The organism is Streptomyces sp. BA2, assembly GCF_009769735.1.
GTDB lineage: Bacteria > Actinomycetota > Actinomycetes > Streptomycetales > Streptomycetaceae > Streptomyces.
In genome coordinates this window covers 335,535-562,979 of the sequence record NZ_WSRO01000002.1, presented here as the reverse complement: position 1 = coordinate 562,979, position 227,445 = coordinate 335,535, and the positions used below count along the sequence as shown (strand labels likewise).

Annotated in this window: 210 protein-coding genes, 10 pseudogenes and 1 riboswitch (1 of these 221 cut by a window edge); of the genes and pseudogenes, 126 read left to right on the top strand and 94 right to left on the bottom strand. The window is 69.1% G+C overall.

Annotation, left to right across the window (positions count from 1 at the left end):
• A protein-coding gene (locus tag E5671_RS05320; RefSeq protein ID WP_160502678.1) for a LysR family transcriptional regulator crosses the window boundary here: on the top strand, positions 1-609 show its 3' portion. The gene continues 300 nt to the left of window position 1, outside the view; only the last 609 of its 909 coding nucleotides appear in the window; its start codon lies beyond the left edge, outside the window; it ends in the stop codon at positions 607-609.
• Here the strand turns inward: E5671_RS05320 and E5671_RS05315 are convergent.
• On the bottom strand, positions 600-1,790 hold the full coding sequence (locus E5671_RS05315; RefSeq protein ID WP_443032571.1) for an alanine--tRNA ligase-related protein: 1,191 nt from the start codon (positions 1,788-1,790) through the stop codon (positions 600-602). The two genes, E5671_RS05320 and E5671_RS05315, sit on opposite strands and share 10 nt — an antisense overlap.
• A 257-nt stretch (positions 1,791-2,047) precedes the next feature.
• Positions 2,048-2,524 (bottom strand): DUF3592 domain-containing protein, encoded by a 477-nt coding sequence (locus tag E5671_RS05310; protein ID WP_160502677.1) that lies wholly within the window; start codon positions 2,522-2,524, stop codon positions 2,048-2,050.
• Between the two features lie 120 nt (positions 2,525-2,644).
• Between E5671_RS05310 and E5671_RS47360 the strand changes: the two are divergent.
• The 3 genes and pseudogenes from E5671_RS47360 to E5671_RS05300 all read left to right on the top strand — a co-directional run.
• Positions 2,645-2,731, top strand: a pseudogene (locus tag E5671_RS47360) (metalloregulator ArsR/SmtB family transcription factor); the annotation flags it as partial.
• Positions 2,732-2,811: 80 nt separating this feature from the next.
• Positions 2,812-2,982 (top strand): hypothetical protein, encoded by a 171-nt coding sequence (locus E5671_RS47355; RefSeq protein WP_336606093.1) that lies wholly within the window; start codon positions 2,812-2,814, stop codon positions 2,980-2,982.
• Positions 2,979-3,416 (top strand): annotated as a pseudogene (locus E5671_RS05300) (dihydrofolate reductase family protein). Before E5671_RS47355 ends, E5671_RS05300 begins: the two are co-directional and overlap by 4 nt.
• A 121-nt stretch (positions 3,417-3,537) precedes the next feature.
• On the opposite strand, the gene E5671_RS05295 reads toward E5671_RS05300, so the two are convergent.
• Positions 3,538-4,545, bottom strand: a complete 1,008-nt coding sequence (locus E5671_RS05295) for a lytic polysaccharide monooxygenase auxiliary activity family 9 protein (protein ID WP_160502676.1) — start codon at positions 4,543-4,545, stop codon at positions 3,538-3,540.
• A 335-nt stretch (positions 4,546-4,880) separates the two neighbouring features.
• Between E5671_RS05295 and E5671_RS05290 the strand changes: the two genes are divergently transcribed.
• Positions 4,881-5,054 (top strand): hypothetical protein, encoded by a 174-nt coding sequence (locus E5671_RS05290; RefSeq protein ID WP_160502675.1) that lies wholly within the window; start codon positions 4,881-4,883, stop codon positions 5,052-5,054.
• Between the two features lie 29 nt (positions 5,055-5,083).
• Positions 5,084-6,808, top strand: a complete 1,725-nt coding sequence (locus E5671_RS05285; RefSeq protein ID WP_160502674.1) for an HEXXH motif domain-containing protein — start codon at positions 5,084-5,086, stop codon at positions 6,806-6,808.
• A 36-nt stretch (positions 6,809-6,844) separates the two neighbouring features.
• Here E5671_RS05285 and fxsT read toward each other — a convergent pair whose 3' ends face one another.
• From fxsT to E5671_RS05265, 4 genes are read right to left on the bottom strand one after another with little or no spacing between them, the layout of a single operon-like run.
• Complete coding sequence (gene fxsT, locus E5671_RS05280) at positions 6,845-10,753, bottom strand: FxSxx-COOH system tetratricopeptide repeat protein (protein WP_160502673.1); 3,909 nt, start codon at positions 10,751-10,753, stop codon at positions 6,845-6,847.
• Entirely contained in the window at positions 10,750-11,766 is a 1,017-nt protein-coding gene (locus tag E5671_RS05275; RefSeq protein ID WP_160502672.1) for a MoxR family ATPase, read from the bottom strand. The genes fxsT and E5671_RS05275 overlap by 4 nt, the downstream gene beginning before the upstream one ends.
• Positions 11,763-14,057 carry a VMAP-C domain-containing protein gene (locus E5671_RS05270; protein ID WP_160502671.1) on the bottom strand — a complete coding sequence of 765 codons (2,295 nt, stop codon included), beginning with the start codon at positions 14,055-14,057 and terminating at the stop codon, positions 11,763-11,765. The genes E5671_RS05275 and E5671_RS05270 overlap by 4 nt, the downstream gene beginning before the upstream one ends.
• A 3-nt stretch (positions 14,058-14,060) precedes the next feature.
• Complete coding sequence (locus E5671_RS05265; RefSeq protein ID WP_160502670.1) at positions 14,061-14,408, bottom strand: trypco2 family protein; 348 nt, start codon at positions 14,406-14,408, stop codon at positions 14,061-14,063.
• 120 nt (positions 14,409-14,528) lie between these two features.
• Here E5671_RS05265 and E5671_RS05260 point away from each other — a divergent pair.
• The 4 genes and pseudogenes from E5671_RS05260 to E5671_RS05245 all read left to right on the top strand — a co-directional run bounded on the left by E5671_RS05260 (position 14,529) and on the right by E5671_RS05245 (position 18,178).
• Positions 14,529-15,454, top strand: a pseudogene (locus E5671_RS05260) (FAD-binding protein).
• 154 nt (positions 15,455-15,608) lie between these two features.
• Entirely contained in the window at positions 15,609-16,010 is a 402-nt protein-coding gene (locus tag E5671_RS05255) for a DUF6010 family protein (protein ID WP_160509996.1), read from the top strand.
• Positions 16,011-16,132: 122 nt separating this feature from the next.
• Positions 16,133-17,509 (top strand): magnesium transporter, encoded by a 1,377-nt coding sequence (gene mgtE / locus E5671_RS05250; protein ID WP_160502669.1) that lies wholly within the window; start codon positions 16,133-16,135, stop codon positions 17,507-17,509.
• Positions 17,510-17,752: 243 nt separating this feature from the next.
• A complete protein-coding gene (locus E5671_RS05245) occupies positions 17,753-18,178 on the top strand; it encodes a hypothetical protein (RefSeq protein WP_160502668.1) in 426 nt (141 codons plus the stop codon).
• A 64-nt stretch (positions 18,179-18,242) separates the two neighbouring features.
• Here E5671_RS05245 and E5671_RS05240 read toward each other — a convergent pair whose 3' ends face one another.
• The 3 genes from E5671_RS05240 to E5671_RS05230 all read right to left on the bottom strand — a co-directional run bounded on the left by E5671_RS05240 (position 18,243) and on the right by E5671_RS05230 (position 20,143).
• The gene (locus tag E5671_RS05240) at positions 18,243-19,133 is read right to left on the bottom strand and encodes an SAM-dependent methyltransferase (protein ID WP_160502667.1); all 891 of its coding nucleotides are present in this window, start codon (positions 19,131-19,133) and stop codon (positions 18,243-18,245) included.
• Positions 19,134-19,370: 237 nt separating this feature from the next.
• On the bottom strand, positions 19,371-19,661 hold the full coding sequence (locus E5671_RS05235; RefSeq protein WP_160502666.1) for a hypothetical protein: 291 nt from the start codon (positions 19,659-19,661) through the stop codon (positions 19,371-19,373).
• A gap of 71 nt (positions 19,662-19,732) precedes the next feature.
• On the bottom strand, positions 19,733-20,143 hold the full coding sequence (locus tag E5671_RS05230; protein ID WP_160502665.1) for a hypothetical protein: 411 nt from the start codon (positions 20,141-20,143) through the stop codon (positions 19,733-19,735).
• Between the two features lie 335 nt (positions 20,144-20,478).
• Between E5671_RS05230 and E5671_RS05225 the strand changes: the two genes are divergently transcribed.
• Positions 20,479-21,885: a PepSY-associated TM helix domain-containing protein gene (locus tag E5671_RS05225; protein ID WP_160502664.1), complete on the top strand. Its 1,407-nt coding sequence runs from the start codon at positions 20,479-20,481 to the stop codon at positions 21,883-21,885.
• 7 nt (positions 21,886-21,892) lie between these two features.
• Here the strand turns inward: E5671_RS05225 and E5671_RS05220 are convergent, their stop codons facing one another.
• Positions 21,893-22,252 (bottom strand): ArsR/SmtB family transcription factor, encoded by a 360-nt coding sequence (locus E5671_RS05220; protein WP_160502663.1) that lies wholly within the window; start codon positions 22,250-22,252, stop codon positions 21,893-21,895.
• 9 nt (positions 22,253-22,261) lie between these two features.
• Here E5671_RS05220 and E5671_RS05215 point away from each other — a divergent pair, with 9 nt between their 5' ends.
• The 10 genes from E5671_RS05215 to E5671_RS05170 all read left to right on the top strand — a co-directional run bounded on the left by E5671_RS05215 (position 22,262) and on the right by E5671_RS05170 (position 31,856).
• A complete protein-coding gene (locus tag E5671_RS05215; RefSeq protein WP_160502662.1) occupies positions 22,262-23,410 on the top strand; it encodes a cation diffusion facilitator family transporter in 1,149 nt (382 codons plus the stop codon).
• A gap of 702 nt (positions 23,411-24,112) precedes the next feature.
• Complete coding sequence (locus E5671_RS05210; RefSeq protein ID WP_160502661.1) at positions 24,113-24,535, top strand: hypothetical protein; 423 nt, start codon at positions 24,113-24,115, stop codon at positions 24,533-24,535.
• A gap of 88 nt (positions 24,536-24,623) precedes the next feature.
• Positions 24,624-25,289, top strand: coding sequence for a DUF3105 domain-containing protein (locus E5671_RS05205; protein WP_160502660.1), 666 nt, complete (start codon positions 24,624-24,626; stop codon positions 25,287-25,289).
• 106 nt (positions 25,290-25,395) lie between these two features.
• Entirely contained in the window at positions 25,396-26,139 is a 744-nt protein-coding gene (locus E5671_RS05200) for a hypothetical protein (RefSeq protein ID WP_160502659.1), read from the top strand.
• Between the two features lie 302 nt (positions 26,140-26,441).
• Positions 26,442-27,416: a PstS family phosphate ABC transporter substrate-binding protein gene (locus E5671_RS05195; protein WP_160502658.1), complete on the top strand. Its 975-nt coding sequence runs from the start codon at positions 26,442-26,444 to the stop codon at positions 27,414-27,416.
• The gene (gene pstC / locus E5671_RS05190; RefSeq protein ID WP_160502657.1) at positions 27,413-28,363 is read left to right on the top strand and encodes a phosphate ABC transporter permease subunit PstC; all 951 of its coding nucleotides are present in this window, start codon (positions 27,413-27,415) and stop codon (positions 28,361-28,363) included. The genes E5671_RS05195 and pstC overlap by 4 nt, the downstream gene beginning before the upstream one ends.
• Positions 28,360-29,265, top strand: coding sequence for a phosphate ABC transporter permease PstA (gene pstA, locus E5671_RS05185; protein WP_160502656.1), 906 nt, complete (start codon positions 28,360-28,362; stop codon positions 29,263-29,265). The genes pstC and pstA overlap by 4 nt, the downstream gene beginning before the upstream one ends.
• A 4-nt stretch (positions 29,266-29,269) precedes the next feature.
• On the top strand, positions 29,270-30,187 hold the full coding sequence (pstB, locus tag E5671_RS05180) for a phosphate ABC transporter ATP-binding protein PstB (RefSeq protein ID WP_237330107.1): 918 nt from the start codon (positions 29,270-29,272) through the stop codon (positions 30,185-30,187).
• A gap of 12 nt (positions 30,188-30,199) precedes the next feature.
• Positions 30,200-30,931 (top strand): response regulator transcription factor, encoded by a 732-nt coding sequence (locus E5671_RS05175; protein WP_160502655.1) that lies wholly within the window; start codon positions 30,200-30,202, stop codon positions 30,929-30,931.
• Positions 30,932-30,980: 49 nt separating this feature from the next.
• Positions 30,981-31,856, top strand: coding sequence for a DNA-binding protein (locus E5671_RS05170; protein WP_336605669.1), 876 nt, complete (start codon positions 30,981-30,983; stop codon positions 31,854-31,856).
• A 310-nt stretch (positions 31,857-32,166) separates the two neighbouring features.
• Here E5671_RS05170 and E5671_RS05165 read toward each other — a convergent pair whose 3' ends face one another.
• Complete coding sequence (locus E5671_RS05165) at positions 32,167-33,246, bottom strand: phosphotransferase (RefSeq protein WP_160502654.1); 1,080 nt, start codon at positions 33,244-33,246, stop codon at positions 32,167-32,169.
• Positions 33,247-33,250: 4 nt separating this feature from the next.
• Positions 33,251-35,479: an FUSC family protein gene (locus E5671_RS05160; RefSeq protein WP_160509993.1), complete on the bottom strand. Its 2,229-nt coding sequence runs from the start codon at positions 35,477-35,479 to the stop codon at positions 33,251-33,253.
• Between the two features lie 220 nt (positions 35,480-35,699).
• Between E5671_RS05160 and E5671_RS05155 the strand changes: the two genes are divergently transcribed.
• Entirely contained in the window at positions 35,700-37,193 is a 1,494-nt protein-coding gene (locus tag E5671_RS05155; RefSeq protein ID WP_160502653.1) for an MFS transporter, read from the top strand.
• Here the strand turns inward: E5671_RS05155 and E5671_RS05150 are convergent.
• Complete coding sequence (locus E5671_RS05150; protein ID WP_160502652.1) at positions 37,159-37,734, bottom strand: SbtR family transcriptional regulator; 576 nt, start codon at positions 37,732-37,734, stop codon at positions 37,159-37,161. The two genes, E5671_RS05155 and E5671_RS05150, sit on opposite strands and share 35 nt — an antisense overlap.
• Before the next feature lie 242 nt (positions 37,735-37,976).
• On the opposite strand from E5671_RS05150, the gene E5671_RS05145 reads away from it, so the two are divergent.
• The 4 genes from E5671_RS05145 to E5671_RS05130 are packed head-to-tail and all read left to right on the top strand — an operon-like array spanning position 37,977 to position 42,796.
• On the top strand, positions 37,977-38,531 hold the full coding sequence (locus E5671_RS05145; protein WP_160502651.1) for a 2Fe-2S iron-sulfur cluster-binding protein: 555 nt from the start codon (positions 37,977-37,979) through the stop codon (positions 38,529-38,531).
• Positions 38,528-39,520, top strand: coding sequence for an FAD binding domain-containing protein (locus tag E5671_RS05140; protein WP_160502650.1), 993 nt, complete (start codon positions 38,528-38,530; stop codon positions 39,518-39,520). Before E5671_RS05145 ends, E5671_RS05140 begins: the two co-directional genes overlap by 4 nt.
• Entirely contained in the window at positions 39,517-41,652 is a 2,136-nt protein-coding gene (locus E5671_RS05135; RefSeq protein ID WP_160502649.1) for a xanthine dehydrogenase family protein molybdopterin-binding subunit, read from the top strand. The genes E5671_RS05140 and E5671_RS05135 overlap by 4 nt, the downstream gene beginning before the upstream one ends.
• Positions 41,645-42,796 (top strand): XdhC family protein, encoded by a 1,152-nt coding sequence (locus tag E5671_RS05130; RefSeq protein WP_160502648.1) that lies wholly within the window; start codon positions 41,645-41,647, stop codon positions 42,794-42,796. Before E5671_RS05135 ends, E5671_RS05130 begins: the two co-directional genes overlap by 8 nt.
• A 49-nt stretch (positions 42,797-42,845) precedes the next feature.
• On the opposite strand, the gene E5671_RS05125 is transcribed toward E5671_RS05130, so the two are convergent.
• Complete coding sequence (locus E5671_RS05125; protein WP_160502647.1) at positions 42,846-45,827, bottom strand: FAD-binding and (Fe-S)-binding domain-containing protein; 2,982 nt, start codon at positions 45,825-45,827, stop codon at positions 42,846-42,848.
• 52 nt (positions 45,828-45,879) lie between these two features.
• Positions 45,880-47,046, bottom strand: a complete 1,167-nt coding sequence (locus E5671_RS05120; protein WP_160502646.1) for an aminotransferase class V-fold PLP-dependent enzyme — start codon at positions 47,044-47,046, stop codon at positions 45,880-45,882.
• A gap of 96 nt (positions 47,047-47,142) precedes the next feature.
• On the opposite strand from E5671_RS05120, the gene E5671_RS05115 reads away from it, so the two are divergent.
• Positions 47,143-47,922 (top strand): IclR family transcriptional regulator, encoded by a 780-nt coding sequence (locus tag E5671_RS05115; protein WP_160502645.1) that lies wholly within the window; start codon positions 47,143-47,145, stop codon positions 47,920-47,922.
• A 249-nt stretch (positions 47,923-48,171) separates the two neighbouring features.
• Positions 48,172-49,560, top strand: coding sequence for an SLC13 family permease (locus E5671_RS05110; RefSeq protein ID WP_160502644.1), 1,389 nt, complete (start codon positions 48,172-48,174; stop codon positions 49,558-49,560).
• A gap of 40 nt (positions 49,561-49,600) precedes the next feature.
• On the opposite strand, the gene E5671_RS05105 is transcribed toward E5671_RS05110, so the two are convergent.
• Positions 49,601-50,365, bottom strand: coding sequence for a DUF2071 domain-containing protein (locus E5671_RS05105; RefSeq protein WP_160502643.1), 765 nt, complete (start codon positions 50,363-50,365; stop codon positions 49,601-49,603).
• 136 nt (positions 50,366-50,501) lie between these two features.
• A complete protein-coding gene (locus E5671_RS05100) occupies positions 50,502-50,900 on the bottom strand; it encodes a DUF5997 family protein (protein WP_202121019.1) in 399 nt (132 codons plus the stop codon).
• Positions 50,901-50,958: 58 nt separating this feature from the next.
• On the opposite strand from E5671_RS05100, the gene E5671_RS05095 reads away from it, so the two are divergent.
• On the top strand, positions 50,959-51,810 hold the full coding sequence (locus E5671_RS05095; RefSeq protein ID WP_160502641.1) for a LysR substrate-binding domain-containing protein: 852 nt from the start codon (positions 50,959-50,961) through the stop codon (positions 51,808-51,810).
• A 45-nt stretch (positions 51,811-51,855) separates the two neighbouring features.
• Here E5671_RS05095 and E5671_RS05090 read toward each other — a convergent pair whose 3' ends face one another.
• Positions 51,856-52,872 (bottom strand): YdcF family protein, encoded by a 1,017-nt coding sequence (locus E5671_RS05090; RefSeq protein WP_160502640.1) that lies wholly within the window; start codon positions 52,870-52,872, stop codon positions 51,856-51,858.
• A 114-nt stretch (positions 52,873-52,986) separates the two neighbouring features.
• Between E5671_RS05090 and E5671_RS05085 the strand changes: the two genes are divergently transcribed.
• The 3 genes from E5671_RS05085 (at position 52,987) to E5671_RS05075 (ending at position 54,237) form a co-directional block, all read left to right on the top strand.
• A complete protein-coding gene (locus E5671_RS05085) occupies positions 52,987-53,235 on the top strand; it encodes a hypothetical protein (protein ID WP_237330106.1) in 249 nt (82 codons plus the stop codon).
• Between the two features lie 285 nt (positions 53,236-53,520).
• Positions 53,521-53,874: a hypothetical protein gene (locus E5671_RS05080; protein ID WP_160502639.1), complete on the top strand. Its 354-nt coding sequence runs from the start codon at positions 53,521-53,523 to the stop codon at positions 53,872-53,874.
• A 174-nt stretch (positions 53,875-54,048) separates the two neighbouring features.
• Entirely contained in the window at positions 54,049-54,237 is a 189-nt protein-coding gene (locus E5671_RS05075) for an antitoxin (protein ID WP_160502638.1), read from the top strand.
• Between the two features lie 164 nt (positions 54,238-54,401).
• Here E5671_RS05075 and E5671_RS05070 read toward each other — a convergent pair.
• The 7 genes and pseudogenes from E5671_RS05070 to E5671_RS05035 form a co-directional block, all read right to left on the bottom strand.
• A pseudogene (locus E5671_RS05070) lies at positions 54,402-54,794 on the bottom strand (metallophosphoesterase); the annotation flags it as partial.
• Positions 54,795-55,107: 313 nt separating this feature from the next.
• A complete protein-coding gene (thpR, locus tag E5671_RS05060; protein ID WP_160502637.1) occupies positions 55,108-55,719 on the bottom strand; it encodes an RNA 2',3'-cyclic phosphodiesterase in 612 nt (203 codons plus the stop codon).
• Positions 55,720-55,815: 96 nt separating this feature from the next.
• Positions 55,816-57,957, bottom strand: coding sequence for a hypothetical protein (locus E5671_RS05055; RefSeq protein WP_160502636.1), 2,142 nt, complete (start codon positions 57,955-57,957; stop codon positions 55,816-55,818).
• A gap of 47 nt (positions 57,958-58,004) precedes the next feature.
• Positions 58,005-59,027: a hypothetical protein gene (locus tag E5671_RS05050; RefSeq protein WP_160502635.1), complete on the bottom strand. Its 1,023-nt coding sequence runs from the start codon at positions 59,025-59,027 to the stop codon at positions 58,005-58,007.
• Between the two features lie 72 nt (positions 59,028-59,099).
• Positions 59,100-59,564, bottom strand: coding sequence for an SRPBCC family protein (locus E5671_RS05045; protein ID WP_160502634.1), 465 nt, complete (start codon positions 59,562-59,564; stop codon positions 59,100-59,102).
• Positions 59,552-60,451 (bottom strand): RNA polymerase sigma-70 factor, encoded by a 900-nt coding sequence (locus E5671_RS05040; RefSeq protein ID WP_160502633.1) that lies wholly within the window; start codon positions 60,449-60,451, stop codon positions 59,552-59,554. Before E5671_RS05040 ends, E5671_RS05045 begins: the two co-directional genes overlap by 13 nt.
• A gap of 215 nt (positions 60,452-60,666) precedes the next feature.
• Entirely contained in the window at positions 60,667-61,836 is a 1,170-nt protein-coding gene (locus E5671_RS05035; RefSeq protein WP_160502632.1) for an acyltransferase family protein, read from the bottom strand.
• Positions 61,837-62,073: 237 nt separating this feature from the next.
• Here E5671_RS05035 and E5671_RS05030 point away from each other — a divergent pair, with 237 nt between their 5' ends.
• Entirely contained in the window at positions 62,074-63,330 is a 1,257-nt protein-coding gene (locus tag E5671_RS05030; RefSeq protein ID WP_160502631.1) for a glycosyltransferase, read from the top strand.
• Here E5671_RS05030 and E5671_RS05025 read toward each other — a convergent pair.
• Positions 63,323-64,612 carry an MFS transporter gene (locus tag E5671_RS05025; RefSeq protein WP_202121018.1) on the bottom strand — a complete coding sequence of 430 codons (1,290 nt, stop codon included), beginning with the start codon at positions 64,610-64,612 and terminating at the stop codon, positions 63,323-63,325. The genes E5671_RS05030 and E5671_RS05025 overlap by 8 nt on opposite strands.
• A gap of 112 nt (positions 64,613-64,724) precedes the next feature.
• Here E5671_RS05025 and E5671_RS05020 point away from each other — a divergent pair, with 112 nt between their 5' ends.
• From E5671_RS05020 to E5671_RS05010, 3 genes are all read left to right on the top strand, one after another.
• Complete coding sequence (locus E5671_RS05020) at positions 64,725-65,177, top strand: winged helix-turn-helix transcriptional regulator (RefSeq protein WP_160502630.1); 453 nt, start codon at positions 64,725-64,727, stop codon at positions 65,175-65,177.
• Between the two features lie 154 nt (positions 65,178-65,331).
• The gene (locus E5671_RS05015) at positions 65,332-65,883 is read left to right on the top strand and encodes a SigE family RNA polymerase sigma factor (RefSeq protein WP_160502629.1); all 552 of its coding nucleotides are present in this window, start codon (positions 65,332-65,334) and stop codon (positions 65,881-65,883) included.
• On the top strand, positions 65,880-67,247 hold the full coding sequence (locus E5671_RS05010) for an outer membrane protein assembly factor BamB family protein (RefSeq protein ID WP_160502628.1): 1,368 nt from the start codon (positions 65,880-65,882) through the stop codon (positions 67,245-67,247). Before E5671_RS05015 ends, E5671_RS05010 begins: the two co-directional genes overlap by 4 nt.
• Before the next feature lie 116 nt (positions 67,248-67,363).
• Here the strand turns inward: E5671_RS05010 and E5671_RS05005 are convergent, their stop codons facing one another.
• Positions 67,364-68,422, bottom strand: a complete 1,059-nt coding sequence (locus E5671_RS05005; RefSeq protein ID WP_160502627.1) for a vWA domain-containing protein — start codon at positions 68,420-68,422, stop codon at positions 67,364-67,366.
• A 164-nt stretch (positions 68,423-68,586) separates the two neighbouring features.
• On the opposite strand from E5671_RS05005, the gene E5671_RS05000 reads away from it, so the two are divergent.
• Positions 68,587-69,093, top strand: coding sequence for a carboxymuconolactone decarboxylase family protein (locus tag E5671_RS05000; RefSeq protein WP_160502626.1), 507 nt, complete (start codon positions 68,587-68,589; stop codon positions 69,091-69,093).
• 14 nt (positions 69,094-69,107) lie between these two features.
• On the opposite strand, the gene proP is transcribed toward E5671_RS05000, so the two are convergent.
• Together proP and E5671_RS04990 are read right to left on the bottom strand one after the other, a co-directional pair.
• Positions 69,108-70,655 carry a glycine betaine/L-proline transporter ProP gene (gene proP, locus E5671_RS04995; RefSeq protein WP_202121017.1) on the bottom strand — a complete coding sequence of 516 codons (1,548 nt, stop codon included), beginning with the start codon at positions 70,653-70,655 and terminating at the stop codon, positions 69,108-69,110.
• A gap of 172 nt (positions 70,656-70,827) precedes the next feature.
• Complete coding sequence (locus E5671_RS04990; protein WP_160502625.1) at positions 70,828-72,654, bottom strand: flavin-containing monooxygenase; 1,827 nt, start codon at positions 72,652-72,654, stop codon at positions 70,828-70,830.
• Positions 72,655-72,894: 240 nt separating this feature from the next.
• On the opposite strand from E5671_RS04990, the gene E5671_RS04985 reads away from it, so the two are divergent.
• Positions 72,895-73,968, top strand: a complete 1,074-nt coding sequence (locus E5671_RS04985; RefSeq protein ID WP_160502624.1) for an SDR family NAD(P)-dependent oxidoreductase — start codon at positions 72,895-72,897, stop codon at positions 73,966-73,968.
• Between the two features lie 524 nt (positions 73,969-74,492).
• Positions 74,493-75,536, top strand: a complete 1,044-nt coding sequence (locus E5671_RS04980) for an SMP-30/gluconolactonase/LRE family protein (protein WP_160502623.1) — start codon at positions 74,493-74,495, stop codon at positions 75,534-75,536.
• A 3-nt stretch (positions 75,537-75,539) separates the two neighbouring features.
• On the opposite strand, the gene E5671_RS04975 is transcribed toward E5671_RS04980, so the two are convergent.
• Positions 75,540-76,133, bottom strand: a complete 594-nt coding sequence (locus tag E5671_RS04975; RefSeq protein WP_160502622.1) for a TetR family transcriptional regulator — start codon at positions 76,131-76,133, stop codon at positions 75,540-75,542.
• 30 nt (positions 76,134-76,163) lie between these two features.
• On the bottom strand, positions 76,164-76,703 hold the full coding sequence (locus E5671_RS04970; protein WP_160502621.1) for an ABATE domain-containing protein: 540 nt from the start codon (positions 76,701-76,703) through the stop codon (positions 76,164-76,166).
• A 79-nt stretch (positions 76,704-76,782) separates the two neighbouring features.
• Between E5671_RS04970 and E5671_RS04965 the strand changes: the two genes are divergently transcribed.
• The 4 genes from E5671_RS04965 to E5671_RS46050 all read left to right on the top strand — a co-directional run bounded on the left by E5671_RS04965 (position 76,783) and on the right by E5671_RS46050 (position 80,405).
• Entirely contained in the window at positions 76,783-77,550 is a 768-nt protein-coding gene (locus E5671_RS04965; protein WP_160502620.1) for a haloacid dehalogenase type II, read from the top strand.
• 372 nt (positions 77,551-77,922) lie between these two features.
• Positions 77,923-79,056: an ABC transporter substrate-binding protein gene (locus E5671_RS04960; RefSeq protein WP_160502619.1), complete on the top strand. Its 1,134-nt coding sequence runs from the start codon at positions 77,923-77,925 to the stop codon at positions 79,054-79,056.
• Between the two features lie 143 nt (positions 79,057-79,199).
• Positions 79,200-80,066: a GNAT family N-acetyltransferase gene (locus tag E5671_RS04955; protein ID WP_160502618.1), complete on the top strand. Its 867-nt coding sequence runs from the start codon at positions 79,200-79,202 to the stop codon at positions 80,064-80,066.
• Between the two features lie 102 nt (positions 80,067-80,168).
• A complete protein-coding gene (locus E5671_RS46050) occupies positions 80,169-80,405 on the top strand; it encodes a hypothetical protein (RefSeq protein WP_237330105.1) in 237 nt (78 codons plus the stop codon).
• Here E5671_RS46050 and E5671_RS47715 read toward each other — a convergent pair.
• The 3 genes from E5671_RS47715 to E5671_RS04930 form a co-directional block, all read right to left on the bottom strand.
• Positions 80,392-80,628 (bottom strand): hypothetical protein, encoded by a 237-nt coding sequence (locus tag E5671_RS47715; RefSeq protein ID WP_202121016.1) that lies wholly within the window; start codon positions 80,626-80,628, stop codon positions 80,392-80,394. The two genes, E5671_RS46050 and E5671_RS47715, sit on opposite strands and share 14 nt — an antisense overlap.
• A gap of 59 nt (positions 80,629-80,687) precedes the next feature.
• Positions 80,688-82,343, bottom strand: a complete 1,656-nt coding sequence (locus E5671_RS04935; protein WP_237330104.1) for an ABC-F family ATP-binding cassette domain-containing protein — start codon at positions 82,341-82,343, stop codon at positions 80,688-80,690.
• Between the two features lie 243 nt (positions 82,344-82,586).
• Positions 82,587-83,495, bottom strand: coding sequence for a YncE family protein (locus E5671_RS04930; protein WP_336605668.1), 909 nt, complete (start codon positions 83,493-83,495; stop codon positions 82,587-82,589).
• A gap of 217 nt (positions 83,496-83,712) precedes the next feature.
• Here E5671_RS04930 and E5671_RS04925 point away from each other — a divergent pair, with 217 nt between their 5' ends.
• The 3 genes from E5671_RS04925 to E5671_RS04915 all read left to right on the top strand — a co-directional run bounded on the left by E5671_RS04925 (position 83,713) and on the right by E5671_RS04915 (position 85,981).
• A complete protein-coding gene (locus tag E5671_RS04925; RefSeq protein WP_202121015.1) occupies positions 83,713-84,348 on the top strand; it encodes an AAA family ATPase in 636 nt (211 codons plus the stop codon).
• 165 nt (positions 84,349-84,513) lie between these two features.
• Complete coding sequence (locus E5671_RS04920; protein ID WP_336605667.1) at positions 84,514-85,755, top strand: glycosyltransferase; 1,242 nt, start codon at positions 84,514-84,516, stop codon at positions 85,753-85,755.
• Between the two features lie 88 nt (positions 85,756-85,843).
• On the top strand, positions 85,844-85,981 hold the full coding sequence (locus E5671_RS04915) for a hypothetical protein (RefSeq protein ID WP_160502615.1): 138 nt from the start codon (positions 85,844-85,846) through the stop codon (positions 85,979-85,981).
• 29 nt (positions 85,982-86,010) lie between these two features.
• Here the strand turns inward: E5671_RS04915 and E5671_RS04910 are convergent.
• Positions 86,011-86,712, bottom strand: a pseudogene (locus E5671_RS04910) (DUF899 domain-containing protein).
• Positions 86,713-87,157: 445 nt separating this feature from the next.
• Between E5671_RS04910 and E5671_RS04905 the strand changes: the two are divergent.
• The 4 genes from E5671_RS04905 to E5671_RS04890 are packed head-to-tail and all read left to right on the top strand — an operon-like array spanning position 87,158 to position 90,891.
• On the top strand, positions 87,158-88,411 hold the full coding sequence (locus tag E5671_RS04905) for an ABC transporter substrate-binding protein (protein WP_202121014.1): 1,254 nt from the start codon (positions 87,158-87,160) through the stop codon (positions 88,409-88,411).
• Positions 88,408-89,361, top strand: a complete 954-nt coding sequence (locus tag E5671_RS04900; protein WP_160502614.1) for an ABC transporter permease subunit — start codon at positions 88,408-88,410, stop codon at positions 89,359-89,361. The genes E5671_RS04905 and E5671_RS04900 overlap by 4 nt, the downstream gene beginning before the upstream one ends.
• Positions 89,358-90,209 (top strand): carbohydrate ABC transporter permease, encoded by an 852-nt coding sequence (locus E5671_RS04895; RefSeq protein WP_160502613.1) that lies wholly within the window; start codon positions 89,358-89,360, stop codon positions 90,207-90,209. Before E5671_RS04900 ends, E5671_RS04895 begins: the two co-directional genes overlap by 4 nt.
• Before the next feature lie 43 nt (positions 90,210-90,252).
• Positions 90,253-90,891 (top strand): maleylpyruvate isomerase N-terminal domain-containing protein, encoded by a 639-nt coding sequence (locus E5671_RS04890; RefSeq protein ID WP_160502612.1) that lies wholly within the window; start codon positions 90,253-90,255, stop codon positions 90,889-90,891.
• Between the two features lie 152 nt (positions 90,892-91,043).
• Here the strand turns inward: E5671_RS04890 and E5671_RS04885 are convergent, their stop codons facing one another.
• The 3 genes from E5671_RS04885 to E5671_RS04875 form a co-directional block, all read right to left on the bottom strand.
• A complete protein-coding gene (locus E5671_RS04885; protein ID WP_160502611.1) occupies positions 91,044-91,769 on the bottom strand; it encodes a LysM peptidoglycan-binding domain-containing protein in 726 nt (241 codons plus the stop codon).
• 2 nt (positions 91,770-91,771) lie between these two features.
• Positions 91,772-91,928, bottom strand: a riboswitch (cyclic di-AMP (ydaO/yuaA leader).
• Positions 91,929-92,716: 788 nt separating this feature from the next.
• Positions 92,717-92,908, bottom strand: a complete 192-nt coding sequence (locus tag E5671_RS04880; protein WP_160502610.1) for a hypothetical protein — start codon at positions 92,906-92,908, stop codon at positions 92,717-92,719.
• Positions 92,909-92,993: 85 nt separating this feature from the next.
• Entirely contained in the window at positions 92,994-93,833 is an 840-nt protein-coding gene (locus tag E5671_RS04875) for an alpha/beta fold hydrolase (RefSeq protein WP_160502609.1), read from the bottom strand.
• A gap of 71 nt (positions 93,834-93,904) precedes the next feature.
• Between E5671_RS04875 and E5671_RS04870 the strand changes: the two genes are divergently transcribed.
• Complete coding sequence (locus tag E5671_RS04870) at positions 93,905-94,855, top strand: GlxA family transcriptional regulator (protein ID WP_160502608.1); 951 nt, start codon at positions 93,905-93,907, stop codon at positions 94,853-94,855.
• A 95-nt stretch (positions 94,856-94,950) separates the two neighbouring features.
• The gene (locus tag E5671_RS04865) at positions 94,951-95,442 is read left to right on the top strand and encodes an EF-hand domain-containing protein (RefSeq protein ID WP_160502607.1); all 492 of its coding nucleotides are present in this window, start codon (positions 94,951-94,953) and stop codon (positions 95,440-95,442) included.
• A 70-nt stretch (positions 95,443-95,512) separates the two neighbouring features.
• Here the strand turns inward: E5671_RS04865 and E5671_RS04860 are convergent, their stop codons facing one another.
• Positions 95,513-96,106, bottom strand: a complete 594-nt coding sequence (locus tag E5671_RS04860; RefSeq protein ID WP_160502606.1) for a TetR/AcrR family transcriptional regulator — start codon at positions 96,104-96,106, stop codon at positions 95,513-95,515.
• A gap of 102 nt (positions 96,107-96,208) precedes the next feature.
• Here E5671_RS04860 and E5671_RS04855 point away from each other — a divergent pair, with 102 nt between their 5' ends.
• Together E5671_RS04855 and E5671_RS04850 are read left to right on the top strand one after the other, a co-directional pair.
• Positions 96,209-96,898, top strand: a complete 690-nt coding sequence (locus tag E5671_RS04855; protein ID WP_160502605.1) for a nitroreductase — start codon at positions 96,209-96,211, stop codon at positions 96,896-96,898.
• A gap of 152 nt (positions 96,899-97,050) precedes the next feature.
• A complete protein-coding gene (locus E5671_RS04850; RefSeq protein WP_160502604.1) occupies positions 97,051-97,728 on the top strand; it encodes a hypothetical protein in 678 nt (225 codons plus the stop codon).
• A gap of 36 nt (positions 97,729-97,764) precedes the next feature.
• Here the strand turns inward: E5671_RS04850 and E5671_RS04845 are convergent, their stop codons facing one another.
• The gene (locus tag E5671_RS04845) at positions 97,765-98,493 is read right to left on the bottom strand and encodes a methyltransferase domain-containing protein (RefSeq protein WP_160502603.1); all 729 of its coding nucleotides are present in this window, start codon (positions 98,491-98,493) and stop codon (positions 97,765-97,767) included.
• 113 nt (positions 98,494-98,606) lie between these two features.
• Positions 98,607-99,290 (bottom strand): TetR/AcrR family transcriptional regulator, encoded by a 684-nt coding sequence (locus E5671_RS04840; RefSeq protein WP_202121013.1) that lies wholly within the window; start codon positions 99,288-99,290, stop codon positions 98,607-98,609.
• A 111-nt stretch (positions 99,291-99,401) separates the two neighbouring features.
• On the opposite strand from E5671_RS04840, the gene E5671_RS04835 reads away from it, so the two are divergent.
• On the top strand, positions 99,402-100,109 hold the full coding sequence (locus tag E5671_RS04835; protein WP_160502602.1) for an NAD(P)-dependent oxidoreductase: 708 nt from the start codon (positions 99,402-99,404) through the stop codon (positions 100,107-100,109).
• Between the two features lie 651 nt (positions 100,110-100,760).
• Here E5671_RS04835 and E5671_RS04830 read toward each other — a convergent pair.
• Positions 100,761-101,018 carry a hypothetical protein gene (locus E5671_RS04830; protein WP_237330103.1) on the bottom strand — a complete coding sequence of 86 codons (258 nt, stop codon included), beginning with the start codon at positions 101,016-101,018 and terminating at the stop codon, positions 100,761-100,763.
• Between the two features lie 162 nt (positions 101,019-101,180).
• Positions 101,181-101,597: a winged helix-turn-helix transcriptional regulator gene (locus E5671_RS04825; RefSeq protein ID WP_160502600.1), complete on the bottom strand. Its 417-nt coding sequence runs from the start codon at positions 101,595-101,597 to the stop codon at positions 101,181-101,183.
• 131 nt (positions 101,598-101,728) lie between these two features.
• Here E5671_RS04825 and E5671_RS04820 point away from each other — a divergent pair, with 131 nt between their 5' ends.
• A complete protein-coding gene (locus E5671_RS04820) occupies positions 101,729-102,580 on the top strand; it encodes an alpha/beta fold hydrolase (RefSeq protein ID WP_160502599.1) in 852 nt (283 codons plus the stop codon).
• A gap of 90 nt (positions 102,581-102,670) precedes the next feature.
• Here E5671_RS04820 and E5671_RS04815 read toward each other — a convergent pair whose 3' ends face one another.
• Entirely contained in the window at positions 102,671-103,636 is a 966-nt protein-coding gene (locus E5671_RS04815) for a helix-turn-helix transcriptional regulator (protein WP_160502598.1), read from the bottom strand.
• 136 nt (positions 103,637-103,772) lie between these two features.
• Here E5671_RS04815 and E5671_RS04810 point away from each other — a divergent pair, with 136 nt between their 5' ends.
• On the top strand, positions 103,773-104,168 hold the full coding sequence (locus tag E5671_RS04810; RefSeq protein WP_160509985.1) for a RidA family protein: 396 nt from the start codon (positions 103,773-103,775) through the stop codon (positions 104,166-104,168).
• Between the two features lie 60 nt (positions 104,169-104,228).
• Here E5671_RS04810 and E5671_RS04805 read toward each other — a convergent pair whose 3' ends face one another.
• Entirely contained in the window at positions 104,229-105,032 is an 804-nt protein-coding gene (locus tag E5671_RS04805) for an MBL fold metallo-hydrolase (protein WP_160502597.1), read from the bottom strand.
• Positions 105,033-105,164: 132 nt separating this feature from the next.
• Positions 105,165-105,965, bottom strand: a complete 801-nt coding sequence (locus tag E5671_RS04800; protein WP_160502596.1) for an SAM-dependent methyltransferase — start codon at positions 105,963-105,965, stop codon at positions 105,165-105,167.
• Positions 105,966-106,325: 360 nt separating this feature from the next.
• On the opposite strand from E5671_RS04800, the gene E5671_RS04795 reads away from it, so the two are divergent.
• On the top strand, positions 106,326-106,583 hold the full coding sequence (locus E5671_RS04795; RefSeq protein WP_336606036.1) for a DUF5958 family protein: 258 nt from the start codon (positions 106,326-106,328) through the stop codon (positions 106,581-106,583).
• Between the two features lie 190 nt (positions 106,584-106,773).
• Here E5671_RS04795 and E5671_RS04790 read toward each other — a convergent pair whose 3' ends face one another.
• The 4 genes from E5671_RS04790 to E5671_RS04775 form a co-directional block, all read right to left on the bottom strand.
• On the bottom strand, positions 106,774-107,814 hold the full coding sequence (locus E5671_RS04790; RefSeq protein WP_160502595.1) for an NAD(P)/FAD-dependent oxidoreductase: 1,041 nt from the start codon (positions 107,812-107,814) through the stop codon (positions 106,774-106,776).
• A 152-nt stretch (positions 107,815-107,966) separates the two neighbouring features.
• A complete protein-coding gene (locus E5671_RS04785; RefSeq protein ID WP_160502594.1) occupies positions 107,967-108,527 on the bottom strand; it encodes a dihydrofolate reductase family protein in 561 nt (186 codons plus the stop codon).
• Between the two features lie 260 nt (positions 108,528-108,787).
• Positions 108,788-110,260: an FAD-dependent oxidoreductase gene (locus E5671_RS04780; protein WP_160502593.1), complete on the bottom strand. Its 1,473-nt coding sequence runs from the start codon at positions 110,258-110,260 to the stop codon at positions 108,788-108,790.
• A gap of 503 nt (positions 110,261-110,763) precedes the next feature.
• Positions 110,764-111,570 (bottom strand): GAF and ANTAR domain-containing protein, encoded by an 807-nt coding sequence (locus E5671_RS04775; RefSeq protein WP_160502592.1) that lies wholly within the window; start codon positions 111,568-111,570, stop codon positions 110,764-110,766.
• Positions 111,571-112,109: 539 nt separating this feature from the next.
• On the opposite strand from E5671_RS04775, the gene E5671_RS04770 reads away from it, so the two are divergent.
• Complete coding sequence (locus tag E5671_RS04770) at positions 112,110-112,853, top strand: GAF and ANTAR domain-containing protein (protein ID WP_160502591.1); 744 nt, start codon at positions 112,110-112,112, stop codon at positions 112,851-112,853.
• Between the two features lie 130 nt (positions 112,854-112,983).
• Positions 112,984-113,625 carry a maleate cis-trans isomerase family protein gene (locus E5671_RS04765; protein ID WP_202121012.1) on the top strand — a complete coding sequence of 214 codons (642 nt, stop codon included), beginning with the start codon at positions 112,984-112,986 and terminating at the stop codon, positions 113,623-113,625.
• Positions 113,626-113,771: 146 nt separating this feature from the next.
• Here the strand turns inward: E5671_RS04765 and E5671_RS04760 are convergent, their stop codons facing one another.
• Positions 113,772-114,797, bottom strand: coding sequence for an MFS transporter (locus tag E5671_RS04760; protein WP_336605665.1), 1,026 nt, complete (start codon positions 114,795-114,797; stop codon positions 113,772-113,774).
• A gap of 525 nt (positions 114,798-115,322) precedes the next feature.
• Here E5671_RS04760 and E5671_RS04755 point away from each other — a divergent pair.
• The 3 genes from E5671_RS04755 to E5671_RS04745 all read left to right on the top strand — a co-directional run bounded on the left by E5671_RS04755 (position 115,323) and on the right by E5671_RS04745 (position 119,944).
• On the top strand, positions 115,323-116,615 hold the full coding sequence (locus E5671_RS04755; protein ID WP_160502589.1) for a GNAT family N-acetyltransferase: 1,293 nt from the start codon (positions 115,323-115,325) through the stop codon (positions 116,613-116,615).
• Positions 116,616-116,809: 194 nt separating this feature from the next.
• Positions 116,810-118,549, top strand: a complete 1,740-nt coding sequence (locus E5671_RS04750) for a chitinase (RefSeq protein WP_336605664.1) — start codon at positions 116,810-116,812, stop codon at positions 118,547-118,549.
• A gap of 291 nt (positions 118,550-118,840) precedes the next feature.
• Positions 118,841-119,944: a hypothetical protein gene (locus E5671_RS04745; RefSeq protein WP_160502588.1), complete on the top strand. Its 1,104-nt coding sequence runs from the start codon at positions 118,841-118,843 to the stop codon at positions 119,942-119,944.
• Positions 119,945-120,005: 61 nt separating this feature from the next.
• On the opposite strand, the gene E5671_RS04740 is transcribed toward E5671_RS04745, so the two are convergent.
• A complete protein-coding gene (locus tag E5671_RS04740; RefSeq protein ID WP_160502587.1) occupies positions 120,006-120,395 on the bottom strand; it encodes a hypothetical protein in 390 nt (129 codons plus the stop codon).
• A 141-nt stretch (positions 120,396-120,536) separates the two neighbouring features.
• Between E5671_RS04740 and E5671_RS04735 the strand changes: the two genes are divergently transcribed.
• Positions 120,537-121,190 (top strand): GNAT family N-acetyltransferase, encoded by a 654-nt coding sequence (locus E5671_RS04735; RefSeq protein WP_237330101.1) that lies wholly within the window; start codon positions 120,537-120,539, stop codon positions 121,188-121,190.
• Positions 121,191-121,346: 156 nt separating this feature from the next.
• The gene (locus E5671_RS04730) at positions 121,347-122,267 is read left to right on the top strand and encodes a bile acid:sodium symporter (protein ID WP_160502586.1); all 921 of its coding nucleotides are present in this window, start codon (positions 121,347-121,349) and stop codon (positions 122,265-122,267) included.
• Between the two features lie 135 nt (positions 122,268-122,402).
• Here E5671_RS04730 and E5671_RS04725 read toward each other — a convergent pair whose 3' ends face one another.
• Positions 122,403-122,819 (bottom strand): DUF4190 domain-containing protein, encoded by a 417-nt coding sequence (locus tag E5671_RS04725; protein ID WP_160502585.1) that lies wholly within the window; start codon positions 122,817-122,819, stop codon positions 122,403-122,405.
• Between the two features lie 206 nt (positions 122,820-123,025).
• Positions 123,026-123,397: a VOC family protein gene (locus tag E5671_RS04720; RefSeq protein WP_160502584.1), complete on the bottom strand. Its 372-nt coding sequence runs from the start codon at positions 123,395-123,397 to the stop codon at positions 123,026-123,028.
• Between the two features lie 80 nt (positions 123,398-123,477).
• Here E5671_RS04720 and E5671_RS04715 point away from each other — a divergent pair, with 80 nt between their 5' ends.
• The 9 genes and pseudogenes from E5671_RS04715 to E5671_RS04680 all read left to right on the top strand — a co-directional run bounded on the left by E5671_RS04715 (position 123,478) and on the right by E5671_RS04680 (position 133,491).
• The gene (locus tag E5671_RS04715) at positions 123,478-123,969 is read left to right on the top strand and encodes a MarR family winged helix-turn-helix transcriptional regulator (RefSeq protein WP_237330100.1); all 492 of its coding nucleotides are present in this window, start codon (positions 123,478-123,480) and stop codon (positions 123,967-123,969) included.
• Positions 123,970-124,252: 283 nt separating this feature from the next.
• Positions 124,253-124,813 (top strand): hypothetical protein, encoded by a 561-nt coding sequence (locus tag E5671_RS04710; protein WP_160502583.1) that lies wholly within the window; start codon positions 124,253-124,255, stop codon positions 124,811-124,813.
• Positions 124,814-125,151: 338 nt separating this feature from the next.
• Positions 125,152-127,965: a glycosyl hydrolase gene (locus E5671_RS04705; RefSeq protein WP_160502582.1), complete on the top strand. Its 2,814-nt coding sequence runs from the start codon at positions 125,152-125,154 to the stop codon at positions 127,963-127,965.
• A gap of 372 nt (positions 127,966-128,337) precedes the next feature.
• Entirely contained in the window at positions 128,338-129,033 is a 696-nt protein-coding gene (snpA, locus tag E5671_RS04700; protein ID WP_160502581.1) for a snapalysin, read from the top strand.
• Between the two features lie 298 nt (positions 129,034-129,331).
• Positions 129,332-129,838 carry a DinB family protein gene (locus E5671_RS04695; protein ID WP_160502580.1) on the top strand — a complete coding sequence of 169 codons (507 nt, stop codon included), beginning with the start codon at positions 129,332-129,334 and terminating at the stop codon, positions 129,836-129,838.
• Between the two features lie 1,294 nt (positions 129,839-131,132).
• Complete coding sequence (locus tag E5671_RS47345) at positions 131,133-131,810, top strand: calcium-binding protein (RefSeq protein ID WP_336605663.1); 678 nt, start codon at positions 131,133-131,135, stop codon at positions 131,808-131,810.
• A 292-nt stretch (positions 131,811-132,102) separates the two neighbouring features.
• Entirely contained in the window at positions 132,103-132,837 is a 735-nt protein-coding gene (locus tag E5671_RS04685) for a maleylpyruvate isomerase family mycothiol-dependent enzyme (protein ID WP_160502579.1), read from the top strand.
• 68 nt (positions 132,838-132,905) lie between these two features.
• Positions 132,906-133,082: pseudogene (locus E5671_RS46040) on the top strand (VOC family protein); the annotation flags it as partial.
• Between the two features lie 166 nt (positions 133,083-133,248).
• On the top strand, positions 133,249-133,491 hold the full coding sequence (locus E5671_RS04680; protein ID WP_160502578.1) for a DUF5133 domain-containing protein: 243 nt from the start codon (positions 133,249-133,251) through the stop codon (positions 133,489-133,491).
• A gap of 160 nt (positions 133,492-133,651) precedes the next feature.
• Here E5671_RS04680 and E5671_RS04675 read toward each other — a convergent pair whose 3' ends face one another.
• From E5671_RS04675 to E5671_RS04660, 4 genes are all read right to left on the bottom strand, one after another.
• On the bottom strand, positions 133,652-134,575 hold the full coding sequence (locus E5671_RS04675; protein ID WP_160502577.1) for an SDR family oxidoreductase: 924 nt from the start codon (positions 134,573-134,575) through the stop codon (positions 133,652-133,654).
• A gap of 44 nt (positions 134,576-134,619) precedes the next feature.
• Positions 134,620-135,042 carry a CBS domain-containing protein gene (locus E5671_RS04670; protein WP_237330099.1) on the bottom strand — a complete coding sequence of 141 codons (423 nt, stop codon included), beginning with the start codon at positions 135,040-135,042 and terminating at the stop codon, positions 134,620-134,622.
• Positions 135,043-135,229: 187 nt separating this feature from the next.
• Positions 135,230-135,697: a hypothetical protein gene (locus tag E5671_RS04665; RefSeq protein ID WP_160502576.1), complete on the bottom strand. Its 468-nt coding sequence runs from the start codon at positions 135,695-135,697 to the stop codon at positions 135,230-135,232.
• Positions 135,698-135,804: 107 nt separating this feature from the next.
• Complete coding sequence (locus E5671_RS04660) at positions 135,805-140,592, bottom strand: cation-translocating P-type ATPase (RefSeq protein WP_237330434.1); 4,788 nt, start codon at positions 140,590-140,592, stop codon at positions 135,805-135,807.
• A 530-nt stretch (positions 140,593-141,122) separates the two neighbouring features.
• On the opposite strand from E5671_RS04660, the gene E5671_RS46930 reads away from it, so the two are divergent.
• Positions 141,123-141,248 carry a hypothetical protein gene (locus tag E5671_RS46930; RefSeq protein ID WP_272902817.1) on the top strand — a complete coding sequence of 42 codons (126 nt, stop codon included), beginning with the start codon at positions 141,123-141,125 and terminating at the stop codon, positions 141,246-141,248.
• A gap of 79 nt (positions 141,249-141,327) precedes the next feature.
• Here the strand turns inward: E5671_RS46930 and E5671_RS04650 are convergent, their stop codons facing one another.
• On the bottom strand, positions 141,328-141,669 hold the full coding sequence (locus E5671_RS04650) for an STAS domain-containing protein (RefSeq protein WP_160502574.1): 342 nt from the start codon (positions 141,667-141,669) through the stop codon (positions 141,328-141,330).
• A gap of 522 nt (positions 141,670-142,191) precedes the next feature.
• Positions 142,192-143,169, bottom strand: a complete 978-nt coding sequence (locus tag E5671_RS04645) for an SDR family NAD(P)-dependent oxidoreductase (protein WP_160502573.1) — start codon at positions 143,167-143,169, stop codon at positions 142,192-142,194.
• Positions 143,170-143,397: 228 nt separating this feature from the next.
• On the opposite strand from E5671_RS04645, the gene E5671_RS46035 reads away from it, so the two are divergent.
• Positions 143,398-143,775 (top strand): DUF6479 family protein, encoded by a 378-nt coding sequence (locus tag E5671_RS46035; protein WP_160502572.1) that lies wholly within the window; start codon positions 143,398-143,400, stop codon positions 143,773-143,775.
• 435 nt (positions 143,776-144,210) lie between these two features.
• Positions 144,211-145,053 carry an alpha/beta fold hydrolase gene (locus tag E5671_RS04635; protein WP_160502571.1) on the top strand — a complete coding sequence of 281 codons (843 nt, stop codon included), beginning with the start codon at positions 144,211-144,213 and terminating at the stop codon, positions 145,051-145,053.
• A gap of 78 nt (positions 145,054-145,131) precedes the next feature.
• On the opposite strand, the pseudogene E5671_RS46030 reads toward E5671_RS04635, so the two are convergent.
• Positions 145,132-145,334: pseudogene (locus tag E5671_RS46030) on the bottom strand (IS110 family transposase); the annotation flags it as partial.
• 92 nt (positions 145,335-145,426) lie between these two features.
• Here E5671_RS46030 and E5671_RS04625 point away from each other — a divergent pair.
• Entirely contained in the window at positions 145,427-146,044 is a 618-nt protein-coding gene (locus E5671_RS04625) for a DUF4352 domain-containing protein (RefSeq protein ID WP_160502570.1), read from the top strand.
• 535 nt (positions 146,045-146,579) lie between these two features.
• Here E5671_RS04625 and E5671_RS04620 read toward each other — a convergent pair.
• Entirely contained in the window at positions 146,580-147,476 is an 897-nt protein-coding gene (locus E5671_RS04620) for an aminoglycoside phosphotransferase family protein (protein WP_160502569.1), read from the bottom strand.
• Between the two features lie 585 nt (positions 147,477-148,061).
• Between E5671_RS04620 and gvpO the strand changes: the two genes are divergently transcribed.
• From gvpO to E5671_RS04600, 4 genes are read left to right on the top strand one after another with little or no spacing between them, the layout of a single operon-like run.
• On the top strand, positions 148,062-148,391 hold the full coding sequence (gvpO, locus tag E5671_RS04615; RefSeq protein ID WP_160502568.1) for a gas vesicle protein GvpO: 330 nt from the start codon (positions 148,062-148,064) through the stop codon (positions 148,389-148,391).
• A gap of 39 nt (positions 148,392-148,430) precedes the next feature.
• On the top strand, positions 148,431-148,934 hold the full coding sequence (gvpJ, locus tag E5671_RS04610) for a gas vesicle protein GvpJ (protein WP_160502567.1): 504 nt from the start codon (positions 148,431-148,433) through the stop codon (positions 148,932-148,934).
• Positions 148,935-148,936: 2 nt separating this feature from the next.
• A complete protein-coding gene (locus E5671_RS04605) occupies positions 148,937-149,692 on the top strand; it encodes a GvpL/GvpF family gas vesicle protein (protein WP_160502566.1) in 756 nt (251 codons plus the stop codon).
• Between the two features lies 1 nt (position 149,693).
• Positions 149,694-149,936: a gas vesicle protein GvpG gene (locus E5671_RS04600; RefSeq protein WP_160502565.1), complete on the top strand. Its 243-nt coding sequence runs from the start codon at positions 149,694-149,696 to the stop codon at positions 149,934-149,936.
• A gap of 643 nt (positions 149,937-150,579) precedes the next feature.
• Here the strand turns inward: E5671_RS04600 and E5671_RS04595 are convergent.
• Positions 150,580-151,017 (bottom strand): hypothetical protein, encoded by a 438-nt coding sequence (locus tag E5671_RS04595; protein WP_160502564.1) that lies wholly within the window; start codon positions 151,015-151,017, stop codon positions 150,580-150,582.
• Here E5671_RS04595 and E5671_RS04590 point away from each other — a divergent pair.
• The 6 genes from E5671_RS04590 to E5671_RS04565 all read left to right on the top strand — a co-directional run bounded on the left by E5671_RS04590 (position 151,016) and on the right by E5671_RS04565 (position 154,684).
• A complete protein-coding gene (locus tag E5671_RS04590) occupies positions 151,016-152,023 on the top strand; it encodes an SRPBCC family protein (RefSeq protein ID WP_160502563.1) in 1,008 nt (335 codons plus the stop codon). The two genes, E5671_RS04595 and E5671_RS04590, sit on opposite strands and share 2 nt — an antisense overlap.
• 8 nt (positions 152,024-152,031) lie before the next feature.
• The gene (locus tag E5671_RS04585) at positions 152,032-152,379 is read left to right on the top strand and encodes a gas vesicle protein (RefSeq protein WP_160502562.1); all 348 of its coding nucleotides are present in this window, start codon (positions 152,032-152,034) and stop codon (positions 152,377-152,379) included.
• A 16-nt stretch (positions 152,380-152,395) separates the two neighbouring features.
• Positions 152,396-153,316 (top strand): GvpL/GvpF family gas vesicle protein, encoded by a 921-nt coding sequence (locus E5671_RS04580; protein ID WP_160502561.1) that lies wholly within the window; start codon positions 152,396-152,398, stop codon positions 153,314-153,316.
• On the top strand, positions 153,313-153,549 hold the full coding sequence (locus tag E5671_RS04575; protein WP_160502560.1) for a gas vesicle protein: 237 nt from the start codon (positions 153,313-153,315) through the stop codon (positions 153,547-153,549). Before E5671_RS04580 ends, E5671_RS04575 begins: the two co-directional genes overlap by 4 nt.
• Entirely contained in the window at positions 153,546-153,827 is a 282-nt protein-coding gene (locus E5671_RS04570; RefSeq protein ID WP_160502559.1) for a gas vesicle protein GvpK, read from the top strand. Before E5671_RS04575 ends, E5671_RS04570 begins: the two co-directional genes overlap by 4 nt.
• 314 nt (positions 153,828-154,141) lie before the next feature.
• Positions 154,142-154,684, top strand: coding sequence for a GNAT family N-acetyltransferase (locus E5671_RS04565; protein ID WP_160509980.1), 543 nt, complete (start codon positions 154,142-154,144; stop codon positions 154,682-154,684).
• Positions 154,685-154,757: 73 nt separating this feature from the next.
• Here the strand turns inward: E5671_RS04565 and E5671_RS04560 are convergent, their stop codons facing one another.
• The 4 genes from E5671_RS04560 to E5671_RS04545 form a co-directional block, all read right to left on the bottom strand.
• A complete protein-coding gene (locus E5671_RS04560; RefSeq protein WP_160502558.1) occupies positions 154,758-155,078 on the bottom strand; it encodes a transcriptional regulator in 321 nt (106 codons plus the stop codon).
• Positions 155,075-155,566 (bottom strand): hypothetical protein, encoded by a 492-nt coding sequence (locus E5671_RS04555; protein WP_160502557.1) that lies wholly within the window; start codon positions 155,564-155,566, stop codon positions 155,075-155,077. The genes E5671_RS04560 and E5671_RS04555 overlap by 4 nt, the downstream gene beginning before the upstream one ends.
• A gap of 103 nt (positions 155,567-155,669) precedes the next feature.
• The gene (locus E5671_RS04550) at positions 155,670-156,062 is read right to left on the bottom strand and encodes a VOC family protein (protein ID WP_160502556.1); all 393 of its coding nucleotides are present in this window, start codon (positions 156,060-156,062) and stop codon (positions 155,670-155,672) included.
• Positions 156,063-156,102: 40 nt separating this feature from the next.
• Entirely contained in the window at positions 156,103-156,483 is a 381-nt protein-coding gene (locus E5671_RS04545) for a hypothetical protein (RefSeq protein ID WP_160502555.1), read from the bottom strand.
• Positions 156,484-156,521: 38 nt separating this feature from the next.
• Here E5671_RS04545 and E5671_RS04540 point away from each other — a divergent pair.
• A pseudogene (locus tag E5671_RS04540) lies at positions 156,522-156,638 on the top strand (IS5/IS1182 family transposase); the annotation flags it as partial.
• A gap of 209 nt (positions 156,639-156,847) precedes the next feature.
• Here E5671_RS04540 and E5671_RS04535 read toward each other — a convergent pair.
• The 3 genes from E5671_RS04535 to E5671_RS04525 all read right to left on the bottom strand — a co-directional run bounded on the left by E5671_RS04535 (position 156,848) and on the right by E5671_RS04525 (position 159,424).
• Positions 156,848-157,411 (bottom strand): DinB family protein, encoded by a 564-nt coding sequence (locus tag E5671_RS04535; RefSeq protein WP_160502554.1) that lies wholly within the window; start codon positions 157,409-157,411, stop codon positions 156,848-156,850.
• Positions 157,412-157,580: 169 nt separating this feature from the next.
• The gene (locus E5671_RS04530; protein ID WP_160502553.1) at positions 157,581-158,231 is read right to left on the bottom strand and encodes a DUF7691 family protein; all 651 of its coding nucleotides are present in this window, start codon (positions 158,229-158,231) and stop codon (positions 157,581-157,583) included.
• 326 nt (positions 158,232-158,557) lie between these two features.
• Positions 158,558-159,424 (bottom strand): helix-turn-helix transcriptional regulator, encoded by an 867-nt coding sequence (locus E5671_RS04525; protein ID WP_160502552.1) that lies wholly within the window; start codon positions 159,422-159,424, stop codon positions 158,558-158,560.
• Between the two features lie 148 nt (positions 159,425-159,572).
• On the opposite strand from E5671_RS04525, the gene E5671_RS04520 reads away from it, so the two are divergent.
• The 3 genes from E5671_RS04520 (at position 159,573) to E5671_RS04510 (ending at position 164,265) form a co-directional block, all read left to right on the top strand.
• Positions 159,573-160,511, top strand: coding sequence for an SDR family NAD(P)-dependent oxidoreductase (locus tag E5671_RS04520; protein ID WP_160502551.1), 939 nt, complete (start codon positions 159,573-159,575; stop codon positions 160,509-160,511).
• A gap of 917 nt (positions 160,512-161,428) precedes the next feature.
• Positions 161,429-162,319 (top strand): phosphotransferase enzyme family protein, encoded by an 891-nt coding sequence (locus E5671_RS04515; RefSeq protein WP_160502550.1) that lies wholly within the window; start codon positions 161,429-161,431, stop codon positions 162,317-162,319.
• Positions 162,316-164,265, top strand: a complete 1,950-nt coding sequence (locus E5671_RS04510; RefSeq protein ID WP_160502549.1) for an ABC transporter ATP-binding protein — start codon at positions 162,316-162,318, stop codon at positions 164,263-164,265. Before E5671_RS04515 ends, E5671_RS04510 begins: the two co-directional genes overlap by 4 nt.
• 259 nt (positions 164,266-164,524) lie before the next feature.
• Here the strand turns inward: E5671_RS04510 and E5671_RS04505 are convergent, their stop codons facing one another.
• The 3 genes from E5671_RS04505 to ku form a co-directional block, all read right to left on the bottom strand.
• Positions 164,525-167,059, bottom strand: coding sequence for an ATP-dependent Clp protease ATP-binding subunit (locus E5671_RS04505; RefSeq protein ID WP_160502548.1), 2,535 nt, complete (start codon positions 167,057-167,059; stop codon positions 164,525-164,527).
• Positions 167,060-167,136: 77 nt separating this feature from the next.
• Positions 167,137-167,625, bottom strand: a complete 489-nt coding sequence (locus E5671_RS04500; RefSeq protein WP_160502547.1) for a DUF5709 domain-containing protein — start codon at positions 167,623-167,625, stop codon at positions 167,137-167,139.
• A gap of 124 nt (positions 167,626-167,749) precedes the next feature.
• Complete coding sequence (gene ku / locus E5671_RS04495; RefSeq protein WP_160502546.1) at positions 167,750-168,805, bottom strand: non-homologous end joining protein Ku; 1,056 nt, start codon at positions 168,803-168,805, stop codon at positions 167,750-167,752.
• Positions 168,806-169,111: 306 nt separating this feature from the next.
• Between ku and E5671_RS04490 the strand changes: the two are divergent.
• The 11 genes and pseudogenes from E5671_RS04490 to E5671_RS04440 form a co-directional block, all read left to right on the top strand.
• A pseudogene (locus tag E5671_RS04490) lies at positions 169,112-169,693 on the top strand (FAD-binding oxidoreductase); the annotation flags it as partial.
• Between the two features lie 41 nt (positions 169,694-169,734).
• Complete coding sequence (locus E5671_RS04485) at positions 169,735-171,537, top strand: thiamine pyrophosphate-requiring protein (protein ID WP_160502545.1); 1,803 nt, start codon at positions 169,735-169,737, stop codon at positions 171,535-171,537.
• A 113-nt stretch (positions 171,538-171,650) separates the two neighbouring features.
• A complete protein-coding gene (locus E5671_RS04480; RefSeq protein ID WP_160509979.1) occupies positions 171,651-173,459 on the top strand; it encodes a glycoside hydrolase family 15 protein in 1,809 nt (602 codons plus the stop codon).
• A gap of 140 nt (positions 173,460-173,599) precedes the next feature.
• Positions 173,600-174,580, top strand: coding sequence for a TIGR03557 family F420-dependent LLM class oxidoreductase (locus E5671_RS04475; protein ID WP_160509978.1), 981 nt, complete (start codon positions 173,600-173,602; stop codon positions 174,578-174,580).
• Between the two features lie 240 nt (positions 174,581-174,820).
• Entirely contained in the window at positions 174,821-175,936 is a 1,116-nt protein-coding gene (locus E5671_RS04470; RefSeq protein ID WP_336605662.1) for an acetate/propionate family kinase, read from the top strand.
• 96 nt (positions 175,937-176,032) lie between these two features.
• Positions 176,033-176,716 (top strand): dienelactone hydrolase family protein, encoded by a 684-nt coding sequence (locus tag E5671_RS04465; protein WP_160502543.1) that lies wholly within the window; start codon positions 176,033-176,035, stop codon positions 176,714-176,716.
• Complete coding sequence (locus tag E5671_RS04460; RefSeq protein ID WP_336605661.1) at positions 176,661-178,067, top strand: erythromycin esterase family protein; 1,407 nt, start codon at positions 176,661-176,663, stop codon at positions 178,065-178,067. The genes E5671_RS04465 and E5671_RS04460 overlap by 56 nt, the downstream gene beginning before the upstream one ends.
• Before the next feature lie 222 nt (positions 178,068-178,289).
• Positions 178,290-178,952, top strand: coding sequence for a phosphoribosyltransferase (locus tag E5671_RS04455; protein ID WP_160502542.1), 663 nt, complete (start codon positions 178,290-178,292; stop codon positions 178,950-178,952).
• A 495-nt stretch (positions 178,953-179,447) separates the two neighbouring features.
• Positions 179,448-179,666, top strand: a pseudogene (locus tag E5671_RS04450) (transposase); the annotation flags it as partial.
• Positions 179,663-180,091 (top strand): hypothetical protein, encoded by a 429-nt coding sequence (locus E5671_RS04445; protein ID WP_160502541.1) that lies wholly within the window; start codon positions 179,663-179,665, stop codon positions 180,089-180,091. The pseudogene E5671_RS04450 and the gene E5671_RS04445, both read left to right, overlap by 4 nt.
• A gap of 103 nt (positions 180,092-180,194) precedes the next feature.
• The gene (locus E5671_RS04440) at positions 180,195-180,410 is read left to right on the top strand and encodes a hypothetical protein (protein ID WP_160502540.1); all 216 of its coding nucleotides are present in this window, start codon (positions 180,195-180,197) and stop codon (positions 180,408-180,410) included.
• A gap of 45 nt (positions 180,411-180,455) precedes the next feature.
• Here E5671_RS04440 and E5671_RS04435 read toward each other — a convergent pair whose 3' ends face one another.
• Entirely contained in the window at positions 180,456-182,327 is a 1,872-nt protein-coding gene (locus tag E5671_RS04435; protein WP_160502539.1) for a transketolase, read from the bottom strand.
• Positions 182,328-182,727: 400 nt separating this feature from the next.
• On the opposite strand from E5671_RS04435, the gene E5671_RS04430 reads away from it, so the two are divergent.
• Positions 182,728-183,354 (top strand): SH3 domain-containing protein, encoded by a 627-nt coding sequence (locus E5671_RS04430; protein WP_160502538.1) that lies wholly within the window; start codon positions 182,728-182,730, stop codon positions 183,352-183,354.
• A gap of 381 nt (positions 183,355-183,735) precedes the next feature.
• Here E5671_RS04430 and E5671_RS04425 read toward each other — a convergent pair whose 3' ends face one another.
• A complete protein-coding gene (locus tag E5671_RS04425) occupies positions 183,736-184,950 on the bottom strand; it encodes an amidohydrolase family protein (RefSeq protein ID WP_160509976.1) in 1,215 nt (404 codons plus the stop codon).
• A gap of 103 nt (positions 184,951-185,053) precedes the next feature.
• Between E5671_RS04425 and E5671_RS04420 the strand changes: the two genes are divergently transcribed.
• The 3 genes from E5671_RS04420 to nhaA all read left to right on the top strand — a co-directional run bounded on the left by E5671_RS04420 (position 185,054) and on the right by nhaA (position 188,755).
• Positions 185,054-185,521: a MarR family winged helix-turn-helix transcriptional regulator gene (locus E5671_RS04420; RefSeq protein WP_160502537.1), complete on the top strand. Its 468-nt coding sequence runs from the start codon at positions 185,054-185,056 to the stop codon at positions 185,519-185,521.
• A 263-nt stretch (positions 185,522-185,784) separates the two neighbouring features.
• Positions 185,785-187,197: an alanine:cation symporter family protein gene (locus E5671_RS04415; RefSeq protein ID WP_160502536.1), complete on the top strand. Its 1,413-nt coding sequence runs from the start codon at positions 185,785-185,787 to the stop codon at positions 187,195-187,197.
• Positions 187,198-187,456: 259 nt separating this feature from the next.
• On the top strand, positions 187,457-188,755 hold the full coding sequence (gene nhaA / locus E5671_RS04410) for a Na+/H+ antiporter NhaA (RefSeq protein ID WP_160502535.1): 1,299 nt from the start codon (positions 187,457-187,459) through the stop codon (positions 188,753-188,755).
• A gap of 87 nt (positions 188,756-188,842) precedes the next feature.
• On the opposite strand, the gene E5671_RS04405 is transcribed toward nhaA, so the two are convergent.
• Positions 188,843-189,958 (bottom strand): SPFH domain-containing protein, encoded by a 1,116-nt coding sequence (locus tag E5671_RS04405; protein ID WP_160502534.1) that lies wholly within the window; start codon positions 189,956-189,958, stop codon positions 188,843-188,845.
• 29 nt (positions 189,959-189,987) lie between these two features.
• Positions 189,988-190,425 carry an NfeD family protein gene (locus E5671_RS04400; RefSeq protein ID WP_160502533.1) on the bottom strand — a complete coding sequence of 146 codons (438 nt, stop codon included), beginning with the start codon at positions 190,423-190,425 and terminating at the stop codon, positions 189,988-189,990.
• A 304-nt stretch (positions 190,426-190,729) separates the two neighbouring features.
• Here E5671_RS04400 and E5671_RS04395 point away from each other — a divergent pair, with 304 nt between their 5' ends.
• The 4 genes from E5671_RS04395 to E5671_RS04380 all read left to right on the top strand — a co-directional run bounded on the left by E5671_RS04395 (position 190,730) and on the right by E5671_RS04380 (position 199,455).
• On the top strand, positions 190,730-191,362 hold the full coding sequence (locus E5671_RS04395) for a hypothetical protein (RefSeq protein WP_160502532.1): 633 nt from the start codon (positions 190,730-190,732) through the stop codon (positions 191,360-191,362).
• A gap of 84 nt (positions 191,363-191,446) precedes the next feature.
• A complete protein-coding gene (locus tag E5671_RS04390; protein WP_160502531.1) occupies positions 191,447-193,456 on the top strand; it encodes an SPFH domain-containing protein in 2,010 nt (669 codons plus the stop codon).
• 112 nt (positions 193,457-193,568) lie between these two features.
• On the top strand, positions 193,569-198,293 hold the full coding sequence (locus E5671_RS04385; RefSeq protein ID WP_160502530.1) for a DNA repair ATPase: 4,725 nt from the start codon (positions 193,569-193,571) through the stop codon (positions 198,291-198,293).
• Between the two features lie 103 nt (positions 198,294-198,396).
• Positions 198,397-199,455: a PucR family transcriptional regulator gene (locus E5671_RS04380; RefSeq protein WP_160502529.1), complete on the top strand. Its 1,059-nt coding sequence runs from the start codon at positions 198,397-198,399 to the stop codon at positions 199,453-199,455.
• Here the strand turns inward: E5671_RS04380 and E5671_RS04375 are convergent.
• The gene (locus E5671_RS04375; RefSeq protein WP_160502528.1) at positions 199,412-200,629 is read right to left on the bottom strand and encodes a PP2C family protein-serine/threonine phosphatase; all 1,218 of its coding nucleotides are present in this window, start codon (positions 200,627-200,629) and stop codon (positions 199,412-199,414) included. The two genes, E5671_RS04380 and E5671_RS04375, sit on opposite strands and share 44 nt — an antisense overlap.
• Before the next feature lie 125 nt (positions 200,630-200,754).
• The gene (locus E5671_RS04370) at positions 200,755-201,480 is read right to left on the bottom strand and encodes an alpha/beta hydrolase (protein ID WP_160502527.1); all 726 of its coding nucleotides are present in this window, start codon (positions 201,478-201,480) and stop codon (positions 200,755-200,757) included.
• 91 nt (positions 201,481-201,571) lie between these two features.
• Here E5671_RS04370 and E5671_RS04365 point away from each other — a divergent pair, with 91 nt between their 5' ends.
• Positions 201,572-202,165, top strand: coding sequence for a TetR family transcriptional regulator (locus E5671_RS04365; RefSeq protein ID WP_160502526.1), 594 nt, complete (start codon positions 201,572-201,574; stop codon positions 202,163-202,165).
• A 92-nt stretch (positions 202,166-202,257) separates the two neighbouring features.
• Here the strand turns inward: E5671_RS04365 and E5671_RS04360 are convergent, their stop codons facing one another.
• The 7 genes from E5671_RS04360 to E5671_RS04330 all read right to left on the bottom strand — a co-directional run bounded on the left by E5671_RS04360 (position 202,258) and on the right by E5671_RS04330 (position 209,964).
• A complete protein-coding gene (locus E5671_RS04360) occupies positions 202,258-202,743 on the bottom strand; it encodes a DUF3237 domain-containing protein (protein ID WP_160502525.1) in 486 nt (161 codons plus the stop codon).
• A 29-nt stretch (positions 202,744-202,772) separates the two neighbouring features.
• The gene (locus E5671_RS04355) at positions 202,773-203,642 is read right to left on the bottom strand and encodes an ABC transporter ATP-binding protein (protein ID WP_160502524.1); all 870 of its coding nucleotides are present in this window, start codon (positions 203,640-203,642) and stop codon (positions 202,773-202,775) included.
• Positions 203,635-204,672, bottom strand: a complete 1,038-nt coding sequence (locus E5671_RS04350) for an ABC transporter ATP-binding protein (RefSeq protein ID WP_160502523.1) — start codon at positions 204,670-204,672, stop codon at positions 203,635-203,637. Before E5671_RS04350 ends, E5671_RS04355 begins: the two co-directional genes overlap by 8 nt.
• Positions 204,669-205,544, bottom strand: coding sequence for an ABC transporter permease (locus tag E5671_RS04345; RefSeq protein ID WP_160502522.1), 876 nt, complete (start codon positions 205,542-205,544; stop codon positions 204,669-204,671). Before E5671_RS04345 ends, E5671_RS04350 begins: the two co-directional genes overlap by 4 nt.
• Positions 205,541-206,491 (bottom strand): ABC transporter permease subunit, encoded by a 951-nt coding sequence (locus tag E5671_RS04340; RefSeq protein WP_160502521.1) that lies wholly within the window; start codon positions 206,489-206,491, stop codon positions 205,541-205,543. Before E5671_RS04340 ends, E5671_RS04345 begins: the two co-directional genes overlap by 4 nt.
• On the bottom strand, positions 206,488-208,149 hold the full coding sequence (locus E5671_RS04335; protein WP_160502520.1) for an ABC transporter substrate-binding protein: 1,662 nt from the start codon (positions 208,147-208,149) through the stop codon (positions 206,488-206,490). The genes E5671_RS04340 and E5671_RS04335 overlap by 4 nt, the downstream gene beginning before the upstream one ends.
• Positions 208,150-208,269: 120 nt before the next feature.
• Positions 208,270-209,964: a CocE/NonD family hydrolase gene (locus E5671_RS04330; RefSeq protein WP_160502519.1), complete on the bottom strand. Its 1,695-nt coding sequence runs from the start codon at positions 209,962-209,964 to the stop codon at positions 208,270-208,272.
• Between the two features lie 105 nt (positions 209,965-210,069).
• Here E5671_RS04330 and E5671_RS04325 point away from each other — a divergent pair, with 105 nt between their 5' ends.
• Positions 210,070-210,681: a TetR/AcrR family transcriptional regulator gene (locus E5671_RS04325; protein WP_160502518.1), complete on the top strand. Its 612-nt coding sequence runs from the start codon at positions 210,070-210,072 to the stop codon at positions 210,679-210,681.
• A gap of 161 nt (positions 210,682-210,842) precedes the next feature.
• Positions 210,843-212,309, top strand: coding sequence for an amidase (locus tag E5671_RS04320; protein WP_160502517.1), 1,467 nt, complete (start codon positions 210,843-210,845; stop codon positions 212,307-212,309).
• Positions 212,310-212,511: 202 nt separating this feature from the next.
• Here E5671_RS04320 and E5671_RS04315 read toward each other — a convergent pair whose 3' ends face one another.
• The gene (locus tag E5671_RS04315) at positions 212,512-213,372 is read right to left on the bottom strand and encodes a lamin tail domain-containing protein (protein WP_160502516.1); all 861 of its coding nucleotides are present in this window, start codon (positions 213,370-213,372) and stop codon (positions 212,512-212,514) included.
• 311 nt (positions 213,373-213,683) lie between these two features.
• On the opposite strand from E5671_RS04315, the gene E5671_RS04310 reads away from it, so the two are divergent.
• Entirely contained in the window at positions 213,684-214,682 is a 999-nt protein-coding gene (locus tag E5671_RS04310) for a hypothetical protein (RefSeq protein WP_160502515.1), read from the top strand.
• Between the two features lie 68 nt (positions 214,683-214,750).
• Here E5671_RS04310 and E5671_RS04305 read toward each other — a convergent pair whose 3' ends face one another.
• Positions 214,751-216,208 (bottom strand): MFS transporter, encoded by a 1,458-nt coding sequence (locus E5671_RS04305; RefSeq protein WP_160502514.1) that lies wholly within the window; start codon positions 216,206-216,208, stop codon positions 214,751-214,753.
• 159 nt (positions 216,209-216,367) lie between these two features.
• On the opposite strand from E5671_RS04305, the gene E5671_RS04300 reads away from it, so the two are divergent.
• The 8 genes from E5671_RS04300 to E5671_RS04265 all read left to right on the top strand — a co-directional run bounded on the left by E5671_RS04300 (position 216,368) and on the right by E5671_RS04265 (position 223,033).
• The gene (locus E5671_RS04300) at positions 216,368-217,162 is read left to right on the top strand and encodes an AraC family transcriptional regulator (RefSeq protein WP_160502513.1); all 795 of its coding nucleotides are present in this window, start codon (positions 216,368-216,370) and stop codon (positions 217,160-217,162) included.
• Between the two features lie 98 nt (positions 217,163-217,260).
• Positions 217,261-217,707 (top strand): DUF6153 family protein, encoded by a 447-nt coding sequence (locus tag E5671_RS04295; RefSeq protein ID WP_160502512.1) that lies wholly within the window; start codon positions 217,261-217,263, stop codon positions 217,705-217,707.
• A 92-nt stretch (positions 217,708-217,799) separates the two neighbouring features.
• Complete coding sequence (locus E5671_RS04290; protein WP_160502511.1) at positions 217,800-218,444, top strand: DUF305 domain-containing protein; 645 nt, start codon at positions 217,800-217,802, stop codon at positions 218,442-218,444.
• Positions 218,445-218,681: 237 nt separating this feature from the next.
• A complete protein-coding gene (locus E5671_RS04285; protein ID WP_160502510.1) occupies positions 218,682-219,146 on the top strand; it encodes a hypothetical protein in 465 nt (154 codons plus the stop codon).
• 248 nt (positions 219,147-219,394) lie between these two features.
• Positions 219,395-219,838: a hypothetical protein gene (locus tag E5671_RS04280; RefSeq protein WP_160502509.1), complete on the top strand. Its 444-nt coding sequence runs from the start codon at positions 219,395-219,397 to the stop codon at positions 219,836-219,838.
• A gap of 109 nt (positions 219,839-219,947) precedes the next feature.
• Entirely contained in the window at positions 219,948-221,057 is a 1,110-nt protein-coding gene (locus tag E5671_RS04275; RefSeq protein WP_160502508.1) for a PLP-dependent cysteine synthase family protein, read from the top strand.
• Positions 221,054-222,355: an MFS transporter gene (locus tag E5671_RS04270; protein WP_160502507.1), complete on the top strand. Its 1,302-nt coding sequence runs from the start codon at positions 221,054-221,056 to the stop codon at positions 222,353-222,355. Before E5671_RS04275 ends, E5671_RS04270 begins: the two co-directional genes overlap by 4 nt.
• Positions 222,356-222,622: 267 nt before the next feature.
• Complete coding sequence (locus tag E5671_RS04265) at positions 222,623-223,033, top strand: hypothetical protein (RefSeq protein ID WP_160502506.1); 411 nt, start codon at positions 222,623-222,625, stop codon at positions 223,031-223,033.
• Between the two features lie 99 nt (positions 223,034-223,132).
• Here the strand turns inward: E5671_RS04265 and E5671_RS04260 are convergent, their stop codons facing one another.
• Both E5671_RS04260 and E5671_RS04255 read right to left on the bottom strand, forming a co-directional pair.
• Positions 223,133-223,318 carry a hypothetical protein gene (locus E5671_RS04260; protein WP_160502505.1) on the bottom strand — a complete coding sequence of 62 codons (186 nt, stop codon included), beginning with the start codon at positions 223,316-223,318 and terminating at the stop codon, positions 223,133-223,135.
• A complete protein-coding gene (locus E5671_RS04255) occupies positions 223,315-223,608 on the bottom strand; it encodes a DUF1090 domain-containing protein (RefSeq protein ID WP_160502504.1) in 294 nt (97 codons plus the stop codon). Before E5671_RS04255 ends, E5671_RS04260 begins: the two co-directional genes overlap by 4 nt.
• Before the next feature lie 96 nt (positions 223,609-223,704).
• Between E5671_RS04255 and E5671_RS04250 the strand changes: the two genes are divergently transcribed.
• The 3 genes from E5671_RS04250 to E5671_RS04240 are packed head-to-tail and all read left to right on the top strand — an operon-like array spanning position 223,705 to position 225,176.
• Positions 223,705-224,046, top strand: a complete 342-nt coding sequence (locus E5671_RS04250) for an ArsR/SmtB family transcription factor (RefSeq protein ID WP_160502503.1) — start codon at positions 223,705-223,707, stop codon at positions 224,044-224,046.
• A 3-nt stretch (positions 224,047-224,049) separates the two neighbouring features.
• A complete protein-coding gene (locus E5671_RS04245; RefSeq protein WP_160502502.1) occupies positions 224,050-224,556 on the top strand; it encodes an SRPBCC family protein in 507 nt (168 codons plus the stop codon).
• Entirely contained in the window at positions 224,556-225,176 is a 621-nt protein-coding gene (locus tag E5671_RS04240; RefSeq protein ID WP_160502501.1) for a dihydrofolate reductase family protein, read from the top strand. Before E5671_RS04245 ends, E5671_RS04240 begins: the two co-directional genes overlap by 1 nt.
• A 480-nt stretch (positions 225,177-225,656) precedes the next feature.
• Here E5671_RS04240 and E5671_RS04235 read toward each other — a convergent pair whose 3' ends face one another.
• The 3 genes from E5671_RS04235 to E5671_RS04225 form a co-directional block, all read right to left on the bottom strand.
• Entirely contained in the window at positions 225,657-226,229 is a 573-nt protein-coding gene (locus tag E5671_RS04235) for a dihydrofolate reductase family protein (RefSeq protein ID WP_160502500.1), read from the bottom strand.
• 174 nt (positions 226,230-226,403) lie between these two features.
• Positions 226,404-226,784: a hypothetical protein gene (locus E5671_RS04230; RefSeq protein WP_160502499.1), complete on the bottom strand. Its 381-nt coding sequence runs from the start codon at positions 226,782-226,784 to the stop codon at positions 226,404-226,406.
• Positions 226,781-227,368: a TetR/AcrR family transcriptional regulator gene (locus E5671_RS04225; RefSeq protein ID WP_160502498.1), complete on the bottom strand. Its 588-nt coding sequence runs from the start codon at positions 227,366-227,368 to the stop codon at positions 226,781-226,783. The genes E5671_RS04230 and E5671_RS04225 overlap by 4 nt, the downstream gene beginning before the upstream one ends.
• Positions 227,369-227,445 lie beyond the last annotated feature (77 nt).

Sequence of the window (227,445 nt, the reverse complement as noted above, 5' to 3'; positions counted from 1 at the left end):
GCCACGGCCGCCGCCGAGATCCTCCCGCCGGCCCTGCGCCAGGTGCACGCGGCCCACCCCGAACTCTCCGTGCACAGCCGTGACATGGACGTGGACGAGGTGTACGACGCCGTCGCCTCGGGAGGTGTCGACCTGGCGCTCGGCCTGGACTACCCGGACGTGCCCATCCCGCGCGACGCCGCTCTGCGCGTGACCCGGCTCCACCGCGAGCGCTTCGCCCTGGCGGTGCCCACCGGCTGGATGGACGGCCGCGACCGCGCCGCCCTGGCCGACACCCGGGATCTGGCGTGGATCCTGCCGTCCGCCGACAGCTACTACGGGCGCGCCGTACGCACCGTGTGCCGCCGCGCGGGCATCGAACCGGACGTGCGGCACGAAGTCACCGACACCGCGGCGACTTTGGCCCTGGTCGAGGCGGGCATCGGCGTGAGCACGGTGACCGAGCTGATGCTCGGCCTCCGCGCCTCACGCTTCGACGTGCTGCGGTTGCGTGAGCGGATCGAGCGGCACGTCGTCGTGGTGTGCCGCGCCTCCGCTGAACGGCGCCCGGCGGTGGCCGCCCTGGTCGACGTGCTGCGGACCGTGGCCGGGCAGCTTCCTCACCCCTGACGCAGGGTCAGAACCAGATCGCGCGGCAGACCGTGGGTGTCATGGAGGTAGTGGAAGTCCCCCTCGTCGAGCGGGCCTTGGAACCGGGGCCGGGCAAGAACCTGCCGCCCCCGATCCAGGAGCAGCCTGAACCGCCGCTCCTCCTCGATAAGCACGCGCCGCACGTCGTGCGGATCCACGTCCTGACGGAAGTGGCCCGAGGTGTGCCGCACCAACTCGACCGGCAGATCGGTCAGTTGTCGCGAGGGGGCGTCACGCCACAGCACGGTGAGGACGCGTCGTACGAGTCGGCGCAGGACGTAGCCGCGGCCGGTGTTGGCGGGGCGTACTCCGTCGCCGATCACCACCATGGCCGAGCGGAGGTGGTCGCAGACCAGTCGCAGGCTCGGCTGGTCCAGCTGCCACAGGCCCGGCACGAGGCTTCGCCAGGGGGCGAAGAGGTCGCACTCGAACACCGACGTCCGCCCCTGAAGCAGCGAGGAGAGCCGTTCCAGACCGAGACCGGTGTCGATGTTGCGCTGGGGGAGCGGCACGAGTGTCCCGTCGACGAGCCGACGGTGGCGCATCATCACGTGGTTCCAGATCTCCACCCAGCGGTCGTCCCCTGTCGGCGTGGACTCGGGCGGGGTGTCGCCGGTCCACAGAAAGATCTCCGAGTCGGGTCCGCACGGCCCGGTGGACCCGTTGGGCCACCAGTTGTCCTCGACGGTGAGCTCCACCGGAACCCCGCGGTCCTGCCACAGTTCGAGGGAGGCGGTGTCGGGCCCGACCTGGTCGTCGCCGCCGAAGACGGTGACGTGCAGCAGACGCGGGTCGATGCCGAACCCGTCGGTGAGCAGGTCGTACCCCCAGTGGAGGCTCTGCTGCCCCTCGTAGTCGCCGAGTGACCAGGTGCCGAGCATCTCGAAGACGGTCAGGTGGGTGGAGTCGCCGACCTCCTCCAGGTCCGTGGTCCGCAGACAGCGCTGCACGTTGACCAGACGCCTGCCGAGCGGATGAGGCCGCCCCTCCAGGTACGGGGTGAGCGGATGCATGCCCGAGGTGGTGAACAGCACCGGGTCGCCGGGCGGGGGCAGCAGCGTCGAACCGGTGATCCGGCGGTGTCCACGCTCCTCGAAGTACTCGACGAACGTGCGGACGACGTCTTCGGTGCTCAGTTGGGAGTTCAATCCGGTGTTCATGGGGTGGCTCCTTCGCAATCACAGCGGGGAGGCACCGGACAACAGGTCCGCGCATGAGAACCGGGGCGGGAACACCACGGAGACCACGAAAACACCGGCGGACCGTGTCCGGTCGCCGGTGGAGAGGGGAAGTACGTCAGGCGGCGGCAACCGGCGAGCTGGGCGCTCGCGCGGTCGCGGTGGTGTGTGGACCGGTGACGTTCATAAGGCCGACGATAACGCGCGCGGATCTCGGCCGCACACGATTTTCGTCCGGCCTAGGCACGCCTTCGCCTTCGCCCTACCACCGCAATGGTCGTTCCGACCCCCAGGATCACAAGGCCGATCCCTCCGAAGATCAGCGGCAGCAACCACAGCGAGACGAACCCATTGATACGCGCGTCCTCGGGGGAATCGGCGCGGTACAGCACCTCGACCCGCTCACCCCGCTCGTACGACGGCGGATTGGAACCCATCGAGCTCCGGAACGTCCGCGGTGCGCCGTCCGCCGACGTGAACTCGACCACCGGGTACGCCACGGGTCCGTCACTACCCCGCGTCTTGCGCGATGAGCCGCCGTGATCGCTGCGCCACTCCAGCGTCACCACCGTGCCCGGGGCACGCTTTGCATCCGCGAGGAACGAGATCGACACCCCCGCCAGGATCAACCCGATGGCCGTGAACAGCGCCCCGAACGCGATCGCCCCGAAAGTAACCCACTGGCGGGCTCCCCAGCCTCGCACCTGCAAAAGCACGACGTCCCTCTCACTTGTCCAAAGGAGAGGGACGCTATCCGATACTCGTGCGCTCCAGCTCTGCTGGTCGCCCGCTCCTGGGGCTCCGCCGACCTGACGCCGCGCGCGGTTCCGGCCTGAGTGGCCGCCCCGGCCCGCTGGCGGCTCCTGAGCCTGCTGGCCGAGCGGCCCCGTCCCGTGGGTGTCCTCGCCCAGCTGGCCGAGGCGCGCCAGCCGCAGACGACCAAGCACCTCCAAGTCCTCGACCGCGCCGGCGTCGTCACCTACCAGCGCCGCCTGCTCGCACGGTGGTGGACGCCGGACGGCCTCCGCGTATCCGAGCTCGTCTTCGAGGCGCCGACTTCATCGCAGGCATCGAGATCGGCTTCGGCCAGAGCCTCGACAAGCTCGCGGCGACCCTCGCCATGGACCCGCACGACTCCCGCGTCACAGACGGCACAGACAGCAGCACGAAGTGACTGAGCAGACCGCCGGCCGCCGCGTCGTCACCAACATGAGCCTCTCCCTCGACGGCCACTACGCCGCGCCGGACAACCCCCTGGATATGAGCTGGGTGATGCCGTACGCCCACACCGACGTCGCCCGTGACCTCCTGACCAGCCTCTGGGAACCGGCGACGACAGCCCTGCTCGGGCGGATCAACGCAGAGGGATTCCTCGCTTTCTGGCCCACTGTCATCGGCATGGAGGGTGCCGACCCGCGTGTCCACTCTCGGCGAGGCGCCGTGGGAGCGGACGACGATCGTCGACAAGCCGACCGCCGAGGCGGTCACGGACCTCAAGTCGACCTGCGTCTCTTCGACGGCGGCCTGCCCACCGGGCAGTGGACGCTGGTCAGCCAGGCAGCGGGAGAGCACGGCACGTTGGCGCTCGTCTGCGACCGGGTCCGCTGACGCACGCCGAAGACCACGGGACTGCCGTACGCGCCCGGGGCATCGCGCGGCTGACCGTGCAATGCCCCGGGTGGTGCGAAACATCAGTCCTGGCTGCCGACGCGTGTGGAGCTCATGGCCCTTACCGGTCAGTGGCGTTGTCCGGCCTGCGGTGGCGCAGGTGCAGGACGGTACCGCCGGCCAGGACCACCGCCCCGGCACCTGCCAGGGCGCTGACCAGGCCGACGCCAGGAGAGCCCGTGGGCGATTCGGAGGCGGCGTTCTCGATGTCCGGGGTGGCGTCGCCGTCTCCGTGGTCTTCGTGCACCGCATCGGCCTTGGTGTTCTCCTTGCCGGCGCCGAGCGCGGTCACCGCGGCGCCGGACCGTTCGCCACCGGTCAGTCCGGTGACCTCGCCGTTGCCTCCGTCGAAGACCACGTCCGAGCAGGAGAAGAAGTTCTCCTGGCTGTCGGAGCGGATCCACTGGACGAACAGGATGTGCCGGCCGGTGCGTTCAGGCAGCCGCAGGTCCCAGTAGTAGTGGCCCGCCTCGCTGCCAGGGCCTCCCTCCTGCGGCGGGTCCTGGACGGTCTGTACGTTCTCCAGATCCGACCAGCCCAGGGGCTGTTCCGGGTCGAAGCCCTCCTTGGTGACGTACACCTTGAACTTGCCCGGATGGTGCGCCCAGTTGCTGTAGTTCATCTCGATGGTGGCGCCGCCGGTGAGATGGGTGACGGGCCAGTCGGTGCGGGCGGCGTTGTACGGGGCGAAGTCGTAGGGGCTGCGGTCGCCGGCGCTGCACAGCGTGCCGTCCTCGACATAGCCGTCGCCGCGGCCGCCCGCGTTGGAGTCGAGTACCGCGAACCAGTTGTAGAGCGGCGTGGTGCCCGCCTCCTGAACTGCCGCCCTGCAGGCGGGGTTGGTCGGCATCTGGGTGGAGGAGTTGGCGAGCAGGTCCTTGTAGCACAGGTAGGTCCGCGACCCGGGCACCATGGCCACGCCGTGCGCGGCGGCCGTGCCGGGGACCGCAAGGACGGCAGCGGCGGCGATGCCCGTGGCGCCGGCGAGAGAGGCGAGGCGCCTGGCCCGCACCGAATGCCGTACGCGGGACCGGGCTCGGACGAGCACGGGGGAGCGGGGAATGTTCATGGGAACGTCTCCTTCGGGGAGTTTCCGATGAGCGGCTCGCGTCGTAGTCGCCGCCGGGCGCGGATTGGTTGCCGCGACCTCGACGGCCTCCTGTGCCGCCGGCTCACCCACCGGCATCACGTCCGAATCAGTCGTCGCCCAGCAGCGCAGCTCAGGGGAGCTTGTGAGGAGGTGGGCGAAAACGATCGGGTCTACGTCAAATCCATTCGAATCTGCCATCGTGGCGCGCTATCGTGACCCGTCAGTCCACCTGGACTGTCGAGCCCCGCTAGGCAGGGGCCCACTCCTGTCCGGCCGCTGCAGCGTCGCTGCCCATTCAGAGATGTGAGTCCGGTGTGACCGAGCCGTACGGTGTCGAATCAGAACTGGTTGACCTCAGCGCGGTCAGCCCGGCCGACGCCCGCACCCTGGATGCCGCACTCGTCGAGGCATCGATGCAACGGCTGCTGAGTCGCATCGACGACCCGGCGAGCAGCATGGGTGGCTACAACCCGCAGCGCGACGAGTAGCGCGATCGCGGCATGACCCCGGAGCTGCCATGCATGTCGACGCACAACCGCTGGGACAACATCGCGTAGGGCTCGCGCCCTACCGCGACCTGCTGTCCGGGGAGTGCGGTCCGGACGCCGTGGATTCGCTGCGTGCCGCCGAGCGGAGCTGGCGGCTGCTTCTTCTGCGCGCGCTCATCGATGCCGCCGATGGCATCCCTACCGCCTCGCTCCCTCCCCTGGATGACGGCTGGCAGTTGTTGACCCGTGCCTGGGAGGCGAACCCCGAGCCGGTGGAGCGCCTGTTGCTGTATCCCACCGTCGGCACATGGGCGGCGTACGCACTGCGGCGCGTGCGCGGCACCGTGACGGGTGATGCCCCGCTGTGGGTGGAACTCGGCCAGTTGCACGCGGTGGGAGCATCCGCCGCGGTGCTTGCCGGCCTGGACTTCCGGACCACGGTGCCGGTACGTGACGGGTGGGTGGTGCTGCCCATGCTGGGCGGCGCCAGGGTGCCGGTGGCCGATGGCCGGTGGGCCGGCGCCCAAGTGTCCGCGGAAGCAGGCACGGTGCGGGTCGGCAAGGTGCGGCGGGGCACGCCCGGCTGGTCCCCCTTGCGGGAGTTGAGCGGGGACGGCTGCACTGTCGTCCTCGACGACCTCGACCCCTACCGGGGGCTGCGCGCCCCCCAGCCCCCGCAGCCCCTGGACTCGGACAGCCGCTTCCCCGCGCTGTTCAAGGAGGCCTGGGCCTTGCTCGTCCAGGACGACCCGGACATGGCCCGGGCCGCGGCCAAGGGCCTGAGCTCGGTGGTGCCCCGGCCACGTGCGGAGCCCTACCGCCCGCACAGCGCCTCGTCGGGCGATGCGTTCGGCGCCGTGGTCGCGTCGGAGCCCGATGACGCGGAACAGTTCGCGGCAACGTTGGTGCACGAGTTCCAGCACAACAAACTCGGTGCCTTCATGCATCTGTTCACCCTCTACCGCGACGGCGGCACCGAGCGCTTCTACGCGCCCTGGCGTGATGATCCGCGCCCGCTGGGAGGGCTCTTGCAAGGGGTGTACGCCTTCTTCGGCGTCACTCGGTTCTATCGGCGGCGGCACACTCAGCTGGGCGCCTTCGAGTACGCCCTGTGGCGCTCACAGACTCTGCGGGCACTGCACGGCATCCGTGAGGCGGACCGACTCACGGACCTGGGCCGGGAGTTGGTCGACGGGCTGACCGCACGCCTCGACGCCTGGCAGGACGAGCCGGTCGGCCCGCGGGCGCTGGACGCGGCCCGGCATGCTGCCGCCGACCATTACGCGTCCTGGCGTGCCCACCATGTCGAGGCCGACGCGGACGAGGTCATTCGTGCCGTCAAGGCGTACGAAGCGGACCGTGCGGTCACGCTGCCGCAGGGAGCCGATGTCGTCGTGCCGGGAAGCCCGCGGCGTGGATTCGACACCGGTGCCGTCCTGCTGCGCAGGCTGCTCGCCGACCCCGAGGCTCTGCGCGCCCTGCGTGCAGCGCCGGGTGAGGTGGTCGAAGGTGCTCGCCCGGAAGACGTTGCTCTCGTCACCGGCGACACCGGCTGGGCCCGGCAGCGGTTCGAGGCCCGCATCATCGAGGAGGGGGCACCCGAGGCGTGGGTCGGCCTCGGCCTCGCCCTGCGGGCCGAGCACCACCCGGCAGCGGACGTCCTGCTGACCCGCCCTGAGTTCGTGATGGCGGTGCACGCCGAACTGAGGGGCGGCGTCGATCCGGTGCGGCTGGCCTCGTGCTTCCGCTCCTGACGCAAGACCGCTCCTGACGCAAGGCCGCTCCGGGCCTCAGAGCGGTAGCGGGTCGATGAAGCAGTTGGCCCGGGTGCGGTCGGACAGGTTGGTGGCCGCCGGATGTGTGGCACCCAGCTGCGTCCGCAGCTCGTCCAGAATCGTGCCGAGCAGCTCCTCGCCTTCCTCGTGCCGCCCCACGGCTTGCAGGTCCAACGCGCGATTCGCGGCCGTGCTCAGCGTGGAAGGATGCACGGGACCCAGCACCTCGGTACAGCGCGCGAGCGTCGTCGTACCCAGCGCCAGAGCCTCCTCGTAGCGTTGGAGCGCCGCCAGATCACTGGCCAGATTGGTCGCCACGAACAGAGGCAGCGGGTGCTGCTCTCCCAGCTTCTCGGCCAGCGCGTCGTGGGCCCGCAGGTCCACCTCGTACGCCTCTTGTGGGTGCCCGTCCAGACGCAGGGTGATGGCGAGGTTGGCCTCCGCCGAGAGCGTGTGCGGGTGCTGCGACCCGAAGATGCGCCGGTAGCGGCGGCAGCAGGCCTCGGCCAGTTCCCTGGCACGTTCCAGCTGTCCGTCGTGCCGCAGGTCCACCGACAGGCTGAGCGTCGCGGCGATCGTGTCCGGATGCTCCTGCCCGAACCCGAATCGGCCGACGATGATCCCCAGTACTTCCTCCGAGATCTCGAGCGCCCCGGCGTGGTCACCGGCCTTGCGCCGGGCCACCGCCAGGACGCGCTTGGCGTGCAGGGCGGCCGGGCTGTCCGTCTGCGTCTGCCGCTGGTACAGGGCTACGGCCTCCTCCTGCCGGTCCCGGGCATAGGGGTAGCGGCCCAGTTCGCGCTCGTCGATGGTCAGACCGACCCGGGTGAGCAGGGTCAGTTCGTGGTCGGTGCCCAAGAGCACCTGTTTCATCTCCCAGGTGGAGCGGTCCAGTTCGTACGCGTCCTGGAAGCGGCCGACGAGCCGCAGACAGACCCCCAGGTTGTGCGCGGCGTTCATGGTCACCGGGTCGTCCGGACCGAAGGCCGCCGTCGCCTGGTCGTACACCCGCTGGGTCAGGGCGAGTGCTTCGTCGAAGTCACCCGTGACCCGAAGGTCGGCGGCGACGGCGCCCATGGCGTTCAGATGGCTCTCCCGGGTCTCGGACACAGGGACGGGAGAGGGCGGCTGCCCGGATTCGCACGCGGCGAGCGTCACCCTGTTGATCTCGGCCGCCTTCTTGTAATGGCCGATGCTGAAGAGGGTCCAGCCGAGCCATATCGCCAGGGTGAGGGTCTTCTCGTCCTGCGGGCCGAAGAGCTCGCGGGCCGCTTCGTACGCCTCCTCGGTGAAGCGCTGCGCGCTCTCGTGATCGCCCCAGCGCTGGAGATACTTGGCGATGTCGACCACCAGGGTGTGCACCCACGGGTCCGTCGAGTGGACGGCGTCGGCGGCCACGGCGTGCGGATACAGCATGGAGTAGCGGGCCCAGGCCGCGGGGGACTCCGGGGTGCGCGGATCGGCCGAGGCGAGGAGCAGTTGGGCGCCGCGCCTCATCTGCTCCTGCTGATGCGGCGTCATGCGGTTGACCAGCACGGCCTGTACGAGCCGGTGTATCTGGAGGGAATTGGTCCGCAGGTCCACCCGTGCCAGTGAGTACCGCTTGATCTCGCGTACGGCCCGGCTGAGGCGCAGCGGATCGGCGAGAGCCGCGTCCAGCTGAGGGGCGATGGAGCCCCGGTGCACGTGGGAGAACAGATCCCGGGGGATCGGCTCGGGCGCCAAGTAGGCGCAGACCTGGAGGAGTTGAATGGCCTCGGGATTGGTCTGCTCGACGTGGTCGAGGGAGACGTTCCACGCGGTCGCGATCGACTGCTGGTAGGCGTACGGCGCGGACTCGAAGAGCAGCTCGCTGCGCTTCTCCTTGAACAGCCGCAGGTATTCCTGGACAGGCATGCCTGTCTCGGCCCGCCACGCCGCGGCCTGCTCTATCGCCAGCGGCAGGTCCCCCAGGGCGTCGGCGAGCTGATCGGCGTCGGCCTCGGTGAGCTCCGGGCCGCGCTTGTTGAGCAGCTTGATGCTCTCGGCGCGCTCGAAGACGTCCACTTCAAGGCAGCGCGCCACGTTGTCCCAGTGAGGGTTGCGCGAGGTGATGAGGACGGTGCCGAGACGGGAATTGGGCAGATAGGGCGCCAACGACTCGGCGTTCTCGGCGTTGTCGAAGACCAGCAGCCAGCGGCTGTACGGGTCCCCGCGGCGCAGGGCGTCGAGGACGGCAGGCACCGTGGCGCCCGCCTCGGATCCGTGGCTGATGCCGAGGTGCGGGGCGAGCTGGGCCAGGCCGTTGATGACGCCGGAGGTGCGTTCGCTCGATATCCAGCAGATCAAGTCGTACGCGCTCTGGTGTACGTAGACGTACTCGACGGCCAGTTGTGACTTGCCGATGCCGCCGAGACCGTACATGGCCTCCGGCAGCACTGCCGCCGTCCCACCGGAGTCCAGGCGTTCCGCGAGCTCCCGGAGCAGGCGCTCGCGGCCCGTGAAGTTGGGATTGCGTGGGGGCACGTTCTCCCATACGGCCGGTGATGAGGCGGCGTGTGGTGGTGGGGCGTGCGGATCCTGTGGCGGGTTTCCGGTCGGGACGGGTTCGCTGGGCATGGGTTCTTCCCCTCGGGCTCGGGAGCCGGCGTCGGCAGACGCGATGGTGGCCGCCCGTTCACTCTGCCGGTGGGCCAGCGCCTGTCCCAGGAGTCGGGCGCGCTCCTGGAACGGGCCGGCGAGTGCGCGCAGAGCGATGTGTTCGATCCGCAGGAGGCGGGCGTTGTCCGCACTCACGGCGGGGATGGGCGCGGTCGTCGGCGAGGTGACCACCGCGGTGAAGTATCCGCCCCTCGGGCCCGGCCCTGTGTGGGCTGCGGCCTCCGGGACGAGTTCGTCGAGTGACATCAGGACGCGCTGGGTGTCGGTGCGGCGGGCTCCGTCGAGCAGCAGCTCCCTGATCCCGTCGTCCATGTCGAACCCGCTCCCGCCCGGCACGGGCACGAGCAAGCCGAAGGCCCTCAACTCGGCAAGGTCAGCGGGTCCGGCGCCCGGCGCGAACCGTTCCCGCAGCGCTCGGATCACCGGAGGCGTCAACGGCGCGGCGGCCAGCAGCGGTGCGAGGGACGACCCGGCCGCCGAGCAACTCGCCCGGTAGGCGGCTATCTTGCCGGCAGGGTCGGTGGTGGGCCCTTGAGCGGGGTGGGCGTGCGCCGGTTCGGGCGCGTCCAGGGCCGGGATCGCGTAGGCCGGCAGCTCCGTCGAGCCGTCGGCGGTGCCGGTCAGTAATCGCGCCCAGCGTGCGAGCCAACGGCCACGTAAGGGGAGCAGGGGGAGCAGGACGGTCCCCTCGGGCAGCGGAGTGTCGTGCGGGGCGAGGGCGTTGTCACCGACGAGGATGCCGCGCAGATCGCGGCCGGGGGTGGTGGGGGCGGCAGCCGAGAGACGGATCCGCCGCATGGGCAGTCCGGACCGCGGCCAGAGCCTCTGCGGCAGTAGATGGATACAGGCCACCGGATGCCGCCCCGCCCAGTGGGCGATGGTCGCGGCGGCGGTACCGTCCCGCCACGCGGGGCCGAGGGCGTCGGTGACGACAAGGATCAGCCGGCTGCGGCTGCCGGCCGGAAAGTGGTCGGGCCCGCGGCCGTGGAAGGGCTTGCCGTCCCAGGGTGACTCCGTCACCCGCAGGCTCCGTTGCCCGCGCAGCAGGACGCGCAGCTGGGACGTCACCGGCTCCCACAGAGCCATCCCCGCTGCCGTGTCGAGGACGAGACTGACGTGTCGGCCCCCCTCCGCATGGCCGAGCCGGTGCAGGCTCCGTGCGACGACCACCCAGTCCGGGGCGTCTCCGGGAACCGCCGGGCCCGCCGTAGGCCGGTCCGGGGAGCTCAGAGGGTGGCCGAGCACAGCGTCATCCAGCCGGTCCAGGAGACGGCGGCCGCTCATGGTGTTCCTGGTACCTGGCGCCGCAGCAGGTCGAGCAGGCGTGCCGCGACATCGCCCGGGGTCTCATCGGGCGGCCAGGGGCCGGTGGCGGCGAGCGTGACGGCGTCCAGGGCCTGGGTGACGGTCAGTTGACCGAGTGCGTGGGGATCGGCCGACCAAGCCTCTGCCAGCTCCGCCACGAGCGCGAGAAGGCGCGGGTCGGCGCTGTCGGTGATCCCGGCCCGACTCCTGACCGTCGCCGTCAGTTCCGCCACTGTGGGCGCCGGATGCTCCCAGTGCAGACAGTCCGCCAGGAACTCGGCCGGGAAGATCCTGTTCCGCACCGCTGTGATCACGGTGACCGGAAGCTCATGGCAGGCGACGGCGCCATGCGGGACCGGCGCCGTCACGCCCGGGTCGTCGGTCGTGACCGTGGCCCGGCCGTCCTCGGCCAGCTCCGGAATGTCGAAGCCGCCACGCCGCAGCACCGCGCGGAGCTCGATGGGCAGATCGAAGTCGCCGCGGTCCAGACCCTCGATGAGCAGGACGCGAGGCCGCCCGTACGGGAGCAGCGCCGTGCCCAGCGGCCCGAGCCGTACCCCCGTCCCGCGCTCCGCCGGGCCCGCCGCGTACAACGCGCCCTGAAGTACCGAGGCGCCGGTCACCGTCCAGTGCAGGACGCGGCCGAGGCCCAGCTCCCGCGCGATCCGGAAGGCCACCGCCGAGCGGCCGAAGCCGGGTTGGCCGGTGATCAGCAGTGGCTTGCGCAGCGACAGGGCCGCGTTCACCGCGGCCGTCTCGCCGGCGGCGGTCTCCATGTTCAGCGCGGCCCTCACCGCCGCTCCGAGCCTGCGGTCGGTCTCCGCCACGTCGTCGGGCGGCGGCTCCAGGTCCGGGCCTCCCGAGTACGTTCGCCAGGGCGGGGGAGGGGGCAGGGCAGCGGCCGACGCCTGGTGCGGCAGACCCGTGCCGCGGTACGGACCCGGGCCGGCGACGGTGCGCGCCGTGGGTCCGGCACTGAGTGGCGAGTTCACGAGGCCGCTCCGTAAATGAGCTCGGGTAACCCGTCCGGCGTGTCGTAGATGATGACGATCCGCCGGTGCCAGCTGATGGTCCAGGGCGGGGCGGCGCCGTCGTCCCCGTCATCATCCCGACCGTATCCCCCTGCGTCGAGCCCTCCTTCGGTCAGGATGCGCGTGAACAGCAGGGAGAAGTCGGGTTGCGCCCGCTCGTCGTGACGCCACATCACCAGCGGCACCCCGTGCCGCAGCGCTGTGGTGACGTCCTTGCGCCCTTCGGTCGAACTGGGTTTGTGGGCGAGGACCAGGCCCGCCACCGGCTCCTCGCCGCCGAACTCCCGTCCGTCCTCGCTGAGCGCCCGCGCCAGCTGGAGCAACCGCCCCGCTTCCGGCTGGCCGCTCAGGGGCCGCCAGCGCTCCCGCCACGTCCGGCACCACGGAGGGTGCCGCATTCGGTCGCGGCTGTGCACGATCACGGGGAAGGGGATCCCGAACTCCGGCAGCGCGCCCCGGCGTATCAGAGTGTCCGGGTGATCGATGAGGTCGAGCGGCAGCACGTACTCGACGTCGATCCGCTCCCGGGGCACGCCGTAGTCCCGCTTCAGCCGCTCCCTGGCCAGATCGACACGGGCCGGCAGATCAGCGAGGCGGATGCTCCGTTCGGTGTGGGGCAGCGGCAGGCGCAGCCAGTCGCCGGGGAGCGGCCGGCAGCGGAAGTAGAAGGACACCGCCCAGTCGTCCGGGTCGTTGCCGGGATCAGGCTCCAGCTCGACCAGGAGTTTCGCGGAAGTGGCAGGCTGTACCGGGGCTTTGACGAGGCTGCTGCGCAGCGCGTCGACCTGCGCCTGGTAGCTCGTTCGCTGCGGTGCGGGGGGCTTCAGAACGACGGAAGGCCACCCGGTGTCCGTGCGAGGGCCGCCACCCTGCCTGGCGGTCTCGAGCCGCAGGGCCCACGCCCGGCTGTAGGCCTGGATCTCCCCGGCGGTCGCACCGCCGACGGCGCTGGCGACGAGTTCGAGGAAGTGCACGGCCGGGGGCAGACCTTCGGAGGGCATGTTGGTGCCCGCGAGGTTGACGAACGCCTTCCACAGCCCGTCGCAGTGCGCGGGCATCCCCTCGCTCAGCGACCTGGCGGCGCGTGAGTAGAGCGCGGACACCGGAACGTCGTTGAGGTCCGACTCGTACAACCGGGCCAGGGTGGAACGCAGTTGGACCCAGCCCTCCGCTCCGACCTGACGCAGCGCCTCCAACTCGTCCGCACGGAAACGCAGTCCTGCCGCGACCGCCCGCTCTTTCGGATGCGACTCTTCGTACGCCGCCACGAGATCGCTCATTCCGGTGGGTGTTCCGGCACACCGGTCGACGAGGAGGGGCAGCAGGAAATCCCTTGGCAGGCAGGTGCTCTCGGCATCCTCGGCCAGGTCAGGGAACAGCCGGCGCAGCAGCGCGAGCCGGGGTGCGTATCCGCGCAGGGACTCCGACCGCTCCAGCTGGGCGCGGACTTCGGCCAGCACCCTGCGCCGGTTCTGCGGCTCGCTGAAGCCGCCGGTGTATTCGGAGAGACGAACGCCGCAGTCGACGTTGTCCAAGAGCACTTCGACCGGAAGGACGGTCAGCTTCCTGCGGCTGCTGACATCACTCTGCAGGACGACCCCGACCAGGGTGCGCCGCTGGTCCACGAGGATCGCGGCGCCCGAGATGCCGCCCCAGTCGGAACCCGACGCGGGGCAGTCCTCCTCCGCCACGTCCAGGTGCATCAGCTCCGAGCGCGCGAGGTTGACGGGCCTGATCCTGCCGCCGCCCTGAAAGGGATTGTGGGCGTGCTGCTCCTCGTAGTTGAAGCTGGGGAATCCGAAGACCTGGAACTCGGTGATGTCGGCTTCGACGAGGCCGAGGTGAGGTTTGCTGTCCGGATCCGGCGGCACCCAACCGGAGCCGGTCACGACCAGCAGCGCGGCGTCCAGTGGAGGAGAGGGCCCGGTGTCGGGGCCCCACTGGCGGGCGTCCGCCGAGCCGGTGTCATGGGGTCCGGGCAGGCACGGCAGTCCGCTCCAGATGATCTCGCAGGGGTGCCAGGGCAGATGAGCCGCGTGCATGCCCTGACGGACTTCGACGACGGGTGCCACCGGTGCCGTCGGCCGACCGGCGGGTTCGCAGGGCTCGTCGGGCACCAGTAGATGAGCGGCGGTCACGATCAGATCCGTGTCGATGGCCCAGCCCGAGCCGTACCCGACCTGGCGCCCGCTGCCGTCCCGCACGCTGATCTCCACAAGGCGGTCCGGCACGAGGCGTGCGGAGCCGACCATGCATCACTCTCCCGCGCCGGCTGCCGTATGTCCCGAAGCGCGAGGCGGGGGCGCGTTCCGGGGGCGGTCGACCCGATCGCCGACGTTCAGGACCCCGCGTGGTGTGAGCGTCACGACAAGCCGGGTCCCGGTGCGCTTCACACGGGTACGTGCGCGCTTCGCGGTCACGTACCACGAGACGCCGCCCTCGACGGTGTCGCTCCGTTCGGCTTGTACGTCCAGTTCGACGCTGATGCCGTCGACGGAGAACCCTACGGTCTTGCCGATGCCCTGCTGCTGTGCGGCGGTCAAGTCCTGACGCAGTGACTCGATCGCTTCGGTCAGCGTCAGTCGCCGTGGTTCACGTGCCACTCGGTCCCCCCGATGCATCGCGCCGTCCGCAGCCCCGCCATTGTCCTACCCGGTTGGCAACTGCCCGACACCGTATGGTAGTTGGACTCCAGGTGTGTGGTCGCGCTTTCCGGTCAAGGGATGTGCACCACCGACCCCGACGCCGATGTGGACGTACAGGTGATCGGGGGCGGTGCCGCCGGTCTGTCGGCGGCGCTGACCCTGGCCAGGGCCAGGCGTTCCGTACTGGTGGTGGATTCCGGTGAGCCGCGCAACGCTCCCGCCGACGGCGTGCACGGGTTCCTCTCCCGCGAGGGCCTCGCGCCGGGCGCACTGCTGCGGATCGGCCGGGAGGAGGCCGTCGGCTACGGCGGGCGGATCGTGCCGGACCTGGCGGCGTCTGCTGGTGACGACGGGGCTCGTCGATGAGCTTCCCGATGTTCCCCGGCGTACGCGAGCGGTGGGGCCGTGACGTCCTGCACTGTCCCTACTGCCATGGCTGGGAGGTGCGCGACGAGCCGATCGGCGTCCTGGCGACCGGTCCGATGGCGGTGCATCAGGCGCTGTTGTTCCGTCAGTGGTCGGCGCAGGTGACCCTGTTCCTGCACACCGGGGGCGAGTTGACCGAGGAGCAGTGGGAGCAGCTGGCCGCCCGTGGCATCGCGGTGGTAGACGGTGAGGTGGTCGGTCTCGAGGCGCGCGGCGCGGTGCTCGCGGGACTCGGTCTGGCGAGCGTCGACCACCCGATGGGCGTGGGGAGTTACGTCGAATCGGACGCGACCGGGTTCACGGGCGTCGCAGGGGTGTGGGTCGCGGGCAACGTCACTGATCTCATGGCCGGAGTCATGGTGTCCGCAGCCTCCGGAATGACGGCGACGACAGCGATCAACGCCGATCTCGTGACCGCTGACACCGCGGCGGCCGTGGCGGAACGGCGTGCTCCGGGCGTCTTCGGACCGGCCGCGGAGGCCGCCAACTGCCAGCGCGTTCTGGGTGAACGGCGCCATGGGATCGAGTCCGTCCTGGCTGCAGGCAAGGCCCGCCACGGCGAGCGAATGAGTAGGTGAGACGCCGCGCGAGCAAGCGCCGACGTCGATGGCGTTATCCCGTTGAAGCATGGCATTAATGCCACTGGGAGGCGCCCGCGGGCCCGGATAACTTCGGCGGTGATCCCGGCGACGACCGGACGCGCACCACCACCGAAGGAACTCCATGCAGGTCATGCCGTATGTCGCACCGCTCCTGATCGGCGTCGTCTACGCCCTCGTGATGTCCCTGATCCGCGAGCCGCACCGACGCCGCTTCAACGCGATCATGGTGGCCGGCGCGGGAGCGGCCTACCTCAGCGGCGGCGGGCTCGGGGGCTGGGAGTTCCTCTTCACCGCCGCCGTCACCTACTGCGCGTACCGCGGCCTGGAATCCTGGACGTTCATCGGCATCGGCTGGCTGCTCCACACCGGATGGGACCTGGTCCACCACTTCAAGGGCAACCCGATCGTCCCCTTCGCCCACGACTCGTCACTGGGATGCGCCATCTGCGATCCCGTCATCGCGCTCTGGTGCCTGCGCGGCGGCCCCTCCCTCATCACTCTCGTCCGCCGCCGGACCGCGCGGGCGCGGTGACCAGCCGCCGCGCCACGAGGAGCGGCATCGGAGCGTTCACCCGGCCCGTGTAGCCTTCGTCGGCGCGCTCTGCCCCTGGGTGCCCCGTGTCTTGTCTCACCGCTGCGCCGAGGACCTGCCCCATGCCTCAGACGAACCTGCCCGAAGAACTGCGTCCGGAGCCCTCGGAGCCGCCGGAGTCGTTGCAGGACATAGTCAAGGCTCATCAACTGCACGCCGCTCTGGAGTGGTTGGAGAGCAACCCGCCCCACGTGATCGCCGATGAGCTCGGCCGGATGGACGCGGTCGACGCGGGCATGGCCTTCCGCCTCCTCGACAAGGACCGGGCGCTGACCGTCTTCGAGGAGCTGGAGCCGGTCGACCAGCAGCAGATCCTGGAGGGGCTGCGCGACCACACCTTCCTGGAGCTCGTCGAGGGCATGGACCCCGACGACCGGGCGAGGATGCTGCGCGAAGCCCCCGCCAAGGTCGCCAAACGGGTGCTCGCCGGACTGAGCGCGCACGAACGGCGGATGACGTCCGCGCTCCTTGGCTACCCCGAGGGCTCCGTCGGCCGCTACATGACTCCCGAAGTCGTGGCGCTCGGCCAGGACCTCACCGTCCAGCAGGCGTTGGAGGTCGTACGGCAGAAGGGCGGTCAGGCCGAGACGGTCTACACCCTGCCCGTCGTGGACGAGGGACGGCGCCTCGCCGGGATCGCGGAGCTGCGCGAGCTGGTGCTCAGCCCGCCGGAGACCATGGTCTCCGCGCTGGTCGTCACCGAGCCGGTGTCCGTGTACGCCACCGACTCGGCCGAGCAGGCGGCCCGGCTGATGCGCGAGACCAACGACCTGAACCTGCCCGTCGTCGACAGCGAGAACCGGCTCGTGGGACTGCTCACCATCGACGACGCGCTCGAAGTCATCGAGGCCGCCGACACCGAGGACGTGGCGCGGCAGGCGGGCGCCGCGCCCTGGGCCGGGCACTACATGGCCGCGACGGTGTGGCAGCTCGCGCGCTACCGGGCCCTGTGGCTGAGCCTGTTGCTCGTCGCGGCGACGCTGACGGTCAGCGTGACCCAGTCCTTCGAGGGCACCTTGGAGAAGGCCGCGCAGCTCGCCATGTTCATCCCGATGCTGATCGGCGCGGGCGGCAACGCGGGAGCCCAGGCCGCCACCGCGTGCGTACGCGCCCTGGCCGTCGGCGAAGTGCGGGGATCGGACCTGCTGAAGGTCATATGGCGGGAGTGCCGGGTGGGCCTGGTCCTGGGCTCGCTGCTCGCGATCCTCGGGGTGGTCGTGGGCACGCTGTTCGTCAGCGCGAAGATCGCCCTGGTCGTCGGGATCACCCTGGTGGTCATCTGCGGCTGGGCGGCGACCATCGGCGGCACGATGCCGCTCCTTGCCAAGCGGCTGCGGATCGACCCGGCGGTGGTGTCGGCGCCGATGGTCACCACGCTCGTCGACGCGACCGGTTTGATCATCTACTTCATGACGGCGAAGGCCGTGCTGGGAATCTGAGTTTTTCTCTGACCGCACGTGGGCTGTACCTGAGCTGCCGCTGACCGCCCGCGCGCGGGCGCGTGGAGGCAACGCGGGGGACGGCGCGGGCAGTTGCGGCGCTGTGACCGGTTTTACCGGATTCTGTTACGCCCCTTTCGGGTGATCGCAATGTCGGGTGCATACGTTTATGTTCCTCATTGTGCGACTCGTCGCACGACGAGGACCGCGTACCGACCGACACCCAAGGGGATCACTGCCGTCATGCGAAACAACCGCCGCAGCCTTCTGCGCACCACCGCCGTCTCCGCTCTCGTCGGATCGGTCCTGTTGATTCCCGCCACCGCAGCGCTCGCCGCCGGGTCCGGCCCTGAGCCCCAGCCCCTCCCCGCGCAGCAGGCCGGGGTCAAGCCCGCCGCGGCCACGCTCACGGTGAAGGCGTCCGTTTCCCACGTCCGCGCGTGGCAGGAGTTCCGCATCACGGGCAAGGCCACCGGGCTGAAGGCAGGCAGCAAGGTGACCCTGCAGCAGAAGCAGCGCGGGGCGTGGAAGGCACTGCCCGCGAGCACGGTCACCAACACGTCCGGGAGCTACGGCCTGCGAGTCAAGCTCGGGATCAAGGGCAAGAACGAACTGCGTATCGCGAGCGGCGCCACCGTCTCGCCGGTCGTCGCGGTGACCGTGAACTGACGCACGGATCTGCTGCCCCGGAGGTCCCGTGCGGGCCTCCGGGGCACGCCTGGCCGCTCGCGCGTCAGGCTTCGGGGGAGCGAACGACGAGCAGGTAGTAGTCCATGTGGTTGCGGCAGAAGGAACGGTAGGGGGCCATCAGCGGATCGGTGTAGGCCAGCGCCTCCTTGCCGAACCGTTCCTCGATCTCGCCGCGCCGGTCCTCGTAGAGCACGCACATGACCTCGCCGCACAGCGCCGCGTTCGCGGTCATGTCCCGCACGGACTCCACGCGGAAGCCCGCCTGTTGGAGCTCGCCGATGAGCGCGGCGAACGGGGTGAGCGGGGGACAGGACCACATCCGGGTGAAGGCCGCCACTTCCTCGTCGGTGGGGGTGCCGCGCAGGGCGAACTCCGTGAACAGGAACCGCCCGCCCGGACGCAGCACCCGCAGTGCTTCACGCAGCCCCGCGGACCGGTCGGAGAGATGGGGGATGCAGTCGATGGACCACGCGGCGTCGAAAGCCGCGTCCGCGTACTCCAGTCGCATGGCGTTGCCGTAGGCGAAGTCCACCCGCTCCGCGAGACCTGGGGCCGCCCCCTGCGCGGTGAGGCGGTCCTGGCAGCGGGCGAGCTGGCTCTTGCTGACGTTGATCCCGGTGACGCGGGCGCCGGTGCGCTCGGCCAGCCGGACGGCCGGGCCGCCTGTGCCGCAGCCGATGTCGAGCAGGTGCTCGTGGGGCGCCAAGCCGATGGTGTCGACGAGGAATTCGGTCTGCCGGTCCTGGGCGAGGTCGGCCATCGCGATCAAGGTGGTGACGGACGGACTCTCCCCGTGCGGCGCGTACATGCCGATGTGAAGGGCGGTCGATCCGAGCAACATGGCGAGCATGTCGCCGAACTGGTCGTACTTCGCCCCGACTTCTTCGGGGGTCGGGGCCGTCGTGCCGCTTGCGCCGGGGTCTTCCACGGTCATGGTGCATCCCTTTCGGCGACGGTGGTCGGTCAAAGGAATCGCGCTCGGGAACCTCGAGAATCCTGAGGAACCCGAGTAGACGGTGTTCGAGTGAACGGTGCTCGAGAAGACGGTCAGAACGCGTACGCGGTACGCGCCGGACGCTGGGACGCTAGCACCGGACGGGCTCGCGTTGGAGCCCCGAAAGCGCCAAGCGTCACCCTCTCCTGCGGTCGGCTGCCCGGCCCCCGGCGAAGGTCACTGCCGTTCCGCGCGCCCCGAAGTCTCGTCGGCCTTCTCGGCCCCGGCGTGCGCGTCCACCTGCCGCTCCACCTCACGCGCCTCGTCGGTCAGCATCCGCAGTCTGGCCTCGGCCTGATCCGCGCGGGCCTGGAGGCGGGCGGTGTCGTCCTCGATGACCCGGCAGGCCAGATCCATCGCGGCGTCGACGTCCTCGGGAGATCCGCGCTCGGCCAGCTCCTCCAATGCGTTCTTGACCGCGGGGATGCCGCCGCGGGTGTGGATGTCGTTCCAGAACTCATAGTCCATCCGGGCAGTTTGCCGGATCGCGGGCCACGGAGCGAACAGCGCGGGTGATCAGGGCTCCGGGGCCCGGCGAGCTAGGCCCGCAGGCTCCGCATGACCTCTCGGCAGGCGGACGCCGCGCTGTCGGTGGCCTCGGAGCAGATGCGGCAGTGCTCGTGCTGCGGCGCGTGCTGGGCGCACAGTTCGTGGCTCTTCTCGCAGGCGATCGCGCACGCCTCCAACTGCGCCGTAAGGAGCGCGGGATCGGCGTCCGTGCCGCGCGTCAGGACGCGCCGTGTGGCGGCGGCGATGTCGGCGCAGTTCAGGTCGCGGTTGATGGCGACCCGCAGTTCATCGGCCTCCTTCTCGGCGAGCATGCCGATCGCGCAGGCGGAAACGGCCAGTTCGCACGCGGAGAGGGCGTCGGCGGTGGTGGCGAGGGTCTGGTTGTCGAGGTGGTCGGCACGAGAGGCAAGGCTGTCGAACAACTCGCGTGTCTGGAGCATCGCGTCTCCAACGGAGTCTTGAGGGGCCCCGGCCCCGGGGGTTCCCGGTCCTGAGGGCGCCCGGTCCTGAGGGCGCCCGGTCCTCCCGACGCTAGTCCCGCCCCCGTCGCCGGTGAAGGGCGCGGGGTACGTCAATCGCGGCGCACGGCTGACCGCCGGATCCTCCCTGCGGACCCGTACCTCCCACGCCCGTCCATGTACCTCCCACACCCGTACATGTGGCGCGCATCACGCAACTCCTACGCATCGCCGGGAACTCTTCCGCCCCGTGCGCCGACTCCTGCACCGGCCCGATACGGCCGATCCGCACCACCCTTGATCCAGGAGAGCCGCTCATGTCCGCCGAACCCACACTTCTCGCCCCGGATGACGGGCAGGAGACCCAGGAGGCGCCGCCCTCCGCAGGACGGTCCGGATGGGCGTCGCTGCGTCCGCTCGTGATGCGACTGCACTTCTACGCCGGGGTGCTCATCGCGCCCTTCCTGCTCGTCGCCGCCACCACGGGACTCCTGTACGCCTGTTCGTACCAGGCCGAGAAGATCGTGTACTCCCACGAACTGCGCGTCCCCGTCGGCGAGAACAAGACCGAGCTGCCGATCTCGGAACAGGTGGCCGCCGCCCGCAAGGCGCACTCTGAGGGCACGGTCAGCGCCGTGCGGCCCTCGCCGGAGGACGGCGCGACGACCCGCGTGCTGCTGTCGGGAGCCCCGGGCGTGGACGCCGACCACACCCTCGCCGTGTTCGTGAACCCGTACAACGGCGAAGTGCGGGGCGCCCTGGAGCAGTACGGCTCCACCGGCGCACTGCCGCTGCGCACCTGGATCGACGAACTCCACCGCGATCTGCACCTGGGCGAGACCGGCCGCCTCTACAGCGAGCTCGCCGCCAGCTGGCTGTGGGTGATCGCGGGCGGCGGCCTGGTGCTGTGGTTCGGACGCCGGCGCTCCCAGCGCAAGCTGCGCGGGACCACAGGGCGTCGGCGCACGCTCTCGCTGCACGGCTCGGTGGGCGTGTGGGCCGCCGTGGGGCTGATCTTCCTGTCGGCGACGGGTCTTACCTGGTCGGCGTACGCGGGACAGAGCGTCAGCGACCTGCGCGAGGCCATCGGGCAGACGACGCCGGCCCTTGGGGCGACCGCCGGGGGCGGCGGGGAGCACGCGGGTCACGGGGGTTCGGGCTCGGGAGGCGCCGCCGACGGGGTGGGGCTCGACGCCGTCCTGAAGGCGGCCCGTGCCGAGGGGCTCTCCAACCCCGTGGAGGTCGTACCGCCCGCCGACGCGTCGTCCGCGTACGTCGTCCGGCAGATCCAGCGCAGCTGGCCCGAGAAGCAGGACTCCGTCGCTGTCGATCCGGCGAGCGGTGAGGTCACCGAAGTGCTGCGGTTCGCCGACTACCCCGTGCTCGCCAAGCTGACCCGCTGGGGCATCGACGCGCACACCGGCACCCTGTTCGGGCTCGCCAACCAGATCGCCCTGGTCGCGCTCGCCCTCTGCCTGATCCTGATGATCGTGTGGGGCTACCGCATGTGGTGGCAGCGCGGGCGCGGCGGTTCCTTCGGGCGTCCGCTGCCGCGCGGGGCGTGGCGACACGTGCCGGCGTACGTCCTGGTTCCGCTGATGGCGGCGATCGCCGTGCTCGGTTACTTCGTGCCGCTGCTCGGCATCCCGCTGGCCGCCTTCATCGCCGTCGACATCGTGCTGGGGGAGATCGACTATCGGCGCGGCAGGCGCGATTACGCCTGAGGCCGGCTCAGTCGTGGGTGTCCGCGCCGCTGAGGTGGTGGTCGGCGAGGTTCAGGACCTCGTCGACCACGCGCCGCAGGTGCCCGTCGGGCGGACCGTAGATCATCCGTCGCCCTTCCTTGCGTACGGAGACGAGTCCGGCGAGGCGCAGTTTGGCGAGGTGCTGGCTGACCGCCGGGCGAGCCGCGCCGCACGCGGCGGTCAGAGTCATGACATCGGCCTCGCCCTTGCCGAGGGTGTGGAGCAGGGTGAGGCGGGTGCGGTCGGCGAGGAGGCCGAGTACTTCGGCCGCGTGGGCGAAGTGTTCGGTGCCCGGATCTTGCGGGTGCGCATCGTGCGCAGGTGATAGGTGCATGCGTGCGCTCATACGCACATAATGGGTGCGGGCACCTCGCGGTGTCCACTCTCCGTCCCGCGTCGGAAGGCCGTACTTGTGAGTGAGCAGCAGCACGGACACCCGCACCTTTCGCACGAGCACCACGACCATGACCACGCCCACGACCACCACGATGACCACGACCACAGCCATGGTCGCGGGCATACCCGGTGGCGGCACAAGGCGGGGCACGTGCTGAAGCCGCACTCGCACGAGGCTGCCGACAAGGTCGACCCGGCGCTGGAATCGTCCGCGCGCGGCATGCGAGCCCTGTGGATCTCACTGGCTGTTCTGGGCGTGACGGCCGTGGTCCAGGCGGTGATCGTCGTGCTCACCGGTTCGGTCGCGCTCCTCGGTGACACCGTGCACAACGCGGCGGACGCGCTGACCGCGATCCCCCTCGGCATCGCCTTCGTCCTGGGCCGCCGGGCCGCCACCCGCCGCTTCACCTATGGCTATGGCCGTGCCGAGGATCTCGCGGGCATCGTCATCCTCCTGACGATCGCCGCGTCGGCGGCGTTCGCGGCCTGGGCGGCGGTCGACCGGCTGCTCAACCCCCGCACCCTGGAGCACCTTTGGGTGGTGGCCGCCGCTGCCGTCATCGGCTTCATCGGCAACGAATGGGTCGCCCGCTACCGCATCCGCGTCGGCCGCGAGATCGGCTCGGCCGCCCTTGTGGCCGATGGTCTGCATGCCCGGACGGACGGATTCACCTCGCTCGCCGTCCTGTTGAGCGCGGGCGGCGCCGCGCTGGGCTGGCGGCTCGCCGACCCGATCGTGGGCCTGCTCATCACCGCGGCGATCCTGCTGGTCCTGCGGGACGCGGCGCGCGAGGTCTTCCGCCGGGTGATGGACGCCGTCGACCCGGCCCTCGTCGACGCGGCGGAGGAGGCGCTCCTGACGGTTCCCGGTGTACGGGGCGTCGGCGAGCTGCGCCTTCGATGGATCGGGCACCGGCTGCGCGCGGAGGTGGCGGTCGTGGTGGACGGGGAGCTGTCCGTGTGGGAGGCGCACGAGGTCGCGGTGGACGCGGAGCACGCCCTGCTGCACGCGGTGCCGAAGCTGACCGCGGCCCTGGTCCACGCCGACCCGGCGGCGACGCCCGGGACTCCGGACCCGCACAGGGTGCTTGCACACCATGGGGTGTGAGTCGGGTGTCTGGTGCGTGGAGTGAGCTGGGGCGCTGGTGTGCGCTGACCTGGTGATCGTGCCTGGAGTTCCGGACGGCCAACGGTGCTTGCGCATGGCGGGGTGTGGGTCGGGTGCGTGGCGTGTGGGGCTGGCCGGGGTGCTGGTGCTCGCGTGACTTGGCGGGCGCGCCGGTGGCCCTGGCCGGGTCTTGCGCGGGGTGCCGGTGCACGTTGACTTGGGCGCCCTGTGCGCAGGCCAGTGCCTGGTCCTTGCCCAGCGTGAGATGTGAGCGGATGGTCCGTGTGCGGGGCGGTCTGGGGATTGTGCGTGCGGGAGGCTTGCGAGGTTGCGGTCCCATCGCATGCCGTGCTGAAGCTGGCCGGTGGGCTGTTGCTGCCGACTCGGCGGCGGTCCGGTGCTCCGGTGGTCGTGCCTGGGGCCCCGCGCGTGGTGCTTGCGCATCGCGGGGCGTGAGTTTGGTGCGTGGCTTGTGGTGTTGGGAGCGGTCTTGTTGTGCACCTGCCCCGGTGCTCGCAGGCTTGCGAGGTTGCGGTCCCGTCGCATGCCGTGCTGAAGCTGGCCGGTTGGCTGGTGCGGCCGACTCGGCGGCGGGCCTTCCCCGGGCCGGTCGCGGCGTAGTTGAGGTGCCCCGCGCGCAGGGCCCAGGCGTTACCGCCCTGCGCCCCGGCACTGATCCGGCAGCGGCTACTATCTGCGGCCATGGCGTCTGGTCTGCGGGGCACGGTGTGCGGAGAGCGGCGGGCCGCCGCGCGCTGTGCCGTGTCGGGGGTCGGCCTGGCCATCCTGTTGGCCGTCCTGTGCGTGTGCTTCGGCTCCGCGGCACATCACGACGAGCCAGGCGCCCGCGACGTGCTCTCCTTCTCCGCCGCGCCCACCGCCGGAGCCGGCGACTCAGCCCTCGCCGAAGAAGCCTCCCTCGGCCACAGCTGCCCGCCCGGCGACCGCTGCGCCTCCGCCACGCATGCCGCGGCGGTGGCACTCCCGGCCGCCGAACCGGCGGTGCCGACCACACTGGGGGAGGCGGGACTGCCCGCGCCCCCCACCGCCGTACATCCCGTGCCGCGGACGCCCGTTCACCGTCACGCCCCGGATCTCCACGTCCTTCAGGTGCAGAGGACCTAGGCCGCCGCCCCGCGTTGCCGCCGATCACCTCACACACCATCACCACCGCCGCGCCCCGGGCACGGCGGGGACAAGGACATCCCCGGACATGGGCACATCCAAGACAGGCAAGAAGGCCGCGACCTCCGCCGCACGCAAGGCCCGCATACAGGAGCTGCGCCGCGCCGAGCAGGCGCGCGAACGCCGCAACCGCGTCATCGCCATCACCGCCGGCGTGGCCGTACTGGCCGGGCTCGCCGGATTCGGCTCGTACGTCCTGCTCGACGCGTCGGAGGAGAAGGAGAAGGAAGAAGCCGTCGCGCAGGCCCCCGTCAAGGGGGAGAAGACGTGGGACGCGAAGAAGCTCGGACGCAATCACGTCACGAAGAAGGTCGACTACCCGATGACCCCGGCAGCGGGCGGCGATCACAGCCAGGCGTGGGCCAACTGCCAGGGCGATGTGTACGACAAGCCGCTGGGTGAGGAGAACGCCGTCCACTCGCTGGAGCACGGCGCCGTCTGGATCACGTACAACGACAAGGCGGCGGCCGGCGACATCAAGGCGCTGAGCCAGAAGGTCAGCACGACGCCCTACACGCTGATGAGCCCGGTCAAGGAGCAGAGGGGTGCCCTCACGCTCACCGCGTGGGGCCGCCAGCTCACCGTGGACAAGGCATCAGATCCGCGGGTGGAGAAGTTTCTGGGCAAGTACGTCCAGGGGGAGCAGACTCCCGAGCCCGGCGCGGCCTGCACGGGCGGGGTCGGACCGGCCTGAGGCAGATCGCTCGCGCGGGAGCGGCCGGGCGGCGATTGCGATTCGCTGCCCGCCCGGCCGCTCTCGCCGGGTGCCATCGCGGAGCGGTACGCCTAGTCTCTGTGGTGTGCTGAGCATCGTTGATGATCTGGCCGGGTTCGGACCGCTGCGGATGTGCGCCCACGCGCCGTCGGCCGACGACCCGGACGCCTTGACCGGTCTGCGTGTGCTCCTCGTCGCGGACGTGCTGGCCCGCGTCGTCGAGCTGCGCGGCCGGACCGTCCTCATCGGGTGGACCTGCCCGCCGGTGGCGTCGGCCGACGCCACCGGTATCCGTCCGGCCGACGCCCATGGCACCGTCGACGAGATCACCGAAGCTCTCGGCGGCCCGCCGGCCGTTCACTTCACCAGCCGTACGTACGAAGGCGCGGGTGGCCTGTCGCTCCATGTCGGCGAAGCGACCACGGCCACCACGGCAGGCGCGAATCGAGACGCGGATCAGGACAAGGAACGAGACGCGCTCGCCCTGCGGCTGCTCCTCCTTGGCCATCCGCACCACGAACCCGTCGACGTCTCCGCCCCGGCCCTCGACGCCGCCGGTGAGAAGCTGGCCAACTGGCGTAAAGCCGTGGCCGCTTGGGCCGATGAGCCGTCCAAGGCGATGCCCGCGGGCTTCGTGGAACGGGCCCGCACCTCCCTGGAGAACGGTCTCGACACCCCGGCCGTGCTACGGCTCCTCGGTGATCTGGAGTCGGCCGTCGACGTACCGGGCGGCGCCAAGTTCGAGACGTTCGCCCATCTCGACCGCGTACTCGGTCTTGAAGTCGTCCGCGATGTGGGCCGTTCACATTCCACCGAGGTGTATCGGTGAGCCTGCCTCGGTGAGCCTGCCGATGACGACCCATCAAGCATCACGGCGACCCATCAAGCATCACATCGATACCGCTCAACACCCCCTCCAATCACGGGAGTTCAATGCGTGCGGCCGACATTCATATAGTGATGATCGTCTATATAGACGCTCAGCTATGCTTCGGCGTCGCGCTACCTCTCGTACACCGCGAGTTCATATAACCGAAGTTCGATCCAAGGTGTCTGAAGGGAGCTCCGCTCCACGCGGACCTCCTCGGCGGCCGGCCCAACTCACCGGCCCGACACCAGGGATCGTGAGACATGAACGCGACCAGTGGTTCAGGAAAATTCGCCGGGGGAGCGGCATTGGTGTGCGCCGCGGCCTTCTCGTTGAGTGCCTGCGGGGGCGGCGACGCGGGTGGCGGTTCCGGTGACGGCGAGCAGCTCTCGGGCACGGTCAAGGTGGACGGCTCCAGCACGGTCGCCCCGCTGACCACGGCGGCGGCTGAGATCTTCGCCGAGGAGCAGCCCAAGGTCCGGGTCACGGTCGGTACTTCGGGCACCGGCGGCGGCTTCGAGAAGTTCTGCAATGGCGAGACCGACATCTCCGACGCCTCCCGTCCCATCAAGGGCGAGGAGAAGGCCGCCTGCGAGAAGAGGAGCATCACCTACGAGGACTTCAAGGTCGCCAACGACGCGCTGACGGTGGTCGTGAACAAGGACGCCGACTGGGTGGACTGCCTGACCGTCGAGCAGTTGAAGAAGATCTGGGAACCCAAGTCCAAGGTGAACAACTGGAACCAGATCGACCCGAAATTCCCCGACCAGGCGCTGAAGCTGTTCGGCGCGGGCACCGACTCCGGCACCTTCGACTACTTCACCGAGGCGGTCAACGGCGAGGAGGGCGCCTCGCGCACCGACTACTCGCCGACCGAGGACGACAACGTCACCGTGCAGGGCGTCGCGGGCTCCAAGGGCGGCCTCGGCTACTTCGGCTACTCCTACTTCGAGGAGAACACCGGCAAGCTCAAGGCTCTGAAGGTCGACGGGGGCAAGGGCTGTGTGGCGCCCGGCGTCGAGACCGCGCAGAGCGGCGAGTACGCGCCGTTGTCCCGGCCGCTGTTCATCTACCCCAACGCCAAGTCCCTCGACAGGGAAGAGGTGTTGTCCTTCGTCGAGTACTACGTCGAGAACAACAAATCCATCGCCGAGGACGCCAAGTTCATCCCGCTCAACCAGAAGCAGGAGGAGCAGCTCAAGAGCGACCTCGACAAGCTGAAGGCGTCAGCGAAGTGAGTTCGCCGCCTCGTCCGCCCTCCGCGGCACCCCCAGGGAGGCAGTCCCTGCGCAGGACCCGTCCGTGCTACGGCGAACGGGTCATCCAGGCACTGCTGTTGCTCGCCGCCCTGGTGTCCGTCGCCACGACCGCCGGGATCGTGGTCTCGCTGATCCCGCCCACCGCCGAGTTCTTCGGCCGGGTGGACGTCGGTGCGTTCCTGGGCGGCACCGAGTGGACCGCGCTGTTCACCAAGCCCGAGTACGGTGTCCTGCCGCTGCTCGGCGCCACCCTCCTCATCACCGTCATCGCGCTTCTCGTCGCCATTCCCGTCGGTCTCGGCGCGGCCATCTACCTCAGCGAGTACGCCAGTCCGCGCGTGCGCCAAGTGCTCAAGCCCGCCCTCGAGGTGCTCGCCGGAGTACCGACCGTCGTCTACGGGTTCTTCGCCCTCAGCTTCGTCACCCCGCTCCTTCAGGACCACTGGCCGTTCGGCGAAGGCCCCGATTTCAACAACGCCCTGTCCGCCGGGATCGTCATGGGCGTCATGATCATCCCGACCATCGCGTCACTCTCGGAGGACGCCATGGCCGCCGTGCCCGGCGCCCTGCGCGACGGTGCTTACGCGCTCGGCTCCGGCAAGCGCATCGTGTCCGTACGCGTCGTGGTGCCCGCGGCCCTCTCGGGCATCGTCGCCGCCTGCGTACTCGGCATCTCCCGCGCCATCGGCGAGACGATGATCGTCGCGATCGCGTCCGGCAACCGCGCCACGCTCAGCTTCAACCCGCTGGACGCGATGCAGACCATGACCGGGTTCATCGCCCAGGCGGGGTCGGGCGACATCCCCGTCCAGTCCTTCGAGTACAAGACCATCTTCGCCGTCGGCGCCCTGCTTTTCGTCATCACCTTCGTGATGAACATGCTCAGCATCCGCCTGGTGCGCAAGTACCGGGAGGTGTACGAATGACCGACATCCGCGTCACCGAACCACCCGCGCGCGCGGCACCCCGCAAGCTGGCGGGACCGCGCTTCCGGCCCGGCGAAACCGCCTTCCGCACCCTGCTGTTGTGCTGCCTGGCCGTGGGGATCATCTTCCTCGGCGTACTGCTCACCTACGTCCTCGTCGAGGCCTGGCCACGCCTGGACTCCCGGCTGTGGAACAACTTCCCCTCCATCCGCCGGCCCGAGCGCGCGGGCGCCCAGTCCGCGATCTTCGGCACGATCTGGGTGGTCGCCTTCACCGCGCTCTTCTGCCTGCCGACCGGCGTCATGGCGGCCATCTACCTGGAGGAGTACGCCGATCCGAACCGCTGGTACAACCGGCTGATCGAGCTGAACATCCAGAACCTGGCCGCCGTGCCCTCCATCATCTACGGCATCCTGGGCCTCGGCCTGCTTGCCCGCCAACTCTCCCTTGGTACAACGGTATTGACGGCCGCACTCACGCTGTCCCTGCTCGTCATGCCGGTCGTCATCATCGCGTCACGGGAGGCGATCCGGGCCGTGCCCCAGTCGATTCGGCAAGCGTCCCTGGCCCTGGGCGCGACCCAGTGGCAGACCATCCGCCGTCAGGTGCTCCCCGCGGCCGTGCCCGGCATCGCGACGGGGTCGATCCTCGCCCTGTCCCGTGCCATCGGCGAGGCCGCGCCGCTGCTGCTCCTCGGTGCGGTCACCTACGTGGCCTTCAACCCCGAGGGCCTGGAGAGCGCGTACACCGTCCTGCCCATCCAGATCTTCGGCTGGATCAGCCAGTCCCGCGAGGAGTTCCACCACCTGGCCGCCGCCGCGATCGTCATCCTGCTCGCCATCCTCCTCCTCATGAACGCGGCCGCGATCTGGCTGCGCAACCGCTTCAGCAAGCGCTGGTGACCCGATGAACCAAGACCCCGCACCCGTCCCCGCCACGCATCGGCAAGAGCCGGTGCCCGACCTCACCAAGCGGGAAGCGCCCGAGGGCCGCTCCCTGGCCCTCGCGATCGGCGACCGCCGCCACGGCAGGCCGACGCCCTCCCTCGGCGACCCGGTCTTCCACATCTCCGACCTGGATGTCTGGTACGCCGACCACCAGGCGGTCCGCGATGTCACGCTGACCATCGGCCGCCGCCAGATCACCGCGATGATCGGCCCGTCCGGCTGCGGCAAGTCCACCGTCATCCGCTGCCTGAACCGGTTGAACGACCTCATCCCCGGCGCCCGCGTGACCGGCAAGGTCGTCTACCACGGGGAGAATCTGTACGACGCCGACGTCGACCCCATCGAGGTCCGCCGACGCATCGGCATGGTCTTCCAGAAGCCCAACCCCTTCCCCAAGTCGATCTACGACAACATCGCCTACGGCCCGCGCGTGAACGGCATGAAGGGCGACCTCGACGACCTCGTGGAGGAGGCGCTGACCGGCGCCGCGCTCTGGGACGAGGTCAAGGACAAGCTCAAGGCCAGCGCCCTCGCGCTGTCCGGCGGGCAGCAGCAGCGGCTGTGCATCGCGCGGGCGATCGCCGTGCGGCCCGAGGTGATCCTGATGGACGAACCCTGCTCGGCACTCGACCCGATCGCCACCGCGCGCATCGAGGACCTGATGGCGGGCCTCGCGTCCGAGTTCACCATCGTCATCGTCACGCACAACATGCAACAGGCGGCGCGGATCTCCGACTACACCGCCTTCTTCACCGCCGACGTGGACGACAAGGGCGTACGCCACGGGCGCCTCGTCGAGTACGACACCACCGAGAAGATCTTCGAGAACCCGGCCGACCCACGCACCGAGGACTACATCACCGGCCGCTTCGGATAAGGAGGTGGCCCGATGCCGCAGCCCGGAGCGCGACGGCTTCCCAGCCATCTCCCCACCGCACCCGCGCTGCTGCTCGCCGAGGCCGACGAGGCGGTCGCCGCGGACGTGGCCGCCGGGCTCACCGCCGAAGGCATCAAGGTCACGGAGTGCCGTGACGGCGCCGAAGTCCTGCTGCGCGCGGGCCTCGACCGGCCGTCCATGGTGCTCCTGGGTGCCCCGCTGCCCGTTGTCGACGCGGCCGCGGTCACTGAACTCCTCGGCCGCCTCTGCCCGTTGACGGTCGTCGTGGGGGCCGGCCCGCAGGTCGCCGACGAGGCGGTGGCCGCCCTGAACGCCGGAGCGGTCGCCGTCGTAGCGCGCCCCTACCGCCTCGCCGAGATCCTGCCGCTGTTCCGGCGGGCGCCCGCGTCGGGCGGGGCGCCGGGGGAGCGGCTCACCGTGGGCGACATCGAACTCGACCCGGCCGGCATGCACGTCCACGTACGCGGCAGGCTGCTGCATCTGCCGCTGCGGGAGTTCCAGGTCCTGAGCTATCTGATGCAGCACGCCCATCAGGTCGTGGGCCGCCAGCAGATCCTGCGCGAACTGTGGGGCGGCGAGCTCACCGACACCAACACGCTGACCGTCCACATCAAGCGACTGCGCGAGAAGATCGGTTCCGTGCCGGGCAGTCGCTGCACCATCGACACGATCCGGGGGCTCGGCTACCGCCTGGAGTGCCCGGGCCGCGGCCCGGCGCCCTGACGATCAGCGTGCTTCACGTCGGCGTCGACGGATACCGGATCATGGCAGGGTGATCCCCCTGGCCCTGCGCACCATCGACCGCCTCGTGACCCTCGACGCCACGTCCGGGGCCACCTCCGCGATGCCCGCCGTGCGCGAGGCCATGCGGCGCATTCCGGAGCTGTCCGCCCCGCCCGGGAGTCTTCGTACGCAGAAAGGTGACACGCTCGCCGCCCTCGCCGAACTGTGCGAAGTCATCGGCTGGATCCTCTTCGACGCCGGCTTCTACCGCGAGGCCCACCGGATGAACGCACGGGCGCTGGCCCTGGCGGAGCTCTGCGGCGACCGCTGGACGGCCCGCTTCGTCCTGCTGAACGACAGCATGCTCAAGGCCCACACGGGAGCCCCGCGCACCGCCCTGGAGACCGCGGCCCGCGTGAACGGGGCGCGAGCGCTTCCCGCCAGGGTCAGCAGCCTCGTCCTGATCCGTCAGGCGCACGCGATCGCCATGCTCGGCGGCCACCGTGAGCCCATGGACCTGATGGCCCGCGCCCAGAGCCTGTTCCTGGACGGCATCTCGCGCCACGATCCGCCCTGGGCCTGGTGGATCGACCGGACCGAGCTCCTCGGCCACCGGGGCTGGGTCCTTGCGCGGCTGCGCCGATGGGACCAGGCCATCCCCCTCCTGCACGAGGCGGCCACCGCGCCCGGCCCCTCCTACCGGAACCTCTTCACCGCGCAGCTCCTCTCGGCCCTGGCACGAGCCGGAGCATGGAGAGACGCGGAGGACCTCATCGCCGAACTCGCGCCCGGCGCAGCCCGCATCGGGTCCGTACGTACGACCCAGACACTCGGACGGACGGCTTCGCGACTGCTCGGGAGGCCGGACATCCCCGCGCCCCTGCGGGAGGCGGCAGCGTTCCTGCTGGAGTCCCTGCCGGCGTGATCTGGGCGGCTTTCGGACCTCTGACGGTCGCACGGTGCGCTGGGGCGGGTGCCCGAAGCGGAAGGCGCTTCCTCGCCGACCGCTCTCGCTGCTCGGCGTGGATGAGGACGACATCGCCGCGGCCTTCGCCCTCACCGAACTCGCCACGGACCGGCTGATCGCAGACTGGAAGGCGGCGCACCCCAACCGCCCCCTGAACTGGCCCGGCTACGGTCGAGCACCCGAAGAGATCATGCGCCTGTTCCTCTCCGACCTGACCGCCACCTACTCGACTGAACCGCCGCCGACGGACCGTCATGCGGCGGCTCACTCAGCCGCGGAGCGCCGCATACGTCCGCTCGGCGATGTCGACGACGTTGTCCGGCTCGAACTGGCCGGCGAACCGCCGCAGGCTCAACTCACGGTCATCGCCTCCGTGCGGTGCGCCGAGCAGGAGCTCGTCGCAGTACTCGGCGATGTCCTGAACGATGCGCTCGCACCGGTAGTACGCGAGCGTCCGCGCGTCGATCTCCACCGTGCCGTAACCCCGGTAGAAGGCTGCGGACTCGGCCGGCTCGTTCCAGACCCCGCCCACTCCGCCGCCGACGAACATCAGGTCGCGCTCCCGCGGCGCCAGCACGGGATCGTCCCAGTCGACCACCACCAGCGAGCCGTCGTCGGCGGCCATGACATTGCCGGCGTGCAGGTCGCCGTGGCACAGGACCAGCTCCTGGTCCCTTCCGCGCAGCACCGCCGCCAGCTGCTCGGCGCGCTCGACGATGGTGGACAGTTGCTGCCGGCGAGCCTTGAGGATGGCGGCCAACTCCCGTGCCGGGGCGTCGGACAGACGCTCTGGTACGTCAGGCAGACGCTCTGCCGCGTCAGGGGCGAGATAGTGGCGCACCTTGTCGCGCCACTCCGATCCGTACGTCTCCACCCGGATCGACGAGCGCAGCGCCGTCGGCGGACGGAGTTCGTGCAGGGCGCGCACGGAGGTCCCCAGCTCACTCCATTGGTCCGGTGTCAGGCGCACTTCGAAGCCGCTGCGGCCTTCGACGAAGGGGTAGAGGGAAGCGACGTAGCCGTCGAGGGCCGTGCAGAGACGGCCGTCGCGGTCGGGCAGCGGCGCGATGACGCGGGCGGCCCCGGACCTGGTTCCGACACCGACCCCGACACCGGCTCCGGGTTCGGCTCCGGCGAGGTAGCTCTGCAGCCAGGTCGTCCTGTCGCCGCCCGTCGCCCCGCGCCGCAGTTTCAGGAAGTACGCGTCGCCGTCCGTGGCGAGGCGGAAGGTGGCGGCGTCGGCGTCCGCGCCGAGCGCCAGACGGCCGACGCAGACGATATGCAGGCCGTAGGCGTCCCGGACGTGCCGGATGATGTCCGCGCTGTCGACGCCGGGCTTCCCGATCATTGGTTCATCCTGGCATGCGTCCCCAACGCCGAGCCGTAGCAGGGGCCTTGCTCGCCGGGCGTCCGCGGCCCGCGACCGGCACATCGAGAGGCCGCGCGAGACCCACCACCCCCTCGTCCAGACGTTGCAGATGGCGCAGCACGCGGTAGGTGACGGTGCCCGAGCGCGGGGCTCCGGACCCCTCGGCCTCCAGCATCGAGGCGATGCTCGCGCCCGACTCGACCTCGCCCGTGGCCTTGTCGTCGTCCACGTATCCGGCGATGACCTCGATGTTGTGGGCGATGCGCAGACCGGCCCGCTCAAGGCGCGGATCGGCCGCGACGTTCTTGCTGAACGGCACGAGCTCGGCCGTGGCCGCCAGGGAACGGGCGTGGTAGGCGCAGGTCTCCAGGAGCGCCACCAGATAGCGGGCGGTCCTTCGGCGGCCGCGCAGCGGGGTGATCGGGTGCGTCAACGGCTGGATGGACGCACGCAGATCGTCGAGCGCGGTGTCCAAGTCCCGCGCCTTGTCCAGGAGATCGGCCGCGGGGCCGCCGCTGAGCTGCTCGACCGAAGCGGAGATGACGTCGGCGAGCCGGGTCAGGACCGTGTTCAGGAGCTCGTCGGTGCGGCGGTCGGTGTGCACCGGAAGCACCAGGACCGCCGCGATGATGCCGCAGGCGGCCCCGAGCGCCGTCTCCTCGATGCGCAGCCAGAGCACGGCGAGGCTGTAGGTGTTCAGGAGCGTGTAGAGCAGGCCCAGCATCGCCGTGACGAAGAAGGACATGAGCGCGTACGACAGGGGAGCGGTGAAGAACATCGCGAAGATGAAGAGCAGGACCAGCGCGAACGCGACCCACGTGTGGTTGCCGACCAGGCCCGCGAGCGCCACACCGGCCACCACCCCGAGCACCGTGCCCAGGAGCCGTCGGTAGCCTTTGACCAGGATCTCGCCCGTGGACGCGGTGTTGAGGAACACCACCCAGCAGGTGAGCACCGCCCAGTACCAGCGCTGGGTGGAGAGGAACTCGCCGCCGATGATGGCCAGGGTCGAGCCCACCGAGACCTGGAACGCGGCCCTGGTGGTGGGGCGCCGAAGGCCCGTGCGGTCGTCCTCATCGGGTTCGGCGGTCTCCTCGGCACCGGCGATCGCGATGTCCTCGGCGTCGAACTCCTCGCGGGAGCGGGTCGTCGCCGGTGAGTCGTCGGACTCGTCCTGGGGACCGTCGAGGGCGATCCGCAGGCCGAGGACGGCTCGGGCCGCCTCACCGATGCCGCGGAACACGTCCTGGACGGCCATCGAAGCCCGCGGGAGATTGTCCTCGTCGCGGTAGCCGAGCAGCCGGTTGCGTACGTGGGCGAGGCCCGTGCCCCGGTCGTCGGCGACCGGGCGGCCGACCAGCAGGTGCAGGGCGTTCAGGTCCCGGCGCAGGGTGACGGTCGCGTCGTCCTCGGCGCGGATGCGTGTCCCGGTCGCCGGTACGGGCGCGTGCGGCAGGTGCAGGGTGAGGGTGTCCGCGCGTTCGGCGCTGCGCGCGTTCAGGAGGAGTACCCCGAGGCGTTCGGCAGCGATCTCCGCGTCCGCCACGCGGCGTTGGACCAGCGTCGCCGTGGCCGCGTCGGGGGTGCCCTCCTCAAGGCGGCCCTGGATCATCAGAGCAGTCTCGTGCAGCCGGGACGTGCCGCGCCGCAGCTCGGCGAGGACCTTCTCCAACTGCTCGGGCGCCGCGTCAAGGAGCTCGATCTGCGTGGCCACCAGCTGCGCGAGACGCGCTCGGAAGGCGACGCGCAGCCGCCCCAGATCACGCCCCGGAGTCTCCGGCACGACTGCGAACCGCACGACAGCGCTGCACACGGAGGCGATGGCCAGCGCCAGATAGAGGTGCGGCAGGGCGGACGTGGTGGCGCCCACGAACAGCGAGACGAAGTAGACCTGAAAGCCGATCAGACCGAGGGCCGTCCCCCGGTCGCCGAATCTGCGGCTGTAGACGGCTCCGAAGATCAGCGCGATGAAGAAGATGTCCCCCGCGATGACCTGGTCGTGCAGCAGCGCGCCCAGGGAGATCGCGGTGAGCGCGATGGGCAGGCCGAGCGCGAGCGTGACCGCCTGGCCGCGCACCTCCTTCTCCTTGATGGCGAAGGTGGACACCATCGCGGTCATGGCACCCGCGACCATGTGCGTGACGTCGGTGCCGAGCAGCGCGAGGACGACGAGCGTGAGCGCGATCGCGCCGACCGTCCGCAGCCCCGCCATCAGTCGCAGGAGCCCGGGGTCCGATGCCACGAAGCGGTCCCATGTGCCGGTCCTGGTCCGCCGTCTCACTGCGCTCACACCCTCATCGCCGCTGTTCAGGCCGGATTCTGTCACGGCAGGGTGCAACCGGGGCTTGAGGGTTCACAGCGTGATACGCCCGAGGCTGCGACCGGAAGCGGGCGGAAGTCTCCGGGACGACTTCAACGAAACACTTGAAGTCATGAATCCAGCAGACAACGAACTGTCCGGGGCGGAGCTGCGCGCCGACGCTGTAGAGACCCACGGCACGGCGCCAGGCCGCCCCGCCCCCCACCTCGCCCGGCGGCGCTGGTGGACGCTCCTCGCGGTGAGCGCGGCCCAGCTCCTCGTGGTCCTCGACGGCACCATCGTGAACATCGCGCTCCCCTCCGCGCAGAGCGCACTCGGCATGTCCGACGCGAGCCGGCAGTGGGCGATCACCGCGTACGCCCTGGCCTTCGGCGGGCTGCTGCTGATCGGCGGCCGGGTCAGCGGCGCGCTCGGCCACCGGCGTACGTTCCTCATCGGTCTGATCGGTTTCGCCGCCGCGTCCGCGCTCGGCGGCGCTGCCGTGAACCCCGAGATGCTCTTCGGGGCGCGAGCCCTGCAAGGAGTGTTCGCCGCCCTCCTCGCGCCCGCGGGTCTTTCCTTGCTGACGATCACCTTCACCGAGCCCGGTGAACGCGGCCGGGCCTTCGGCGTGTTCGCCGCCGTGGGCGCCGCGGGGTCGGCGGTCGGGCTGGTCGCCGGGGGACTGCTGACCGAGTACGCCGGCTGGCGCTGGTGCCTCTACGTGAATGTCCCCATCGCCCTGCTCGCCGTGCTCGGCGCGACGTTCGTGCCACGTGACCGGCCGGTCCGGGACGGGGGACGGCTCGACGTGGCGGGCGCCCTGCTCAGTGCCGCGGGCTTCGCCGCGATCGTGTACGCCTTCAACGAGGCCGAGCCGCTCGGGTGGGATTCGCCGAGGGTCCTCGCCCTGCTCGCGGGTGGTGTTCTGCTGCTCGCCGCGTTCGCCGCCGTCGAGGTCCGCGCGCCGCGACCGCTGTTTCCGATGCGCGTGCTCGTACATCGCGCCCGCGCCGGTGCGTTCGCGTCCATCACTCTGCTGTTCGTCGCGATGTTCGGCTTCTACCTGTTCATGAGCTACTACACGCAGACGGTCCTCGGCTACTCACCCGTGGAGGCGGGCCTGACGCTGATCATCAACGCCGTGGCCGCCCTGGTCGGCGCGACACTGATCGCCGGGAAGCTCCACGGACGCGTCGCGCCCGCCGCGCTGATCGTGCCGGGGCTGCTTGCCGCGGCGGCGGGGATGTTCCTGCTGACCCGCCTGACCTCGCAGAGCACGGGCGTCCTTCCGCTGTACTTGGTGCCGGCGCTGATCCTGACCGGCCTCGGACTCGGCTGCGTGCTTCCTCCCACCGCGAGCCTGGCCACCGCGGACATGCCACCGCACGAGATCGGAGCCGCGGCGGCGGCCTACAACGCCTCCCAGCAACTGGGAGCCGCGCTCGGCACCGCCTTGCTCAACACGGTCGCGGCCAGCGCCACCGCTTCGTACCTGGCGTCCACCACGGATGGCATGCCGGCGGCCTCCGTGCACGGCTACACCACGGCCCTGACGGTCGCCTTCGGTATCCTGCTGGCCGCGGCATGTGTCAGCGGGGCGCTCCTGCGCGCAGTCCGTCCATGACCAGGTCCAGGAGCCGTCCGGCGCGTGTCTGCCAGTCGCCGTGCGGGTCGATCTGCCAGAGGCCCGCGATGGCGAGCAGGAAGTCGTCGGGGGTGACGCCGGGGCGGATGGTGCCCGCCTCCTCGTTCGCCTTCAGGAGGAGCGTGACCGCCGAGGTCACGGGCCCGTGGCCCACTCCGGCCAGCGTGCCGAGTGTGCTGGTGGCCTTGCGCATCGCGTCGGCCAGGCCTGCCTTGGCCATGGCGTACTGCGCGAGGCGGTCCATCCACTCCCGCAGGGCCTGGTCGGGCGCGCGGGTCTGGAGGAGCTGGCAGGCGGTGTCGGCGACCTGCTGCACTTCGTAGCGGTAGACCTCAAGGACGAGGGCCTCGCGGTTGGGGAAGTTGCGGTAGAACGTTCCTTGCCCGACGCACGCCTTCTTCGCGATCGCGCTGAGCGGGGCGTCCGCCGAGTGTGTCAACTCGGCCAGTGCCACTTCCAGGATGCGCTCGCGATTCCGTTGCGCGTCCGAGCGCAGGTGTGCGTCCTTCTTCTGATGCACTCGTCCTCCTCCCGAGAATCGCGGCCGGGCCACTCTTGCTAAGCGGACAGCTGTCCGTTAAGTTTTGAAGCTAACGGACAACTGTCCGCTTAGGGTCACCATACCGGCAGACCCCCCTTACGCACAGCGCCACCACCTCCCCGGAGCCTCCGTCGGGACCGCCCCGCGCGACGCTCCCGCTTTTACGTGACACAAGCTGATAAAAGCTGACAAGAGCTGAGAGAAGCGAAAGAAGGCTGATCGTGGCCCTATCGACGTCCAGCGCCATCACGCTGAACATCAACGGCGAAAAGCACTCGCTGCCCGTCGACCACCGCACCACCCTGCTCGACGCCCTGCGCGAGCGCCTCGATCTGACCGGCACCAAGAAGGGCTGCGACCAAGGGCAGTGCGGTGCCTGCACGGTCCTGATCGACGGACGCCGCGCGGTCTCCTGCCTGCAACTCGCCGTCGCCTCCGAGGGGCGCGAGATCACCACCATCGAAGGGGTGGCGCAGGGAGGCCAACTGCACCCGGTGCAGCAGGCGTTCCTCGACCTCGACGGTTACCAGTGCGGCTACTGCACGCCTGGGCAGGTCTGTTCGGCCATCGCGGTCATCGAGGAACACGCGGCGGGCTGGCCGAGCGCCGCCACCACCGACGTACGGCCCGAGGCAGGCGTTCCAGAGCTGAGCGCCGACGAGATCCGGGAGCGCATGAGCGGCAACCTGTGCCGCTGCGGCGCCTATGTGTCGATCGTCCAGGCGGTCGCGCAGGCGGCAGCCGCCGAGACCGAGGGTGCGGAGGCCGTGGCATGAGGGAATTCGGCTATCAGCGGGCGTCCGACGTCCCCGGCGCGGTCGCGCTCCTCGGCACCGACCCCGACGCACGCGTCCTTGGCGGCGGTACGAACCTCGTCGACCTGATGAAGACCGGCGTGGAGCGGCCCGGACTGCTCATCGACGTACGCGAGTTGCCCCTCGACCGCATCGAGGTCACGGACGACGGTGGCCTGCGGATCGGCGCCACCGTCACCAACAGCGATCTCGCGGCCCACCCTGAAGTGCGGCGCCGCTACCCGGCGTTGACGGAGGCCGTCCTGGCCGGCGCGTCGGGCCAGCTGCGCAACATGGCCACCGTCGGCGGAAACCTGCTCCAGCGCACCCGCTGCGGCTACTTCGCCGACCTGTCCAAACCCTGCAACAAACGCGCACCCGGCACCGGTTGCCCCGCCGTCGAGGGCGAGCACCACAACCACGCCATCCTCGGCGCCACCGAGCACTGCGTGGCCGTCCACCCCTCCGACATGGGCGTGGCGCTCGCCGCCTTCGACGCCGTCATCTCGTACGAGACGGCGGAAGGCACCGGCGAACTCCCGCTCGCCGACTTCTACTTGTCCGTGGGCAGCACCCCGCACCTGGAGACCGCGCTGCCGTCCGGCGCCCTCATCACCGGCATCACCCTGCCGCCGGCCCCGGTCGCCGCCCACTCCCGCTACCGCAAGGTGCGCGAGCGCGCGTCGTACGCCTTCGCGATCGGCTCGATCGCCGCGGCGATCGACGTCCAGGACGGCGTCGTACGCGAAGTGCGCCTGGCCTTCGGCGCGGTGGCGTCCCGGCCGTGGCGCGCCCGGGAGGCCGAGCGGGTCCTGACCGGAGGCCCCGCGACCGCCGAAGCGTTCGCCGCCGCCGCGGACGCGGAACTGGCCGCCGCGAAGACGCTGCCCCACAACGGCTACAAGGTGACGCTGATGCGCAACCTCGTCGTCGCCCTGCTGACCGAGATCACTGAGGAGGTGGCCCGATGACGGCGCAGTCCGCGACGACCACGTCCACCGCGGCGTCGAGCGCCGTCGGCGCTTCGTTCACCCGTGTGGAGGGCCTGGACAAGGTCACCGGCGCTGCCCGGTACGCGGGAGAGATCCCCTTCGCCGAACTCGCCCACGGCTGGCTGGTGTTGTCCACGATCGCGCGCGGGCGGGTCCTCTCGGTCGAGTCGGATCCTGTCCGCCAGATGCCCGGTGTCCTGGCCGTCCTGCACCACGGGAATGCGCCGCGCGTCGACAGCGACTACATCAGCATGCTCGGCCCGCCCGACCCGATGGTCGAGGTCTTCCAGCACGACCGGGTGCCCTTCGTCGGCTGGCCGGTGGCGATGGTCGTCGCCGAGACCTCGGAGCAGGCGCGAGAGGCCGCCGAGGCGCTGGTGGTGCGGTACGAGGAGGAGCCGCACGACGTCGCGTTCTCCGCCGCGCACCCTGGCACCTACACCCCCGACGGCGACGGCCATCTGATGGAGAAGGGTGACCTGGAGGCCGAACTCGCCGCGTCCTCCCACGTGGTGGACGAGGAGTACACCACACCCGAAGAGCACCACGGCTCGATGGAACCGCACGCGGCGATGGCGCGCTGGGACAACGGCCGCCTCGAAGTCGTCGACTCCAACCAGGGCAGCACCTGGGTCGCGGACGAGCTGTCGAAGCTGTTCTCGCTCGACCCGGCATCGGTCCGGGTACGGTCCGAACACGTCGGCGGCGCCTTCGGATCCAAGGGCGTACGCGTGCACCAGATCCTCGCCGTGATGGCGGCGACACAGCTCGACCGCCCGGTCCGGGTCGTCCTCAGCCGTCGCCAGCTGTTCTCGCTCACCGGCTACCGCAGCCCCACCGCCCAGCGAGTGAGGCTCGGCGCCGACGCCGACGGGCGGCTGCGCGCCGTCGACCACCAGGCGCACAGCCTCACGTCGACGGTCCACGAATTCGTCGAGGGGAGCGCCGGGTTCGGGCGTCCGATGTACGCCGCCGACGCCCACCGCAGCGTCAACCGCGTGGTGCGCCTCGACGTGCCGACGCCGACCTACATGCGCGCGCCCGGCGAGGCTCCGGGCTCTTTCGCCCTGGAGTCCGCGCTCGACGAACTCGCCGAGCGGTGCGGCGTGGACCCGATCGCCCTGCGTGCCCGCAACGAACCGGACGTCGGCCCCGTCTCCGGGCTGCCGTTCGCCAGCCGCAATCTGCTGTCCGCCTTCCAGGAGGGCGCCCGCAGGTTCGGCTGGGCGGACCGGGATCCGCGTCCCGGGCTGCGGCGCGAGGGGCGCTGGCTGCTCGGCACCGGCACGGCGGCGGCTTCCTTCCCGGTGATCGTCATGCCGTCCACGGCGGCCGTGACGGCGGAGGCCGACGGCACCTTCACGGTGCGGATCAACGCGGCGGACGTCGGCACGGGCGCACGTACCGCACTGACCCTGATCGCCGCGGAAGCCCTCGAGGTCCCCCAGGACCGCGTCCGTGTGCGCATCGGCGACAGCGACTTCGGCCCGGCGGCGATCTCCGGCGGTTCGATGGGCACCCGCTCCTGGGGCTGGGCCGTCCGCACGGCGGTGGCCGACCTGCGGGAGCAACTGGCCCTGGGCGGCGACATCCCGCCGCAGGGCATCACCGTGCGCTCCGACACCAGCGCGGCCGTCGGGGCCCTCGAGCAGAAGGAACGGCACTCCTTCGGCGCGCAGTTCGCCGAGGTCGCCGTCGACGTCACCACAGGTGAGGTGCGGGTGCGCCGCATGCTCGGCATCTTCGCTGCGGGCCGCATCATCAACCCGCTCACCGCGCGCAGCCAGTTCGTCGGCGGCATGACCTGGGGCCTTTCCATGGCCCTGCACGAGGAGGCCCACCGCGACCAGGCGACGGGCGGCCACGTCGGCGCCGACTTCGCGGGCTACCACTTCGCCGCCAACGCCGACGTACCGGTCATCGAGGCGGACTGGGTCGAGGACACGGACGCGGACGACCCGGTCGGCATCAAGGGCATCGGCGAGATCGGCATCGTGGGGGCCGCCGCGGCCATCGCCAACGCGGTCTGGCACGCGGCCGGCGTACGCCACCGCCACCTGCCCATCCGTCCCGACCGTGTCCTGGACGCGGGAGGAGCCACGGGTGCTTGACATCGCCGAAGCGCTGAACCGCTGGGTCGGGGAGGGCCGGGACTTCGCTGTCGCCACCGTCGTGACGGTGGGCGGCAGCGCGCCGCGCCCGCCCGGCGCCGCCCTCGCCGTCGACAGCGCGGGCACGGTCATCGGTTCGGTCTCCGGCGGCTGCGTGGAGGGGGCGGTGTACGAGCTGTGCGTCCAGGCCCTCCAGGACGGCAGGGCCGTGCGCGAGCGGTTCGGCTACAGCGACGAGGACGCCTTCGCGGTCGGTCTGACCTGCGGGGGAGTCATCGAGGTCCTGGTCACGCCGCTGGCCGCGGATGCCCCGGGCAGGCAGGTCTTCGCGGCGGCGCTCTCGGCCGCCGCCCGCGGGGAGTCCGCGGCGATCGCCCGCGTGGCCCAGGGCCCCGCCGAACTCCTCGGCAGGGTCGTGCTCGTCCACCCCGACGGCTCGCACGAAGGAGGCCTTGAGGGGCATCCTGACCTCGACCGGACGGTGGTGGGCGAGACCCGCGCGATGCTGGACGCGGGCCGCACCGGCGAGTTCGACGTCTCGGAGAGCGGTTCGCGCCGCGGGGAGCCCTTGACTCTGTTCGTCGAGTCGAGCGTGCCCCCGCCCCGCATGATCGTCTTCGGTGCGATCGACTTCGCCGCGGCCCTGGTGCGCACGGGCAAGTTCCTCGGTTACCACGTGACCGTGTGCGACGCCCGTCCGGTCTTCGCCACGCGGGCCCGCTTCCCCGAGGCCGACGACATCGTGGTCGACTGGCCGCACCGCTACCTCAGGGACACCGCGACCGACGGCCGCACGGCCTTGTGCGTCCTCACCCATGACGCCAAGTTCGACATCCCGCTCCTTGAGGTGGCCCTGCGGCTTCCGGTCGCGTTCGTCGGCGCGATGGGCTCACGCCGCACGCACGAGGACCGCAACCGGCGCCTGCGTGAAGTCGGCGTCACCGACGAGGAGTTGGCGCGCCTGCACTCGCCGATAGGGCTCGACCTCGGGGCCCGCACACCGGAGGAGACCGCCCTGTCCATAGCGGCCGAGATCGTCGCGGCGCGAAGGGGCGGGACGGGTGTTCCGCTGACCGGATCCGGGACGCCGATCCACCACGAAGCGGGCGGTGCGGGGGCGGGCGACTCCCACGCAGCCGCGTGACCGTGACCTGACCGGGCCTGGCCTGGCGCGGGGCGGTCGCGGTGCTCGTTCACCGCGACCGCCCTGGCGCTCGCGCCGGCTCCGCCGCCTCCCACAGCAGCTGCACCGGATGCCAGGCGTTCCGCTCGGTCCCGTGGAAGATCTGCTGGCGGCAGGACACACCGGTGGCGACCACGACCGTGTCGGCGTCCTCGGCCTCGATGGCGGGGAACAGCCGGTCATCGCCGACCGTCATCGACACCTCGTAGTGCTCGGACTCGAAACCGAAGGATCCCGCCATCCCGCAGCACCCGGCGTCCAGTTCGGACACCGTCACCCCCGGGATGCGCTCAAGGAGAGCCACGGTCGCGGCCGTACCCACCTCCGCCTTCTGATGGCAGTGACCGTGGTAGAGCAGCTTGCGCCCGGCGAGCCATGAGTCCTCACGCAGCCGGAGCCGCCCGTCGTCGATGGCCTCGCCCAGCAGCTCCTCGACCTGGCGTACCCTCCCTGCGATGTCCTTGACGGCGATGTCGTCCGGCAGCAGGGCCCGGTGTTCGTCGCGCAGCGTCATCAGGCACGAGGGCTCGCAGCCCACGATCGGTGAGCCGGCCTCCGTCGACTCCCGCAAGGTATGGGCGAGTTGGCGCGCCTTGCTCTTCGCGTCGTCGACCAAGCCCTTGGAGAGGCTGGACCTTCCGCAGCAGCCGCCGCTCTCCAGCCGCACCCGCCACCCCGCCCGTTCGAGAAGCTCGATGGCCGCACGGCCGATGCCGGGCTCGGTGTACGTGGTGAAGGAGTCGGCAAGGTAGGTGACGGTGCCCTGCGTGACCGGGTGTGCGGTAGGCGTACGGTGGCGGAACCAGCGCAGCAGGTTGCGTCGCACGAACACCGGCAGGGGCCGCTGAGGAGCGATGCCGACCAGGCGGTCCATGAGCCGGCGCACCGGTGCGATGCGCCCCGGCAGATTGGACAGGGGCGCGGTCGCGGAGCCCAGGCGGTTCAGGAGCCGGATCGCTCCGAACAGGCGGGTGCGCAGCGGCACTCCGTGGGTGTCGTGGTAGTGCGAGAGGGTCTCGCTCTTGAGGGTGGCCATGTCGACGCCGAGAGGGCATTCGCTCTTGCACGCCTTGCACATCAGGCACAGGTCGAGGATCTCGTGCAGCCGCTCGTCCCCGAGCGCGGCCTTCGGATCGGGCTCGGAGAGGGCCTTGACCAGGGCTCCTGCCCGGCCGCGGGTGGAGTCCTCCTCCTTGCGCGTTGCCATGTACGAGGGGCACATGGCGCCGCTGCCGGACTTGCGGCACAGGCCGATGTTCATGCAGCGGTCCGCCGCCGCGCGCATGCCGCCACCGCCCACGACCTCGAACGAAAGGCGGGTGCGGAGCGGTTCGGCGGGTGGCAGCGCCGCGTCGCGCAAGTTCTCCGTCATCGGCGCCGCGTCCACGATCTTGCCCGGGTTGAGGATGCCGTCGGGGTCGAAGAGCCGCTTGACCTGGCGCATCGCCTCGTACAGCTTCTCGCCGAAGATCTCCCGGTTGAACTCGCTGCGCGCGAGACCGTCCCCGTGCTCGCTGGAGTTCACCCCGCCGTACTCGGCGACCAGATCCTTGACCTCCTCCGCGACGGCGCGCATCCGGCCGATGTCCGCCGGGTCGGCGAGGTCGAGATAGGGCCGGATGTGCAGACAGCCGACCGAGCAGTGGCCGTAGAAGCCGGCCGTCATGCCGTGCCGGTCCAGGACGTCCTTGAATCTGCGGGTGTAGTCGGCCAGATGCACCGGGTCGACCGCGGTGTCCTCGACGAAGGCGAGCGGGCGCCGGGTGCCCTCGCTTGCCGCCATCAGCAGGCCGAGCCCTGCCTTGCGGACCTTCAGGAGCGACGACTGCTGGGCCGGGGTGACCGCCTGGAGGGTGTGGTAGCCGTGCCCGTGCCGGGACCATAGCTTGGTGAGCCGCCGCATCCGGTCCAGGAGTTCGCCCTCCTCGTCGCCGGTGAAGGACACGAAGAGCAAGGCCTCGGGCTGTCCTTCCAGGAGGTCGCCGAGCGCCGCGTACTCGATCTTGCGGCGGGACAGATCGAGGATCGTACGGTCCATCAGCTCCACGGCGGCCGGATCGCAGGCCAGCGCGTCCTCGGTCCCCGCGATGGCTCCCGCCACGGAGGTGAAGTGCCCGACGGCGATCACCGTGCGGCGCGGCTTGGGCACCAGACCGACGAGGGCGCTCGTCGCGACGGCGAGCGTCCCCTCGGAGCCGACGACGAACTTGGCGAGGTCGAAGGGGGCGTCCTCGCGGGCCAAGCGGTCGAGGCGGTAGCCGCAGGCGCGGCGCCAGTGCTCCGGGAACCCCTCGGCGATGGCCGCCGCATTGGCCCGCACGATCTCGGGCAGCTCCCGGTACAGGGCGCCCTCCAGCGTCAACTGCTCTGCCCTGTAAGCGCGTTCGGCCTCGTCGACCCGACCGAGGGGCACCCGGCTTGCGTCCGAGAGCACCACATCGAGTTCACGGACGTGGTCGATGGTCATGCCGTAGCGCACCGATCCGCTGCCGGCCGAGTTGTTGCCGATCATCCCGCCGATGGTGGCGCGGTTGCTGGTCGAGGTGTCCGGGCCGAACATCAGTCCCCACGGGCTCGCCGCGCGATTGAGCTGGTCCTGTACGACACCGGCCTCGACCAGGGCCGTACCGCTGGCTGGGTCGAGCTCGACGATGCGGTTCATGTGCCGGGACAGATCGAGCACGAGGCCGGGCCCGACGGTCTGGCCCGCCAAGCTGGTCCCGGCCCCGCGTGGCACGACGGGCACCCGGTGGGCCGCCGCCGCAGCGACCGCGGCGGCGACGTCGTCGGCGTGCCGGGGGAAGACCACGCCCATCGGCGTGATGGCGTACATGCTCGCGTCCCGGGCGAACAAGTGCCGGGTGTAGTCGTCGAATTGGACCTCTCCTTCGAGGTCCCTGACCAGGTCCTTCTGGAGACCGCGGGCCCGGTCCTGGGTCTCGGAGCCTTCGGCGCTTTCGTGGGTGGGGCTCTCGCCCTCGGTGACGGTCATGCTCGGCAACCTCCTCGGCGGGACGGTGACTTCGGCGGGCGCTCGTCCGCAGTCACTCGGCGCGCAGGACGTCGAGGGCGGCGGTGAGACCGCCGGGATCGATGCGTACACCGGCCAGTTGAAGGCCCATCTGGACCCCGGCGAGGGTGCCCGCGAGCGTCAGATCGTTGAGGTGGCCGAGGTGGCCGATGCGGAAGATCCGTCCGGCGAGTTTGCCGAGGCCCGCGCCCAGGGACATGTCGAACCGTTCAAGGATGATCTCGCGTACCTTGTCGGCGTCCTGGCCCTCGGGCATGAGCACCGCGGTCAGCGAGGACGAGTGCTCGCGGTCGTCGGCGCACAGCACCTCAAGTCCCCAGCCGCGCACGGCGGTTCGGGTGGCGGCCGCATGCCGGTCGTGCCGTGCGAAGACCTCGGGCAGCCCCTCGTCGTGGAGCATCCGCAGCGCTTCGGCGAGACCGTAGAGGAGGTTGGTGGCGGGGGTGTACGGGAAGAATCCGCGCCGGTTCGCCTCGATGATCGGCTGCCAGTCCCAGTAGGACTTGCGCAGCCGCGCGGTGCGCGATGCGGCGAGAGCCTTCTCGCTCACCGCGTTGAAGCCGAGCCCGGGCGGGAGCATCAGCCCCTTCTGGGACCCGGCGACGGTGACGTCGACGCCCCACTCGTCGTGCCGGTAGTCGATCGAACCCAGCGAGGAGATCGTGTCGACGAGCAGCAGCGCAGGGTGTCCTGTGGCGTCCATCGCCTGCCTGATCTCGGGCACCCGGCTGGTCACGCCGGTCGATGTCTCGTTGTGCACCACGCAGACGGCCTTGATCGTACGAGCGCTGTCGGCCGCGAGGCGTTCGGCGATGGCCTCGGGAGATGCGCCGTGGCACCAGTCGCCGGGGAGGAAATCGACGTAGAGGCCGAGACCGGCTGCCATCTGCTGCCAGAGCGTGGCGAAGTGGCCGGTCTCCACGTGCAGCACCCGGTCCCCGGTGCTGAGCGTGTTGACCAGGGCCGCCTCCCAGGCGCCGGTGCCGGAGCCGGGGAAGACCACGACGGGCCCGGAGGTGCCGAAGACCGGCTTCAGGGAGGCGAGCAACTCCGTGGTGAGCGCGGCGAATTCGGGTCCGCGGTGGTCGATGGTCGGCGCCGAGATGGCGCGGAGCACCTGATCGGGGACGTTGGTCGGGCCTGGTATCTGCAGGAAGTGCCGCCCGGCTTGCGAGGTCACTGTGGCCAACTCCCTTGAGAAGCGTGCCGCATTGTGGCACGGTGTGTCGTAAGGTGGCACGGTGAGCGTAGGGCCGACCCGGTGGGGAGTCAACGGATGCAGAGCGTTCTCAACGCACTTCGCGTGCTGGAAGAGGTCGCCACGCGGCAGCCGATCGGCGTCGCCGACCTGGCCAGGAGCCTTGAGCTGCCCAAGAGTTCGGCGCAGCGCGCCCTGCGCACACTGCATGAGGCGGGCTGGATCCGCCCGGCCGCGGGCGAGGTCACCCGCTGGGTCGTGACCACCAAGGCATTGCAGGTCGGGCGCCGCGCGACGGGGGAGCTGAGCCTGCGTGACGTCGCTCTGCCGCTCATGGAGGAGCTGCGGCGGCGCATCGACGAGACGGTTCATCTGACGGTGCCTGACGGCGACAAGGTGGTGCTGATCGAGCGCCTGGAGACCTCCAAGCCGGTGCGCATCATCCTGGCACTCGGCACCCAACTCCCCCTTCACGCCTCCGCGAACGGCAAGGCGGTCCTCGCGGAGAGCTCCCGGGAAGTGATCGACCGTCACCTGGGCTCCGGTCTCGAGGAGTTCACGGGCTCGACCATCACGGACAAGGAAGGGCTGCTCGCCGAACTCGCGGCGACCAGGGAGCGGGGGTACGCCACGAACGGCGGGGAGTGGCGCGACGACGTGTCCGCCGTCGCGGCCGCCGTGTGGGACGAGTCGGGGACGCCGGTCGCGAGCATCAGCGTGAACATGCCGACGAGCCGGATGACTCTGGAGGCGAGAGCCGCGTACGGCGCGCTGGTGAGCGAGACGGCGCGGCAGGTCAGCGTGGCGCTGGGGCATCCACGACAGGCCGCTGGGGGTGGGCCGGCACTCGGCCTCTAGCAGGCTCCGCCTCGCGCAACGTATTCGGGCGTTCCCCTTGACGCCCCGGGGAGCCCGCTCCAATACTCCCCATTGCGAAAGCTCAATTCCGCCAGGCGGAATTAATTATCCCCCTGGGCTCCTTCGGCCCACGGGCGGACGTCCGTGCGCGCCGTCATCCGCCGCGCACTCCTCTACGCCGCGCGCACCCCTCGTCACGCGCCCCGGCGCACCGCGACATGACCATCGGCCGACGGCAAGGGAGCCCTCGTGTCAGATCAAGTCATCTCCATCATCGCCCTGGTCCTTGTCTTCGCCATCGCCACCTTCTCCGCCGTCCATCTGGGCGCGCTCGCGCTCGTGGCCGCGTTCATCGTCGGCTCCACCGTGGCGGACGAATCGACCGACGACTTGTTCTCCGGCTTCCCCGGTGACCTGTTCGTCGTGCTGGTCGGCGTCACACTTCTGTTCGCCATAGCGAAGAACAACGGCACAGTGGACTGGCTCGTCAACGCTGCGGTGAAGGCGGTGAGGGGCCGCATCGCCCTCATCCCCTGGGTCATGTTCCTCGTCACCGCACTCCTCACCGCGGTCGGTGCGGTCACCCCGGCAGCGGTCGGCATCGTGGCCCCCATCGGCCTCGGCTTCGCCGCCGCCTACGGCATCAACCCCGTACTCATGGGCCTGCTCATCGCCAACGGCGCCAGTGCGGGCGGGTTCTCGCCGATCGGCGTGTTCGGCAGCATCACCAACAACGTGGTCGAGCGGAACCACCTGCCGGGCAACCCCGCCCTCCTGTTCACCGCCTCGTTCCTGTTCAACGTGGCGCTGTGCGTCATCGTCTTCTTCGCCTTCGGCGGCCGGCAGTTGCTAGGGCAACGCGCGGAGACGTACAAGGCAAGTGGAGACGGTGGCGACGGAGGCGCCGGCGGTAAGCGACACGACGACGCGCCCCCGCCCGGCGGACCCGGCGGCCAACTCGTCGAGGCGGGCACGGCACCCCGCCCTACCCTCGCCGTCGCCACCACCACTCAACCCGCTGCACCGGACGAACCCCTCACCCTCGACGGCCCGCGCGCGCTCACCCTCATCGGGCTCCTCAGCCTCGTCGCCGGAGCGCTCTTCTTCGACCTCGACGTCGGCCTGATGGCGCTCACCATCACCGTCGTCCTCTCCCTGGTCTCACCGAAGTCGGTCACCGGCGCCGTGGACCGGTGCGCGTGGTCAACCGTCCTGCTGGTCTGCGGCATCGTCACCTACGTGAGCCAGATGGAGCGCATGGGCACCATCGACTACCTCGGCAAACAGGTCGCCGCCATCCAGGCACCCCTCGTCGGGGCCCTCCTGATCTGCCTCATCGGCGCCCTGGTCTCCGCCTTCGCCTCGACCACCGGAATGCTCGGCGCGCTCATTCCACTGGCCGTGCCCTTCCTGCTCGCCGGCGAGGTGGGGGCCGTCGGGCTCATCACGGCGCTGGCCATCTCCGCGTCCGTGGTGGACGCCTCGCCGTTCTCCACCAGCGGAGCACTGGTGACCGCCAACACCCCCGCAGACCAACGCGAGTTCGTCTTCCGCCGCCTCATGGCCTGGGGACTCGGCATCAGCCTGATCGGCCCCCTCGTCACCTGGGCCCTGTTCGTCGTGCCGAGCTCACTGTGAGGGCCGCACGAGCTGCTGTCGTACGCTGTCGCCGCGGCCGTCAGGGAGTCGGAATGCCGCCCGGCCGGGCCGGGCGCCCGAAGCGAACCGGAACGCCCGGCGAATACAGCACGCTCACCGGGTCCCCGACCGGCCGCGGCAGCCCAGCGGCCGCGGTCAGGTCCTCGTCGCACTCGATCAGATCGGCCCGGTGCAGCGGCCAGCGCGGATGCGCGTTCGGCAGGAACATCTGCCGCCCGAAGAACGTGTTGTGCATGCCCCACCGGGCCGTCAGGAAGTGCTCGAAATCGGTGGGCTCCTCGACCGGCTCGCCCACCCGGACGGCTATCCGGCTGTGCGCACCCCGCGGCCCCGGCCAGCGTCTCGCACTCGTGTACGTGACGGTGTCGCCGCTGCGCCGGATGCTCATCCGCGACCACTGGTACGGCAGCCGGAAAGCACCACGTGCCACCGCCACCGGAATCAGGCGCGAGGCGTCCAGGGAGCGGAAGACGACGCCGCGGCGGCCATGGGCGTCCACCGAGTAGAGGCGCACGTTGGTCTCGGGAAACGTACCCAGATAGGGGATGCCGGGCAGCCGGAACCAGCCGACCCGGTGCATGCGGAACGCGACCAGACCCACGTAGGTCGCCCCGTCGTGGAGGTCGGGAACAGTCCCGGCCGGCAGGAGCGGCGCGACATCCGCGGGATCCACGGCCCAGTGCACAAAGGCAAGGTCCAGCCACGACTGCGTGAGCAGCGGGTTCTCGGCGGAGGCGGGCGGATCGGCGGTAATCGGTTCCGGGACGGCGGGAGTGAGGACCACGCAATCAGCATCGCAGGGGCCCAGGCCGCGCCCGGCACGGGGGGCGAGCACGGGGGCGGGGGAGCCGCGCGGCACGACTGAGCCCCCGGCTGACCGAGTCAGGGTCCGGGGGCTCGGGTCGGAGTTCCGAGTGAGGTCAGGAACGCGACTGGCGCTCCTGCTCCGCGGCGTTCTTCTCCTTGATGCGTACCGCTTCCTTGCGGACCTCGGCCTGGGTGGCGCGCTCCTTCTGCAGCCACTCCGGGTTGTCGGTCTTGATCGCTTCGATCTGCTCCGTGGTGAGGGCCTCGGTGACCCCGCCACGCGCGAGACCGGCGATGGACACGCCGAGCTTCGACGCGACGACCGGCCGCGGGTGCGGGCCGTTGCGCCGCAGCTCCTGGAGCCACTCGGGCGGCTCGGTCTGCAGGGCGTTCAGCTCGGTGCGCGAGACGACACCCTCCTGGAACTCGGCGGGGGTGGCCTCGAGGTACACACCCAGCTTCTTCGCCGCGGTCGCGGGCTTCATGGTCTGGGTGGTCTGGTGCGACGTCATGGTCCCCAGGGTATCGAGCATGTGAGCTACCGCCGACCACGACCGGTAACCTGGCGGAGTGACGGACTCGCAAGTAACCCCTTCTTTCAGGCTCGCGTACGTCCCGGGGGTGACACCCACCAAGTGGGTGCGGATCTGGAACGAGCGGCTGCCGGACGTGCCGCTGACCCTCGTGCCGGTCTCTCCCGGCGAGGCGTTCGAGCTGCTGCGAGGTGGCGGCGCCGACGCAGGTTTCGTACGACTGCCCGTCGACCGTACGGACCTCAGCGCGATCCCCCTCTACACCGAGACGACAGTCGTGGTGATCCCCAAGGACCACGTCATCGCGGCGGTCGACGAAGTGACTGCCGGGGACCTGGCCGACGAGACCGTCCTGCACCCCCTCGACGACACCCTCCCGTGGGAGAGCCTGTCCGGAAAGACCAGCCTGCCCGGAAAGGCCGCGAACGAGCGCCCCGCCACGACAGCGGACGCCATCGAACTGGTGGCGGCGGGCATCGGCGTCCTCGTCGTCCCCCAGTCGCTCGCCCGCCTGCACCACCGCAAGGACCTCACTTACCGCCCGCTCACGGAAGCCCCCGAATCGCGGGTCGCGCTGTCCTGGCCGGAGGACGCGACCACGGACCTGGTGGAGGACTTCATCGGGATCGTGCGAGGACGCACCGTCAACAGCTCACGCGGCCGCACCCAGACTCCGCCGGCCGCGTCCGCAGCGGACCAGTCGAAGCGCAAGAGCCCCGACAAGGGTGCAGCCCGGCGCAAGCCGACGGCGGGCAAGCCCACCGGAAAGCCCACCGGAAAGACGGGAAAGCCCGCCGGAAAGTCCGGCAAGAGCGCACGCGGCGGTTCCGGCGGTTCCGGCGGGGCGTCGAAGGGCGGCAAGCGGGGCAAGCCCGGCCGACGGTCGTAGCCCCGGCCTCGGCGCCCGCGCGGGGGCAGCCACCGGCGAGCGTCCTCAGGAGCCGTTCCGCTGTGCCCACCAGGCGAGCACCCCGCCGAGGACGAGCAGCAGGCAGATGGCCACGTTGGTCCGCTTGTAGGCGACGAGGACCGCGGCGAACTCACGGATCGTCGCGGTGGGCCAGAAGTACGCGGCGGTCGGCGAGCCCACCACCTGGCCCCTGAGCCCGGTCCGCCGAGCGGTGAGGGCGGCACGGAAGGCGTGGTAGTTGTTCGTGACGATGACGCACCGGTAGTCAGGCTTCGACTTCTCCATGATCGCCTTGCTGAACCGCAGATTCTCGTCGGTCGTCGTCGAGCGGTCCTCCCGCTCGATCAGGCCAGCGGGAAACCCATGGGCGATCAGATCGTCGGCCATCGCGTGGGACTCCGGCACGTCCTCGTCCGGCCCCTGGCCGCCCGAGGTGATGACCACCGGCGCATCGCCCCGCTCGGCGAGGCGCGCGTGCACCGCTTGCGCCCGCCTGAGGCGACTGGCCAACAGAGGCGGCACGGTGGACCCACCGACGAGTCCCGAACCGAGGACGACCACGAAGTCGGCCTTGCGGCGCACGCGCTGCCGCCCGTACAGGAACGCGTAACAGACGAAACAGAGGAACAGGAACGCGAGATAGGCGGCCAGACCGCCGGCCGCCGTTCCCACGCCGACCCACACCGGCGTCCGTACGACCACTGCCATGACCACCAGCGCCACGACAGCCAGGATGGCCAATGCGGCCACCAGTGAAAGCAAGTTGGTGGGGCTCCTGCCTTCTTTGCGCACCATCTGCAGGCCGTTGGAGAACAGGAAGCACGTCAGTACGAGGATGCTCAGAGCGCCAAGGACCAGCGCCGCCCACGCCACGGCCTGACCCGATGCCGAGCCGGACCTGATCAGTTGGACCACCCACGCCGCGAGACCGCAGAGCGCTGCGAGTCCCAGGATCACGGCATTGCTGAACTTCCTGCGCTCGCGCGCCACGCGTACGCAGAAGACGAGGAAGAGGAGCGCCGCCGGGGCGTAGACCAACATCCGCACAGCGTAGGCGCCGCCGACCCGCGCCTCGGGCCGGAATCGAAGACGGCCGCTGTGGTGATCTCAGGGATCAGACCGTGCCCTTATCCGCGTCAGGGAGTTGACCCCGGTATGAAGAAGCGAAGCGTACTGGCCGTTGCCTCTCTCGCCGCCGGGGCTGTCATCGCCGCGATCAGCCCGCCTCCGGGAGCGGACACGGCCGACACGAAGGAGCGCGCCCACGCCGCGGGCACGCTGGACGAGATCGGCGACGCCGGTCCGGGGAGCGAGGGGACCGAGGGGGCCCAGGGCGCCCCGCAGACGCCCGGCGCCGGCGTCGGCGTGGTCGCGCCCGACATCTCCAGCACCCAGCGGCTCTGAGATGTCCCCTGCCCGACCGATCCGCAAGAGCGTGGCGCGACTCGCAGCCGGGTTGGCGCTGAGCCTCCTGACCCTGCCGGTGCTCGGCGGCACCGCCACGGCCGGCGGCACCTGCTTCGCCACCCACGCCGACGACGGCGGCTGACGACGGCTAACGTTGGGCCCGCCGCTCCGGGCCCGCCGCTCAGCCCAACTGAATGCGGTGGCCCGCCCCCTCGCCCTGCCGGTATCGTCCGCCTCCTGACCAGCCGCTTCGGCGGCCTTCGACCCAGAGGTGGACTTCTCATGACCGGCCGGCCCGCGACGACGACCCTGTGGCGCCCGACCGGCCCCAAGGAGCTGGAGCTGGTCCGGGAGTTGAACTGGCGTGCCTGGCCGCCCCGCCTGCCCGAGCAGCCGATCTTCTATCCGGTCCTCAACGAGGACTACGCGGTCAGGATCGCCAGGGACTGGAACGTGAAGCACGACGGCGCCGGTCACGTGACGCGCTTCGAGGTCGACTCGGAGTTCCTGCGCCGGTACCCCGTCCAGCAGGCGGGCGGTCGCACGATCCTCGAACTGTGGGTTCCGGCCGAGGAGCTCGACGAGTTCAACGAGCACATTGTCGGCGAGATTCAGCTGGTACACACTTTCCGCTGAGAGACGCGGACCCCGGATACGTCCGCAGACTCGGGGCGTGCGCTCACCTGCGCCGTTCCCGTGTGCGCGACGGCGCCATCGGGGCCACCAGGTGCGGATCCGAGCCACCAGATGCGGATCAAGCCTCGTGGTGTGAGCCTGTATGTGGGGGCGACACGAGAGAGGCGGTTGCCCATGTCAGTCATGGACAAGCTGAAGCAGATGCTCAAGGGCCACGAGGACAAGGCCGGGCAGGGAATCGACAAGGCGGGTGACTTCGTCGACGGGAAGACCCAGGGGAAGTACTCCGGCCAGGTCGACACCGCACAGGACAAGCTCAGGGACCAGCTCGGCCGGGACCAGGACAAGCCTCCGCAGCCGTAGGCCCACGTTTGTCAGTGCCCGCCGATAGGCTGGTCGCTTCCATCCGCGCTGTGGCTGCAGCGCTGCCGCCCCGTCCCCGTGATGCAGGGACGGGGCACTCGGCGTTCAGGCCGCTTTCGACGTTCACGGCACGCACTGATCGCTTTCCACCAGCCGCCCGTCGGACTTGGGGTTCCGTGGGGGAGCGCGGCAAGAGTGGCGTCGATCCAGGCGAGCGTCGCCGCGTCGAGGAGCCCTTCGTCACGGCCGGGAATGGTGGAGTCGCACATCAGAATGGCGGTTCCGGCGACGTGGCGCACCTGGTTGATGGGGCCGTGGCCGGGTGCCTGGCCGAGCAAGGCCTTGCGGTAGGCGGGGCGGGCGTCGTGATGGCCGGGGCAGGTGAGGACCGGGAAGGGGGCGGCCAGGAGTCGGGCCGCTTCCTCGTACTCGGCCTCGTCGCCGTGGTCTGCGATGTCGCCGGTGACCAGGAGGGCGTCGACGGGTCGGGGCAGGGCGCGCAGATAGTCCATGACGTGCGCGGCGTCCGCCACCTGGAGGAGACCGAGCGATGACAGCGTTGCTTGCCGGCACCGTGGGCGCCAGAGACGGCAGAGGAAGAAGGAGGCGCTCTGTGGAGCGTTGGCTGGCACTGGAGTTGGCGAGCACGATCCGCCATGACGGGGACGGCGGCGTCGCCGACGACACCTGGCCACGGTCGACGGAGTCACCCGCTGGACCCACGACCAGGAAGCCCTGCTGCCCGCCCGCGTCCGGGCAGGGGACCTCACGGCGGACGAGGACCTCAGACTGGGTGTCACGGAACTGCGGCAGGCGGTACGGGCGTTGTTAGCGGCCCGCGGCGCGAGCAGCTGCGCGCCACTACGAGCGTCATCGCGTGGCAGGTACCTCCCGCCCCGAGGCCGAGCCGTCGAAGTCCCAGGCGCCGACATCGCGGTAGTGGATGGGCCCCGGACCGCGGCCGATGTTGCTGGCGACCAGGTGCAGGCGCTCGGCCTGCCAGGGCCGGCCGGTGAACCCGGCGAGCCCGGCAGCGGCTTCCACCGCGCACGACGGTGTGTCCCGGCGGGCGCGGGCCAGCGTCAGATGGGGGCGGAAGGGCCGGCCCACATGACCGACCCCGCAGTCATCGACGACGGCACGTACCTCGGTGGCGAGCAGATGCAGCTCCTCGAGGTCTCCGTCGATCCCGCTCCACAGCACACGCTCGTCGAAGTGCCCGCCACCGCTCAGCGCCAGCGTCAGGGGCTTGCGGGCGGCTGCGAGGCGAGCGAGCGGAGCACGCAGCACCGGAACCACCGGGACGGGGACCTCGCCGAGGAACGCCAGAGTGATGTGCCAGTCCTCGATGCGGTTCCACCGCATCCGTGGATGAGCCTGATATGCGGGGTCGCGTTCCCGTTCCAGTTCCTTCTTCGCCTCGTCGGGCGGGGCGAGAGCGATGAACACACGAACGGTCGCGGGCGGGTTCTGTTCGTTCACAGAAGACTTCTCGTTCACAGAAGCCTTCGTACCGCATCCAGACGGTCCGACAACCGCCGCCCCCGCCCGCGATCCCAGGTCTCTCCCCGGGCCCGGTCAGGTGCCGGGCTCCGCGTTGATGCTCCGCCGGGTCTCGTCCACCTGGTGGCGCACGGCGTCGACGACGTGCGGCCTGAACTTCGATTCGGCGTAGTGCACCAGATGGTCGAGCACACCGTTCGCCTGCTCGGTGTCGCCCTCCTTGGCGTGCGCCCGCGCCAGGCGGCGCATCACCATGTTCAGGGTGATGTTGTCGACGCCGTTACCGTGCAAGGACGCCTCGACCACGGGTGACAGCAGTCCGACGGCCTGCTCGGGGGCGGCGGGGCGCACCATCAGCGCACTCTTGTCCGGCGCCAGGTACTTGAAGTCCCGTTCCGCGTTGAGCCCTTCGACCATGCGGGCGTACAGGGCGAGCGGGTGTTTCTCGTAGTGCTGTACGACCTCCTGGAGGGCGTCGTTGCCCGCCTGGAGCGACGGCGAGTCGGACCCGCGCAGAGCGAAGAGAGTGCCCTGCTCCTCGCCCAGCATCAGCTCGCCGACCTGCTCGTCGGTCTCGCTGTAAGGGCTGCGGACGGTCGTGCGCAGCACCGGCGAGACGATGCGGGAACCGTCCGACGAGACGTAAGCGGCACGCAGCAGGTAGGTACCCGGCTGTTCGAAATAGTGCCCGTCCTGGCCGTACCCCACGTAGGCGCTCGCGTAGAGCGGCGGCCCGTCCACGGCCAGGTGGACCGTGGCATCCGCTTCGACGCACCGCCGCAGCAGCGGCCGGTAGAGCACCGTGCGGCCGGACGGCTGCCGGATCGCGACGCTGACCAAGTCGTAGTCCGGGTGCAGGAATCCATGCGTGTCCCGCCCGCGCAGGTCGGTCGTGTCCAACTTCAGCTCCACGACGACCGGTTCACCGAACGCGAAGCTCTTCTTTCCGCGCAGGTCGAGCCGCAGCCCGGAATCATCCACCACGGGCTGGTCGAACAGGTCAGGGTCGATGTCGGCGGATCCCCTGCCGAAGGCGTTGGCGCCCATGATCACGTCACGGTAGAAGCCGTGCCGCAGATGCGTGATCTCGTTGGCGGTGAACTCGAACGGGAACGACCTCCAGTACGCCGCCGTCCCGGTCGGAGCGCCGCCGCCGGGATTGAAGTTCTGGGGATAGTTCATCCACGACAGGTCCCCGAAGCCGTTGTTCGGGCCGAGCGGCGCCGGGGGTGTGGCGAGCCCCTTCTGCCACGAGTGCAGCAGGTTGAAGGCGTGGCCGAGCTCATGCACGTACGTACGCAACTGGGCGCGCACCGACTCGGGGTCGGTGCCCTTGATGATGTCGTAGAAGACGGCGCAGCCCTGCCGCTGGTAGGCGTCCTGTGCATCGAACATGATGCCGCGGACACCATCGTTGCCCTCGTAGCGGCTGGCGACCAGCAGCCACACGCGCCACTGCGGCACGTTCCGCCACAGGGAGAAGTTGGTCTGCATCGCGGCGTGCAGCTCGGCGTTGCTCCAGCCGGCCGAACTGTCGCCGAGGATGTTGGCCGCGCTGGACACCAGCACGTCGATGCCCGCCTCGGCGTACGCCCGCGGCACGGTCAGCTTCCGTGCCGGGCTGCCGGGCGGCCCGGGCAGCGAACCGGTGTCGTACGACACGAAGGGCACCTTGCCGGCGACGGAGTCCTGCTCCCACTGCACGGTGCGGAAGTACGGAGACGTGAACGCGCAGGTGTACGCGGCGCCGACCTGGCCGGACGTCCTGACGAACTGCACGGTGGCGGCGGCCTGTTGCTGGCCGGCCCTCCGGCGCGCGATGGTCACCCGCACGATCGGGAAACTGGTCGTTCCCGTGAAATGGCCCTGGCCGGTGATCACCACTTGGGTGGGCGACCAGGCGACGGCCGGTGCGTGCACGACGAAGGACCCCGCGTAACTCGTGGTGCCGCCACCGGAGTTGAAGAAGTCCCCGCTGACCTTCCGGAGCGTACGGGGACCGTCGACGTCGACCCGCAATTCCAGGACGTGGGTGCCGACGCTGCGGTAACTGCCTCGGAGGAGGAGGTACGCGGGCGTGGCGGCCGCGGTGGCGGATTCACCATCAGTGGCCGTCGACGGTTCGTCGACCGGCGTATCGGAGAGGCCGACGTCGAGCAGTTCGGGCGTTACGGATTCCGTGGTTTCGGCTGTGGGATCGCCAAAGGGTGTGGACATGGCGCTCACTCCTCCGACCTTTTGGGTGAGCTTTCGACAGACGGTGGTCAGCGAATGACGATCGAATTGTGCGTCTGGAAAAGACCGCACCATTCGTTGTAGGGGCGTCGGTCGCACGTATAAGGGTTGGTGATGAGGCGACCGGAGTTGTCGGTGTTGCGGGCCGGAGTTCCGCCCGGCTTGTGGGCCCAGAGGCCGCCCGGGTGCAGGCGATACCAGTGGTAGTCCCGGAGGTTGCCGGGGAAAGTGCCGGTGACGAGCGCCACCACGTAACGCAGCGATCCCGCGGGCTGGCAGTTGCCCCAGAGCCGCAGACCGTCGCGCTGCGCCCCGCTGGACACCTCGCCGCAGCGCACCGTGCGGGGGATGGTGTAGCCGTGTGCGCGGCCGGGCTGGGCGAAGGTGTTGGTGCGCCGGTTGACCGCGAAGTTGTAGCAGTTGTTGTAGGCCTGGGTGTCGGGGCGGTTCCAGAAGGCCGGGTTGAAGGGCGTCACGTCGTACGCGCAGGCCAGCGCGGCCCGGTGTACGAGGGTCTGTAACTGCTTCTCGACCTCCGCGGCGTCCGCTTCGGTGATGCCGCCCGACTCGGTGGGCTCGATGGTGGTCGCCCCGCCCGCGCCCTCGCGGGCCGTGCGCCGGATCTCCTCGCGGACCGACTCGCGGAAGTCCTCGGGGAAACTCTCGCCGAGCGCCGCCGTGTCGCCTGCGCCTGCGCCTTCGCCTTCGTCCTCGGCCGGACGCCGCTCACCGTTCTCACCGCTCTCGTCGAGCCCGCCGACCGGCATGGTCTCCAGCAGACGCTCGGCGACATCGGCACCGGTGTAGGGGTCCCGATCCCCGCCCCCAGCGACCTTGAACACCGCGGGCAGGCCGGCGGTGTCCAGGTCGTCGGTGATCTCCACTTGGATTCCACGGAACCCGAGTCCGGTGAACCCGCCGGAAACGTCGGCCACCGCCTCCTGATGGTGCGCGATGAGCTGGATCAGCTCAAGCACCTGTTCCTGGTCCTGGATTTCCCACGTGGGATTGGGTCGCCCCGAGAAAATGTCCACAGTGATGCGTAAACCCATGATGTCCCCCTTGCCGTAGGGGACTTGTACTGCGGCCCTCTAGGGCAGTCAATGGCGGGGGATAAGCGGTCGTCAGGACCGGCTGGGACTGGGGTGTCGGCTCAGTGCGGTGTCGGCGGCGTCGAGGATGCTGAGGAAGCTGCGGGTGATCATCGGTCGTACGACGTGCCGGGTGAGGAAGGCACCGACGAGCGGGGCCCGCATTTCGGCGCGCGTGGTCCAGTTGACCAGGGTGCCGTCTTCGGTCTCGGTGAACGTCATGCGCCCGAGTTCATGCCGGGACGGCGGGAAACTGCGGTCGACGGCGTACTCCGTGGCGTAGGGCGGGTCGTAGTGGGTGATGCGTTCGCGGAGCCAGCCGATCAGCCAGAGGTGGCTGCGGACCGCGCCGACGCCGTACGGCGCGGATTCGCCGTGGCGGGTCAGGCGGCAGCGCAGTACGAGGGGCGAACGCGTGTAGTTGGTCGTCGTGGTGAGCCAGGCGAACACGTCGTCGATCGGGGCGTGGATGGTGCGCTCGACGGTCATGGTTTCCATGGCTGGTGTTCTCCTCGGTCGAGTGGGCGCACCGTCTGGGCGCGGTGCAGCTTGTCGGGGTTGCGCATGGCGTAGAGGCCGGTGATCTGTCCGTCGTGGATCTCGAAGGCGAGCAGCCAGTCGAGTTCACCGTCGGTGAGGCAGCGTGCCGCGGGCATGCCGTTGTAGATGGCGTGCTCGATGCGGGTCGTCGGGGTGATGCTGGTGCGGGCCACACCGAGGGTGAAGCGGGCGACTTCTTCGCGGCCGGTGATCGGGCGGCGGGCGGCGGACGCCTTTCCGCCGCCGTCGGAGATCTCCACGACGTCGGGGGCCAAGAGGTCCATCAGGCCCTGGATCTCACCGGTCGTCGCCGCGAGCAGGAACCGCTGGACGATGGCTCGGGTGGCCTCGGAGTCGGGTTCGAAGCGGCGACGGCGAGCGTGGACGTGTCTGCGTGCGCGGTGGGCGATCTGCCGGACGGTGACCTCGTTCTTGCCGACCGAGGCGGCGATCTCGCCGTGGGTGTAGCCGAAGACATCGTGCAGTACGAACACCGCGCGCTCGGTCGGGTTCAGTGTCTCCAGGACGAGCATCATGGCCATGGACACCGACTCGGCCAGGATCGCGTCCTCGCTCACCTCGGGCGCGGTGCGGATCGGCTCGGGCAGCCACGGGCCGACGTAGTCCTCACGCCGTGCCTTGACCGTGCGCAGGTGGTTGAGGGCCTGCCGGGTCACGACGCGGACCAGGTAGGCGCGCGGATGGTCGACCGTCGCCTGGTCGACCGCGCTCCATCGCAGATAACTCTCCTGCAGCACGTCTTCGGCATCGGCGGCGCTGCCCAGCATCTCGTAGGCGATGGTGAACAGCAGCGGACGATGTTCGGCGAAGGCGTCCTCAGTCATGACGGACTCCATCTCTCTCCAGTGGCACGACCACACCCGGCTCCTCTCTTCGGACGCCCATCGAGACACCTCGCATCGGCGATCCGTGACAGTCCTCCACCGTGATCCACACCACATGGCTGGGCGGACCGTGCCATCGATCATCGGCCATCGGCCATCGACTTCGACCGGCTGATCCGCCACGACACACTGGTCAACCGCCCGCCGGCAATCGTCTACCTGGGCGAGACGACCGCGGCCTTGGGAGCAGGGGGGAGTGCGGCGGGCTTGGGTGGGTCCGTGAGGAGGTAGGCGCGACGCCAACGGAGGAATGGCCGTTCGATGCCGTGGAACGTGACCACAGCCGTGGCCAGGGTGATGGGCAGAACTGCCACCGCCGCGGTGATGAAGGCATCCACCACAGGGCGCCCCGTCAGCTCGAACCACCAACGGCGGGAGACGATCGCGGTGATGACCATGTAGTGGAGCAGGTAGACGGAGAAGCTCATCTCGCCGACTTTGGCGATGCCTCTCGACACGATCCCCGTTGAGGAGATGGTGGCCACATAGGTCAGCACCACCAGGGCCCAGAGAGCTCCTTCGACGTCGACCCAGAGCAGCCGTGTGGCCTGGCGTTCGTGGAAGGCGTGGGTCTGGTTGAAGGCCCAGATCGCGCCTGTGGCCAAGGCTGTTGGGACGGCCACCTTAAGGAGTCCCTGAAACCGTTCCCGGTGGTGCACGAAGAACCAGGCGGCCACCATGCCCAGCAGGAATTGGTCGATCCTGCCGGCGAGGCTGTAGTAGAGCATCGAGTTCACACTGATGGTGCCGTTGGCCGAGGCCCACACCAGGGCCCGGATCACGGCAATGGCGGCCAGGAGCTTGAACAGAGCCACAGGTCCGCGCTTGGTGAGGAGCCTGCTGAACAGCGGGAAGAGCAGGTAGAACTGCAACTCGACCGCGATGGCCCACCACATGCTCGACACGGCCCCCAGGTCGAGGGACCCGGGCAGGTTTCCCAGACCGACCAGGGACTGGAGCACCGCCGACAGGTCCGCGCCCTGCTTGTGTGCGCCGATACCCAGGATGATCAACGCGATGTAGAGCGGGAAGATCCGCAGCACCCGGTTGCCCAGGAACCGGCCGTAGTGGACGTCCTTGCCCAGCGCGCCGATGGTGAAGATGAATCCGGAAAGCACCATGAAGAGGGCCACCCCGGAATGGCCTTCCAGCACCAGAGTGGCCAGAGGGTTCTCCGAATAGAGCCAGCCGTGCGCGTCACTGTTCGGGGTCTCTCTGAGATACGGAGAGATCATGTGCGTTCCGTGACAGAGGAGCACCAGCACGGCAGCGTAGGCACGCAAGTGATCAACGGATACGAGGTACTGCCGGTTACTGCTGCGCATGAAGGGACGACAGCACTGCGCACGCAGTCAATGCGGTACATGCGCCCGAGTCCCTCCATATTGCCGGATAATTTCACTCATCCGAGGGGCGGCGTCGACGGTAGGCGCGCCTTCTGCGGCTCGGAACCTTCGGTCGGTCCCGTCGTTGGATTGGCGAGTGGCTCCGAATCCGCGATTTCTGTCGTGCCGGGGCCTTGGTGACTCCGTATGGAGTGCGGCTCCGGGAGCTACGGCACCTTGCACATCTCATTCCTCATCCACAATGCCTTCGGTTTCGGCGGCACGATCCGCACCACCATCAACCTCGCCAACGCGCTTGCCGAGCAGCATGATGTGGAGATCGTGTCGGTCCACCGGCACAGGGATTCACCAGTGTTCCCCGTGCATCCTCAAGTCGGGCTTCGACACCTGGTCGATCTGAGAAAGGGGACCCCGGGGTATGAGGGGGACCTGCCCGAATACCGCAGCCCAGCTGCTGTGTTTCCCAAGAGCGAGACGCAGTACCCGCACTACAGCGCCCTGACCGATCAGCGGATCGCTCATCACTTGAGCACGCTGACGAGCGACGTCATCGTAGGCACCCGACCAGGCCTGAACGCACATATCTGCCTGCAGGCCAAGCAGGGGCCGTTGCGCGTCGGGCAAGAGCACCTGACATTCCACAACCACCCGAGACCGCTGCGGCGTGCATTGCGTCGGCTGTACCCGCGCCTTGACATGCTGACAACCACGACCCTGGCTGACGCGGACACCTATCGCAAGCACATGACACTTCCGGGAGTGCGCATCGAAGCATTTCCCAATCCTGTGCCGGCGCCACTCAGTGCCCCGCCGGGCAGCAGGGACAAGGCAGTTGTCGCTGCCGGGAGACTCGTTCCGACCAAACGGTACGACCTCCTCATCCGAGCATTCGACAGAGTCCGCGCCGATCGCCCTGACTGGGTTCTCCGTATCTTCGGCCCAGGGATCGGGGGAGGCCACGGAGCGCAACTCCAGCGGCTCATCGAGGAATTGGGCCTGGAAAAGCACGCTTCTCTCATGGGCGCGGTTTCACCCCTGGAAACCGAGTGGCTCAAAGCGGGCCTTGCCGCGAGCGCTTCGGACCACGAGTCCTTCGGCATGACGATCGTCGAAGCGATGCGCTGTGGAGTGCCCGTTGTCTCCACCGACTGCCCCTTGGGCCCGAGGGAGATCATTTCCGATGGAATCGACGGGCGTCTCGTGCCCATGGGTGATGAGGAGGCCCTCGCTCAGAACCTCCTGGAGCTCATCAACAGTGATGAGCTCCGTCAGCGGATGGCCGAGGCGGCGCGAATCTCCTCGGCGCGTTACGAACCGGCACTCATCGCGGCACGCTTCGCCGACACCTGCGCTCAACTGACGAGGCAGCGTGGGACGAACGGGGCTCTGAAAACCGTCGCGCGCCGAACCCGAGGCTCAGTGATCGGAGCGGCCTACGGCGTCAAGGACGCGGTGAAGCGGAGATTCAACTGATATGCGGAGTCCGGCAGGTGTGCCGCCGGGCCGTGATCGCCCACAGCAGGAGCCCGAGGCAGCTGAACGTGGCCCCCAGCGCGCATACCGCGCCCCAGCCGGCCGCCGAGTAGAGGGAGGTCGCGGCAATGGCGCCGGTGGCGCTGCCGACCGAGTAGAAGACCATGTATCCGCCGATCAGCCGACTGCCCGCGTCCGGGTGCAGCGCGTAGATCAGGGTCTGATTGGTGACATGGACCGCCTGCACGGCGAGGTCGAGCAGGATCACCCCGACGGCAAGCGCCCAGAACGAGCTGCGGGTGAAGGCCAGGGGCAGCCACGACGCCGCGAGCAGTGCCAGGGCGGTGCCGGTGGTGTGCCGGGAGAATCCACGGTCGTTCAGGCGACCGGCCACGGTCGCGGCCAGGGCGCCGACGACGCCGATGAGACCCAGCGCCCCGATCGCGCTGTGGGACAGGAAGTACGGGGCCTCGCTGAGCGGTAGCGCGACGCTGCTCCACAGGGTGCTGAAGGCGGCGAAGATCAGCAGGCCGAACAGGGCCCGGAGCCGCAGCAGCCGCTCCCGTGCGAACAGGGTGATGGTGGAGCGCAGGAGCTGTCCGTAGCGCAGGGGTGTCGGCGGCGCGTCGCTGTGGTGTGGCAGAACGCGGTACAGGATCAGGGCGAGCAGGGCGGTGAGCGCTGCCGAGGCGAGGTAGACGGAGCGCCAGCCCGCGAGATCGGCCATGAGTCCGGATGCGGTGCGGGCGAGCAGGATTCCGATGACCACGCCGCTGGTGACCAGGCCGACGACCCGTCCGCGCTGGGCGGCAGGTGCCAGTGAGGCCGCGAAGGCCACCAGCGTCTGCGTGACGACCGCGAGAAGCCCCGTCGCGGCCATGCCCGCCAGCAGGATCGCCGCAGTGGGTGCGGCGGCCACCACGCCCAACGCCACTACCAGGAGCAGCAATTGGGCCACGACGAGCCGTCGGCGGTCGCCCATGTCACCCAGCGGTACGAGGAAGAAGAGGCCGAGCCCGTAGCCGACATGCGTGAGGGTGACCACGCTGCCGACGAGTGCCGGGCTCATGGCGAGGTCGTGGCCCATGGTCACCAGTAGCGGCTGGGAGAAGTAGACGTTGGCCACCGAAGCCCCGCAGGCGACCGCGAACAGCATGACGATGCCGCGGGACAGGACGAACGCGGGCCCTTGTTCCCCGCTGCGGACCTCCCCGCCGCGGGCCTCGGTGCTGCGGACCTCGGTCTCGGTCCGTCGTGTCACAGCCTCACCGTTGCCGGGCATGGCACCCCTCCACATTCTGGTTTCATCTTGCTACCAATGGCGAGGGTGAAGGTAACGCTTGTTGGTAGCATGTTGCAACCAGCGGAGAGTGATTGAGTGAGTGAGGGACGTCATGGTGACCAGGACGCGCTTCGACGACAGCGAATGCCCCGTCGCCCGGTCGGTGGACGCGATCGGCGACTGGTGGTCCCTGCTGATCGTGCGGGACGCCTTCGACGGAAGCCGCCGCTTCGGTGAGTTCCAGCGCAGCCTCGGGGTGGCGAAGAACATCCTCACCGCGCGACTGCGCACCCTGGTCGCAGGCGGTGTCCTCGAATCCGTCCCCGCCTCGGACGGCAGCGCCTACCGCGAGTACGTACTCACGCCGAAGGGCGAGGCACTCTTCCCCGTCATCGTGGCGCTGCGGCAGTGGGGCGAACAGAACTTCTTCGCCCCCGGCGAGCCTCACTCACAATTGGTCGACCGCCGGCAGGGGAACAGCCTCCGTCCGCTGGAGGTGCTGTCCGCGGACGGGCGACGGCTGAACCCCGACGACACCACCGTCCACAAGCTCTCCCCTCAGTGATCCGACGCGACCGGCTGTGGGAACCCGCGCCCCGCCACCCCGCACAACGGGTCTCTCACCCGCCCCGTTTGGTGTGAACGCACAATCTCGTCCGCAGAGGGATAGCTGGGGGCGGCCCATCGCGTCGTGATGGTTGCCAAGAAGGGGAGGGTCGATGGAGGCCTCAAGTCACGACGAGTTCCGGGAGTTCGTAGCGATGCGCTCCACCGCGCTGCTGCGGCTCGCGGTGCTGCTCACCGGCGGGGACCGGCATGCGGCGGAGGATCTGCTGCAGATTGCGCTGATGAAGGCCTACGGACGCTGGGCGCACATCGAGCAGCCCGAGGCGTATGTCCGCCAGGTCCTGTACCGCCAGCAGGTCAGCCGCTGGCGGCTGCGCAGACATCGCGCCGAGACGACGGTGCCCGTACTGCCCGAGTCCGGCGGGGAAGCCGGTGCCGAGTCGGATTCCGAGCTGCGGATCGCGCTGTGGGCGGCGCTCCGTCGTCTGACGAAGCGGCAGCGGGCCGTGGTCGTGCTGCGCTACTTCGAGGATCTGCCGGAGGGCGAGGTCGCGGCGCTGCTGAGGTGCCCGGTGGGCACGGTGCGCAGTACCGCGCACCGATCGCTCGCCAAGCTCCGCGCGCTCGTACCGGAGCTCGGGCCCGAACGGCCCGCGGAACAGGCGCAGTCGCTCAGCTACACGCCGAAGGAGATGCAGGGATGACGACGGAGCGGGTGGAGGAGAAGGTCCGGGAGACGCTTCACGCGGTCGCCCTGGATCAGGTGCGGGCGCCCGGGGACCTGGTCGAGAAGGTGGTGCGGCGGCGCAGCCGGCGCCGTTTCTCACAGGTCGCGGGGGCGGCGGTGGCCGTTGCCGCGATCACCGTGGGGGCGGTTCTCGGCTTCGGAGGCGGAGCGGGCGGAGAGGACCGGCCTGTGCGGCCCGCGGCGTCGCCGGAGGGCTGGAAGCCGTGGCAGAAGGACGCCCCGGGCGCCGGCGAGCGGGGCTGCCTGGTGGACGGATCCGCGCTGTACTGCGCCGGGTCCAAGTACGACGCCGCCAAGTTCGACGCCAACACCGGCGAGCGGCTGTGGACGGTCAAGGTCAAGCGCGAAGGCGACGGGATCGACCATCCGTTCGCCGTGCGCGACGGCGTGGTCTACGCCTACCGCAACCACACCACGAAGAACGAACCGAACGGCGACTACCGGGGCGGCACGGACCTGATGGCGGTGGGCGCCGACAACGGCGATGTGCTGTGGACGGTCGAGATGCCGCAGGACGACCGCACCGACCAGGCCGCCATGCTCATCGACGGCGCGGTCCTCGCGAACACCCCGAATCTTCGTACGATGTCGGCCCTCAACCCGCTGACGGGCAAGGAGAAGTGGCGCCACACCTGGGACAAGGGCACCGTGTGCCAACGGGCGGTGCTGAACGGCGTGCCCCATCTCGCGTGCATGCGTGACGTCGAGAAGCCTCAGGGCACGGACATCCTCCGTCTGGACCCCGCCACCGGCAAGGCCGAGAAGGTCACGGCTCTTCCCGGCGGGCAGCAGTTCGTCGGAACCTCGGGGGACCGGATGGTTCTGATCGAAGCGAAGAAGACGCCGACCGGCAAGGGCGGGGCGGCCCGCAAGAGCATGCGACTGACCACCATCAGCGGTTCCGGGAAGCAGACGTCGCACTCCTATCGCCTCGAGGCGCCGCTGGCCGGCTCGGATGTCGTGGGCGATCGCGTGTTCACCGTGACCTGGAAGGGCATGGCCTCGGCCTACTCGCTGACCACGGGAAAGACCCTGTGGACGGCCCCGGTGGGCGTCAAGATGCCCGATACGGAGGCCCTGCCTGGCATCACGTCTCCCGTGGTGTCGTCGGGGCAGGGCGTCGTGTACTTCCTCAGCCCGACCGGCGACCTGTCCGGCCTCGATCTGAACACGGGTGAGCGAGTCTGGCGCGGCCACGTGGACCCCGGCAAGCCGGGCCCCGGCTTCATGGACGTGCCCCAACTCCTCGCCTACGAGGACGTGTTGGTAGTCCGGCGCGGCAGCAAGATCGTCTCGCTGCTGCCGCACATCGGGGACTGACCCGCAGGGCCCAGCCAAAAGGCCCTGCAGGGCACACAGGCCCGCAGGGCGATGGACCGGGGCGGCTCTCTCCGCCCCGGTCCGTATTTCACCTGCGCATTCGTACCCCGGCTAATTCAGAGCATGATGAGAAGCCGGGTCTTCGGCTTGAGCTTCCTGTTCACCGAACGACTCTGTACGTAGACCTCCAGCTTGGGATTGTTCCCCGCCTTCACCGAGACGGTCCCTTGAATGCCCGACCCGAACAGAAGGCTGCGCGCCGCGTCGCCCGTATAAGCGCGATCGGTGTCCTTCTCGACCACGATGACTTCCTTGTTGGGCTGGACCTGGGCCCGGGCGCCCAACTGGTAGTAACAGGAACCGCGTTCGTAGGCCACGCCCGGGTGCGAATCGACGAAGGGTCGGATCTCGACTTCCTTGTCGACCTTCAGGAGCCGGTATTTGTCCGCCGGAATCGGTTCGAGATTGGCACGCACTTCGTCGATCGATATGTCCTGACCGACGGCGAACAGGTTCTTGGTGCCGCGTACGCCCTTCTCGCGGGCCCGGAGGAAGCTGGTCGCGGCGGCGCGCACGGTGCCGATGGCCTCCTCGACGCCTTCCTGGGAATCCGCGTCCCAGATGGCTATGTTCCCGGCCGGGAAGCCGTAGTTCTGGGCCGTCCGCTTGGCCAGGGAGTTCGGCACGAGGATGGCGGAGGTCCAGTGGCCCGGAAGCCCTCCCATCTTCGCCGCGATCTTGTCGAGCCACGGCCCGAGGATCGTCATGTCGCCGTCGTGCCGCCTGTCCCCGCCGGAGGCGTTCTCCTCGCCGTCCGTCACCACGATCTGGAGGAAGCTGTGCTCGCCGTATTCCTCCCAGATGTTTCCCAGGTCGTCCAGGGACTTCAGTGAAGCCTCGATGAGGGCCGTGGCGCCATTGTTGACTTGGTAGAGACCCCGCATGGACGGCAGGTGCTTCACATCCATGTCCCAGACGAGATTCTCCACCCTGTGGTCGAAGGAGTAGAGGCTGATCCGGGTTTCGTGACCGAGGCTGTCCGACTCGGCCTTCAAACCCGCCACGAACTCGTCCACGACACGGATGAGTTGACTCTGATGCGGACGCATGGAACCCGAACAGTCCACTACCAGCGCGACGTGATTCACCTTGTGCTGAATCCTGTTGGCGGACATGTCTCTGCTCCTTCTCCAAGGCTGCTGCCCGAGCTGTTCCCCGAGTGATTTCCACTCTATGGGGAGGCACTGACAACGGCCTTGACGCACCATCACCGCCCGCCGGACCCTTGCTCTCGACCGTCGACGTCGACCGTCGCCCCTCCCGACCGAACGGAGCCGACATGGAGTATCCGGATCTCTCCGCACTGCCCGTGGAGCTACAGGAAGTCGTGACGGCGTACGGCTCGCTCAACGTCTTCCGGATGCTGATGCACTCACCGGCCCTGGCTCCGGGCGTACTGACCCTCGGCGACGCGGTCCTGCAGCGGAACTCGCTGCCGGACACGTTGCGCGAACTCGCCATCGTGCGGGTCGGTCATGTCTACGGAGCGGCCTACGAGGTGCACCACCACGAGAGAATCGCCCGGCTCGTCGGAGTGGGGGAGGAGGCGCTCACTGCCGCCGGGACCGGCTCGGCCGGGCACCTTCCCGGCCCCGAGGCCGCCGTCCTGACCGCCACGGACCGGCTGCTCGCCCGGCACACCCTCGATGAGGTCACGCGCGAAGAACTGCTGGCGTTTCTGACGGTGAACCAGCTCGCGGACCTTGTCATCACCGTGGGCTTCTACCAACTCATCTGCGGCTTCCTCAACACCTTCGAGGTGACGACCGAGGGCGAGACGTCCTAGTCACAGGTTGCGCGTCAGTCTCCGCGCTTGCGGGGCTTCGTGGAGTTGCCGCGTCCGCCGCCGCGTGGATGCCACAACCGCAGCCACACGTCGCGTGCGTGGCGCCCCGCCTCCGAGCGGCTGCGCGCCACCATCTCGCGGGCCTCGTCGTGCGTCTCGACCATGGGGCCGGAGCCGCGCAGCGGCCGCCCTGCTGTCTCGTGCAGGAAGAACGTCGAGATCAGGCCGATCGCTCCGGCCACCATCAAGTAGAAGGCCGGCACCAGCGTGTTGCCGGTCTTTTCGACCAGGAAGGAGGCGAGCAAGGGGGTGGTGCCGCCGAAGAGGGAGACGGAGATGTTGTAGGCGATCGACAGCGCGCCGTACCGCAGACGGGTGGGGAACAGGGCCGGCAGTGTCGCCGCGGCCGTGCCCGCGAAGCAGACCAGAAGCAGGCCGAGGACGGCACAGCCGAACGCGGGCAGGAGGATGCCGCCCTCCCGGATCAACAGGAACGCCGGGATGGCGAGTGCGATCAGCGCGATGCTGCCGCCCATGAACATCGGGCGTCTGCCCCACCGGTCGGAGCTGCGGCCCACTGTGGTGATGGCGAGAGCGACCAGCAGCATGGTGCCGAGCACCAGCAACTGAGCCGTCGTGTCGCTTTCGCCCAAGGTCACCGTCATGAACGTGGGGAGGTACGACGTCACCATGTAGTTCGTGACGTTGTAGAGCAGCACAAGGCCCATGCAGATCAGCACCGCCTGCCAGTGGCGGGTGAAGATCTCCTTGAGCCGTCCCTTGCCGGACTGGCGAGCCTGCTCGACGGGATCGTCCTCGCCGCTCGCGGGACCAGCCTCACGCTCCGCCGCGGCGGAGGCCGCCTCCTGCTGGAAGGCGGGCGTCTCCTCCAGTTTCAGCCGCATGTAGAGGCCGATGAGCCCGAGCGGCCCTGCGATGAAGAAGGGGATGCGCCAGCCCCAGCTCTCCAGGCCGTCCGACCCGAGGGTCAGCGTGAGGACCGTCACCAGGCCCGAGCCAAGGGAGTAGCCCACGAAGGTCCCGAAGTCGAGCCAGCTGCCCAGGAAGCCGCGGCGCTGATCGGGGGCGTACTCGGCGATGTAGGTGGTGGCGCCGGCGTACTCGCCGCCCGTGGAGAAGCCCTGGACCAGTCGGCATACGAGGAGCAGCAAGGGCGCGGCGAATCCGATGGAGGCGTACGAGGGCAGCAGGCCGACGGCGAAGGTGCTCGCAGCCATCATGATCATGGTCGCCGCGAGCACCTTCTGCCGTCCGATGCGGTCGCCCAGCGGCCCGAACACGAGGCCGCCCAACGGGCGAACGAGAAAGGCCGCGGCGAACGTGGCGAAGGTGGCGACGACCTGGGCCCCGGGCGAGCTGGACGGAAAGAAGACCTTTCCGATCGTGCCCGCCAAATAGGCGTAGACGCCGAAGTCGAACCACTCCATGGTGTTCCCGAGGGCGGCGGCCGTCACCGCGCGCCGCACCTTCGGGCGGTCCGAGACCATCACGTCCTCGGCACTGAGCGCCTTCTTCCGGCGACGCAGCAACGTGCGCGCCATACGGTCGGTCGCCGACCGCGATGAGCGCGTCGGTTCCGCCTCCGGCCCCCGGGGCCGCCGGGGCGTTCTGTGCGGAAGGCCTTTCACCATGAAGCTTTTCTCCTCTTGCCTGAGGAAAAGCCGTGTCGCCGCAAAATTAGGCTGATCAAGAGAGACCGGCAAACGCAGAGAATCAGCCGCGGGTGACCGAGGCGGCGGCCCTGGCCCGGAGAGCCTCGCCCATGTTCTCCTCGCGCCAGCGCCGCAGCAGTTCGTGGAAGGCGACGGCGCCGTGCGGGTAAGCCGTGGGGCCGTTCGGGCGGCCGCGGCCCTCGCCGTTGTAGTAGCCGGGGGTGCACTCGGCGTGGAACCACGCGTGGTCGGGGGCGCCCTGCGCGCAGACATCGGTCCAGGCGTCCTCGACCTCGGGGGCGGGCTCCACGACGGCGCCCTTCTCCTCCGCTGCGGCGACCAGGGCGGCGGCGTGCACGGCTTGCTCGTCCAGGATGTGCGTGAAGTTCACGCTGCTGGCGTTCTGCAGTGAGCCCATCCGGATCAAGTTCGGGAACCCGTTGCTGGTGAAACCGTGCAAAGTGCGCGGACCCCGCTCCTTCAGCGTGCTCAGGAGCTGGATGCCGTCGCGGCCGGTCACCGGCAGCTTCCCGGAGGTGATGCCGGAGAGACCGACGGAGAACCCGGTGGCGAACACCAGACAGTCGACCTCGTACTCCACACCGCCCACGACGACGCCGTGCTCGGTCATGCGCTCGATGCCGTGGGTGTCGGCCGTGTCGACCAGGGTGACGTTGTCGCGGTTGAACGCGGGCAGGTACGTGTCGGAGAACGTGGGGCGCTTGCACGCGTAGCGGTACCAGGGCGTGAGGGCCGCGGCGGTGGCGGTATCGGTGACTTCGGCGGCCACGCGTGCACGGATCTGGTTCATCGTCGCGTGGTCGGCGGCCTCGTAGGCGGCCTCGAAGTCCGGCTCGCCGTGGCGGCGGAAGCTGGGCAGGAGCTTTTCGAGGAGCCCGGCCGACTCCGTCCAGCGATCGGCGACCAGGTCCTGCTCGGCGTCCTCTCCGGAGCAGATGCGCAGGAAGTTCTCGCGGCGCTCGGCAGCCCAGCCCGCCCGGTCCGCTCCGACCTGTCGCGGCGTCATCCGCTGCTGACCACGTACGTCCACGGCGGAGGGGGTGCGCTGGAAGACGTACAAGTGACCGGCGTCCTCGGCCAGCATCGGGATGACCTGCACGCCGGTGGCACCGGTGCCGACGACGCCGACGCTCTTGCCGGCCAGGCCCTTCATGCCGCCGTCGGGACTGCCTCCGGTGTACGCGTAATCCCAGCGCGAGGTGTGGAAGGTGTGACCCCGGTAGTCCTCGATGCCGGGTATGCCCGGCAGCTTGGGCTCCGAGAGCGTGCCGGTCGCGGTGATGACGTAGGTGGCCCGGAACTCGTCGCCCCGGTCAGTGCTGACCACCCACTGCTCGACCGTCTCATCCCAGGTCAGGGAGGTGACAGCGGTGGAGAACAGGGCGTGCTCGTACAGGCCGAACTGCTCGGCGATACGCACCGCGTGGCGACGGATCTCCTCCCCAGGGGCGTACTTCCACTCGGGTACGTAGCCGGTCTCGTCAAGGAGCGGCAGGTAGACGTGCGACTCGACGTCGCAGTGGATGCCGGGGTAGCGGTTCCAGTACCAGGTGCCGCCGAAGTCGCCGCCCTTCTCGACGACGCGCACCTTCGCCACGCCCTGCCGGCGCAGGCGCGCGCCCGCCAGGATCCCGCCGAACCCGCCACCGACGATCGCGACGTCGACCACGTCGTGCAGCGGCTCGCGCTCCGCCACCTCGCCGGTGTACGGGTCGTCGGCGAAGTATCCGAACTCCGCCTCCGCGGACCGGTACTGGCCCGTTCCCTCGGGGCGTACGCGACGTTCCCGCTCGAGGCGGTAGCGCTCGCGCAGGGCGGCGATCTCCTGCGGGGTGGGCTGCTCCGTGGCGCGCTGCGGCAGGGGCATGGTGCGAGGTCCTCTCGTGGGGGGGGGGGGGGGGGGAACGTGCTTCGGGCGCCGCTCGTGGGGGAGGGGCGTCGGGCGCCGCGTGGGCGTGATCGGTGGCGTGATCGGTGCCCTCGCCGGGGCGCCCCGAGCGTCACAGGTACCGTAACCCAGGAACCGGACAGTGTTGTCCGGTTGGAGTCGCCCCCCCACACGGTCCGCCCGAGCGCCCCGACTTGACGGCTACTTGAAAGGTCAGCGATGCCGAACATCACCCCCGCCTCCCCGCTGCGCGACTGGCTGGCGGAGCCCACCGCCGGACAAGTCCTGCGTGGATTCCTCGCCTCCCAGGGACAGAGCGAAGAGGCTCTAGCCCCCGCTCTCGGCCTGCCGCTGGAGCAGCTTGTGCAGATGTCCGGCGGGAAGTTCCCTGCGGAGCTCATGGACACCCTGGTCACCGCGGCCGAGACAGGGCAGATCCCACACGGCCTGCTGGCCGACACCGGCACCGGCACCGGCACCGACGCTGCCGCGGTCGCGGAGACCGACCCGGGTGTCGAGATCGGCGCCCCCGAGCCGTGGACCGAGCAGGTCACGCCCGGCCGCTTCGGCGGGCAGAGCGTCATCGTCACCGGAGCCGCATCCGGCATCGGCAGGGCCGTCGCCTCCCGCATCGTGCGCGAGGGCGGCCGCGTCGTCGCCGTCGACATATCCGCCGACGGCCTCGCTGCTCTGGCCGCCGACCTGGGCGAGGCACTCGTGCCCGTCACCGCGGACATCACCGAACCCGCGTCCGCCGACGCGGTCCTGGCCGCCGCGGCCGGCCGCGTGGACGCCCTGGCGAATGTCGCGGGCGTGATGGACAACGACGCCGCCGTGCACGAAGTCGACGACACGACCTGGGAACGCGTCCTGCGCATCAACGTCGAAGGACCGATGCGCCTCATGCGCGCCGTCGTGCCCGGCATGCTCGCCGCGGGCGGCGGCCGGATCGTCAACGTCGTCTCCGAGGCGGCCCTTCGCGGCTCGGCGGCCGGAGCCGCCTATACGACCTCGAAGCACGCGCTGGTCGGCCTGACGGTGTCGTCGGCCTATCAGTACGCGGGAACGGGCGTGCAGATCAACGCCGTTGCCCCCGGCGCGGTCGCCACCGGCATCGCGATGCCTGCCGCCGCCCCGTTCGGCTCGGCCCGCACGGCGAAGATGCGTGTGGCGATCCCGCGCCTCGCCATGGCCGAGGAACTGGCTGCCTCGATCACGTTCCTGCTCAGCAAGGACGCGGTGAACATCAACGGCGCCATCCTGCCCTCCGACGGCGGCTGGTCGACCGCCTGACCACTGGCCGGCTTTCGCCCCCCCGCTGGGCACGTCGGGCTTCATGCCCGCGGTCGGCAGTGCTGGTGGGCCGCTTGACCGTGGTCCGGTCGGGGTGCGCCCGCTGGGTACGTCGGGCTTCATGCCCGCGGTCGGCAGTGCTTGTCGGCTGCCTGACCGTGGTCCGGTCGGGGTGCGCCCGCTGGGTACGTCGGGCTTCATGCTCGCCGTCGGCAGTGCTTGTCGGCTGCCTGACCACGGTTCGGTCGGGGTGCGCCCGCTGGGCCTCAGGCTCACGGTCGGCAGTGCTGGTCGGCCGCCCGTACCACGGGTTCGGTCGGGGTGCGCCCGCTGGGTACGCCGGGCTTCATGCTCACGGTCGGCAGTGCTGGTCGGCCGCCTGAACCACGGTCCGGCCGGCCAGCCCTTGCCCGCCGCTCACTCCGGCCCATGCCCCACGGCCCGAACGTACGCCTCCTGCACGTCACCTCCTGCACGTCACCACGTCCGGGCCGCCCGGGCGACAGGAAGGAGCACCCCACCGCATGACCGCCCACCGCACATCCCACCGCCGCCCCCGCGCCACCCTGGCGGCTCTGGCCACCGGCGGCCTGTTGGTCCTGACCGGATGCGGCACCCAGACCTCCGCCGCCCCGGCCTCGCGCCCCGCGCCGTCCGGTGAGGGAAGGACCATCCGCGCCACACAGATCGCGCACGTGACCGACCCGCACGAGGCCACCGGCAGGACTTTGCTGGAGGGCCCGGTCCTGGACGAGAACGGCGACCTGTACGTCGTGGACGTCACCGCGCCGCCCGGCGAACCCAAGGTCATCTCCGTCGACCTGACCACCGGAGAGCACAAGGGCGTCTACACCGACAGGACTGGTGCTTACACCTCCGCGCAGATCAGCCCGTACGACGGCCGCCTCTACCTCACCGACTACACCGGATCCGTGGTCAGCACGGAGCCGGACGGCTCGGACCCGCGCACATTCTTCTCCGGCGAGGTCGACGGTTCCGCCATGAACCTCGACGACCTCGCCTTCGATGACGAGGGCAATCTGTACGTCAGCGACCTGCACGGCATGAAGCCGGGCAAGGCCGAGGGCCGCATCGTGCGCATCGACCGCGACGGCGGAAAGACCACGGCCCTGGCCGACGGGCTCGCCCACCCCAACGGCGTGATGTTCGATCCCGAGCTGCACGGCTTGTGGATCAGTGAACTCGCCGAGAACACCGTCTCCTACCTGCTGCTCGCCGCGGACAAGACCGCCGTGACCTCGCAGCACGAGGCCATTCACGTCGACGCCGGCGTGGCCCAGACCGACTCCATAGCCGTGGACGCCGACGGCAACCTCTACCAGGGGCTGCACGGCCGACCGGCCATGGCCGTCTACAGCCCCGAGGGGGAACGGCTGGCCACTGTCGAAGTCCCCGCGAAGGCCGCCAAGGGTCTCGAGTCGGCTACCAACGTCGCCATCACCCCGGGCGGCACGAAGGCCTACATGACCGTCAGCGGCCCCGACGGCGGTTACGTCTTCCGGTTCACCGCGCTCGGCAAGGGCATCCGCCAGTCCAACGGCGGCTGACGGTCACACGTCCACGGCGGTCTCGACGGGCCGCAACGGCCCCACCTCGATGCCGAGCAGCCGCCAAGCCGCCAGAGCACGACGCTCCCGCTCGGTAGGGGTGGGCCCGGTGACGGCCCCGGAGACCATCGCGACGGCGAGCATGACGTCGTCGGCGGACAGCCGATGACCCGCGGGCAGGCACCGGGAAAGGACGCTGTGGACGCGCGCGGCCAGCGCCCTGGCCTGCTCTCCGTCGCCCCGTGCGCCGCGGATGCGCAACAGGTCGACGAACGCCGTCGACCGGGTCAGATGCCAGGTGACCACGCCCAGGACGCTCGCCAGGCTCGCGTCGGGTTCGTCCGCGGCCTGTTCGATGTGCTGGACGTTCTCGTCCAGGACGGCGGAGGCCAGCGCGACCCGGTCGGCGAAGTGCCGGTAGAGGCTGCCCTGTCCCACCCCGGCGCGGCGCGCGACGGCCGACAGCGGCGCGTCCAGACCCTCCTCGGCGAACACTTCGCGGGCTGCCGCGATGAGGGCGGCGCGATTGCGTGCCGCGACCCGCCGCCCCTGGTTGGCCGGACGCGGGCCTTGGGGGGCATCGGTTGGGTTCGTCACGCTGGAAGGGTAGTACGGCCGCTCCGCGGATCATGGAGTGGCGTGCTTGCGGGCCCGGTAGGCGGCGGCTTTGACGCGGTTGCCGCAGGCCTGCATGCCGCACCAGGTACGTCGCGTCCCGCGGGAGCGGTCGAGGTACAGGCGGGTGCAGCTCGGGCGGCCACATTCCTTGAGGCAGGTGTCGGGGTCGGCGAGCAGGGTGATCGCGCCGCGGGCGATGTGGGTGAGAGCGGAGGCCAGGTCTCCTGTCCGGCGGATGCCCGCGTCGCTGAGGTGGAGCGCGGGAAGCGGCCCGGCGGCGGCGTTGTTGAGGACGTCCAGGCCGGCCGGCTCGTAGCTGCGGCCTTGCATGCGGTCGAGGGCGAGCTGGTGGACGGCCTCGCGGAGTTGATGGGTACGGGTGAGCGCCGGGCTGTCGGCTGTGACCCGGTCGGGGAGCTCGTCGCAGGCCATGACCCACTGTTCGAGGTCGGCGGGGGTGGCCAGGAGGTCACGGGGCCGGTCGCGGCGGGATTCCACGGTGGCGACCAGGTCCAGGGCGGGGTGACCGCTCACGAAGGCGAAGTGCACGTCACCATCTTGACCGGTGACGCGATGTGCGGCAAGACTCGTCACCAGTTGAACCGGTGACGTGATGGGGAGTGGATGAATGTCCGGGACGGGCGATGCCAATGCCAATGCCAATGCCAATGCCAATGCCGATGGCGATGGCGATGGCGATCTGGAGGTCGAGGTGGTCGTCTTCGACGTGCTGGGGACGATGGTCGACGAGTCCGGCGGACTGCGTGCGGCCCTGGCGGAGGCGGTGTCCGCGTCCGGCGACCGGTCGTCCGGCGGGATGGCTGTGGAGGGTCTGCTCGAGGTCTGGCGGGAGCACGTCGAGCGTGAGCAGCGGCGCATCGGGGAGGGGGCCCGGGCGTATGTGAACAGTGAGGTCATCGAGCGGGAGGCGGCTGAGCGCGTGGCCGAGTGCGCCGGGTTGAGTGATCCGGTGGCCATCGGACGGCTGGCCGGGGCATCGCGGCGCCTGAGGCCTTGGGGCGATTCCGTTGCCGGTCTCGCGCGTCTTGCGGGGCGGTTTCCTGTGCTGGGGCTCTCCCATGCGAGTCGCGGGGCGCTGCTGCGGCTGAACGCGTACGCGGGGCTGCGCTGGCATCAGGCGTTGTCCGGCGAGGAGGTACGGGCCTACAAGCCCGCGCCGGAGGCCTACCAGCTGGCGATCGACGCGGCGGGGTGTCCGGCCGAGCGAGTGCTGATGGTCGCCGCGCATGCGTGGGATCTGAGGGGAGCTCAGGCGGTGGGGATGCGAACGGCCTATGTTCAGCGGCCGGTGGGTGATCCGCCGAGGAATACGGACACCTTCGATTGGCGGGTGGAGAGCCTGGCTGAGCTGGCGGGTGAACTGAAGGCGGCGTAGTGACGCGGATGCGACCGCATGGGTGTGTGGTGTCGAGCTCTGGAGTGGTGACGCATGGTCACATCGAGTGATCGGGCACGGATGTCTCGACGGAACCCTCAACCTCAGCCTTAGCGTCACAGTCAGCGTCGGGGCGCGCATGCGATCTGGTTGCTCACTCGCCGGTATGTGACCGAGCCGCCCCGCCGAGGCGCGAGGTCATGGATCTGAGGAAATCGGTTGCCTCCCGACGATGGAGGCGGCTGCAATGTCCGGCATGATCACCCAGGTGCGCCCGCCGCGGCGAGATGAGATGAACGCGCATCAACGGGTCTTGCCACTCAGCGATCCGGGCCAACCGCAGCCGAATCGCCACACGGGAGACGCCAACGCATGAGTACGCCACCGCCAACGCCACCACCGCCACCGTCGATACCTGGGGTGGAGCCGACCGGCGGATCATCCGTCCGGATCGGCGCTCTCGTTCCGCTGACTCGGCCTGGCTGGGTCGAGGCAGGCCAACACTTGCTCGCCGGACTCGAGCTGGGCGTTCGCGAAGTCAATGACGCCGGAGGCATCGACGGAAAGCCACTTGAACTCGTGGTCCGAGACACGGCGGCTGATCCGCAGAGGGCCGCGGCAGCCGTAGATGAACTGGCAGGCCTGGGCGTGGCTGCCGTGGTGGGGGAGTATCACAGCGTCGTCGCTCGTGCCGCCGCAGGCAGGGCCGACGCCATCGGTCTGCCCTTCCTCTGCTCGTCGGCCGTTCTCGACGCGCTCACCGAACAGCCGACGGACTGGGTCGCGCGCCTCTCCCCGCCGCAGTCCCGCGGCTGGCAGGTCTACGCGGACTTTCTCCTCGCCGCGGGGCACAGCCGAATCGCCGTGGCAACCCAGTCGACTGTCTACTGGGCATCTGGGACCCGCATTCTGCGGGACTACCTCGCTCCACGCGGCGGCACCGTCATCGAACTCGACATGAGCGCGCTCAGCCCCACGGCCATGTGCGACGAGCTCGTCGACCGTGGTGCGACAGCCCTCCTTCTGCTGGTAGGCCACCCGGAACCGGCCGTGCCGATCGTCAAGTCCGTCCGTCACGACCAGCGTCTCGCCGAGATCCTGATCGGTGCTCCGGCCGGACAACCGGAGTTCGCCGAATGGGCGAAGCTGCTGGGCGACGACGGCGCCGCGATCCCGTTCTTGCGCTACCTGCCCGAGCGCCTCGGCCCACTCGGGGCACGAGTCGAGACAACCCTCCGCGAGCGGCTGGGCGAAGGGCCCTTCTTCGTCGCCTTCGAGGGCTACGACTCGGTCGCCGTCCTCGCCGCTGCGATGCGTTCTCACGGCGGCGACCGTGCGCGCACCGCCGAATCCTGGCCGCGCGTCGAAGTCGATGGCACCCGGGGGCAGATCACGTTCTCCCGCACGCCGGGCATCAGCGTTTGGCAATGGGCTCGGACGCCTATCCAGGTCGTTGACCGAGATCCGGCGGAACCCGACCGCTTCCGGGTTCTGCACGTCGGCTGAGCGCGGATCACCGCAGCTTCGCCGGCCCGGCCTGCTCCGACCGCCGCTGGCAGGAGATCGAACGGCCGACGAGTTGACCGGCATCTCGCCCGCCGGCCGGAAACCAGGTGCGGGCGGCCGGTGCGGTGAGGTGTGATCGGGGCATGGCGATTGTGTTGAGCGGGCCGGGAGTTGACGGGCTGGGCGAGGCTGTGGGCGTGCTGCGGGAGTGGCAGTACGACGGGGCGCCGATGCAACTGCATCCGGGGGACCTGGGCTGGTTCTGGCGGTTCGGTGCGGAGGCGACGGCCGCGGCGGTCAGGACGTGGAGCCGTGACGGACGGATGCTCGCCGTCGGGCTGCTGGACGGTCCCGGCCTTTTGCGGCTGACGATCGCGCCGGACGCCCGGTGGGACGAGGAGCTGGCGCGGCAGTTGGTGGAAGACGTGACCCAGCCGGAGCGCGGCGTACTGCCCGAGGGGAAGGCGAGCATCGAGGCACCGATGGACGCACTGGTCCAAGACCTGCTGTTCGAGGCCGGCTGGAACGCCGACGAGCCGTGGACGCCGCTGCGCCGCGACCTGACGGAGCCGGTGCGGGACCCAGGCGTGCGGATCGAGGTGACCGGGCCCGAGCAGGCGCATGTCCGGGCCGCCGTACAGCGGGCCTCGTTCGACGGGTCGACGTTCACCGACGAGCACTGGCACGCGACGGCGGCCGGATTGCCGTACGCCGAGGCCCGTTGTCTGGTCGCGTACGACGGACAGGGCGAGGCGGTGGCGGCGGTGACGGTGTGGTCGGCCGGTCCGGGGAGGCCCGGACTGCTCGAGCCGATGGGCGTCCACCGGGAACACCGCGGTCACGGTTACGGCAAGGCGATCACCATCGCCGCCGCGGCCGCACTCCAGGAGATGGGCTCGTCGAGCGCGATCGTCTGCGCGCCGAGCTCGAACGCGGGCGCGGTGGCCACCTACAGGTCGGCCGGCTTCCACCAACTCCCCGAGATCCGGGACCGGTATCGGGACGCGTAGGCGCTGGGCTTCATATCGGCTACAGCGTGAGCGGCTACGAAACGATGTCGTCACCGGTGCGGTTCCCAGCGGAAGAGGCGGGAGGCCAGCGCCACGGAGATGATGACCCAACTCAGGGTGGGCAGGAGGAGTGGCAGGGACTCGGCCACGGGAACGCCGCCGTTCCAGGCGTTGAGGACGAAGAACCTCTTCGAAGCCGCGGGGATCCGCGTGCGCGTCAACCGCGAGGCCGACGTGGACGAAAGAGTCAATGGGCTGCTCGGACAGGTACTCCGCGAGACGACGACCAACATCCTGCGCCACGCGGCAGCCACGCGGGTGCGGATCACTCCTCCGTGACGACACCGCCCTCCGCGGCGCGGGAGGACGACCGATGACCACCGTGGTGCTCGCCGACGACTAGGCCCTCCTCCGCAAGGCGCTCGCGGCACCGCTGACGCTCGAAGGCGAGATCACCGTGCTCGCCGAAGCGCACGAGGGCGCATCGGCGATCCAGGCCACGCTGCGTCACCGGCCCGACGTGCTCGTCATATGACTGGCTGTAGCGATTCAGGGGGCGCATCGTGCGTTGGCCCCCCCGCCTCCGGGTCCCGGCGGCGGGGGGCCAACGCACAACAGCGGCTAGACGCTGTCCTCCCGGTACAGGCCGGTGGGTTCGCCCACTTCCAGACGTGGCCAGTGCGCGAGGTCCCGTCGAAGCTGCCGGTCGTGCGTCGCGACGACAAGGGCGGCACTCGTGTCGCACAGCGCGTCGGTCAACTCGTCGACCAGCGTTGACGACAGATGGTTGGTCGGCTCGTCGAGCAGGATCAGGCCGGGCCGCCCGGCCAGCGCCAGCGCCAGATCGAGACGACGCTGCTGGCCCTGCGACATCCGCCCGACCGGCGTGCGCAGCGCGTCGGAGTCCAGCAGCCCGAGCCCGCCGAGCGGGACGACGTCGGCGTCGCGGATCACGCCCGCGGCCACCAGCCGTCCCACGTGGCGGGCGTGCACCTCGCGGGCGGTGAGGCCGGGGTCCTGCTGGGCGGTCTCCTGGGTCACCTGCACCGCTCGGGCCCCCTTCGCCGTACGGACGTGTCCGCGCGTGGGCTCGAGCGCACCGGACAGAACAGCGAGCAGCGTGGACTTCCCGGCGCCGTTGAGGCCGGTGACAAGGAGCCGGTCGCCGCCGTCAAGAGTGAGGTCGACCGGACCGGCAAGACGCCCCTCGACCGCGACGCCGTGTGCCCGCAACTGCGGCGCGCCCGGCCGGACACCCAGATCCGGCCACCGCAACAGGGGCGGCGGCTGCGGCACATCGATCCGGTGCGCCTCCAGAGCGTCCTGCTGCCGCTTGAAGGCCTGTACGACGCCCGGTGCGCGGGACTGGCGTTGGTGCTTGCCGGTCCCCTTGTCCGGCCGCCAGCCGGTGGAGAGCCGGTCGCGGGCAGCCGAGACGGCGTCCTGCAGCCGCCGGTGCTCGGCCTGCTGCTCCTCATGGTCCTGCTCCCATCGCTCCCGCTCACGGCGCCGGGCACCCTGCCAGGCGTCATAGCCGCCCGCGTACAGGCGCGGCTTCCCGTCGCGGGAGGGGTCGAGGTCCAGGAACCGGTTCGCGACGTCGCGCAACAGTGCCCGGTCGTGGCTGACGACAGCGAGGCCACCGTCGTGCTCGCGCAGCCTGCGGGTCAGGAAGTCGAGGCCGTCGGCGTCGAGGTGGTTGGTCGGCTCGTCGAGCAGCAGGATGTCGTGCCGCGCGCCGAGCAGGCAGGCGAGGCGGACCCGGTAGCGCTGCCCGACCGACAGCGTCGACAAGGGGCGATCGCGGTCGGTGCACGCACCAAGCGCCTCCAGGGCGACGTCGACGCGGCGTTCGGCATCCCACGCGTCGAGCCGGGTGGCGGCGTCGAGCGCGGCGGAATAGCGGTCATCGGCAGCGACCTCGCCCTCAGCCATGGCGAGGGTCGCCTCGTCCAGCGCGGCGAGGGCCGCGAGCGACGCGGCCAGCGCCTGGGACGTCAGGGTGCCGACGGTCTCCCCGTCGCCCACGGACAGCTCCTGGCGGGCCAGGCCGATCGTCCCTGCCCGGTGCACGGTGCCCTCGTCGGGCGTGATCAGTCCGGCCAGGACGTGCAGCAGCGTCGTCTTGCCCCGGCCGTTCTCGCCCACGACGGCGACGCGTGACCGGGCGGAGAGCGTGACCGAGACGTCGTTCAGAACACGCCGGGACCCGCGGGTGACGGTGAGGCCCTGAGCGCGGACGTGCGCGTTGCTGCCCGCCTCGACGGGCAAGGACATGGCTTCAGGGGTGGGGGTGAGGTTCAACGGATGCTCCGCAGCTCGCAGTGGAGCCGGGCAGCAGGAAGTGGCCGCCCGGCGGGAACCGGAACGGCGGCGAATTCAGCAGGGAGAAGGCGCCGCCGTCAGCGGGCGGAGCGGACCTTCTGCGACCAGATACCTCGTGCCATAACGATCAGGCTAGCAAAACCGCTGCTCTGTTCGCCCGGCCATTTTGGGCGCGGGTAGGGCGCGGGGGTCCCCTCAGGGAGCAGGCAGGAGCACCGAGGCATCTGGTTCCAGCTGGGTGGCGAAGCCGTCGACCACAGCGAACCGGTCCAGATCGACGACGGCGATCCGGTTGGTGCCCAACAGCGACACATACGCCAGTGGCCTGCTCGGATGAAGTGTCACCGCGGACGGGGTCCCGTCGAGGCCAAGGGAACGGATCGGCCGCAGGTCGGTGCTCCATAGGGCGAGGGTGTTGGCGACGATGTCCGTCACCAACAGCCGTTCGTCATCGAGCGTGTAGACCCGCAGCGGGTCTCCGCCCGTCTTCCTGGTCCGCCGTACCTTCATGGTGCGGGTGTCCACGGCGACCAGCGAGGCGCTCTTGCGGGCTCCGACGAACAGCGTCTTCTCATCCCGGCTCAGACAGCTGCTCTCGGGCAGTTGACCGGGTGTGACCAGCACAGGCGGGACGGCGGCGTCATGGGGGCGCACAAGGCTCACCGTGTGGGACAACAGCCCGGTGACATAGGCTCGTTCGCCGTCACGGCTGAGCGTGAACAAGTGGGTCTTCACCCCGTGGGTGGGCACTGCTCTGGTCGGCGCGGGGTCGGTGGACGGATCGTCGAAACCGAGCAGAGCCGCCTTCTCCTCGCTCAAGGCGTACAGCCGGTCGTGATGGTCGATGCCCATGCCGTGGATGCGGTTGAAGGGCCGTGTGTCGATTGTCCGGGCCAGGGACCGCTCGGCCAGGTCGATGACGAAGACGGCGGCGCCGCCCTCGCCGACGCTGGAAGACATGCGCACCCCGTAGTGCCCGACGTAGGCGAATCGTCTGCGCGAGTCGACGACCATCTCATGCGGGTAGTCGGGCAGCCGGACGGTCTGGCGGAGCTGCCCCGACTCGGCGTCGTAGAAGCTGACCGCGTGGCTGCTTTTCTCCACCACCAGCAGTACGTCGGCTCTTGCCGCCCGGGGAGCGCCTGAGGCTGGCGTGGAAAGACCGCTCGCCAACGCCCCCGCGCCCACTGCCTTGATCACTGTCCGACGTGTCGCCACAGCCCCGCACTCCGATCTCTCGCCGGCTCGCCATCGTCCATCATCTTCGGCGAGGAAGCTTCCCTCGCGCGCAAGAACGAGCTTGCTCAGTAGGGTCACAGTCATGCTTGGTGTGCGGGTGGTGCTGATCGGGGGGACGTCGCATGTGGGGAAGTCGACCGTCGCGCAAGTAGTGGCGGACAGAATGGGGTTCGAGTATCTGTCCACCGACGGACTGGCCCGGCACCCGGGGCGCCCTTGGCGGACGCCGGAATGGGAAGTGTCCGCGCACGTCGCAGAGCACTACAGAGCGCTCACGGTGGACGAGCTGACCGCATCTGTACTGGATCACTATGAGCGGCTGTGGCCCGGCATTCAGGACCTGATCACGGATTACGCGGCAGGACGCCGTGTCGGTGCGGGCCTGGTCGTGGAGGGGTCGGCGCTCTGGCCCGACCGCATCGCAAGGCTGACGGTCCCGCACACGGCCGCCGTGTGGCTCACCGCGGAGGACTCCACTCTCCGCGCCCGGATGCACGAGGCCGGCCGTTACAAGGAAGCCACCGCCGAGGAACGGCACCTGATCGAGAAGTTCCTGGCTCGCGCGGCGCGCTACCAGGTGCTCATGCGGGGTGCCGTCGACAGACTGGGCCTGGATCGCATCGCCGCTGACGTCGGGCGGTCCCCCGAGGAACTGGCTGACGCGGTGCTCACTGCGGTCGGCTCGCAATATGCGATCGGCCGGTCGACGGGCGGGTGACGGCCGAGGGACGGCCGGGTGACGGTGCCTGGCGCGGTGGCTCGGGGCACAACTCACGTTGATGCCCGCCTTTCACCGTCCTGTGAGACGGACGCCGCGCCGACACGCGGCAGTTCAGGTCCGCTGGGCCCGGTGCACGGTCGCGTGGTCTGACATCCTGACACGGTGCGCGTACTGATCGTGACGGCGGGAAGCTGGGGCGACGTCGCCCCCTACACCGGACTGGGCGTGCGACTGCGCGCGGCGGGCCACGAGGTGGTCCTCGCCACCCATGAACGCTTCGAACAGGCGGTGACCGCCCACGGGTTGGGCTTCAGGCCCCTGCCAGTCGACCCGCGGCAGGAACTCGCCTCGCAGGACGGCCAGGGCCTGGCCCGAGCGGTGAGCCCACCCGTGGCCATGGCGCGATTGATGCGTATGGCGCGGGCGTTCATGCCCCGGCTTACGGCCGGCGTCGCGGATGCGGTGCGAGAAGGCACCGATGTGGTCCTGAGCTCCACGGTCACCGACCCCATGTGCGCGGCGCTCGGCGAGGCACTGCGCCTGCCGAGCATCGGGGTCTACCTCCAGCCAGTGCACCCCACGGGCGCCTTCCCGCCGCCCATCACCGGCGCCCGGTCCTTCGGGTCTCACGGCAACCGCCTTGCCGCCCGGGCCCTGTGGGTCGGCAGCGACCCCATCTTCGCCCCCGCGGTCAGCGCCCTGCGCCGCGAACTGGGCCTGCCGCACCGGAGATTCAGCGGCCCGATGAGCCTGCCGCGCGGGCGTACCGTCCTGCACGGCTTCAGCCCGCGGATCGTCCCCCGCCCTGCGGACTGGCCCGCAGGGCACGAAGTGGGCGGCTACTGGTGGCCCGAGACCACGCCCGACTGGCAGCCCGAGCCACGACTCCTCGACTTCCTCGACGCAGGCCCGCCGCCGGTGTTCGCCGGCTTCGGCAGCTTCGTCACCGCCGACTCCCAGCGGCTGAGCACCCTGCTGGCCGACGCACTGCGCCGCGCGAAGGTACGCGGCATCATTCAGGCCGGCTGGAGCGGCCTGCACGCCGAGAACGACGACCTGATCACCGTCCAGGAAGTCCCACACGCCTGGCTGTTCCCCAAGACAGCTGCCGTCATCCACCACGCAGGCGCCGGCACCACCGCCGCCGGACTGCGCGCCGGCGCCCCCGCGGTCCCCGTCCCCGTACAACTGGACCAGCACTTCTGGGCCACCCGCCTGCACACCCTGGGCCTCTCACCGCGTCCGCTGCGCTTCCAGCGCCTGACCGCCGAACGCCTCTCCCAGGCGATCACCACAGCCGTCCACAGCCCCGTCCTGCGCGCCCGAGCCCACGCCACCGCCGGGGCCCTCGCCGGGGAGGACGGCACCCGCCAGGTCCTCGAAGCCATCGAGCGGCTCGGCTGACGGACAACGACAGCCTGGGGCCGGCCGGTGGACGCCTGGACGGGACGGCGGTGGCCACTCCGGGAAGACGGGAGGTTACGCTCACCGCATGATTATCCCGTTCATTGTGGGCGTCACCGTCCTCGCCACCGTCGGCGCCGTGGGCATCTGGGTGTGCCTGGAGTTCTGCAAGGCGTGCCGCGAGCGCAGGAGCACGCCCGCCGGGGCAGCCGCCGACGGTCAGTAGCGGGGTGGGCGGCTGAGCGAGAGGGGGCTTCACGATCCCCCCGATGACACCTCCGGGCCGTAGCGCGCGGCGATGTCCTCGGAGCCGGCCCATCGGCTGTAGGTGGGGGACTGCGGCCAGTCCTCGGGGGAGTCCTGCCACTCCTCCTGCCGCCCGTAGGGCAGCAGGTCGATCAGCGCGAAGGTGTGACTGAGCTGCTCGGTGCCTCGGCCGTTGGTGTGCCAGGTGCGATGGACGGTGTCGCCGTCACGCAGGAAGACGTTGACCGCGAATCCACCGCCGGGCGGCGCGCCCACGTCGGTGCCGAATGTGCTGTTCGCGGTGGAGTACCAGGTCATCTTGTTCCCGACCCGCCGCTTGTACGCGAGGGCCTCGTCGATCGGGCCGTGCGTGACGATGACGAACCTGGCGTCGTAGGCCTCGAGGAACTCCAGCCGGGTGAACTGCGACGTGAACCCCGTGCAGCCCGGGCACTGCCACTCCTTGCCGGGGAACCACATGTGGTTGTAGACGATCAGCTGTGACTTGCCGTCGAAGATGTCGGCCAGCCGGGCCGGTCCCTCCTCACCCTCCAAGGTGTAGTCGGGCATCTCGACCATCGGCATCCGGCGGCGCTGGGCGGCGATCGCGTCGAGCTCCCGGGTCGCGGCCTTCTCCCGGACACGCAGGTCGTCGAGTTGGCGCTGCTAGGTCTCGGCATCGACGACGGGCGGCAGTGCTTCGAGGGTCATGAGTGCCTCCGGTTCGCGGTGTGCACATATAGACCGTGCCCGGGCGCGGAACTCATCGCTCTCCGGCGATTTATCGCCGCCCGGGACCGCGCCCGTGCCGCGGATGGCGGTGGTGCGAGTCAACTGCTGTGCCTCGCCTCCGTCTTCGGGAGCGAAGAGGTGGGGCGCGGCTTCGCACGCTCGATCTCCACACGGTTGTACCGAGCGGGGCAGCAACACCCTGAGGGTTCTGGGCCCGTACGAGGACAGCAGCTCCTAAGGGCGACGAGCCGCTGTCGCACATCCTCAGCGGCATACCGGCGCTTGGGCAACGGCAAGAACAACCACTGAGCCGCGAGCCCCCGGATCAGCCGACACACGGCCGTAGTCCCTCTGTCGTAATCCGCCTGCATGGTTGATCGTTGGGCCGTCGGGATCAGCCGTACAGCGAACAGGGGGACGACCTATGACGATCAACCGCAGGGGACTGCTCGGGGCGGGCGCCGTGTTGGGGCTGCTGAGCGCATGTGGCTCCAACACGGGCCGGGACGATGGTGGTTCAGGCGACGGGCCGAAGCTGTCGCAGTGGTACCACCAGTACGGCGAGCAGGGCACCGAGCAGGCCGTGAAGAAGTACGCCGCCGCCTACAAGAAGGCGAACGTCACCGTCCAGTGGCGACCCGGCAACTACGACGAGCAGACCGCGGCCGCGCTCCTCACCGACTCGGGCCCTGACGTATTCGAGGTCAACGGCCCGTCCCTCGACCAGATCCAGGGCAAGCAGGTCGCCGATCTGACCGAGCTGTTCGACGGCGTCAAGGACGACTTCAACCCTGCCGTTCTCGCCCCGAAGACGTACGACGGCAGGATCTGGGGCATCCCCCAAGTCATCGATATGCAGATGCTCTACTACCGCAAGAGCCTGCTCGCCGACGCGGGGGTTCAGCCCCCGAAGACGCTGGACGAGCTCGTGGACGCCGCGAAGAAGCTCACGTCGAAGAAGACGAAGGGCCTGTTCCTGGGCAACGACGGAGGCGCCGGCGTCCTGGGCGGCACGCCCCTGTACGCCGCCGGTCTCGAACTCGTCACCGCCGACGGCAAGGTCGGCTTCGACGACCCGGCCGCCGCCCGCGCCCTCGGCAAGATCCACCGGCTGTACGCCGACAAGTCGCTGCTCCTGGGCGCGCCCGCCGACTGGTCGGACCCGTCGGCGTTCGTCCAGGGGCTCACCGCCATGCAGTGGTCGGGCCTGTGGGCCCTGCCCACCGTGCAGAAGGAACTCGGCGACGACTTCGGCGTCCTGCCGTTCCCGAAGGACGGCGCGGCGGGCAAGCCCTCGGTGCCCGTCGGCGCGTACGCCGCCGCGGTCAGCACGCGCAGCAAGCACCAGAAGGCCGGCAAGGACTTCCTCAAGTGGCTGTGGATCGACAGCACCGACCGCCAGGAGGACTTCGCCCTCGCGTACGGATTCCACATCCCGGCCCGTATGTCCCTGGCGAAGAAGGCTGACAAACTCAGCAAGGGCGCGGCGGCCGACGCCGTCCGCTACACCACGGACTACGGCCACGCCGAGCCCCTCCTCTGGACCCCCGCCAGCAGGAGTGCTTACCAAGATGCCTTGAGCCGGATCATCAAGGACGGTGCGAGCCCCGACGGCGAGCTCAAGAAGGTCGTGCGCAAGGTGTCCGCCGAGCTCGGCCGGGTGAAGAAGAAGTCGTGACCACAGCAGCCCCTCGCGAACAACAGGCAAGTGGGCGAAGGAAGTTGTGGGGACAGCAGAACCGCACCCTCTGGTTCTGGGTGTTCGTCGGACCCTTCCTGCTCGGCCTGGGCGTCTTCACGTACGTCCCGCTCGGCTGGAGCGTCTACCTCAGCTTCTTCGACGCACACAACACCGTCACCCCGAACGACTTCGTCGGCCTCGGCAACTACACCGAGATGCTGCGGAACGAGGCGTTCACCGACAGCCTGTGGACCTTCCTGGTCTTCTCGCTCTTCATCGTGCCCGCGACGTACGCGCTCTCCCTCGCGCTCGCCCTCATGGTCCACCGCCAGCGCCGTGCCCAGGCGTTCTTCCGCTCGGTCTTCTTCCTGCCCGCGGCCTGCTCCTACGTCGTGGCCGCGCTCATCTGGAAGATGTCGATCTTCAACGGAGTACGGTTCGGGCTCGCCAACACGGTCCTCGGCTGGTTCGGCGGCGACCAGATAGCCTGGCTTTCGACCACCGACCCGCCCTGGTACTGGGCCGTGATCGTCACCGTACGGCTCTGGCTCCAGGCGGGCTTCTACATGGTGCTCTTCCTCGCCGGACTCCAGCGCATCAGCCCCACCCTCTACGAGGCTGCGGCCGTGGACGGGGCGCGGCCCGGCTGGCAGGTCTTCCGCCACATCACGTTCCCGCAGCTGAAGGCGACATCGGTGGCGGTGGTGCTGCTGCTCGTCATCAACGCCTTCCAGGCGTTCGACGAGTTCTACAACCTGCTCTCGGACTCCCGCGGCTACCCGCCCTACGCCAGGCCCCCACTCGTCTACCTCTACTACACGGCGCTCGGTCAGGGACAGAACCTCGGTCTCGGCAGCGCGGGCGCCGTCCTGCTCGCCCTGATCATCGCGGTGGTGACGGTGGGTCAGGCGAAGTGGTTCGGGCTCGGCAGGAAGGAGGCGGAATGAGAGGCCACACGAGGGACGACGCAAGGGTCAGGGCGGGCCGCGCGCTGCGCCTCTCGCTGCTGATAGCACTCGCGCTCCTGTTCCTGATCCCCTTCTACCTCCTTGTCCGCAACGGGCTCTCGTCCGAGAGTGACATCACCTCGCCCGAGTGGACCTTCTTCCCCTCCTCGCTGCGCTGGGGGAACGTCAAAGAGCTCTTCGAAGACACCTCCGTACCGTTTGCGCGCTCCCTGCTCAACTCCTCGCTCATCGCGGTCGCGACGACGCTCGGCACGCTGCTGCTGGCCTCGCTGGCCGGCTACGGCCTGGCCCGCATCCCGTACCGCCACGCGAACAAGGTGTTCTACGCGATCCTCGGCACGCTGATGGTCCCGGCCTCCGTCACCTTCGTCCCGACGTTCGTCCTGGTGTCGTCGCTCGGCTGGGTGTCGACGCTGCGCGGTCTGATCGTCCCGACGCTGTTCTCCGCCTTCGCGTGCTTCGTATTCCGGCAGTACTTCCTCGGATTCCCAAGGGAGTTGGAGGACGCGGCGCGCGTCGACGGGCTCGGATACTGGCGCACGTACTGGCGGGTGGTGGTGCCCAACTCCCGGCCCGTCTTCGCGGCGGTGGGCACGATCGTCTTCATCGGCGCGTGGAACTCGTTCCTGTGGCCGCTGGTCATCGGACAGGACCGCGACGCATGGACGGTGCAGGTGGCCCTGTCGTCGTTCACCACGTCCCAGGTGATCAGGCTGCACGAACTCTTCATCGCGGCCGCTGTGTCGATCGTGCCGCTGCTCGTCGTGTTCCTGTTCTTCCAACGGTGGATCGTGGCGGGGGTGGAGCGGTCGGGCATTGACGACTGACTATCGACGACTGACTATTGACGACTGACTTACGATCTTCCGCATGCAGAGCGCGGACATCGCAGTTGACGGAGAAGACCTGCGCCGGGTCGTCACTCTGGCCATCGACACCCTGAGGGATGCAGATCCCGACGCCTGGGAGGCCAAGGCGGGAACGCTCGAGTGGACGTGTTGGGAGACGCTCGAGCATCTGGCCGACGATCTGTTCACCTACGCCGCGAGGTTTGGGCTCGCCAAGCCGCCGATGTCAACGGTGTTGCCGTTCCGGACGAGCAGTGACCGAAGTGGTGGGCCGGAGAATGTCATCTTCGTTGATCGGGCCTCGGGACCCGAGGGTCTCCTGACCATCCTGGAGGCGTGTGGAGGCTTGCTGGCGTCCGTGCTGCGCACGGCACCCTCAACCACCGTCGCTCACCACGTCTTTGGGCCCTCGGACCCAGAGGGCTTTGCTGCCATGGCAGTCGTTGAAACCCTTGTGCACACCCATGACATCACTCAGGGGTTGAATCTGGAGTGGTCGCCGCCGAGGGATCTGTGCGAACGGGTCCTGCAGAGGCTCTTTCCCCACGTCGCCATTGACTGTGACGTCTGGCAGATCCTGCTGTGGGCGACGGGACGCACCGCCCTCCCTCATCGCCCACGACTCACCGAGTGGCGCTGGTACGGCACGAAGGGCGTGTGAGTGCCCACCGCGCGACTGGGGCGAACGCATATTGGTTTGCCGCCGGTCAGCCCTCTCGGATAGGAAGCCGGCCCCGGACAGGCCTGAGCCCCGGGCGCCTGGCGCGCCGGGGCTCAGAGGGGACGAGAGGGATGATGCGAGGGGGGTGCGGTCTAGTACGGGCCGTTCACGTTGTCGATCGAGCCGTACCGGTCGGCCGCGTAGTTGCAGGCGGCAGTGATGTTGGCGACCGGGTCGTAGCTGTCCAGCGAGGTGCCGGGCACGTGGTAGGCGTCGAACGTGGGGCCGATGACCTGCAGGAGTCCCTTGGAGGGGGTTCCGGCCACGGCGTTGGAGTCCCAGTTGTTGATAGCCAGCGGGTTGCCGGAGGACTCGCGCATGATGTTGCGGTGGATGCCCTCGTAGGAGCCGGGGATGCCGCGCTGGGCCATGATGTCGAGCGATTCCTTGATCCAGCCGTCGAGATCGTTGGTGTACGACTTCTTCGCCGGGGCAGAGGCGGGCTTCGCGGCTGCGGTGTCCTTGCGCTCGGAGCGGTCTGCTCGCTCGGCGGTGGCCTTCTCGCCGAGGGTGAGCTTGATACCGGGGTGGATCAGTGCCGGGTCACCACCGAGGGCGTCGCGGTTGTCCTCGTACAGCTTCTTCCAGCCGCCGCTCAGCGAGTGCTCTCGGACGATCTTGGAGAGGGTGTCGCCCGCTGCGACGACGTAGGTCTTCGGGGCAGCGGCGGGCTTGGCGGCCGGGCCTGCCTGCGCGGCGCTGGCGGCGGTCGCGCCGAGGACCGGGAGCACGAGCACGGCCCCGCCCGTGCCTGCGGCGGCGATGCCACGGGTGAGTGAGCTGGACTTGGGACGGCGGTGCTTTCCCTTTGCAGGCATGACGAATTCCTCTCCGTCGCCTACGAGGTGAGCTGTCGGGTTCGGACGGGAGATGTCCGGTCGCACTGCGCATGCGACTTCACCCCGAGCCGTTCCGGAATCCGGATCGGCGGCTTACCTGGGTCCCCCGCTCCTGCCGAGCGAAAGTGAGTGATGGGAAGGGTTTCCGGACAGCGGCAGGATTCGGCGTTCCATCCGGATTGACGGTGACGTTAAGCGAGAAAGCCCGGACGGAACAAGAGCGGAATTCGAATAGGGAATGCGCGAGGCCAGTCCTTGATGACCGGAACCGCCCACTTTCTTTGATCAAATAGCCCCAACTTTCTTTACGCAGAACGGAAGTGCGCTCAGCGGCTCCCCGGGAGGCGCGAGCTGTTGGTGTGACCTATTCCACTGAATGGGATGCGGGCTGGAGGGCGACTCGATGGCGTATCGGATCGCGCCATTTCGCATGAGTATCCCGCAATGCAGGCATGGCTTTATATACATTACCAATACTGAGCAAAAGCATTTCTTACGGGCAAGATGGACATGGTGCGAAGTTCACTTTCCCTGCCAAAGCGGGCATATTGAATGGTCCGGGTCCTGCTGCGCAACGCGCATAGCGCGAGTGCCAGCCGCTCCCGACGTCACCGAGGCGACAGCGCACGGCCTCACTCACCAGATCGAGCAGCTCCCGGCATCTAGAGCCGAAATGGGGAAATCAATGTCGACGAGGGGGCGGAGGTTGGAGATGCTCAATCCCCGTATTGGGGCGACCTGTTGTATTCCCTATCCGATCTGCATTTTGAGAATCCCGACTCTTCGCCCGCTCCGCCCACACGTCGAACCTCTGGTCCGTCATGCCACCACGATCCCTGACTCTCGCCTTGGTGCAGGGCGAGTTCAGCCGCATCGAAGCCGAACCGGACAGCCCTTCCGCACACGCGGCCGGAACCGGCACAGCGCTAGATGTCGCTGTCGCCGCTGGGTAGTTCGTTATGGCCTTCACTCCAGTTGTTGACCCACCCGCACACCCCGCACGCGTAGCGGCCGTTGACGCCCGATACCTCGGTGCCGCACCGGCGGCAGTCCGTCGTAGTGATCTCCTGAGATTCCAGGAACGCCATGGCCAGCGTCTGGGGCCTTTCGGATGTCATGACCCCGACCCTATCCACGAGGCTGACGGCGACCTGGCGAGGGGGCGCTCGCGCGTGAGGATCCAACCGGGAGGGGCGTCAGCCTCTAGGCGGTGAAGAAGTCGACGAGCGCGCGGGCGATCTCGCCGGGCGCGTTCTCTGTGGGGATGTGCCCCGCATCTGGAATACGTACGAGCGCGGTGTTCGGGATCTCCGAGGCGAACCGCTCGGCGTACTCCACCTTCTCGAAGGCATCCTCCTCGCCCCAGATCAACAACTTGGGCGTCGTGGACCGCCGCAGCGCGGGCGCGAGATCAAGGGTGTAGCGGCTGTCGGCCGCGCCTGCCAGGGCCATCCAGGAGCGGCGTACCCGCGCATCGGTCCACGGCTCCAGATAGTCCGTGATCAGCTGCTCGGTTGCGGCGCCGGCCAGTGCCGCCGTCACCGCCCGTCGGCGGGCGTCGAGAACGTCGTCGGCGGTGGCCCCCGCAGCGTCCCCCGGGCTCCGGAACCGGGCCACGTGAGGCGCCGGCCAGGAGTCGTAGGTGACCGAGTTGACCAAGGCCAGCCGGGACACCTCCAGCACATCGTGGACGAGGAGATGCTGGGCGACGGCGCCGCCGATGTCATGACCCGCCACGGCGATCGGCCCGGAGATCTTCAGGGCGGACGCAAATCGTGTCACCCAGTCCGCAATGGCCGGGACCGTGGCAGTTTTCAGGGTGAGTTCGCCTCCCGAGCGCCCAAGCCCGGGGAGATCGACCGCAATAGGCCGCAGCCCCGCCTCAGCCAGGCGGTCCATCACAGGGAGCCAGACCCGGCTCCAGTACGTTCCGTGCAGCAGCAACACGGCGGGGCCGTCCTGCTCCACGGTCAGATAGCTCGCTGATTCGCCGTCGACCTGGACTCCGGTCCTCAGCACTCCCGTTTCGCTCGTCTCACTCATGGGACCACTGTGACCCGGGCCCGGCCGCCCGGCCCAGAGTCCAGAAAGACACCGGCGGGTACATTCCTGCCATGAACCCGCATCGGGTAGTGGCACTGCTCAACCCGCCCCAGTCGCCCTTCGAGCTCGCCTGTGCCGCCGAGGTCTTCGGCCGCGTCCCGCAAGATGCGACGGCCCGCTACAGCTTCCGGATCTGCGCCGAGACGCCTGGACCCCTGCGGACCACCGTCGGCTACGCGATGCTCGTCGACGCCGGGCTGACAGCCCTCCAAGAGGCGGACACCGTGGTCATCCCCGGCTGGCAACCGCCCGGCGCTCCCGTGCCGACGACCGTCACCGAGGCACTGCAGGCCGCCCACCAGCGAGGGGCGAGGATCGTAGCCATCTGTACGGGGGCGTTCGTGCTCGCGCAGGCCGGACTGCTCGACGGCCGTCGCGCCACCACCCACTGGCGCGACACCGCCCAACTCGCCGCCGCCTTCCCCGAGGTGCAGGTGGACCAGGACGTGCTCTTCGTGGACCACGGCGACGTGGCGACCAGCGCCGGGACCGGCGCGGGCATCGACCTGTGCCTGCACCTGGTCCGTTCCGACCACGGTGCCGCCTACGCCGCGCAGATCGCCCGGCACATGGTCCTGCCGCCCCAACGCGAGGGCAGCCAACTCCAGTACGCCGCACAGCCCGCACCGGCCAGGACGGACGAGTCATTGGCGCCGCTGCTGGAGTGGGCCACCTCCCGCCTCGACACCCCCCTGACCCTCGCTCGCCTCGCCGAACACGCCGGACTGTCCAGCCGGACCCTCGCCCGCCGGTTCACCGAACAGCTAGGCACCAGCCCGGGCCAGTGGATGCTCGCCCAGCGCCTCGACGCGGCACGGGTGCTGCTGGAGCAGACCGACCTGCCGGTCGAAGCCATCGCCACCCGGGTCGGACTCGCCTCGGCCGTCAACCTGCGCCGCCGTTTCCGGGCACATCTGGGCACCACACCGGGCGCGTACCGACGGATCTTCAGCGAAACGTGAGCGTGTGGCTGGGCGTCGGCCTATGGGCGTCGGCTGTGGAAAATGCCCCAGCTGGCATATACGTCTGCGCATACACCTCAACGACTGACCACGATGTGGACGGCGACGAATTGGTGGACCGTCAGGACACCGTCCGTCGCGCCGAGCAATTGATCGCGGGCTTGCACGAGCCCGCTGAGTCTCACCGCGCGCGAGCTGTTCTACGAGGAGCGCAGACGTTCTGGGAAGGAATGGCGAAACTGGCAGGAATCCGCGAGGACGGCTTGATGACGGAAACGGCGTTTGTCGACGCCCTTGAACAGGCCGTTGAGACCGGAGTGATCACCGAACTCGTGGGACCGGCCGTGGAAGCCCACGTCGCACTCGTGGACCGTAACGGCGACGGTGTGGTGAGCCTTGAGGAGTTCATCGTCGCCCAGCAGGTGTTCGGGCAGGGCGGACAGATCGCGCGCGATGCCTTCGCGGCGATGGACCGGGACGGCGACGGGAGGGTGACGGTCGACGAGTGGCAGGAAACAGTGCTCGAGTTCTACACGAGCACTGACCCGGGCGCCCCGGGAAATCTGGTGCTTGGCCTGCGAGGCTGAGCGGCCTCGCGGTTGCCCATGGCGTCCCGAGCGGGGACTTTGACTTTGTCCACCGCAGCCGGCTGCCCCGTCAGCTCGTGCCGCGTAGTGCGCGGTCGAGGAGGACTTCCGCTGCCGCCCGCGCGTGCCGGCCGTAGTCCGCTTCTCCCAGCACCATGGCACGACTGGCCGCGCCGTCCGCGAGGGTGACCAACTGTTCGGCGAGTGCGGCGGGTTCCCGGCAGCCCAGTTCCCTCACCAACGCGGTGACCAGCCGCACCATCCGCAGTTTCTGTTCGCGGGCGTAGGAATGGACCGCGTTGTTCGGGTCGGGGAACTCCGCGGCGGCATCGATGAAGGGGCATCCGCGCACCGGGGCCCCGACCGCCACGGGCTGGTCGAACAGTCCCAGGATCCGTTCCCTTGGGGGGAGTTCCTCGCGGGTCAGCACGCTCTCCAGGGTGGCGCCCGACGACGCGAGGTCCTGAAGGTGGGCGATGACCAGATCGCCCTTGGTCCGGAAGTGCGCGTAGAGCGTGCGCTTGGACACCGGCGCTTCCTCCGCGACCTGTTCCATGCCGGTCGCGTTGATCCCCTGAGTCGCGAACAGTTGGGCGGCGGCAGCCAGGATGCGCTCCCGGCCCCCACGTCCCCGCCGTTGAGGTGCCGTAGTCGTCGTGCCCATGGAGCAAGTATACGTCTGCGTTTACTTCGACGGCTCGGCTCGCTAAGGTCGACTCCAAGGTAAACGCGTCCGTTTACAAGTCTCGTCACCGAGGAGTGCTCCATGCGAAAGCCGGTCCCCACCGAGCTGAGCGGCTGCGCGGAGAAACTGATACGCGGCCGTCACGCGACACGCGCGTTCCGTCCGGAGGCTGTGCCTTCAGACGTAATACGCGCGATCTTCTCGCTGGCCGGTGCCGCACCGTCCAACTCCAATGCGCAGCCGTGGCAGGTGGAGGTGGTGAGCGGTGCGGCGCGTGAGCGCCTGGCGAATGCCTTGCAGGCGGACCACGCCGAGAAGCGAACATCGGTGGACTTTCCGTACTCCGAGGACATGTACGCGCAGGTGCACCGGGCCCGCCGGGCCGAGTTCGGCAGCGAGCTGTACGGAGCGCTGGGCATCGGCCAGGACGACCATGCGGCACGTGCGGCTTATGACGCGGAGAGCCTGCGTTTCTACGGGGCGCCGCACGCCGCTTTCCTGTTCGTCACCGGTGACGGCGGGGCGCGGCTGGCAGCGGACGTCGGCGCCTACATGCAGACCCTGCTCCTGGCGATGACCGCGTACGGCGTGGACAGTTGCCCGCAGGGACTGTTGAGCTTCTACGCCGACACCGTCCGAGCCGAACTGGGAGTCAGCGTGGGCAAGTTGCTCGTGGGCGTCTCCTTCGGTTACGCCGACGAGACCGCGCCAGTGAACCGGGTGAGTACCGAGCGTGCCGCGCTCACGGCGACCACGGCCTTCCACGACTAGGCAGCCTCCCCGGCGTGCACACAGAGGAAGCAGAACGGCGCGCAAGCCGGCAAGGCGTGCTCCGATGCGCCCGACGCGATCGGTGGACCCGGTCGCTGTTCGTCAGGAGGGTGGGCGAAGAAGCCCGTAGCTTCCCCTGCGAAGGAGAGCCCGTGATCCACATCAGCGAAACGCTCGCCCTGCAGACCGTAGAGGACTTCCTGACCCCCGAGGAGTTGTCCCAGCTCCGCAAGATCATGGACGACGAGCAGCACACCACCGGCTGGACGCCGCGCTTCCAGGCCGAGGTCGTCCTCGCCCCCTCACCCGCCCAGGAACTCCTGCGGCACGCCACCGAACGCGCCCTACCCGCCATCCAACGGGCCATGCCATCCATCCAGGCGTGCGCCGACTGGGGTTACACCGAACTGACCTCCGGCGGCCGAGTCCCTACGCACCTCGACGGCATCCCCGCCCTCGGCACCATCCCTCACCGGATCGGCCGTATCGGCGTGGTGCTCGAAGGGGCTGACACCGGGGGAGAGTTCTACATCGAGACCACCTCCCACGACGGCGTCTGGACCGGAGCGGTGGCCGGCGAGGCAGACGGTTTCCAGCCGGGCACAGCACTCACCCACAAGCTGCCGCACTCACCAGGCCCGGACGTCCACCAGCACGACAGCGAACCGGAGTGGCTGCGCGACGCGGCACGCAGCCGTTGGATCACCGACGCCGGGCCCGGCGTAGCCGTCGCCTACGGCGCCCAGGTCATCCATGGCGTACTGCCCGTACGCGCAGGCCGCCTGCGTAAATTCGTCACCGATCTTCTCGACTCACCCGCGAACAAATAGAGCACGGCCGGACCAAGGCAGGGACGCGCGAGGGCTTCATCGCCGGGCGTACTGGTGGAAGAGTCCGTCGTTGCTGACGCGTTCGTGCCGGAAACCGGCCTGTTCCATCAGGGAGTTGGCCTCGTCCTGGGTGAAGAGGCGGTAGGGGGAGCGCTGATGGGCGACGGTCCGGCCGTGCTTTCTGACGAAGTAGTCCTTGATGAACCGGTTGTCGCCCAGGGCCTGGATGTGCTGTGAGTAGAGGAGTCCGCCGGGCAGTTCGCGGTGGTGGTTGACGTGGGGGCCCTGGGCGGCCAGCAGCAGAATGCCGCCGGGCCGTAGGGCGGCATGCAGGTGGGCGAGGGCTTGGGAGTTGTCGTCGTCCGACAGGAGATGGCTACCCAGCATGGTGTGACCCTGGCTCTGGCCCTGGTGGTGGTCGTGGATGTGGTACCAGACACCGCCGACGGAGAAGGCGACGTCGTACTGGGTGGGCAGTGCCATGTGGAGCACGTCCTGCTGGATCAGGCGGACGCGGCTGCCCAGCCTCGACCTGGCCTGGGCGAGCATGCTCGCGGTGTGGTCAATGCCGGTGATCACAAGGTCCGTGTCTGCCAGCCGCAGGAGCTCCTCGCAGACCAGGCCCGTCCCCACGCCGACCTCAAGGAGCAGCCGACGGTCTTGGACGAGATCGAGGAGGGTCCGGGTGTACGCGTCGTAGTCGTAGTAGCCGGACGTCACGATCAGGTCGTAGTGGTGAGAAAGCCCCGCATAGGAATCTGCCACGAGCGGGAACGTAGTTGCTGTGCGGCATCTCGGCCAGAGTGTCTTTACGGCCACAGGTGTACGTCTCCGGTGATCCGCCGCGTGACACCGCCCGGTGGCTCTCAGCGACAGTACTACGCGCTCGCGTCCTCGTCCGGGCCCAGGGCGTCGAGGATGAGGGTGAGGCCGAAGGTGAACTCGTCGGCGTAGTCGTAGCCGGGCTTGAGGGCGTGCTCGGTGGCGAGTTCGGTGAGGTGAGGGTAGGCGTCGGCAGGCATCTCGCGCAGGATGGCGCCAGCAACCTCGTCCAGCTCCGCCGAGCTGCTGAACGGCAGGCTCAGCTCCTGGATGACGAAGCCGTACAGGTAGCTGTCGATCAGTGAGAAGGCGTGCGCGGCCATCGGTACGGAGAACCCGCTGGTGCGCAACGCGCCGATGACGGCGTCGTGATGGCGCAGGGTCGCGGGGCCGGGTCGGGTGCGGGAGTCCATCAGGGCGACGGCCCACGGATGGCGACGGAGCACGGCACGGGCGGAGGCCGCTCGGTGGCGCATGGCGCTCTTCCAGTCCGTGTCGCGCGGCGGCAGGTCGATCTCACCGAACACCGCGTCCACCATGCCGTCGAGGATGTCCTCCCTGCCCGTGACGTGGTGGTAGAGAGACATCGCCTCGACACCCAGCGGTTGGGCGATGGCCCGCATGGTCAGCGCGGCCGAGCCCTTCTCGTCCGCAACTGCCACCGCCGTGCGGATCACGCGCTCGCGGCTGAGCGGGGTGCGTGCCGACGCCCCGCGCCGACTCTTCCCTCCGTCACGCATCCGCCTCTCCCTCTCCCTCTCCTCTTCTTCCCGCTCCGATTGACGGCCTTACAGCATAAGGCTAGCTTGCCTTACAGCATAAGGTCGGCATACCGACGGAGAGGCTGCGCCATGGGCACGGAGCGAATGAAGAAGGTCTGCATCGTCGGAGCTTCGGGGAAGCTCGGGCAGTACATGGTCCGGCACGCGCTGGAACGCGGTTACGAGGTCGTCGGCGTGTGCCGGGAGCGCAGCGTGCCGAAGCTGGCCGAGTTCGAAGGCCGGATGACCGTCGTCCCCGGGCCGACGAACGACCCGGAGGTGATCCGGGGAGCGGTCGCCGGGTGCGACGGGGTACTGACGGTGCTGGTGCCCTGGGGTGTGCAGCAGTACGCCTCGGGCACGGCGCAGGCGGTGCTCGACCACGCACGGCCGGGCGCGCGACTGGTCTTCTCCTGCGGCTGGCACATCACACGCGACGGCAAGGACACGTACTCGTGGACGTTCCGGGCGGCCGTCCGGATCGCTGCTGTGCTGGCCAAGCTCGTCCGCGCCGTCGAGATAGACGACCAAGTGGAGGCGTGCCGCCGCGTGTTCGCCAGCGACACCCGGTGGACGGTGGTACGCGGCAGCACCCTGGAGGAGGGCGAGAGCCAGGGCCTGCCCGTGTGGAGCCGGCACGTGGGTGACCCGGTGCTGGCCAGCAACCTGACACGCCGTGTGGACTTCGCACTGTTCATGGTGGAGGCGCTCACCGACGACACGCTCGTCCAGGAGGCACCGGCGATCGTCGGCTGCCGCACCCCCAGCGCACTCGCGCACAATTCGACGGTAACGTAGCGCTCTTCGGGCGGCTCAGCTCCCGGAGTCCTAGAGGCGACTGCCAATGAATCCCCGTCGTACGACTGCTCGTTCCGATGCCGAGACGCACGAAGTGTGGCGGCTTCCCACTGCTGATGCCGTTCGGGGGAGCCGGGCGCTGTGGTGGAGTGTCGGGGCGGCCGGGGAGCTAGCGGTCCGGTTGGTGCACCGGCGGCACCTTCGTCACAGCCGTTACGTCAAGGGGTGGCTCGGGTGGGGGCCGGAAGTCCCCTTCACCGGTGAGCTGGTCACCGTCACGGGGCAAAGGGAGCAGCGCACCGTGGTGGAGGACATCCGGATTCACCCCAGCCCTACGGCGGCCACCCGGAGTCGGGAGCGGGCCTCGCGGGCTGGAACACCCTGGGCCAGGCGTCCTGGGCTCCCGAGGGACGGCTGCCCGACCACCCACTGCAGGGTTGCACCGCCGCGACCGAGAACGAACAGGTATGGCTCGTTTGGTACTCCGGCAGCAGCAGAGGCGGCACCTACCTGACGCAGATCACTCCATCCACCGGCGACGTCGTCAGCTACCGCAGCCCCGTCCCCGCTCCGGAGGGCTTCGCGGTCCGAGGCAACCGGGCGATGTTCCTGTCTGCCTGTCCGCCTGCCGGAGATGGCTGGCTCCGGGAACTACTCGCTCTTCGGGTGGATCCATTCGTAGATGGTTTCGATGGCGTCGAGGAGGTCCTGAGAGGTACGGAGATCACGATGCTGCTGTCGGACCAGGCCGGTTGCCACGTCCCCGTACTCAAGTTCGGCTTCCCCGCTGCTCCAGACGATGAGTGCGGTGAGACGGGCATCGGTTTCGAGCGTCATCCACGCGCTGGTCTTGGCTCGGCCATCGTCGGGCGACTGCTGGAGGTCAGCGGTGATTCCGCGGGAGCGCAAGCGTTCCTCGCGCTCAGCGAACCAGGCCTGGAGTCTCAGTGGCAATCCAACTGAGATGTGATGACTTTCTCCGTGTTGTCTCATGGTGGCCGGTGAAATCCTGTGTTCGGTGTTGCCGCCATCAACGAGTGGCTGTGGCCATCGCTCTTCCTGTCAGGTCTGTCAGGTCTGTCGGGCCTCGGCGAGTCGGTTACTGCGGTCGATCTCCGGCATGTGTGTCTCGGCCCAGACCCGCAGGGCGGAGAGTGGCCCTTCGAGGGACAGGCCGAGCTCGGTGAGCCGATAGTGGACGGCGGGCGGCACTGTGGGTTCCACACGGCGCGCGACCAGGCCGTCACGGACCAGACTCTGCAGCGTGACAGACAGCATCTTCTGCGAGATGCCCGGAATGCGACGCCGAAGTTCCGCGAACCGGAGCTCGCCTGGATCCGCCTCGGCCAACACCTTGACCACCATCGACGTCCACTTGGTGCCGATACGGTCGAGCAACTGGCGGGTCGGGCAGAGCGGGTCCAGCAGATCACCGCGCTCACTGGGCTCACCGCCCTCACCGGACCGCCGACCGGGTTCGCCGGGCATGGACGTGGTCACCCGGGGCTCACCACCTGATGGGAAAGTGCCGTCTTGGAAGGACCAGGCTAGTTCCCTAGCGTGACCCTGTCACCATTCCTCACCGCCCCCCCCATTCCTCACGCCCCTGGAGCCCTCCCATGCCCGAACTGCGACGCGTCTCTGTCAACGGTGTCGAACTCAACGTGGCCCTCGCCGGATCTGGCCCGGCCGTCCTGCTACTGCATGGCTTTCCGCACACCTGGGAGCTATGGACAGACATCATGGCCGACCTGTCCGACCGCTACCGCGTCATCGCGCCGGACCTGCGCGGATTCGGCGCGAGCAGCCCGGCCGCCTCCGGGTACGACGCCGGCACCCTGGCCGAGGACGCCGCAGCGCTTCTCACCAAGCTCGGTGTGTCTTCTGCTGCAGTGGTGGGGATCGACGCGGGTACCCCGCCGGCCTTCCTCCTCGCCCTACGCCACCCCGGTCTCGTCCGACGCCTGGTCGTCATGGAGTCCGTGCTGGGCGGGCTACCCGGCGCCGAGGACTTCCTGGCCGACGGACCGCCGTGGTGGTTCGGCTTCCATACCGCCGCGCCCGGACTCGCCGAGACCGTACTGGAAGGCCACGAGGCCGCCTACATCGACTGGTTCCTGCACACCGGCACGCTCGGCGACGGAGTGCCTCCTGCCATCCGGGACGCCTTTGTCCACGCATACACGGGCAGCCACGCGTTGAACCGCGCGTTCTCGTACTACCGGGCCCTGCCGGAAAGCGCACTGCAGATCTCGCACGCCGTCACCACCGCCCGCCTGACGGTGCCGACAATGGCGGTGGGCGCCCAACCTGTCGGCGCTGCACTGGAACGCCAACTCCGCCCCGTCACCGACGACCTCACCGGCCACGTCATCGAGGACTGTGGCCACATCATCCCACTGCACCGACCGAACGCCCTGCTCATGCTGTTGAATCCGTTCCTGGCCGGTGAGGACGCGATTGCGGCATGACCGGGCCCGGCCAGCCGCCGACATTCGAGACAGCTCGTTGTGGGACGTCAGGGCCGTCGACGAGCGCGCACTCCGTGAGCTTCGTTGCCACTATCCGTAGCGGGTGGCAAGCGTGGTGGCGCGGTTGCGTAGGGAGGTGCGCAACGACTGCGGGGCCAGGGCTTCCGCGTCCGTGCTGAGTTGCCACAGAGCCCATTCGGCATGTCGTAGATCTTGGAAGGTCGCCTCCAGTCGCAACCAGCCGTCTGCGTCGGGTTCTTCCGCGCGGACGGCCAGCGCGGTGCCCAGCAACTCCTCCCGCCGCGCCGGGTTCACCCGTACCAGCACGGTGATGTGGTCGCTGCCGGAGAGGAACTGTGCGGAGCGTTCCCGCCAGATCCGGTCCAGATCGACCCGGTTGGGTCGCTGTGCCGCTTCGGGGAGTTCCTCGGCGGCCGACACCCGCGACAGCCGGTAGGTGCGGTCCGCGCCGGATCTCGTGGCCAGCAAGTAGCTCCGGTCGCGTGCGGTGACCAGTCCGATCGGGTCGACCGTGCGCCACTGCGGTGGCTGGCCGGTGGCCGCGTAGTGGATGCGCAGCTTGTGTCCGCTGAGCACCGCGCGCCGGACCACGAGCATGGTGGTGTCGGGCACCTCCTCGGTGACCAGTCGGCGTGAGAGCAGGTCGGTCTCCGGGTCGACGAGAAATCGCTGGGCCGCGTCGCTCGCGGTGGCCCGGTGGCTTTCGGGCAGCGCGTCGACCACCTTCCGCATGGCCGAAACGAGCGCCGGCCCGAGGCCGAATGTCTGCTCGCCGCGGACCGATCCGGCGGTCAGCAAGGCAAGGGCCTCGTCGTGGTTCAGTCCGGTGAGCTCGGTGCGGAAACCGGGCGACAACGCGAAACCGCCGTGCCGGCCGCGTTCGGCGTAGACCGGGACACCGGCGGCGGACAGCGCCTCGATGTCGCGCAGCACGGTGCGGGTGGATACCTCCAGCTCGCGGGCGAGTGTGTCCGCGGTCAGCTGACCGCGCTGACGCAGCAGCAGTACCAGCGAAACCAAGCGGTCGGCGCGCATACGAGAACGCTATCGAAATACATGACCAAGGGTGTCGTGATTTGCTGCGAGGCTCGGTTGCACGACGTCGAAGCCGGCGGCTCCCGAGCCGATGGCCGTACGTACTCCCCATGAATCGAATGGAGCTGACGTGACAATGGAACGAACGGCGGTCAACCCGGTGACGTGGTCGGTGGATATGGGGTTCAACCAGGGTGAGGTCGTCTCCGGGCACACCCGGACCCTGTACATCTCGGGGCAGACCGCGATGGACGGCGACGGCAAGCCCCAGCATGACGGTGACATGGCGGCGCAGATGGCGCTGAGCATCGACAACCTGGAGGCCGTTCTCGGCGAGGCCGGCATGTCTCCCGCGAACCTCGTCCGGCTCAACGTCTACACGACCGACGTCGATCTGCTCTTCCAGCACTACGGCGTGCTTGCGGCGCGGTTGGGCGCCGCGGGGGTGGCCCCGACCACCACGATGCTCGGGGTCACGCGACTGGCGATCCCCGGCCAGATGATCGAGCTCGAGGGGACCGCCGTCGCGTGACGCGCGCCGAGGGGTGGATCATCCGCAGCAACTGCGGAATGACCGACACCGCCGGGCAGGTCAACGGGCGATGAACGGCTCGGTCAGGTGCGGGGTGGCGAGGTAGAGGGTGCTGTCGGCCCGGCTGCGGAGCACCTGTTCCCTTGAGGACCTTGCCTGCTCAGGGTCCATTTCGTGGGCGTAGGCGAGTTCGGGGTGGAGCAGCTGGATCGCGTGCACGAGCAAGTCGCCGGTGACGGCGACCAGTTCGCGCCCGGAGGTGACGAGTACGCTCTGGTGCCCAGGAGTGTGACCGGGCGTGGCGAACACGCGCTCGCCGCTGCGCAGTGGGGTGTCGCCGTTGAGCAGCCGTAGCTGCTCGGACTTGCGGAGTGGATCGATCATGGTGGACCGCAGCTGCGGGTTGACCTCCTCGATCGCGTCGAGTTCGGCCTGCTGCAACAGGTACTCGGCGTTCGGGAAGAACGGCCGAGTCTGCTCGCCGCCGACGACAGCCCAGCCCACGTGGTCGGTGTGGAGGTGCGTGAGTACGACGGTGTCGACTTCGGATGGATCGATAGCCGCGGCGGCCAGCGAAGCCGGGAGCGCCCCGGGCACGGGCGCCCATGAGGCCGCCGGGCTGTCGGCCGGGCCGATCCCCGCGTCGACCAGCGTCACGCCCTGGTCGCTGCGGACCGCGAACGCGCGGAACTGGAGCCGCCAGCGCCCGTCGGCGTCGAGCGCGCCGGGATCGAGCTGGTCGGCCGCCGCCCACTGCTCGGTGGTGGCACTGGGGAACGCCTCCGACCTGGGGGAGAAGAAGGGGCCCTCCCCGTCGGCGAGCGCGATGACGGTGTACGGGCCGATCTGAAGGGAAGGGGGCATCCCACAGATAGTGCCACCAACGGACGGCCCAGGGGCCCCGTGAACCACATCAAGAAGATCAAGAGGCAGCTCTACGGTCGAGTTTGAGTCGGGGAGCCCGCGGGCGAGACTCCGCCCGGGGTGCGCAACTCGTCAGTGCTTGCGTGCCACCGCCCCGTACATGGCGATGGCCCGGTCGTCGATGCCGTCCTGCTCGGGGCCCGGCCGCCACTTGTGAACCTGGGTGATTCCGGGGTCGATCAGGTCCATCCCGTCGAAGAGGGAGGTGGCGGTCGGCAAGTCGCGCAGTGCCATGGGCATGCCCTGCCGGGCGTACTCCTCGGCCACTCGGCCGACCTCCTCGGGCGCGAAGTCGGCGGTGCCGATGGTCATCGCCAGGAAGCTGCCCGACGGCAGCGGTTCGAGCAGTCGCTGCACCAAACGCCGGTCGTCCGGCGGCAAGATGAAGTGCAGGATGCCAATGATCATCAGGCCGACCGGCTCGTTCACGTCGATCAGCGCACGGAATTCGGGACTGTTCAGGATGGCGTCCGGGTCGTGCATGTCAGCGTCGACGTAGGCGGTCGCCCCCTCGGACGAGCTCTGCAGGAGGGCGCGGGCGTGAGCCAGGACGATGGGGTCGTTGTCCACGTAGACGACGCGGGACTCCGGTGCCACTTCCTGCACCACCTCGTGCAGGTTAGGGGCTGTGGGCAGGCCTGTGCCGATGTCGAGGAACTGCCGGACACCTTGCTCCCGGGCGAGGAAGTGCCCGGCACGGTGCATGAAGCGCCGGTTCTCCACCATGTGCACAGGCAGCGCCGGCCAGTGCTGGCACATGACGTCGCCTGCCTCTGCGTCGACGAGGTAGTGGTCCTTGCCTCCAAGGATGTAGTCGTACACCCGCGCCGAATGTGCGGTCGTGGTGTCAATCCGATCGTCTGCGCTGTGCATGGGCCGCTCCGCTCTCCACCGCCGACATTGGTCTGTCAGACGCTACAGCGGGTCGAACCGCTGCTCGACCTGGTTGAGGCGCTCTGGGCTGCTTACTTCGGCCAGCACTGTTCGCGGCCAGTTGAGATTTCCGAAAGGGGGCCCGGTTGGTGGGGAGTTGTCTGGCGGGGAGCTGTCACGGGCCGTTGCCGTTGGCTGCCCGGCGGGGACAACGGTCGACTGACGGCGCCGGAACCCGCAACGGCTGACCTGAGGACTTCGGCTCCAGCTGGGCCGCCGTCAGAGCACCCCGTCCAGCGAAGCCCTCAGCGCGGCGCGCCGCTTGTCCAACAGGAGGCACTCATGACCTGACGCGACGTCATCGAGGACGGACCGGAGAGGAGGATCCGCCGTGCCGAACTGCGCTCGACACATACGCCCGCGGTGCTCATCACCCGCGGCCGCATCGACCAGCAACTGGGGAAGATCGCCGGCCTCGCCCCGCTCGACGAGCGCCGCAAGGCGATTCGGCTGCTGATCGCGGTGTTGGCGATCGTTGATGAACGGCGCCGCGTGCGCTACTGCTCCGACGGATGCGGTCACTGGTGGCACAGCCTGTCCGCCGTGAATCCCGCCTGACCGATGAGGCCGGGCGAGCCTTGTGGGGCGATGGGGTCATTCCTCTCGCTGGACCACGCTGGCACTGTGGGCGTGCAGGGGTCGTCGACAGCGGTGTTGCGGGCGACTAAGGGGTGGAGGTAAGAGGGGTGGAGGTATGAGCTGTCGGGCTAGCGTCGGTTGGCTGGGTCAGTGTCATCGGGAAGTGATGTCAGTGGGCGCGCGGGCGACAACGTCGTAGCTCGGGTGCGGGCCTGCCGGTCACGAGTTCGTCTGCGATGAGCCGTCCGGCGGTGGGCGCCAGGGTGATGGCGGAGTGCATGACTGCGACGTAGACGGATTGATCGTTCGTCGCGTATCCAATGACGGGCCCGTGAGCAGGCATTGGGCGTCTACCCGTGCGGTAGCCCAGCAGGCGGCACTGGTCGCTCCCCTGGAAGGCCGCCTTAAGGCGCTGGAGAGTGTCTTGCGCAGCCTGCTCACACGTTGCAGCTCCGCCTTCGACGTGTGGCACGACCAGTAAGAGGTTGCCATCCCGAACTTCTCGGACCTCGAAATCAGGTCTGGCCACGATGGTCTTGACCAGGCCAGGCGGTGCGGTGACCCGCGCGAGGGTGGCCGGGGAGGCAGCGATAGCCAAGTCGGCCGGAAGCGGTTTGCAGAGCTTGGGGATGTTGGTTCCCGCCGTGAGCACGACGGTAGCGGCGGCGTGGAGACCGGTCGACGTCAGCACTCCCTCTACGCGTCCGTTGGTCACCTGCAAGGAGGTAACGGCGGTTTCGTGGAGCACAGTTGCTCCGTGAGCGCCGGCGGCTGTCACGAGTGCGTGGGCCAATGCCGTCGGGTCGACGCCCGCGTCGCTCGGGGTGTGGATGGCCTGGTCGGGTGGGTGCCGGAGGTTGGGCTCCAGCGCTGCGATGTCACTTCGCCCAATACGGAACTGGCCTGGCCCCGGCCGTGAGTCCTCAGCTGGCGTGCCGGCCCAGGACAGAGAGCCGGTCCGGCGGACGGCGACCTGGGGCAGTTCCTGCTCCAGGCGTCGGTAGTCCGCCAAGGCGTACTCGCGAAGGTCCTTTGCACCACCGGGCCAATGACCTCCCGAGCCGCGGATCCAGGCAAAGGAGTCTCCGGTGACTCCGGTGGCCGGCGCAGGCCCTTGCTCGAGCAGGGTGACCGGGATGCTTCGACGTGCCAGGTGGTAGGCCACTGAGGAGCCGACGATTCCCGCACCGACAACAACTACGGCTGACATGAGGTCCTTTCGACAGGTCGACGACCGTCAGGCTGTGGCTGCAGCCGTAGAGACACAGTCGGGTCGATGCGGGAATGGCGCAACGGGATTGATTTGCCGCGACGGCTCAACTGGTTCAGCTGCCTCGGCCAGGTGGTGGGCCGCCCTCGTAACTACGCTTCCGTAACGGGGTGGTATCGCACATCGATCTCGGCAAAGGGTTGTGAGCCTTGGGAGTGGCGCAGTCGGATCGGCTGTCCGCCGGGGTTGTCGAACAGCCGGATGCCGTCGCCGAGCAGGATGGGTGCGATGTGCAAGTTGATTTCGTCGATCAGGCCGCGTTCGAGCAGTTGGCGGCCGATCGTCGGGGAGAGGACTTCGAGGTTCTTGCCGTCGGCGGCCTCCAGGCCGATGCGCACTGCCTCGGCCACGTCGCAGTTCAGGAAGGTGACGCCGTCGGCGGGCGTCGCGTCTTCGGGGTGGTGGGTGAGGACGAAGATCGGGCCGTTCCAGTCGTCGCTGTAGGGTCGGGCGCTTGGGTCCCGGTCCCAGCCGTTCCGCCCGCCCAGTACCGCGCCGGTGGTCTCGATGTACTCCTCCTCCACGCCCTCGCGGCCAGTGACCCCGGTCAGCCAGTCCATCGCGTGGTTCGGACCCGCCACGAAACCGTCCAGCGACGTGCTGAAGTGCAAGATGACCTTGCCGGCAGCCTTTTGCGGTTCGATGTCGAACATCTGGAGATCCTTCGCTCGTCGTGCCGGCGCGAACGCACCCGCTACACAGTTGGACCAGACGGACGGCCCAGATTCATCGCTGTGTCCCGGACCGTTGTCACAGCACCTCCCACTCGGCGCTCATCGGCTCGCGGCTGGAGAGCTCGCGCAGACCGGCCGTTGGGCTCGGCGGTCACCACGGCCGTTGGCGGCGCCCTGTCCGCTTCCTCCGAATCCGAGCGGACTTGCATTAGCTGCAACGTATGGAAAGAGACTTTCCGTCAGGTGCTGGCGCGGTCGCGGCGGGCGAGGTGGGATGCGGCCAGTTCGGCGAGGGCCGGGCCGGTGCTCTCGTAGGCGAGGGGGGCGAGGTCCGGCGGTGGAATGTAGCCGTCGGGCATGCTGGCGTAGGCGCGGTCCAGCTGGCCGGCGTAGCCGTCGGCCAGCGCCTGGGGCCATGCGCCGGTCAGCGGGGGCCGCATGCGCGCCTCGGAGGCGAGAGCCGCGTGGTGCGCGGCGGCCTCGGCAGCCGCCTCTTTGATGGTGAGGTCGGCGATCAGTTCACGGCATGGTGCGAACTCGGCCAGCGGGCCCGGCAAGGGGCCGGTCGTGGTGGTGGGGGCGAGGAGTGCGTCGCTGAGGGTGGCGGCGATCACGGGGGAGGCGTGCAGACCGTCGCGGTGGGTGCCGGAAGCTACCCACAGGCCCTCGCGCAGTGTGGGGCCGATGACAGGGTGGCCGTCCAGAGTCAGAGGCCGGTTTCCGTGGTGGGTGTGTGTGATGCCGGCCCCGGCCAGGGTGTGGTCGAGCTGGCTGAGGGCGGTGTCGAGGAGGAAGCGCAGGGCCGCGGCGGTGGGCCTGGCCGTGGGGGTGAGGCATGGGTGGGCGCTGGCGCCGAGGTAGAGGGCGCCGTCGGCCTGGGGGACGGTGTGCAGGCCGCAGGCGTAGGCGCGGTTGGGTGTGCGGATCACCGCGGGCAGCGGCGCGGGTCCGGTCACGCTCAGCGCGGTGCCGGCTGCGGCCAGGACCGGGACGACGGGCAGGTCCGGGTCGAGGGCTTCGAGGATCGGGGTGGTCCAGGCGCCTGCCGCAACTACCGAGCGCGGAGCGGTGAAGACGCCCTCCGGGGTGTCCAGGAGATAGCCGCCGTTTCGGCCTGCGGTGAGGGTCCCGGCAGGTGTTCGGGTGATGTTGGGCTGCGCGGCCAGGGCGGCGTCCAGGGTGGCGAGCCAGACCCGGGCGTCGAGAAAGCGCTCATCGGGCAGGTACCAGGCGCGCAGGGCACGGTCGTTGTCCAGCGGCCGGTAGCCCGGGATATCCGCCGGGGCAGTCTCCTGGCAGGGCAGACCGTACGCGTCGGCGGTGCGGGCGACGGCGGCGAACGAGGCGTCGTCCAGAGCGGAGGAGACCGCGTTCAAGATCATGAAGGTGCCGGTGCCGTAACCATCGTGCTGCGGCGCGGCGGCCGCCGCCTGGGCGCGGATCTGCTCCCGCCAGGACGGCCACCGCCCGGCTGCCTCGATCGCAAGTTCCGTACGCAGTCGGCCGTGCCGGGTCCGTACCCCGAGGTCGGTGACCTCGCCCAGCGCGCTGAGCATCGCCCCCGCCGCAGCCGACGCCGCCGGCGTCGCACCGCCCGTGTCACCGGCCAGCACCACCCGGACCGAAGGCTCCGCTGCCGTGAGCGCAAACGCCAGCGAGCGGCCCACCACGCCCGACCCCACCACCAACACATCCACGCTCCGTGCAGCCACGCCCGCACCCCTCTCCGCCGAGGCCGCCCCGGGCCCCTCCGCCGACCAGCCATCCTCAGACATCAAGATCAGACCACTCCCCGCCGCCCCTCTCCAGGCACCTCGCCGACCGCAGCCGGTGAATCGGCAGAGTCAGCGGCTACTGATGAAAAGTGACGGATACCGATGAGGAGCGACGGAACTGCCCCGGCCTGTCGATCACGCCGGGATGCACTGGTCACCGTGACGTGGGCATGAGTGCCCCTCGGATGCGAGGCACTCACTGAAGACTGAAGTGTGCGGTCCCCGTGAACGGAGCGTCGTTGGTCCGGAGTTGGCCCGGCTGGTGCACCGTCTGTAGTGCGGGGTGGGTGCGGTAGCAGTCCAGGCAGGGTCCGTGGCCTGTCCGGAGCTGGAACAGTTGGAGCAGGGCTGCGGGAAGAGGATCGGATCGAAATCCTCGGCGAGGGTGTCGGTCAACCCGACGAATGCCTGGCGGGCAGCTGTTCGCGGTTCACGACCGTTCACCGTCCCTCTTCTTCAGTTCCGTGCTGCCAATCGGCTCGCTCCACCTCTGTGGTCTCGGGAAGAAAGCGCACGGTGCGGGCGAGGACCTCGCGCGCCATCGCCGTGATCGTGCACCCCTGAACGAAGGCCCGCGCCCGCAACCGGTCAAGGGCTTGCTGTGGATCTACCCCCAGCTGAACCATGATCATGCCGACGGCTTGATGGACTTCGGCGTGATCGGCCTCCGCAGCCTCTACCCATGACCGTACTTCGACGTCGGATCCCGCGTCGCTGCCCCGGCGTCCGGACGACAGCCCGAGCAGAGCGAAGGTGAGGGCGTCGCGCGCCATCAGGGCGACATGCAGGTTTCTGCCGGTGAGGGCGCCCACCACATCGCGATACAAGTCGAGAGTGCCCATGACCAGGCCGTTGGTTCCCAGCGGGAACGAGGAGACCGAGCGGACGCCCAGTTCGACGGCCTGCTGGGCGAAGACGGGCCACCGCCGGGCTTCGGGGCCCTGGGTGAGGTCGGAGGCCAGCACTGGTGCCACCAGATCCACCGCTTTCTGGCACGGTCCGTCTCCGAGCGTGTACTGGGCTTCGGCGAGGCGCGCAGCAGTGGGGTCGGTGGCATGCCACAGGGCCCGCACGGCGCCGCCGTCCGTGAGGGACACCGAGGCGCCGGCGACGGGGAGCAACTCCACGGCTGTCTCGCACAGGACCGTGGGCAGCTGCTGCGGTTCGATTCCTTGCGCGGCCGCCGCCAGGACGTGCATGGCGTGCTTGAGTCCCGCGGTGTCATCCCCGCGGCCATCGGGCCACATCCTGGGCACCTCCGTCCATCACGCTTGGACCACCATGATCTGCAGCACCCGCACCGCACGAGACCGGCAAGCGTAGCCGCCTCGCGTGCCACTCGACTCGGATTGCCCACTCCCTCGGGAGTTATCCCGGGCAGTCTGCTCTTGCTTCACATTTCTCTGGTGAGGCTCTCTGGTGAGGCCCCTCGTGCGCGGGTCCCGCGAGGTGTAGCGCACGCACGCGGGCTGTGCCGCACGCACGCGGGCTGTGCCGCACGTGCGCGTAACAGTCCTGGCTGAGCCCAACCTCCTTCTACGCATGCCGACATGCCGGATGTGCTCCAGTGCGGTGTTGTTGAGGGGTGTCAGATTGCACGGGCGGGGCACCCGTGGGGTGCGGCGCATTTCCCCAGGCCGGTCTACGGTCTGCGGTCTGCGGGTGCCGTGTGCCGTGTGCCGTGTGCCGGGATGTGTCCCTGCGGCTGTGGAAGCCGTTGACCTCGGTGACTTCAGCCCCTACCCCGGTCGGCGGGCTGCCTGGGGCCCTGCGGAAGGGACACGAGATGACTTCCGAGAACCATGAACCCCCGAGGGTGTCCAGTCTGGTTGATCTGCTGCTGGAGACCGAAACCCTCGACGGTTTCCTGCACGCTCTGGCCGAAGCGGCGATGACCCGGGCCCCCAAGGCGACCGGGTGCGGCGTCACCCTGCAACAGGCCGGTTGCGTATGGACCGTTACCAGCGCGGGGACCAGTGCCCCGGACCTGGACGAGGAGCAGTACGGGCTGGGAGACGGCCCGTGCTTGCAGGCTCTGCGCACCGGCGCCGAAGTTCACGTGCCGGATCTGAGCGACGAACAGCGCTGGGGCAGCTACCCCGCTCACGCGGTCGCGATCGGAGCACGCTCCTCATTGTCGTTCCCCATCGCCGCGCACTCCGATACCGCTGGCGCCCTGAACCTCTACGCGCCCTCCCCGCATGGCTTCGAAGATGTGGACCTCGCGCCCCTGCGCGCCCTGGCCGAGCAGGCCACCGGCGCGATCATCCTGGCTCAGCGCATGCATCAGGCATGCCAGTTCACCGTGGAGGTGCAGCAGGCGTTGCGCTCACGCGCTGTCATCGATCAGGCCACCGGCATCATCATGGCCCAGCAGCGCTGCTCCAGCTCGGAGGCCTTCGCGATCCTGCGCAGGGCCGCTCAGCACCGCAACATCAAACTTCGCGACCTGTGCACCGACCTGATCACCTGCCTCACCGGCCAACCCCCGCCCGACCCGCCCGGTCTTCACCCCGCCCGCGGTGGATGAGCCTTCCACAGCGAGGCGGCACGGGCCGGCGGTGGTCGCATAACTCTCCCGCTAGCCTCGGAGGTATGGGTTCGACTTCATGCGTCCCGAGGAGTTGCGACGGTGGTGCCCGTCGGGTGTGGAGTGGTCGATGACCTACACCGAGGACGTTCCCTACCGGGACAATCTGGAGCTGGTCTCCCGCCTGGGCAGAGCGGACGTACTGGCAGAACCGATCCGTGAACTCGTGCAACGTGGCGCGGAAGCAGTGGCGTATCTGTGCACGGCCTGCAGCTTTGTCGACGGCGTGGCGGGGGAGCGGGCGTTGTGCGAAGCGATGAGGTACTACGGTGCGCGGCAGGCGCTGACGACCAGCGGGGCAGCGGTCGACGCGCTCGGTGCGGTTGAAGCCCGCCGTCTGGCAGTTGTCCACCCTTACCAAGACCCCGTCGGTGGCTTGCTTGCCGCCTACCTGCGGGATTGGGGCTTCTACATCGTGAACTTCACAGCGTTGGCATTGGATGCGGTCGAGGACGTCTACGCCCTGGAGGAAGAGCAGGTGGTGGAGGCGGTTGTCGGCGGAGACCACCCCGAGGCCGAGGCGGTCTTCATCAGCTGCACCGCGCTGCCCACCTACGACGCCCTTCCCCGCCTCGAAAGGCGCCTGGGCAAGCCTGTGATCAGTGCAAACCAAGCCACTGCCTGGGCGCTGCTGGGCACCGTCGGCGAGCGAGCACACGGTCCTCGGCAGAGGCTTCTCGAGCGAGTCGCGCGGCGTGACAGGGCTCGTTGAAATTGGGTCTGGCCGATATGCACAGCCGGAACCTGCGGCGTCTGGCCGAACTGCCCGTGGGCGGACATCGGGTGGCGGTAAGGCTGACACTGGGAGGGCCAGGACGGTGGCGCCCGGATCCGGGTGCCACCGCCGGCATAAGTGGTTCAGTCGGTCTGGCTGTTCGCGTGCTTGGGCAGGGCGAACATCAGGGCCCACATCACGGCGAAGACACCGCCGGCCCACCAGAGCACGGGGATGAACGCGTCGCGGTTGACCATGGCCTCGGACGAGCCGCCGGTGGCGGAGAAGAACACCAGGGCAGTCAGCGCGGTGCCGAGAGCTACGCCCAGATGCATCGCGGTGTTGAACAGGCCCGAGGCGGAACCGGCGCTCTCGTGCGGAACCCTGGCGAGCGACATGTCGACGATCGGTCCGCCGATCGTGCCGAGGCCGAACCCGAGCACCAGAAGGGGGACGGTCATCGCAAGGAGCGTGAGGCCGCCCTGTCGGCTGAAGACCTGGAGCCCATAAGCCGCCATCGATCCGAGGGCGATCAGAACTCCGGTTTGGGGCAGGCGGCGTCCGAAGCGCCCGGAGGTCTTCATCGCGACCGTCGCACCGGCCAGCTCGCCGAGGGCGAGCGTCATGAAGGCCACGACCCCCTGGAACGGGCTCATGCGCAGGCCGCGCTGGAGGTACTGCGTCCAGGTCATGAAGAACAGCCCACAGAACGAGCCGAGCATCAGCTGCGCCGACAGGCCGCCGGAGTACTCCCTGCCCTTGAAGAGGGACAGCACCACCAGCGGGGCATCGTCCTTCCTGCGCTGCTGGTGGCGCAGGAAGACGCCGAGCACAAGGAAGCCGCCGCCGAGCATGGCGAAGCACCACAGCGGCCAGTGGTGGGCATGGCCCTCGGTGAGCGGGAAGACGATCAGGACCACGGCCAGCGCGGACAGGAGCATGCCGGTGAGATCGAGGCGGTCGGCCTCGGTGAGCACGCCGCCCAGGAGAGGGCCCAGGACGGAGCCGAGCGACAGGACGGCCCCGTACAGGCCGAATGCCTGCTGCGGTGCTCGCCGTCGAAGGTGACGTGGAGGGTCGCCAGGACCTGCGGGATCATCACGGCGGCTCCACCGCCCTGGAGCACGCGGGCGGCGATCAGCATGCCCGGTTCGGTCGCGGTGCCGCACAGCAGCGAGGCAGAGCTGCACCCGGGAAACAACAGGAAACTGCGGGGAGGGTGACGCAACTCAGGCCAGAGCGACGCCCGCCCCCGCACGCGTTCGAAGTATCAGAACGTGGGGGAATGCGGACGGCTACATGGCCTGGGGTATGTGAAGTCACCTCAAGTTCGCTACATAAGGAACAACTAGGCCGTAGGCCGGACAGGACACTGCCGCCGCCGAAGTCTCCGGCGCAGGAACGCGCCCACGACACGTCCCCGTATGGACCCGGCGCACGTGAGTTATCGCTACGCGTGGCCATGCGACATGCGCCATGTGCGAAGGGCCATGCGACATGCGCGAAGGGCCATGCGCGAAGGGCCGGAGGCCAATCCGAGGGGACTCCGCGCATGATCGGCGCCGTACGCCCAGTGACGGTTCGTAGCGTTTGCCCCTCGTGCCTTGTGCACTGTGGCGCACGACCCGTGACCTCCTGCGCCCCTAGCCTCGCCGCAGCGGCGCGACAACGAGAACGATCGAGGGGCGGGACCTGTGAACTGGCTGATCCATGACTACCGTGAGAGCGACCTCGCCGCGGTGGTCCACCTGATGGACACCACGGCCGAGCTCGGCCAGGAATCCGTCTTCTCCGTGGCGGAGTGCATCAGTGCCCTGACCTCCCGCCAGCCGGGCGTCGTCGCTGTCCACCAGGGCGTACCCATCGGGACGGCCCTCGCCTGTGTGGCCGGGGAGCGGGCCTGGGTGATGCGGATCGCGATCGCCCCGGCCTGGCGGGGGCGGGGCCTGGCCAGCGCGCTCCTGGTCGAACTCGAGCGCCGCCTGGTCGCCGCGCGGGTCGGCCGTATCGCCTACGTCCTGCCCGAGGAGGACCTGTTCGGCGATGGACTCCTCAACGCGGGCTACACCCGTCGGCCCGCCGTCGCCTATTTCGAAAAGGTCGAGCCGGTGCACGGGCCCGCCGCCAGTCTCCTCGATGACCTCGGCGGCCGGTTGCTGCCCGGTGACCTGTGGGCCAAGGTCGTCGGCATGGAGCGGGAGAAGGACCTGATCGAACGGCGGGTCGTGCTTCCGCTCGCCGAGCCGGAGCGTGCGGCGCGACACGGTGTGCGCCCGCCGCGGGCGGTGGGTCTGTTCGGCCCGCCGGGTACCGGCAAGACGACCTTCGCACGCGCGATCGCCTCGCGGCTCGGCTGGCCGTTCGTGGAGATCCTGCCCTCGCGGCTGGCCGACGGGGGCAATCTGGCGGCGGCACTGCGCTCCGCATTCGCAGCGATCGCTGAACTGGAACGAGTCCTGGTCTTCATCGACGAGGTCGAAGAGATCGCCCCGGTCCGCCAGGAACCGGCGCAGCCCGGCGGGATGCACGGGGTGACCAACGAACTGCTCAAGCTCATCCCGGGTTTCCGGGAGCGCGACGAACGGCTCCTGGTCTGTGCGACGAACTCGATCCGCTCCCTGGATCCGGCCTTCCTGCGGCCCGGTCGTTTCGACTACCTGATCCCGATCGGTACGCCGGACAAGGCGGCCCGGGCGGCGATCTGGTCGCGCTACACCGACGGCCGACCGGAGGTGGACATTGACGAACTGGTGGCAGCGAGCGACCTGTTCACGCCCGCTGACATCGAGCACGCCGCCCGGATCGCCGCCCAGAACTCCTTCGAGCGCGATCTGGTCTCGGCCGGCGGGCAGCCGGCCGCCACGGAGGCACTGCCGGGCGCGAGCACGGCGGGGTATCTGGAGGCGATCGCCCAGTGCCGTCCTACGGTGACGCCTCAGATGATCAACCAGTTCGAGTCGGACATCACCACGCACGCCCGGTTCTGACCCGGTACCGCAGATGGGCGTTCGTGCAGGGGGCGCCCTCGTCCGGGCCGCATTCCGTGTCGCCTCGAGTGCTTCCCGATCGGTTCGCTTCTCCAGAGGTCTTGACAACTTGATTGGTCTGGACCAGCTTTACGCACAGTAGCGGTGGCCACCGGCTCTCACCTTCTCCCGTCGCTTCTCCCTGGAGGCATTCCGTGGACCGTGTACGTAAGGGCAGACCCGGCGTTCGCCAGAGAATCGGCGCGGCAATCGCCGTCGGTGCGGCCGCCGCGCTCGCCGTCACCGGGCTCGCCGCTCCTGCGCAGTCGGCGGACGCCGGTGCGGCGGGCGCCAAGGCGGCAGACGTCAACGTTGCCAAGAACGCCGGGTTCGAGTCGGACCTGAGCAACTGGACGTGCACCGCGAACAGCGGAGCCGCCGTCTCCTCTCCCGTGCACGGCGGCACGAAGGCCCTCAGGGCCACCCCGTCGGGCCAGAACAACGCCGAGTGTTCCCAGATCGTCTCGGTCAAGCCCAACTCCACGTACAAAATGAGCAGTTGGGTGCAGGGCAGCTATGCCTACCTGGGTGCCCGCGGCACAGGTACCACCGACGTGTCGACCTGGACGCCGGGCAACTCGGCCTGGCAGCAGCTCTCCACCAGCTTCACCACCGGCGCGAACACCACGTCGGTCACCGTGTACACCCACGGCTGGTACGGGCAGAGCGCGTACTACGTGGACGACGTGAGCGTCCTTGGACCCGACGGAGGCGGCGGCACCGACCCGGTGGAGATACCGGCTGTGCCGGCCGGCCTCAAGGCGGGCACGACGACATCCACGTCGGTGGACCTGTCCTGGACCCCGGTGTCCACGGCCACCGGCTACACCATCTACCGCGACGGCACGAAGGTCGCCTCGGCCGGCGGCGCCTCCACGACCATCACCGGCCTCACGCCGGAGACCACCTACAACTTCCAGGTGAGCGCCACGAACGCGGCGGGGGAGTCCGCGAAGTCGACGGCGGTGTCCGTACGTACGCCCAAGGGCAGCGGCGGCGGAGACGGTGGCACCGTGCCCAAGCACGCGCTGACCGGCTACTGGCAGAACTTCGACAACGGCGCGACCGTACAGAAACTGCGGGACGTGTCCTCGCAGTACGACATCATCGCCGTCTCCTTCGCCGACGCGACCGCCACGCCGGGCCAGATCACCTTCAACCTCGACCCGGCCGTCGGCTACTCCTCCACCGCCGACTTCAAGGCGGACATCGCCGCGAAACGCGCCGCGGGCAAGTCCGTGATCCTCTCGGTCGGCGGCGAGAAGGGCACCATCTCGGTCAACAGCGACGCCTCCGCGACGGCCTTCGCCAACAGCGCCTACGCGCTGATGCAGGAGTACGGATTCGACGGCGTCGACATCGACCTGGAGAACGGCCTCAACCCCACCTACATGACGAAGGCGCTGCGCCAGCTGTCCGCGAAGGCGGGCTCGAAGATGGTGCTCACGATGGCGCCGCAGACCATCGACATGCAGTCCACTTCGGGCGGGTACTTCCAGACGGCGCTGAACGTGAAGGACATCCTCACGGTCGTCAACATGCAGTACTACAACAGCGGTTCGATGCTTGGCTGTGACGGCAAGGTCTACAGCCAGGGCAGCGTGGACTTCCTGACCGCGCTCGCCTGCATCCAGCTGGAAGGCGGTCTCGACCCCTCGCAGGTCGGGATCGGCGTCCCGGCATCGACGCGCGGCGCGGGCAGCGGTTACGTGGCCCCGTCGGTCGTGAACAACGCCCTCGACTGCCTGACCCGCGGCACCGGCTGCGGCTCCTTCAAGCCGTCGAAGACGTACCCGGAGCTGCGCGGCGCCATGACGTGGTCCACGAACTGGGACGCGACGGCGGGCAGCACGTGGTCGAACTCCGTCGGCCCGAAGGTGCACAGTCTTCCGTAGTGAACGGCCTGGCGGGTCGGGCAGACCCCGACTCCGACCCGTCAACGGCCCCTCGATCACGCCGAGCTGCGGCTCGGCCCTCCCGCGAAGGGGCCGGGCCGCACCCACGGCCTACTGCCCGGACCGGTGAGACCGGGGTCGCCTGGCCCGGTGGTGTCAGTTGGCCAGTTGAGAACGGGGGCCGCGCCCGTAACGTCAGCTCCTCTGGCCTCGCTGCCAGCGCTCTGTGTCATTATGCGGACGCGTCCCAGGGGAGTGGGCCGCGGTCTGCTGTTTGCCAGGGGGTTGGGGATGGGTGCGGGTACGGAGCCGGACGGCTCGTCCAGGTCCGACGAGGAGTGGGAGCGGTTTCTGCGCGAGTCGGTGGCGGGTGGCACCGACGCGCCCAAGGAGCCGTCGGCGCGGGCCCGCGACGTGGCGAACCGGCTGCGCGCGGAGCCCGGTCGCGGAGTGGAGGCTTGGCGCAGCTACACGCCCGGACGGCCCAAGCGACGCACGGGCTGGTACGTGGCCGGGCTGTTGGCCTCGCTGGTGCTGCTGGCGGTGGCGCTCGTGCCGGGGCGGGCGATGGACCTGTTCGCCGGCGATGACGCTGACTCCCCGCCGTCGGCACCCGAGACCGCCCGCCCGACCCAGGCACCCCCGGCGGAGGCGGCCCAACGCCCCACCCGGGACAAGCCGTTCCGCGGTTCTCCGGCGGCGAGCTGGGGGAGCGGAGCGGCAGGGATCACCGTGCCGAAGGCCCGGGCGGTCGGCTGGATGAGCGCGGCCGAGGTCGAGCGGGCCCTGGCCCGCAGCCAGGACTTCATCGTCGCGTCCGGCCTGGACCGCGGAGTGCTGCGGGGCGAGCGCCCCGAGAAGGCGATTGCACTGATCAACCCGCATCAGAAGGACGTCCAAGGCCTTCTGAAGACCGCCTTCCGAACCCCGAGCGAGAAGAACGACCCCCTCCTCCTCTTCAGCCGTTTCAAGCCCTCCCGCACCCAACTGGTCGGCGACGTCGTGAAGACCCGGGGCAGGCTCACCTACCGGGAGGGCGAGCGCGGCGCCCTCCAGGTGACCGCCGACGTCACCTTCGTCTACCCGGTCACCCGCGCGGACACGGGCGGCGACGACGACGAGATCGTGCGCACGATCGTACGGCGTGAACTGGTCCTGAACTGGGACGACCCTGACAAGGTGATCACCGAGCCGGGTACGTTCTCGATCGTCTCGTACAAATACGACATGACCAACGGCGGCTGCGGCGCCCCCACGGGCTACCTCACCCCGCCCTTCGGCACGGACCCGCCGTCGGACGAGGCCGGCACGGAGGTCGACCCGTACGACCACAGTGCGCCGGTCGGCCGGGACGATTCCTCCGGGGACAAGTGCAGGAAGGCGACGCGGTCCTAGCGGCCGCCACCCGGTGGGAAGCCTTCGCCTTTCCGCGGCTGACGGCCCAAGCCGCGGCGGGCTACGTCACGAGACGGTGGAACCCGGCCAGGCGTGGAGTCAGCGTGAACGGAAACGGAGCGCCATCCGGCGTCGAGAGCGAAGCGACGATGTCCGGCTCGGGGGCGCCGAAGATTTCGAAGTGGTCGACGGTGCAGTGCTCCATGACTTCCCGGATGTAGGGGTCGGAGAGCTTCCAGTGCAGGCGGATGGCGTCGGAGTCGGCGTAGAGCTGGAAACTGTGCGCCAGCATCCGCTCCTCGTCGACGAACGTCTCCACCATGAGCTGCGGACCGTGTTCCTCGGCGAAGCCCACGGCCTTCGCGATCGCCTCGCGGAACCCTTCCAGGTGCCCTTCGGTGATGCGCATGGTGTTGCGGAACAGAATCGTCTGGCTGCTGATGGTCTTCATGGACCCGAGTCTCGTACCTCAAGCAACATTGAGGTCAAGGGGTGTTGGGTTCGATCTGCTCCTATGGTCAACTCCCCTCCCTGAAGCGTAAGGTTCACTAAGCATCATTAGCTATTACCACCACTCAGGGGGCGAGCGGCGTTGCCGGACACCAGGACCAGTGAGCTCGTGCGGATGTGGATCGACGGCTGGGTCGTCTCCCGTGGCACCTCGGACCCGATCGACGAGCCGTGGGGCTGGACGATCGATGTCGGGCAGCCCAACCATGTCGCCCGGCACGTGCTGCCGGAACCATCCGGGAATGATGTACGCAAGATCGCCTCCGCGACGAGCGCGCCCGGGACGTGGCTGAAGCTGTTCGCCGAGGACCAGGCGGTCCTGCCCTGGGTCGGGCCCGGCTGGCGCCGCGACATCACCGGATTCCTGATGGCCTGTCACCTAGTGCCGGAGCGCCCTGAGATGCCGGCCGGATACACGCTCACCAGCTGGACCCGGGGCGGCGTCAGCCGCGTGCTGGTCCGCACGGGCGACGGGCACTTCGCCGCCCGTGGACAGATCGCCCAGGCAGGCACCCATGCCGTGGTCGACCAGGTCGAGACCGCCGCCGAGCACCGGCGCAAGGGCCTCGGCGGTCTGGTGATGCGCACGCTGCAGAGCACCGCGTACGAGGCCGGTGCGGAAACTGGCCTCCTGGTCGGTACGCCCGAGGGCCGGGCGCTCTACTCCTCGCTGGGCTGGACCATGCACTCCCCGATGACGAGCCTCTGGTACGAGCCTTCGGGTGCCGCCCGGTGAGGGGTTGATCCGGGGAGGGCCAGCGGCCCCCTGGGTGAGCAGGGTGGCGCGGCCGGTGTCGCTTTCGTGGGCGCCGGCGCGTCTGCTTCGCGGTCTGCGGGGGCGTTGTGTGGCAAGGGCGTGTACTTTTCGGGCAGCCTCCCGGACTCTGTTCTGGTGGACTCACCGTTGACCACCTATCTGCTTCCCGCCGTCCTCGCCGTGATCATGTTTGGTCTCGGACTCGGTCTGACCGTGGCCGACTTCCGCAGGATCGCGGCGTATCCGCGGCCTGTGGCCTGCGCGCTCGTCTGCCAGCTGGTGCTGCTGCCCGCCGTCTGCCTGGGCCTGGTGCTCGCCTTCGACCTGAGCCCCGCGCTGGCCGTCGGCATGATGCTGCTCGCGGCGTCTCCCGGCGGCACCATGGCGAACATCTTCAGCCATCTGTTCGGCGGCGACGTCGCCCTCAACGTCACGCTGACCGCCATCAACTCGGTCATCGCCGTCGTCACGCTGCCGATCGTCGTGAATCTCTCCCTCGACCACTTCATGAGCGGCACGGACGAGGCGCTGGGCCTGCGTTTCGACAAGACGCTGCAGGTCTTCCTCGTCGTACTCGTGCCGGTCGCGGCCGGGATGCTGGTGCGACACCGCCATCCGGACTTCGCTGAGCGCTCCACCCGGATGGTCAAGGTGACGGCGGTGGCCGCGCTCATCGGCATCATCATCGCCGCACTCGCCGCCGAACGGGAGAACGTGCTCGGCTACCTCGCCGACGTCGGCCTCGTCGCCTTCCTCTTCGGCGCCATCTCCCTCACCGTCGGCTACGGCGCGACCCGGCTGGCCCGCGGCGATCACCGGCAGTCCGTCGCCACCTGCTTCGAGATCGGCATGCACAACACCACGCTGTCGATGGCGATCGCCCTGAGCCCCTCGCTCCTGGACAGCACCCGGATGGCCATCCCCTCGGCGGTGTACGCGGTTCTCATGTTCCCCATGGCCCTGACCGCCGGCTTCCTGCTGCGCCGCATGGCTCCGACCGATACCGCACGCACCTCCACGAGCCGGACGCCACAAAAGCCGGTGGGCCCGCAGTAATTCCCGGCGTGCGCAGATACGCGCCCCGGTCCTGTCTCACCTCTCACCGCCCTCGTCCTGCCAGTTTCGGAGCCAGCGTCAATACCCGTACGGCGAAACCGAGTTGCGACTGAGGGTTATGGATTGCGGTGCGGGTCAGTCATTGATTTCCCGGTCGAAATCCCTTGCGCACGAGTCGCGCTCACTCTGTGAGTCGGCGTGCTTGACGCAGTCGTCGAAGTTCTTGTACTCGTCGGAGTTGAGGATCGACGCGCCGATCGCAATGATCACAGCGGAAGCGATCAGACCCAGCCCGCCGAGCACCGCGCCGATGATCGACATCTTGCCGTAGGGCGCCCGGCCCCCACGAGCTTTACGAGCACCGATGATGCCGAAGATCACCGCCAGCAGACCCAACAGGACGCCGCCGATGACGGTCCAGAAGAGCAGGATCGCCAGAATGCCGAGAACCAGCGCGGCGATCGCCAGGCTGTTGTTGTTCGGCCTCACATCTGTGCGCGGAGGAGGCTGATCGTAGTCGCCAGGCGTCTGGGGACGGTCATGGAAAGACATGGCGTCACACTCATCTCTGTTTCCACGTCGCCGAGTTGTCGTCCGTGCCCGAGTGCCCTGGCTTCTGCCATAAATGCATGTGCTGTCGCATCGCAGCGGCCGAGTCGCCTGGCCACTCGGCCGCCTGACCGGCTGAGGAGGCCGGGCTTCGAGCCGTCCATCGAGGGCGGCCGCATCGGCGAGTGCGGGCAGGCGCTCGACCGCGATCAGCTCTGCTGATGCACGGTCAGGATGTAGCCCTCGGGGCCGACGAAGGAGAACATCGGCCCGAACGGGCTGTCGGTGACCGGGGTGAGGATCTCGACTCCGTTCGCGGTGAGCTGCTTGTGGAAGGCCTGGGTGTCAGGGGTGGAGAACCACAGGGCGACTCCGAGACCCGGCTTGCCGGAGTCCAGGTCGGTGCCGGGCAGCGGGTCGCGCACCGCCAACGGGACCGGCTTGGTGTCGAAGACGACCGCGCCGGGGGGTGAGGAGGGAGTGCGGCGCAGGCCGAGGTTCTTCTCGCAGAACGTGGCGGCCGTCTCCAGGTCGCGGACCTGGAGAGCGATGAAGTCGGGGCCGTCGATGCGTACGGACATGGGTGTCCTCCTCGAAAGTATGTCAGGACTTTGACATACTCAAAGCTAGATCCCGATCAGGCAGGTGTCAAAGTGCTGACATGAAGGACGACATGAATCCGCAGGTTGAACCGACCCCCAGCACCCAGATTGACCCGCCCCATCCCGCCGAGGATGTACTCGACCACGTGGGCTACCGCCTCAAGCGGGCCCACGCCGCTCTGCGCAGCGCCATGGACCAGGCGCTGCGCGAGCACGGCCTCACCGTGCCGCAGTACGCCTGCCTGGAGGTCCTCGCCGCCCGCCCAGGCCTGTCCAACGCGGAACTCGCCCGGGCCACGTTCGTCACCCGCCAGTCCATGAACGTCGTCCTGCGTGGACTCCAGGACGCGGGCCTGCTCACCCGGCCCGCCACCGTCGAGTCGGGCCGGGCCCGACCCGCGTCCCTCACCGACGAAGGGCGGGATCGTCTGACTGCGGCTCAGGAAGCCGTCTACGCCATCGAGGCCCGCATGATCGAGGCGATCCCCGACGAGCGCCTGACCGCACTGCTCGAAGACTTCGACCGGCTAGCGCGAGCACTCTCGGACTGACCGTCAACGCACCGATTCCCATCGGTCAACCAGCCGTCGTTGCCGACGGGACAGTCGGCCGCCCCCCCCGTCGCCCGGGGCCAGTGCCGACCCCGTGGCGCACGAGGCGCGATCGCTGCGCGGCGACGGGGTCGCAGCCGCAGGGTCGCAGTCATAGGGCCATGAACCGGTCGGCGTCCGCCTGGAGGAATACGGGAACCGTTCCTCCGGATCCTGCGTGACCTGTTGTCGTGTTGTCGGCTGGTGGTGAGGGGACAGAATGAGCGCGCGGACGATGGTGAGTGTGGCGGTATCAGCTTGTGTGCTGTTGGTGGCGTGCGGGTGCGGTGCGGACAAGGCGGAGAAGGACGTGGACGCGAAGTCTTCGCAGTCGTCCGCGTCCACGCCGGCAAAGGAGTCGTCGGCCACGCGGACAACAGAGCCGTCGGCCACGCCGTCCGGTGCCGCCCGGACCGAGAAGCCGTCGGCCGAGCCCACGGGCGCCCAGCCCGCGCCCAGGACGAGGGAGGGCGCGATCAAGCGCTACGAGCAGTACCTGCACGCCCTGGGACGTGAGGACATCGACACGGTCTGCGAAGTGGCCGGGCCCGCTGCGAAGAAGGCACAGGATCAAGGACTCGGCCCGTGTACGTCGACGTACGCCACCGTGTTCCAGATGATCTCGCCCACGCAGAAGAAGGCCCTGAAGACCGCGACGGTTGACCCGCAGCGCGTCGCCGTGCGCGCGCCCGACAAGATCGAGATGCCGGTCGAAGCGGTCAAGTCCTCCGCCACATTCACCGAGGACGACCTGGGCAGCTACACCCTGGAGTACCTCAAGAACGACTGGTACATCACCGACTGAACCGGCTGAATCCGATGCGCCGCACGCGGAGCCGAAGCAACCGCTGCGAGCCGAGCGATCTCCATGCCCATCTGAACGACCGGACAGGGCGACGGCTCGGACGTGGCCTCCAGGAGAGCCAGGAGAGCCAGGAGAGCCGGGAGAGCCAGGAAAGCCAGGAAAACCTGGAGGCCGCACCTATTTCCCGTCACCTCATGAACTCAACGCTTCACCGCGTGATCGCCAACTCCCATTCCTGTCACGGATATTGACACCCTCCCTTCGGGAGTCTTACGTTCGCCGCGCCTGAGAGCGCTCTCAGCAGGCCGTCCGGTCAAGACTTCGAGGAGCTGCCTCCCATGCCCACCAACCGCCGCGCGTCCCGCGTCCGGCCACCCCTCAGACGCGCCGTCGCCTGCCTCGCCTCGGCCGCGCTCGCCGCCACCGGCCTGGTCGCCCTCGCCGCCGCGCCCGCCTCCGCCGCCACCGTCCCGGTCGGCTCCGGCAGCTACTCCGACACCCGCCCCGCAGGCACCGTCGGCCCCACCGACAACGTCGGCGGCGCCGTCACCCCCAAGGTCACCGCCGCCGCCAAGGACAAGCCCGTACCCACCAACGACTGGTGGTCCTCGCTCGCCTTCCAGCGCTACCCGGACAACCCGTACTCCACCCCGATGTACGGCCACCCCCTCACCTACCAGGCGGCCTCCGGCGGCCTCGACGTCGGCTACCCGACCTCGGCCGCGGTCGTCGGCGACGGCCGCCAGTACGAGTACGCCCACAAGAAGGACCTCACCCTCGGTCTCACCGGCCTCAACTCGCCGGACACCAAGGCCGATTCCTGGTCCGACTGGACCGTCACCCCCTACTGGTCAGACGGCACACGCACCCTGCGCACCACCATCGGCCACGGCCTCCCCTTCGTCTACGCGACCGGCTCCGGCGGCGACGCCCGCGTCACCACCGCCGACGCGCCCACCGTCTTCTCCGACCAGGGCAACGTCCTCGGCATCACCGTCGGCGGCCACCACTACGCGCTCTTCGCCCCGTCCGGTACCGACTGGAGCATCTCCGGCTCCACGCTCACCGCGCCCCTGACCTCGGCGAAGAACTACTTCTCCGTCGCGGTCCTTCCCTCGACCGGCGACCTCGCCACGTACAAGAAGTACGCGTACTCCTTCGTCACCGGCTCGAAGGTCTCCTGGTCGTCGACGGCATCCGGCCAGAGCAAGGCCACCTACACCCTGGAGACGACCCCGAAGGAGGGCACCGAGACCGGCACCCTCCAGGCGCTCTACCGCCACCAGTGGCAGGCCACCGACTCCGCGCTGACGAACCTCACCTACGTCTCCCCGCGCGGCACGATGAAGGTCCGCGAGGGCACCTCCTTCTCCACCACCCAGAAGAGGGCCCCGGTTCTGCCGACGCTGCCGGCCGTCTCCGCCGTGGACAAGGCCCGCTTGGCCGGCTACCTCAACGACGTCGCGAACGCTTCCGACCCGTTCAACGGCGCCACCGACACCTACTGGACGGGCAAGGCGCTCGGTCGTCTCGCCCAACTGGTCCCGGTCGCCGACCAGATCGGCGAGACCGGCACCCGTGACAAGCTGATCGGCTTGCTCAAGGGCAAGCTCCAGGCGTGGTTCACGGCCGGCGGTGGGAACGAGTTCAGCTACGACAAGGACTGGCGGACGCTGATCGGCTACCCGGCCTCGTACGGCAGCGACGCCGAACTGAACGACCATCACTTCCACTACGGCTACTACATCTACGCCGCCGCCATCGTCGCCCAGTACGACCAGGCCTGGGCCGCCGACTCCGCCTGGGGCGGCATGGTCAAGACACTGATCCGCGACACCGCCAACCCCTCCCGCACCGACTCCGCCTACCCCTTCCTGCGTGGCTTCGACATCTACGCAGGCCACAGCTGGGCCGCCGGCCACCAGGGCTTCGCCGCCGGCAACAACCAGGAGTCCTCCTCCGAATCCACCCAGCTCAGCGCCGCCCTCGTCCTCTGGGGCTCGGCCACCGGCGACGCCTCACTCCGCGACCTCGGCTCGTACCTCCTCACCACCGAGTCCGAAGCGATAGCCCAGTACTGGTTCGACGCCGACGAGCAGGTCTTCCCGTCCGGCTTCGGCCACGACACGGTCGGCATGGTGTGGGGCAGCGGCGGCGCCTACTCCACCTGGTGGACCGCGAATCCCGAGGAGATCCACGGCATCAACGCCCTGCCCATCACCGCCGGTTCCTCCCTCCACCTGGCGGCACACCCCGCCGCCATCAAGCGCAACCTCGCCGAGATGGAACGCGAGAACGGCGGACCGGCAGTCGAATGGCGGGACATCCTCTGGGAGTTCCAGTCCCTCGCCGACCCCGCCGCCGCAAAGGCCAAGTGGGATGCGGGCAACGGCTCCTACACCCCCGAGGCCGGCGAGTCCAAGGCCCACACCTACCACTGGCTCACCACCCTCGACACACTCGGCGCCCCCACCCCCTCGGTGACCGGCTCCATCCCCACCTCTGCCGTCTTCACCAAGGGCACCACCCGTACCTACGCCGCCCACAACTACACCTCCTCGTCCGTCACCGTCACCTTCTCCGACGGAGGCAAGCTGAGCGTCCCGGCCCGCTCCACGGCCACCGGCAACGGCACCGCCCCCGAGGACCCGGACGAGCCCACCGACCCGCCCACCGGCAACACCTTCCGTCTCACCACCGGCGGCGCCCTCACCACCTCCACCTCCACCACCGCCGGCTCCGACACGATCGCCTCCGCCGGCGGCGCCAACCACGACGGCAGTCCGCACCAGCCCCTCACCTACGTCGTCAAGAACGTCAACGGCAAAGTGAAGTCCGGCAGTTCGACCGGCTTCCGACTCCAGGTCGACGCGGGAACGACCGTCGCCCTCGGCCAGCAGGCCCGCGTCTCATACGACCTGACGGGCGACGGTACGTACGACCGCGTGGAGACGTACGAATACTTCGCGAGCGACCCGGTCACCGGCTGGGAGGAGTACACCCAGTCCAAGGGCCTGAAGTCCGCCACCGGGAGCCTCGGTGAACTGAAGGGCGGCAGCGTCCGCTTGGAGGTCTGGAACGCCATCGGAAGCGGCACGGCGAAGCTGAAGACGGGGTCCGCGGACACTGTGGTGGTCATTCCCTACGAGTAGAGGCGGTCATTCCCTACGGGTAGAAACGGGAAGGGGCAGCCGAACCCTTCAGCCTGCCGCCGGACCCGCGAAAGCGACGCGTGTCCGGCGGCTTCACCTGCTGGGCGGGGTCGTGACATCCACCGGACCGGGCGTCTCCCATAGGCGCCAAACCGGGCATGTGAGGCGTCAAGTCCCTTACTGTGCATACGAGTTGATGCTCTGCCGCTATCACCGAATGGCATCGGTGCGAACGAGCCCCGCCTTCCCGATACTCGTTGCGACCAAAGGTCGCCCGCAGGCCCCGGCCCCGGGATCCCGGGCATCCCCGTGCCCAAAGTTCCCGGCCGTCGGCCCGCAAGGCCACCGGACATCCGGAAGGAACACACCCCCATGAACAGACCCCGCACCAGCCTCCTCGCCATCCTAGGCGCCGCCGCTCTCGTCGGCTCGCTCGCCGCCGCCCCCTCGGCGTTCGCGGCGCCCGCGCCCGACGCCGTCAAGTCCCTGTCCACGAACGCGACGCCCACGAACACCACGTCCGCGTACGCGGGCTCCGCTGAGAACGAGGCCGCCAACCGGCAGTTCTTCGACGCCGTCATGAAGTCTGCGCTGAAGAAGCAGGCGGCGCAGCCGGGCATCCAGGTCGTCACCGTCCGGTACCGCACCACCCGGGCACCGAGCTTCCGCAGCCAGATAGCGCAGAGCACGCAGATCTGGAACTCTTCCGTCAGCAACGTCAAGCTCCAGGAGACCAGTACCGGCGCCGACTTCGAGTACCGCGAGGGCAACGACCCACGCGGCTCGTACGCCTCCACCGACGGGCGCGGCCACGGCTACATCTTCCTGGACTACCGGCAGAACCAGCAGTACAACTCCACGCGGGTGACGTCCCACGAGACGGGGCACGTGCTCGGTCTGCCCGACCACTACTCGGGCCCCTGCAGCGAGCTGATGTCCGGCGGCGGCCCCGGCCCGTCCTGCACCAACGCCTACCCGAACGCGCAGGAGCGCCAGCGGGTCAACAGCCTCTGGGCCAGGGGGATAGCCACGCTCCAGGACAAGGGTGAGCTGTCGAAGGTCCGCTGACCGAGCACGCCACCGCCGGGCGCACTGTCAGCTGCTGCCGCAGACAGCGTCCGTGCCAAGCCGGCCGCGTGCGGCCCGCTCTCCTCCCCGACATGGGTAGTCATGCTCAGGGGGGAGAGGTTGTGCCGCCGCGGCCGACCAGGTTCGTGGACCGGGGCCTGTCGGGCGGATCATGCCGGGCGGCCCACCGGCCCTGAATTGCTGTATCGGCCCGCCGGACAAGGAGTTGGGTGACGCAGGTTGGGTCCGTCGATAAATGCCTCGACATCGGTCGCGGTGATCGGGGACGCTTCGCGCGATGACCAGAATCGATGACACACCGCCTGCGTGGGACGAGCGCACCCAGCTCACCACGTTTCTCGACTACGCACGTGACACTGCCCGCGCCAAATGCGAAGGCCTCTCCGAGGAGAACGCACGCAAGGCGCTCCTGCCGAGCTCACCGCTGATGACCATGAGCGGAGTGATCAACCACCTCCGCTGGGTCGAGTACTACTGGTTCCAAGTGGTCTTCCTCGGCGAGGAAGACCGGGGCCCCTGGACCGAGGAGGACCCCGACCGCGAGATGCGCATCGCCGTCGACTTCCCGCTCACGCAGTTGCTCGACGAATACGCCGAACAGAGCACCCGCTACCGGGAACTGGCCGCAGGGAACGCCCTGGACAAGCAGGCCCAGCGAACCATCCGCAACGGCCTCCACGTCGACCTGCGCTGGATCCTGCACCACCTCACCGAGGAGACGGCCCGCCACAACGGCCACCTGGACATCCTGCGCGAGATACTCGACGGCTCAACCGGCTACTAGATCCGGCGGGGATCACGGGCGGAGCCAGAGCCAGAGCGAGAGCCGGATCGAGGCGACGATGACGGTGCCCTGGGGTGCTGCCCGCCGAGAGAGAGCGGCGGAGCGGATCGCCACCAGGCGCACGCCGAACTCCCGCCTACCAACCAGGTGGGCGTGGCACCTGACCGGCCCCACCCCACGTTCGGCTGGTCCCCGGCGTAAATGCCCAAGAGGCCGGACAGTCGAGCCCCGCGCCAACTAGTGTTCCGTCTCAACGTGGCGTTGAGATCGGGGGGATCGTGTCTGACGCTTCCAGGCCCAAGCAATGTGCTATATGCGGTAATCCGGTGGGGAAGAAGAAGCTCGTCATCATCACGGGCGGCCGGTCGGCGCACCGCGCCTGCCGCCCGCTCACGGGAAGCCAGTTTCCTGCTTCTGCTGCTCCACTTGGTCGGCCCCGGAAGCAGAAGCAGATGAGTCGCACCGAACTCCTCAGGCGGATCGCGGAGTTACGGGAGCGCGATGCCAAGAAGAAACCTCAGGCAGTGAAAGCGAAGCCCGGACCCCGGCCCCGTCCCCAGGCCAAGGCTTCAACCAAACGCGCCGCCAGCGCCACCACCACGCCCCCGCCGTATTACGGGGTAGAGATGAAGTCCGTTGGCGGGCGATGGGTCCAGATGCATCCGGAGTCCGAATAGCGCATCGCCGACGGCGGCGGCCCGCAACACGAGTCGCCCCAGCACCGTCGTCCGCCCGAAGCCATGGTGTCGAGCTTCACGCTGCGGTTGCAGAGGTAGGCGTCAGGTATCGCTATGAACTGGGGTTAGGTGGTGGTTAGGTCACCTGCTGCTTCTTGGGCATGCCGTTGAGCTGGGGCGCGCAGGAAAAGGTCACCTGCCCACAAGGAAAGATCAGCCAGGCATTGGCGGCTCCTTCCAGAGGGGAGGTTGACCTCATGACCGGGCGGCCGGCGTAGCGGTGCCGTCCACGTACCGGTCATCACGCCGTCCACGTACCGGACATGATGTCGTCCGTCGCTGTTCATGAGTCGGCGGGCAACTCCGTTCTCGGGCCTCTTGTCTAACTGGGTGACCAGAAGCACCACTGCACACACGTACCCCCTGAAGGGTCACTTCCGCATGCGCATTCACCGGACCATTGCAGCCACCGCCACCCTTGCCCTGACTCTCGGCACGGCCGTCTTAACCACGTCGACCGTCCAGGCCGCCCCGTCTGCCGCTGGGGCCACGGCGTCCGTCGTCGTCGCGGACGGCGAGCTCTGGTACAAGGCGGCACTCGGTCAGCAGAACCAGAGGTGACGGTCGACGAAGAGATCGACCACCGTGGTGAGCACGACTCCTACTACGTACTCACCTTCCACGACCGGTATGACATCGCCATCTCCGCGGAGGCGGCGGAGGGGGACGAGTGCGTGTACCCCGAGGAGGGCGACCGCACAGCTGTGCGGTGTGCGGTCAAGATCCCGGAGAACTCGGACGACTCCGACAGCTACGACATCGATCTCGGCGACGAGAACGACACCGCGACACTCGCGCCCGACAGCCGGGCCTGGGCAGGGATCTACGGCGGCAAGGGCAACGATGTCATCGTGGCGTCGGAGTCCGCGCTCCTGCACGGCGGTGAGGGCGATGACCGTCTCGACGGCGGCGGCCCGTTCGGCTTCGGCCCGTGGGGCGATGCCGGGAACGACACCCTCACCCACTGCAGCATGGACTGCTTCGGCGGCCCCGGCAACGACTCCCTGACCGGCACCGGCGAGGAAAACAACCTGCACGGCGAGGACGGCACCGACATCCTGCGCGGCCAGGGCGGCGCCGATGTCCTCTACGGCGGCAAGGGCAACGACAAGCTGTACGGCGAGGCGGGCAACGACACGCTGTGGAGCAACAGCGGTGACGACGTCCTGTGGGGCGGCACAGGCACCGACAAGCTCTCCGGCGGCCCGGGCCGCAACGAACTCCACCAGGACTGACAATCCTGCGGACCGGGGGTGCGGAATGCCACGCAATTCCCAGCCCTACGGTCACGGAATCGTCCATGGGGAGGACGTAGTCACCGTCGTCGTGGCCTGGGGAGGACGGATCTGCGCCTTCGTCCTCCACGGCGTCAGGGCCCTCGAGCCGCCCGGCAACCCGCCGACGCTGGTCAGGGCTGCCGGGGCTGCCGGGGCTGTCGCGCCCCGAGTCGACCGGCTCGGCGAGCGCGGAGTGGATGTCGCAGGCTGGGAATGGGTAAGGCCATGAGTCGACACCGATCGGAGACTCATGCCGCACGACGAAGAAGAGGACAGCCCTGCCGCGCTCCTGCCCCTGCTGCGCACCTGCGTCGACCGGTTGCTCTCGACGGCGGCCGTGCTGTCGGACGACGAGGTACGGGCGCCTTCCCTGCTGCCAGGCTGGAGCCGCGCCCACGTCCTGACGCACCTCGCCCGCAGCGCCGACTCGCGCACCCGGCTGCTCACCTCCGCCCGTACGGGCGCCGACCTGCCCCAGTACGCCAACGACGATCAGCGGGAGCGGGAGATCGAGGAGGGTGCCGGACGGCCCGCCAGCGCCCTCGTCAACGACATGGACACCGCGTTGCGTCGCTTCCTCTCCGCAGCCGACAACCACCCGCAAAACGCCTGGGACGTGCCGGTGCGGTGGCTCGGGGCCGGTCTGCGGCCCGTGCGCGGTGCCGTCGGCAGCATGCTGCGCGAGGTGGAGGTGCACCACACGGACCTGGCCACCGGTCACTGTCCAGCCCACTGGCCCGCCTTCTTCACGGCCCGCGAACTGGAGACGACCACCGCGAAACTGGCCACCAACCCCAACTCTCCGCCCATGACGCTGTGCGCCGACGAGGACCAGGTGCTACGGGTGATCGGCGACGGTCCGGGGCCGCGTGTGAACGGCCCGGCGGCGGAGCTCCTGGGCTGGCTCACCGGGCGGACCGACGGGCACACGCTGACCGTCGAGCCGCGAGGACCCCTGCCGCCCCTGCCGGCCTGGCGGAGCTGACCGTCGCAATGTATGCCCTTAGGCTTGCGCAAGTTCAGTGATCGGCCCGGAAGTGTCGTTCCTTGCAGATGAAGTTGCGCGCGATAACGCTCGATTGCCCTGATCCGCTGGCTCTGTCGGCGTTCTATCAGGAGGCCACCGGCCTTGAACCGCACCCGAAGTCAGACTCCTAGTTCGCCGGGCTGAACGGCGAGGATGGGCACCTCCTCGGCTTCCAGCGGGTCGACGACTACCGGGCTCCGACGGGTACGTTTCGGCAACCCGGCATGCGTGAGGCGTGGCCGACTGGCAATCGCACAGCTCAGAGCGGCCAGGGCGACAAGGCAAAAGCGTGGACGAATAATGGTCTGGTCTCGGGGCACAGGATGCGGCGCGTACCTCTGCAAGTAGTGGCTTTGAGGGAGATTCCTGATGCTGATGGCAAATCCGGTCGTGCTGAAGAACCTGCTTGAGCAGTACGAGACACTGAGCGCGCTGAACGCCGAGAAAGGCGCCGCCGAGAAGGGCACAAAGGAAGCGCGTCAGCGGATGGAAGACGTCGCGTACACGCTCTGCGTGTCGACGGGTACCCGCGACATCACCGCCGCCCTCCTCGCAGCCCGGCACCAGCTTTCCGCAGCGCGCACCGAAGGCGAATCCGTACTCGCTTCCTGACAGGTGACGCTTCCTGACAGGTCACGTGCGCCGCGAGCAGGTCCACCGCTGATCGTGGGGGCCTTAACCGCTCAGCAGGACAGGAGCCGCCGGGCTGGACCGTTGCACGAATGCCGGCGTAGCGCGGCGCTTGACTTCTGCGCCGGTCCTCGGCGGGAATTCAGCGGGAGTCCGTGTATCCGCCGGTAGCGGCGATGGTTTCGCCGATGGTGTAGCTGGAGTCGGCGTCGCTTGCGAGGTAGACGTAGGCCGGTGCGATCTCCTCGGGCTGCGCTACCCGCCCCAGCGGTGTCTGGGCTCCCAGGTTGGTCAGGTAGTCGTCGGTGAAGCGCTGACCGGCCAGATTGAGCGCGCTCCAAGTGGGGCCGGGAGCGACGACGTTGGCCCGTATGCCCTTCTTCACCAGGTGCGGGGCGATGGACTTGGTGAAGACCACGACAGCCGCCTTGGACGCGGCGTAGTCCATCATCAGGTCGCTTCCCTTGAGGGCCTCTTCCGAGGCCGTCGCGATGATCGAGTCACCTTGGGACATATGCGGGACGGCTGCCATCACCAGGTGGAAGTACGCGTAGACGTTCGTCTTGAAGACCCGGTCGAAATCCGCTGCCGTCAACTGGTCCAGTTCCGTCTGGCTGTTGAGATACGCGGCGTTGCTCACCAGGATGTTCAGCCCGCCGAGCTCGTCGACCGTGCGGCGTACCGTCTCGGCGCAGAAATCGGGATCGCGCAGGTCACCGGGGAGGAGCAGAGTCCGGCGTCCCAGAGCGTCGATCTCGCCCTTGATCTCCTTGGCGTCCGACTCCTCTTCCGGCAGGTAGACGATCGCCACGTCGGCGCCCTCGCGGGCGTACAGCAGGGCGACGGCACGGCCGATGCCGGAGTCCCCGCCGGTGATCAGCGCGACCTTGCCGGCCAGCTTGTCCGCGGGCCGATAGTTCTTGGCCTGGTAGCGGGGAGCAAATTCCATCTCGGACTCGAGGCCCGGACGCCTCAGGCGCTGCAACGGATAGGGCGGGAAGAGTTCGGCCGAGACCTGGGCCGAGGCGGACGCGGCATTGGGGGCGCCATTGGTGTGGACAGTCATGCGGGAAATCTCCTGTGAACGATGTGCCGGTCTGTCCGCGGGGCTCAGTCGGTGGAGAGGGCGGCGACCAGGCGTCCCGCGTCGGGGGCGTCGAGAGCACGGGCGGCGTCCGCGAGCGCGACCATGCCGACGAGGTCGGTGCCGTCGATCACCGGCAGACGCCGGACCTTGTGCTGGGTCATGGTCACGAAGACCTCGTCGACGCCGTCGTCCGCGCCGATCGTCACGGCCTCCCCCTGCGCCAGGGTGCCCGTCTCGACCTCCGCCGGAGCGAGCCCCGCCCCGAGGACCCGCACCACGATGTCCCGGTCGGTCACGACGCCGATGAGCCGGTTGTTCTCGCCACAGATAGGCAGGGCACCCACCTGCAGTTCCGTCAGCTTCCGTGCCGCGTCGAGGGCACTCTCATGTGCCTGCACGCACTGCGCGCCGCCGGTCATGATGTCCCGTGCCGCCATGGTGGCCATATGGAATCGCCGTCCCATCTCTGCTTCCGGATGCTCCCGCACGCCTTCAGTGCCGGAGCTGTCCGCTTCGGGTGACCGGCTCCGGTGCCCGTGAAACAGGATCGTCGGGAGTTCCTCACGATTCGGATGATTTCGCTGCCACTACGCGGGTCTTGAGCTCCAGAGCGTGCTGCTGAGCAGGGGAGTGCTACCGCGACTTCGCGTTTCCCTCGCCCGTCAGGAGCGGGCGCGTGGGGCCCCATTGGCGCAGTGCGGCGTAGCCGACGCCGATCGCCGCAGCTGTCGGGCCGCCTACCGCGCCGATGGCCGCCAGGCCGCCGAGGCCGAGGTAGACGGGCAGGCCGTCACGAGAGGGCAGCGCCCGGCGCGCGGCGGCCAGTGGAGTGGAGGTGGCGTCTACGACACCGCGGGCCATGCGCTCGACCGGGATGGACAGCGTGTATTCGTCCTGCGAGCCGGAGCTTCGTGTACGGGCCGTGGCCTTGCCGGCGGAAGACTTGGACTTCGCGGCAGTCTTGGTGGCAGGTTTCGTCGACTTGGATGCCGCATTAGAGCGGGACGCCGTCTTCTTTGCCGCTGGGCGGGACGAGGCCTTCTTCGCCGAGCGGGAGGCCGTCGCCTTCTTGGCCGGGGTCTTCTTGTGCGCTGTAGCCATGGGACATCGCTCCTTCTGATCGCGACAGATATCCATCTTGAGATGGATCGCCCTGCCTCGCACCTCCTGCGTGTCCATGCGGTCACGCTGCGTAGCGTCGCCTGCTTTCAGCCCTCTCTCGAAGCCTCCGCAGCTCCTGCATCCGCTGAATCAGCCAAATCCGCCGCATCCGCCGCATCCCCCGGCCCCGAGCTCTCCTCGTCCGTTCGCCTTGCCCAGTGGGTGCCCGTCGTCATCGCGACCGCCGTCGCGGCCGCGCAGGAGCCCACGGCCACAGCCCAGGAACCGGCCCGCAATGGGCGGCAGCCGAAGAAGCGGCTGATCGTCGGCGTCTGTACGCCGACCAGCAGCGCCAGTCCCGAAACCCCGCTGGTCAGGGTGACCAGTCGGCTGTGGCGGCCCATCATCAGGGTCTGCCCCAGTTGGGTGCCGATGAGAGCGACCAGGCCCATCGTGCTGGCCTCGTGCACGCGCCCCGTGGCTTTGCCCGCGCCCCAAGCGAGGGTCGCGCCCAACGTGGTGGCCCCGCTGCGCACGGCGAGGGTGTGGGCCAGGGACGTGCCCCAGACCGTGGTGACGGGGCCGGAGCGGAGCGGGTCCTGGGCGCACTCGTCCTGGTCCGGTTGTTCCGGTGCTGAGGCCTCGGCCTCGCTGTCGGTGGCATGCCCGACCCGGTCGCCGGGAGGGGGCGTTGACGGTGCGAGGGCGACCGCGAGGGCGGGCAGCATGTCGGTGAGCATGTTGACCAGGAGCAGTTGGCGGGTGGACAGCGGCGAGCGGCCGTCGACCGCGGTGCCCAGGATGGTGAAGGCGACTTCGCCCGCGTTGCCTCCCACCAGGATGGACACCGAGTCGCGCACCCGGCCCCACAGGGCTCGGCCCTCGCTCATGGCGGTGGCGATGCGCGAGGGGTCGGCCTGGGTGAGTACCAGATCGGCCGCTCGGCGAGCGGCGGTGGACCCGCGGCCTGCGATGGCGATGCCGACGTCGGCGAGCCGGATCGCGGGGGCGTCGTTGATACCGTCGCCCGTCATGGCGACGACGTGGCCGGAGCGCTGCAGGGCCTCGACGATACGGGTTTTGTGTTCCGGTGAGACGCGTGCGAATACGGAGGTCTGCGCGATACGCCGGTCGCGGTCGCGTTTCGGGAGCGTGTCGAGTTCCGCGCCGGTGAGTACCGACTCCGGTGCGGGCAGACCGAGTTGGGCAGCCAGAGCGGTGGCGGTGACGGGATGGTCACCTGTGATCATCACGGCGCGAGTGCCGGCCCCGGTGAGACGGCGAACGGTGTCGGCGGTTGTGCGCCGCGGGGCGTCTGCGAAGGCGAGGAATCCGATCAGGGTGAGGTCGTCGGTGAGCGCCGCGAGATCGTCCCCTTGGCGTGCGCGATCGACGGACGGCACCCCTTCGGCGACGGCGAGGACGCGCAGGCCGGCCGCGGCCAGGCGCTGCACCGTGCGTTGCGCGCGCCGACGCCGGGCGGCAGTGAGGGCGACGGTCTTCCGGCCCGCTTTCCACACCGTCGAGCAGCGTGCCAGGACGACTTCCGGGGCTCCTTTGACCTCCAGGTGCAGCTGACTGTCGTTGGTGCCCAGGGCTGCCGCGTAGCCGCGGTTGGTCTCGAAGGGCAGCTCCCGGATCAGCTGCCAGGCGGTGTCGGGCTCGGAGTGGTCGCGTACCGCCTCGATGACGGCCCGGTCGGTCGCATGGGCCACGGCCTGGGGTGTGTCGGGGTCGGCCTGCGGGCAGGCCCGGCCACTGACGCGCAGCAGCCGATGGGCGTGGGCGGTGTCGAAGGCAACCTCGCCGCCGTAGTCCGCGAGGCGCGTCACCGACAGGCGGCCCGCGGTGAGCGTTCCGGTCTTGTCGAAGGCAACGGTGTCGACGCGCCCCAGGGCCTCCAGAGCGCGGGCGGAGCGGACCAGGACTTCCTGACTGCCGAGCCGGCGCGCGGCGGAGAGCTGGGCCGCCGTGGCGACAAGAGGCAGGCCCTCGGGGACCGCGGCGACCGCGATGGACACGCCGGAGCCGAGCGCCTGGCGCAGCGGCGTGCCGCGCAGCAGGGCGAGCCCGGTGACCACCGCTCCCGCGGCTGCCGTCGCCGGCAGGGTGATGCGGGTGAGGTCGGCGAGGCGGGCCTGCACGCCAGTTGCGGGAGCGGCGTGCCCGCTTGCCGCGGAAGCCCGGCCGGCTTCGGTGCTCGCGCCGACCGCGGTGACGACGGCGCATCCGTGCCCGGCGACCACGGTGGTGCCCTCGTAGACCATGCAGGAGCGGTCGGCCAGCGCGGCCCCAGGGGTAGGGGCAGGATCCTTGTCGACCGGCAGCGGTTCGCCGGTCAGGCTGGACTCGTCGACTTCGAGGTCGGTGGCACTCAGCAGCCGCGCATCGGCCGGTACGACATCGGAGGGGCCCAGCAGCACGACGTCGCCGACGGCGAGGCGGTCGGCGGTGACGGTCTCGAAGGGCTCCTCGGCGAGGGCCATCGCCCAGCCGCGGTCGCGCGGGGTGGTCGCCAGGCGGGCGCGGCGGACGGTGACGCGCTCGACGTCGAGCAGTTCGTCCAGGGCCTGTTCGGCCTTCATTCGCTGCGAGCCGCTGACCAGGGCGCTGCCCAGCATCACGCCGCCCACGAGGAGCGCGTCGACGCGAGAGCCGACCACGGCGGACGCGGCCGCGCCGAAGGCGAGGACCGGGGTCAGGGGATCACGCAGTTCCTCGGCTACCGCGCGGGTGAGGGCGACGGCTTTCGGCGGCAGCAGGCGGGAAAGCGATTCGGCCCTCGTCCTGGGGTGCGCGGCGCCGGTCTTGCCGTCGGCGGTGGGGTGCGAGGCGGCGTACTCGCGGACCCTGAGGAAGGTCGCGCGGGCTGTGAGGCTGTGCCAACTGCCGCGCAACGCCGGCTTCGGGGAGGGCAGGGTGCCCACTCTGCGAGCGCTGACGACGCCTCCCAGCAGGGCGAATGCGGCTGAGCTGTGCATCGGTGAGAGCTTGCGGCGCTGGTGCTGGGGGCTGGCGTCCACCAGGGTCAGCAGTGCGCCCATGGCTGCTCCGCCCACGGCCGTCTTGGCCGAGCGGCGGCTGACGCGACCGGCAGGGCCCAGGGTGCGCAGGAGCAGCCAGGCGGAGTCCAGTTCGTACGCGCAGATGAGGTCGGCCGACCAACTGGCTCCGTGGGAGCCGTGCAGCACGGACACGCCGACATCGGCCAGCGCCAGGGCGGTGTCCTGACCGGCCGCGATCACCATCACGACGCGGCCCTCCGTCTGCAGCTGCCGGACGTGATCGGACAGATCGCCGGGGGGCAGCACCTCGTCGGCCAGTGGCAGCAGCTCGCCGATGCCGGCGTGCTCGGTGACGACCACGCGGTCGACGTTGGACCGGGCCGCCTCGAGTACGGCCTCCGCCAGCGGATCGAGGCCACAGCCGATGGTGACCGTGCCGCAGTGCCGGTCCTGCCTGTCGCGCAGGCGGAAGGCCACTGTCCCGGAGCCGTCCAGGAGAGGGCGCGCGTGCGGATCCTCGCGCTCCAGGGTCCAGCCCCGTCGGCTCCACCGACGCTGCTTCTGAAGTGTGGTCACATCCTTGGAACCGAGCACTGCTTGGGCGGTCTGCCATACCTCGGTGTCATCCAAGTCCGTCCGCGTCGCCTGAGCCGACAGCAGGACGGGGCGGCTGCCGCACAGCACGACGGAGTCGATGATGACCGTGTCGACCCGGTCGAGTCGGCGCAGCACGGCGGCGTTCATCGGGAGAACCCCGCGCCGGGCCAGCCGCCAGTCCAGGACAGCGGCGTACCCTTCCCGACCCAGCCAGGCCGCCGGCGGCGCGGTCGTCATCAGCAGCTCGGTGGCCCGGAACGGACTACGGGTGCCAAGGAGCAGTGCCCCCGCCCCGGCCAGGGAGCCGAGCGCGGCGCGGTCGGTGACTGTTTCGACGGGGCCGGGCGGTAGCGGCTCGGGACGTGCGGGGCGTTTCACGCACTCGTGCGGCAGTACCGACTGGATGGAGTGCAGATCCGTTTCGTGTCGGGCCCAGGCGGCCCGGCGAGCGTGGGCCTCGACGATCTGAGCGCTGCGCCGCAGGACGTCGACGGCGATGGGCGCGGCGTTGTGGGTGAGGGTGTGGGCCGTGGTGATGGCCAGAGACAGCAGCAGATCGCCGCGGATGCGTCCCAGGTGTTCCTCCACGATGTGCCGAAGCCGCAGATGCGCTTCGGAGAGCACCAAGCACTCGCGGACTCCGTAGGGCAGGAGGGGCGGCACCCGCACGAGGCGTCCCGCGGCGGAGATGCCGAGCCCGAGCAGGCCGGCGGTGAGGGCGACATATGCGGCTGTTTGCTCGATGTTGTCGGCGGGGTGCTCCTGCGGCGCGGCCGGGAACGCCTCGTCGGCCACACCGTGCGCGGCTTCCACGCCTTCGATGACCTCTTCGATGAGGTCGACGTCGACCCGGTTCTCGTTGAAGATGACCAGGAGCCGACGAGTTTCCGCGTTGGCCTCGGCCCAGTAGACGCCGTCGGTCTCCATCAGCGCCACGATCGCGGCCTTGGCGATGGTGCGATGCGCGGTGCCCCGCCCGGTCAGGCCGCGCATCTGCAGATGGGCGTGGCCGCCGTGCGACCAGACCTGACGGGCGATGTGGATGTCACCCGAGTCAGCCAGTTCCGTGGCGATGGACTTGAGGTGATGCGGTGCGTCCGCCAGCAGCGAGCCGAGCCGTTGGGGCGACGCCGCTGCCAGCAGCCGTACCGCGGCTCCGCCGAACTCGGCCACTGTGGCGCCACCGCGCGGCACCGCCTGCGCAGCCGCCCTGAGGCCGCCGTGCAGCGTACGGCCCACGCCCGCGACGGAGGCCGGCGGCAGGCGCACCGAAAGGCGCCGGGGGAGCCGCATTCGAGCCACGGGTGAGACCTCTCAGATCTGGCGTGAGCCGGGTGCGGGGGGGGCAGGGCTCGGGAAGAGGTACGGGGGGGGCAGGCAACGATCAATAGGCTCAGCTTGCTCCGGGCGGCCAGGCAGCAGATCGTTGGGTTCCGCCGAACAGCCGTGGACTGACACGCATACGTGTTCAGGGGCGCGGCGCGGCCGACCGCCGGCTTTCGTCGAATGCCGTGGCCCCGGCAGCCCGCAGAGTCGTTCGAGACGGCGCTGACCTTGCACCTGCGGGTCGACCGCCGCGGGCCAGGGGAAGGAGTCGTGGCGTGGGCTTGAGGTTCCGGTCTGCTGCGGAGGAGCGTTTGCCGTGACTGTCCTGCTACCGGACGGGGACAAGCCGTCATCGGCCACATGACGGCGACGAGTTCGCCTGCGCGCTCGGGGCTCGCGATATCCGCGTCCTGCTCGAAGGGCAGCTCAGCGGAGACGGGGGCGAGCAAGATCTGGTGGGTGCCGAGGAGTTGCTGGAGCTGTGGGATGAGGGAGGCGTGGCGCGCCCACCCCTGGATGTACGCCTCCAGCGACTGGGTACGCGCCGTGTGCCGGCCGCCGAGCTGCGCGGTACGGCGGAAGCGGCCGTTGACACCTTCCTGCGTGCCTACGTGAGCGACTGACAGTTGCCCGGCAGATCAGAGCGGCCAGACCCTTCTACGGCATGATCTCTTCCGAGCGCGCCAACAAATCTGTGAGGGCTCAGAACGGGCGCAGTGGCAACCGGTCCAGCAGATTTGCCTGCTCGATGGCCGCGTCGGCGATGTCTCCGGTCCAGGCGATGGAGACCGTGATGCCGACCGCGTCCAGCGCCTGGCAGATGCCCAGCAGAGTGAACAGGCCGGCGTTGTCACAGTGGGTGAGCGCGGACAGGTCCAGTATCAGGCGGCGGCGTTCACGGGGACGCGACACCACCTGCACGATCGTCTCGCGCAGCAGAGCCGTGGTGTTGAGGTCCAGCTCTCCGAAGAGGCATATCAGCACGACGGACCCGGTCGCATGGCCATGGCGAATCACGAGCCGGGGTTCGGCGTCTTGTTCCATGCCTGCTTCCGTCTCAGCCTGTCGGTGGGGCGAAGTGGCCGCCTGCTCGTTGGCGGGGCAGGTAGCCCGCCTTCTCCAGGTCGGCGACGATGGCTCGGGCCGTGCGCTCAGTGATCTGGCATAAAGCTGCCACCCGTCGCAACTGCATGGTGGGATCTCGCGAGATGGTCGGCAGCACCCGCGCATGGTTCGTCAGGCACGCCACCCCCTGCTCTGACCATGGCACTCAGCCCTCTCCGCGTGTCGGCATCTCATCACTGACACCAGCGCGGAGTTACCGGAAATCTTCTGCGCTCATCTTCCCGCATCCGGGGGGCGTGAGGGCTGCAAAGGGCGGGATTGCGGGCGACATTGGTGCTGCCCTGGAAGGTGGACTCCACCGCCGGCGGCCGTTGCAGCGGAGCATCCTGCGAAAGGAAATGGGCCCGACCGCGCGAGCGCGAGCCGGGTGGTCTCCAGTAGCGAGCCCCGTAAGTACGGGACTTGCGTGCAGTCATCGGAGAGCACGTGGCTGGCTACCCCTCAGGTTTCCCGCTCGTTGTAGGCGTCCGCGGCCTGTTCGTTCAGTGCGCTGCCCCACGCCTGGAACCGGCTGCTCAGGGCGCCATCGGGCGGCGCGATGTCCTTCCCGGGACGCACGGGACGGTGCCCCGCAGGTGCCCCGGGCAACAGTCGCGCCATCACGCCATTGAGGCGGGTGACCGCAGCGGGCGCAAGGCCGTGGGCCAGGTCGGCAGCGCGTGCAGCGGGGGTCAGGACCAGTCGCGTGCGGCGCCGGACGACGGCCTTGACGATGCGTTCTGCGGCTCGTTGGGCGTTCATCGAGATGACCGGCGCACCCGCCAGTGCCGAGAACCAGCCGTACTCGCTGCTGTAGGCACCACCGAATTCGGCCTGAAGATGTGAGCCGGTCCGCATCAGGCCGGGGTAGACGGCGGTCACGCTCACACCGGTGGACGCGGCTTCCGCGTGCAGGCCCTCGGCCAGTACGCCGATCGCGGCCTTCGCGCCGGCATAGGGAAGTAGGTGGGGCACCCCCAGCAGGCCACCCACTGACGAGATCAGAGCCAGTCGCCCGCCCTGTGGGCTTTCCCTGAGATAGGGAAGTGCCTCGAGGCTGGTGTGCACGGCCCCCATGAACATCGTCTCCATGGCCTCCCTGAACTCTGCGGCCCCGATGGCCTCCACAGGAGCCACCTGGATGATCCCGGCATTGGCGATGACGATGTCGGGGCCGCCGCACGTGTCGTGTGCGGCTCGGAACATGAGGTGCACGGCTTCTTGGTCCCGGACATCACAGACCGCGGTATGGATGGCGGCGCCTTGTCGGCGGGCACGCAGCTTCTTCTGGGCGGAGGCGAGCTCTTCGGAGTCGCGCGCGGCGATGACCACCGTGCTGCCGCGTGCGGCAAGCTCGTCGGCCATGAGCAGGCCGAGGCCCCGTGATCCTCCCGTGACGAGCGCGGTCAGTCCTGACAAGGATTGCGTGGAATTCGACATAGGCGTGGTGACGCTCCTTCCTCTTGGCCGCCCGCGGCCCAGCTGTAGGCACCCGGTGGGTCGTGGTCGGCTCCCGGACTCAGGGGTTACGCAGCGTCTTGATCATCCCGTTCTCCTTGTCCTGGAGCATCTCGTGCGTCGTACGACTAGGGGAAGGGAGGTCACGGGAAGGGGTTATTTCGGGCATACTGGGAGTTTTTATCGCCGATACCCGGGTAATCGAAAGTTATGGATACGGCAAGCGGCGAACTGCGTGAGCTGGCTGTCTCTGGCGCCGCCCTCGGGACGATTGCCGCCTTCCTTGGTGGCCTCGTCCTTGTAGGCGCGCTGCTCTGGGCTTTCTGGCTGGGAAACAAGGTGCGGAGGCGAGAGCCGAGGCCACCGCGGCGGGAGGAGCAGCCAAAGATGCCGGAGTCCGGCCCGGTCCATGAGATCCGGGAAATGCGGGAGCCGGACGAGGTCCCACTGGCCAAGGACGAGAGCGAGCGGCTGAGGCCGCAGAACCTGCACGCTTCAGGGTCAAAACGGAGCGAGGACCAGAGACGGCGACGCTGGTCGCCCGGTTCCAGTGGTTCTTTCGGGGGCGGGGGTCCCGGCAAGACGTAGCGTCAGCGATCACGCGTAGCGTCAGCGATCACCCTCGGTGGGCACTGGATGTCCGTATCCCATGAGGGATTGGCGAGAGGGCGAGGGCCCGTTGCCCAGTTGCTCGTCCGCTGCACCGACGCCCACGGCCGAGGCGGGACCGGCCGCGGGGGAGTCCAGCGCGGCCGGAACTGCCCCTCCAAGTCTCCTCCGAAGGATGGCTCAAGCCGGTGCCACCGTGGACAGCGCCCTGTAACGCGAGCTGTATCCGGCATGCTCTTCGGGCGTGAGCGATGAGTTTGGGCCGAGGACCTGATCTGCCCTGGCATGACTCGAATCAGCGCTGACATCTCGGTCTCCCTCGACGGCTTCGTCACCGGACCCGACCCCGGGCCCGACCCCGGGCCCGACCCCGGGCCCGATCAACGCTCTGGGCACCGGCGGAGCGCCGCCCACGTGACCACCGTCAATGCCAATGAGGTCACCTTGGGTATCGAGTCGTTCGGTGATGACGACGGGCCACTCGTCCTGCTCGCGGGCGGGACGACGATGCTCTCCTGGCCCGACGCGCTGTGCGAGCGCCTTGCTGCCGGCGGGCGCCGCGTGGTGCGCTACGACCTCCGCGATAGCGGGGAATCGACGACGCAGGACCCGCAGGCGCCCGCCTACACCCTGCGCGACCTCGCCGCCGATGCGGCGGCCCTTGCCGAGGCGCTCGGCGGCGGTCCCGCGCACCTCGCGGGGATCGGCGTCGGCGGGATGGTCGCCCAGGTGGCCGTGCTCGATCACCCGGGCGCGTTCTCGGCGCTCACCCTGGTCGGCACCCGCGCGGTCGCGCCCGGCCCGCCCGATGATGACCTCCCCGACCATGACCAGGCGGCGATGAGCCGCCTGTTCGCGCATCCGATGCCCGACTGGAGCGACCGCGAGGCGGTGGCGGAGTTCGCCGCCGCCGGCGCGGAGATCCGAGGCGACGACCCCGTCGCCGCGCGCGCGATCGCCGCGCGCATCTGGGACCGCACGCCCGGCACCGCACCCCCGGTCCAGATGGCCAACCAGATGGGCATGGTGTTCTCCAAGCTTGACTGCGCACCTCGCTGGCGCGAGCGCCTGCCCGAGATCGAGGTCCCCACGCTCGTCGTCCACGGCCGCCGCGACCGGTTCTTCCCCGTCGGCAACGGCGAGGCGATCGCCCGCGCAGTCCCCGGGGCGCAGCTGCTCGTCCTCAAGGAGACCGCCACTGCGATCCCCGATGCGGCGGTTGGTGAGGTCGCCGAGTCGATGCTCAGGCTCGGGTAGAGGACGACTCTGCGATCGCTCCAGCGAGTAACCACCTGAACGCCGATGGGCAAGGCCGAGGCTTCCGCCAACCCGTCGGGATCGGTCGGGGTCGTAGAAGGTGCCGTCGCGGAGCATGGCGAAAAGCACGTCGGCTCGTCGTCTCGCGAGGCGGAGGAGGGCCTGGGTGCAGTGCTTCCCTGAGCGATCTCCTTGTCGTAGTAGGCCCTCGATCCGGTGTCGGACAGGACCGCGAACGCAGACAGGAAGAAGGCGGGCTTGAGCATCTTGTTGCCCCTCTGCCGCGCCCTAGCGCCTCCTGCTCCCGGCCTCATGCATTACGCTCACTTCCTTGTGCGGTCTGGGGAGGCCGCTTTTGTATGGGGGGATCGCTATGCGCACCTACATTCGTCGTGCCGTTTTGCTGACGACGCCCCTCGCCCTCGCATCCGTACTCGTCACAGGATGCTCGGATTCGAAGGACTCGTCTGCCAAGACCGAGCCGAAGAAGCCTGCCACCGCATCCGCGGACTTCGAGAAGGTGGAGGTCGGCGAAAAGGCGGAGTCGCCCCAGACGCCTGCGGCATCCGCTCCCACATTGAGTGTCGGCGAGAGCGGAGAGTTCACGATCGTTGACATGAAAGACGCGTCGGCCAAGGCGCGCATGAAGGTCACGGTCGACTCTGCGAAGTACGCAACGCCGACGGACGTCGGCACGGACGAGCCCGCCCACGGGCAGTACGTCCTACTCACGCTGACGATCAAGAATGTTGGCAAGGTGCCCGGCACGATCTCGACGTACGGCGCCATGCAATGGGAGGACGAGAAGACCGCCGCGCAGGACGCTACGACGCTGGAGATCCAGGAGAACATGACCCTGGACACGATGTACGAGCCTGGTCAATCGAGGTCCGGGAAGCTGGTGCTCGACGTTGGCCGCAAGGGCGGCAGGGTCAGCTACTTCGCCGACTCCGAAGGGCCGGCGTTCACCGTGGAGTTGCCGAATCAGTAGCTTCGAAAACAGCTCAGCCGTGAGAGCGGGTGCCCGACTTCACGACCTCACCAGCACCGCGGGCCAAGCCACAGCGATGCTCGTCTCGGCTGGGCGGTTCGCGGTTCCCAGTGCTCGACGTTCCTCGCTTACCGCTTACGGCATACCGCTTACCTCACGCCGCAAGGTGATCGACGACATAGGGTCTACGGTCCCACGTGTTATGCCAGTCCAGCTGATGTGCCTTGGCGTTCTCGGGATTCAACGTATCTCCTACCCTCCGGCTCAGTGAGAACAGGCTCGCCCTGGCGTGATGTTGAGGGACGCTCGGCGTGGGCCCAAAAGGGGCCCGCGATCGCCGAGAACTTGTCGAACAGGGGCAGGAGCTGGGTGACGTCGCCCAAGGTTGCCGCCGATGAGCGTCACCGAGAGCGGGATGCCCTGATCGCGAAACGAGGTTGAGCCACACGGCGCCGGCCTGGACAGCCTTCCTCGTGGCATCGCCCTCTGCCTGATCACCCACCGACACGTCCAACGGCTTGTTTGTTGGGGCCAGTTAGCCTATGAGAGCCTCGTTGATCTGGCGGGTGGTAGCCGCAGCAACCCGGGGATTGACGGCGGCGTAGGACGTGTAAGCGTTGAGGCCGGTAGCCAAGGCCCAGCCGCGGCCTCGAAGCCAGGTGGCGTCGTCCACGTCCAGGCAGGCGCGGAAGACGGCCCGGCTCTGGGCTGACATCAGAGTGAAGGCGATGGTGAGGTCGCAGGCAGGGTCGCCGATGGCGAGGCCGCCGAAGTCAATGACTGCGCTGAGACGACCGTCGGTGGTCAGTAGGTTGCCGGTGTGGAAGTCGCCGTGGCACCAGACCGGCGAACGATTCCATCCAGGGGCATTCATCGCCGCGTCCCACAGCTCGGTCATGGCTGCGGCGTCGAACGTGCTGCCGATCTTCGCGATGGCGGCCCGTGTCGCGCGGTCTCGCTCGGCAAGCGGCTGGACGATCAGGTCATCGCGGGCCTCTTCGAACAGCCCCTCGGGCGCAAACTGCTGAAGAGCGGTGAGGAACCCAGCCAGTTCGACAGCGGCCGCGGAAGAGTCTGCCAACGCCTCGGCAGTCGCCACCTCGCCGTCCAACCAGCGGGACACCGCCCAACGCCACGGGTAACCGAAGGCGGGCACGCCTACCTGCACCGGTGTCGGAACGGCCAGGGGCAGGTGCGGGGCGAGCCGGGGCAGCCACTCAGCTTCCTTCGTGGCCTGCCCCATGGCCCCAGCGTGGCACGGCAACCGGACAGAGAGGTCTTGGCCCAGGCGGTAGATCACATGGTCCGAACCGGCTGGGTCGACCACTTCCAGAGGCACCCCGGCCCACTGGGGAAACTGTGTATCCACCAGGCGTCTGGCCAGTGCGGCGTCGATGGCGGGCCGGGTGTCTGCGGTTCTCACGGTGGCCAAGTGCAGCTCCTACGTTGGGTCTGCTCCGTGCGGCGAAGCAGACACGCGCACATGTCATGCATCCTTGGACTCGCTGTCAGACCGCCGCACTTCGCCCGGCACGGTCCACGACCGCGGCTCATCGCTCCCCATACTCTGGCCCGAGCCGCCTCACGATCAACCGCTTTTGTCAGAGGCAGCGGTCGTGGTCGCACGTGACGGGCTTGGCTTGCTCATGTCGCGTTTCACGCAAGGCGCGTTGGTGAGCCAGGCCCGCGGCTGCAGCATCCGCCAGGGGTCTTGCCGGCGCGGATGGTGGGCGTTCGAGTCGGGGTGTCGGGCGCCGGATGCGAGGCGTCGGCCACCGCGAGGCCGCCGTCGCAACCCCGTGCACTGCCCCGCCGCCGCTGCCCGCGATGCACCTAGCATCCCCACAGCCGTCCCGGCCCTGACGACCACGGCGGCCTTCCCGCTCCTGTGCCCCCCCGTGCCTTCTCCGTTCGGCTATCGGCCAGGGGCACGTTGCCCTGCGGCACCTCGGCACCTCGGCACCTGTTCGGTCTATCAGCCCGTGCCATCGAGGACCGGGCCTTCAAGAGTGGTCGCATGACCGAGCGCTCACGACGCACCCAGGCCGCCGCCCCCCGACGGTCGGCGAAGCGCGGCGACGAGCACGGCGCCGTGGACCTGCGGGAACTGGTCGGCGAGGCATGCCGGACGCTGACCGAGCTCATCGGTCACCGGGCTGAGGGTGTGTCGGCCGTCTGCCCGAACGAGAGCGATGGCTGGCGGGTCAGCGTGGATGTGCTGGAGGTGGCTCGAATCCCCGACACCACCAGTCTCCTGGCCACCTACGAGGTGGATCTGGACGCGCACGGACGCCTGACGCAGTACCGCAGAGTCCGCCGCTACCGACGCGGCTGGGCGGACAGCTGAGGCGCACCTTCTGCGCCCTCGAGAGGAGCAGGCTCTTTCATGACCACCACCTACAGTGAGGACGTCGTCCCTTGCGCGCCCCGGGCGGGCACGCTCTACGACGTCCTGGAACTCATACTCGACCGCGGCATGGTCATCGACGTCTTCGTCCGGGTCTCACTGGTCGGCATCGAGATCCTGAAGATCGACGCGAGAATCGTCATCGCGTCCGTCGACACGTACCTCCGCTTCGCAGAGGCATGCAATCGCCTCGACCTCGAACACGATTCTCGTACCAAGACCGTCCCGGAACTCTTCGGGGGCGGCGCGGCCACGGTGGGCAAGGTCGGCGCCAAGAAGGCCGCACGTTCCGTTGGCGACAAGGTCAAGGACACCCTGGGTCTGGACGCCGGTTCTGACGAGGACGACGACGAAGAAGAAGAGCGCGAGACGAGCCGCCCGCGCCGCAGTGCCCCCTCCCGCTCGACCTCCCGTTCCCGCTCCACATCTCGTGCCGGTCAGCGCCCTCGCGCACGGCGCCGTGACGAAGACGAAGAGGACTAACCGTGCCCACACCCTCCGGCCCGCCCGGCCTGTACGTGTATGCCATCAGTGCCCCCGGGACCGCCGCACACGCACGCCACTGCCGGGCTGTCGGCGACGAGAACGCCGTGGTGTCAGTGCTGAGCCAAGACGGTCTGGCGGCCGTCGTGAGCCGGGTGGCTGGGCGTCCGCGTGCTCGGCGGCGCGACTTGAGCGCTCATCAGGACGTGCTCGGCGTGCTCGCCCAGCACGGTTCCGTCCTGCCGATGCGCTTCGGCGTGATCGCCCCCGATGAGGAGACTGTCCTGGCCGGCCTTGACTCCGCCCGGGAGGCCCATCTCGCCGCGCTGACACGGCTGGAGGGCAAGGCCGAGTGGAACCTCAAAGGAGAGTGCGTGCCGGAGGCCCTGCCCGATCTGTTGGGCGAGGACGCCGGCCTGCGCGCGCTGCGCGAGACGACCCGGCGGCGCCCGGGCTACGAGGCGAACGTGCGCCTGGGCGAAGCCGTCGCCGGTGCACTGCAACGCCGAGCGGAGCAGGCGGCCGTCGACGTGGTGGCCGAACTTCGCCCCTTGGCAGCTGAGATGCGCGAAGGGCGCGAAAGCGCCGCAGGGGCCATGAACGTCTCCTTCCTTGTGCCGCAAAGCGCCGAGACCGCTTTCCGTAGGGCCGTTGATCTGCTCGCAACCCGATGCCGTGGACGAATCACACTGACGCTCACCGGCCCCTTGCCTTGTTACAGCTTCGTGAGCGCCGAAGCTGTACCTGTAGGCGCGTGACATGGGGTTGATCAGCGGCATCCTGCTGCTCCCGCTGGCGCCGATCCGCGGGGTCGGCTGGGTCGCGGACCGGCTGATCGAGGCGGCGGAAGCCGAGTTGTATTCCCCGGACGCCGTGAGAGCTCGGCTCGCTGCCCTCAACGAAGCCTTGGACCAGGGTGACATCGATCTCGACCAGTTCGAACGCGAAGAGGAGCACTTGCTCGACTTGTTGGAACGTCGTCCTTACCGACCGGCCTCCTGACGCTGTGGGCGGCTGCGTCAGCCTCGACTCACGGGAAGTTCCTGATGAATGAACGAAACCGAATCGCTCTCGGCGCAGCAGTAGCCGGGGGGTACCTCCTAGGACGTACGAAAAAGGCAAAGCTCGCTTTCGCCGTCGGCTCGTATCTCGCGGGTCGCAAGTTCGGCCTCTCGCCGCAGGAACTGCTCAGACAGGGTGCCCAACGGCTGCGTGAGTCACCACAATTCGCTGATCTCAGTGAACAGGTCAGGGGCGAGCTGATGGATGCGGGGCGGGCCGCGATGTCCGCTGCGGCTGGTCGTCAACTGTCCTCTTTCACGGACAGACTTGCCGAGCGCACACAGACCCTGCGCTCGTCGCGGGAGCAGGATGAGTACGACGATGAGCAGGACGAGGACTGGGATGAGCAGGACGCGCGGTATGACGATGAGGCCGATGACGTAGACGGCGATGAGGAAGATGAGGAAAGCGACGAGGAGCCGCCGGCCCCGTCTCGAAGCCGGACCTCACGTCGTCGTGACAGCGCCACCAGCCGTGACGATCACCCACGCCGACGCCCGCGTCGCCACACGGAACGTCGATCGACGCCGCGCCGGAGCGGGGGTCGCGAACGCTCGGCCCCGAGGCCGGCTGGGAAGAAATCTCAGGGCAAGAAGACCGCGATAGCGCGTACTGAACGCGAAGGCCCCAAGGGCAGGAAAAAAGGGTCGGATTCTCCAGCGGTGAAGAAGTCTTCTGCGGGCAAGAAGGCTGCCTCGGCCAAGAAGACTGCCTCAGCCAAGAAGAGTGCAGCAGCGAAGAAGTCCTCTCCCGGCAAGAAGACGGCGGCAAGGAAAGCCCCGGCGAAGAAGGCCACCCCCGCGAAGAAGACATCCCCCGCGAAGAAGACATCCCCCGCGAAGAAGTCGACCTCCGCAAAGAAGACAGCGGCGAAGAAGTCCGCGGCGAAGAAGTCCGCAACGAAGAAGTCCGCAACGAAGAAGACAACGGCGAAGAAGACAACGGCGAAGAAGACCGGTGCCGCCAAGAGGTCGAGTGGCAAAGCGACGTCGCGTTCGAGGCAGAGGAGCTGACCGGCCATGGCCGAACGGAAGAACAGCGCCGGCAGCGGCGGCGAGTCTGGCATGGACCGGCTGCGTGATGGGCTCACCGACTTTCTCGATGCTCAGGCACAACACCTGACTGACCGGTTGGGTGACGCGCTGAGTGGTCTCACCGACAAACTGCAGGACGTGGCGGACAATGGCGGGTCACTCCCAGGGGCGGGCGGCCGGATGCTGTCAGGGGACTCGCCTGTGAAGGCCGTTGCGGCGGAGAAGGCCAAAGACCTCAAGGACAGCGTCGTCGGTAAGGCGAAGGACCTATTCTCCTCGGGCGGTGGCCGGGGCACCGGTGACACCAAGGTCACCAATATCGTCGAGACGATCGACGTGGGTGTCCCGCTGCGAACCGTCTACGACCAGTGGACTCAGTACGAGGAGTTCAGCAGTTTCACCAAGGGCGTCCGCAGCGTCTCGATGTCCGACGACGACGTGAGTTCGGACTGGAAGGTGAAGGTCGGTCCGTCCAGCAGGAGTTGGAAGGCGACGGTTCAGGAACAGGTGCCCGACGAACGGATCGTCTGGACGTCGGAAGGCAGCAAGGGGAGCACCCGGGGGGCCGTCAGTTTCCACGAGCTTGCCCCGACGCTGACCCGTGTCGTAGTGGTCGTCGAGTACTACCCCGCCGGATTCTTCGAGAAGACCGGCAACCTCTGGCGTGCTCAGGGCCGTCGTCTGCGACTCGACCTCAAGCACTTCGCCCGCTACGTGACGCTCAATGCGGACGAAGAGGTGGAGGGCTGGCGCGGTGAGATCTGGGACGGTGAGGTCGTCCGCACCCACGAGGAGGGCCTGGAGGACGACGACTACGACGACGAGGGCGGGGACGACGACGCCGATTCGGAGTACGAGGATGACGCCGAGGACGAGGAGTACGACGACGAGGAGTACGACCAGGAGGCCCACGAGGATGTCCCGGAGGACCAGGACGATGAGGGCGATGAGGACGGCGGGCGACCCCGCGCCCGATCCGCCCGAAGGCGGTGACCGGCTCCATGGACGACCTCGACACCTGGCGCTCCTCACCTCCGGCATCGGACCTTTCCCGTCCCCCTGATGGAAGCCTCGCCGACATCCTCGAACGAGTGCTGGACAAAGGCATCGTCATCGCCGGAGACATCAAGATCGACCTGCTCGACATCGAGTTGCTCACCATCCGGCTCCGGCTGTTCATCGCCTCCGTGGACACCGCGCGCAAGGCCGGCATCGACTGGTGGGAGACGGACCCGGCCCTGTCATCGAGCGCCGCCCGCGACGACCTCCGCGAGGAAAACCGGCGGCTGCGCGCACAACTGGAAGAACTCACTCCCGCCGACGACAGACCGCCGCGACCGAACGGATGAAGGAGAAGTCCCACTGATGGCAACAGCGCCCACCCCCGCGTACGCCGTGTGTGTGTTCGCCGTCCGACGAGGCCACGGCCCGGCGCTGCCCCCCGACCTGGCGGGCCACGAAGGCGGCGGCCCTCTGCGACTGGTTCCGGCCGGCGCTCTGTGGGCCGTGGTCCAGGACGTTCCGGTCCACGACTACTCCGAAGCGGCACTGCGCGAGCGGCTGTCCGACCCCGCGACGCTGGAGCGCTGCGTACGGGACCATCACGCAGTGGTGACCGCCTTTGCTGCGCGGGGCGGCGCGATCCCGCTTCCGCTGGCCACGCTGTATCACTCCGAGGAACGGAGTCGGGCCGCCTTGGTGGCCAACGGGCCGTGTTTCGAAAGCACTCTGGACCGGATCACGGGCCGGTACGAGTGGGCGGTGAAGGTCAATCTGCTCGCCCCCCGGGCGCAGTCGCCGCAGAGCCCGCAAAAGTCCTCGGCGCAAGACGACGAAACGCCCTCACCCAGCGGCCGGGCCTACCTGGCCCGATTGCGCGAGCGCGGCCAGGAACGGGACGACCGTCGGCAACGCGCGCTGGACGCTGCCGAGTTGCTGGACCGTGCCGTCCTCTCGGTCGCGGATGCGACAGTGCGCCGCAGACCGCACAGCGCCGAGATCGTCGGCCGTGGCCGCACTCAGATCATGAACGCCGCTTATCTGGTTGCCGAGCAGAGGGGCGTGGAACTCCTCGCGCTCCTCGATCGTCTGCGGGCCGCACCCGAATTCGAGGGCTGCGAGGTGGAAGCCACCGGGCCGTGGGTGCCCTACTCGTTTGTGGACGCGGCCTCCCCCACGGAAGAGACCGCCCCATCACATGCCCAGCGGCAAGGCGGCGGCCGGCCCAACGGCCAGGGCCGGCCCGACGGCCAGGGCCGGCCCGATGTCGTAGGGAGCCGCGCATGAGCCCGCACACAGCCGCCCAACCTGTCGCCTGGCAGGGCCCGGACAGCGGCGCCCCTATCGGTGTGCCACTCGTGGACCTCCTCGACCGGGTGCTCGCCACCGGAGTCGTGGTCAGCGGCGACCTCGTCATCGCCATCGCAGAGGTGCCATTGGTACGGATCTCGCTGCACGCGCTGCTGGCGTCGGTGAGTGAGCGTGTCCCAGCGCCGTGGGCGGACGGAGGGCCGCTGTGAGCGCGAGCGCGCGATTGGACCTCGATCCCGACGCGGTCGGCCGCGACCTGGCCTCCCTTGTCCTCACCGTGGTCGAATTGCTCCGTCAGCTGATGGAGCGTCAAGCCGTGCGCCGGTTCGACGCCGGAGACCTCACCGACGAACAAGAGGAAAGAGTCGGGACCGCGCTCATGCTCCTCGACGAACGCATGACCGATCTTTGCGAGCGTCATGGACTGCGTCGCGAAGACCTCAATCTCGACCTGGGTCCGCTCGGCTCCCTGCTCCCGCACGACTGACGCCGCTGCCCTTGGGTGCTGCGAGTGGGCAGCACGTGTCTGTCCCGCAGCAGGAAGCCTGCAGCCGTCGATAACCTGGGTACCTGAGGCGCCCCCTGCGAAGAGGGCGCCGCTCTCGCGATGCGGCCGTTCGCGAGTGGAGCGCGGACGACTGGAAGAGACGCCAGCAGTCCTTCGAGGCGCCCACTCCGGTGGGGTGACGGCCTGGTGCGCAATTGCCTCGCGCACGAGCCGCTCCGCGATCTACCCTCGCGGCCATGACGTCACACGATGCGCCTGAAGGCTCCCGGACCGCTTCCGAAGGTGCCGGGCTGGTGATCCGGGAAGAGACCGCTGACGATCACCGAGACGTGCGCGAGGTTCATACGCGCGCCTTCGGTGACAGCGTGCGGGTGCCCGGACTCGTGGAGGCACTTCGCGTCGCGGAGGCTGCGTTGGCGCCGATGTCCTTCGTCGCCACCGTTGATGACCGGGTCGTCGGGCATGTCCTGCTGAGCGCGACGCGGTTGGACGCTCCGCGCCGGATCGTGGACGTTCTGTCGCTGTCACCGCTGGGCGTGGTCCCGGAGTTCCAGCGTCAGGGCATCGGTACGCAGCTCATCGCGTACGCCCTCGAGGCGGCCGACAACCAAGGTGTGCCGTTGGTATTCCTGGAGGGTTCACCGCGCTACTACGGCACGCGCGGCTTCGAGGGTGCCAGCGCGGTGGGCTTCCGTTCGCCGTCGCTGCGTATCCCTGAAGCCGCCTTCCAGGTCGCCCGGTTGTCCGCTCACGAGCCGTGGATGACGGGCACCTTCGTGTACTCAGAGCTCTTCTGGGCCTTTGACTGCGTCGGCCTGCGCGACCCCGAGGCATGAGTGGCTACCCGCAGGCACTCGACCTGATCCCCGACATCGGAGAGATCAGGCCGCTGCTGGCCGCCGATCGTGATCAGAGAGCCGGATTCGACGGCCCGACTATCGCCCGCAGCGCCGCAAGGTGCCCCTGGTAGGCATCCCGGCCTCGCCGGGTCAGGTGAAGCCAGACGCGCTGCCGGGTGTCGCGGACGGCCTTGCGTTGCCCGACGTAGCCGGTGTCCATCAGTACGGTGACGTGCTTGCTCAGCGCGGAGGCGGAGAGGGCGAGTTGCTCTTGGACCAGGCCGAACTCCGCCTCGCCCGCGGTGTCCAGGAGGGCGCAGATGCGCAGCCGGTTCGGGGCGTGAATGGTGGTGTCAAAACCCTCCAGAGGGTCGTGGGTTTCGGCGCTCATGCGGACTTCCGGTGCAGCCGGACGAAGGCAAGGTGGAAGCCGACGGACACCGCGGCACTGATCAGCGAGGCTGCGATCAGCCACACCGGCCGTCCAGTGACGCGGAACGCGAATGCTGACCCCACCACCAGCACGGGCAGGCCGACCGCGAGCGGCACGGTCGCCCGCTTCGGCAGCACGTCCAACCGCAGCGCCACCCCGGTCTTGTTACGCCAAGCCTTGGCCGCGACGGCGAAGAGCGCCCCGTACACCGCGGTGATCGCCAACATGATGCCTATCCAGGCGGGACCCGGCAGTAGCCACTCCGAGTCGGCCATGACGCCTCCGTAGGTGATCGGGAGCGCGGCAACGTAGAGCGTAAGCGTGATGAAGAACCAGTTCGGCCACGGTGTGGCCGACAGCGCTGCGGCGGAGGCCCGGACGTGCTCGGTGTCGGCCAGTGCGGAGCGGGCCTGCTCTGGCGTCAGTCGTACCCCGTTAGTTTCCATGACGGAAAGAGTAGCGGCGAGTTTCCAGTACGGAAAGAGGCAAGTTTCCAGTACGGCAAGTGACTGGCTCGCACGCATGGGCGCGTTTCCCCTGGTAAGTCTGTCAGGCGCTCGGGTCGGTGCGTGCGAAGAGGTAGAACGGGTGGCCCGCTGGGTCGAACAGGACGCGTACGTCGGCCTGAGGCTGGCAGTCCGCCACGGTTGCTCCAAGAGCGAGAGCGTGCTCGACGGCCGCCGACAGATCGTCCACCTCGATGTCCAGGTGCATCATCATCTGCTGCTCCGACCGTGTGGAAGGCCACTGCGGACGTGTGAAGAGCGGCTCCGTCTGGAATGACAGTCCGGCACTGCCGTCGGGCGCTGCGATCTCGACCCAGCCCGGTTCTTCCTTCCGTACCGGCCAACCGAGCATGCCCTGATAGAACTGCGCCAGCTCATGGGGGTTCGGTGCATCAAGAGTGGTCGCGGCCAACGTGAAACGCGGTTGAGGCTTCATGTAGTGCTGCTGCCCGGTTCTGGGTCGTTCCGTGTTTGAGCTAGCCGAAGATGAGCTCAACGTCCTTGTCCACGCAGATCCGCAGGACAGTGACCAACTCACTGACGTCTTCGCTTCGCCGCCGGAAGACGGGGTCACTGTTGTCGGGCTGACGTTGGTTGAGAATTGTCTCCAGTCGCGGCAACATCGCCGCGCATTGAGCAGGGGTGAGGTCGCCCTCGTCGTCTGGGTGGTTGAGTAGTGGCGCCAGCGTGGTGGAGACGCTGGACCACGGGCGATCCCCGCCGAAGCCGTCCATCTCGGCGAGCGAGAACCCCTCGGCCTGCGCCAGCCATTTCCTGAACATGCTGAAGCCGGTGTAAGACCAGGAGACATCTGGGCTCGCCACGTCGTCGTCACCTGGGAAGAGCATCAGGCCCATCTCGTACCCCCTTGCTTGCCCGGCGCCCAGGATCAACCCTGGGGTTACGGCAACTGGCCCCGCTGTTCGGTGTGTTGAAGAAGTCCGCGGCCGGTCGCATCGTCAGCCACGTCGGCCCGAAGCTCGCACTCCTTCCACGCAAGCGGTTCGCGAAGATGCCGTGCTGATCGTGGAGTTGGATGGCCCCCGGCTTCCACCACAGCGTTCTGGCCGACTTCCGAGAGCGTGGAATGCCCCGCCACGGCGCCCCTGTTCGTACCCGCCGGTGAATCCCGTAGACCCACTGCGAGAACATCGCGTTCGACCGCTGCGGACTGATCCTTCTACCTGCATGTCCGAAGCTCGATCGCCGATTACCGAAACGTCATATTCGGCGCGGTACGACTCCGTCCTGCCAGCGGTAGAGGTCGCGCAGCAGGGAAATCTCGGCGCCGTGATGGATCAGCTCCCTGTTGACGTGCTGGACGATGACCTCCATGGGAATCCGCTCGGGACCCACCGTGGGCGGATTCTCCAGGTCGGCGTCCGAGAGTTCGCGGACCCCCGCGTTCCATCTCCCGTACATCTCGTCGAGCTGTTTCAGCGCCTCGTCAGCGGTCCCCGCGTAGGCGAATGTCTGGGAGTCGACGTCCTGGCCGCCGAAGTGCCATCCGACCCGATAGCCCAGGCACGAGACGATGATGTGCGCCAGCCGCCAGGCAATCGTGGTCACCGGCGCAGGCACCGGGTCAGGGGACGCGAAGTCCATCGTCCACTCACCCGAACCTGCCGACATCGGTGTGGCCGACCTGCCACGTGGGCGGATGCTCCAGCAGCCGCGCACCGGCTCCCAGAAGTACTCCTCATCGGCAAGACCGTCCAGCCGCGGCCGCAGGTTCTTGCGCCAGTGCCGGTCCAACTGCTCCGCGAGCCGCTCGCTTCTTGTCATTTCCGCACTCTACAGAGACCGCGGAGACCGGGCTGCGGGCCGCGAGAACGTACCGCGCCGGGAGATGCGCGACCCGGACAAGGAGCTGTCTGTCGTCTACTCCTAGCCGGGTCGCGGTCCGTCTCCGACGCCCGGTGTGTGGCGAAGGCCTCGCCCGTACCGGGCGGGGTCAGCCGACGATGGAGAAGAAGATCGTGTCTTGCGTGTACCAGTCGACGTCTTGCATCTCGCGCCAGTTCTCGTCCTCGTTGTCCAGCTCCTTGATGAGCTCGTTGAGGTCGTAGCGGAAGTCCGGATCGATCCGGTCCAGGACCGCGCGGTACGCGTCGGCCGCGGGCTTGGCCTTGGCGAGCGGCCAGCGGCCGATCTCCGGGGATCCGTCGACGGGGGAGGGGATGTAGAAGGGGATCTGCTCGGGCGGCCCGGCATACAGAAAGTCGGAGGGCAGCAGGTCCCGGGGCACGCCAGCCTGCGTGAGTTCCTTGTCCAGCAGGCCGAAGAAGGTGGACGGGCTGGAGTAGCTGCCCAGGGTGTTGGAGTCGGACCCGGTGCAGTCGATGATCTTCTGCAGGGCGGTGTAGTAGGCGTTGCCCGCGCATTCGGCATCCGAGTCGGCCCGTCCGGCTATCAGGTGCTCCAGGGCTTCGGGGACAGTCAGACCCCAGTCGACTCCTTGCCGGTCGAGGTCACGCTGCTTGGCGCGAGCCTCCTCGCGGATGATGCCCAGGGTGCGCTGCTGCTGGGCTGTGAGCCCACCGGCGTCCACAAAGGCGACGACGTGGGCCTGGTCGGCGGTGTTGAAGTTGATGACCTTACTCATGAGCGTCATCGTGCCAGCCCGCACCGACAACGCCGGTTGAGGACCCCCAGTTCGCCGAGGACGCGCGCCCGGCTACCTGGGGCACGGCCGATCTCACTGCTTGGCCCGGCCCGTTGAGGCCGCGCGGCGTTGCACCGACGCATCGTCGTGAGGCTGGCCGCATCGATTCACATCAGTGTGGCCCGTCAACCGGTATCGGCAGCCATGGAGTTGAAGACCTCCCGCTTCGACGCCCTGAGCGAACTGAGGGGCGCGGTACGGGGGGCGGCGCCAGCGGTGAGTTCCGCCCATCCGGCGTGGCGAGCCCGCTCAGTAGCCGCCGCCGGTCAGGGGAGCGCGGTGGCAGTACGGCCGCCTGTGACGCGAAGAAGGTCCAGCCTCCCCGCATCGCTGCTTCCGCTCGCTGCCGTGTAGGTGACCATGCGCAGGTCCGCGCCGGGGACGATGAGGACGTCGCAGTCGAGCAGGATGTCGCCGATCTCCGGATGCCGGATCGTCTTGCGGTCCGTCGTGTGCTGGGCGGCGGCCGTCTGTGTGGCCCAGTGATGGGCGAAGGCATCGGATACTTCGCGCAGTTCCTGCACGAGACGATCGAGCTGGGCGTCCTTGGGATAGCGGGACATGGCGTCCTTGAGGTCGGCGACGATCGACTCCGCGAAGGCGTCCTGTCCGCGCTCGGATTGGACGGGAAGCATCGAGGCATGTGCGGCGCCGTTGCCGAAGAGCGCACGGGCGAGGTTCCGTTCTCCGGCCGGAAGGACGGCGGGGTCGCCGTGCAGGGCGCTCCACGTGGTGTTCCACCACACCAGGGTCCAGTCCGCGGTGAACACCCCGATCGGTACGTCGCCCAGGCGCGAAGCGAGCCGTTGGATGCCTGGGGGCACATGCGTGCTGACCGTCCCGTCCTGGGGCGGCAGGAGCCCGGCGCTGCGGTACAGCTGGTCGCGCTCGGCGCGGGAGAGCTGAAGGGCCCGGGCGAGGGCGCCGACGACTTGGGCCGAGGGGTTCTTCGCGCGTCCCTGTTCCAGGCGCAGGACGTAGTCGACGGAGAGGCCGGCCAGCTGTGCGAGCTCCTCGCGGCGCAGCCCCGGGGCGCGACGGCCGTCCGTCATCGTGAAGCCGGCGTCGGCCGGGGACAGCCGGTCGCGCCAGGCGCGCAGGAGTGCGGCGAAATCGGAGGGGGAGGAAGCCATGGGCTCATTCTCCCCGCGCGGCGCCGGATGAGCCTGGGTACTGCCAGTCCTAGTGACGGGGACGGCACTGGTTGGCGGTGGTGCCACCGGCGAACGTGGAAATGCGCCCGAGCCGGGTGACATCGGTTGACCAGTTGAGGAGCCTTCCATGGAGCACACCATCGTGATGACGGGCGCGAGCCGCGGGATCGGCCGCGTCGCCGCGGATCACATCCTGCGCAAGTCGCCGGACGCGCACCTCGTGGTCGTGGCCCGTGGCTCCTCCGGCGCGCAGCTCGCTGCGGAGCTCGGCGCGGGCGGGCACACGGTCTCGCACGTCTCGGCGGACCTCGCCTCGCTGGCCAGCGTCCGCTCGGCTGCCGGCGAGATCCGCGACCGGCTCGACCGCTGTGATCTGCCGCCGCTGCGCGGCTTCGTGGGCAACGCCGGCATGCAGTACACGAACGCGCTGACCGAGAGCCCCGACGGGTTCGAGGCCACCTTCGCCATCAACGTGCTCGCCAACCACCTGTTCGTCCGACTGCTCCAGGACCGCTTCACCGCTCCCGCCCGGATCGTGATCACCGCCAGCGACACCCACTTCGGCGACTTCAAGCACAACATGGGCATGGTGCCCGGCCCGGCCTGGAAGTCCCCGGGCGTCCTCGCCCGCACGGGCGCCTTCCCCAAGCCGGACACCGCGGCCGGCGGGCGCACCGCGTACTCGACGAGCAAGCTGGCCGCGATCTACCTGGTTCACGAGTACGCGCGCCGCCTGCCGGCCGGGATCGACGCCGTCGCCTACAACCCGGGGTTCGTCCCCGGCACCGGCCTCGCCCGCAACGCAGGACCCGTCTCCCGGTTCGCGATGCGCCACATCATGCCGGTGATGACCCTCACCCCGTTCGCCACCAGCCGCAGTGCCGCTGGCCGATACCTCGCCGACGTCGTCCTCGGCACGACCCATGCGCCGACCAGCTCCTACGTCGACCGCAGCCGTGTGGAGCGTTCGTCGCAGGAGTCCTACGACCCGCAGCGCGAAGGGGAGCTGTGGGAGGCCGCCGAGCGGTTCACCGCGGCGCACACGGCCAGGGCGGACACGTTCTGAGGCGACGTGACGAGCGGTCACCCCGCGACGTGACGAGCGGGTCGCCCCGATAGATCGAGCAGCGACCGAATGGCCCGACTGGAAGCAGTGAAACGCCCCGGATCGAGCGGACCCTTCCCAACTCTCGGAACTGATCCAGAACCACTGCCCCGAGCACGCCACGGCCATGCCACGCAGTAACTACCGTCCCGGAGGCGCGGGGCGGAAAGGGCATGTCTCTCCTTGAGGCCTCGCGCGGGGACGGATGCCGTGTCGAAGGTGCCGATGCTAGCTGTCGTCGTACCCGCTCGCGGCCTGGCACCCCGGAAGGTCATCCGGCCGGAAGTCAGATCAAGCCACATTGGCGGGCCCTTGATTCCGGGCGGCGGCCGCCGCGGTCGAGAATCCTTTCTCCCGGCTTTGTCCCAGGTCAACTGCCCCCGGTGGCGCCATCGTCTGGCTGCTGCCCGGCCCGCTCGGAATGACCGGATCACGGTGTCGGCCTCCGTCGATTGTCAGTGGCGCAGGCGAGGGTGCGCCACGAGCACATCCGCCCCTCGCCGAAGGAGCCCCGTGGCCTCGATGCCGTCATGCAATCCGCTGTTCGGGCTACGGCAGCGCCCTGTCCCTCGTGAGGCTGAATCGAACAGCCGGTGCCGGACGTGTAGGCCGACAGCGCTCGCCGACGCTCCCGGCGTCGAACTTCCGCTCGACGCGTCGCCCGAGGTTGACCGTGTCGGCCCTGTGATCAGGGGCGTTGTCCGGGTGCTCTATCCGTTTCCCGCCTTCCAGGAGAACTTCGTGAATCCCGTCCGCGTGTTTACTGCCCTCCGTGTGTTCGAGAACCCCCCTGCTCAGGCCATCGCGTTCCGACGTCCGGTCGACGTACGTCGTGCCCTGTTCGCCTCGGCATCACGACCGTCATCGGGGTGGGGGGCATGACCAATCCGAGCACGCCGGCCCCCGACCTGCTCGCGTGGGCCAGCCGGGTACTCGGCGCCCGGCCCGCTGTCCGGGACGTCTCCCACCCGCGCGAGAACTCCCGTGTCTTTCAGCTCGACCTGCCCGGAGACGTCCGCTTCTACCTGAAGATCTCCCCCAAGGCCGTGATGTACGAGCGCGAGACCCTGGCGCTGCGACACGCTGCCCCGGCACTCGGCGCCGGCGGCGCACCACAGCTGCGCGCCTCGAGCGCGGACCACCTGGCCCTGCTCCTGACCGCCGTCCCGGGACGGCCCCTCGAGCAGTGGACGCTCACCCCCGCGGAGGAAGCCAGAGCCCACCGGCGAAGCGGCGTCCTGCTGGCCCGCCTTCACGCGGCCGGTGACCTGTCCGGCCCTCGGCGCGCCGAAGCGGAGCAGGCGCTGCAGGCCGCAGCCGATGGCGCCGACAGACACCTCCGCGCGGCCGGGGACCGGCTGACCGCGCCGGAGCAGAAGCTGGTGCGCAGCCTGGCCGAGCAGCTGCGCACCCTGCCCCCGCTGCCGCTCGCGTACATCCATGGCGACGCCTGGGAGCGCAACCTGATGTGGTCGAGGACCCAGCAGAGGGCCGGGTGGATCGACTTCGAGAGATCTCGTTTCGCGACCGCGGTGCAGGACTTCGTACGAATGGCCTGCACCACCTGGGCAGATCGGCCCGACCTGCGGGCCGCATGCCTCCAGGGCTACGGCCGCGACCTCACCGCCGAGGAGCAGCACGCCCTGAAGGGCCTGGCGGCGCTCGACGCGGTCAGCTGTTTGGCCTGGGGTCCCGCCCACGACGACCCCGACGTCACCGCACGCGGACGGCGCACCCTGGACCGGCTGATGGCGGGGGTGGCCGCGTGAGCGCACCGCACGACAAGACCGCCGCCCCGGCCACGGCCGCGGGCGACGCCTACGGGCACGAGGAGACGCTGACCGTGCCGACGGCTCGGACGGGCGTTCCGCAGCCCTCAGCGCCGCCGGAGCTCGACTACAACGGGCGCAAGCACCGGCGGGCGATGGACGAGGCCAGTCTGTGGGACATGGCTCGCCGGATCCCCGCGGCGCTGAGCCAGACGGCCCGCCTGGCGTGGACGGTCGACAAGCGCATGGCCCTGACGATCGTCGTGTGTCAGCTGCTGTCCGGCATCGGCACGGCCGTGATGCTCACCGCCGTCGCGAAGGCCCTGCCGCAGTTGATGGTCGACGACCCGCGCGAGGGCCTGGCCCACGCGTGGCCGGCGCTGACCGTCGCCGTCGTCGCGATGGCCACCGGCGCGACGATGTGGATTCTCGCGGACTGGGCGACCCGGCGCCTGAACCCGAAGATCGCCTCCGCCGCGGATCTGCAGCTCGTCGATCTCCACATGCGGGCCGAACTCGCCGCCTACGACGCGGAAGGGTTCGGCGACCGGAGCCAGGCGGCGGAGATCGGCGCGCTGCGCGCTGTCGACCTCGCCGACGACGCCAAGACCCTCACCAACGGGTTCGTCCAACTCGCCTCCGCGGCCGCGGTACTCACCTCCTTGCACCCCCTGCTCCTCGGTGTCCTGCTGCTGTCCGTCGTCCCCCGAGGTCTGGGAGGCGTGATCGCCGCGCGGGTCGACTACCGCGTCCACGACCAGACGATCTCCGCCCGAAATGTGCGCGGGATGATGCGCTGGTGGCTGACGACGGCCGAGCTCGCCGACGAGCTGCGGGCCAACACCATGCGCGGCTACCTGCACTTCTGGTACCGCTCCATGTGCGATCGGGTCGAGTTGAGGGAGGTTGCCGGTGCTCGGCCGTATCTGCGGATCACGCTGCTTGCAGCTTCCCTGGGCGGCCTTTTCACCCTCAGCATGTGGGCCTCGCTCGCCGGGCTGGTCCTCGCCGGCGCCATGTCGACCGCGATCGCGGGCACCGCGGTCGTCGCCTCCCAGACCGCGGGCCGCGCGCTGAACTCGATCATCCGGTATTCGACGGTGATGTTCCATCACGGCCTCTACCTCTCCGACTACTACACCTTCATCGACGAGGTCCGCGCCATGACTGCCGCCCGCGGCACCGAACAGGTCAAGTCTCCACAGCAGATCCACCTGGAAGGAGCCTCCTACACCTACCCGAGCAAGGAGGCCGCGGCCGTACAGTCGATCACACTCACCTTGAACCGCGGCGAAGTCGTCGCCCTGGTCGGGGAGAACGGTGCCGGCAAGTCGACACTGATCAGGATGCTCACCGGTCTGACCGTGCCGACCGATGGCAAGGTGCGATGGGACGACACCGATCTGGCCGGCGCAGATGCGGACACGGTGTGGCGGCACGTAGGCCTGGTCCCGCAAAAGAATGGGCACTGGCCACTCGCCGCCCGGGAGAACATCACGCTGGGCCAGCCCCGGGAGTTCGGCGACGAGCGGATCTGGAATGCCGCCGAGCGCGTCGGCATGACCAAGGCGCTGCGGGAGCTCCCGGATGAACTGGGAACGCTGCTCGCCCGGTCGGTGTGGGGTGGCCACGAGCTATCGGGTGGTCAGTGGCAGCGTCTGGCGTGCGCGAGGGCGATGTACCGTCAGCCGGCAGTGCTCGTGCTGGACGAGCCGACCAGCGAGATGGATGCCCGAGGGGAGCACCAGATCTTCCGGGAACTGCGGGCCATGGCTCCGGGCCGGATCACGGTGGTGGTCACGCACCGGCTCGACAACGTACGGATGGCTGACCGGGTCATCGTTCTTGAGCAGGGCGCCGTCCGGGAGCAGGGCCCCTTCGACCAACTCATCTCCACGGAGGGGAGTTTGCTCGGCGAGCTGTACGCCCTCGCCCAGGACCGCTGAGCACCCCGAGACACTCCACCTCCAGGCGGGGCCGCGTAGCCGACGCGGCCCCGCCTCGCCCGAGGTCGCCGTCGTCAGGCACTGCGGGTGCCCGTAGTGGGGCCGCCAGGTCGGCGAACATGTTCTCGGTCATGGCGCGGCTACAGCCCGGTAGTCGCGAAGGGCCTGGAGAAGTGACGCGACGGTGGGCTCGTCGTGGTGCGGGACCGTGGTGGGTTGCTCGGCGCCTCTCGTCCAGGTTCTGGAGGTTCTGGCATCGTCACGCCTCGCGCGGTGTCGCGTCCTGGGCAGGGCGGATGGTCAGCGCGTCGTCGTCGACGTCCACCAGGGCCCGGCTCCCGGCGGCCAGTTGCCCGTCCAGGAGCAGGCGCGAGAGGCGGTTGTCCACCTCGCGCTGGATGGTGCGGCGCAGCGGACGGGCGCCGTACTCAGGCTGGTGACCGCGCTGTGCGAGCCAGTCCACCGCGGCGGGGGAGAAGTCGATGGTGATGTCCTGGGCGTGCAGCCGGCGCCGGGTCTCTTCCAGGAGCAGATCGGTGACCTGTCGCAACTGCTCGCCGCTGAGCCGCCGGAAGATGACGACCTCGTCGATGCGATTGAGGAACTCCGGCCTGAAGTGCTCGCGCAGCGGCCGCAGCACCTGCTCGCGCCGGGCCTCCTCGTCGGAGTCGGAGCCGTCCGCTCGGAAGCCGAGTGCCGCGCCTCGCCCGGTGATCGCCTCGGAGCCCAGGTTGCTGGTCATCACGATGACGGTGTTGGTGAAGTTCACCGTGCGGCCCTGGGCGTCGGTCAGCCGCCCGTCGTCCAGTACCTGCAGAAGGATGTTGAAGACGTCGGGGTGGGCCTTCTCCACCTCGTCGAGCAGCAGCAGCGAGTACGGGTGGCGTCGTACGGCCTCGGTGAGCTGGCCCGCCTCCTCGTGGCCCACGTAACCGGGAGGCGCTCCGACGAGGCGGCTGACCGTGTGCCGTTCCTGGAACTCGCTCATGTCGAGCCGGACCATTCGCTCCTCGCTGCCGAACAGTGCCTCGGCCAGGGCCCGTGCGAGCTCCGTCTTGCCCACCCCGGTGGGGCCGAGGAAGAGGAAGCTGCCGATGGGCCGGTCGGGGCTCGACAGACCGGAGCGTGAGCGGAGGACCGCCTCGGCCACGGCGCTGACGGCCTCGTCCTGTCCGACGACGCGCTCGTGCAGATGCTGTTCCAGGCCGAGCAGGCGTTCCTTCTCCTCCTGGGTCAGGGTGCTGACGGGGATGCCCGTCTGGCGGGACACCACCTCGGCGATGTCGTCGGGGGCCACCTCGACAATCTGGCCGTCGCCAGGCTCGCGGGTTTGCCCCGCCTCGATCTTGCGGGCCAACTCGCTGATGCGGTCCCGCAGTTCGGTGGCACGTTCGTAGTTCTCCGCCGCTACCGCCTGGTCCTTGTCGCGGACCGCCTGCTCCATCTCGCGTTCCAGCGCGCGTACGTCCGTGCCCTTCGTGCGGGAGCGCAGACGCACCCGCGCCCCGGCCTGGTCCATGAGGTCGATGGCCTTGTCCGGCAGGAAACGCTCGGTCAGGTAGCGGTCGGACAGTTCCACGGCGGCGAGGAGGGCCTGGTCGGAGTAGCGCACCTGGTGGTGCGCCTCGTAGCGGTCGCGCAGCCCGCGCAGGATCTCCACCGCGTCCGCGGCCGTCGGCTCCGAGACGAGGATCGGCTGGAAGCGGCGGGCGAGGGCGGCGTCCTTCTCGATGTACCGCCGGTACTCCTCCAGGGTGGTCGCGCCGATCACGTGCAGTTCGCCCCGGGCCAGCGCGGGTTTGAGCATGTTGCCCGCGTCCATGGATCCGCCTTCGGAACCACCGCCGCCGGCTCCGACCACCGTGTGCAGTTCGTCGATGAAGACGATCACCTCGTCGGAGTGCGCGCGCACCTCGTTGATGATGCCGTTCAGCCGCTCCTCGAAGTCGCCGCGGTAGCGCGTGCCGGCCACGACGCCCGCCAGGTCGAGGGCGATGACACGGCGGTCGGCGAGGGTCTCCGGTACGTCACCGTCCACGATCCGCTGGGCAAGGCCTTCCACCACGGCGGTCTTCCCCACGCCCGCGTCGCCGATGAGCACCGGATTGTTCTTGCCCCGGCGCGAGAGCACCTCGATGGTCTGCTCGATCTCTTCCTCGCGGCCGATGACCGGGTCCACCCGGCCCTCCCCGGCCAGTGCGGTCAGGTCCCGCCCGTACTGGTCAAGGGTGGGCGTGGCGCCTCCTGAACCCTGTTGCCTCGGCTCGGCGGTGCCCGGCTGCCCCTGCGGGGCCTGTGGTGTGGAGCCGGGGTCGAAGCGCGCCGCGTTGAGGATGTGTCCGGCGGCGCTGTCGGGATTGGCGGCGAGCGCCATGACGATGTGCTCGGGGCCGATGTAGCCGGCCCCGACGGCTCGCGCCACGTCATGTGCGTCGAGCAGTGCCCGCTTGACGGCGGGTGTGAGCGCCACCGCCTGAGGGGCCGTGACGCCTCCGGCCTCTCCGGCGTGCCGGTCGATCTCGGCGGCGATGGTCTCGGGGTCGGCTCCCGAGCGCTCGATCAGACCGCGCGTGGGTTCGAGGGTGAGGGCCGCCCGCAGCAGGTGCTCGGTGTCGAGGTTGCTCTGGCCGTGGTCGGCGGCGTACGAGGCTGCCGTGGTCACCAGTTGCCGGGCGGGCCCGCTCATGAGCCTGCCGATGTCGATCTGCCGTCGGCCGTTGCCGAAGAAGCGTGCGAAGAGCTCTCCGAAGGGATCCTGTCCAAAACCCTCGGGACCCGGGAAACCGCTGCTCATGCTCGTCCATTCCGACGCCCCGGCCGACCGGGACGCGCTCGTGCGTCGTCGTGTGGAGTGCCTGTCGCCGGACACCGTCAGTCCGGGCCGCCCTGAGCCGGTGGGAGGTCCTCGTCGGGCACGACGTGGACCGCCGCTTCCTCGGCACCGGCAGCGCCGCCGTCTACGCCCTCGTCCGTGGCCACGGCCTGCGCGGTGGTGTCGGGGTGAGCGCCTTCGTCGGGGGCCACCAGGCGGCCGGCACGGGCTTTGCCGGCTTCCGGGTCGACGGGCTCGCCCGCGCCGCCGGGCAGGTCGCCGACGCCGTCACCGCCGGGCGCCGCCGCGTCGGGCGTCTCCTGTCGGAGGCGTTCGTCGAGCGACTCGCCCTCGTGCTGTTCCGTAGCGGTGGTGCCCGTTCTGGTGACGCCCAGCGGCTTCTCGGGCGGCGAGTAGCCTTCGTCGAGCATGTCGTCGTACGTACGCTCGTCCACCGCGTTGTCGAGATCCAGCGGCGCCGCGTCCTCCTGCTCCTCGTTGTCACCGGTGGGCTGGTAGGCGTCGTCCGCCCTGTTCTGGTCGCTCATGACCACCTCGCGCTTCGGGGGTGCGGAATGTCGCGCTTCGCCCTCTGATCGTCGCGCGTCGGTGCTCGAAGTGCCCGCGAAGCACAGCGCCAAACGCGCGGGTCTCAGGTGGCCGGTCGGGCGATCAGGACGTGGCCTTGTGCTGCCGCGTGCCGCGAAGAGACTCAAGAAGTTCCTCCCGGTTCATGGAGGAGCGGCCTTGGACCGAGGCATCCGCGGCCCGCTGGTAGAGCTCCGCCTTGGTCAGTTCGTCGAGCGACGCGGGCTTGTGGCTCGCTTTCCGCTTCCCGCCACCTGAGGTCCGACGCTTGGCGGCGGCGTCGCGAATGCGGCTCGGGGCCGAGGCCTTCTTATCGGCGTTGTCGGCCTTGTCGGCGCGCTTCTTGCCGCCGCCTCCCGCGGGCTTCTTCGCCCGGTCGACGCTCGCCTTCAGGGCGTCCATGAGGTCGATGACGTTGGTGGACTCCGCGGGGGGCTCCGCCTTCTCCACGGCCTCGCCCTTGCGCTTGGCCTCGATGAGAGCGGCCACCTGCTCCTGGTAGGTGTCGTGGAAGTCGTCGGGGTTCCAGTCGATGCGGAGCGTGTCCACGAGTTGGCGTGCCATCTTCAGCTCGCGGTCGGTGAGCTTCGTCTTACCGGGCAGGTTGTCGATCTCTTCGTGAGGGTCACGGATCTCGTCGGCCCAGTGGAGGGTGTGCAGCGTCAGGAGACCTGCCTCGGCCTTCAATGCGACCAGATACTGGTGATTACGCATCACGAAGGTGGCGATCCCTGCCCGGTCCGCCTCGGCGAGCGCCTTTTCGAGCAGGGCGTAGACCTTGGTGTACTCCTTGCCTTTGGGGCCGAGGTAGTACGTCTTGTCGAAGAAGATCGGCTCGATCTCCTCCAGGTCGACGAAGCCCGTGATCTCCAGAGCCTTGGAGCGCCCCGGCGCGATGTCGTCCAGTTCGTCGGGCTCGATCAGCACGTACTCGTCACCGGCGTCGAAGGCCTTGACGATCTCGTCGAGAGGGACTTCTTCGCCGGTGCGTTCGTTCACCCGTCTGTTGCGCACCCGGTCGGAGGTGCCGCGCTGCAACTGGTGGAAGCGCACGGTGTGGCTGTCCGTGGCGGTGAACATCTGGACGGGCAGGGACACGAGACCGAAGGTCAACGTTCCGCTCCACACTGGACGTGCCATGTCGTGACGCCCCTTTCTGCCTCTCCCATGGCACCCCGGTGGATGGCTCGTCGCATCCGGGGAGGAGCCACTGCCGCATGTTTCCTCGGGCGCCCGCGCGGATACCCGGCGTGCGCACCGCCGCTGACCGGCCGCGTGCCGGTGCCGCTGGGCAGCGGGGCGTAGGTGCGCTCGCCGAGTTCCGGTTGTCGGACCACGCGCCAAGGGAGTGAATGAATTCATGAGAACGTCGCCAGGTCCCGGCGCCGGCGCGGGAGGCACAGGGTGAAGGATGTGTCCCTGGACGCCGCCGGTCTGGAGCGAGCGCTGCCGGAGAACGAGGACGTGCGCCGGCTCGCCAAGCAGTTCAGGACGTTCTCCGAACTGCTCGTCAACGACGCCCCCGACAGCTGGCGTCCGCCGCGGCTCGCCTGTGCCGCCACCGTGCAGACCCACTGCCATCAGCACGCCGTGTTGAAGGACGACGCGGACCGGGAACTGCTGCGCCGTGCGGGCATCGAGGCCGACGTGCTCGACGCGGGATGCTGCGGTCTCGCGGGCAACTTCGGTTTTGAACGTGATCACCGCGAGGTGTCGATGGCGGTCGGTGAGCTCGCTGTCCTGCCCGCTGTGCGCGAGACCGCGCCCAGCGCTCTGGTGATCGCCGACGGTTTCAGCTGCCGGACCCAGATCGAGCAGGGCGCGACCGGCCGCCGGGCGCTGCATCTGGCGGAAGTCCTGGCCCTTGGCCTGGACGGCCCGCTCCCGGCCGACCATCCGGAGAAGGTCAGCTCCCGCCCCGCCGTCCCGTCCTGGGCCCCACGCACGGTCACCGCCTCTTTGCTGGCCGCCCTTGCTGCGACAGCGGCTGTCGGCGCGACCGCTCTGGCACGTCGGCATCGTCGCTGACGGCCCCCATCCGCCCCGCCACCTAGAGAAGGGCCAACCCTGTGTCCACGAAAGTCTCCGACTACATCCTTCAGCGACTGCGTGAATGGGAGGTCGAGCGGGTTTTCGCCTACGCCGGAGACGGCATCAACGGTCTGCTCGCCGCCTGGGAGCGAGCGGACAACAAGCCGCAGTTCATTCAGTCCAGGCACGAGGAGATGTCAGCCTTCGAGGCGGTCGGATACGCGAAGTTCTCCGGCAAGGTGGGTGTGTGCGCGGCGACCTCGGGGCCGGGAGCGATCCATCTCCTGAACGGCCTGTACGACGCGAAACTCGACCACGTGCCCGTGGTCGCGATCGTCGGACAGACCAACCGCTCCGCCATGGGCGGCTCCTACCAGCAGGAAGTCGACCTGGTGAGTCTCTACAAGGACGTCGCCTCCGACTTCTGCGAAATGGTGACGGTCCCCGAGCAGCTCCCCAACGCCATCGACAGGGCCATGCGTACCGCATACGCACGACGGACGGTGACCGCGATCATCATCCCGGCCGACGTGCAGGAGCTGGACTACTCACCGCCCACCCACGCGTTCAAGATGGTGCCTTCCAGCCTGGGAATGGCCTCGTACGCGCCCGTTCCCGCCGCGGCCGAGATCACCAGGGCCGCCGAAGTGCTGAACGCGGGAGAGAAGGTGGCCGTTCTCATCGGCCAGGGCGCGCGTGGTGCCCGCGCCGAGGTCGAGGCGCTCGCCGAGAAACTGGGTGCCGGGATCGCCAAGGCGCTGCTGGGCAAGGACGCGCTGCCGGACGATCTGCCGTACGTGACCGGGTCGATCGGCCTCTTGGGTACCCGCCCTTCGTACGAGCTCATGCAGGACTGCGACACGCTGCTCGTCATCGGCTCCAGCTTCCCGTACACCCAGTTCATGCCCGAACTTGACCAGGCCCGCGCCGTACAGATCGACATCGATCCGCACATGATCGGGCTGCGCTACCCCTTCGAGGTCAACCTGGTGGGCGACGCCAAGGAGACACTCAACGCCCTTTTGCCACAGCTGAAGAAAAAGAAGCACGGCTCCTGGCGGAAGAAGATCGAGAAGGACACGGCGCGCTGGTGGAAGGTCATGGAACGACGGGCCGGCGTGGAGGCCGACCCCATCAACCCCGAGTACGTCGTGCACACACTCGACGCCCTCCTGCCGAACGATGTGATCCTCGCCGCCGACTCCGGCTCCGCCGCGAACTGGTACGCCCGGCATCTGCGTATGCGCGGAACGATGCGCGGCTCACTCTCCGGCACCCTGGCCACCATGGGGCCCGGTGTCCCGTACGTGATCGGCGCGAAGTTCGCCCACCCCGAGCGCCCCGCCATCGCGATCGTGGGAGACGGTGCCATGCAGATGAACGGGATGGCCGAACTCATCACCATCGCCAAGTACTGGGCCGAGTGGCAGGATCCGCGGCTGGTCGTGGCGGTGCTCAACAACCAGGACCTCAACCAGGTCACCTGGGAGATGCGGGCGATGTCCGGTGCCCCGCAGTTCCTGCCCTCGCAGGCGCTGCCCGACGTGCCCTACGCCGACTTCGCCCGGTCCATCGGACTCGATGGGGTGCGCGTGGAGAAGCCGGGCGACGTGGAGGCGGCCTGGCATCGCGCGCTCGGCGCGGACCGGCCCTTCGTCATCGACTTCCGCACCGACCCGGCGGTGCCGCCGATTCCCCCGCACGCCAGTCTCGACCAGATCGAAGCCGCCGCGTCGGCCATCGTCAAGGGTGACAGCGACCGGGTCGGCATGATCCGGCAGGGGTTCAAGGCCAAGGTGCAGGAAATGCTGCCGGGGCGCGGCTCCGGTGGCTCGGGCTGACCTTGCGACGTGAAGCTGCCGAGCGCTACCGCATCTCCTGACAGCCCCTCAACTCAGGTCCAGGACTTCGACCAACTCAGGCCAAGGACTTCGACCGGAGAGGACGCCACGTGATGTTCACGCCGGACACCGGCGACACCGGCCCCGTTTTCGCTCCGCACGTGCTGCGGGAGTACGCGCTGCTGGCCGACGGCGAACGGGGCGCTCTGATCGGCCCGCACGGGGACATCGCGTGGATGTGCGCGCCCCGGTGGGACTCCGACGCCGTGTTCTCGGCGCTCGTGGGAGGCGGCGGCAGCTACGCCGTCACGCCGCTCGACCCGCGGCACGTGTGGGGCGGCTTCTACGAGACGGGCAGCCTGATCTGGCACAGCCGCTTCATCACCGGCGAAGGGCCCGTCGAATGCCGGGAAGCCCTCGCCTTCCCCGGTGAGAGCGACCGCGTGGTGCTGCTGCGCCGGATCCTGGCGACGGACTGCCCCGCACGGGTACGGATTGTGCTGGAGCCCCGCGGCGCGTTCGGCGGCGACAGCAGCCACGACGTCCGACAGCACCATGATCTGTGGAGTGGAAAGACAGGCCCGCTGAACTGGCGCTGGAGCGGTGCTGCGGAGGCGCGGGCGACTCGTACCCCGGACGGTGGCGGCGAAGTGCTCACCTTCGAACTGACCGTGCCTCCGGGCCGGCACCACGACCTCGTCCTGGAGCTGTCGCCCAACGCGCTGTCCGACGAACCGGTGCAGTCCGACGCGGCATGGGCCGCCACCGAGGCCTCTTGGGCGCGGAACTGTCCCACGCCCCCCGAGACCATCGCGACGCGAGACGCCCACCATGCCCTCGCCGTCCTGCGCGGCCTGACCAGCAGGAGCGGCGGCATGGTCGCCGCCGCCACGATGTGCCTGCCCGAACGCGCGGGCGCGGGCCGCAATTACGACTACCGCTATGCGTGGATCCGCGACCAGTGCTACGCGGGCATCGCAGCCGCCGGCGTCGGTGCCACCGGCCTTGTCGACTCAGCGGTCGGCTTCGTCTCGGCCAGACTTCTCCAGGACGGGCCGGAGCTCAAACCCGCCTACACCGTCAGCGGCCGCGCGGTGCCCTCCGAGCAGACTCTGGACCTGCCCGGCTACCCCGGAGGAACCGACAAGATCGGCAACTGGGTCAACCAGCAGTTCCAACTCGACACGTACGGCGAGGCCCTGCAACTGCTGGCCACCGCGGGCCATTCAGGCCGACTGGATCCCGACGGCCGGCGCGCCGTGCACGTCGCCGTCACCGCGGTCGAACAGCTGTGGAACCGGCCTGATGCCGGCATCTGGGAGATCGACGACCGGCACTGGACTCACTCCAAGCTGAGCTGTGTGGCCGGCCTGCGCGCGGTCGCCGCCCTGCCCGGCGCCGGCCGGGAAGTCGGTCGCCTCACCTCACTCGCCGACACGATCCTCGCCGACACGGCACGTACCAGCCTGCACCCCGATGGCCACTGGAAGCGGGCGGCGGACATGCCGGGTGTCGACGCGTCGCTTCTGATGCCGCCCGTTCGCGGCGCATTGCCGGGCGACGATCCCCGTACCGTTGCCACCTTGCGCGCCGTACGGCGGGAACTGGCCCGCGACGAGTACGTCTACCGCTTCCGCCATGACGACGGGCCGCTGGCCGAGGCCGAGGGCGCGTTCCTGCTGTGCGGTTTCCTGATGGCGCTGGCCGAGCACCAGCAAGGCAACACGGCGCGCGCTCTGCGCTTCTTCGAACGCAACCGGGCGGCCTGCGGCCCGCCCGGTCTGTTCGCCGAGGAGTACGACATCATCCAGCGGCAGCTGCGCGGCAACCTCCCGCAGGCCTTCGTGCACGCTCTGCTCCTGGAGTGCGCCGCGCGTCTCAGCGAGGACCCGCCACCACCGGCACAGCGCGAGCGCGGGTAGGCCGAGGACCAGAAGGGAGTCGCCCTGGATTGGCCCCCACTCCGTCGGCGGTATCAACGCATGCGCGTGTTATGTCCAAATGTCGGTGGGTACCGGAGGTGGACGAAAGCAGCGCTGACATGCGAGGAGACGAGGAGCACATGAAGATCGGCTACAAGCTGGCCGCCGAGGCGTTCGGCCCGTCGGAACTGGTGCGGCAGGCGGTTCTCGCGGAGCAGGCGGGTTTCGACTTCGTAGAGATCAGCGACCACTACCATCCCTGGCTCGACGTTCAGGGGCATTCACCGTTCGCCTGGACGGTCCTAGGCAGCATCGCGGCCAGGACCGAACGGATCGAGCTGGCGACCGGCGTGACGTGCCCGACGGTGCGCTACCACCCGGCGATCATCGCTCAGGCCGCCGCCACTCTCGCCCTGCTGTCGGAGGGACGTTTCGTGCTCGGCCTGGGCTCGGGCGAACGGCTCAACGAGCACGTGACCGGTGTCGGCTTTCCGGACGCCGTCTCCACCCGGCACGAAATGCTCAAGGAGGCCCTGGAGATCATCCGGCTGCTGTGGAGCGGCGGATACCGCTCCTATGAGGGAAAGCACCTGCGGCTGGAGGACGCCAGGGTCTTCGACCTCCCCAAGGAGCTGCCGCTGATCGCGGTCGCCGCCAGCGGCAAGCCGTCGACGCGGCTCGCCGCGGAGTTGGGCGACGGCCTGTTCGCCACGGAGGACAAGCCGGAGATCGTCCAGGGGTATCGGGACGCCGGCGGTGACGGTCCGCGGTACGCGGAGGTGCCGATGGCGTGGGCGCCCGATGCGCACACCGGAGCGAAGGCCGCCCTGGAGACGTCGCGTTGGGCCCTGACCGGATGGAAGGTCATGAGCGAGCTGCCCAACCCGGTCAACTTCGACGCCGCGACCTCGACCGTGCGCGAGGACGACATCCTGCAGAAGTTCGCCTGCGGCACGGATCCCGCACGGTACGTCGAGGTGGCGCAGAAGTTCGTGGACGCGGGCTTCGACAGGCTGGTCATGCAGAACGCAGGACCCGATCCCGACGGTTTCGTCGATTTCTACCAGCGAGAACTCGAAGCGCGCATGCGGCAGCTCCGGCCGAGCCACAGCACGGGCTGACGTCGGCCCCGGGTCGGCCTGCCGCGCTGTCGACGCGCAGCCGTACCTGCTCCTTCAGCCGCTGGAGGCTCCGGTCGAGACCAGGGCGGCCAAGTTATGGATCCGGCGGACCACAGGAGGCCGCGTAACGCGTCCCGCCGGGCCGGGTCGGGTACCTCGGTGCCGCGGCCTGCACGCTCGGCCCCCGGGGACGCACTGCTTCTCGCCGCGTGCTGCCGGAGACCGCAGGAAAGGATCAATGTGCGCGCACAGAGCAACACCCCCGTCCTGGTGGCCGATGCGGGCTCGTCGAGCCTGCGCCTGACCGTGTTCGGTGCGGACGGCAACGTTCTCGCCGAACACCACAGTGACTCTCCGCCCGGCGACGACGTTTCGGGCCCGTTGAGGAAGCTGCTGGACGCAGCTCCCGCCCCCACGGCCGTCGGACATCGCATCGTCCATGGCGGACCGGAACTGTGCGACCACACCGTGGTCGACGCCGAGGTCCGCGCCGTCCTGGAGCAGGTGGCCGATCTCGCGCCGCTGCACGTCCCGCCCGCCCTCACGGTTCTGGACGCGGCCCGGGAGCTGTTGCCCGACGTCCCGCACGTCGCCTGCTTCGACACCGTCTTCCACACCGGTCTGCCTGCTGCCGCGCGGGAATACGCGGTGCCGGCCACCTGGCGCGAGGACTACGGGCTGCGCCGCTACGGCTTCCACGGGCTTTCCTACGCCTGGGCGCTCGGTCAGGCCGCCGGTCTCCTGGGCCGCCGCCCCGAACAGCTTCACCTGGTGATCGCTCACCTCGGCGGGGGCTGCTCCGCATGCGCGGTGCGCGATGGGCGCAGCGTCGACACGACGATGGGATTCACCCCGCTGGAGGGGCTGGTGATGAGCCGTCGCAGCGGCAGCGTCGACCCCGGCGCCCTGACATGGCTGCAGACCCGGCACCACCTGCCCGCGGAGGACGTGGAGAACGCGCTGAACCACGAGTCCGGGCTGCTCGCCCTTTCCGGCACGTCGGACGACACGCGAGACCTGGTGCGCAGCCGAGCGGCGGGGGATGAGCGTGCCGCGCTCGCCCTGGACGTCTTCACTCATCACTGCCGTCGTGGCATCGCCGAAATGACCGCGTCCCTGGACCGGCTCGACGCCCTGGTCTTCACCGGGGAAATCGGCGAGGACCAGCCCGAGGTGCGCGAGGATGTGTGCGCCCGGCTCACCACGCTCGGCCTCACGGGTGATCTGCGGGCGCTGGTCGCCGAACGCCCCGAGATCGTCAGCACACCCGGGGCGCGGGTCCCGGTCATCGTCGTACCCACCGGAGAGGCTCAACAGGTCGACAGGGAGACCCGATCCCGGTTGGCCCGCCGCTGAGACGGAGCCGCCTTTCCTTCTCCGCCGGAGCGACCAGTCTCCGAGTCCCGATCCCCGATCCGGCGAGCCCCGGCAGCGTCACAGACAGGAGCAGACATGGGATCCGAGTCCGTGAAGATCCCCTCGCACGACACAACCCTGGACGGTGACCTCACCGTCCCTCCAGGGGCAAGGGGCATGGTCCTGTTCGCGCACGGCAGCGGCAGCTCGCGCCTCAGCCCCCGCAATCGTGCTGTCGCCGACGGTCTGAACCGGGCGGGGTTCGGCACGCTGCTGCTCGATCTGCTGACCGAGGACGAGGAGCGCGACGACATGGCAACCGGTCGGCATCGCTTCGACATCGGCCTACTCGCCCGGCGCTTGGCGGACACCGTCGACTGGCTTGAGCAGAAGCCGGACACGGCGCAGCTGCCCGTGGGCCTGTTCGGGGCCAGCACGGGAGCGGGCGCCGCACTCGTCGCGGCGGCCGAACGGCCCCGGCGGGTGGGCGCCGTGGTGTCCCGGGGCGGACGGCCGGACCTGGCAGGGGAGGCGCTGCCTCTGGTCCGCGCGCCGGTCCTGCTCGTCGTCGGCGGTGACGACGCGACGGTCCTCGACCTCAACCGGCAGGCAGCACAGCAAATGTCGGCAGTCCACGAGATTCACGTCGTGCACGGCGCCACGCATCTTTTCCCGGAACCCGGTGCGCTGGAACAGGTCACCGAGGCCGCCGCCGAATGGTTCCGTGACCACCTGGCCGATGGAGCAGCAGCCGATGCAGCCGATGAACACCTCAGCTGATACCGGACCGGGCGCGGACGAGCAGCTCGCCATCCGACGTGACGCACTGGAGCTGTCCGACCCCGCATCGCTCGACCCTTTGCTGGAGCGGATCGGCGATGCCCCGTACGTACTGCTCGGGGAGGCGTCTCATGGCACCGCGGAGTTCTACCGGTGGCGGGCCGCGCTGACCCGGCGACTGATCGAGGAGAAGGGGTTCTCCTTCGTCGCGGTCGAGGGGGACTGGCCGGACTGTCTGGCGGTGCACTGCTCGGTGACCGGCGCCCAGGGCGCGCCCGATGACGCGCGTGAGGTGCTGGAGGGTTTCGCCCGCTGGCCGCAGTGGATGTGGGCGAACACTGAGATGGTGGACTTCACCCGTTGGCTGCGGCAGCACAACGACCGTCTCCCGGTCGGCGACCGCGTCGGCTTCTTCGGTCTCGACGTCTACAGCCTGTGGGAGTCCCTGCGGGCCATTCTCGATCACCTGAGCATCCATGACCCCGAGCGTGTGGCCGAGGCACTGGAGACGTACCTGTGCTTCGAACCGTATGACCAGGACCCGCAGGAGTACGCCCTGGCGACCAGGCTGGTTCCCTCCGGTTGTGAATCGGAGGTGCTGTCTCTACTGGTCGAGATGCGCCGCAGGGCAGAGGAGACCGGCACGCCGGACGGTCTGGTGGAGTTCGCGGCCCGGCAGAACGCGGAGGTGCTGGCAGGAGCCGAGGCGTACTACCGGGCGATGGTGGGCGGAGGGCCCGAGTCGTGGAACATCCGCGACCACCACATGGCCGACACCCTCGACCGTCTCAAGGAGCATTACGGCCCCGGCTCCAAGGTCGTGGTGTGGGAACACAACACCCACGTCGGCGATGCGAGAGCCACTGACATGGCCGACGCGGGCATGGTCAACGTCGGCCAGTTGGTGCGCGAGCGCCACGGGGAGGAGCAAGCGGTCCTGGTGGGGTTCGGCTCCTACGAGGGGACCGTCATCGCGGCGGACTCCTGGGGAGCCCGCCCCCGCGTCCTGAGCGTGCCACCCGCACCGGAGGGAAGCCTGGAGCAGCGCATGCACCAGGCACTCCCCGGTCAGCAAGCGCTCTTCCTGTTCGGCCCCGACCCCGACCTCGACCCCGACCACGGCTTCCGAGCAGGGGGCGAAGGTGCGAACTGGTCGGAGCACGAGCGCGACCACCGGGCCATCGGCGTCGTCTACCGTCCGAGCCGAGAGCGCTGGGGCAATTACGTCGCCACCCGCCTCGCCCAGCGATACGACGCCTTCCTGTACCTGGACCGCACCACCGCACTCACCCCTCTGCACAGCGACCGGACCGACACGGCCGAAGAGGAGACCTGGCCGACGGGGATGTGACCATCGCGGCAAAGAGCTGATCGCCTCGGTTTGGGCGAGGCCGCGAAGGAAACCCCGGGCGGAGGCCGAAGATCCGGGAGCGGCCGCGCGCCCGAGGCGGAGCGCGGTTACGTTGAAAGCCGCGGGCCCCAGAGCCGTGGCCGCAAGGCGTACGCCGCCGGAGAAGACGGCAATGACGATGACCCTTCAGTCCCTCCGAGGGAGAGAGGCAGGCATCAGGTAATGCGATTTCAGAATCGCCAAGTAGCAGGCCAGGAACTCGGCCTTCGGCTCATGGAGTGGGCATCCGAAGGCGAACTCCCGCATGCCGTGGTCCTCGCGCTGCCCCGCGGCGGCGTACCGGTGGCAGTCGAAGTAGCGCGCGCCCTCAGAGCCCCTCTGGATGTGCTCGTCGCGCGGAAGATCGGCATCCCTGGAAGGCCGGAGACTGGCGTCGGTGCGATCGTGGGTGATGACCCACCGCTCTTCGACCGGCGGGCGCTGGAAATGCTGGGCCTCGACGAGGATCGCCTCGCCCAGGACGTGGCCCGTGAACGCCATGAACTGAAGCGCCGCGAACAGCTCTACCGTGGGGACCGGCCCATGCCGGACATCAAGAACCGCAATGTAATCGTCGTCGACGATGGTTTGGCCACCGGAGCCACCGCCCGTGCCGCTCTCCGCCATCTCCGGAGCCTGGAACCGGCCCGGCTGATCCTCGCGGTTCCCGTCTGCGCTCCTGAGACCGCAGCAGGGATGCGCTCGGAAGGCGACGACATCGTCTGCCTCCAGCAACCGCCCGATTTCGGGGCAGTGGGCCTCTGGTACGAGGACTTCGAGCAAGTGAGCGACGACGAGGTCATCAAAGCCCTGAACGAACACCGCGCCACGACGCCCGACGCGTGACGGGCCTGCCGCCCCCGCCTCCGGGGCAGTTCGGGAGCAACACACCCCCGGAGATTGACTCAACAGCCCCGGATATTGGCTCACCACCTTCGGATCCGGACTCAACATCCAGGAGGAACTGACCATGACCGTCCCGCAGCCGCCTGGCAGGCCCGGCCCGACGCGCCCGGACCCGGTACCGCCGACCCCCACGCCCCCTTCGCCGCCTCCCGGCCCGCAACCGGGCCCGGCTCCGTCCCCGGTGCCCCCACCAGGCCCTGATCCCGTGCCCCCCGCGCCCCCCGGGCCGAGCCCGGTGCCGCCGGCGCCCGAGCCGCCCCGCCCGTGACGACAGCTGCAGGCGATCGGGTTTCCGGTCAGCAGAGGCCGTCGATGCCAATACCGGCGCCGTTGGACTTCCTGTGGCTGAGGCGTGATGCGGCGGATGGTCGATCGCACAGCGCGACCAGTCCAGATCCCCTTGCGCACCGAGCTCGCCAGGTACGCGCAGTCGACCGGATAGCCCGCAAGGGCGTCACCTCCTCGGCCAGGCTCGGCCGACACCGCTGGACCATCGAACGGACGATGAGCTGGCTCGGCGGTGTCCGCAGACCCCACCGCCGCTACGAACGCAAAGCTGAGCACTTCCTGGCCTTCGCCGGCATCGCGGCAATCCGTATCTGCTACGGCCGTCTGACCAGGGGGCGCACTGCTCGCTACCATCGCCACTCATGATCGCAGTGGTCGTCACCATCGGGCTGGCGTTCGTCGGCTATGTCGTCACCTACCTCAACGGCTTGCGTTTATCTCAGCGGCAAGAACACCTGGCGCGCGTGAACCGCCATGAGCCCCCGCCCACTCCAGAAGAGCTCACCGAGTGGCGACTGTGGGTCACTACCGTCTTCCTGCCGAACATCCAGGCCATGCGCGACCTGGTCATCAACCACGCGGACCTGTTGAGCGAACCAGAGATGCCGCCGCTTCTGCTCCAACTGTGCGCCCATGTAGCTGGGTATGAGATCACAGCCGCCCGGTGGATGCAGGGAAACCACGACCAGCACCTCTCGGTGGTGTCATTCCCCAGCGAGGAACTTGCCGCCTATTCGCGCCAGAGATTCTCCGCGCTGAAGAAGGAACAGGCCCGCCTGCTGGGGCAATGACAGGAGAGCTGACCAATTGCAACGACGTCTTGGTGCCAGATCCTAAGAAGCTCTCTTATCGCGAGGTGAAACGCTGCCCTCCCGGCTACCGCCAGGAGGCTCCGTGTCGAACACCTGCCGTGCGAAGAAGTACTTGCTCGCCGCCGCAGCGGCCGTCGTACTCGTAGCGACGACCGGAGCCGCCTTCCCTGGGCATAGCCCGTCCCATGCGGTCCGGGCGGCGTTGGCGCCGGCCGACACCGGGGGAGGGGTTCACAAGCTCATCCGCGATCAGATCGACCTCGACCTTGACTGGGACGACGAACGTCGTGGTCTGTGATCAGCCTGCGGGATCGGCCTGTGACAGCTGATGGAGCGCTTCGTTTTACCGCTGGAGGAGCGCGCGAGCTGCTTGGACGATGTGGGTGCGGGAGATGCCTGCCGCGTCGAGGAGTTCGGCGGTGGTGCCGGAGCCTGGCAGGTTGGTGACGGCGAGGTGGGTGAAGGCAGGGTGAGCCGGGATGGTGGCGAGGGCCGAGAGGACGGCTTCCCCGAGGCCGCCTTCGGGGTGATGGTCCTCGGCGACGAGGAAGGCGCCGGTGTCCTGTGCGGCCTCGGCGAGGGTAGCGGCGTCGATGGGCTTGACGGAGTACGCGTCAATGACGCGGGCCTGCACGCCTGCGGCGGCGAGGTCATCAGCGGCGGCGAGGCATTCGTGGAGGGTGACGCCCGCTCCGATGAGGGTGACTTGATCGTCGTCGCCGCGGCGCAGGGTCTTCGAACCCCCGACGGGGAAGCTCTCGTCGCCGGCGTACAGGACGGGGTAGGCGCCACGGGTGGTGCGCAGATAGGAGATGCCGTCGAGGTCTGCCATGGCCGCGGTCAGTGCCGTGGCGGAGGTGGCGTCGCTGGGATACAGGACGGTGGATCCGCGCACGGCGCGCATCATGGCGAGGTCTTCGACGCCCATCTGGGAGGGGCCGTCGGCGCCGATCTCCACTCCGCTGTGCGTTCCGCACAGAGCCATGGTGATCTCTGAAACGGCGGCCATGCGGATGAAGTCGTGCGCACGCGTCAGGAACGCGGCGAAGGTGGTCGCGTACGGGCGATATCCGCAGACCGCCATTCCTACGGCGTCGGCGATCATCTGCTGCTCGGCGATGAAGGTCTGAAAGTAGCGCTCGGGGTGTGCCTTCTTGAAGTCTTCGACGTGCGTGGAGTTACCGACCTCAGCGTCCAGGGCGACGACATCGGGACGGGCTCCAAGGGCGGCCAGCGCCTTGCCGAATGCGACACGGGTGGCCACCTGGTCGCCCACTTCAAAGCGGGGCAGCTCTACGGCGGCCGCTGCCGGAGCAGGAACGGGGGCAGCCTCAGGGGGCTGCGGGCCGTGCACCCGCAGATCACGGATCCCGCCCAGCTCCGCAATGGCGCGGTCGGCCAGATCCTCGGGCAGGGGCTTGCCGTGCCACCCTTCCTTGTCGGCGACTTCGCTCACGCCTTGGCCCTTGACGGTTTTGGCGACGATGACGGTGGGGGCCTGTCCGTCGGCGGCGGTGGTCAGGGCGCGGTCGATCGCCTCGAGGTCGTGGCCGTCGACGACCAGAGCGCGGCAGCCGAAGGCCTCGGCGCGGCGGGCGTAGGTGTCGGTGTCCCACTCAAGCTCGGTGGGGCCGCTCTGCCCCAGCCGATTGACGTCGATGAGGACGGTGAAGTTGGCGAGCTGATGATGCCCGGCCTTGTCCAAGGCTTCCCACACGGAGCCTTCGGCCATTTCACTGTCCCCGCACAACACCCAAACCCGGTATGGCTGCTTTGCCAGGTCCCGTCCGGCCAATGCGATGCCGACGCCGTATCCGATGCCCTGGCCCAGCGAACCGGTGGCCACATCCACCCAGGGCAGTTCCGGAGTGGGGTGTCCCTGCAAACGGTGCCCGAATCGGCGGTAGGTGGTCATCAGCTCCTTGTCGCTGACGACGCCGGCCGCTTTGAACATGGCGTACAGCAGGGGAGAGGCATGCCCCTTGGAGAAGACCAGGTGGTCGCCGGCCTGGTGGTCCGGGCTCTGCCAGTCGTAGCGAAGGTGGCGCGTCATCAGTACGGCCATCAGATCGGCGGCGGAGAGACTCGAGGTGGGATGCCCAGAACCCGCCGAAGTGCTGGCACGCACCGAGTCCATGCGCAGTTGCTGCGCGAGTTCGAAGACCTGGGGCAGGTCGCTTTCGGCATTGAGCGTGCTTTTCTGGTCGGTGCTCATGACGGGGCCTTTCCGGGGACGAGGCGGCGAATTAGTGGTTCCCGTTCCGGTTGCCGGGTCACGGCAGGACTAAACTTTGCCCTCATTCGGCGGGCCAGCCGGAGACGCCAGCTTGCCTGCCGCTTTGATAGCCGCAGCCCTCCGGGCCGGGTTCCGGGCGCATCGTCGGCAGGCGCGTACCACCTCGGGTACGGGATTGGACCGCGTACGGCGGCTACCTCGGTCACTGTTCGGTCTCTGTTCAGAAGGCCTGTCGGTTGATCACATCTCCTGCATTGCGGTGAAGGACCGCGCGTCGTGGGGCGGGTAATTCAATCTGTCCGGTGCTGGGCCTACGTTTCCTCCGCAGTGCGGAGTTCCGGGCTTCGCTCGGGGCCCGACCGCCTCAAAGGAGAAGGAAATGATGGTTCGCAAGGCGATGAGCGGTTGTACGGCGGTAGTTCTCGTCTCCGCGGCGATGACCGGCCTCGCGTATGCAGATGCCCCCACCGCGCCGGACCCGGGCGCGGCGGCAGCACCGCGGGTCACGGTCACCCCGACGACGGCCAAGCAGAAGACGACGGTCACGGTGAAGGTCGTGGGCGCTCCGAAAGCGTGCCGTTCCGTGCAGGCGCGGTCCGATGCCTTCGTCAAGGCAGTGGCGCTGGCGAAGAAGGGCAACCCGCCGGTGTATTCCGGCAAAGCAGGGGTGAAGGCGAATGCCGCCCCCGGTCCTCACCAGGTCGTGGTCGGGGGAGTCGGCTGCGGAAAGTGGGCGGCCAAGGCCAAGCTCACTCTTCTCGCACCGGCCCCGAAGCCGGTGAAGGGCAAGGTAATCTCAAAGGCCGGTGTCAACGTACGCCAGAAGCCCACCTCCAACTCGCGCATCACCGGGGCTTATCGCAGCGGACAGACCATCGACCTGATCTGCCGTAAGGCCGGTCAGCCCGTCGCCGGCAACCGCACCTGGTACCGGGTCAAGACGCCTCAGGGCTGGGTCACCGCTCGCTACGTAAAGGCCAACGGCGCGGTACCGATCTGCAAGTGAACGAACCGTCTGTGATCCATTCCCCGCTCCGCCCTGTGACGACCGCGGCATGGGGCGGAGCGACTCGGTAGCGTTCATTGCCCACTCAACCCTGGCTTCACGGTCGCTCCAAGTGCTGAACCAGGCCACGGGCCCCTGGCCTTGGGGCGGCCCGCACGTCCACCCCGCGCGTGCATGACGTGTGTGGCGGTGGGTACCGGGCGCCTGCGGGCCGGGAGGATCATGACGCCTGGGGAGGTCGGAGGGCCTCCCGGCTCGACCACAGAGCCCCGCGCATGTCGGCGGCCAAGGTCGACAGCTCGTACCGGAAGACCGCGGCCCGGTACCTACCATGGCGGGATGGCTCTTGCGCCCAGGCCTCGACGAGCTGCAGTACTGCGGTCATGCCGCCAGGCGGGTGCCGCGGCGCCAGATGGCACGGGTGTTGAGGGTGTCGCTGATGTTGCTGGTCGGGTCGCCGTCGACCAGCAGAAGGTCGGTGCGGAGTCCCTCGGCGATGCGGCCCCGGTCGCTGAGGCGGAAGCGGCGGGCCGTGGTCGCTGTGGCCGCGCGCAGGGCCCGTGCGGGTGTCAGGCCGGCTGCCACCAGGTACTGCAGTTCGTGGTGCAGGCTCGCTCCGTGCGCCAGGCCCCCGAAGAACGTCTCGGGCATGGAGACGTCGGTACCGGCCAGCACGTCGACGCCGGCGGCGTCCAGAGCGCGCACGGTGTCGTACACGTCGTCGAGCTTGTCCTGCGGGTAGCGGTTGTAGCTGGAGCGCAGGGTCTGGTCCCACTTGCTGTCGAGGCGTGCGGCGACCCGGGGGTCGTCGGCGAGTTCGCTGCCGGTGTTCCCCATCATCGAGGCGTTGAGAGTGATGCAGGGAATGACGAACATGCCCGCGTCCTTGATGAGGGCGATGATTTCGGCGGTGTGCGGCTGGTCCATGAACACGTGGGTGACGCCGTCGACGCCGGCTTCGGCGGCCATTCTGGTGGCGTCCACCGTGAGCGCGTGGGCCACGGTGAGAGCGCCGTACTTCTTGGCTTCGGCCACACCGGCGGTCACGGTGGCCTGGTCGAGCGAGGGCAGCCCGGGGTGGCCCTCCACACTGCCGTCGTCGATCATGAACTTGATGAAGTCGGAGCCCCGGGCGAGGAGTTGGGGCACGAAGGCGGCCGCTTCCTCGGGAGTGGTGGAGAACGGCATCAGGGGCATCACCGGGGGCAGCTCCCACTTCGGCCGGAAGCCCTCGGGCATCAGCTCGCTCGGATGCCCACCGGGCGGAGTGATGGCGAAGCCGGAAGAGCGCACGTCAGCCAGGGTGTCGTCGTCGGTGATGGGCCCCCGGTTCTCCCGTGTGTTCATCCCCTGCATCTCCAGTTCGGTCGTCACCCCGAACCGTAGGGCGAGCGCCAGGGAACCGGGGGCGGAGTGAACATGGGCGTCGATGAGCCCCGGCAGCAGTGTGGCGCCGCTGCCGTCGACGATCTCGCTGCCCCGAGGAGCGTCGCCACCGACACGAGCGATCCTCCCGCCGTCGATGACCACGGTGTGCACGCCCACCGTCTTCTCTCCGTCGAAGATCTGCGCGTTGGTGATCGCGGTGAGCGCCATAGCAGTCCGCCTCATTTCCTCGCTCGTTCAAAATTTGCATACCTTATGCTATGTACTTAGCCAGTGGTATGCAAATGTCCGGACCAGGCCTAGACTCGGTCGCATGAGCGGCGCGTCTTTCTCCGAGCAGTCTTCCGACGACCTGGCGCTGGACCAGATCGGCCCGGCGCTGTCACGTCTGCGACGACGCGCACCGGCATCGAGCAAGGACCTCTCCCGCAACCTCGTACTCAATGTGATCGCCGATGCGCCGGGCGAGACGACCGTCGGTGGCCTCGCTGCCGAGATGGGCGTCGCCCAGCCGGTGGCCAGCCGGACCGTCGCCGCCTGCATCGAGGACGGGCTGCTGCGCCGGGCGGCGTCCCAGTCCGACGGACGCCGCACCGTGCTCGAACTCACCGAGCACGGCGAGGCCGAACGCAACCGCTTCGCCGCCGAACAGCGCAAAGCGTTCCAGGAGATCACCGCCGCCTGGTCGCCGGATGAGCGGATCCAGTTCGCACGGCTCTTGGCTCGATACGGAGCTGACGCCACCGCATGGTCCAGGAATCAGGCCACGAGCCGCGGCTGAACGAGCGGCGCCCGGACGTCGTATCAACGAGCTGCGCCCTCCTCGATGGACCGAGTCGCGGCGTGGTGGAGGTCCTTCATGTGGCATCGCCGGGGATAGGTGTCCGATGAACGGAACAGTCGGCAGTACGACCAGGTCGATCACGTTCCGAGTCCGCGGGACGTGCGCCCTGGGTTGCCAATCGGACAACGGCGTTTGCTCAAAGACCGCACATCTTTCCGGCGCAACCCCAGCGCCGGTCCTGCGCCATCGAGATAGCCACCGTGTCACTCGACTCCATCACCAATTCCGTCGACAAGGCCGTCAGCGGATTCTTCGAGCCCATAGCCACCTGGCTCGGGGAAGTCGTTTTCTACTCCGTCCCCGTCGCCGGTACGGAGCTGCCCCTCATTGTCGCCTGGCTCGTCATCGCAGGTCTGGTCTTCACCGCCTGGTTCGGCCTTGTGCAGATCAGGAAGTTCAGACTCGCCCTCGACGTGGTCCGTGGGAAGTACGACGAGAAGGGGGCGGCCGGTGAGGTCAACCACTTCCAGGCGTTGACGGCCGCCGTCTCCGGCACCGTCGGTCTTGGCAACATCGCCGGTGTGGCCGTGGCCGTCTCCATCGGTGGCGCCGGCGCCACCTTCTGGATGATCCTGTGCGGCCTGCTGGGCATGGCCACCAAGTTCGTCGAGGTCACCCTCGGTGTGAAGTACCGCGAGGTGCACGCCGACGGCACTGTCTCCGGCGGCCCGATGCACTATCTGCCCAAGGGCCTGGCCGACCGCTTCGGCACCAACGGCAAGAGGCTCGGCAAGGTTCTCGCGGTCCTCGCCTCGTTCATGATCCTGTTCTTCGGCCTCTTCGGCGGCAACCTCTTCCAGGTCAACCAGTCCTACGCTCAGCTCGTCTCCGTCACGGGCGGCGAGAACGGTCTGATGGGCTCGTCCGCCGGCGCGTTGTTCTTCGGCATCCTGGTCCACGTCACCGCTGTACCGGCCGCGATCGGCACCATCATCGAGGGCGCGTTCAACCCGCAGGGTGTCGCCGGCGGTGTCCTCGGCGCCCTGATCGTCGGCTTCAAGCGCGCCGCGTTCTCCAACGAGGCCGGCCTCGGCTCCGCCCCGATCGCCCACTCCGCGGTCAAGACCAAGCACCCCGCCAGCGAGGGCCTGGTCGCCCTGCTCGAGCCGTTCATCGACACCGTCGTCATCTGCACGATGACCGCGCTGACCATCGTCATCGCCAACCCGGCCAGCTGGGCGGCGGCCCGCAAGGATCCGGATTCCATCGGCGGCGTCACCATCACGTCGGACGCCTTCGCCACCGTCATGCCCTGGTTCCCGTACATCCTCACCGTCGCGGTGATGCTGTTCGCCATCTCCACCGTGCTCACGTGGGGCTACTACGGGCTCAAGGCGTGGACGTACCTCTTCGGCCGCAGCAAGGTCAGCGAGCTGACGTACAAGGTCGTCTACACCCTGTTCGCGATCGCCGGATCGCTCCTGACGCTCCAGACCCTGATCGACATGGCCGACGCGGTGCTCTTCATGCTCGCCGTCATCAACATCATCGGCCTGTATCTCCTCGCCCCCGTCGTCAAGCGCGAGCTGAACTCTTTCCTGGAGTTCGTCCGCGCTCGCAAAGCCGGCGACGAGGACGACGAAGACCAGGAGTCGGTGAAGACCACCGTCTGACCGCCCCCGCGGCCCGGCTCCTGGGCGGGCCCGCCCACACCTGACGCCTTGGTGTGGACGGGCCCGTTCGCCATGCCCGGACAACGCGTTTACGCAGGTGAGATGAGGTATGGCGGGGGACGCGGGGGCCGGTTAGTGTGTAAAGAACGCGTCAATGGTCCGCCTCGAGCGACCGTGTCCGGCGCGTGGTGTGCCGGGAAGTCTGGTCGGCGTCCTAGGGCCCCCATGCCCTCATGTCGATGCCCTGGAGGATTCCCCGATGGCTGCCGCGCCCCGTGAGCGTTCCCCCTTCCTCGGTCTCCTGCCGCTGCCGGAGCGCAACGCAGTAGTGCAGGCCCTGAGGACCGAGACGGTCGGTGGACTGGTGCTCCTGGCTGCCGCCGTCGTGGCGCTGGTGTGGGCGAACACCCCGTGGAGCGGGGTATACGAGCAGATACGCGACTTCCACTTCGGCATACCCGCCCTCGGCCTGGACCTGTCCGTGGAGCACTGGACTGCCGACGGACTGCTGGCCATCTTCTTCCTGGTCGCCGGCATCGAGCTCAAACGTGAGCTGGTCGTCGGTGAACTCCGCACTCCCGCCACCGCGGCACTGCCCGTCATCGCCGCTCTCTGCGGCATGATCGTGCCCGCAGCCGTCTACGTGGCCACGGCCACGGCCGGAGGGGGCAGCCCGGAGGGCTGGGCGGTGCCGATGGCCACCGACATCGCTTTCGCGCTGGCTGTCCTCGCTGTCCTGAGCACCCACCTGCCCGCCTCGCTCCGGGCGTTCCTGCTCACTCTCGCCGTCGTCGACGACCTCGGCGCGATCCTGATCATCGCGATCTTCTTCACCAGCGACCTGAACTTCGCCGCTCTCGGCGGAGCCTTCGCCGGACTGGCCGTCATCTACGCCCTGCAGCGCTTCCGTGTACGCGGCTGGTGGTGGTACGTCCCACTCGGTGTCGTCACGTGGGCGTTGATGTACAACAGCGGTATCCACGCGACCGTCGCGGGTGTCGCCATCGGCTTGATCCTGCGTACGACCCGCGACAGGGGCGAGAGCTCTACCCCCGCCGAACGGACCTCCCACTTGCTCCATCCCGTCTCTGCGGGCGTTGTGGTCCCGCTGTTCGCGCTGTTCGCGGCCGGTGTCGGCGTCTCGGGCGCGGCCCTGGGAGAAGTGTTCACCCGGCCGGAGCCGCTGGGCGTGGTCCTGGGCCTCGTCATCGGCAAGACCGTCGGCATCTTCGCGGGCACCTACCTCGCGGCCCGCTTCACCCGAGCCAAGCTGAACCCGGAGCTCGCCTGGGCGGACGTCTTCGCACTCGCGGTGCTGGCCGGAATCGGGTTCACTGTCGCCCTGCTCATCGGTGAACTGGCCTTCGCCGACCCGGCCGCCGCCGAGCACATCAAGGCCGCGGTTCTGATCGGCTCCCTCATGGCCGCCGGCCTGGCGGCTCTCCTCATCAAGCGGCGCAACGGCGTCTACCGGCGCCTGTATGACGAGGAGACCCGCGACGACGATCACGACGGCATCCCCGACATCTACCAGCGGGCCGATAGTGCCGAGCGCTGACGGGGAGCCTTCGTGAACACCTCCGTGCGGCCCGTGGTGATCATCGCCGCCGCCTGGTCCTCAGAACGGCCTCGAACGGAGGCTGCCTCAATCGCCGGACGTCTGTTCCCGGCGCGGCACCGTGGGCGTCCTCGCGGCCTCGGCCTCGGCCTTGGCGTCGTTCACCGCGGCGGCGGCCTGCTTGGTGGCCTCGTCAACAGCCGCCGCGGCGTCGAGTGAAAGCGTCGATTCCGCCTTGAGTCCCGGAGCCCCGCCTCGGTCCGACGTTTGATCCGGGCCCGCAGTGGCTGCTTCTTCGGGCTGCGCAGGGGCAGGGGTGGGCCCACCCGCCGCAGAGTGATCACCGAACGCGGTGGTGACCGTGCGAACCGCTTCGGTCAGCTCTCCCGGGATGACCCAGAACGTGTTGTTGTCGCTCTTCGCCAAGTGCGGGAGCGTCTCGAGGTACTTGTAGGCCAGGATCTTCGGGTCGGCGTTGTTGCGGTGGACGGCCTGGAAGACGCGCTCCACCGCCTTTGCCTCGCCGTCTGCCCGCAAGATCATGGCTTGTTGCGTGCCCTGTGCTTCGAGGATGTCCTTCTGCTTCGTGCCTTCTGCGGTGAGGATCTTGGCTTGCCGTTCCCCCTCGGCGTGCAGGATGGCCGCGCGCTTGTCCCGCTCGGCCCGCATCTGCTTCTCCATAGCCTCTTTGATGGTGTGGGGTGGATCGATGGCCTTGATCTCGACGCGGTTGACCCTGATGCCCCACTTGCCGGTGGCTTCATCGAGGACGGTACGGAGCTGGGCGTTGATCCGCTCACGTGAGGTGAGCGTGCCCTCCAAGTCCATGCTGCCGATGACGTTCCGCAGTGTGGTCACGGTGAGCTGATCGATCGCCTGCAGGTAATCAGCAACCTCGTAGGCCGCGGACCGTGGGTCAGTGACTTGGTAGTAGAGCACGGTGTCGATGTTCACCACGAGGTTGTCCTCGGTGATCACCGGCTTGGGGTCGGACGAGTAGACCTGCTCGCGCACGTCGAGCTTGGTGTTGATGCGGTCCGCCACCGGCATGACGAAATTCAGGCCGGGTTGCAGCGTCCGGCGATATCGGCCAAACCGCTCGATGTTGTAGCGGCGCGCCTGGGGGACGATCCGCACGGTGGAGGCCACTAGGAAGACGACAACAATCGCCGCCACGAGAAGCACGATGGCAACCGGATCCACACTTCCTCCATTGCTATAGGTTCAGCCGTTCATGGAAGGAGTTCGCGGGGGTAGACGATTGCGGTGGCGCCTTCGATCTCCATCACGTCCACCAACTTGCCCACCGGGATCACATGGCTTTCGTCGAGGGCGCGGGCGGACCATTGTTCGCCGGACAATTTGATCAGTCCGCAGGTCGCCGTGACCTCCTGCATGACCTCGGCCCGCTTGCCGATCAGCGCGTCGCTGCCCTCGCGTGTGAGGGGTGGCTGTTTCATGTGCCGCAGTGCGATGGGACGGATGACGACCAGGCCCGCTGCCCCTGTCGCCGCGAGCGCCACGAGCTGGCCGAGAATGCCGACGCCGACACCAGCGACTACGGCGGCGACAAGCGCGGCACCCGCCAGCAACCCGAAGACGAGAGTCAGCGTGAAGAACTCCACGGCCCCAAGCGCCGCGGCGGTGAGCAGCCATACGAACCACGGCATCGGATCGGCCTCCCTCAGGGGGACTCTTCTTCCAAGCTACCTGGCGGAACGCCTGACAGAACAGAACTATCCCGCCCGATTACACGGAACGCTTCCCGCCGCACGAACTGCAGAGCTAGCGACAGCTGAGCTGTCGACCGCCCGGCATTAAGAGCGCGTAAAGATTGCCTGAACACGGCAATGAACTGCGAGGGGCCAGCAGGTGAGTATGGGGCTGGCAGGGACGGGGGCCTGGCCCCGATGCCGGATTACGGAAATGTAATCCGGGCCGGGGTCGGAGCTGCGGAAGCTTGAAGGGGAACGGATGCCGGAGTTTCCAGAGGCAGCCACAGGTTTTCCGGCCATCATCTTCAGCTCCGCCCTGGTCGTCGTCCTCGGCTTCTGGCTTCTGGTCATGCTCGGCGGGACCGAAGCGGACAGCTTCGACTCGGACGTGGACCTCGACGTGGCGGGGCTGGGCGGCGTGCCGGTCACCGTGGCGGCCTCGATGGCGGTCGTGGTGGCGTGGTTCAGCACCCTTGCCGGGTCCGTGCTCATCAGCAGGGCCGGTCTGACCGGGCTCGCCCACGCGGCGGCCGGCCTCGTGCTGCTCCTCGTCTCCGTACCGGTGGCCTGGGGGGCCGCACGCGCTCTCGTACGCCCCTTGGCGAAGCTCTTCCCCGATGAACCCGGGCCGTCCCGGCAGGACTTCATCGGGTCGCTCTGCACCATCCGCACGGGGCGGGTGGACGCGGGCTTCGGCCAGGCGGAGGTCGCTGCCAGGGACGGCGCCGTCGCCCTCGTGCAGGTCAGGCAGAACCCGCAGGCCCGTGAGGGCGCGCTGACCGCCGGCAACAGTGCGCTGCTGTACGCGTACGACGATGCCGGCGAGTTCTTCTGGGTCGCGCCCTACGCGGCGTCGTTGGACCCCGGCCACCCGCGCGCCGACCACGGCTGATCGCCCGGCCTGAACGCGTCTGCCGCCCCGCTCGCTCCACTCGCTCACTGGGCATCGACGCCCAGGAACCTTGAGGACTTCACCATGGATGCCATCACTCTGGGCATTGGCGTGTCCGTCGCCGCTGTCCTGCTCATCGTCATCGTCCTGTTGCTCACGGTCACCCGCTTGTTCCGCAAGGTGGAGCAGGGCAAGGCGCTGATCGTCTCCAAGATGCGGAAGGTCGATGTGACCTTCACCGGGCAGGTCGTCCTGCCTGTGCTGCACAAGGCCGAGGTCATGGACATCTCGGTGAAGACCATCGACATCATGCGCACCGGCCGTGACGGCCTGATCTGCCGGGACAACATCCGTGCCGACATCCGCATCTCGTTCTTCGTGCGGGTCAACAAGACCGTCGAGGACGTCATCCGCGTCGCGCAGGCGATCGGCACGGCGCGAGCGAGCGACCAGAACACACTGCAGGAGCTGTTCAACGCGAAGTTCTCCGAGGCGCTCAAGACGGTCGGCAAGCAGATGGACTTCGCGGACCTCTACACCAAGCGTGACGAGCTTCGCGACCGCATCATCCAGGTCATCGGCACCGATCTGAACGGCTACAGCCTGGAGGACGCGGCGATCGACTACCTGGAGCAGACGCCGCTGAACCAGCTGGATCCGTCCAACATCCTGGACGCGCAGGGCATCCGGAAGATCACCGAGCTGACGGCCGTGGAGCACGTGCGCACCAATGAGTTCACGCGGCACGAGGAGAAGGAGATCACCCGGCAGAACGTCGACGCCCGCGAGGCCATCCTCGAGCTGGAGCGGCGGCAGGCGGACGCCGAGATCAAGCAGAAGCGTGAGGTCGACACCGTGCGGGCTCGTGAGGAGGCCGAGACGGCGCGAGTGGTGGAAGAGGAGCGTCTGCGCTCGCAAGGCGCGTTCCTCCTCACCGAGGAGAAGCTCGGCGTGCAGCGGGAGAACCAGGCCCGTGAGGTCGCCGTCGCGCAGAAGAACCGCGAGCGGGTCATCGCCATCGAGAACGAGCGCATCGAGAAGGACCGCCTGCTCGAAGTCATCGCCCGGGAACGCGAGACGGAGCTGACCCGTATCGCCGCCGAGAAGGAGGTCGAGGCGGAGAAGCGCGAGATCGCCGAGGTGGTCCGCGAGCGGGTGGCCGTGGACCGCACGGTCGCCGAGCAGGAGGAATCCATCAAGAAGCTGCGTGCCGTGGAGGAGGCGGAGCGCGGGCGGCAGGCCGTGATCATTGCCGCCGAGGCGGAGGCGCAGGAAGGCCTGGTCAAGAGCATCAAGGCGGCGGAGGCCGCCGAGCAGGCCGCGACCCACCGTGCGGCCGAGGAGATCACCTTGGCCGAGGCCCGGCTGAAGGCTTCCGATCTGGACGCGCAGGCCAAGCTGCGGATCGCCGAAGGCGTACAGGCCGAGTGCGCCGCGGAGGGACTCGCGGCCGTGCAGGTCCGCGAGAAGGAGGGCCGGGCGGAGGCCGAGGCGACCGAGGCCCGGATGCGCGCGGAGGCCGAGGGCGTGGAGGCCAAGCTGAAGGCCGAGGCCGCGGGGCTGACCGAGAAGGCCGCGGCGATGGCGGCCCTCGACGAGGCGTCCCGCACCCACGAGGAGTACCGGCTCCGCCTGGAGGCGGAGAAGGACATCCGCCTGGCGGGCATCGAGGTGCAGCGGCAGGTCGCAGAAGCGCAGGCGACGGTCCTGGCCACCGGCCTGGAGAACGCCGACATCAGCATCGTCGGCGGCGAGTCGGTCTTCTTCGACCGCCTGATGTCTTCGATCTCGCTCGGCAAGAGCGTCGACGGATTCATGCAGAACTCCGAGACGGCCCAGGCCTTGGCCGGACCGTGGCTGGACGGCACCGCGAGTTTCACGGACGACCTGTCCCGGCTGCTCGGCTCCGTGTCCACGTCCGGCGTACAGAACCTCACTGTCTCCGCACTCCTGATGAAGCTCATGAAGGGCGGTGGCGCACAGGCCGGGCAGCTGCGCGAACTGCTGGACAAGGCAGCCCAGCTGGGCCTTGCCGACATGCCGATCGCTGAACTGAACGGCTACCTGGGGCTGAACGGCTCTGCCAAGAGCTGACAGAGACCGGCCGGGACCGCTCCACGGGGGTGAGCGGCCCCGGCCTCCTCCCTCCGTCCCGCACGTGCCGGACGGCGCCGCACGCACAAACACACAGGAAGGGAAGCCGGACATGGAGAGCGGGACCGGTCTGGACGCGGGAACGTACGAGGTGCTGCGCGACCGTCTGGCGGCGCAGGCCCGGCAGCTAGCCGATCGCGCCACCGCCCTCAACGACCGGCGCGTGGCCGCCTTCGGCTCCACCGAGCTCACGCTCACCGGCACCGAAAGCTTCCGCACCGAGCAGCCGTGTGTACCGCGCGACGTCATCGCCGTCGGCGACACCCTGCTCCTCGGCTACCACGTCCACGCCGGCCAGACGTCGGAGACTGCCGTCGGTGACGTCCTCGCGCTGCACGACCGTGACCTGAACCGCCTGCCCGACGACGCCGTACCCGGACTTCTGGACGACCCGGACTTCGTCCGCGAATTCGCCGCGCTCTTCCGCTACTACCGCGACGCAAGGCTCCTCCAGCTCCGGCATGTAGACGGCAAGATCCTCGCTGTCTTCAGGACCGGCGAGAAGACCGAGGACATACGGGTCCTTCGCTGGGCGCTCGCCGCCGGCGGGCGGGTCGAGTTCCTGGACGCGCGCGGCGAGCGCGACCACGCCTTCCCGCCCTCGCACGACTTCACCTGGACCGAGGCGACCCGCGAGGACCACGTCCTGGGCCGTCACCCGCACATCTCCATCGGCGGCGAGATCTTCGTCGGGACGGTCGGCGGCACCCTGACCGTCAAGGTCGAGAACGACACCGGGACAGGGGAGGGGGTCTACGAGGAGCCGGTTGAGGAACCGCTGCAGTCCCTCGCCGACGCGGACGTGGCCCACGCGCGCGCGGGCACGCTCATCCTGCTGCGTGTGCGTCCCTACAAGGAGGGTGCCTGGCGCCACCTCGTCTTCAACACCCTCACCCGGCACGTCATACGGCTGGACGGCATCGGGCAGGCATGCCGCCGCCTGCCCGATGACCAGGGCATCGTGTTCCCCGGGGGCTACTACCTGGCCACGGGGACGTACAAAACCTTCGACGCCCTGGACAGCGAAGGCCTGGAGTTCGAGCGCGCGGTGCGCTCGCCCAACGGTGAGGACGTCCTCTTCGCTTTCCACGCGCGCGTGCAGGGGCGCACGGTGCTCTTGCCGTACAACATGATCCGCAAGGAAATCGCCACGCCGCTGTCCTGCCACGGGTACGCGCTCCTCGACGACGGCCTGCTGGCCGTGCTGCGTGCCGACTCCACAGAGCCGGCACGCGTCCACTCGCTGCGGCTGTGGCAGTCCCCGTACGTCTCGGACACCTATGCCGCCGCCCGCCCGGCGGGGGAGGGCCCGCTGGCGCGCATCGGCAACGCGGACCTCGTACGGGGCGTCTCCGACTGCCTCTCCATCGCTCGGTCCGTCACCGAGACCACACCCACCTCCGAGGTGTACGAGGCGCTCGCCGCGGCCTGCGTACGGGCCGCCGACTCCTACCACTGGCTCGGCGACGCCGAGACGGGGGACCTGGGGGAGCCGCTGAACGCCGTGCGCGAGACAGCCGAGCAGGTGGTCGCGGAGTTCGCAACCGTGCTGGCCCTGACCCGGCAGGCCACGGACGCGCTCGCCGACTCGGCCGCACGCAGCGCCGCGCTCGTTCGCCGCATTCGCGGGGAGGCCCCGCGCGACGCGCCAGAATGGGTGGAGCGGATCACGGAACTACGGCGCGCCCAGGGGCATTTGCTGACCTTGAAGAACATGCGGTATGCCGACGGGGAGCGCATCGACTCGCTGGCCGGCGACCTGGCAGCCGACATCGCATCGGCAGGGCAGCGCGCCGTCGTCTTCCTGGAGCGCCCGGACGCCTTCGCCGTCCACCACGTCGACATCGAGCAACTGACCGCAGACGCCGACGCACTCACCACGGTCGCCGAGGCGGCCCCCCTCGCGCACCGGCTGCAGGAGCTCGCCGAGCAGCTCCAGAGCGTCACCGAGGTCGTCGCCGGCCTCGACATCGGCGACGCCACCGTCCGCACCGGCATCCTGGAGCGCGTCGCGGCCGTCCTCGCGGGCGTCAACCGGGCCCGTGCCACGCTGGACGCCCGGCGCCGCGAACTGACCGCGCACGAGGGACGGGCCGAGTTCGCCGCCGAGTTCTCCCTGCTCGGCCAGGCCGTCACCGGCGCCCTCGCCGCTGCCACGACTCCCGAGGCCTGTGACGACCAGCTCGCACGCCTCCTCCTCCAACTGGAGAACCTGGAGGGGCGGTTCGCCGACTCGGACGAGTTCCTCGCCGACCTCGACGCCAAGCGCACCCAGGTGTACGACGCGTTCGCCTCCCGCAAACAGACGCTCGCCGACACCCGCGCCCGGCACGCCGAACGCCTCGCCTCCTCCGCCACACGTGTCCTGGAGACGGTCGCGCGCCGCCTGGCCGCACTCGACTCCACCGACGAGATCAACACGTACTTCGCCTCCGACCCGATGATCGGCAAGGTCCGCCGCACCATCGACGAACTACGCGACCTCGATGACCAGGTACGGGCCGAGGAACTGGAAGGGCGTCTGAAGGCCGCCCGCCAAGAGGCAGCGCGCTCCCTGCGCGACCGCACCGAGCTGTACGCGGACGGCGGCGACACCATCCGCCTGGGCCGCCACCGCTTCGCGGTCAACACCCAGCCCCTCGACCTCACGCTCGTCCCGGCCGCGGACGGCGACGGCATGGCCTTCGCGCTCACCGGCACCGACTACCGCTCGCCGGTCACCGACCCGTCCTTCACCGACCTGCGCGCCTACTGGGACCAGGTCCTGCCGTCGGAGAATGCCGAGGTCTACCGCGCCGAACACCTCGCCGCCCGGCTCCTGGCCGAGCACGGCCCCGAGGCGCTCCTGGACTCCGATGACCTGCCGGGGCTCGTACGCGCGGCGGCGGAAGCCTCGTACGACGAAGGGTACGAGCGCGGTGTCCACGACCACGACGCGAACCTCGTCCTCGGTGCCCTGCTGCGTCTCCACGACGGTGCGGGCCTCCTGCGGCACGCACCCGAGGCGCGTGCGGCGGCCCAACTGTTCTGGGCGCACGGAACGGAGCCGGGGGAGCGTGACCTCTGGCAGCGGCGCGCGGTGTCGCTGGCCCGGGCCCGTGACACCTTCGGCCTCGCGCCCGCCATCGACGACCTGTGCGCGGAACTCGCCGAGCGAGTCGGCGGGCCGGCCGCCGCATACCTCTTCGAGGAACTCACCACCGCCCCAGCCGGGTTCGTCACCACGACGTACACCCGCACCTTCCTGGACAAATTCCGCCGTGCCGTGGACAGCGCGGCGTACGAGGACGACCTGGCGGGCATCTCCGGCCTCGGCGCACGGCGGCAGCTGGTCGAAGCGTGGCTGTCCTCCTACGCGACCGCCACCGGCGAGGGCGCCGACGACCTCGCCGAGGCGGTCGCCGTCGAACTCTGCCCCGGCCTGCAGCGCTACGATCGCGAGGCCCCACTCGCCGAAACCGTCGACGGACTCCTCGGCACCCACCCGCGCATCGAAGGGCGCCGCCTCACCGTCCGCATCGACGAACTCCTCGCCCGCACACGCGACTTCCGTGCTGAAACCCTCCCCGGCTTCCGCGCCTACCAGGCCAGGCGCACCGAGCTCGTCGCGGCCGAACGAACCCGCCTGCGGCTGGACGAGTACCGGCCCAAAGTCATGTCCGCCTTCGTCCGCAACCGCCTCATCGACGAGGTGTACCTGCCGCTCATCGGCGACAGCCTCGACAAGCAGCTCGGCACGGCGGGCGGCCTGCTGCTGCTCATCTCCCCGCCCGGTTACGGCAAGACGACCCTCATGGAATACGTCGCCGACCGCCTCGGCATGGTCCTGGTGAAGGTCAACGGTCCGGCGCTCGGCCACAGCGTCACCTCGCTCGACCCCGCCGAGGCCCCGAACGCCACGGCCCGCCAGGAGATCGAGAAGGTCAACTTCGCGCTGGAGGCGGGCAACAACGTCCTCCTCTACCTGGACGACATCCAGCACACCTCGCCCGAACTCCTGCAGAAGTTCATCTCCTTGTGCGATGCCCAGCGCCGCATGGAAGGCGTCTGGAACGGCACTTCACGCACGTACGACCTGCGCGGCAAACGCTTCGCGGTCTGCATGGCGGGCAACCCCTACACCGAGTCCGGCGCCCGGTTCCGCATCCCCGACATGCTCGCCAACCGCGCCGACATCTGGAACCTCGGCGACGTCCTCACGGGCAAGGAGGACACCTTCGCCGTCAGCTTCGTCGAGAACGCCCTCACAGCGAACCCGGTCCTCGCCCCGCTCGCCGGGCGTGACCGCGCCGACCTTGACCTCCTGATCCGCCTCGCGGAGAACGACCCCACCGCACGCGCCGACGGTCTCACGCACCCATACGCCCCCGCCGAAGTGGAACGTGTCGTCGCCGTGCTCAGGCACCTGCTCACGGCACGCGCGTCGGTCCTCGCGGTCAATGCCGCCTACATCGCATCCGCGGGCCAGTCCGAGGACACCCGCACCGAACCGCCCTTCCGGCTCCAGGGCTCCTACCGCAACATGAACAAGATCGCCGCCCGCATCGACCCCGTCATGAACGACGCCGAACTCGCTGCCGTGATCGACGACCACTACACGGGCGAGGCACAGACCCTCACCACCGGTGCCGAGGCCAACCTGCTCAAGCTGGCCGAGCTGCGGGGCACGCTCACCCCGGAGCAGGCCAACCGGTGGGCCGAGATCAAGGCCGCCAGAGCCACCGACCCGCGCCACGCACTCGCCAACCCGAAGGCCCGGCACGCCAATCGCCCCTGAGGGGTGCTTTCTCACCGTCATGTTGTACAAGTCCCCGCTCGCACGCCCCGCTGGTGCTGCGCTAGAAAGGCGTCAGCAAAGCATCAAGACATCGGGGGCGATCATGACTGACCACGACGTGCCGGCCACGTATCTGGACGGCTACGCGCGCCTGCTCGCCGATGCATCCGCCACCGGCCGTCGCTTGACCCGCGATGAACTTGACTCCCGGCGTTCTCTGGGTGAGCAGGCAGCGGAGGCGGGCCTTGGGATGCGAGCCCTGGTGGCCTCCCACCTGGCCGAGGCCCGGACACACTGGCCCACTGGCACCGCCACGCCGGACAGTGTCATGGCGCTGGTCGCTCAGGCACTGGACGCGTTCGCCGAGGGGTACGAGCGGGCCCAGCGGGCCGCCGTACGCCAGGAGGAGGCAGCTCGCCGTGAGTTCATCGACGACCTGCTGTACGGCCGCAGCGACATGGGCAAGCTCGCCGAACGCGCCGAACGTTACGGGCTCCGACTTTCCTACGCCCATGCCGTGGCAGTCGCCCGGGGCGCGGCCGCGTACGAGGAGGGTGACCCGATTCCGCGCAGCGTGGAACGCGCCTTGGTCAGCCGTTTCGGCGACCGCCACATCCTGCTCACCACCAAGGACGGCCGCCTTGTCTGCGTTGCTCCTGCCGACCAGGACGAAGTGCTCGCCTTCTTCGCCAAGCACGCCTACGCAGCCACTGCGGGCGGCCAGGTAGCCATCGGTCGCCCCCAACCAGGCCCCGGTGGTGTCGTCCAGTCCTACGAGGAAGCCCTCAACGCACTGGAACTCGCCGAACGGCTAAGCCTCAGTGACCCGGTCCTGCGTGCTGCCGACTTGCTCGTCTATCCGGTTCTCACCCGTGACCGGCAAGCCATGGCTGACCTGGTCGTCAACACCCTGGGGCCACTTCAGCGAGCTCGCGGCGGCGCCAAGCCCCTCATCGACACCCTCGCCGCCTACTTCGACTCCGGCTGCGTCAGCGCCGAGGCCGCCCGCCGACTCGCGCTGAGCGTACGCGCCTTCACCTACCGCCTGGACCGCATCCACAAGCTCACCGGAGCCGACCCCGCCGACCCCGTCCACCGCTACACCTTGCAGACCGCGATCATTGGCGCACGTCTCCTGGATTGGCCCGATCAGCAGATGTGACCAACTCTCCACGATCGACGTCGGAGGGAGCTTCGGTGTGGTGGTTCGAGGCAGGAGGGGTGTGGAGCGCGGTCGTGATGTGGCGGAACTCGCGCTTCTCCGCCTGGAGCAGGAGCAGCAGTGCCTCGTCTCGGAGAATGCTGAGGTCGCCGCCCGCGTGCTGTTTCAGGTCGTCCACGAGAGCGTCCAACAGCGCGGCGGGCGGGCGCCCTTCATGAGCGCGGGCACGGTCGTGGAGAGGAAACGGTTGGCCTTGCGCGTTGTGCGCGCCTGCGATTCCGTCGGTGTGCAGGAGAAGGCGCTTTGCCGCGCTCACCGTGAAGGACGTGGTGTAGACGGCGCAGCCGTCTGGGACGAGATGGAACAGTCCGAGCGGCGGTAGCGGCGTGAGTACGTTCAGCTCACGTACGTCGCTGTAGTCGGAAAGCAGGAGCGGCGGTGTGTGCCCGCAGCAGACGAGTTCCCCTCGCCCCTCGTGCAAGGTGATGAGGAGGGCCTTGCCGAACCTGTCGGTGCCCCGGGCCAAGTCCGCGTCGAGGCGGCGTGCCATCTCCGCGAGGCTCGGTTCCGTCGTGGCCAGTTGCCGCCATCGCTCAAGGAGTTGCTCGCCCGCAATCCGGGTGGCGTCATCCTTGCCCATCAGGTCGGCGACGAGGATGCGGGTGCCGTAGGGGCTCTCGCGAGCGTCACACAGATCGGCCACGAGGGTCGTCCGGTTCGCCTGGGGCACGCTCCGCAGGGCCAGTCGGTAGTCGCCGATCTGGTACGTCTGCGCAGTCGGCGTAGGGGGTCGCTCCAGGGCGGGCAGTGGTGGGGGAGAGGCGGCCGGGAAGGGCGTGGTGGGGTGCAGGCGGGCCTGGAGGCGATGGCTGATCAGGGTCAGTAGAGCGATGTTCAGAAACGTTGCCAGCAGGACGAAGGGACGGTCGCGCCAGTCGACCGCAGCGCTCACCACGGCACCGGTCAGAGCGAGGCCCCCGACGAGGAGAGGCCGACAGGTGGGACGGTTGGCGGGCACGGCCAAGCTCAGTGCGGGGACGGCCGTGAGTGCGACCACGATGCCAGGATGGTGCTCGTGGAAGGCCAGGTCCAGCGAGACGAGCAGGGCGGTGATCAGAGCCAGGAGCAGGCCGGCGGCCGAGGGCGAACGCGCAAGCCTGTGCTGGGCGTTCATCACCGGTGACACCTCCTCCTGTCTGTCTGTGGCGGCCACGTTACGACGTGCCGACGGTGGTGGGAGACGGGAGACCGCTACTGCCCGAAAGTGATCGCGGAGGCCCGGCGGCACGCACTCCGGGGTCAGCCGAGCTTGAGCAGCAGTTCCGCGAGCTGGGCCGGTTCGGTGATCATGCAGTCGTGTCCGGTCGCCAACTCCCATACCAGGGACGGGGTTCCGTTGGGCTGCGTCGCGGGGACGGGCTTCCGGACGAAGCCCTCGGGCAGACCGGCGGTGCAGTGAATGTGCGCCTGCGGGATCGCGTCCATGGCGGGGTTGTCGAGGCGGACGCTCTGCTGGAGGCAGCGCACCGGTTGATCCGACAGCATCGTGCGCAGCCAGGCGAGGTCCGCCGGCTCGGTGACTCCGAACAGGCCCGCGGGGGGCGGCATCTCCGGAGGCGGCGGGATCCGCCAGCCGCTCTCGGACGCCAGGGCCCGGTCGATCAACTGCTGCGTCACCGGGAGCACATCGGCAGCGCTCTCGCCGTCCGCGGGGAACATGGCGTCGAGGTACACCAAACCCGTGATGCGGTCCGGGAGTTGGTTGGCCACGCCCGAGACGACGAGCCCCGCATAACTGTGGCCGACAAGGACGACATCAGTGAGGTCCTCCTCTGTGATCACCTTGACGATGTCGTCGATGTGCGTGTCGAGTCCGACCCCGGGACCGGCCAGCTGCGCCGTGTCGCCATAGCCGGTCAGCGTCGGCGTGACCACCCGGTGTCCGCCCGCGGTGAGTAGCGGAGCCACCCGCTCCCAGCACTCCCCACTGTGCCAAGCGCCGTGCACCAACAGATATGTCGCCATCGTTCGCCCACCCTCACTGAAACGGGACACTGTCCCACTTACGATATGGGACACTGTCCCGGTTAACAAGTTCACTGATGGAGGAGGCGCGGTGAACGACAACACCCGTCGGGGCACGGGACCGGCCGTCCGGGCCAAACGGGCTGACGCACGACGCAACGAGGAGGCGCTCCTCGACGCGGCCTCCGCGGTCTTCGTCACGTCGGGAGTGGAGGCGCCGATCCGCGACATCGCGGCAGAGGCCGGCGTCGGGACGGCGACGATCTACCGCCACTTCCCCACGCGCGCGGATCTGATCGTCGCCGTCTACCGGCACCAGGTCGAGGCGCTCGCGCAGGCCGGCCCCGCGCTGCTCGCGGACAGCACGACCGCGTACGCCGCGCTGGAGCGCTGGATCGACCTCTTCGTCGACTTCGTGGTCACCAAGCAGGGACTCGCCGCCGTACTGCAGTCCGACGACCCCTGCTTCGATCCGCTGCACGACTACTTCGTCGAGCGGCTGGTGCCGGTGTGCACTCAGTTGCTCGACGCCGCGGGCGAATCGGGCGAGATCCGCTCCGGCCAGGACGCCGAGGAGCTCATGCGGGGCATCGGGGGGCTTTGCGCGAGCGCGGGCACCCACCACCGATACGACGCGCGCCACATGGTTGCGCTGCTCGTCGCGGGGTTGCGCACCATCCGGTGACGCGACTTCCGGGGTCGTGTGTGGCCCAGTCTGACGCCGGGAGGGCCAGACACGGCTAGAAGGCAAGCTCAGGCTCTGCGTCTGCAGGCCCGCTACCGGAGCGCGTACATGCGAATGACGACCGTGTCCTCGCCATCGGGGCGGGCGAGTCCCACGAAGACGGTCTCGGCGAGCCAGCGGTGGGCGGGGGCATCGGTGCGAAAGACGGGTGAAGTGCGGTAGTAGTGACCGGCTTGGGTGACCTGTATGCCGTCGTCGTACTGGTCGGGGCTCTCGGGGTCGGGGTGATAGTAGCCGCGGTTGACGATGTCGATGACGGCGCCGTCGTCGGCCTGGAGCAGGTAGCGGGCGTCCAGTTGGCAGATGTCACCGCGCGTGCTGCTCCAGTCGCCTCCGCCCGCGAGGACCTTGCCGCGCAGCAGCGGGCCGTCCACGCTGCCTCCGGTGATCGGGGTGAACTCGGTGACCTCGCCGTCGCCGTGGCCGATGTGCAGGGACGGCGAGAGCTCGGCCCGGATCTCGAAGGCGTAGGTCAGGGCGGGGCACGGGGGCGTGGCGGGGGCGGTGGTGGTGGGCATGGCGGATCTCCGTTCTGTGTGCGTGAGGTTCAGGGACGTTCGACAAGGCCCGAGCCGGACCGGCCGCCCGGCGCAGCCGCGGCCCGGCGGCGCGGGGTCCAGCCTCTGCGGGGCACGGATTCGAGCAGCTCGATGGTGTAGGGGTGCTGGGGCGTTTCGAGTACGGCAGTGGTGGTGCCGCGCTCGACGACCCGCCCCCGGCGCATGACCACGATGTCGTCGCATATGTGGTGCACGATGCCCAGGTCGTGGGTGATGAACAGGTAGGCGATGGCGGTCTGTTCGCGGATCTCGCGCAGCAGGTTGATGATCTGTGCCTGTACGGAGACGTCGAGGGCGGCCACCGCCTCGTCCAGGATCAGGACGCGGGGCCGCACGGCAAGCGCCCGTGCGATGGCCACCCGCTGGCGCTGTCCGCCCGACAGGGCGCGCGGCAGGGAGCGTGCCTGCTGGGCGCCGAGCCCCACCTGGTCGAGCAGTTCGCTGACGCGCTCGGCGAGCGCGGGCCCCCGCAGGCCGGTGTGCAGCGTGAGGACCTCGCCGACACAGTCGCCCACGCGTTGGTGCGGGTCGAGTGAGGCATAGGGGTCCTGGAAGACCATCTGGACGTGACGGGCGAATTGCAGGCGCCCGGCCGCCCGCGCGCGCCGCCCTGCCCAGGGCCGCCCCGCCCCGGGTCGGCCCTGGCGACCCGCCCAGCGGATCGTGCCGCCAGTGGGTGTCTCAAGGCCGGCGAGCATACGGGCGGTGGTGGTCTTGCCCGATCCGGATTCGCCGACCACGGCCAGACAGGCGCCGGGGGCGAGGGCCAGGCTGACGTCGTCGACCGCCACGAAGTCACCGAAGGACTTGCGCAGGCCGACCGCTTCCAGAGCGGGTGGGGCGGCGGTGTCAGCCATGAGGGGCGCTCCTGTCCGGGCCGTGCGTCACCGGGTCGAGGACGTGCGGGTAGTGGCAGGCGACGGAGCCGTCGCCGAGTCGTTCCAGATGCGGCCGTTCGCTCTCACAGCGGGCTTCGGCGGCCGGGCAGCGTGGCGCGAAGGCGCAGCCGGGCCCGGCCTCGTACGCCGCCAGGGGGTTGCCTCCGATCGCCCGCAGGGGCCGGGCACCGTCTGTCGGGGTGGGCCGGGACGCCAGCAGGGCACGTGTGTAGGGGTGGCGGGCGTCGTCGTACAGCCGGGCTGCCGGGAGCTGTTCGGCCACCGACCCGGCGTACAGGACGGCGATCTGGTCGCAGACGGCCGCGGCCAGGGCGAGGTCGTGGGTGATGAACAGCATCGCCAGACCCCGCTGGGTGCGGGCCTCGTCGATGAGGGCCATCACCTCGGCCTGGGTGGTGACGTCCAGGGCGGTGGTGGGTTCGTCGGCGAGCAGGAGCCTGGGGCCGCCGAGCAGAGCCGCCGCGATCATCACCCGTTGCAGCAGCCCGCCGGAGAGTTCGGCCGGGCGCTGGCGCAGTCTGCGCGCGGCGTCGGCGATGCCCACCTCGCGCAGCAGCGCCGCGGCCTTGTCCCCGGCGACTGCGCGGCGTTCGCCGCGCGTGGTGACGAGGCTCTCGGTGAGGAAGTCCCCGATGGTTCGCAGGGGGTTGATGTGGGCCCGTGGGTCCTGGAAGATCATGGCCGCCTCGCGGCTGCGCAGCCTGCGTAGGGCGGCCGGGCCCATGGCGGGGACGGACACCCCGTCGTAGCGGACGTCGCCGCTGACGCGGGTGCCCGGGGGCAGCAGGCGCAGCACCGTCCGGGCGGTGAGCGATTTGCCGGAACCGGATTCGCCGACGAGCCCCACAGCGCTGCCGGCCGCAATGGACAAGTCGACGCGGTGGACGAGCGTTCGGTGCTCGCCCTTGACCGGCAGGTCGATGCGCAGTTGGTCGAACTCCAGCAGAGGAGTGCTGTTGTGTGGTGGGGGAGCGGGGGTGGCGCTCATCGGTCTTCTCCCAACAGGCGGCGGGACAGGCCGCTGCCGAGCAGATTGCAGGCGATGACGAAGACGACGATGACCAGCCCGGCGTACAGCGACTGTTCGGGCCGTCCGGAGAGGATGCCGGGGGCGCCGTTCGCCACCATCAACCCCCATTCGGCTGTGGGTGGTTGGGCGCCGAGGCCGATGAAGGAGAAGGCCGCCACATCAAGCAGTGCGTAGCCGAAGGAGGTGGTCGTCTGCACCACGACGAGGGGCAGCAGATTGGGCAGCAGATGACGCAGGCAGATCCGCCGCCCCGACATGCCGAGCATGCCGAGTGCGACGACGTAGGGCAGCGAGCGCTCCCGCAGAGCCGCGGCGCGAACAGCGCGGGCCGTGTAGGGAAGGAAGGCGAGCGAGAGGGTGGCGACCGCGATGTGCAGTCCGGCGCCGAAGACCGCCGCACCGACCACGGCGAGGACGAGGCCGGGAAACCCGAAGATCAGGTCGAGGGCGCCGGAGATCAGCCGGTCCCACCAGCCGCCGAGCCACGCGGCCGTGACCGCGAGGCCGGTGCCGAGGATCCCGGCGATCAGCGTGACGAGCGCCGGGGCGAGCAGACTGAGCCGTGCCCCGTACAGGAGGCGGGAGAGGATGTCCCGGCCGGTGTCGTCGGTGCCGAGCCAGTGTGCCGCCGAGCTGCTCTGGGAGACGGCGAGCGGGTCCACGGCGTTCGGGTCGTACGGGGCGATCAGCGGGGCCAGCACAGCGGCGAGGACCACCAGGGCGACGACCAAGCCGGCGGCGATCGGCACCTTCTGACCACGGACGAGGCGGCGGGCCCGGCCGATCGAGGCCTGATGGGGTGTCACGGCGGCAGGCTGGTAGGTGCTCATGGGCGTCCTCCCAGCGGAACGCGGTGGTCGAGGGCGGCTGTGAGCAGATCCACGGCGGTGTTGATCACGGCGAAGGCCACCACCGTGATCAGGGCGACGGCCTGGACCACGGCCAGGTCCTGTTTGGCGGCGCTCTGGATGAGCAGGGCACCGACGCCGTTGAGCCCGAAGGCCTGTTCCACGATCGAGGAACCGGCGATCAGGCCCGCCACGGCCACACCGGAGATGGAGGTGATCGGCGCGGAGGCATTGCGCAGGATGTGTTTGCGGATGATGAAGCGTTGCCCGATGCCGCGACTGCGGGCCGTCTGGACGTGCTCGGAAAGCAGCTCGGCCCGGACCGCCGAGCGGGTCACCTGTGCCACATAGGCGAGCCAGGAAGCGGCGAGTGCCACGGCGGGCAGGGTGAGGTGTTCGAGGCGGCCGGTGAAGCCGGCGCCGCTGCCGTAGGCGGGCAGCCACTCCAGGCGGACCGCGAGGAACCAGGTCAGTACCACGGACATGACGAACACGGGTACGGCCATCAGTGTGGTGGCCACCACGGTCACCGCGGTGTCGATCCAGCCGCCGCGCAGTCCGGCCAGCGTCCCCAGGGTGATCCCGGCGGTCACGATGAGCAGGGCCGCGTAGGCGATGAGGAACAGGGTGTTGCCCGCGCGGTCGGCCAGCAGACCGGTGACGGAGTCCTGGTAGCTGAGGGATTGCCCGGCGTCCCCCTGGAGCATGTGGGTGAGCCAGCGCCAGTAGCCCTCCAGGAACGGGTCGTCGAGGTGGTACTCGCGGTGGATCTGCGCCAGGACGCCGGGGCTGGGTTCCTTGCCCCCGCCGACGAGCAGCGTCGCGGGATCGCCCGGGGCCAGGAACAGTGCCCCGTAGATCGCGACGCTGGCGGCGAGCAGGGTCATGGCCAGCGTCGCCGCGCGGCGGGCGACGAAGCGGCCGATCACGAGGCGCCCTTGCCGGTGCCGCCGAGGTGGGCCGCCCACGGCATGTGGATGTACGCGAACGACGCGGGCGCGCCGCTGAGGCGTCTGTTGAGGAACATGCGCTCGTACGGGGAGACCAGTGGCACCACCGGGAGGTCCTTGGTGTAGAGCGCCTGGGCCCGGTTGAACAGCCGCGCCGACTTCTTGGGCTCCAGGGTGGCCTGGGCGCGGGCGAGCAGGGACGTGACCTCGGGGTTGCGGTAGTCGGTCCAGTTGAACAGGGCCTTGGGCGTGGTCATGAGCTGGGCGTAGGAGCCGGGGTCGGGGAGTTCGACGTAGCCGAGGACCATGGTCGCGTCCAGGCCCTTGCGCAGGGAGGGGTCGTAGAACAGGCCGGACATCTGGGTGGGTTGCAGCTGTTTGATCCGGATGTCGAGACCGATCTTCTTGGCGCCCGCCTGCAGGAAGGTGAGGATCTGCTGGGACTGCTGGTCGCCCGCGGCCATCGCGACGGTGAGTGTGCGATGCGGGGAATCGGCCTGCTGGACGAGCTTCTTGGCGCGCTCCAGGTCGGGCTCGGGAACGGCGGGCAGGCTCTCGTATGCCTTGGTGTACAGGCCCGCGGCCTCGCTGTTGCGCCAGACCAGAGGCGGGACGAACGTCTTGAGCTTCTGCGCCGCGCCGTTGTAGACGCTCTTGATCAGTACGTCACGGTCCACCACCAGGGAGAGAGCTCGGGCGATCTTGGGGTCGGTGAGCGCCGAGGCGGGGCTGGTGGCGGTGATGAAGTTGGTCTGCGCCGAGGGGCCGTAGTAGACCGTGCCGGCGTCGGAGGAGCCAAGGGCCCGTGCGGTGGCGGAGCTGATCTCGTAGCTGCCGTCGACCTGACCGGACAGCAGGGCGCTGGTGAGGGTGGAGCTGTTGGTGATGAACTTGAACGTCAGCTTCTTGACCTTGGGTCGCAACGAGGCGTCCCAATAGGCTGGGTTGCGCCGCGCGGTGAGGGAATCGCCGGGCTTCCAGCGGTCCAGCTTGAAGGGGCCTGTGCACATCAGGCCGCCCTTGGCGCTGCCGTAGGAGCGTCCCGCCTTCTTCACGTACGCGGCTTCGTTGACGGCACCGAAGCCTCCCGTCAGGCCTTTGAGGAACAGCACGTCGGGCTTCTTGAACCGCACCGTCACCTGGTGCGGTCCGGTCGCGGTGATCGTCTTGACGTGGGCGAGGAGGCTGGCGTTGACGCTGCGTGTGGCGGGCCGGCCCTGGCGCCGCAGGCCGGCGACCACGTCGTCCGCGGTCATGGGGTGGCCGTTCCAGAACTTCACGCGCTTGCGGAGGTTCAGGATCAGGGTGGTGTCGTCCGGCTGGTCCCACGAGGTGGCAAGGCCCGGTCCGACGGAGTAGTCGGCTTTCTGCCGCAGCAGCGGATCGCAGAGGTTGGTCGCCACGGTGCTCGGCGCGTAGTCACCGACCCTGGCGGGGTCGAGGGTGGTGGGCTCGCCGGTGGGCAGGTTCCAGGTGACGTGGTCCAGGGGGCCGTGGGCCGCGGGGGTGGTCGTGGTGAGCTTCGGGGTGTGCGGCGCTTCTTCGGTGCCGCCGCCCGGCGAGCAGGCGCCGGCGGCGAGCAGCACGCACAGGGCGCCGGCGGTGGTGGCGGTGGCGGTGGTTCTGGGAGCCTGCATGAGGAGCTCCTCGGGGGAGGGGTCGCGGTGGTGGGTTCCTTGGGCTGTGGTGCTGTGCGCGCTGCTCGGTGAGGCGTGGGCACGCGGGAGCGGGACGGGCGGCGCGGGGCCGGGGCGGGCTCAGTGGTGGTCGTGCGGGGCGACCGTGATGGTCAGGCGTGACGGGTGTGCGCCGCCGGTGCGCAGGCTCTGGGTGCTGGGCTTGGCGGTCAGCGCCGTCCAGGGGTTCTCCCCGGTACCGGGAGCGGGCAGGAACAGGGGGAAGTCGCTGCTGGTGAGCAGGAGCGCGAGCTGGTGCCCGGGGCGCAGCCGGTAGCCGGTGTGGCCGAGATCGAGGTGGGTCACGCTCGACGCTTCGTCGGCTAGGACCGTGACCTGGCTCCGCAGGATCAGGTGGGCCCGGCCGTCCGGGGCGAGGTCCATGAGCTTGGCGAAGATGTCGAACTCCGGTGCGGTGCTGGTGACATGGAGGTCGAGGCCGACGGGGCCCGCGAGGTCCAGGGCCTCGGTGAGCGCGGGCCCGGAGAACACCAGGGCGTCGTCCCGCCCGGCGACCGGTGCCAGGTCGGGGTAGGAGTGGAGCAGGGCGAAGGAATCGCCGGCCAGGGACGGCACCGGGGCATCCGGGTCGTGGGTCCATCGCGTGGTCGCCTCGTCCTCGGTGGGGGAGTCGGCGAGGTCCGCGCCGGGCAGCGGACCGGCGGCCGCCGTGCCTTCCGGGTCGGTGAGCCAGAAGGTCCTGGCGCCGCTGCCGCGCGGTGGCCAGATGTCGGAGGTTCGCCGATCGCCGTGGCTCAGCTCCCAGGTCACCTTGGGCAGGGTGGAGACCGGTCGGACGCCTTTGAGGAAGACGTCGAAGAAGTCGAGCGCGGGGTTCACGTAGTCCGGCAGCATGCGGGCGAGAGCGTCGTCGTTGGTGTTGTGGTCGTCGTGTTCGCCGATGGGCGCCCGCGCGAGGTGGTAGTTCTCGTGGTCGACCGCGCCCGCCCACAGATACTGAACGGCGTCCCAGCCCGGCCGCGACGCGAGTTCCGCGTAGTCGCGCATGTGCGCGCCGACGATGTTGTCGAACCAGCCGACGCAGTGCAGCACCGGAACGGGCCGCGCGTCGAAGGGATGCAGGCCCGTCTGGGTCGGCAGTCCCGCAAGCCGGGGGGCCAGCAGGTCGAACCACAGGGAGCGGGCGCCGATGGCCGCGAAGGCCTGCTCGAACTGCTCGATGGCGGGCCGGTGGGAGGCGTCGACGTCGTACTCGTACAGGTCGTGGTCGACCCAGTGGTGTGCGAAGTACTTGATGCCTTCCAGCCACACAGGCTGTCGCTGCCCGTGGGGCTGCCAGATCGTGTTGAAGTCCGCGGCCGTCATGCGCGGCACGATCGCCCGCAGTGCGGGGTGCTGGGTGGCGACGGCCGCCCACTGGGTGAAGCCGTAGTAGGAGTCGCCGAACATTCCCACGCGTCCGTCCGACCAACTCTGGTGCACGACCCAGTCGATGGTGTCGTAGCCGTCCTGCGGTTCGCGCAGGAACGGGAGGGTGCTGCCGCCGGAGCGGAACTTGCCGCGTACGTCCTGCACCACCACGGCGTAGCCACGGTCGGTGAACAGGCGGGCGAAGCGGTCGCAGTACACGTAGCGGCTGTTCTTGTCGTAGGGCAGACGCACGAGCACCGCGGGGAACGCTGTGTCGGTGTCCGTCTCGCCTGCGGGGAGGTAGACGTCGGTGGCGAGGTGAACACCGTCGCGCATGCGGGCCGTGTACTGCCTGGCGTGCTCGGCTACCGGAGCCGCAGTGACTCGCTCGAAGGCGAAGGGCATGGGTGATCTCCAGCCAGATGTCATACAACGAGGTTGTGTAACGGCGTTGTATGACAACATTGCAGCTGCCCGTCACCCCGTCAACACCCTGAAGAGGACGCCGAGATGCCCATCGAGGTAGACGCAGCCCACCGGCTCGACGAGATCGCCGCCGCCACCATCGAGGTCGCCCGCGAGCGGGGGGTGCGCGCCGTGACCATCCGCGCCGTCGCCGAACGGCTCGGCGGCTCGACCGCCGTGGTCACCAACTACGTTCCGAGCCGCGCCGACCTCATGGTCAACGCGCTGCGCCACGCCGAGCGGGAGTGGGCGCGCGAGGCGGACGGCCTGCTGAGCGGCGTGCAAGGCATCGAGCGGCTGTCGGCGCTCGCGCGCTGGATGTGCTCCACCGTCGACGACGACGAGGTCATGCGCAGGCTGCTGATGGAGATCATCGCCGCGGGCCCGGCCGCGGGACGTGAGGCCGAGCAGGTCAGGGAGCTCGCGCGGGACCAGCGCGAGGAGTTGCAGGGTGTGGTCACCGAGGCGGACGTCCCCGGCCCTGACCTTGCCGCCGACGTCCTGCACCTGCTGTTCCGCGGCTACTGGCTGTCCGCCCTCGAAGACCCCGAGGGGTGGCCGGCGGAGCGTGGGGAACGGGCCGCCCAGGCGGTGGTCGAGATGCTTCGGGATGGCGCGTCCGCGAAGGACACGAGCGGTCGGGCGTCCGGGTCTTGACAGGCCGCGTGCGGACGGTGAGGCTGTGCGGCACATAAAACGACGTTGTATTACGTCGTTGCTTTTCCGTAGCTTTCCCGCAGCGGAGCGGCTCTCCGACGCCCTCGCCGCATGCCCGAGCCGCCGCTCGGTGCTGTCGGCCTCCCCTCATCGAGGCGAAGATGGAATCCCAGAATCCGCCTGCCGCGTTGTGGCAGCGCACCGCGAGTGACCTGGCCGCCGCCATCCGGACACGTGAGATCTCGTCCGCCGATGTCGTACGGTCCTGTCTCGCGCGGATCGAAGAGACCAACCCCCGCTTGGCGGCGCTCGCCGACGTCCGCCCCGACGAGGCGCTGGCTGCCGCCCGCCGCGCCGACCAGGCCGTCATCGCGGGCGAAGAACTCGGCCCGCTCCACGGCGTACCCGTATCCACCAAGATCAATACGGATCAGAAGGGTTACGCCACCAGCCACGGCGTGGCCGCCCTCGCCGCCGCTGAGGCCCAGGGCGACGCGGCCTGTGTCACGGCACTGCGCGAGTCCGGCGCCGTACTGCTGGGCCGGAGCAACGCGCCCGCCTTCTCCTACCGCTGGTTCTCGACCAACGACCTGCACGGCCGCACCCTCAACCCCTGGGACCCCGCCCGCACCCCCGGCGGCTCCAGCGGCGGTGCGTCCAGCAGCCTCGCGGCCGGGATGACCCCGATCGCGCAGGGCAACGACATCGGCGGCTCCATCCGCTATCCGGCGGCCTGCTGCGGAGTGGTCGGCATCCGCCCCACCGTCGGCCGGATCTCCAACTGGGCGCCGCCCGCCTTCGTCGACACGCCCGACGGCACGGTCCAGGTCGAACTGCCGCCCACCGTGCAGGCCTGCGCGGTCGAGGGGCCGCTGGCCCGCACCGTGGCCGACGCCAGACTCGCCCTGCGGGTCATGACCACCCCGGACCTGCGCGACCCCTACGGCATCCCCGCCGCGCCCGGCCCCCTGCCGCGGGGCGCGGCGCGGCGCGTGAGCATCGTCCGCGGCATCGGCACCGTCAAGAACCAGCCCGCCGTCGACTTGGCCGTCGACGCCGCCGCCGCGCACCTGGCCGACGCCGGGTACGAGATCGAGGAACTCGACGACCTGCCCCTGATCGCCGAGGCCGCGCGCCTGTGGTCGCTGCTGATCTACGAGGACTTCCGCCCAACTCTCCCCGTGGTGGACCGCATCGGGGACGAGGGCATCCGCACCTCCCTGAAGTACTCCTTCGCCGCCGCCGCGGCCGTGTGGGGTGAGCAGCCCTCACTGGAGACCTACATCAACGGCTGGTCCCGGCGCGCCTCCCTCATCACCGAGCTACAGCAACTCCTGGGCAGCGAGAGGATGTTGCTCACCCCGGTCTGCGCGGAACTGCCCTTCGAGCAGGACGCCGACATCTCCTCCCCGCAGCGCGCCGCCGAACTCGTCGCCGCCATGTGGCCGATGACCGCCGTGCCCATCCTGGGCTTCCCCGCCGTCACCGTGCCGTCGCTCCTCGCGGAGGGACTGCCGGTCGGCGTGCAGATCATCGGGGGACGTTTCACCGAGGAGCGCATTCTCGACGCCGCACAGGCCATCGAGGACCGCACTCCCGGTTACTGGCCCCCTCTCGGCCACCTCTAGGACCAGCCGCTGTCGGGAGCCTCTGGACCGATCCAGGTGAGTCCGGGGCCGGTTCAAGGCTTCAGGCGCTGGCCCATGCTGAGGGTGAAGACCATCAGGACCTGCAGGGCATCGGCGGCTGGTTCGTTCCGCCTTGGCGGAACAGCTTCATAGCCGATGCCCTGATGGTCCGGCCCGGGCGCTCCTCGCGGTGCGAGCGGACTTACGGGGTTGCCGCAGCCGATCCGTAGCGGTACTCGGAAGCGATGTTGCCGTCCGTGTCACGCAGCTTGGCGGCATCGCCACGGTCGTTCCAGATCGGCCGTCCGCTGCCGTAGGTGTAGCCACCCCACTCGGCGTGGATCTGGTTGGTGTAGATCCGTATGCGTTGGCCGGGCAGGAGCACGGTGCCCGGCGGGAAGGTGAAGTTCTGCCCCGCGTCGTCGGCGCCGAGGACCCAGCCGGAGATGTCGGCCGGGGCGGTTCCCCGGTTGACGACCTCCACGAACTCGTCGGCCTGTGTGCGCTTGACGTCACCTTTGAAGCGCACCGTGGTGATGTGCACATCAGGCTGACCGGTGCGCGCGAGTACCGCGACCAGGTCGGCGTTGTTGGCGGCGTTCTCCGGGCTGAGGAAGCGGGTGACGATCTGGCCGCCCTGCTTGAACCCGGTGATCACCACGGCGTATTCGGTGTTGTCGATCGTGACCGTCTCGGGGGAGACCCGTGTGGGCAGATCGACGATGTCCTCGGGGTTCGGCCCGACATTCGGTGTCTCGTTGTGCTGGAAGCGGAAGCTGAAGTCGTGTGTCACCTGGTCTTCGAACACGACGTGGGCCGCGAGGTCGACCCAGAACTGGCTTTGGGGCATGGCCTGGATCGGGAAGTTCTGGTGAGTGATCGTCCCGAGTGTGAACTCGGTGCCGTCGAGCAGCACGTCGACCGTGCCCCCGGAGAACATGTACCCGCTCTTGCCCGACCCCGCAGGGACACCCCACTTGACGTTGTCGGTGGTGAGACCTTCGAGTCCGGGCGGGCTGACGCTGATGGCCGTCCAGACGCCCGATGTATCGACTTTGGACATGATCCCATCCCCTCTTCTCCGTCTGCTTCGGCCCGACCGGAGGGTCGGGGAGCACGAAGTTAGCCGCCGCAACGACCCGATGTAAGAGCGATTCCTTGTCTATCTGAGGAGTTATCGGAAATGGCCTAATTGTGCTTCGGCGGGATGGCGACGTGACCTGACGGCTGGGCGTGGCCAGGCAGATGGATCCGGACAACGGAAACTCCCCCATTGCGTCAGCGCCGCGGACTTCGCGCACGGCGTGACGGACCGATGAGGTGGGAAGTCTCGGGCTGCCTTGGAACACTCCGACCACCTCAAGGAGATTGCCCGTGCGGGTAGCCCTGCTGATCGGCACACTGACGGAACTCGACACCTGCCATGCCCTGTACGCCAACGCCCTGACCGCGGCCGGTCACGAGGTGTGGTTCGGCTCGGTCAACCGCCTCAGCTCCTACGACGCCGAGGTGCGCGCTTCGGCGTGCCGGGTGGAGAGCGTCCTGCAAGCGCACGCTCCCGTCCCCGGACGGCCCGTGCCGCGCGGCTTGGCGGACATGGACGCCGTCTGGGTTCTCAACTACCCGCAGCCCTCCGTGCAGACGGAAGCCTGGCAGCTGCTGTGGCGGCTCAACCGGCAGGTGCCGTTCGTCAACGACGTCACCGGCATCCTGATGCTGGGCAACAAGACCAACCTCCCCGCGATCGTGGACCCGCAGCACCTGCCGCACACCGTCATCACCAGCTCCTACGCGGAACTGTCCACGATCTGCGGCACGGACACCGATGCCACCTGGCTGGTCAAGCCGACAGACGACGACGCGGGCGCCGACGTGTATGTACTGGAGCCAGGCTCGACGAACAACCAGGTGCTGCTGCAGTCCATGACCGGCAACGCGGCGGTGACCGAACTGCTCACCAAGGGCAGCCTGGCCGGGTTCCGCGGCCGCTACTGCGCGCTGCAGCAGTTCGTGCCGCACGCCGAGGAGAAGAGAGTGATCATCGCCGCGGGTCGGCCGGTGGCCCAGCAGGCACATCACCTGGCGCCCGGCGAGCACCGCGGCAACACCGCCCACCGCGCCCGCTGCGCCGAAACCGAACTCACCGCGGACGAGCACGAACTGTGCACGCGCATCGGAGCCCGGCTGCGCGAGCACGGCATCCGCTTCGCCGGGATCGACCTCGCCTACCCATACGTCTTCGAGTTCAACGTCGTCAACCCGGGCGGCCTGGACGAACGAATCGACCTCCTCGGCCTGGACGACATCACTGGCGACGTCGCCCAGGCGCTGCTTGCCGACACGGTGGCCGCCCGGTCGACGGCTCGGCCATAGACCTCCACCGCCACGGCAATGGAGGGCGTCATGGCCGTGGCCGGCAGCTGCGAGGCGGTTGTGCGCCGCTATCCGCGCTGTGCTGGAGTTTCGTGGGCGCCGACCGCGGGTCCTGAGCGGTGGCCCCCGAGCAGCGTGGCGATGAGGACGGCGCCGAGCATGAGGAGACCCGCGGCGATGGTGAGCGCGAGCGAGAAGCCTTCCGTCGCAGCGTGCAGAGGTCCCGCCGAGTCGGCCAGGGCGTCGCTGCGGCTTGCGGCCAGGGTGACCAGGATCGCCAACCCCACTGCGCCGCCGACCTGTTGGACGGAGCTGAGGACCGCTGAGCCGAGACCGGCGTTCTCCTCGGTGGTGCCTGTGAGCGCGGCGACGGTCAGGGCGGGCAGGCTCAGGCCGCAGCCGAGGCTTGAGACGAGCATGGCGGGCAGTACGCCGGACGCGTAGTCGTCGCCGGGCGCGATGCCGGACAGCAGGAGCAGTCCGGCCGCGCTGATCAGGGTCGACACCACGAGGGCCCGGCGCATCCCAACTCTGATCACTGCGTGGGAGGAGAGCCACATGCCGGTGAGGATTCCGGCGCCGTAGGGCAGATAGGCGAGACCTGCCTTGAGTGGACCGTAACCGAGCACAGTCTGCAGGTGGATCATCAGTAGGAAGGCCATCGCGTACATGCCGGCGGAGAACAGCAGGGTTACACCGTTGGCGACGGCACGGGTCCGTGAGGCCAGGAATGACAACGCCACCAAGGGCTCGGCCGTACGCGACTCGACCGCGAGGAACGCGACAGTCAGGATGATGGCGATGAGCAGGGGCCCGGTGACGGCTGGGTCGGTCCATCCCGACTCCCCGGCCTGGAGCAGACCGTAGACCAGAGTCAGGACGGCGCCTGTGCCCAGTACCGCACCTGGAACGTCCAGGCGTGACGAGCGACTGGCCCGGCTCTCGACGATCAGACGCGGGACCAGGGCGAGGGCCAGGGCGGCCACGGGCAGGTTGATCAGGAAGATCCACCGCCAGGAGGCGAGGCCGGTCAGCGCGCCGGAGATCACCAGGCCCATCGTGCCGCCAAGACCGGCGATGCCGCCCCAGATGCCGAACGCCTTGGCTCGCTCATCGGGACCGGGGAACAGAAGCGTGATCAGTGACAGTGCGGCCGGACTGGCCATGGCCGCACCCGCACCCTGGGCGAACCGCCCCGCCACCAGTTGCCAGGGCTCCTGAGCGAGTCCGCAGGCGAGACTCGCGGCACCGAACAGCGCCACACCAGTGAGGAAGACGCGTCGGCGACCGAGCAGGTCTGCCGCGCGCCCCGACAGGAGCAACAACCCGCCGAAGGCGAGGAAGTACGCGTTGACGACCCAGGCCAGTCCTGTGGCGCTGAACCCGAGTTCGTCCCGGACGGCGGGAAGCGCGACGCTCACCACGTTGTCGTCCAGTACGAGCATGAACTGTACGAAGCACAGCACGATCAGCGCCCGACGGCGGCGGCGGTTGGTGCCGGTCGCCGGGGTGGCGGCGGCGGTCATGACGGGCGACCCGCCGGTGTGTGAGTCAAGGCTGGCCCGCGGGGGCGCTCTTGGCGCGAAGGGATGATCGGCATGCGACGACGCTACGTATGGGCCTTGGCTGGCCACAATCCGCTACGGGGCCAGATCATGTCGTGTTGAGGACATACCCTGGCATGCATGACCAAGGCCGAAGACGGTGCCGTGCCACCCGGAGTGGGGGCGATCGTCGTAGGGAACTTCCCACTGGCGGCGGGGCAGTGGATCGAACCTCACAGCCACCCGCAGCATCAACTGGCCTGGACACGAAGCGGTGTACTCGGGATTGCCGTCAAAGACACCCATTGGGTGCTGCCGCCGACACGGGCGCTCTGGATCCCTGCCGGAGTGGTCCACCGCACGGGTGCGACCCGCGAGGCGGTGTTGTGCAGCCTCTACCTCGAACCGGACCGGTGCCACGTGGACTGGGCAGAGCCCACGCCGGTCGGAGTGGACGGCCTGCTCGCCCACTTGATCTCCTACCTCAACCGGCAGGACCTCGCCGATGACGCTCGCCTGCGGGCCGAGGCGGTCGTCCTGGATCTGCTGCACCCCCTGCCGACGACGCCCATCGACGTGCCGCAACCCGTCGACGAGCGCGTGCGCGCCGTGGCGGACACTCTGCTCACCGACCCCGCAGACCAACGAAGCCTTGAGGCCCACGCGCGGGCCATCGGGGTGAGCCGACGCACCCTGACCCGCTTGTTCGTCCAGGACACGGGCATGAGTTTTGATCGCTGGCGCACCCATGTGCGACTGCGGTCCGCCTTGTCCCTCCTCGCCGAAGGCCGCCCCGTGTCCGGGGTCGCGCGCGACGTGGGATACGCGACCCCGAGTGCGTTCTTGGCGGCGTTCCGCCGAACCGTCGGCACCTCGCCGAAGCGCTACCTGAACGGCGACGCCGCATTCGAGGCGTCGGGTCCGACTTCCTGGTGAGGAGAGCGCAAGCCTGCCAACGCGCAGATCCGTAGCAGGCAGGGGCCGGTCGGGCCAGGCGTCGCAAGGGTGCAGTGGCATGTGCCTACGATGAGAGCGTGAAGCGCCCGGACCTGCCAGCTCGATCGCGCCCGCCGTTGCGGTGCGGCGGTCTGCTCATGCTCGGGCTGCTGTTCGGCTTGCTCGGCATGCACGGCCTCGGCTCGGCGCAGGTGTCTGTCGAGCCCGCCGGGCACCACCAGGCCGTCGAAACCTCAGCGCACCTGGGCATGGACGCCGACAGCGCTCCGGACGTCGCCTCCATGGCGGCGCCGACCGTATGTGATCACGACGGCGGCGGGTGCGGCGGCGGAGGCCATGTGCAGCATGCCGACCCGGCGTGTTCCTCGAGCGGAGTGTCAGGGGCTCCCGCACTGCCGACCCTGCCACCGGCCGTTGCCGACTGCGTCGCGCCGTCGCCCGTACATGCGGCCTGGAACGGAAGCAGTCTCGACGGCGGCCGTGCGCCACCTTCGCTCTCCGAACTGCAACTCCTGCGGATATAGGACGGCCCTCGCGACGCCATGAGCCCCCTGACGGGCGGCCTCGGCGCCGTGAATCGGCACGCCTTCATCCGACCACATCGCAGGAGTTCAACATGACTGCACAGCGCAAGCTCATCCGCCGTACCGCTCTCGCCGCCACCGCCGGAGTCGCCGCCCTCGTTCTCGCCGCGTGCGGCAACGGAGGAAACGGGCACGACATGGGCTCCATGGAGTCCAGCTCGACACCGTCCGCTACCGCCACGTCCAAGGCCGGCGACCACAATGACGCGGACGTCACCTTCGCCAAGGACATGATCCAGCACCACCGTCAGGCCGTCGACATGGCCGAGCTGGCCGATGACAGGGCCTCGTCGAAGGAGATCAAGGACCTGGCTACGAAGATCAAGGGGGCGCAGGATCCCGAGATCAAGACCATGTCCGGCTGGCTCACCTCGTGGGGCGAGGAAGTCCCCGAGGACATGAGCGACATGGACGGTCACGACGGCCACGACATGTCCTCCGGCATGCCCGGCATGATGAGCAGCGAAGACATGGAGAAGCTCGAAAAGGCTTCCGGGGCCGAGTTCGACAAGATGTTCGCCGAAATGATGATCAAGCATCATGAGGGCGCCGTCGAAATGGCCAAGACCGAGAAGTCCAAGGGCAAGTACGGCCCCGCCACCGAGCTCGCCGACGAGGTGATCAAGGCCCAGACCGCCGAGATCGACCAGATGAACAAGATCCTCGGCAAGAGCTGACGCCAGGAACCGGACAACGTCCGGCCAGTGGTGCATCCGGCGGGATGAAGCCGTCGGGTGCACCCGTGCCGGCCTCATGTCATCTGCTCAAGCGGTGGTTTTCGTTCCGTGAATACCCGGACCTGAGCGTGATCGCGGCTGCCGTCCGCGGTAGGCAAGGAGACGCCCATGGCTTGTTCACTCGCTGTTCGCACAGTCCCTTACGCCAGCCAGACAGACAGAGGCTAGGATCACGGGGTGATCACGGCCTGGTCTCCATCCGGCGCATCGCGGAGTCGCTCAACTGCGATTCCGCTGCGCCTGCTGGGCCTTGGCCTGATCCTCTTCGGCCTTCTGTACGCGCACGCGGCCAGCCCCGAGAGCACTGCGGGTCACCTCGCATCGGGCAGCGCGACCTCGACTGCGATCGCCGGCCAGGTTGAACCCGGGCCGGAGCAACCTGTTGCGACCGCCACGCACGACCCGGCCGAAGCACCGGTCGATCACCACGGCGGCGACAGCCACGGGCAGCAGCACACCCTCGATGAATGCGCGCTGGGCCAGCCGTCACAGGCCCCCGCCCTCGGGCTGCCGTGCCTTGATTCGCTGAGTTCGGCGGCGGAAGCCGCGGTGCCGCCGCTCGCGCACGTCCGCCCATCAGCCGTGCGTGGCTTCGTGGTTCCGATACCGCATGCGGCGGAGTCTCCAGTTCTACGTATCTAGGTCAGCGCCCCGTTCTCCATCGGCCGACGCCTCACTGAGGCCTGCCGACGCGGCCCGAGGCCGTCGTCGTGTCTCCTCCTGTCGGCCGGTGCCCGGCGTCTGACCTTCCCTCGCCTGCCCTCCTGCGGGTGTTCGGGGATGGTTCGACGGCTCGTCACCACCCCCAACCCATCGCTGCCCTGCCGTGGACTACCCGGCAGGGGCAGCCGCCGCACGGAGGATCTGTGCCGCCCTGCTCTGCTGAACTGATGTCCCCTGCCGCATGGGCGAGTTCGCCCCGGGGGCGTTGGGCCGTGCCGCGCGCCCAGGCGCTGTGGAAGCACCGACTCGTATGGACCGCGGTGACCGTTCTCCTGCTCACGCTGGTGCAGTGCGCCGCCGAGACGTCGCACGCCGGTGAGCGGTTGACGGGCCACGTCGGCGCGGTGTCGCGAACACTGCCCCCGCCCGAGGAACGGCCCACGACGGAGGCGCTCGACGGATCCGAGTCGCCGGCAGGCTGCTCCGCCTCCGATCCCGGACCCGCCGGAACCGCTCCCGCGTCCGTACGCGGACTGCCGTCCGTGAGCGCGGTCACGGACCCCACGAACCCCGTCAGACCTCTCACCGCTGACCACCTCGGCGCTGCGCGCAACCGGATACCGGATGACGGCCGTACCGCGCCGGCCGTCCTGTGCAGGTGGCTGATCTAGGAGCCGCCTTCGCGGTCGGCCGCAGTCGACCGCCGCGCCGCTCGCCTGACAGGCGTGCCGCGCGAGACGAGCACCCGCGCAGCTTCTACAGCGAATGAGAGCGAAACAGATGCACTCTCTGACCACGAGTGACTTCACTCCTGCCGGATCCAGCCTTCCAGGGCTTGTCGGCAACACACCCGTCCTTCGGGTGGCCCAGCCGTTCACCCCGCCCGACCGCGGCTTCTGGGCCAAGCTGGAGGGCTTCAATCCGGGCGGCATCAAAGACCGTCCGGCCCTGCACATGGTCGAACGGGCCCGTGCTCGCGGCGAGTTGCTGCCGGGTCGCACGATCGTCGAGTCGACAAGTGGCACCTTGGGGCTCGGCCTCGCCCTGGCCGGAATGGTCTACGGGCATCCCGTCACCCTTGTCACCGATCCGGGTCTGGAACCGTCCATGACCCGTCTCCTTGCGGCGTACGGCGCCACGGTCGACATGGTGCCCGAAGCGCACCCCACTGGAGGCTGGCAGCAGGCTCGCCGAGACCGGGTCGTAGAGCTGCTCGCGCGGGAGCCCGGAGCTTGGTGCCCCGACCAGTACGGCAACCCCGACAACGTCTCCGCCTACACTCCACTCGGTCTCGAACTCGCCTCCCAGATCGGCCACATCGACGTGCTCGTCTGCAGTGTCGGCACCGGGGGCCACTCCGCGGGCATCTCAAGGGCGCTGCGCCAGTTGTACCCGGACATGCGCCTTGTGGGTGTGGACACCGTCGGGTCGACCATCTTCGGGCAGCCCGCCCGGCCCAGGCTCATGCGGGGGCTCGGGTCCAGCATCTACCCGCGCAATGTCGCGTACGAGCACTTCAGCGAGGTGCACTGGGTGGCGCCGGCGGAATCCGTGTGGGCCTGCAGGCAGTTGGCGACCTCGCACTACGCCACGGGTGGCTGGAGTGTCGGCGCGGTCGCGCTCGTGGCCGGGTGGCTGGCTCGTACGCAGCCTCGGGATACGCGGATCGTCGCGATCTTCCCCGACGGGCCTCAGCGCTATCTGGAAACTGTCTACGACGATCAGTACTGCGCCGAGAAGGGGCTGTCGGGAGTGGTTCCAGCATCCGAACCGGAGGTGGTGGGCCGCCCCGACGAGAAGGAAGTGACCCGCTGGACCCGCTGCACCGAGGTCGCAGATCCGCTCTCCCTGCCGGCCAAGACCGACGAGCTCGAAGGTGGGAACCGGTGAAGGGCACGATCGCGCAGGTGCGCTCCTACGACCGGAGCGTGCAGCTGCTGTTCGCCAACCAGTTCACGATCAATCTCGGCTTCTACATGCTGATGCCGTACCTGGCGCAGCACCTGTCGGGCACGCTCGGGCTCGCGGGGTGGATGGTCGGGCTCGTGCTGGGGGTGCGGAACTTCAGCCAGCAGGGCATGTTCCTCGTCGGAGGCACCCTCGCCGACCGGTTCGGCTACAAGCCGCTGATCGTCGCCGGTTGTGTCCTGCGCACGGTCGGTTTCGCGACGCTCGGTCTGGTCGACTCGGTCGCGGCGCTGATTGCGGCCTCGGCTGCGACCGGCTTCGCGGGCGCGCTGTTCAACCCCGCCGTACGGGCCTACCTGGCGGCGGACGCGGGTGAGCGCAGGGTCGAGGCGTTCGCCCTGTTCAACGTCTTCTACCAGGCGGGCATCCTGCTCGGCCCGCTCATCGGGATGCTGCTCACCGGAGTCGACTTCCGCGTCACCTGCTTGGTCTCGGCGGCGATCTTCGGTCTGTTGAGCGTGGTGCAGATCCGCGCACTGCCTGCTCGCAGGGGCGATGGTCCCGCAGGCGCCGGTGCCGGTGAGCGGGGGAGTGTGCTGGCGCAGTGGCGGGGCGTGATCGCCAACCGGGCGTTCCTGCTCTTCTCCACCGCGATGATCGGCTCGTACGTCCTCTCCTTCCAGGTCTATCTCGCGCTGCCGCTCGAAGTGCGGCGCCTGGGTGGCGACGGCGAGTTCGGCACCGTTGCCGTGGCGCTGCTCTTCGCGGCCTCCGGGCTGACCACGATCCTCTGCCAGACCCGGGTGACGGCCTGGTGCAAGGAGCATCTGGAACCCGGGCGCGCCTTGGCCTGGGGCCTGCTGATCATGGGGGCGGCGTTCATTCCGCTCCTGGCCGCAACCGCTGTGCCGGTGCCGGACGAAGGCATCGGCCTGTGGCTGCTCGCCGCCGTGCCGCCCATGCTGGCCGCACTCATGCTGGCGCTGGGCACGATGATCGCGTACCCCTTCGAGATGGACACCATCGTCCGGCTCTCGGGTGACCGCCTCGTCGCCACCCACTACGGCCTCTACAACACCATCTGCGGAATCGGCATCACGCTCGGCAACCTGCTCACCGGAGCAGCCCTCGACGCTGCCCGGGCCGCCGGAATGTCCGCGCTGCCCTGGCTCGCGCTGCTCGGCCTCGGCCTGGCCTGCTCGGCGTCCCTCTACGGCCTGCACCGCACGGGACGCCTGACACGCCCCGCGCCTGAGCCGCAGCCCGCGCCCGCGGCCTGAGCGACCCCGCGTGCACCCGGTGGGGGTGGGCGGCAACGTGCCGCCCGTCCCCACCACTTGGCAACGGCGGTGGCCGGTTTGAACTCCAACTACAGGTTGAGCGCCCAGGAGTTGTACCGCGCTGGTTGCAGGCGGTCTCACCTCATAGGTCTACCGCGAGGGTGGGACGACTGAGGCCCTGGCTCTCGCTAGCTTCGGTCTCTGTAGCGCTGATGGCTCCGGCGCACTCAACGAGCATGAGGGGGAACCGTGAAACGAGCTACGCGGATGGCAACCCGCACTGCCGCCGCCGGCGCATTGGCGGCCGGACTGATCGTCGGCCTGAGTGCCAGCCCGGCAGCGGCTGCGACTGGTAGGAGCGATGTGTGCGATACGTATCTGTGCGGCAGCGGCACATTCACTTGGGGGACGCACAAACTCAAGGGAGCAATGTCCATCAAGGACAACGAGTGCAACGGCAAGGGTGTCGCTATCGCGATTCTCGTCTACCACTTCGACGGGATAGCTGAACGGGGCGCCTTGCGCTGGACTCCGTACAACTGTCACCAGGGTTACTACCTCTGGCCCAACCTTGAGTGGAACGACAGCAAGAAGATCAAGGGATTCCGGGTGGTCGGCAAGCAAGAGGGCGAAGACTATTACCACGCGGGAAGCTACGTCGACAACCCCTTGACCTAGGGTCCCACGCAACAGCCGTCATGGACGGATCGTGAGCCAAGTCCGCTCACATTGGTGCCCCGCCGTTCGGCGGGGCACTGTCGGTTGCACAGGAGCTCTTCAGCGGCCGTCGCACGGGTCGTCGTCCGCAGACATCGGCTTGGTGTCCGCCGCCAGGCAGGAGGAGTACACCCGCGGGGGCGTGGGTTGTGACTCTGGTTCCGACGTGGCGTACTCGGTGATGATCGCCCCGGCGGCGACGAGGGATACCCCTGCCGTCGCGGCGAGCCAGGTTCCGCGGCTCACTGATCGCCGCCGAAGTGGTTGCGGAGTTCGTCGCCGCAGTCGTCCTTGGTACCGACTCGGACTCGCGAGAAGCCCAGCACCGCGTCTTCGTTGCCTTCCTGCTTGGCCTGAGCCAGCTGCCTTTCGATGTCCGCGATGTACTCGCGGCACTCGGCGCTGACGGGCTTCTCGGGCTGCGGGCCGCGTGCCGAGGAGGAGTTCGGTTCGGCGGTGACGGCGATGCCGGCCGCGCACAGGATCGCCCACGCGGCAACCCACATGCGGCGGCTCATCGGTATCGGCTTGGGCATCCCGGCATCCTACGAGGGCCGACGCGGGTTGTCGCCGAATCACCAATTCCTCGGCGACTCTTGAAACACTTGCCGATATAGGAATATGTTTGTTTCATGGCACGAGCAGCGACGACGTCAGACGTCTTCAACGCCATCGCCGAGCCACAGCGCCGGGACATCCTGGTGCTGCTGCGGGCAGGCGAACGGCCGGTGACGGAGGTCGCCGAGGAGCTGGGAATGACGCAGCCTGGGGCGTCCAAGCACCTGCGGGTGCTCCGCGAAGTCGGTTTGGTGCGGGACCGCAAGGCGGGCAAGCAGCGCCTGTACGACCTGGACGCACGTGGGCTGCGCGCGGTTCATGAGTGGACCGGCGGGTTCGAACAATTCTGGAACGAGAGCTTCGACCGGCTGGACGCATACGTGCAAGAACTCAAGCAGGAAGGGCTACAGGAGTAGCTGATGAATTCGACTGGGCGAGAAGCGCCGACGCAGTCCGCGACGGCCGACCGCGAGATCGTCGTGTCCCGGGACATCGACGCCCCACCGGAACTGGTGTTCAAAGCGTTCACCGAGGTACGGCACCTGTCGCGCTGGTGGGGGCCAGAGGGGTTCACCACCACTACGCGGGCCTTCGAGTTCCGCGTCGGCGGGGTGTGGCAATTCGTGATGCACGGGCCGGACGGCACCGATTACAGCGAGTGGATCACCTGGACCGAGATCGTCCCGCCGGAGCGGATCGCGATGCTGCATGGCGAGTACCGCGGCGACCCGAATGCGTTCGAGTCGGTCCTCACGTTCACGCCCGACGGGGAGAAGACCCGGATCGAGATGCTCACGGTGTTCCCCACCAAGGAGCTGCGTGACGAGGCGATCAAGAAGCACGGCGCGATCGAGGGTGGTCAGCAGACCCTCGGCAACCTGGCTGCCTACGTCGAGGAGATCGCTCGCAAGGGAGTTGAGAACTGATGGCCGGCAAAGTGTTCTTCAGCGTGTCGATGTCGCTCGACGGGTTCATCGCGCCCGAGTCCCCCGAAGAACTGATGGGGCAGCAGTGGATGGAACTGCAGCAGTGGGTCTTCCCCCAGCGGTTCTTCCGAGAGAACCTGAAGCTCGGGGAGGGCGGTGAGGAAGGGCGCGACAACGACATCGTGCGGGAGACGTTCGAGCGCACCGGCGCAAGCGTGATGGGCAAGCGAATGTTCGACGCCGGCGAGCATGCGTGGCCCGAGGATCCACCGTTCCACACGCCGGTGTTCGTCGTGACGCACGAGAAGCGTGACCCCTGGGTGCGGCAGGGCGGGACCACCTTCTACTTCGTCAACGACGGCATCGAGTCCGCGCTCGATCAGGCCCGCAAGGCCGCCGACGACCGAGACGTCCGCATCGCGGGCGGCGGCGCGACGATCCTGGAGTACATGAACGCCGGCCTGATCGACGAGTTCACGATCGCACTCTCGCCCGTGCTGTTCGGCTCCGGAATCCGCCTGTTCGAGGGCGTCGACGCGGGCCGCGTGGCTCTTGACCTGGCCCGTGCAGAGCCTTCGCCGAGGACGACGCATCTCAGTTACACCGTGCGTGCGCGGTAGGCGCGGAGGGCGGCCATGAGGAAACTGGCGGGAGCGTCGAGGTGGTCGGACACGAGGGATCGGGCTCCCCTCGATCGGTCCTCGCGCGAGGTGCCCTCCGGGGTGACCAGAGGGCTGCGGGAATAGCCCTGTGGGCCCAGAGCCCAACTCCACCTGGTCTGAGGGCAGAAGGAAGCGGGGCAATCGGAAGCGGGCGTCCATCACGCCCAGAGTGCCGGCCAGGCTGGAGACGGACTCCAGCAGGTCCGCCTGCCACAGCGGACGGTCGAGCGTAATGGGCCAGGCTTCGTACAAGGAGCACAGATCGCCCACCACAACGCCCACTCGCTCAAACCCAAAGCCGTGCAGCGTGGCTCAACCGGCCGCGGTCGTCTACCTGGCCGGGCTCCATGTCGGGGCATCTTCCTGTTGTCCGCGTGGTGAGCCGCCGCGCTTCGGCCAGGGCGAGTGCGCGACGGCGGGGCGAGCGCGGGAGTCTTGTCAGCGGACGACGTCGAAGACGTTCTTCTGCAGGCCGTTGGCGTAGGCCTCGTGCTCAACGAGCTTCAGCTTCTGTGTGTCCTTGTCGGTGTCGCTGAAGAGCCGCTTGCCCGCGCCGAGCAGCAGCGGGAAGACGAGCAGGTGGTAACGGTCGATCAGGCCGGCGTCCGACAGGGCGTGGTTCAGGGAGGCGCTGCCGTGGACGATGATCGGGCCGCCCTCGGTCTCCTTCAGCGCGGCGACCTGGTCGAGGGTGCGCAGGATCGTCGTCTCGCCCCAGTTCGTTACCAGGTCCTCCTCGGTGAGGGTGGTGGAGACGACGTACTTCGGCATCACCTTGTAGTCGGCGAATTCCTCCATGTCGGGCCACACCGGGCTGAACGCCTCGTAACTGGTTCGTCCCATCAGGATCGCGGTAGCTTCCTTCTGCTCCCGGCCCTTGATCTCGAAGGCCTCGGGGAGGAACTCGACGTCCTTGAAGGTCCACCCAGAGTTCCGGTAACCGGGCTCGCCTCCCGGGCTCTCCACGACGCCGTCGAGCGATATGAAGGCGGTGCTGATCAGGGTACGCATCTCAGGTTCCTCGGTATCTCGTGTCTGGATCTCAGCGGGCGGCCGGTGCACGCTTCGGCCACCCTCGTGGCTGCGGTGCACCAGTCATGATCTATGACTGTGGATCATGGAGTAACTCATCGGTCGTGGCCAGCCCTTTCCGTGAGCCCGGCCATCTTGATGCCGATCTTGAAGTTACGAGGCGCCCGCCGCTGCCAGCACCGCGACCGGCAGGAGCAGAATCCACTGCGGCAGGCGGAGGAGGGGTCTGGGCCAGCCGACGGAGAGCGTGACGACCAGGAAGGCTGCCGCGTACGCGATGAAGTGCGCAGCCACGAACCATGCCACCAGGTTGGTCCCCGGCGTACCGTCCGTCAGGGAGAGGTAGAGCAGAGCGAGTCCGGAGAGCGCCAGGTCGACGCTCACCATGTGCCACACGGCGTGCAGGACCCGCTTGGGTTCGTCCGCGAGCCCGCAGGACAGCAGCGGCCGCACCGCATCGCGGTGCCCGCCGATGATGTGCACGGCGGCCACGCCGAGCGCGGTGATCCCTGCGGCGAGAAGCCAGCCGTTCATCGGACTTCGATTCCTTTGGCCACGACACTGGCCAGCAGTGCGGCGAGCTGCGGGGCAGGGTGTTCCCCGATCAGCCCTACGTGGAAGAACACGGCTCCTGCCAGCGTGTCCAGGACCAGGTCCACGGGCGTTTCGGCCGCGATCTCCCCGCGCAGCACGGCGCGTTCGAAGACAACCAGCAGTCGTTCCTTCGACGGGGCCAGGAAGTCGCCGCGGATGCGCGCCTTCAGTTCCGGATCGGCGGCGAAGTCGGCGAGCAGTCCCGGGAGTGCCGCCGCGGCGGCAGGCGCGCGGAACTCGTCGACCAGGCCCTGCAGCAGTACGGCCAGATCCCCGGCCAGCGTTCCGGTGTCCGGGGGCGGAGTGTCATCGGTCGTCGTGAAGACGGCCTCGAAGACCAACTCCGGCTTGCCCGACCACCGCCGGTAGATCGTGTCCTTGCCGACACCGGCCCGCGCGGCCACCGCCCCGATCGATGTCGCGGGGTAGCCGACCTCGACCACCAGCTCTGTCGTCGCGCCGATGATCGCCTCGTGCGATCGGGGATCCCTGGGACGCCCCCTGGAGGGCAGAGAGGAACTCATGGCATTTACCATACGGGTCGACCCGTAAGGTAAACAAGAGGCTTGGCCCACCCTTCAAAACCGAAGCCGGCGACGCC

Bases quoted from the DNA above. Each gene is read 5' to 3' on its own strand.
- E5671_RS04680 (WP_160502578.1), top strand. From the start codon at position 133,249: ATGCTGATGGCAAATCCGGTCGTGCTGAAGAACCTGCTTGAGCAGTAC.
- E5671_RS04705 (WP_160502582.1), top strand. From the start codon at position 125,152: ATGCCCACCAACCGCCGCGCGTCCCGCGTCCGGCCACCCCTCAGACGC.
- E5671_RS04430 (WP_160502538.1), top strand. From the start codon at position 182,728: ATGATGGTTCGCAAGGCGATGAGCGGTTGTACGGCGGTAGTTCTCGTC.
- E5671_RS04725 (WP_160502585.1), bottom strand. From the start codon at position 122,819: ATGTCTTTCCATGACCGTCCCCAGACGCCTGGCGACTACGATCAGCCT.
- E5671_RS05000 (WP_160502626.1), top strand. From the start codon at position 68,587: ATGGAGTATCCGGATCTCTCCGCACTGCCCGTGGAGCTACAGGAAGTC.
- E5671_RS04590 (WP_160502563.1), top strand. From the start codon at position 151,016: ATGGCCGAACGGAAGAACAGCGCCGGCAGCGGCGGCGAGTCTGGCATG.
- gvpJ (WP_160502567.1), top strand. From the start codon at position 148,431: ATGACCACCACCTACAGTGAGGACGTCGTCCCTTGCGCGCCCCGGGCG.
- E5671_RS04545 (WP_160502555.1), bottom strand. From the start codon at position 156,483: ATGGGCCTGATGCTCTTCCCAGGTGACGACGACGTGGCGAGCCCAGAT.
- E5671_RS05195 (WP_160502658.1), top strand. From the start codon at position 26,442: ATGAACGCGACCAGTGGTTCAGGAAAATTCGCCGGGGGAGCGGCATTG.
- E5671_RS05140 (WP_160502650.1), top strand. From the start codon at position 38,528: ATGAGGGAATTCGGCTATCAGCGGGCGTCCGACGTCCCCGGCGCGGTC.
- E5671_RS04345 (WP_160502522.1), bottom strand. From the start codon at position 205,544: ATGAGCACCTACCAGCCTGCCGCCGTGACACCCCATCAGGCCTCGATC.
- E5671_RS04785 (WP_160502594.1), bottom strand. From the start codon at position 108,527: ATGTTCGACATCGAACCGCAAAAGGCTGCCGGCAAGGTCATCTTGCAC.
- E5671_RS04965 (WP_160502620.1), top strand. From the start codon at position 76,783: ATGTCCGGGACGGGCGATGCCAATGCCAATGCCAATGCCAATGCCAAT.
- E5671_RS04985 (WP_160502624.1), top strand. From the start codon at position 72,895: ATGCCGAACATCACCCCCGCCTCCCCGCTGCGCGACTGGCTGGCGGAG.
- E5671_RS04350 (WP_160502523.1), bottom strand. From the start codon at position 204,672: ATGAGCGCCACCCCCGCTCCCCCACCACACAACAGCACTCCTCTGCTG.
- pstB (WP_237330107.1), top strand. From the start codon at position 29,270: ATGAACCAAGACCCCGCACCCGTCCCCGCCACGCATCGGCAAGAGCCG.
- E5671_RS46050 (WP_237330105.1), top strand. From the start codon at position 80,169: ATGACCCAACTCAGGGTGGGCAGGAGGAGTGGCAGGGACTCGGCCACG.
- E5671_RS05295 (WP_160502676.1), bottom strand. From the start codon at position 4,545: ATGAACATTCCCCGCTCCCCCGTGCTCGTCCGAGCCCGGTCCCGCGTA.
- E5671_RS05315 (WP_443032571.1), bottom strand. From the start codon at position 1,790: ATGAACACCGGATTGAACTCCCAACTGAGCACCGAAGACGTCGTCCGC.
- E5671_RS04225 (WP_160502498.1), bottom strand. From the start codon at position 227,368: ATGAGTTCCTCTCTGCCCTCCAGGGGGCGTCCCAGGGATCCCCGATCG.
- proP (WP_202121017.1), bottom strand. From the start codon at position 70,655: ATGGCGCGCACGTTGCTGCGTCGCCGGAAGAAGGCGCTCAGTGCCGAG.
- E5671_RS04240 (WP_160502501.1), top strand. From the start codon at position 224,556: ATGGCCGGCAAAGTGTTCTTCAGCGTGTCGATGTCGCTCGACGGGTTC.
- E5671_RS04530 (WP_160502553.1), bottom strand. From the start codon at position 158,231: ATGAGTAAGGTCATCAACTTCAACACCGCCGACCAGGCCCACGTCGTC.
- E5671_RS47715 (WP_202121016.1), bottom strand. From the start codon at position 80,628: ATGCGCCCCCTGAATCGCTACAGCCAGTCATATGACGAGCACGTCGGG.
- E5671_RS05205 (WP_160502660.1), top strand. From the start codon at position 24,624: ATGGGCACATCCAAGACAGGCAAGAAGGCCGCGACCTCCGCCGCACGC.
- E5671_RS04385 (WP_160502530.1), top strand. From the start codon at position 193,569: ATGGAGAGCGGGACCGGTCTGGACGCGGGAACGTACGAGGTGCTGCGC.
- E5671_RS05165 (WP_160502654.1), bottom strand. From the start codon at position 33,246: ATGATCGGGAAGCCCGGCGTCGACAGCGCGGACATCATCCGGCACGTC.
- E5671_RS05155 (WP_160502653.1), top strand. From the start codon at position 35,700: ATGAATCCAGCAGACAACGAACTGTCCGGGGCGGAGCTGCGCGCCGAC.
- E5671_RS05270 (WP_160502671.1), bottom strand. From the start codon at position 14,057: ATGGTCGGCTCCGCACGCCTCGTGCCGGACCGCCTTGTGGAGATCAGC.
- E5671_RS04315 (WP_160502516.1), bottom strand. From the start codon at position 213,372: ATGTCCAAAGTCGATACATCGGGCGTCTGGACGGCCATCAGCGTCAGC.
- E5671_RS05085 (WP_237330106.1), top strand. From the start codon at position 52,987: ATGAAGAAGCGAAGCGTACTGGCCGTTGCCTCTCTCGCCGCCGGGGCT.
- E5671_RS04480 (WP_160509979.1), top strand. From the start codon at position 171,651: ATGTTCACGCCGGACACCGGCGACACCGGCCCCGTTTTCGCTCCGCAC.
- E5671_RS04675 (WP_160502577.1), bottom strand. From the start codon at position 134,575: ATGACTGTCCACACCAATGGCGCCCCCAATGCCGCGTCCGCCTCGGCC.
- E5671_RS04815 (WP_160502598.1), bottom strand. From the start codon at position 103,636: ATGCGCGCCGACCGCTTGGTTTCGCTGGTACTGCTGCTGCGTCAGCGC.
- E5671_RS04650 (WP_160502574.1), bottom strand. From the start codon at position 141,669: ATGGAACAAGACGCCGAACCCCGGCTCGTGATTCGCCATGGCCATGCG.
- E5671_RS04535 (WP_160502554.1), bottom strand. From the start codon at position 157,411: ATGACAAGAAGCGAGCGGCTCGCGGAGCAGTTGGACCGGCACTGGCGC.
- E5671_RS46035 (WP_160502572.1), top strand. From the start codon at position 143,398: ATGGATACGGCAAGCGGCGAACTGCGTGAGCTGGCTGTCTCTGGCGCC.
- E5671_RS05125 (WP_160502647.1), bottom strand. From the start codon at position 45,827: ATGACCGTCACCGAGGGCGAGAGCCCCACCCACGAAAGCGCCGAAGGC.
- E5671_RS04810 (WP_160509985.1), top strand. From the start codon at position 103,773: ATGGAACGAACGGCGGTCAACCCGGTGACGTGGTCGGTGGATATGGGG.
- E5671_RS04520 (WP_160502551.1), top strand. From the start codon at position 159,573: ATGGAGCACACCATCGTGATGACGGGCGCGAGCCGCGGGATCGGCCGC.
- E5671_RS04790 (WP_160502595.1), bottom strand. From the start codon at position 107,814: ATGTCAGCCGTAGTTGTTGTCGGTGCGGGAATCGTCGGCTCCTCAGTG.
- E5671_RS04960 (WP_160502619.1), top strand. From the start codon at position 77,923: ATGAGTACGCCACCGCCAACGCCACCACCGCCACCGTCGATACCTGGG.
- E5671_RS04300 (WP_160502513.1), top strand. From the start codon at position 216,368: ATGACCAAGGCCGAAGACGGTGCCGTGCCACCCGGAGTGGGGGCGATC.
- E5671_RS04645 (WP_160502573.1), bottom strand. From the start codon at position 143,169: ATGTCGAATTCCACGCAATCCTTGTCAGGACTGACCGCGCTCGTCACG.
- nhaA (WP_160502535.1), top strand. From the start codon at position 187,457: ATGGCTGCCGCGCCCCGTGAGCGTTCCCCCTTCCTCGGTCTCCTGCCG.
- E5671_RS05090 (WP_160502640.1), bottom strand. From the start codon at position 52,872: ATGTTGGTCTACGCCCCGGCGGCGCTCCTCTTCCTCGTCTTCTGCGTA.
- E5671_RS04555 (WP_160502557.1), bottom strand. From the start codon at position 155,566: ATGGAAACTAACGGGGTACGACTGACGCCAGAGCAGGCCCGCTCCGCA.
- E5671_RS05045 (WP_160502634.1), bottom strand. From the start codon at position 59,564: ATGGAAACCATGACCGTCGAGCGCACCATCCACGCCCCGATCGACGAC.
- E5671_RS05240 (WP_160502667.1), bottom strand. From the start codon at position 19,133: ATGACCGTGGAAGACCCCGGCGCAAGCGGCACGACGGCCCCGACCCCC.
- E5671_RS05010 (WP_160502628.1), top strand. From the start codon at position 65,880: ATGACGACGGAGCGGGTGGAGGAGAAGGTCCGGGAGACGCTTCACGCG.
- E5671_RS04625 (WP_160502570.1), top strand. From the start codon at position 145,427: ATGCGCACCTACATTCGTCGTGCCGTTTTGCTGACGACGCCCCTCGCC.
- E5671_RS05075 (WP_160502638.1), top strand. From the start codon at position 54,049: ATGTCAGTCATGGACAAGCTGAAGCAGATGCTCAAGGGCCACGAGGAC.
- E5671_RS04255 (WP_160502504.1), bottom strand. From the start codon at position 223,608: ATGCCCAAGCCGATACCGATGAGCCGCCGCATGTGGGTTGCCGCGTGG.
- E5671_RS04360 (WP_160502525.1), bottom strand. From the start codon at position 202,743: ATGCCCACCACCACCGCCCCCGCCACGCCCCCGTGCCCCGCCCTGACC.
- E5671_RS05050 (WP_160502635.1), bottom strand. From the start codon at position 59,027: ATGGGTTTACGCATCACTGTGGACATTTTCTCGGGGCGACCCAATCCC.
- E5671_RS04235 (WP_160502500.1), bottom strand. From the start codon at position 226,229: ATGCGTACCCTGATCAGCACCGCCTTCATATCGCTCGACGGCGTCGTG.
- E5671_RS04695 (WP_160502580.1), top strand. From the start codon at position 129,332: ATGACCAGAATCGATGACACACCGCCTGCGTGGGACGAGCGCACCCAG.
- E5671_RS05215 (WP_160502662.1), top strand. From the start codon at position 22,262: ATGGGTGCGGGCACCTCGCGGTGTCCACTCTCCGTCCCGCGTCGGAAG.
- E5671_RS04825 (WP_160502600.1), bottom strand. From the start codon at position 101,597: ATGCCCGGCGAACCCGGTCGGCGGTCCGGTGAGGGCGGTGAGCCCAGT.
- E5671_RS05115 (WP_160502645.1), top strand. From the start codon at position 47,143: ATGCAGAGCGTTCTCAACGCACTTCGCGTGCTGGAAGAGGTCGCCACG.
- E5671_RS05080 (WP_160502639.1), top strand. From the start codon at position 53,521: ATGACCGGCCGGCCCGCGACGACGACCCTGTGGCGCCCGACCGGCCCC.
- E5671_RS04890 (WP_160502612.1), top strand. From the start codon at position 90,253: ATGCAGAGCGCGGACATCGCAGTTGACGGAGAAGACCTGCGCCGGGTC.
- E5671_RS04990 (WP_160502625.1), bottom strand. From the start codon at position 72,654: ATGCCCCTGCCGCAGCGCGCCACGGAGCAGCCCACCCCGCAGGAGATC.
- E5671_RS05285 (WP_160502674.1), top strand. From the start codon at position 5,084: ATGCATGTCGACGCACAACCGCTGGGACAACATCGCGTAGGGCTCGCG.
- E5671_RS05160 (WP_160509993.1), bottom strand. From the start codon at position 35,479: ATGGCGGGGCTGCGGACGGTCGGCGCGATCGCGCTCACGCTCGTCGTC.
- mgtE (WP_160502669.1), top strand. From the start codon at position 16,133: ATGCCTCAGACGAACCTGCCCGAAGAACTGCGTCCGGAGCCCTCGGAG.
- E5671_RS04925 (WP_202121015.1), top strand. From the start codon at position 83,713: ATGCTTGGTGTGCGGGTGGTGCTGATCGGGGGGACGTCGCATGTGGGG.
- E5671_RS04875 (WP_160502609.1), bottom strand. From the start codon at position 93,833: ATGAGTGAGACGAGCGAAACGGGAGTGCTGAGGACCGGAGTCCAGGTC.
- E5671_RS04935 (WP_237330104.1), bottom strand. From the start codon at position 82,343: ATGTCCTTGCCCGTCGAGGCGGGCAGCAACGCGCACGTCCGCGCTCAG.
- E5671_RS04835 (WP_160502602.1), top strand. From the start codon at position 99,402: ATGGGCACGGAGCGAATGAAGAAGGTCTGCATCGTCGGAGCTTCGGGG.
- E5671_RS04880 (WP_160502610.1), bottom strand. From the start codon at position 92,908: ATGACATCCGAAAGGCCCCAGACGCTGGCCATGGCGTTCCTGGAATCT.
- E5671_RS04775 (WP_160502592.1), bottom strand. From the start codon at position 111,570: ATGTGGCCCGATGGCCGCGGGGATGACACCGCGGGACTCAAGCACGCC.
- E5671_RS04870 (WP_160502608.1), top strand. From the start codon at position 93,905: ATGAACCCGCATCGGGTAGTGGCACTGCTCAACCCGCCCCAGTCGCCC.
- E5671_RS04425 (WP_160509976.1), bottom strand. From the start codon at position 184,950: ATGGCGCTCACCGCGATCACCAACGCGCAGATCTTCGACGGAGAGAAG.
- E5671_RS04915 (WP_160502615.1), top strand. From the start codon at position 85,844: ATGATTATCCCGTTCATTGTGGGCGTCACCGTCCTCGCCACCGTCGGC.
- E5671_RS05235 (WP_160502666.1), bottom strand. From the start codon at position 19,661: ATGGACTATGAGTTCTGGAACGACATCCACACCCGCGGCGGCATCCCC.
- E5671_RS04245 (WP_160502502.1), top strand. From the start codon at position 224,050: ATGAATTCGACTGGGCGAGAAGCGCCGACGCAGTCCGCGACGGCCGAC.
- E5671_RS04860 (WP_160502606.1), bottom strand. From the start codon at position 96,106: ATGGGCACGACGACTACGGCACCTCAACGGCGGGGACGTGGGGGCCGG.
- E5671_RS04580 (WP_160502561.1), top strand. From the start codon at position 152,396: ATGGCAACAGCGCCCACCCCCGCGTACGCCGTGTGTGTGTTCGCCGTC.
- E5671_RS04855 (WP_160502605.1), top strand. From the start codon at position 96,209: ATGCGAAAGCCGGTCCCCACCGAGCTGAGCGGCTGCGCGGAGAAACTG.
- E5671_RS04715 (WP_237330100.1), top strand. From the start codon at position 123,478: ATGAAGGACGACATGAATCCGCAGGTTGAACCGACCCCCAGCACCCAG.
- E5671_RS04395 (WP_160502532.1), top strand. From the start codon at position 190,730: ATGCCGGAGTTTCCAGAGGCAGCCACAGGTTTTCCGGCCATCATCTTC.
- E5671_RS04435 (WP_160502539.1), bottom strand. From the start codon at position 182,327: ATGAGCACCGACCAGAAAAGCACGCTCAATGCCGAAAGCGACCTGCCC.
- E5671_RS05225 (WP_160502664.1), top strand. From the start codon at position 20,479: ATGTCCGCCGAACCCACACTTCTCGCCCCGGATGACGGGCAGGAGACC.
- fxsT (WP_160502673.1), bottom strand. From the start codon at position 10,753: ATGAGCGGCCGCCGTCTCCTGGACCGGCTGGATGACGCTGTGCTCGGC.
- E5671_RS04515 (WP_160502550.1), top strand. From the start codon at position 161,429: ATGACCAATCCGAGCACGCCGGCCCCCGACCTGCTCGCGTGGGCCAGC.
- E5671_RS04595 (WP_160502564.1), bottom strand. From the start codon at position 151,017: ATGGCCGGTCAGCTCCTCTGCCTCGAACGCGACGTCGCTTTGCCACTC.
- E5671_RS04330 (WP_160502519.1), bottom strand. From the start codon at position 209,964: ATGCCCTTCGCCTTCGAGCGAGTCACTGCGGCTCCGGTAGCCGAGCAC.
- E5671_RS04455 (WP_160502542.1), top strand. From the start codon at position 178,290: ATGCGATTTCAGAATCGCCAAGTAGCAGGCCAGGAACTCGGCCTTCGG.
- E5671_RS04465 (WP_160502543.1), top strand. From the start codon at position 176,033: ATGGGATCCGAGTCCGTGAAGATCCCCTCGCACGACACAACCCTGGAC.
- E5671_RS05035 (WP_160502632.1), bottom strand. From the start codon at position 61,836: ATGCGCAGCAGTAACCGGCAGTACCTCGTATCCGTTGATCACTTGCGT.
- E5671_RS04800 (WP_160502596.1), bottom strand. From the start codon at position 105,965: ATGCACAGCGCAGACGATCGGATTGACACCACGACCGCACATTCGGCG.
- E5671_RS04745 (WP_160502588.1), top strand. From the start codon at position 118,841: ATGGGTGCGGGTACGGAGCCGGACGGCTCGTCCAGGTCCGACGAGGAG.
- E5671_RS04955 (WP_160502618.1), top strand. From the start codon at position 79,200: ATGGCGATTGTGTTGAGCGGGCCGGGAGTTGACGGGCTGGGCGAGGCT.
- E5671_RS05020 (WP_160502630.1), top strand. From the start codon at position 64,725: ATGGTGACCAGGACGCGCTTCGACGACAGCGAATGCCCCGTCGCCCGG.
- E5671_RS04325 (WP_160502518.1), top strand. From the start codon at position 210,070: ATGCCCATCGAGGTAGACGCAGCCCACCGGCTCGACGAGATCGCCGCC.
- E5671_RS05230 (WP_160502665.1), bottom strand. From the start codon at position 20,143: ATGCTCCAGACACGCGAGTTGTTCGACAGCCTTGCCTCTCGTGCCGAC.
- E5671_RS04805 (WP_160502597.1), bottom strand. From the start codon at position 105,032: ATGCCCCCTTCCCTTCAGATCGGCCCGTACACCGTCATCGCGCTCGCC.
- E5671_RS05005 (WP_160502627.1), bottom strand. From the start codon at position 68,422: ATGTCCGCCAACAGGATTCAGCACAAGGTGAATCACGTCGCGCTGGTA.
- E5671_RS04660 (WP_237330434.1), bottom strand. From the start codon at position 140,592: ATGCGGCTCCCCCGGCGCCTTTCGGTGCGCCTGCCGCCGGCCTCCGTC.
- E5671_RS04390 (WP_160502531.1), top strand. From the start codon at position 191,447: ATGGATGCCATCACTCTGGGCATTGGCGTGTCCGTCGCCGCTGTCCTG.
- E5671_RS05255 (WP_160509996.1), top strand. From the start codon at position 15,609: ATGCCGTATGTCGCACCGCTCCTGATCGGCGTCGTCTACGCCCTCGTG.
- E5671_RS05135 (WP_160502649.1), top strand. From the start codon at position 39,517: ATGACGGCGCAGTCCGCGACGACCACGTCCACCGCGGCGTCGAGCGCC.
- E5671_RS04445 (WP_160502541.1), top strand. From the start codon at position 179,663: ATGATCGCAGTGGTCGTCACCATCGGGCTGGCGTTCGTCGGCTATGTC.
- E5671_RS04230 (WP_160502499.1), bottom strand. From the start codon at position 226,784: ATGAACGGCTGGCTTCTCGCCGCAGGGATCACCGCGCTCGGCGTGGCC.
- gvpO (WP_160502568.1), top strand. From the start codon at position 148,062: ATGACCGAGCGCTCACGACGCACCCAGGCCGCCGCCCCCCGACGGTCG.
- E5671_RS05175 (WP_160502655.1), top strand. From the start codon at position 30,200: ATGCCGCAGCCCGGAGCGCGACGGCTTCCCAGCCATCTCCCCACCGCA.
- E5671_RS04370 (WP_160502527.1), bottom strand. From the start codon at position 201,480: ATGGCGACATATCTGTTGGTGCACGGCGCTTGGCACAGTGGGGAGTGC.
- E5671_RS05025 (WP_202121018.1), bottom strand. From the start codon at position 64,612: ATGCCCGGCAACGGTGAGGCTGTGACACGACGGACCGAGACCGAGGTC.
- E5671_RS05055 (WP_160502636.1), bottom strand. From the start codon at position 57,957: ATGTCCACACCCTTTGGCGATCCCACAGCCGAAACCACGGAATCCGTA.
- E5671_RS04290 (WP_160502511.1), top strand. From the start codon at position 217,800: ATGACTGCACAGCGCAAGCTCATCCGCCGTACCGCTCTCGCCGCCACC.
- E5671_RS04820 (WP_160502599.1), top strand. From the start codon at position 101,729: ATGCCCGAACTGCGACGCGTCTCTGTCAACGGTGTCGAACTCAACGTG.
- E5671_RS04355 (WP_160502524.1), bottom strand. From the start codon at position 203,642: ATGGCTGACACCGCCGCCCCACCCGCTCTGGAAGCGGTCGGCCTGCGC.
- E5671_RS04670 (WP_237330099.1), bottom strand. From the start codon at position 135,042: ATGGCCACCATGGCGGCACGGGACATCATGACCGGCGGCGCGCAGTGC.
- E5671_RS04765 (WP_202121012.1), top strand. From the start codon at position 112,984: ATGACCTACACCGAGGACGTTCCCTACCGGGACAATCTGGAGCTGGTC.
- E5671_RS04400 (WP_160502533.1), bottom strand. From the start codon at position 190,425: ATGCCGTGGTTCGTATGGCTGCTCACCGCCGCGGCGCTTGGGGCCGTG.
- E5671_RS04560 (WP_160502558.1), bottom strand. From the start codon at position 155,078: ATGAGCGCCGAAACCCACGACCCTCTGGAGGGTTTTGACACCACCATT.
- E5671_RS04895 (WP_160502613.1), top strand. From the start codon at position 89,358: ATGAGAGGCCACACGAGGGACGACGCAAGGGTCAGGGCGGGCCGCGCG.
- E5671_RS05210 (WP_160502661.1), top strand. From the start codon at position 24,113: ATGGCGTCTGGTCTGCGGGGCACGGTGTGCGGAGAGCGGCGGGCCGCC.
- E5671_RS04280 (WP_160502509.1), top strand. From the start codon at position 219,395: ATGTCCCCTGCCGCATGGGCGAGTTCGCCCCGGGGGCGTTGGGCCGTG.
- E5671_RS04335 (WP_160502520.1), bottom strand. From the start codon at position 208,149: ATGCAGGCTCCCAGAACCACCGCCACCGCCACCACCGCCGGCGCCCTG.
- E5671_RS04600 (WP_160502565.1), top strand. From the start codon at position 149,694: ATGGGGTTGATCAGCGGCATCCTGCTGCTCCCGCTGGCGCCGATCCGC.
- E5671_RS04375 (WP_160502528.1), bottom strand. From the start codon at position 200,629: ATGAACGCCCAGCACAGGCTTGCGCGTTCGCCCTCGGCCGCCGGCCTG.
- E5671_RS04275 (WP_160502508.1), top strand. From the start codon at position 219,948: ATGCACTCTCTGACCACGAGTGACTTCACTCCTGCCGGATCCAGCCTT.
- E5671_RS04305 (WP_160502514.1), bottom strand. From the start codon at position 216,208: ATGACCGCCGCCGCCACCCCGGCGACCGGCACCAACCGCCGCCGCCGT.
- E5671_RS04885 (WP_160502611.1), bottom strand. From the start codon at position 91,769: ATGCCTGCAAAGGGAAAGCACCGCCGTCCCAAGTCCAGCTCACTCACC.
- E5671_RS05040 (WP_160502633.1), bottom strand. From the start codon at position 60,451: ATGACTGAGGACGCCTTCGCCGAACATCGTCCGCTGCTGTTCACCATC.
- pstA (WP_160502656.1), top strand. From the start codon at position 28,360: ATGACCGACATCCGCGTCACCGAACCACCCGCGCGCGCGGCACCCCGC.
- E5671_RS04380 (WP_160502529.1), top strand. From the start codon at position 198,397: ATGACTGACCACGACGTGCCGGCCACGTATCTGGACGGCTACGCGCGC.
- E5671_RS04720 (WP_160502584.1), bottom strand. From the start codon at position 123,397: ATGTCCGTACGCATCGACGGCCCCGACTTCATCGCTCTCCAGGTCCGC.
- E5671_RS05015 (WP_160502629.1), top strand. From the start codon at position 65,332: ATGGAGGCCTCAAGTCACGACGAGTTCCGGGAGTTCGTAGCGATGCGC.
- ku (WP_160502546.1), bottom strand. From the start codon at position 168,805: ATGGCACGTCCAGTGTGGAGCGGAACGTTGACCTTCGGTCTCGTGTCC.
- E5671_RS04250 (WP_160502503.1), top strand. From the start codon at position 223,705: ATGGCACGAGCAGCGACGACGTCAGACGTCTTCAACGCCATCGCCGAG.
- E5671_RS04905 (WP_202121014.1), top strand. From the start codon at position 87,158: ATGACGATCAACCGCAGGGGACTGCTCGGGGCGGGCGCCGTGTTGGGG.
- E5671_RS04320 (WP_160502517.1), top strand. From the start codon at position 210,843: ATGGAATCCCAGAATCCGCCTGCCGCGTTGTGGCAGCGCACCGCGAGT.
- E5671_RS04505 (WP_160502548.1), bottom strand. From the start codon at position 167,059: ATGAGCAGCGGTTTCCCGGGTCCCGAGGGTTTTGGACAGGATCCCTTC.
- E5671_RS04770 (WP_160502591.1), top strand. From the start codon at position 112,110: ATGACTTCCGAGAACCATGAACCCCCGAGGGTGTCCAGTCTGGTTGAT.
- E5671_RS04550 (WP_160502556.1), bottom strand. From the start codon at position 156,062: ATGAAGCCTCAACCGCGTTTCACGTTGGCCGCGACCACTCTTGATGCA.
- E5671_RS04665 (WP_160502576.1), bottom strand. From the start codon at position 135,697: ATGGCTACAGCGCACAAGAAGACCCCGGCCAAGAAGGCGACGGCCTCC.
- E5671_RS04585 (WP_160502562.1), top strand. From the start codon at position 152,032: ATGGACGACCTCGACACCTGGCGCTCCTCACCTCCGGCATCGGACCTT.
- E5671_RS04840 (WP_202121013.1), bottom strand. From the start codon at position 99,290: ATGCGTGACGGAGGGAAGAGTCGGCGCGGGGCGTCGGCACGCACCCCG.
- E5671_RS04475 (WP_160509978.1), top strand. From the start codon at position 173,600: ATGAAGATCGGCTACAAGCTGGCCGCCGAGGCGTTCGGCCCGTCGGAA.
- E5671_RS05100 (WP_202121019.1), bottom strand. From the start codon at position 50,900: ATGACGTCGCACCAGACCACCCAGACCATGAAGCCCGCGACCGCGGCG.
- E5671_RS04500 (WP_160502547.1), bottom strand. From the start codon at position 167,625: ATGAGCGACCAGAACAGGGCGGACGACGCCTACCAGCCCACCGGTGAC.
- E5671_RS04265 (WP_160502506.1), top strand. From the start codon at position 222,623: ATGGCAACCCGCACTGCCGCCGCCGGCGCATTGGCGGCCGGACTGATC.
- snpA (WP_160502581.1), top strand. From the start codon at position 128,338: ATGAACAGACCCCGCACCAGCCTCCTCGCCATCCTAGGCGCCGCCGCT.
- E5671_RS04575 (WP_160502560.1), top strand. From the start codon at position 153,313: ATGAGCCCGCACACAGCCGCCCAACCTGTCGCCTGGCAGGGCCCGGAC.
- E5671_RS04685 (WP_160502579.1), top strand. From the start codon at position 132,103: ATGCCGCACGACGAAGAAGAGGACAGCCCTGCCGCGCTCCTGCCCCTG.
- E5671_RS04740 (WP_160502587.1), bottom strand. From the start codon at position 120,395: ATGAAGACCATCAGCAGCCAGACGATTCTGTTCCGCAACACCATGCGC.
- E5671_RS05220 (WP_160502663.1), bottom strand. From the start codon at position 22,252: ATGAGCGCACGCATGCACCTATCACCTGCGCACGATGCGCACCCGCAA.
- E5671_RS04525 (WP_160502552.1), bottom strand. From the start codon at position 159,424: ATGGCTTCCTCCCCCTCCGATTTCGCCGCACTCCTGCGCGCCTGGCGC.
- E5671_RS04980 (WP_160502623.1), top strand. From the start codon at position 74,493: ATGACCGCCCACCGCACATCCCACCGCCGCCCCCGCGCCACCCTGGCG.
- E5671_RS05245 (WP_160502668.1), top strand. From the start codon at position 17,753: ATGCGAAACAACCGCCGCAGCCTTCTGCGCACCACCGCCGTCTCCGCT.
- E5671_RS04420 (WP_160502537.1), top strand. From the start codon at position 185,054: ATGAGCGGCGCGTCTTTCTCCGAGCAGTCTTCCGACGACCTGGCGCTG.